This is a genomic window from Burkholderia sp. MSMB1588 (assembly GCF_001546925.1).
GTDB classification, from domain to species: Bacteria; Pseudomonadota; Gammaproteobacteria; order Burkholderiales; family Burkholderiaceae; genus Burkholderia; species Burkholderia humptydooensis.
Map to the genome: position 1 here is coordinate 230687 of NZ_CM003770.1, position 226301 is coordinate 456987.

The following is a 226301-nucleotide window of genomic DNA, read 5'->3' on the forward strand; positions in this document are numbered from 1 at the left end:
CGAAGAAGTCGCGGCTCGTGCCGATCGTGCTCGTCGGCAGCGCATTCTGGAGCGGCCTGCTGCAGTGGTTCCGCGACCAGATGATCCCGATGGGCCTCATCAATCCGGACGACATGAACCTGATGAAGGTGATCGACGATCCGGACCAGGTGCTCGAAGCGGTGCTCGCGTTCTACGAGGATCGCGGCGAGGAAACCGAGGAGGCGCACCCGCCGCGGCCCGAAGAAGACCGGATGTTCTATCTGTAACGGCGCGTGCATCGCGCATCGCCGGACGGGCGGAGCCGACGAGGCGTCCGCCCGTTTTTTCGTGCGCCGCGGCGGCCGAAAACGGCAGCCGGCACGCGGCGCGGCGCGCACTTCGTAACCGTTCGTTTCACCCGCCGCAGGGTAAATGTCAAATTCGGCGCGCGATGTGCCGCAATGCGGCCCGAGCGCCGACCGGATTGTCAAGCAAGGCGCTACCCGCATCCGTGCGCGCAAACCATGCGCGAACGCGCCGTTACAAATCCACACGTCAATTAATCCATCGCACCGCCACACTCCGTCCTGCAGCGTGTCCGTCGAAACGGACGCGGCGGGTTCGGGGCTCGACGCCCGCACACGTCGGAACGGACGCTCATTTCAACTCGTGAGGAAAAGAACATGAAACGCTCGTTGATCGCCTTTGCATTGACCGGTATTGGTATCGCGCTGTCAGGCGCGGCGCATGCCGTGAACGTCGACGTCAACATCGGCGCGCCCGCGCCTGTCGTCGTCGCGCCGGCGCCGGCGCCCGTCCTCGTCGCCCCCGCGCCCGCGATCGTCGTCGGCTGGCACGGCGACCGCTACTGGGATGGCAATCGCTACTGGGAACGTCGCGAGTGGGAAGAGCATCACCGCCATCGCGGCTTCTGCCCGCCGGGACACGCGAAGAAAGGCGAGTGCTGACGCGCGGCGACTAATCGCGCCGCGGCGACGTGGCGCGTCACCGTCACCGCGCGGCGACCGTCGGCGATGCCGTCGACGCGAAATGAAAAGGCCGTCCATGATCGGATCATGGACGGCCTTTCTGCTTTCCGCGATCCGCGCAATCGCTGCAACGCCGCAACGCCGCAACGCCGCGCTCGTCGGCTTCGCCGCGCTATTGGAACGCCACCTCCGCAAAGCTGCGCAGCTTGCGGCTATGCAGCCGGTCGAGCCCGTTCGTGCGGAGTATCTCCATCGCCTTCACGCCGATCTGCAGATGCTGATCGACTTGCCCGCGATAGAACTGATCGGCCATCCCGGGCAGCTTCAGCTCGCCGTGCAGCGGCTTGTCCGACACGCACAGCAGCGTGCCGTACGGCACGCGGAAGCGAAAGCCGTTCGCGGCGATCGTCGCGCTTTCCATGTCGAGCGCGATCGCGCGGCTCTGCGACAGCCGCTGCACCGGCTCGCGATGGTCGCGCAACTCCCAGTTGCGGTTGTCGACGCTCGCCACCGTGCCCGTGCGCATCACGCGCTTGAGCTCGACGCCTTCGAGCTGCGTGACCTGCGCGACCGCGCGCTCGAGCGCGACCTGCACTTCGGCGAGCGCCGGAATCGGCACCCATAGCGGCAGATCCGCGTCGAGCACGTGATCCTCACGAACGTAGCCGTGCGCGAGCACGTAGTCGCCGAGGCGCTGCGTATTGCGCAGCCCCGCGCAGTGGCCGAGCATCACCCACGCGTGCGGACGCAGCACCGCGATGTGATCGGTGATCGTCTTCGCGTTCGACGGCCCGACGCCGATGTTGACCATCGTGATCCCGCTGCCGTCCGCGCGCTTCAGGTGATACGCGGGCATCTGCGGCGCGCGCGGCGGCGGCATGCCTTCGCTCTCCTCGTCGCCGAGGTTCGCGTTGTACGTGATCACGTCGCCCGGCTCCACGAACGCCGTATATTCGCTGCGGTACGCGCGCACGTCGGGATCGTCGCTCGCCGACATCATCGTGCGGCCGAGCTTCACGAATTCGTCGATGTAGAACTGGTAGTTCGTGTAAAGCACGTAGTTCTGGAAATGCGTCGGCAGCGTTGCCGTGTAGTGGCGCAGCCGATGCAGCGAAAAATCGACGCGCGCCGCCGTGAAGAGCGCGAGCGGATGCGGCTCGCCCGGCGCGGGCTCGTATGTGCCGTTGACGATCCGGTCGTCGAGGTACGCGAGATCCGGCGTATCGAACACGTCGCGCATCGCGACGAGGCGGTCGCGGTCGAGATCGCCTTCGAGATGGATTCCTTCGGAGAACGCGAAGTGAACCGGAATCGGCTGCGCCGACACGCCGACTTCGATCCGCACGTGATGGTTCTTCGCGAGCAGGCGCAATTGCTCGCGGTAGTAGTTCGCGAACAGGTCCGGGCGCGTGACGGTCGTCTCGAACACGCCGGGGCCGGCGACGAAGCCGTACGAGCGGCGCGAATCGATGTGCGTGTTGACGTCGGTGCGGATGCGCACGAACGGATAGCACGCGCGCACGCGCTCGTCGAACGAATCATTGCGGCGATAGCGCGCAAACGCGTCGCGCAGGAACGCGGTGTTCGTCTCGTAGATCTCGGAGAGCCGCGCGACGGCGGCGATCGGGTCGTCGAACGCTTCGACGGATGGACTGCCCGGCGTATGCGTCCGGAAACGGCGGTTGGGATCGTTCTTCATGGAGCTGTGCCTCTTCTGGTCTTTTCGACATTATCACGGAACCCGCTCGCGCGGCCGATGCCCATCGCGACGGCAAGGCCGCCCGCGCATCGTCGAACGGCATCGGCATGACGCCGGTATTTGCTAAAATCGAATGGTTCAATGGGAGAAACACGATGAAGCCGCTCCTTTTCGCCGCCGCCCTGACGGCACTCGCTCTCGGCGGCCCCGCCTGCGCCGCCGACGCCGCCCAGGCAGCCGCCGACGCAAAGGCCCAGGCCGCGGCCAACGAGGCGGCCGGGCTGCCCGATCTCACGAAGATCAACCGCCCCGGCGCCGAAGTGACGTCGAAGGTCGATTTCAACGACGTGCGGCGCACGCCGAGCTTTCACGAAAAAAGCAAGAACGGCACCGAAGTCACCGAATTCCGGGATCGCGGCAAGCCGGTCGAGATCAACGTGAAGTCGAACTTCGGCACCCGCTATCAGATGAGCGCGTCGCCCGACACGTCGCCGCGCCCGCATGACGCCGGCGTGCCGGTCACCCGCCTTCCGTCCGTCAACCTGCACTATTGACGCACCGCCGGCGCCGCGCGGCGCCGGCTCCCTTCCGCCCTTTTTGCGACACCGGCGCGCCGCCGGCGCGCCAACCCGAACCGATGTTTCCTGCATGGCCGTTTTCACCGCAGTTTCCGACGCTGACCTCGCACTCTGGATGCGCCACTACGATCTCGGCGACGTTGTCGCGTTCCGCGGCATCCCGTCCGGCATCGAGAACAGCAACTTCTTCCTGACGACGACGCGCGGCGAATACGTGCTCACGATCTTCGAGAACCTGACGGCCGGGCAACTGCCGTTCTACATCGATCTGATGAGCCATCTCGCGAAGCACGGCGTGCCCGTGCCCGCGCCCGTCGCGCGCGACGACGGCACGCTGTTCGGCGAGCTGCACAGCAAGCCGGCCGCGATCGTCACGAAGCTCGAAGGCGCGGCGGAGCTCGCGCCCGGCGTCGAGCACTGCGTCGAAGTCGGCCAGATGCTCGCGCGCATGCACCTCGCGGGCCGCGACTATCCGCGTCATCAGCCGAACCTGCGCAGCCTGCCGTGGTGGCGCGACACGGTGCCTGCGATCGCGCCGCTCATCACGGGCGAGCAGCGCGCGCTGCTGGAAAGCGAGCTCGCGCACCAGGCCGCGTTCTTCGCATCGGACGACTACGCGGCGCTGCCGGAAGGCCCGTGCCATTGCGACCTGTTCCGCGACAACGCGCTCTTCGCGCACGCGGCCCCAGACACCGGCCACTCGGTGCGGCTCGGCGGCTTCTTCGATTTCTACTTCGCCGGTTGCGACAAATGGCTGTTCGACGTCGCGGTGACGGTCAACGACTGGTGCGTCGATCTGCCGACGGGCGCGCTCGACGCCGCGCGCGCCGACGCGCTGCTGCGTGCGTACCAGACGGTGCGCCCGTTCACCGCGGACGAGCGCCGCCACTGGGGCGACATGCTGCGCGCGGGCGCGTACCGCTTCTGGGTATCGCGCCTGTATGATTTCCACCTCCCCCGCGCCGCGCAGATGCTGAAGCCGCACGACCCGGGCCATTTCGAACGCATCCTGCGCGAACGTATCGCGCACGCGAGCGCGCTCCCCGAGACCCACGCATGCAACTGATCGAAGTCTCCGCCAAGACCGGCTACGTGTGGTTCCGCCAGGGCATCTGGCTATTCCGGCGCAATCCGCTCGCGTTCGTCACGCTGTTCTTCACGTACCTGCTCGCGATGATGCTGGTGTCGCTCGTGCCCGTGATCGGCGCCGCGCTGCCGCTCTTGTTCATTCCCGGCATCGCGGTCGGCTTCATGGCGGCGTGCCGCGACACGATCGCCGGCAAGCAGGTGCTGCCGACGATCCTGATCGACGGCTTCCGCTCGTACGGGCCGATCGTCACGCAGCGGCTGTTCACGCTCGGCGGGCTTTACATCGTATCGATGGCGGCCGTGTTCGCGTGCTCGGCGCTCGGCGACGGCGGCACGCTGCTGAAGATCATGTTCGGCCTCGGCGCCGAAAACCTCGGGCCGGAAGCGCTCGATTCGCCGGGCGTCAAGATTGCGGTGCTGATCGCGGCCGCGCTGTACGCGCCGGTCGCGATGATGTTCTGGTTCGCGCCGGTGCTGACCGCGTGGCACGACATTCCGCCCGTGAAGGCGCTGTTCTTCAGCGTCGTGAGCTGCTGGCGCAACAAGGGCGCGTTCACTGTCTACGGGCTGCTGTGGTTCGGGCTCGCGCTCGGCGTGTCGTTCGGGCTCGCCGCGCTGATGCAGGCGCTCGGCGCCGGCGCGTACGCGCTCGCGGTGATGATGCCGGCATCGATCGTCATCACCGCGATGCTTTACTGCTCGTTCTACGCGACCTATCGCGGCTGCTTCGGCGTGCAGGAGCCCGGGGCGTCGAAGCTGCCGAACGCCCCCGATCGGTGAGCGCCCCGGCGGGAAGCGGGATGGCCGCGCGAAAGCGTGGGCGTCCCGCGCAGGTCATCGTACGGCGCCGATTGGCCGGCAGGGCCGCGATGCTGCCTTAGCGAGGAAAACGGCACGAACGCGGCGTTCAAATGAGGGAATCGACGAATCGCCCGACGGCGACGCCGCATCGCAACGAAAACGCCCCTCCGCGCGAAACGGCATCGCCATAGCGTCCTCTCGCCCTCTTTCCACACGCTCCCGCACTCGACACGCATTCCGTCGCCGCCCGCTGCGGCGCATTCGCGCCCGCCGGCTTTCGCCGTCCGCCAGGTCCGGCGCCGTCGGCCTCGCTGCCATTGAGCTCGACGATACCCTGCCGCCGTGGCGGCGATCACCCGATTCGCCGGCTCCCCTTTTGATCGATCCTCGCCTCTCGCCAATCGGCATGGTTAGGCGCAAAATCGTTAGCACACGAATCTTTTGCACCTTATCGAAACTTTCGCCATGAACGACTCGCCGACTTTCCCGCTCACGCTCGACGACCAACTCTGCTTCGCGCTCTATTCGACGTCGCTCGCGATGACGAAAGCGTACAAGCCGCTGCTCGACAAGCTCGCGCTCACCTATCCGCAATACCTCGCAATGCTCGTGCTGTGGGAATCCGACGACATGGCCGTCAAGGACATCGCCGCGCGGCTCAGCCTCGATCCCGCGACGGTCACGCCGCTCCTGAAGCGCCTGGAGGCGCTCGGCTACATCGAGCGGGTGCGCGACACGAACGACGAGCGGATCGTCCACGCCCGGCTCACCGCCGAAGGCGCAGCGCTCAAGCACAAGGCCCGGTCCGTGCCCGCCGAGCTGTTTTGCGCGATGCGCCAGACGCCCGATTTCCTGATCCGGCTGCGCGAGGATCTGACGCGACTGCGTCAAGCGCTGGCGGACGCCGACGACGCCTGACCACCCTCGCCTTCGTCTATCGGATCACACCCTCGAAAATTAATTTGCACACTAATGATTAGCTAGCTATATTTCTGTCGTGGCCCGAGCATTGCGATTCGTCGAGGCCCATTCCTCTCACGAAACAGGAGTCCAGCATGAACATTCTGTACAAAACGGCAGCAACCAGCACCGGTGGCCGCGACGGCCGCGCGACGTCCCACGATCAGAAGCTCGACGTGAAGCTCGCCGCGCCGCGCGAGCTGGGCGGCGCGGGCGCCGAAGGCACGAACCCCGAGCAGCTCTTCGCCGCCGGCTATTCGGCATGCTTCCTGAGCGCGATGAAGTTTGTCGCGGGCCAGAACAAGCAGACGCTGCCCGCGGACACGACTGTCACCGCAGAAGTGGGCATCGGCCCGAACGAGGAAGGGGGATTTGCGCTCGACGTCGAGCTGCGCGTCGCGCTGCCCGGGCTCGACGTGGCGGCCGCGAAGGCGCTCATCGATCGTGCGCACCAGGTCTGCCCGTACTCGAATGCGACGCGCAACAACGTCGCGGTGCGCCTCGTCGTTGCGTAACGACAGTAAGGGCAGCGCGCGAGCGCCGGCATGACAAAAAGGGCGCGCAGGCCAGAGCCGGCGCGCCCTTTTTTCGCTTTGGCGACTTTATGCGTATAAATTCAGTATGCGTTTAACGCGAAATTACGCACGATCGAGTGCGGCTTCGCGATCGAGCTTGCGCATCCGGAATTCGAGATCGTACAGATCGGATGCGCCGGCGAGATACGCATCGGCGCGTTCCTTCGCGCGTTGCTCGGGCGACTTCGTCAGGAACAGGAACAGGCGGCTCAGCAGATACATGATCGGTCACTCCAATCCAAGGGTTTTCTCTTAGGTATTTACCCGCATTATAGGGAAAACCCTGAACCGGTGCCCGCCGTTCCCGTGCGTGCGTCGTTACGACGCGACAGTCGCCCGCGCGCGAGACGCGAAGAAAGACCAGATCAATTCGCTCGCGTCGGGGCCGGCCGCTGAATGGAACGGCACGCTGTCGTCGCCGCCCGCCCACGCGTGCGCGAGACCGTGGACCCGGCAGAGGCGCACGACCGATTCGCCGTCGCAACGGTAGTCGATCGTGCGCACGTCGGCTGCGCGCGTCTCGAAACGCTCGACGCCCGCCGGTTCGCCGTCGGGATTGGCGAGGCCGTTCAGCCGCAGGAACTGTACAGCAAGTTCGTCCGCGTTCTTCGGCACGACGACGCGATCGTCATCGCCATGCACGATGAGGGCCGGCATCCCCGGATGCGAGCCCGGCTCGACGAGCGCGTCGACGACGACGGCGGGATTGCGGTGCAGGCCGCGGCGCATCACGTCCATTGCGGTGATCCCGGAATGCGCATCGCCGAACGCCGGCCCCGAATGGAGCGCCACGGCCGCGAAATGCTGCGGAAAGTGCAGCGCGAGCAGCGTCACGAGCCCCGCTCCCGCCGACAGGCCGGCCGCATAGACGCGCGACGCGTCGAAGCCGCGTTCGGCGACGAGCGCGTCGACGAGCGCAACGACCGCCTGCGCTTCGCCGCGCCCGCCATGCACGGTGTCTTCGTACCAATGCCAGCAACCGTGCGCGTGCGCGCTGAGCGACTGCTCAGGATAGAGCACGGCAAAGCCGTATCGGTCCGCGAGCAGGTTCATCCGCGTGCCTTGCGAGAACTGATCCATGTCCTGCTTGCAGCCGTGCAGCATCACGACGAGCGGCAGGCCGTCTGTCTTCACGCCGGGCGGCACGTACAGCCCGTATTCGAGATGCTTGACGAAGCGCCCGAACGCAGGCGGCAGCGGGTGATCGGCACGAATCCATTCGCCGCCCGCCCATGCGGCGGCGCGCGGCCGCACGCGCGACTCGCGCGCGACGGGCGGGGCCGGCTCGGCGGGCGTCGCGACAGCGGCGACGGTTTCGGAGAACGGCCAGTCGGCCGCCATCTTTTGGGCAGCCTTCAGAGCGGACTTCGACGTCCGCGCGTTCGGCATGTGCAGCAAGCGTTTCACACCGCCCAGCCAGAATTTCGTCAGACTTTTGGTCATCGGTCGGGGCTCGCAGTCAGAAAATTGGGACGCCGCAATGGGTTCAATCGTTTTGGTTTGTGCAATGCACAATACCACTGTTTCTGGGATTTATCCTGACACCCGATAGTTCCCTGCCGGCTTACGATCGGAGCGCGGCCCGCGACGACCGGTATACTGGGCGCTCGCGCTTGTCTTCGTTGTAGTCGCTATTTCCGGCTCATGCGTTAAGCAAGTATCCCGCATTCTCCGTACCTGCCCGCAGCCCCGATGTTCGATTTGCCGCCCCGTCTGTGGATCTCGATCACCGCCCTAGGCGGTGTCGGCCTGACCTTGCCCCTCGCCGTCACGATCGCCGTCTGGCTTGCGCTCGGCTATTCGCTTCGCCGCGCCGCCGCATGGCTCGCCGTGCTCGGCGTTGCGATCGGCGCCGTCGCGCTCACGAAAATCGCGTTCCTCGGCTGGGGCATCGGCGTGCGCGCGTGGGATTTCACGGGCTTCAGCGGCCACGCGATGCTGTCGACATCAGTCTATCCGGTCGCGATGTTTCTCGCGCTCGCCCGCGCGAAGCCGGCCGTGCGTATCGCGGGAATCGTCGTCGGGCTTGCGGCGGGAGTGGCCGTCGGGCTGTCGCGCGTCGCGCTCGACGCGCATTCGCCGTCCGAGGCGGTCACGGGCTGCGTGATCGGCGCACTCGCCGCGCTGTCGTTCATCGCCGGCTCCTGGCGCGCGACGCCGCACCGCTGGTCGGCGCCCGCCGTCGTGACGAGTCTCGTGGCCGTCACGATCGCGCTGCACGGCGTCACAGTGCCGTCGCACCGCTGGGTCACTGCGGTCGCACTGCAACTCTCCGGTCACGAACGGCCGTACGTGCGGGCGCGCTGGAAGGCGAATCCGAACTACCGGCCCGCGTCGCGGCCGGCTCAGCAGCAGACGTTCGGCATGCCCGCCGCCGTCGAGCACGCGTAAGGATCACCGACAGCCCGCTGGAGGGGCCGCAGGCCCGTGGGGGCGCCGATCGGCCTTTCTGCCTCGCTGATCCTCCGATCAGCCGCTCCGCCAATCCCCACGCCGAATCCCCCGCCTCCCGCCTCGCTGCGGCGTCATGCAGCAGCAGCACAGTCCGGCAATCCGATCCGCTATCACCTCGCGTATATTACGATTACGGTTTCCGTCCACCTCATCGTTTCCCGCCATGTCCGCTCCCGCCTGTTCTGCCCGCCGCCTGTTCCTGCGTGTCGCCACGCTGTCCGCGCTCGCCGCCGGCTTCGCCGCGCCGGCCGCGCATGCCGCCGACGAGCTCGTCGTGTCGGCCGCGGCGAGCCTCACCAATGCGTTCAAGGCAGTCGGCGATGCCTACGAGAAGCAGCATCCGGGTACGAAGATCCTGTTCAACTTCGGCGCGTCCGACGTCCTGATGCAGCAGATCGCGAAGGGCGCGCCGGCCGACGTGTTCGCGTCGGCCGATCAGAAGGCGATGGATCGCGCGACCGCCGAGCGCGTGATCGCCGACGGCACGCGCCGCGACTTCGCCGCGAACTCGCTCGTGCTGATCGTGCCCGCCGACAGCCGCGCGACGTTCGGCTCGCTGCGCGATCTGGCCGCGCCCGCCGTGAAGCGCGTCGCGTTCGGCGATCCTGCGTCGGTGCCCGTCGGCCGCTACACCGAGGGCGCGCTGAAGGCGGCCGGCGTGTGGAACGACGTCAGCGCCAAGGGCGTGCTCGCCGCGAACGTGCGCCAGAGCCTCGACTACGTCGCGCGCGGCGAAGTCGACGCGGGCTTCGTGTTCGGCACCGACGCGGCCGTGATGCCCGAGCGCGTGAAAGTCGCGCTGACCGTCCCAACGCAAACGCCGATCACCTATCCGATCGCCGTCGTCAAGGACAGTCGGCACGCGGCCGCCGCGCAGGGCTTCGTCGCGTTCGTGCTGTCGCCCGCGGGCCAGGCGGTGCTCGCGAAGTACGGCTTCAAGCCGGCCGCGAACGGCGCGAGCGCCTCGAACTGACCGGAATGCGCGATGCACGACGCCTGGGTTCCGCTGCTGCTGTCGCTGAAGGTTGCCGGCTGGGCGACGGCGCTCGATCTCGTGCTCGGCGTCGCGACGGGCTATGCGCTCGCGCGCTGGCGCTCCGGCGCGCGCGACGTGATCGATTCGCTGCTGACGCTGCCGCTCGTGCTGCCTCCGACAGTGCTCGGCTACTACCTGCTCGTGCTGCTCGGCCGCCGCGGCGTGCTCGGCGCGTGGCTCGACCGGCTCGGCATCCAGCTCGTGTTTACGTGGCAAGGCGCGGTGATCGCGTCGATGGTCGTCGCGTTTCCGCTGATCCTGAAGTCCGCGCGCGCTGCGTTCGAGGCGGTCGACCCGCAGCTCGAGCGCGCGGCCCGCACGCTCGGCATCAGCGAAGCCGGAATTTTCTTTCGCGTGACGCTGCCGCTCGCCGCGCGCGGCATTCTCGCGGGCGCGCTGCTCGCGTTCGCGCGTGCGCTCGGCGAATTCGGCGCGACGCTGATGATCGCGGGCAATCTGCCCGGACGCACGCAGACGCTGTCGGTCGCGGTCTACGCGGCCGTGCAGGCGGGCGACGACACGACCGCGAACTTCCTCGTGCTCGTCACGTCCGCGACCTGCGTGCTGATTCTGCTCGTCGCGGGGCGGCTCGTGCCGCAGCGCGCACTCGTCGGAGCCAGATGAGATGAGCCTCGTCGTCGACATCCGCAAGACGCTCGTCACACCGGAGCGGCGCTTCACGCTCGACGTGTCGTTCGTGTCGAACGCGCAGCGCATCGTGCTGTTCGGGCCGTCCGGCGCGGGCAAGAGCCTCACGCTGCAGGCGATCGCCGGCCTGCTCGCGCCCGATCGGGGCACGATCTCGATCGGCGGCGACACGCTGTTCGACGATACGCGCGGCATCGACGTGCCGACGCAGGCGCGCCGCGTCGCGTACCTGTTCCAGGACTACGCGCTGTTTCCGCATCTGAATGTCCGGCAGAACCTCGCATTCGGGCTGAAGCGCGGCTGGCGCAATCCGCGCGCGAAGGAACTGCCGGACGCCGCCGCGTACTGGCTGCGCGCGTTCGAGCTCGAAGCGCTGGCGGGACACTATCCTGCGCAGTTGTCGGGCGGGCAGAAGCAGCGCGTCGCGCTCGCGCGCGCGCTGATCGCGCAGCCGCGAATCCTGCTGCTCGACGAGCCGTTCTCGGCGCTCGACGTCGCGATGCGCCAGCGGATGCGCCGCGAGCTGACCGACTTGCAGATGCGGCTCGACATTCCGATGGTGCTGATCACGCACGATCCGGACGACGTCGCCGCGTTCGGCGATCAGGTCGTGCGGCTCCAGGAGGGGCGCGTGCTGCCCGATACGCCGGTCGCCGAATGGGTGACGAGCATGCGGTGACGGCGGCGTCGATCGTCGCCCCGAATCGGCCCGCGGATTCGGAAGGCCGGCAGCGATGAGCCGGCTCTGCGGGCGTGCCGCCGTTCGCCGCCCGGCCGGCGCGGCCGCGACGTCATCCGTTGACCGCGAGGATCACGCTTGACGCCTTGAATGTCGCCACCGCGCTCGCGCCCTTCGCGAGCCCGAGCGCGTCGACGCTGTCGTTCGTGACGATCGCCGCGAGCGTCATGCCGCCGTCGAGCGAAAGCAGCACCTCGCTGTTCACGGCGCCGCGCGTGACCGTCTCGACGACGCCGTGCAATTGATTGCGCGCCGACAGCCTGAGCGGCGAACCGTTTTCGACCGCGAGCACGACCCACGACGCCTTCACGAGCGCGCAGGCCTCGACGCCCGGCGCGAGCCCCAACTCCTGCGTGCTCTCGTGCGTCACCACGGCCGTGATCGTGTGTTCGCCCGGCAGCGCGAGCACCACTTCGTCGTTCACCGCGCCGTGCTTGACCGCCAGGACCTTGCCGAACAACTGGTTGCGTGCGCTCGTCTTCATGCCGATTCTCCCGATAAGTTCCCAATTGACCTCGAAGCCTTCGACCGCCGCGCTCGCCGCGTCGATGAAGCGCCGATGCTCGCGCTCGATCGCGCGAAACGCCGCGATCAGCGCGGTCGCGCGCGGCGTGAGCGTCGTGCCGCCGCCGCCCTTGCCGCCCGTCGAGCGCAGCACGAGCGGCTCGCCCGCGAGGTTGTTCATCGTGTCGATCGCGTCCCACGCGCCTTTGTAGCTGAGGCCGACCGCCTTCGCCGCGCGCGTGATCGAGCCGGTCTCGCCGATCGCGGCGAGCAGCGCGATACGGGCCGCGCCGCCGAGCGTCTGCCCGCCCGCGCGCAACCACAGCTCGCCGCGCAGCGCGAGCGGCTCGCGCGCGGCGCGCGCATCGGGACGGGAAGAGGACGAATCGGCAGTCATCGGCGCGGCGAAGCAAGACGGGAGGTCATTATAGTCACGCCTTCCTGCCGCCGATCTTCGGCGCGCGCATCCCGCGCAGCATCTGCTCGGCCGCCTCCGCGGCATAGCGCTGCGCCGCTGCGCCGTAGCCGCGCGCGAAGCCGAGCTGGTACGGCGGCGCGGACAGCCGCTCGAGGCAGCGCAGCGCGACGGCCGCGTCGTTCGCTTCGCCGAGCGCGTTCTGCACGCGCGCGAGCAGCCGCACCGTGCCCTCGCGCGTGCGGCGCGACGCGAGCGACGAGAAGAACTCCAGCGCGTAGCGCAGCCGCTTCGCGTCGATCCGCACGCGGTGACGCGCGGCCGCGTCGAGCGTCGTCAGGCGCCCCGCGCCGTACAGATGGCCGAACAGCCGGCTCACGCGCTTCGCCGCGTACCGCTTGAGCGACAGCGCCTTGCCGTGCGCCGGATCGGCCTTCCCAAGCGGAAACAGGCTCAGCCATTCGAGCCACGCGAGCACGAGCCGCGTGTAGCGCGCGGTGCCGAGCGCCTGCCGCAACTCGGCGCGCGCCGCGTCGCCCTGCGCGCAGGCGGCATCGAGCGTGCCCGCCCACGCGGCCTCGTCGCCGTCGGCGGCGGCGAGAGCGGGCAGTGTCGACGTCACGCACACGTCCCAGTCGCGCACCGCGCCGAGCATCCCGCCGAGCCAGCCGATATCGCCGGAGAACGCGTCCTTCCACGCTGCATCGGCATAGCGCGGGAAGAGTCGCGCGAGCGTGCGCAGCCGGCGCAGCGCGACGCGCATCTGATGGACGTATTCCGGGTCCGCCTTGTCGCGCACGCCGGCCTCGTTGCCGAGCCACTGCCCGGTCACGCCGCAGCCGAGCGCGAAGAACGCCGCGCGCTGCGTGCGCACGTTCGACAAGTCGACCGACTGCGCCTTCGCCGGCGCGCCGATCGCGTCCGGCGCGTCGCCCGTGCACGCGCGGTCGAGAACGCTCGTCGGCGACAGCGACGCCGGCCACGCGCCGCTCAGCTCGCGGGCCGCGTTGAAGAGCGCGCGCAGCGCGGCGGCGCGCGCGGCGGGATCGTCAGGATCGGCAACGGCGAGACGCAATTCGCAGATGCGCGAAGGGACGGCACGGGTGGTCTCGGACAACGCGGCGGCCGGCGCAAACGCGATGTCGTCGAGCGTCAGCTCGACCTCGATGCCGTCCGCGTCGAGCCAGCGCCCGTGTCGGCGCTCGGCGACGAAGCCATGCGCGGGCTGGTCGGAGGATCGAAGTTCGGGGGGCGCCGCGCCGTGCTCGGCGGCATCGGCATCGGCATCGGCATCGCGCGAATCCGACGCCGATGGGGCCGCCCTCGACGCATGATGCTCCGCGACCGGCGTCGCGACCCGCACGTCGCCGCGGTAGTCGTCGAAACGCTCGCGCACCGTCACGCCCGGCACGAACGGATGGCAGCGCACCGCAATCACGCGCCGCGCCTGCGCGGTCGCCTCGATCCAGGTCTGCCAGCGACCGCCGTCGTCGGGCTGCGCCTCGACGAACCGGCACGGCTCGATCGTCACGCGCTCGTGCCCGCGGCGCATTTTCACCGGCGGACAGATCCGCCATGCCCGCGCAAGCTCCGCGCCGAGATCGCGCGCCGCGCGCGCCCGCGACCCGCGCCCGGCTTGCCAGCCCTGCAGCGGAAAGTCCAATACGATTTCCAGAACGCGCGCCATGGAAGCTCCGGCGTAGGTCGGGCCGCCCGCTGCGCGTCTCGCGCGCGTCGACGGACTCCGACGTTCTCCATAGTACACGGCCCTTTTTACAGCCAATGAGGCGGAACGCCGCGTGTGGACGAGCGAATCGCCCGCGCGCCGGCGCACCGCGTTTCAACTTGTCATGTCAGCTCGTCGGCCTTCAGCCGTCCGACCGGCCCGAGCGCGCCGAGTTTCAGCTCACATACTGCGCGATGCCGTTGCCGAACGACCAATCCTCCTTCAGCACCTCGACGAGGCTGATGAACACGTCCTCGCGGCGCACGCCCGGGCGTTCGGCGAGATGGTCGGCGATCAGCCGGTACAGCTCGCGCTTCTGCTCGAGCGTGCGCGTGTTGTTCGCGGTGATCTGGATCATCACCAGATCGTCGCTGCGCGCGATCCCGAGATAGTCGCGGCCATAAAAGAAATTATCGGCGCTGTGCTCGGTCACGGTCATGAAAATATCGTCGACGGGCACGTCGAACGCGCGTTGCAACGCGCGATGAACGCCCTCCGACAGCGCCCGGCGGTATTCGGCGGACTTGCCTTCGCGCAATGCAATACGGGTGAACGGCATCGTGTTTCTCCTTGACGGTTGGGATACGCATGCAGCTTAGGCCTCGTCATCTATAATAAATAGACATCAATGAATATTTCATCCATTTTCATTTGAAATGAAACCGCTCGATCTCGACGCCGTTCGCGCGTTCGTTCTCGTCGCCGACCTCGCGAGCTTCACGCGCGCCGCCGACGCGCTCGGCACCACCCAATCGGCCGTCAGCCTGAAGCTCAAGCGGCTCGAAGCACAGCTCGGCAAGCCGCTCCTCGAACGCACGCCGCGGCGCGTGACGCTCGCCGCCGTCGGCGCCGCGTTCCTGCCCGCCGCGCGCGACCTGCTCGACGCGCACGAGCGCGCGCTCGCCGCGCTGTCGGCCGGGCAGCGCAGGCTCGTGATCGGCGTCAGCGAACACGTCGCGGTGCCGGATCTGCCCGCCGTCCTCGCCGGCCTGAACCGGCACGATCCGGGGCTCGCGCTCGAGATGCACGTCGGGATGTCGGCCGGGTTGCTCGCGCAATACGACGAGCGCCGGCTCGACGCGGCGTTCGTGCGCCACGAGCCGGGCGAGGACCCGCCGCGCGACGACGCGACGCCGCTCTTCACCGAGCCGCTCGCGTGGCTTGCCGCGCCCGGCTGGGCGCCGCGCGCGGACGAGCCGCTGCCGCTCGCGGTGCTGGCGGGCCCGTGCGGCGTGCGCGCGGCCGCGCTGCGCGCGCTCGAGCGCGCCGGCGTGCGGTGGCGCGAGCGCTTCACGGGCGGCGGCATCGCGGCCGTCGCGGCCGCCGCCGCCGCGGGTCTTGCGGTGTGTCCGCTGGCGCGCCGTGTCGCGCCGCGCTCGCTCGTCGACGTCGGTGCGCGCCTCGGCCTGCCGGCGCTGCCCGACTCGCAAGTCGCGCTGTATTCGCGGGTGCGCGACGCGCGCTCGGTCGACACGCTGCGGCGCTTCGCCGACAGCCTGGCCGGGCCGGCGCAATCGGCCGGACGCGAGTAGACTGTCAGGTTTTCGTTTGCCGATTTGCCGTCTTTCGCACGGCTTTCGCCCGCTCTTCCGCCGCATGAAACACGACGCCCGCAAGCACCTTCGCGCCAATCTGCTGATGCTCACCGCCGCCGCGATCTGGGGATCGGCGTTCGTCGCGCAGCGGCTGAGCCTCGCCGTGATCGGCCCATTCCTGTTCACCGGGCTGCGCTTCCTGCTCGGCGCGGCGGTGCTCGTGCCGCTGCTGCGCCTGAACGGCGCAGCGCGCGCGCATTGCGCGGCCGTCGCGCGCGACCGGACGCTGCTGCTGCCGGGGCTCGCGCTGGGCGGGCTGCTCGCGGTGTCGATCTCGCTGCAGCAGATCGGGCTGCAATACACGAAGATCGCGAACGCGGGCTTCATCAGCTCGCTCTACGTGGTGCTCGTGCCGATCATCGGCGTGTTCTTCCGGCATCGCACGGGCGCCGGCACGTGGCTCGGCGCGCTGCTCGCGGCGATCGGCCTGTATTTCCTCAGCGTCGACGAGCACTTCTCGATGCTGTACGGCGACTGGTTCCAGCTCGCGGGCGCGATCGTGATCGCGGTCCACGTGATCGCGGTCGGGCACCTCGTGCGCCGGCACGACCCGCTCGCGCTGTCGTTCATGCAGTTCGTCGTCTGCGGCGCGCTGTGTCTCGCGCTCGGGCTCGCGACCGAGCCCCTCGACCGCGCGACGCTCGTGCGCGCGCTGCCGACGCTGCTGTACGGCGGGCTGCTGTCGGTCGGCGTCGGCTACACGCTGCAGGTCGTCGCGCAACGCGACGCCGCCCCCGCGCACGCGGCCGTGATCTTCAGCATGGAAGGCGTGTTCGCCGCGATCGCCGGCTGGGCCGCGCTCGGCGAGACGCTGTCGCTGCGCGCGCTCGCGGGCTGCGCGCTGATGCTCGCCGGGCTCCTCGTCTGCCAGTTGCTGCCGGGCCACGCGAGGCGCGCGGACGACAACGACGCGCTTCCCGCCTGACGCGCGCCGGACGCCACGCGCCTGTCCGGTCCCTATAATGTCGATTCGACCGTCATCACGATTTCACACAAGGGAAACACTGTGATTCCGTCCGCCGCCGATCCGGCCGCCGCGCTGCTGCGCGAACGCGCCGCGCGCTATGCAGCCGAGGTGGCGCTGTTCGTCCGCGACCACGCGCTGTCGATCGCGTCGCACGATCTGCGCAGCCCGCTCAACGCGATGCATAGCTGGGCCTACGTGCTCGAGCGCCGGCTCGCGGCGAGCGACGAGAGCCTCGCGCGCGCGCTCGACGGGGTCCGGACCGGCATCGAGCAGCAGACGAAGTTGCTGGAGGCGGTCGTCGACGCACCGCGCGCCGAGACGCGCACGCTGCCGATCGCGCGCGCCGACGTCGCGCTCGACGCGCTCGCCGACGAATGCGCGGCGCTCGCACGCATCGCGCTCGGCGACGCGCGCGGCACCGCGGTGACGGTCGCGTCGCACGCGCGGCCCGCGTCGCTCGATTGCGACCGCGAGCGCGTCGCGCAAGCGCTGTGGTCGATGCTGACGTTCGCGATCGAGGCGAGCGCGCCGGGCGGCGACGTCGCGCTGGACTGCGTCGAATCGGCGGACGCGACGCGCCTGACCGTGACGTTCCGCGCGCAGCCGTCGGCGCTGACCGACGCGGCGCTGCCGCACGCGTTCGAAACGTTCGCGCGGCGCGACGCGCTCGCCGAGCGCCACGGCGAACGTCCTGCGTCGGTGTTCGCGCTCGCGCAGCGCGTCGCGCGCGCGCACGGCGGCGCGTTCGCGCAAGACCCGAACCCACTCGCGGACGGCGCGCGCGCAACGCTCGCGCTGACGATTCCCGCCGCGCGCGCGTAATCGGCCGCGCGCATCGCGCCGCAAAACCGCCGCAAAACCGCCGCAAAACATTACGCCTTCCTTTCCAACCTTATACTGTCGCTTCGTTCATTTCCGGAGTCCCTTCGTTGATACAGATCTTCGCGCTCGTCGGCGCGTTGCTCCTCGTGGCCCTCAACGGCTTTTTCGTCGCCGCCGAATTCGGTCTCGTCAAACTGCGCGCGACGCGCGTCAAGACCCTCGCCCGCCAGCACGGCCTGCGCGGACGTATCCTGCGGATCGTCCATTCGCGGCTCGATGCGTATCTGTCCGCCTGCCAGCTCGGCATCACGCTCGCGTCGCTCGGCCTCGGCTGGATCGGCGAGCCGGCGTTCGCCGCGCTGCTGTCGCCCGTCCTCGCGTTCGCGGGCGTCGAGTCGGAAAAGCTCGTGCATCTGATTTCGCTCGTGTTCGCGTTCTCGGTGATCTCGTTCCTGCACATCGTCGTCGGCGAGCTCGCGCCGAAATCGATGGCGATCCGCCAGGCCGAGAAGACGGGCCTGTGGGTCGCACTCCCGCTCTATGCGTTCTACTGGACGATGTATCCGGCGATCTGGGTGCTCAACACGAGCGCGAACGCGGTGCTGCGGCTCGCGGGGCTGTCCGCCGATCATGGCGGCGACGCGCACTACTCGACCGACGAACTGAAGCTGATCCTGCGCAGCCGCCGCAACGCGGCCGACGCCGCGAAAACGCCGAAGAACGCATACAGCAGCGACGAATGGAACACGCTCGCGCATTCGCTCGATTTTTCGTCGATGACCGTATCGGACCTGATGCGGCCCGCGCACGAGATGGTCGGCCTGCGCCGCGACGTGCCGCTCGCGGACAACATGGAAGTCGTCGCGCGCCACCGCTTCAGCCGCTACCCCCTCTTCGACGACAAGACGCGCGAAACCGTGAACGGCCTCATCCATCTGAAGGATCTGCTGCTCGCGCGGCACGCGGGCGCGGCGCTCGCCGACCTGTCCGACTACGTGCGCCCGGTGCAGTACGTGAAGCCGGACACGCCAGCGCTCGATCTGTTCCGGCGCTTCCGCAAGGGCGCGCCGCACTTCGCGCTCGTCGGCAAGAAGGGCGAGAAGCCGATCGGCTTCCTGACGCTCGACAACCTGCTCGGCGCGCTCGTCGGCCAGATCCACGACGAATTCCGGCAGGGCGATTCGGACTGGAGCCGCCTCGACGACGGCACGCTGATCGGCAAGGGCAGCCTGCCTGTCGTGTCGCTCGAGCAGGCGCTCGGGATCGACATCGACGAAGGCCGCGCGGAATCGGTCGGCGGCCTCGTCATTCAGGCGCTCAACGATCTGCCGACGGAAGGCCAGCGCGTGTCGTTCGAGCGCTTCGACGTCGTCGTGAAGAAGATGATCGGGCCGCGGATCGTGCTCGTGCGCGTGTATCCGAAGGCGTTCAAGGAGGCGGACGAGTGAGCGTGCGTACCGGACGGCGATCGATCAGGATGACGACATGACCGGCCCGCTCGCCCTGCCGCCGTACTACCTGATCACGCCGGAGCCGGACTCGGGCTCCGACGCGGATCTCGCGGCGTTTCTCGACCGGCTGTCGGCCACGCTCGCGACGGGGCTCACGCTCGTCCAGCTCCGCGTGAAAACGCTCGACGCGCCCGCCTACGCGGCGCTCGCCGCCGAAGCGATCGCGCGTTGCCGCGCGCGAAGCGCGCGCATGATCGTCAACGGACCGATCGGCGCGGAGACCGCGCTCGCGCTCGGCGCGAGCGGCGTGCACTTCGGCAGCGCGGCATTGCGCGCCGCGGCCGTGCGCCCGCTTGCTTCGGACTGCCTGCTGTCGGCCGCGTGCCACTCGCTCGACGAGCTGCTGCACGCGCAGCGCATCGGCGCGGATCTCGCGACGCTGTCGCCCGTCCTGCCGACCCTCACGCATCCGGGCGCGCCAACGCTCGGCTGGGCGCGCTTCGCCGAATGCGCGGCGCAAACGCGCGTGCCCGTCTACGCGCTGGGCGGCATGACGCGCGCGCATCTGGCGACGGCGCGCGCGCATCACGCGCACGGCATCGCAAGCATTCGCGGATTCTGGCAGGAAACGATGCGATGATGGGCGCAACGCGCCCGTCGTCGCGTCACGCCGTTTTCCGCCGTCTTCGTCAAACGGCCCTCGCCCGGCATTTCGTCAGGCATCCCGATCGAACAAAGCGAAGCGGAACGGACGCCGCCCGTCGGCGCGACGCCCGCCGAATGACTTCCCCCGCTCAAACGCCGCCCAACGAGCGCGGCGCGACATCCGCATAACGACGCACGTCGTGCGTCAGCGCGTATTGATTGACGTCGCCCGTCAGCCACGCGACGAGCGCATACGGCGGCAACTCGCCCGCGTCGACGCGATCCCGCGCGCGCGCCGGCGTCTCGAACACGACCGTCCCTTCCGGCGCGCCACGGAACGGCAGCGCTTGCGGCGACAGGTTCAGCGCGATGCTGAGCGTCTCGCCGTCGCCGAGCCGCCACGCGGCGACGAGCGCATCGGCTTCGACGCCGTCGATCGTGCGCAGCATCTCGGCGCTGCGCGGCCGCACGTCGACGAGACGCGGCGCAATCAGCTTCGCGCGCACCGCGAGCGCCGATTGCAGGAAATGGCGCCGCGACGCGTCGCCCGCGGCTTCATCGAAGATCAGCGGAATCTGCGGCGTCAGCAGCGACAGCGCGAGCGCCGCGAGGTCCGCCTCGCGCGCGTCGCGCAAGACGCCGTCGGACAGCACGAGCGACGTCAGCGGCAAGCCGACGTCGGCCATCCCGCCGTCGCCGATCGGATGCGCGCGCTGGAACACCGCGCCGTCCGCGGTCAACGCGCGCGCGAGCGCGTGAATCGACTGATGCGTCGACACGCCGTCGCCTTGCGCGCGATCGCGGCGCCCCGTCAGCCGGTACAGTGCGCGCTCGCCGCAGCCGTTCCATTGCGCGTCGAAATGCGTATCGGCAAGGTGCGACGGGTGCCGCTCGCTGCCGAGCACGAGGTGCACGATCCGGTCGGTCGGCAGCGCTGCGTGCACGCGGTCGGCAATCTCGCACAGCCATACGCTGTCGATGCGGTCCGCCTCGCGAATCCGCAATCCGTCGCATCGATATTCTTCGAGCCAGTACAGCGCGTTGTCGCAGAAGAAATCGCAGACCTGCGGATGATCGAGCGCGAGCGGCGGCGCCTGCAGCGGATCGTCGCGGGTGTGGAAGAACGGTTGCGCGTAGCGCCGCATCTCGTCGGTGCCGCAGCCGAAGCGCGCGTAGTCGAGATCGAGCAGCACCGCGAGGCCGAAGCCGTGCGCTTCGTCGATCAGGCGCTTCAGCGCGTCCGTGCCGCCGTATGCGGCAATCGGCGCGAACGGCAGGCTGTCGTCGCGCGCCTGCGGCGCCGCGAGCAATTCGAGCGCGGTGACGCCGAGCTGCGCCAGTTGCGGCAAGCGCTCGCGGATGCCGTCGTAGCCGCCCGCCGCGCCGGGCTGGATCGCGTAGAGCGCGATCTCCTCCCACGGCCGGCCGCGCCAGAACGTATGGCGCCACGTGAACGCGCGCGGATCGACCACTTCGCTCGGCCCGTCGACACCTTCCGGCTGCGAGCGCGACGCAGGATCGGGAATCGTCAGCGCATCGTCGAGCCGATACCGGTAGCGCGCGTGCGCGCCGCAATCGGCGAACGTCTCGAACCAGCCGTCTCCCGCGGGCGCCATCGGCAGTTCGAGGGGGCCGCCCGCGATGTCGAGCACGAGCACCGCGCTCGCATGCGCGGGCGCCCAGACGCGGAAGTGAAAGTGGGTGCGCGTCGTCGCGCCGGCGGCGCCGCAGGGTTGGGCGCCGAACGGCAGGCAATGCGAATAGTGATGCGCATACGGATCGTGAGGACATTCGGACATGATGCGCTCCTCCGGCGTTCAGAGGCATGACGATGCGCCGCTTGCGGCGCGCATGCATGACACGCGTGGCCCGACGAAGAGGGAGCAATCAGTATGCGCCGATTCATGCCGCGATGCGAGTATCGGCGCGGGGTTTTAAACGTGAAGCGACCCTGAAAATAGCCGGTAGCGGCGATACCATGATCGCCACTCGTCTTGTTGCGCGCCGCGCCGACGCCTACGCTGCGGTTTCGCGCGCGATCCCGGCGCGCGATTCTTCAGGAGTCCGACCGCCATGTCCACGCCATCCGGCGCAGCCAAATTCGACCCGTCGCGCGCCGCCGAATACGCGGAGCAAAGCCGCATTGCGCTCGCGGGCTATGACGCGTGCCACGATCTCGCCGCATGCATGCTCGCATCGTCGGTCGCCTCGGAAGCGGGCGCCGCGCAGATCCTCGTCGCGGGCGCGGGCGGCACCGCGCGCGAAATCGTCGCGCTCGCGGGCCTCGAGCCCGGCTGGCGCTTCACCGCGATCGATCCGTCACAGCCGATGCTCGACCTCGCCCGCGCGAACGTCGCGGCGGCCGCTCTCGACGCGCGCGTGCACCTGCATCACGGCTACGTGGACGACCTGCCCGCCCACGCCCGCTTCGACGGCGCGACGCTGATCGGCGTGCTGCACCACCTGCCCGGCGACGACGCGAAGGCCGCGCTGCTCGGCTCGATCGCGCGACGCCTGAAGCCCGGCGCGCCGCTCGTCGTTGCGTGCAACCATCGTCGCTACGCCGAGCATCCGCGCCTGCTGGGCGCGTGGGCACAGCGCTGGCGGATGCATGGGGCGCCGCCCGACGAAGTCGCGCAGAAGCTTGCGACGATCCTGCGCGGCGCCGATCCGCCCGCGTCCGAGGACGCCGTGCATGCGCTGCTCGACGCCGCCGGGTTCCGCGAGCCGGTGCGTTTTTTTGCGAGCCTGTTCTGGGGCGCGTGGATCGCGACGCGCGGCGCGTGAGCGCGGGCATGCCGGCGGCCCGAGATGCGGCGTCGGCTTCGTTTTCGCGCGCCGTGCGATGCATGAACGCTCGGCCCGAGGGCGGGGCGCGTTGCGCCCGCCCGCCCAACGTTTCCGCCGCTTGCCCGTCTTGATCCGCTCCGCGAATGACCGCCACGGCCGCTCGCTGCACAATCGTTCAATACATCGCGCGCCACATGCGCTAGCCTGTCTGCTCCGCGGGTTCATCAACGACGCGGTAGTGACGGTCGTCGAGTTGCCTTTGCGCTCGCCGACCATGCGAAGACAGGCAAACCGGCCGAATGGAGGGCCAAGAACGTGAGTGTTGAATCGGTTCGCCAGTTTCTGGCGGAAAAGGCGCCGGACATCGACGTCGTTCCCTTGGACGAAAGCAGCTCCACGATGACGCTGTCGGCGGCCTGGGACATCAAGCCGGCGCAGATCGCCAAGACGCTCGCGATGAAGGTCGGCGACACCCATTTGCTGCTCGTATCCTGCGGCGATTCCCGTCTCGACAACCAGAAAGTCAAGGCCGCGCTGGGCGGCAAGGCAAAAATGCTCTCCGCGGAGGAAACGGTCGCCGTCACCGGCCATCCGGTGGGCGGAGTGTGTCCGTTCGGTCTCTCGACTCCGCTGCCCGTTTATTGCGACGTGATGTTGAAATCGTACGACTTCGTCGTGCCGGCCGCCGGCTCGACGCACGCCGCGCTGCGCATCGATCCGGTCCGGCTGGCCGAACTGGTCGAGGCCGAGTGGGTCGACGTCTGTAAATAGCCCGCGCGACGGGCCCACCGCCATTGATAGGCCGCTTGACGCGGCGCCAATGCTCCCGTTGCCCATCCTCGCTCCATTCGGCATCGATATCACGAATGCCGCCACTCTCGTCGATGCGAGAAGCAATACGGCGATCGCGCCGACAACGAGACCCCCAGGCCTCTTTGAGCACCCGACGCACCTGATGAAACGCGCGCATCGCCACGGCCACCGCAACGAGCCGAGCCGAAAGAAAGCGCAACGCATCCGGAACAAGCTCGACTTGGTTTACCATCGAAGCTCCAATGCGCCATTTTCTGTTTTGAACAGGTAGCTTATGGAAGCATCACGGAGGCTGTCTTGAACGATCGTGAATGCGACACCGTTCCCTGCGGGAACCATATTCGGATCGGATTCGGCGCCGCGGGCATCGAGCGCGTGGAGGTCCACTTCCTCGATCACGCGTTCTCGCTCCATCGTCACGACACATACGCGATCGGCATCACGCTCTCGGGCGTGCAAACCTTCCGCTATCTCGGCGCAACCCACCACTGCCTGCCGGGTCAGTGTCATATCCTGCATCCGGACGAACTGCACGACGGCTGCGCGGGAACCGACGAAGGCTTCGGCTACCGGATCGTCTATGTGGACCCCGCGCTCGTCCAGGAAGCCCTCGGCGGCCGCATGCTTCCGTTCGTCCGCTCGCCGGTCGTCGAGACGCCTGCCGTCGCCGAAGGGCTCGCGGCCGGCATCTGGAAGCTGGACGAAGAAATCGACACCCTGTCCCGCATCGAGATCGCAGTCGCCGTCGCGAACCTGCTGACGGCCGCCGCCGCGACAAGCGACGCACACAAGACCGGTGCGCTCGCCGTGACCAAATTGACGCGCATACGCGATATCATCGCGTCCCGTCCGCACGAGCCGATCTCGATGGACACGCTCGAGCACGTCTCTGGACTCGACCGCTGGACGATCGCTCGCCAGTTCCGCAAGCTGTTCGGCACGAGCCCGAGCCGCTTTCGCACGCAACGGCAGCTCAATCTCGTGCGTCGGCAGTTGATGGAAGGCGAATCGCTGTCGACCGCGTCCGCCGATGCCGGCTTTTCCGACCAGAGCCACATGTCGCGACACTTCAAGAGCACTTACGGCATCACGCCGGGTTCATGGATTGCCGCGGTGCACGCCCGGCGTTCGCGGCAGCGGACAGGCCGCTGAAAACATCCGGCCGACCGCAGCCGTCCGCACGCCCCGTCACTTTCGGGCAGGGGCGGCAATGCGCGCCACGCCGCCGAGGCGCTGAAGCTGGAGGAGCATGCTGTCCATCAGTTGTTCACGTCGATCGACAAGAGGACGAACAGCGGCCACATCAGGACGAGCGCGAACAAGGCGAAGCCGTCCGGTTTTCTGGCGCCAGGCTACCGCTCCGAATCTGCGCGGCGCAGCGCCCGCCCGTGCGCTCCATCGTCGGTGGCCGCTCGCGGGCATTCGGCCCGCGAGGGATTCAGTGCCCCAACACCGAGTACGCGAGCGACCCCGAAAATGTCGCGAGCACGAGCGACGCGCAACGCATGAACGTCGACGTATGCGCAGCCAACGAACGCTGCGACGTCAGCAGCCCGCCTAGGCTCGACCAGCCGACGCCGATCGGCGCGAGCACGATCAGGAACACGACGACCGCCCATCCAAAGTAGCTGAGCGAGCGAAACGCCTCGAGCGGGAACATCGTGCTCGCGAACAGCAGCGCCTTCGGGTTCATCAGCGTTGCGACGAACAGATCGCCGAAACTGATCGGCCCCGCGGACAGTTCGTGCAGCGCGCGGCTCTTCGTCCACATCTTGACCGCGAGCCACAGGATGTACGCGGCGCTCAACAGCTTGATCGTGCTGAAGAGCCAGGGCCGGCTCGCCGCCACGGAGAGCAGGAAGAATCCCCATAGCGAGATCGCGACGACATAGCCCAGGGCCTCTGCGATCACGAGGTGCCAGGTGCCGCGCAGGCCGACCTTCAGGCCCGACGACAGCAGCAGCGTGTTCGTCGGCCCCGGCACGATCAGCACGAGCGACACGTAGAACGACATCTTGAGCAACGCATCCTGAATGAGCACGGCGCCTCCTCGGTTCGTCGGCTTCGGTTGAGAGTCGTCATCGGCTCGCCGAAGGCGCGGGCGAAGCCGCGGCCGACGTGCCGGCGAAATAGCGATTTCCGCCGGGCGCGAGCCAGTCCGCCCGCACCGGCGTGAACACGTCGAGATCGACTGCGTCTTCGAGACACAGCGCGTTGTGCGGCACGTTCGCCGGAAGATGCAGGATCTCGCCGGGCCCGACCTCGGCCTCGTGCTCGAGATGTTCGCCATAACGGAACAGCAGGCGCCCCTCGAGGATGTAGGTGAACTGCTCGTTCGGATGCGAATGCGTCCCGACGAACGCGCCTTTCTTCAGGTACAGCTTCGCCATCGTCAGCGCCTCGCCCGAGACGACTTGCCGCTCGATCCGCTCGGTCAGCGTCTCGCGCTCGACCCGATTCCATGCGCCGAAACCTCGTTCATTCAAACCGGTCACGATTTCCCCCTCGCTCGATCATGTGACGCGCGTCCGCGCTCACGCGGACAGCTCGCGAACCCGCTCGCCGCCGGTCGCGCGCTGCACGTCCCGTTCGCGTGCGAGACGGCTCGCCTCTTCGATGATGATGTCCTCCTGTCCGGCGACGAGCTTGCGCTCCGCAAGCCGCTTGTACAGCTCGAATTCGTTGACGCCGAATTCCTGCGCGGCTTTCTGGATGTGCGGCACATAGCCGGAGAAGAGGCCGTACAGCCCGCTCGCGATGTTCGCCGGCTGAATGTGCGGCGTCTTCGGATTGAGAAACGCCTCGGTGCCGCGCGCGAGCGCCATCACGCGCTCGAACGTCGTGCGCGTGTCGTGCCCTTCGCGCTCCATCGCGGCGACGAGCGTTTCGAGCTGCGTATTGCCCGCCCCGGCGCCGAAGCCTTTCACGCATGCATCGACGATGCGCGCCCCCGCTTCGAGCGCGACAAGGCTGTTCGCAACCGCGAGACCGAGGTTGTTGTGCGCATGAAAGCCGACGTCGATGTCAAGACCGTCGACAAGACGCTCGACCTTCGCGCGCACGAGCGACGGCGTCGAATAGCCGGCGCTGTCCATCAGCACCACCGCCTGCGCGCCATAGCGCTCCATCAGCTTCGCCTGCGCGAGCAGCACGTCGGGCGGCGCCATGTGCGACATCATCAGCACGCCGAACGCCGTGCGGCCGGCCGAGCGCGTCTGCTCGATGAAGCGCGCGGACACGTTCGCCTCGGTGCAATGCGTCGCGACGCGCACGACGTCGACGCCGATCTCGAGCGCGAGCGCGATGTCCGCCGCCTTGCCGAGCCCCGGGATGAAATGCACGCCGAGCCGGCTCGTACCCAGCGCGGCGCGCGCGGTCTCGAGCATCACGCGATCGCCGATCGGCGTCTGCCCGAGCAGGCACGACGAGCCGCCGAGGCCGTTGCCGTGGCCGACTTCGACGATGTCGATGCCGGCTTCGTCGGCCGCGCGCGCATAGGCATGTATCTGCGCGGCGCTCAGTTGGTGACGAATCGCGTGGTTGCCGTCGCGCAAGGTCGCATCGCTGATCAGTATCATTGTGTGGCTCCTAGTCTGGCGGTTGCGTGCCGATGCGAGGCGACCGCGAGCGCCGCGCAATTGATGATGTCGAGATTGCCCGCGTACTCGGGCAGATAGTCTCCGCGCCCGCGCACGGTGAGGCTGATCGTGATCCTTCCCTGGCTCTCGATCGGCTCGACGACGAGCCGGTAGCCGGGCACGTATTCGCGGACCTTCTCGACCATGTCGGCGACGCACGCGCGCACGCGGTCGAAATCGCGATAGCGCGCGTACGCATAGAGCGTCGTCTGCATCCGCACGCCGGGCTCGGCCGGATTGATGTTGAGGATCGCCTTCGTCTTCTTCGCACCGCTGAACTTCGCGAGCGCGTACTCGGTCGTCGTCATGTATTCGTCGATGTTCTCGCGCGTCGCGATGCCGGCGCTGCGCGACGCGATCGCCGACACCACCTCCAGGTATTCGATCTCGTCGACCGCCTGCTTCAGCGCATACGCGAGCGGCAGGCTCGCCTGCCCGCCGCAGGTGATCAGGTTCACGTTCTGCTCGGCGCCGATGTCGTCCAGATTGATGCACGGCACGCACAGGCGGCCGAGCTTCGCAGGCGTCAGATCGATCACGAACTTGCCCGCGTCGGAGAAGAAGCGGTTGTTGACCTTGTGCGCTGCGGCCGACGTCGCGTCGAACACGAGGTCATACGCATCCTCGTGCGCCTTCAGGAAGTCGAGGCCGTCGCTCGACGTCTCGACGTTGCAGCTACGTGCGAGCTTCAGCCCCTCGCTGTTCGCATGGCGTCCGACGACGAATTTCAGATCGAATTGTTCGGATGCCTTGACTTTGAACATCAGGTCGAGCCCGATGCTGCCCGACCCGAGGATCGCCACCCGCGTGCGCGATGACTTGTTCTTCATGTTCCGCTCTCCTGCGTCAAATGACCCATGCGCGCCGCCGGCTCGCGCATGCCGTTCGGCCCGTTCCGCGCGGCGCGCGCGAGCACGCGCTCCAGCTCGCGGCCGACTTCGGCGAGCACGCCGCTTTCCTCTGCGTGCATAAAGAAATGGCCGCCGGAAAATCCGACATAGCGCACGGCCCCGAGCGTTTCCGCGAGCCAGCCTGACAGCCCGGCGTCGCTCACGAGACCGTCGTTCGAGCCGTGCAGCACCAGCATCGGACAATCGAGCGGCGTCGACTCGACGTAGCGGTACGTCGCCGAAATCGTCAGGTCCGCGCGCAGCCGCGGCAGCCAGAGATCGCGCAGCGCGGGATCGGCGATCAGCGCATCGGGCGTGCCGTTGTAATCGCGCACCGCGGCGATGAACGCATCGTCGGGCAGCGTCTGAATGCCCGCGTCCCGCCACCTGAAGCGCGGCGCGCTGCGGCCCGACGCGACGAACAGCAAAGGCTGCGCGAAGCCGCGTGCGCGCAGCAGGTGCGCGAGATCGAAGGCGATCAGCGCGCCCATGCTGTGGCCGAAGAACGCATACGGCAGATCGAGCAGCGGCGGCACGATGTCCGCGAGCGCCTCGACGACCGGCTCCGCTTGCTCGATCAGCGGCTCGCCGAGCCGATACTCGCGGCCGGGCAATTGCACCGCGACGACTTCGACCCAATCCGGCAAGCCGCCCGGCCAGCTCCGGAAGATCGACGCGGTCGCGCCCGCATAGTGGAAGCAGAAGAGCCGCATGCGCGCGTTTTGCGCTTCGTGAACGATCAGCCACGGCGAATCGACTGCGGCTTCGCGCGCGCTCATGCCCGTGCTCCGTCGCGCGACGGCACCGGCACGGGCGTGAGCCAGTTCCACTTGTCCGCGTGCGTGCCGCGCACGACACCGAAGTACTGATCCTGGATCGCCTTCGTCACGGGGCCGCGCTTGCCGCTGCCGACCGGCATCCGATCGACCGAGCGCACCGGGCAGATCTCGACTGCGGTGCCCGTGAAGAAGATTTCGTCGGCAAGATAGAGCATTTCGCGCGGGATGCTCGTTTCCGTCACGGTGTAGCCGAGGTCGCGCGCGATCCGGATCACGCAGTTGCGCGTGATGCCGCTCAGGATGCTGCTGCCGATCGACGGCGTGAAGATCTCGTTCTTGTGGACGAGAAACACGTTCTCGCCGCTGCCTTCGCTGACAAAGCCGTTCGTATCGAGCGCGATGCCTTCGCTCATCCCGTTCTCATGCGCCTCCATCACGATCGCCTGGCCGTTGACGTACTGGCCGCCGATCTTCGCGAGCGTGCTAGCCGCCCCCGCGCCGTTGCGGCGCCAACTGCTGACCTGCACGTCGACGCCCTGCTGCAACGCCTCGTCGCCGAGATACGCGCCCCACGGCGTGGTGATGAGCAGCGCCTCGGCCGGACATTGACGTGCGTCGAGCCCGAGCGACTCGCCCGCGCCGCGATAGACGAGCGGCCGGATGTACGCGCTGCGCTGGCCGTTCGCGCGCAGCGTCTCGACCGTCGCTTCCATCCACTGCCCGACGCTCATCGGCGACGGAATCCGCGCGACCTTGCAACTGAACAGCAGGCGCTCGAAGTGCTCGCGGCCGCAGAGGATCGCCGCCTTGTCACCGATCTCGTACGCACGCACGCCCTCGAACACGCTCGTCCCGTAATGCAGCGCATGGCTCATCACATGCACCTGCGCACGCTCCCACGGCACCAGTTCGCCGTTCTTCCATACGTAGCTCGCTTTCATCGTTGTTGCGCTCCTCACATGACGTTGTATTGGTTGAATGCATCGACGACACTGCGCCCCTCGGCGATCGCGCCGCGAACCTTGCGCTCGAGCCGGTTCTTCGCGATCGCACGCGTGATCACCTCCTGCTCGGCTTCGCGTGGAATCACGCAGACGCCGTCGCCGTCGCCGAAAATCAGATCGCCCGGACGAATCCGCACGTGGCCGACGGTGATCGAGCAGCGATAGTCGACGACGTTGTGGCGGCCCTGCAGCCCGTATGCGTACGTGCCGTGCGCGAATGCCGGCAGATTCAGATCGAGGATCGTGTTCGCGTCGCGGACGTGCGCGTTGAGCACGACGCCTGCCGCACCGAGATTGCGCGCGCGCGTGACGAGCAGGTCGCCGAGCCGCGCAACCGCCGTCGGGCCGCCGCCCGCGATGTAGACCTCACCGGGGCGCAGCGCCTCGACCGATTCGAACAGCAATCCGAACGGTTTCGCGTCGTAGCGCTTGAGGCCGCCGTGCGGCACGGGCGGCTCGTCCTGCACCGGCATCGCGCGGCCGATCATCACCATGTCCCGCCGCAACGGCCGGATCTCCGGCGGCAGCATCGGGTAGGCGAACCCGAGCAGTTCCATCACGTCGCTGACGGGGCAGGTAGAGAGCTCGGCGCGCATCAGCGCGAACAGCTCGTCATCTGAATTCCACTGCGCCATTTGTCTGTCATCCGATTAGAGTGGAGCTCGCGTCGCTCAGGAGCGGCTCGAGCTCGCGGTTGATGTGGTCGAGCACCGACGCCTCTTCGTCGTGGATGAAGAAGTGGTCGCCGGCAAACCGGTACCGAGCGAAGCTGTGCTGCGTCTCGCCCGCCCAGCGGGCGAGACCCGCGTCGTGCACGAGACCGTCGGCGGCGCCGTGGAAGACGACGATCCGGCAATCGAGCGGCGCCTGCCGCTCATACCGATACGTCTCGAACACCGCGCCGTCCGCGCGTATCCGCGGCAGCAGCAGCTCGAGCAGCGCCGGGTCCTGCAGAATCGCGTCGGGCGTGCCGTTGCAGCCGCGCAGCACTTCGACGAACTCCGCGTCCGACAATCGATGCCGAATCACTTCCGGCTTCACGTCGGGCGCGTTCTGCGCGGACGCGATCAGCAAGCGCGGCTGCGGATAACCGCGCGCGCGCAGCACCCGCGCAACCTCGAAACCGATCAGCGCGCCCGTGCTGTGCCCGAAGAACGCGAACGGGCGGTCGAGCAGCGGAGCGAGCGCATCGACGAGCGGGGACGCGACGTCGTCCATCGCGTACAGCAGCGGCTCGTTCAGGCGATTCTCGCGGCCGGGCATCTGCACCGCGACGAGCTCGACGTCGTCCGGCAGCGCCTCCTCCCAGTGCCGGAAGATCGAGCCGCCGCTGCCCGCGTAGTGAAAGCAGAACAGCCGGATTCGCGCATCGGGTTTCCGTTCGTCGGCGCCGAACAGGAACCAGCGGGCCTCGCGTGCATTCATGTCGGCGCCGTCCATCGCTTACGCGACCGCCGCGACGGCGGCAAGCGGCTTCGTCACACGGTTATGGCCGTAACGGTCCTCGCCCGCCACCAGCACCGTCGAGTAGCGCTCGAGCGGCAGCACTTCGCCGAAGTGGTGGAACGAGTCCTGCCCCGCGTAGACCTTCACGTGCGTCGGCACGAAGCGCGTCGCCCAGCCGAAGCGCACCGAGTCCTTGCTCGTGTTCGGGTTCGAGCCGTGCATGCAGCGCGACGTGAAGATGAAGAACTGGCCCGGCTTCACCTCCATGTGCACCGCGCGCGACTCGTCCGGCTTCCAGCTCGGGTCGAGCTTCAGCTTTTCGTAGTCGTAGCCGTAGAAGCCCGATTTCTGGCCGTCGTCGAGCACGCGCTTGTTGAAGTTCTCCGGCTCGAACGGGATGTTGCGCTTCTCGTCGAAGTACCAGGTGCGATGGCTGCCGGGCATCAGCTTCAGGCAGCCGTTCTCCTTGGTCGCCTCGCTCATCGCGATCCAGGCGGTCAGTTCCCACGGCCGCCCTTCTTCCTCCGCCGTCGGCTCGAGCTTCTCGGTGCCTTCGAACTCGACGAAGCTCTGGGCCTGGTGCCAGTCGGTGCCTTCGTCCCCCGGGTATTTCGGGAACCACTCGGTGCGCCAGCTCAGCACGTCCGGCCCGAGGATGCTCGAGATCCGGTCGACGATCTTCGGATGGCTGATGATCTGGTTCAGCGAGAGCATGTCGAGATGGCGGTCGTAGTTGAGCTTGCTGTCCGGGAACGCCGCCTTCGCCGTGTCGAGCAGGTCCATCCGCACTTCTTCCCAGACGCGGGTCATCTCCTCCGGTTCGTACAGCGTGAAAGGGCCGGCGTAGCCGTTCTCGTAGAAGAATTTCTTCTCGGCTTCCGACAGGTAAAAACGCTTTTGCATATCAGTTCTCCTAAATATGGCGTAAAGAGCCATGTCCTGAAAAATCCGCTTGTCGCGGCCGCCGCTTGCGCGGCCCTTGCAATGCCCTGCGGGATCAGCCCGCGACCGGGGCCGCTGCGCTGCTCATTTCGCGCAGCGTATCGATCTCGGCGCTCAACGCCGCCACCGTCGAGCGCGTCTTGTCGAAAAACAGCCTCGGCGACGGCGCGACGCCCGTCTGCGCCTTGATCTGCTTGAGCACTTCGACGAGATTGAGCGAATTGCCGCCGACGTCCAGAAAACGGGTATCGCCCGTCACCTTCTTGACGCCGACCACGCTCTCCAGAATCTGAATCAACATCGTTTCGGTATTCATGAATTCACTTCCTCCTGGTTACTTTCGTTGATGCGGTGTTGCAATATCGACAGAAGCGCTTTGCGATCCGTCTTTCCCGACGACAACTGCGGAAACTGCTCGAGAACCGTGACGTGGCGGGGCACCATGTAGGCGGGCAGTTCCGCCGCAAGGCGCTGCCTGATTTCGTCGACCTTGCGGCCGGCGTCGAGCGACGCGCCGCGATCGAACAGCACGCCGGCGGCGAGCAGCGTCTCGCCGTAGCGCGATTCGAGCAGCACCACCTCCGATCCGTACACGTGCGGCACGCTGTTGATGACCCGCTGGATTTCGCTCAAATGAATCCGGTAGCCGCCGATCTTCACTTCGTTGTCCTTGCGGCCCATGTAGTACAGGCTGCCGTCGGCGAGATACGTGCAGACGTCGCCCGTCCGGTAGAACGGCACGCCGTCGAGGCGCACGAGCCGCGCCGCCGTTTCCTCCGGCAGATTCCAGTAGCCCTGCATCACCTGCGTGCCGCCGATCATCAACTCGCCCGGCACGCCCGGCGCCGTGATTCGGCCGCCGCCTTCGTCGACGAGCAGCGCTCGCACATGCTCGAGCGGCTTGCCGATCGGATAGAGCGTGCGCCGCTCCGGCTCGATCTCCCGGATCACGTGTGCGGTCGCCGCGCAGGTCGCCTCGGTCGGACCGTATGCGTTGATTACCTGCACGCCCGCGTTCTTCCTGAGCCAGCGCTGGATCGTCTTCACGTCGGGCACGTCGGTGCCGGTGAGGATCGTCTTCAGATGCGGCAGCGGCGCGGATTCGAATTCTTCCGCCTGCGCGATCAGGCCGAGCATCATCCCCCACGCGGAAAAGTGCGTGACGTCGTGCGCGCGGATCGCGTCGAACAGCAGATCGGGCGCGTTCACGTCGTCGTGCACGTACAGCGAGGCGCCCTGCGCAAGCGGAAACAGCATGTCCATCAGGTACACGTCGAAATTCAGCGGCGAGAAGCTCGCGCAGCGCGATTGCGACGTGACGTCGTAGACGGAGCGCGTCCCCTCGAAGAAGTCCACGATGCTGCGATGGTTGATCAGCACGCCCTTCGGGCGGCCGGTCGAGCCCGACGTGTAGATGCAGTACGCGATCGCGCTCTCGTCGAGCCGCGGCAGCGGCAACGGCTGCACGAGCGCGTCGAGCCGCGGCGAATCGTCGTCGGCGAGGAGCCGATCGAGCTCGCTCAGCGGCACGATCGGCGCGGCGCACGGCAGCGCGTGCTCGATCGCGTCGATCAGATCTTCGTCGGCGATCACGAGCGCCGGCGCGACGTCGTGCAGGATGTAGCGAAGGCGGTCGGCCGGCATGCGCGGATCGAGCGGCACGTGCACGCAGCCCGCCTTGAACACGCCGACGATCGCCGCGACGAGCAGCGCGCGGCGGCTCGCGAGCATCACGATGCGCTCGCCGGGGCGGCAGCCCAGATCCTGCAGGCGCAACGCGAAGCGAGTGCTGAAACGGTCGAGATCGGCGTAGCCGAGATCGCCGCGAGAATCGGACAGCGCGCATTTGTACGGCGTCGCGAACGCATGAGACTGGATTGCTTGAATGATGTGTCTGGCCATCTGGCTGAATCCTCTTTGCGATGTCTCTTCACGGGCACCTTCGAGATTCAGGCGGCATTGCGCACCGGCAGACGGCGGAACGACACGGCATGCGCGCTCGCGCTGCACGTTCGTTCGTCAACGACTACCGGCCCCTCGTCGTTTCACTGCTTGCTGCTTTCTCTCTGACTGCTGGCTGCTTTTTTTCGAATCGCTCGCCGATGTGCCGTCGATTCCCCCCAAGGAGCGGATTCACGTGTGCGCGGCGTCGCATCGAATGCGTGTCGTTCGTCGCCGCATTCAATGGTTGATAGGCTAGATGAAATTCCCTGCGGAAATACTTAGATTACTTCCGGAATATGTGCATGCCATTTCATCGCAATTGGAGAATAAGCATCGAGGCAGATATTTAAGCGCTTATTGATTTTTATTTTTGGTCGCACAATCATTTTCGGCGACTCAATCAATTGGCCGGCGTGAAGCCACTGCGCGCGCCAAGTGCGCATTGCGACGAATGAAAGGCCGTGTCGCGCTGCGTTTTACGCGTGCCCAAAGCTGTCGAAATGGAGATCGATGCGAACCAGGCGTATTCGCCGATTGGTTGGCCGCCATTTCGGCTGTGCTCGCGATGCAATCGAAAGCGTTCTATTTCACCGGCCAATAATCGACGAACGATGACGATGCGATATGCGGCGAAGCTCCCGTGTGGCGGCAATGGACAGCATGTGCGCACTGCCGCGCTTCGCATGTCTTGCGCGGAAGCGTCCGCGCGGATTCGGCAGCATGCGTCGTGACGTGGGCATCGGCGCGACGCGTTGCTCGACGACGGGCATTCGTTCGACCGCCCCTATCGGCCGACGAAGCCGACCATTCGTGTCCGAAGGCGGCGAGGCCATGCCGCCGTCATCCTTCGACGGCCTGCTTGAGCCGCAGCAGCGCCTGATCCCACTGTCGACCGATCGTCTCCAGCGCCGCGCGCGCGACGTCGATCCGCGCGGGATCGAAGCTCCACAGCCGCTCGCGCCCGACCTTCGCGTCGCGCACGAGCCCCGCTTGCGCGAGCACCAGCAGATGCTGCGTGACCGACTGGCGCGTGATGTCGGTGCCTGCGGTGATCTGCGCGATCGACAGCGCCGTGCCGGCGCACAACGCGGCGACGATCCGCAGGCGAGTTTCGTCGCCGAGCGCAGCGAACACCGCCGCGCAATCGCGCAACTGCGCACGCTTGAGCGGTGCGCGCGACGGCCGGCCGTCAGCGCGCGTCGACATGCGCGGCAATGTTCGTCATCTGCTCGTCCCAGCCGCCGCTGTTCATCCGGAATGCGTCGGCGCGGCGCTCGATCGGCAGCTTGTCGAAGCCCGATTCGACGACGGTGAGCAACGTGCCGCCTTCGACGTCGGCAAGCTCGAATGTGACGAGCGTCGGCGCCTCCTGCGAGTAGTCGACGGCCGGATCGACTGCGGCGGGATGCCAGCGATACGAGAAACGATGCTCCGGCTCGATCCGCTCGATCCACATCTGCAACACCAGATGCTCATAGCCGGGGTACATGATGCGGCCTTCCACGCGCCGCCCCGCTTCGAACGCCTGCCCTGCCAGATCGACGCGAAACCACGCGCCGAATTCGTCGGCGTTCGTCAGCGCGCGCCAGACCCGCGAGCGCGGCGCATTCAGCACGATCCGCCTTTCGATACGATCGGTCGATGTGTTCATATGCAGCCTCCTGGCTGCATATTAGGCAGCGCCTCCGTGAAATGCAAGGAAATGGCTGCATATTCGAGGCTCGCGCGCCGGCTCGTTCCGCCCGTGCGAACGCGACGGCTGACGCGCGACATGCAACGTCCGCGCATTCGGGCTCAGCTCAGCAAGCCGGCCGCGACGTTGACCGACAGCCCGAGCACGGCCATGTTGAAGTAGAACGACAGGATCGATTGTGCGAGCGCCGCGCGCCGGATCGATCGCCCGCGCAGCGATACGTCCGACGTCTGCGACGCAACCGCGATCGTGAACGAGAAGTAGAGGAAATCCCAGTAATCGGGCTCGAGCTCGCGATCGGGAAACGCCATCGCGCGCGCCTGCGTCGGCGAGAGATAGTAGAGCCGCGCATAGTGCAGCGTGAAGATCGTCGGAATCAGGAACCATGCGCCGAACATCGTCGCGCCCGTCACCGCGTAATGGCCGAGGCCGGAGCGGAACCCGACGCTCTTCACGCTGACGAGCTCGAGCACGATCGCCGCGATGCTCGCGACCGTTGCAAAACAGATGATGGTCAACACGATCGTCGCGTTCTCGTCCTCGCGCATCGCGATCTCGCGCACCTTGCGATGATGCGCGCGCACCATCCTCACCCACATCAGCGCGAGATACAGCCAGATCGTGCAATCCCAGCCGATCAATGCGCGCGCGAACGGCCGCAGCGGATACGGGAACAGCAGGCCGAACGCGACGCCGGCAGCGGCCGCGATCATCATGCGCGGACGATTGCGCAGCACTTGCGGGTAGAACGTCATGGTTGTTCGTCGAAACGATCGAAAGTCGGGTGAAAGACAGCGCCGCTGCTGCGGCTCGGTAAAAACCGCGCCGCGGCAGCGGCGCGTCGCAGCGATTATCGTCATGTTCTCCCGCTGCGCCAAGCGCGGCTGTGTCCTAAGATGGGCGAATGGACACCGCTCCCCTGATCCGTCGCCATACCGCGAACCATGCCGGCCGCGATTTCGTCGTCGGCGATCTGCACGGCTGCGTCGACCCGCTGCGCGCGCTGCTGCACACCGTGCGCTTCGATCCGGCACGCGACCGGCTGTTCTCGGTCGGCGACCTCGTCGACCGCGGCGCGCAGTCGGAGGCAGCGCTCGCGCTGCTCGATCGCCCGTGGTTTCATTGCGTGCTTGGCAATCACGAGGACGCGCTCTGCTCGGTCGCGGACGGCAAGCTGCCGATGAGCGTGTGGAAGCGCATCGGCGGCGAATGGGCGGCCGACCTCCCCGCCGGGACGCTCGAGCGCTACGCCCGGCGGCTGCGCGAGTTGCCGCTCGTGCGCGTCGTCGGCGAAGGCGACGAGCGCTTCAACGTGCTGCACGCGGAATTCTTCGGCAGCGACGCCGATCTCGACCGCGGCGACTACGCGCCCGACGTGATCACGCGGCTGCTGTGGGGCCGCGAGCTTGCGTACGGGCGCACCGACCCGGCCGCGCGGCAGATCGGTCTATCGACCACCTACTGCGGCCATACGCCGATGCACGACGTCGTGCGCATCGGCGCGCAGACGTTCGTCGACACGGGCGCGTTCGATCCGTCGGGCCGGCTCACGCTGCTCGATGCGAAGAGCGGCGAAAGCTGGTCGATGTCGGTCGCGGCCGCGCGCCATCAGGGCGCCGCCGACGTGCCGCTGCCGTGACGCGCGGCGGCTGAGCCGGCCCTCGACGTCGCGACGCAACCACACCGCATGCCGTGCGCGAGCTCAGCCGACCTGATTCAGCTCGAACACCGCATCGACCGCCGCGCCGTTCCAGTTGTATTCGAGATACGCCGCGTGGCGGCAATCGTGCAGCAACGTCGTCCTGAACGCGGCGAGACATTCGCCGCCCGGGTCCCGCACCGACGGATACGCGACGCCCGCGCCGCCCGCGTCGCGCACCACGCGGCCGAACGCCTGGCCGGCCGAGTAGTCGACGAGATCGAGGAGCGCCGGATCGCGCTCGCGCCACATGCGCACGTCGGCGACCTCGCCCTGCGCGGCCACCGTGTAGAGACGCATCTGCTGGCGCATCGGCGGCTCCTTCGTCGCGGCGAGGAACAGCGACGTGTGATAGCGCGTCTCCGCGATCGCCGTATTGCGCGCGCGGGCGCAATAGAACACGCCATAGCTGCCGTCCGAGAAACGGCTGCCGTTCGGATTCAGGTGCGTGAACGCCGCCATGATCGGCCCGTAACCGGGCCCGAAGCGCCGCTCTTGCGGCGGCACGAGCTCGAGCATGCCGACCTCGGTCCGCACGCGATCGTTGGTCAGCGCCTCGAGTGCGTAGAGCGCGTCGAAATCCTCGGCCGAGGCGACGCGGTCGAACAGGTTGATCGCGGGAAAGCGCGTGGGAATCACGCGGTAGGCGGGCGTCCAGTCGAGCGCCGCGGTGGGCCAGTTCGTCTGCCGTTCCGGAGAATTCACGCCCATCCGCCTCGCGCCGCGTCGAGATATTGCCGCACCGCGACGAGATCGCTGACGTTCCCCGCGAGCATCCGGTCGAGCGCGCGCCGGCCGTTGAACGGCGCGGCGTCGTTCGGCCGCTTGACCCACGCATCCGCCGCGGCCGGCTGCGGCAGCAGGATCTGCAGCGCCTTGTAGATGCCGAGTACGAGCGACAGGCGCTCGAGCGTATCATGCGTGAGGCGCGCGGTTTGCGGCGACGCCTTCCATTTGAAGAACGTCGAACGGCCGGGCGAGCCCAGCAGGACAAGCTGCTCGTCGGTCGACAGATCCCAGTCGCGCGCGATATTGAAAAACGCGCGCAGACCGGCCGCCGACATTTGCTCGACTGTCGCCGCCGGCGGATTCGGAAACGGCTTCAGGGCGGGACGGGACATGGCGGTTAGTCTCGAAATGAATCTACTAACAAGATTAGTCCATTTCGGGATCTTTGCAAGAAAAATGATGGCGGAACCGAATAAGCTGCGGATTGGGGTTTGATGGGGTCTGAGTTGAATGGCCGTCGTCCAGGCCGCGTTGTCCCGGTCGTTGTCGGCCGCTGCGGCGGCTGCCTGCCTCCGCCCGCACGCCTTCCGTGCTGGTTCTCTATCCGTCTCTCGCGCAATCGCCCCGCCTACGGTCCCACGAATTCGCGGCGACGGCGAATCGCCGGCATTTGCTCACGCCGGCTTGGCGCCGTCGAGGTCGACGGGCGGCAGCGTCTGCGCGGCGCGCGCCTGCGTCGCCTCGACGATGCCGTCGACGCGCGCGAGATGGTGCCGATTGTCGTGGTCCCACGGATGGAAGCCCGGCCGGAAGAAGCTCAGCCACTCGCGCGCGATCCCCGGAAACATTCCCCGCCGCGGACCGTACAACAGACAGACCACGCGCCAGAGGCCGCGCACGCTCTTGTCCGACGTCCGGTCCCAGCGGATCAGTTGCGAATGGATCAGGAACACGTTCGGCCAGAACGTCATCGTCGTCAGCAAATACACGCCGACGCGAATCAGGTAGCGCTTCGGCCCCGGCTTCATCACCATGTTCCAGACGTCGAACGACACCGCCTTGTGCTCGGTCTCCTCGAGCGCGTGCCACAGCCACATCTGCCTGTAGCCTTCGTGCGAGCCGGCGAGCGCGGCGGGCTCGGTCAGCAGCCAGTTGGCCAGCATCGCCGTATAGTGCTCGGCCGCAACCGTATGCGCGAGCTGCACCGAATGCGGCAGCACCTTCTTCATCCAGCCCGTCACCTTCCATACGCGCCTGTCGACCGTGCGCGCCGGCAGCCGGTTCGCCTGCATCAGTTCGTTGTACTCGACGTGCTCGCGCGTGTGCATCGCCTCCTGGCCGATGAAGCCGAGCACCTGTTGCTTCAGCACGGGATCGTCGATCCGGTCGCGATAATTGCGCACCGAATCCATGAAGAAGCGCTCGCCCGCCGGAAACAGCAGCGACAGCGCGTTGAAGAAGTGCGAGACTTGCGAGCCCTGCCCGTGCCAATTCGTCGCGCGCTCGACCGGCAGATTGAAGCGCAGGTCGCGACGCACGGGCATGACGAACACCGGGTCCGTCGACTTCGCGGGTCGATTCATCCACGTCTCCTCATATCTTCGATTTGCCGGGCCGGCGGCGGCGCGCAAGCCGATCGTATGGTCGCTCGCCCAAACGATTCGCCGTCGATACGCCCGCCCGGGGATCGCGCGCCGAAAACTGCCGCCGACCTTTACATTAATAACTGAAACAATATGGCGAGGAGCCGTGGATAAGCAAGGCGCGAGTTAGTGGCGGTCTTCCAAACGCGCAGGCGCGCGGCAAGCGCCGGGCCGCGAAACCTGCACGAAGCCGGCCCGCCGGGAAATTCGGTCGAGATCGTGCGGCTCCCCTACAATAGCGGATCATTTCGATCCTTCAGGAGCAATTCATGGCAGTCGTCACCACCGAATCGGGCCTCAAATACGAAGACCTGACCGAAGGCGCGGGCGCCGAGGCGCGCGCGGGCCAGACGGTGAGCGTGCACTACACGGGCTGGCTCACCGACGGCCAGAAGTTCGATTCGAGCAGGGACCGCAACGATCCGTTCGCATTCGTGCTCGGCGGCGGCATGGTCATCAAGGGCTGGGACGAAGGCGTGCAAGGGATGAAGGTGGGCGGCGTGCGCCGCCTGACGATCCCGCCGCAGCTCGGCTACGGCTCGCGCGGCGCGGGCGGCGTGATTCCGCCCAACGCGACGCTCGTGTTCGAAGTCGAACTGCTCGGCGTCTGACGCCGGCATCGCCCCGTCGCCAGCGTTCGCCGGCCGTCGCTCGATCATGACCCGCCCCGCTTCGCCCACCCTGTCGCTGCGCCGTTACGGCGTCGTGCGGGAGTCGGACGTGCACGACTTCCATCAGATCGTGCTCGGTGTCGACGGCGCGATGACGATGACGGTCGACGGCGTCGACGAACGGATCGACTGCCGCTCCGCGTGGCTGATTCCGGCCGGATCGCGGCACGACTACGCGGGGCTCGCCCACAACAGCCAACTGGTGCTCGACTTGCCGCCCGGCTCGCTCGCGGTGCCCGAGCGGCTGTTCGAGCGCCCCAAGACGATGGCGATCGCCCCGGGCCTCACGATGCTCGTCGGCGAATTCGCGTCGCGACTCGCGCGCGGGCCGCGCGTCGACACCGCATCGGCCCGGCGCCTGCACTGGCAAGCAGCCGCGCGGCTATGCGACGCGCTCGTCGGCGAACTGGGCGGCGCGCCGGCGCAGCCCGCCGTCGGGCTCGACTTCGCGCGCATCGATCGCTGGCTGCGCGCGCATCTCGCTCAGCCGCTGCGCATCGCCGATCTCGCCGCGCATTGCGGATTCGGCATGCGCCGCTTCCATCAGCTCTTCTGCGAAGCGTTCGGCGAGACGCCGCATCGCTATCTGCAGCGGCTGCGGCTCGACGCCGCCGTCGTATTGATGGGGGATCCGAAACGTTCGCTGACCGACATCGCGAGCGAAGTCGGTTTCGCCGATCAGAGCGCATTCACGCACGCGTTCACCAAACGGTTCGGACTCGCGCCCGGCCGGTGGCGCAGCGATCAACCCGCCGCCCGAATCGCCTCCTCGTAGACCTCCGCGACACGGCGCGCAATCACCGTGTTGTCGAAATGCGCGCGCGCGTATTGCCGGCATGCGTCCGCATCCGGCAGCACGAGCGAGCCGGACAGCGCGGCCGTCAACCCGTCCGCGATCGCGGCCGCGCCGATCTCCGGCAGCACGAGCGCCTCGGACAGGCCCGCGACCGCCTCCGGCAGCCCGCCGACGGGTGTCACGAGCACCGGCGTGCCGGACGCGAGCGACTCGACGGTGATGAGCCCGAAGCCTTCGAGCGCGACGGTCGGCACGACGCTCAGCGTCGCCGCGCGGTACAGCGCGGCCAGATGATGGTCGGGCACGAAGCCGAGCAGCTTCACGTTGTCGCCGAGCTCGGCATCGTCGATCCGTTCCTGCAATTCGCCTTCGAGCCGCCCCTTGCCGGCAATCAGCAGCAGCACGTCCGGATGCCGACGGCGCACGGTCTTCACCGCGTCGATCAGATCCTCGAGCCCCATGCGCCGCACGAGCCGCCGTACCGCGAGCACGATCGGCCGGTCCTGCGGCAGTTGCAGCTTGCGACGCGCGTCGGCGGACGTCATCGGCAGATCGAATTGCGTGGTGTCGACGCAACCGGGCACGACGCGCACGCGCGCCGGATCGACGTTGTAGCGCGACGTGAGAATCTGCCCGAACGCGCGCGACAGCACGATGAGCCGCGACGAGCGCGCGTAGACCGCCTGCTCGAGCCGGTGCTTGACCTTCTGCCCGATCGAATCCGCGCCCTCGACGTGGCTCTCGTCGGCCCACGGGCCCTGGAAATGCGACACCTGCGGGATGCCGCGCGTCACGTCGAGCCCGGGGAACGTGTACAGCGCGAAATGCGACGATACGACATCGGGCCGCTCGATGCGGACCACGTCGCGCAGCGCGTGACGCGCGGCGATCATCCGGCGCGGCAGCGACGACGTCGCCGGTCCGAAGCCGCGGATCGCGCCGCCCGTATCGGCCGCGACGCGCTCGGAGCCCGCGACGACGCCGCGCACCGCGACACCCGCGCCCGGCAATGCGCCGACGAGCGAGTAGTACATGCGATCGAGCCCGCCCGCCCGCTCGGGAAACCAGTGCATGCCGATTTGCAGCGACTTGATCGACGTTCCGGTGTGCTTCATCACGATGGCTCCTGCGTCACGACATGCTCGGCGCCGGCGAGCGACGGCGACTGCGACGACTGGCGCAGCCGCCGATACAGCGCGATGTACTGCGCGCCCATGCGCGCCCAGCCGAATCCCTCCATCAGCCTGCGCGCCGCGTCGCCCATCGCGCGGCACGCGTCGCGCGAGCGCGCGAGGCGTTCGATCGCGTGCGCGAGCGCGGCCGGATCGTCCGGATCGTCGAGCACGATCCCGCACTCCGGCGTGATGATCTCCGCGCCGCCCGCAGTGCGCGCGGTCACGACAGGCAACCCCGCCGCCATCGCCTCGAGCAGCGACAGGCTCATCGCTTCGTAGCGCGAAGGAAACACGTACGCGTCGACCGACGACATCAGCGTCGGCATGTTCTTCACAAGCCCGAGGAAATGCACGCGCGAATCGATCTTCAGCGCGCGCGCCTCGCCCGGATACGGACTGCCGGGCAAATAGCCCGCGACCGCGAGATGCACGCTCGACGGCAGATGCGCGAGCGCTTTCAGCACGGTGCCGAGATTCTTGCGCGGCGTGCGCAGATCGCCGACGAACAGCAGCATGAACGGCTCGGCCGGCAGGCCGAACGCGCTGCGATCAGGCGCCGCGTTCGCGAACGCCTGCGCGTCGACGCCGTTGTAGATGACGCCGATCCGCTCGCCGTCGATACCGATCTGCCGGATCTCGTCGGCGACCTTCTGCGACACGGCCGTGATCGCGCGCGCGCGCCGGTACGCCCAGCGTTCGAGCAGCGTGTTGGCGCGCGTATAGACGTACTGATACGCGGACCACATCCCCTTCGACAGGCCGAACGGGTAGTAGCGGCTCGCGAACCAGCCGCTATGGACGAAGTGGGCGGTGTTCACGTCGGCGCGCACCCACGAGATGAAGCCGTTGACGTGCAGCACGTCGTATGCGTCGCGATGACGGCGCAGCCACCATGCGCTCTTGATCGCGAACACCTGCTGCTTGACGAGGTTCGACGGCCAGAAGCGGCCCGCCTTCACGGCGATCCAGCGCACGCGCGCATCCGCGAGCAGCTCGGGCGCGACGTGCGACGCGACGAGCGTCACCTGGTAGTTTTCCGCGAGCGCCGCTCGCGCGATCTCGTAATTGACGCGTCCCTGGCCGTCGTTATGGCGCACGACGTGCGTGACGATGGCGATTCTCACTGGTCGGCTCCCGGAAAACGCGCGGCGCTCGCGCGTTGCAGCTTTTGCCAATGCGCCGCGGACAAGATCGAAAATATGCTCATGAACAGCAACAGCCCTCCCGTGCCGATGAACGAATTGGTAAAGACGAGCATCGCGAAGACAGACAAACTGAGACTCAGGCACGCGGCGGCGAACTTGTCGCGCCGCAGCCGCAACGATGCGCGCAGCGCGCGGCCGAGCAGCCAGACGAGCCCGAGCAGATAGAGCAGCGTGCCGGGCCAGCCGAGCACGAACGGCACGTTCATCACGCCGCTGTCGAAGCTGCCGTACTTGCCGAGGCTGCCGCCGTCGCTCGACAGCTTCGTCGACGCGCCGGTCGCGCCGAGGCCCTCGCCCGCGACGTCGGTAAACGCAGTCTGCGCGAACGTCGCGTAGAACTTGTTGCGGTCGTCGTAGCTGCGGTCGTCCTTCAGGTTCGTGATCGACTGCAGGCGCTGGCCGAGACGGTCCGCCACCGGCCCGACGGTCAGGAGCGGCACGCACAGCGCGGCCAGCACGACTGCGCTGCCGATGATCCTCACGCGCACGCGATTGCTCGATTTCGCGAGCTGGATCGCGAGCGCGATCACCCAGCCGCCCCACGTCGAGCGCACGAGACACAGGCAGAACGAAATGAAGCCCGCGGCGCCCGCGATCCAGCGCACGCGCTCCGTCGCGGCGATCATGAACACGAGCGCGCCCATCATCGCGAACGCGAACGGCCCCGACGAATTCATCGTGCTGAACACGCGCACGCCGTACGGCACCGGATCGCCCTGCGAATTCATCTGCGAGCCGATCATCCACAGCGCATCCCATTTCGGCATCGCGAAGAACTGCACGATTCCATAGACGCCCATCACGAGCATCCCCCAGACGAACGTCGACAGGATCACCTTCCGGTACTCGGGGTAGTCCCGCGAATGAACGGCGATGTGAAAGCCGATCAGCACCGGGTAGAGCCAGTTCGCGAGGTCGTAGGTGGCGGCGAGCGGCCCGCTCGACACGACGCCGACGAGAAACGCGTATATCAGGCCGAACAGGATCAACAGCACCGGCAGCCCGCGTCGCTCGGCGAGCACGCGGTAGTGGCGCAGCAAGCCGAGCCCCGCGATCATCGTGACCGCGAGCGGCGCGATCTGGATCAGGCTCGTCGGCGTATAGGCGCCCTTCGACCAGTCGGCGAGGCGGCGCACCTCCGGGCTCAGGAACCACATCCACCACATGAAGCCGACATAGCGCGCCGGGCTCATGAAATACAGCCACAAGCCGGCCGCGACCGCGAGACATGGAAAGCCGTACGTGAGCAGCGTGCCCTGATGCGCGGCGATCAGCAGCGCCGTGACGGTCCACAAGCCTGCCTGCGCGACCCAATGCTTCGGATCGCTCAGCAGTTTGCTGCGGCGCGCGCCGCCGCCGGATGCGGGAACGGGCAGGGTCGTCGCGCTCATCGCAGCCGTCCTCAACCGTTCGAGCGCGAACGCGAATCGGCGAACGACAGCGCCGCCTCGGCCGCCTGTTGCGCGCGGCGGCGCGTGAGCAGATCGCGCGTGATCCGCGCGTGCTGCGCGGCGAACTGCTGCGTCGTCAGATCGCGTTCCCGCAACCGGCGCGCGGCCGCCTGCGCGCGCGCGAGCGCCTGGTCGGGCCGCGCGGCGAGCGCGTCGGCCGCGCGCCGCAGCGCGGGCGCGTCGAACGGCTGCACGTAGGTCGCGGTGCCGTGCGGGAAATAGTCGCGCAGCCCGCCGACGTCGGTGACGATCATCGGCTTGCCGACGGCCGCCGCCTCGAGCATCACCGTGATGCCCGACGCGTGATGGTTCGGCCGCAGCGGCACGACGATCAGATCCGCCCAGTCGTACAACTCGCGCTGCTTGACGATACCCGACGCGGGCGCGATCTCGACGTTCGGCGCATGCAGCGCGCGCGGAATCCGGCGGCGCGTCGCGAGCCGCACGTCGTAGCGCGAATCGCCGCCGAACGCGGCGACGAACGTCTTCCAGTCGCGATCGCGATCGTTGCCGATCGCGGCGATGCGCAGCGGCCGGTGCGGCGACCAGGCATCCGGCGCGCCAATCGGGAAATCCTGCGTGTTCAGCCCGTAGTACACCTGCAATGCGTCGCGCCGCAGGTAGCGGCGGCACAGCTCGGCGTTGTTGCGCGCGAGCGTCGTCAGCACGTCCGCGCGGCCGATCAGCTTCCGGTACGCCCAGCGGCGCACGAAGCCATAGCCGGGCCATTTGTCGAGCAGCCAGACGCTTTGCGCGAGCAGCAGCGGCCTCGCGCCGCGCGCGCCGGACAGCTTCAGCACGAACGCGGCCGCAAGATGCTCCTGCTCGGTGTGCGTCCAGATCACGTCGGATTCCAGCAGCTCGGCGCGGTTGCGCCATGCATGCATCAGATCGAAGCCGAGCGCGTACTTCAGCGCGCGGCGGCCGATGCCGACGAGCCGACCCTCGCGCGCGTCGCGCGAATACGTCAATGCGAACTCTTCGGACTCCGCATGGTGATAGCCGTACAGGCAGCCGATATCGTCGCCCTTGCGATAGGTACGCGGATCGGCGCCGTAAAACAGATGAACGTGAACCTTCGTGACGGTCATGCGAAAACTCCAGCCCGAATCGATTGAATCTGCAACGTGTCGCTCATTGCGCAACGCCGGCGTGAGGCGCGGGCGCCATGCGTCGCGCGTCGTGCGCGCCTTGCCGCACCGCGCGCCAGCGCGCGCGCATGCTCGCGCCGTTCTTCGCCGCGGCGGTCAGCACGACGTGCACGAACCCCGGATACGCACGGGTGCCGACGAACGTCCACCACCACCATGCGATCTCGCGCCGCATGGGCGGCAGATGCTCGCGCAACGTCAGATGCAGGTTGTACGCGGCGTTCGACAGCGCGGCCATCGACGCGGCGTCGCGGCGGTCGTCGTCGAAGCGCTCGGCCGGGTAATGGTCGACCGCGACGGCCGGGTCGTAGACGAGCTTCCAGCCCGCGCGCTTCACGCCCATGCTGAACGACGTGTCGTTGTGCGTCTGCGCGCCCGCGCCGCGAAGGCGCGTGTCGAAGCGCAGGCCCTCGATCGCCGCGCGGCGGTAGCTCATGTTCGCGCCTTTCAGCGTATCGACTTCGCGCGCGCCGCCGACGCCGAGATGATGATTGCCGATGATCTTGCCCGACATCGTGAGCCTGCCGACGAGCGACTGCTCGCCGTCGAGCAGCCGGCCTTTCTCGTGCACCCAGTCGCGGCCGCCCACGGCGCCGACGCGCGGATCGGCCGCGAAAATCGTGCCGATCCGCTCGATCCAGTCGGCGCGCGGCGCGGCGTCGTCGTCGGTAATCGCTACCACGTCGCCGCGCGCGGCGTCGAGCCCGCGGTTGAGCGCAGCCACCTGTCCCGGCACGTCGACCGTCACGATCCGCAGCGCGAGCGCGCCGCATACGCCCGGATCGGCGAGCCGCTCGTGCGTCGCGTCGTCGTCGGGGCGCGCGACGATGATCACCTCGTCGGGCGCGACGCGCTGCCGCTGCAGCGCGACCAGACAGCGCGCGAGATCCGCGGGACGCCGGTAGGTCGGCACGAGTACGGAAATTTTCATCGTCACCTCGTCGATCGAAGAAGAGCCCGCGTCATGCGTTCAGATATTCGTGCACGGCCGCATAGCCGCGGCCGTAGCCGCGCGTGCGCGCCGGCACGCCGTTGAAGATCCCGCCTTGCAACTGCACGCCCGCGGTGCGCAACCGCTTGATCGCGTCGCCGATCTCGCCCTCGGTGTGCATGCCCGAGCGCAGCACGAGGAACGTCGAGCCGGCGAGTTCGCCGAAGATCGTCGCATCGGTGACGGCGAGAATCGGCGGCGAATCGACGATCACCATGTCGTAGCGCTTCGCGAGGCCGTCGAGGTATTGAGACAGACGCGGCGACATCAGCAGCTCCGACGGATTCGGCGGGCGCGCGCCCGACGGAATGAACGACAGCCCCGGCACCGACGTTTCGCGAATCGCCTCTTCGAGCGCGACCTGGTCGCTCAGCAGCTCCGACAGGCCGCTTCTCCCACCCGTTCCGAAATGGCGGTCGAGCGTGCCGCGCCGCATGTCCGCGTCGATCAGCAGCACACGCTTGCCCGAATGCGCGACGAGCGCGGCGAGATTGATCGCGAGAAAGCTCTTGCCGATGCCGGGCGTCGGGCCCGTCAGCACGATCACGCGGTTCCTCGCGTCCATCAGCGCGAACTGCATCGCGGTGCGCAGGCTGCGCAGGCTCTCGACGCTCAGATCCTTCGGCCGCGCGCACGCGAGAATCGGCCGCACGCGGTTGCCCTTGTCCGCGGCATCGAATCGCGTCTGCTCCACGCTCATCGGCACGAGGCCGTACAGCGGCAGGTTGAACGCGCGCTCGACGCGATCCGGGTCCTCGATCCCATGAAACAGGTTGCGGCGCAGGAACACAACGCTCGTGCCGAGAATCAGGCCGAGCAGCGTCGCCGCCGACAGGATCAGCACCTTCTTCGGCTTGACCGGCACGCCCGGGCGCAGCGCCGCATCGACGAGGCGGATGCTGCCGCCCGTGCCGGCCTTCTGCACCGATAGCTCCTGCACGCGGTTGAGCAGCAGCACGTAGATGTCTTCCGCGACCTTCGCGTTGCGCTGCAGCGCGACCGCCTTCACTTCGGTCGCCGGCAGCCCGCGGAACTTGCCGTCGTACTTCGCGCGCTCCGCCTCGAGCTGTCCGAGCTGCTGCTTCGCCGCGACGACGAGCGGATGCTCGTCCGTGTAGCGCTGCGCGAGCGCCGCGAGCTGCAGCCGCTGCGCGGCGATCTGCTGCTCGTACTGGACGCTGCCTTCGAGATAGACCTTCGCTTCGTCGCTCGCGTTGATCGAGCCCGACGTGCGCTGATACTGGGTGAGCTCCGCCTCCGCGCGCTCGAGGTCCGATTTCAGGCGCGGCTCTTCGTTCTTCAGGAACTCGAGCATCTTCGTCGCTTCGGCCTGCTTGCTCGTCACGTGCTGATGCAGATACGACTGCGCGAGCGCGTTCGCGATCTGCGCGGTCTGTTCGGGGTCCTTGCCTTCGAGCGAGATCTGGATCACGCCCGTCTGCTTGCCCTGCTCCGTCACCTGGATCGCAGACTGGAACGCGGTGATCGCATCGAGATCGTTCTGCCGGATCACCGTGAACCGCGTGCCGGGCCGCGCGACGAGCTTCGACACGCTGATCGTCACGCCGCCGCCCTGCTCGCTCTCGCCGACCTTGCCGCGCACGAGCAGGGCGCCGTCCGGATCGGCGAGCGTGTAGGCGCCGTCCGCGCCGGCCGTGAGCGTCAGCTTCTTGCCTTCGAGCGCGGGCGTCACGTCGATCGAATCGACGTTCGCCTCCTCGCCGCCCCACGCGTACGATGACAGCCCGAGCCACGGCTTGGCCGGATGGCCCGGCGTCGCGAGCCGCGCCGCGATCGCGCCGAGAATCGGGAACGTGTTCGGGCTCACCGACGAGTTCAGCTTGAACTGCTCGACGACCGGCGCGACGACGCCGCGGCTCTTGATGATCTCGATTTCGGCATCGGTGGGCGGCGTCGGCGGCCCGCTGTTGATCATCGCGCCCGTCTGCGTCTGCGTGAGCGCTTGCGACGTGTTGTCGCTCGCCTCGACCCGCACCTGCGCATCGGCCGAATAGATCGGCTTCGCGACGTAGCAGTAGAGCCCGGCGAGCGCGATCACGACCAACGCGATGCCGAGGAGCAGCCAGATATCGTCGAGAATCACCTGGATCATCTGACCCAGGACGACGTCTTCCTCGTCGGTCTTCACCGCGAGGTCGGCATAAGGATGTTTCGCTTGCGTATTCACCATGCATTCCCGCTTGAGGTTGAGGCGGGCCGCGCGCGACGGCCCGGGACCGATCAGCGCGTGATCTGCTTCATGTAGTAAATCGACTGGATCGTCGGGAAAATCTGCTGCAGCAGGCGGTTGAAGCGCACCGATCCCGCCGTGCCGACGTACACGACGTCGAGCGGCTTCAGCCGGAAGCGGCTCGACAGCATCAGCGCGTCGGGCTGCGTCATGTCGAGGCGGAAGATGTCGGGCGTGTTCGGCTTGTCCTGCAGATCGCGCAGCACGTACACCTGGCGCGGATTCGCATCGGTGTCGAGGATGCCGCCGCCCGCCGTGAGCGCGTCGGCGATCGAGAGGCGCCCCTTGAGCATCGGCACCGTCGCGGGCGTCTTCACCTCGCCCATCACGAACACGCGGCTGTCGCCGCGGTCCGGCACGTTGACGATGTCGCCCGGCTGCAGCATCACGTTCTGCGAAACATCGCCGCGATCGAGCATGCCGTTCGCGTCGAGCTGGTAGAACTTGCCTTCGCGCGTCAAGCGCACGCGCTGCAGATCGGCCTCGTTCGTCGAGCCGCCCGAGCGCGTGATCGCATCGACGAGCGTGAGCGGCACGTCGGTGATCGCGAGCGGGCCGGGCGTCTTCACTTCGCCCGTCACCTGCACTTTCTGGCTGCGATACGACAGCACGCGCACGTCGACCTGCGGATTCTTCACGTAACGCGCAAGCCGCGCCGCAAGCTCGTCGCGCACCTGGCCGACCGTCTTGCCCGCCGCACGCAGGCGGCCGACGAACGGAAAATAGATCGTGCCGTCGGACATCACCGTCTGCCCGTACGGATCGGCCTGGCCGGGCAGCGCGTTCGCATACGGCTGCTGCAGCGCGCCCGCGACCGTCTGCGTCGTGTTGCCACCGCTCGAGAACGACTGGCCCTGCGGCGTCGTGAGCTCCGGGTGATCCCAGACTGTCACGCCGAGAATGTCCTGCGGCGCGATCCGGTACACGTACTGCGTCGGATCGACGAAGCGCGCGGGCGGCAGCGGCTGCTGCTCCTTGCGCTGCGCGTCGGCCTGCGATGCGACCAGTTGCGCGGTGATGAGCTGCACGTTGTAATGCTCGGCAGACTGCGCATCCTTGTCGTCGAGACGCGACGTGTCGAGATAGTTGCCGGGCGCCGTCGCGCACGCCTGCAACAGCGTGGCGGCCGCGACGGCGAGCACCAGGGGTCTAAGCGAACGATTCAGCATATCTTTTGCAACCATCCTTGAACGAGACGTTCGATCAATGTGTAGCTCTCCCGATAATCGGCCTCGGGACCGCCGTACGGATCGGCGATCTCCGCGCCCTCCCATTTGCCGAGCAAATGCACCTTGCCGCGCGCGAACGGATCGATCGTCTCGACCTCGGCGATTTGCCGGCGCTCGGTGACGAGCACGAGATCCGCCGCGCGCACGAGCGCGCGGCTCAGCCGCTGCGAACGGTGCGGCGCCGCGTCGACGCCGCGCTCGGCGAGCAGGCGCGACATCGTCGGATCGATGCCGTCGCCGTCGTTCGCGGCGATGCCCGCCGAGTGGAACGAAAGCGGCTTGCGCAGCGCCATCGACCTGAACAGCAGCTCCGCGGCCGGACTTCGGCACACGTTCGCGCGGCATACGATCAGAATGTTACGAAACATGCTCGAACCCGTGCCGATCGCTCACGCGCCCGCGCGCGCTGCGCGCGCATCGTTCCGGTCGCCCGACGCCGCGCGCTGCGCGGTGCCGGGCCGCCCGATCGGGTAGTACTCGATGCCGAGCTCGCGCATCGCGATCGGCTCGTACAGATTGCGTCCGTCGAAAATCACGGGCGTCTTCCAGCGCTTGCCGAGCGCGACGAAATCCGGACTCTTGAACGCCTTCCATTCGGTGACGATCACGAGCGCGTCCGCGTCCTGCGCGACCTGCGCTTCGTCCTCGGCGAATGCGAGTCGCCCGAGCACGTGCTCGCGGTCGCCCAGATCGAGCGCGAGCACGCGCTGCGCCTCGGCCTGCGCGACCGGATCGTAGGCAACAACGTGCGCGCCGCGCGACAGCAGCTCCGCGATCAGCGCGCGGCTCGGCGCCTCGCGCATGTCGTCGGTGTTCGGCTTGAACGCGAGGCCCCACACGCCGAAGCGGCGGCCCGTCAGATCCTCGCCGAAGCGCGCGACGACCTTCCGCGCGAGCACGTGCTTCTGCTCGTCGTTGACGGCGGACACCGCCTGCAGCACGCGCAGCGCCTGCCCGTGCTCGGCCGCCGTGCGGATCAACGCTTCGACGTCCTTCGGAAAGCACGAGCCGCCGTAGCCGCAGCCCGCGTACAGAAAGTGATAGCCGATGCGCGGATCGGAGCCGATCCCGCGCCGCACCGCTTCGATGTCAGCGCCGAAGCGGTCCGCGAGATTCGCGAGCTCGTTCATGAACGAGATGCGCGTCGCGAGCATCGCGTTCGCCGCATACTTCGTGAACTCGGCCGAGCGCACGTCCATGTAGAGCGTGCGCTCGTGATTGCGATTGAACGGCGCGTAGAGCTTCTTCATCAGCTCGCGCGCGCGCTCGCCGGGCACGTCGTCGTCGCAGCCGATCACGATCCGGTCCGGCCGCGTGAAATCCTCGACCGCCGCGCCCTCCTTCAGGAACTCCGGATTCGACACGATCGAAAACATCGAGTCGTCGCCGCGCGCCTTCAGCTCGTCAGCGACGGCCGCGCGCACGCGCTCGGCCGTGCCGACGGGCACCGTCGACTTGTCGACGATCACCTTGAAGCCCTTCATGTAGCGACCGATGTTGCGCGCCGCGGCGAGCACGTACTGCAGGTCCGCGGAGCCGTCCTCGTCGGGCGGCGTGCCGACCGCGATGAACTGCACGTCGCCGTGCGCGACGGCCGCTTCGACATCGGTCGAGAACTGCAGGCGGCCCGCCGAGCGGTTGCGCGCGATGATCTCCTTGAGGCCCGGCTCGTGAATCGGCACGCCGCCGCCGTTCAGGATGTCGATCTTTTTCCGATCGACGTCGAGACAGAACACGTCGTGGCCGATGTCGGCGAGACATGCGCCCGTGACGAGCCCTACATAACCGCTGCCGATGATAGTCAGATTCATCTGTCGAACCTCTTTACCCAGTGAGTCGTAAAACGCGTTGCCGCGCTCAGTACGCGTTGCTGCCGGTGAAGCCTTTCCACAGCGTCAGCGCGACGATCTTGATGTCGAGCCAGAACGACCAGTTCTGCATGTAGTACAGATCGAGCTTCACGCGGCCCATCATCTTCTCGATGCGGTCGGTCTCGCCGCGAAAGCCGTTGATTTGCGCCCAGCCGGTGATGCCCGGCTTGATCCGGTAGCGGAACATGTAGCCCTTGACGAGATCCTTGTAGATGTCGTCGTGCTCGAGCGCGTGCGGACGCGGGCCGACCACCGACATCTCGCCCTTGAGCACGTTGATGAACTGCGGCAGCTCGTCGAGGCTCGTGCGGCGCAGAAAGCGGCCGAAGGGCGTCACGCGCGAATCGTTCTTCTTCGCCTGCGTGACCTTTCCCGCCGCCTCCTGATGCATCTTCATCGAGCGGAACTTGTAGATCTCGAACTCGTTGCCGTCGATGCCCTTGCGCTTCTGCCGGAAGAACACCGGGCCGGGCGACGTGAGCTTCACGAGCATCGCGATCACGAGCATCGCGGGCGACAGCATCATGAGCGCGCCGAGCGCGAACAGCCGGTCGAACACGAACTTCGGCAGGATCCGCACGTCGGTGATCGGCGAAGCGGCGAGATTGATCGCGGGCACGCCGAGCAGTTCGATGACTTCCTGATTGAAGAACGACAGGCTGCGTACGTCCGGCACGAAACGAATGTTGACGAAATCGTTTCGGAATTCGGTGACGATCCGATGAATCTGCGGCTCTTCGGACAGCGGCAGCACGAGCCACAGTTCGCCGATCTCGCGGCCGCGCACGCGGCGCACGAGGTCTGCGAAGCGGCGCTCGATCGCGATGCCGTCGGCGCCCGCCATCGACGCGTCGCCATGCTCGTCGTAGATGCACACCGGATTGAAGCCCGCATCCGGACGCGCCCGCATGTGGGCGACGAGACGCTTCGTCGCGCCGGCCTGCGCGCTGCCGACGATCGCAACCGACTTGTGGTTGTAGCCGCCGCGCCGCAGTTGCCGCAGCACCGCGTACACGCAGGCCTTCGAAGCGACGAGCAGCGTGATCGCCGCCATCGCCCAGTAGCCGAGCCACAAGCGCGACAGTTCGCCCGCATGGTGAACGCTGAAGCTCATCAGGATGCCCGCGCCCTCGACGACGAGCCATGCGACCGACACGCGCCACATGAGCCCGAACACCGGCTTGCCGCGCCACGACTGATAAATGCCGAACGCCGGAAAGAACACGACGACGAGCATGCAGTCGAACACGACGACCGTGCGTTGCAGTTCGTCGAGCCACACGAAGCCGCCGCGATGGATCATGGCGGCGATCATTGCACCCGCCACTGCCATCGCGATATCGATCATCCTGGCCAGCACGCTCAACATGGTTATTCCTCGTGAGACGGAAACCGGCCGCACCCATCCCGTCGACGTGCATCCGATTCAAACATTGCATGCCGTTATTGAACCGGGAAGAAAATTCCTCCCGCAAGCGCACAAGTATTTCTAAAAATAATCGGAAATTTTTTCGTCGGCATGCCGATTTTCGGCCAGCATGTTTTTCCGAATCAATCGTCCCGATAGACAACCAGAAGATATGAAAATCGGCCCGATCGCCTTTGCCTGAGCGGCTCCCTTCGGTTGGCACCCAATATTTTTCTAATTTTTTATTCATTTGTTCGTGCGCATCCCGTGCAATTTTTATGCACCGCACGATAGTCATCCGACAATCTTTCCGATCCGCGCGATTCTTTTATTGTCGATTTACGTCGTGCTACAACGTCGGGACAGTCTTGTACTCGAGGAGTGATCATGAACGCCACGCTCGCCGCGGACGCACGGTCCGCTTGCGCCGCCGGCACGCGCGTCGCCGTGCAACCCGTCGTATTGGCCGGAGGCTCGGGCACGCGCCTCTGGCCGATGTCGCGCGAGCGTCATCCGAAGCAGCTAATCAATCTGCTCGGCGACGAATCGCTGCTGCAATCGACTGCGCGCCGCCTCGACGGCCTGGCGGGCGCTCATCCGGTGTCCGAACGAATGATCGTCGTGTGCGGCGAGGAGCATCGCTTCACGACCGCCGAACAATTACGGCTCGCGGGCAAGGACGCGACGCTCGTGCTCGAGCCGCTCGGCCGCGACACCGCGCCGGCGCTGACGATCGCCGCGCTGCGCGCGGTCGCGGGCGGCGACGACGTGGTCCTGACCGTGATGCCCGCCGATCACGCGGTCGCCGACGTCGCGCGCTTCCAGCAGGCGGTCGCCGCAGGCGTGCGCTACGCCGAGCAAGGAATGATCGCGACGCTCGGCATCGTGCCGACGCGCGCGGAGACGGGCTACGGCTACATCCGCGTCGGCGCGCACGCGAGCGCGAGCGACGCCGAGCTCGGCGTCGCGGCAAGGAAGCTCGACCGCTTCGTCGAAAAGCCGCATCTCGAACTCGCCCGGCAATATGTCGCGTCAGGCGAATATTGGTGGAACAGCGGCATCTTCATCGTCCGCGCATCGGTATGGCTGAAGGCGATTCGCCACTTCCAGCCCGCGATCCACGACGCATGCGCGCGCGCAGTCGCGCTCGGCAGCGACGACGGTCCGTTCTTCCGCGTCGATCGCGACAGCTTCGCCGCGTCGCCGTCGAACTCGATCGACTACGCGGTGATGGAGCCGCTGTCGAACCTGCCCGCGGTGTGCGAGGGCGCCGTCGTGCCGCTCGACGCCGGCTGGTCCGACGTCGGGTCGTGGGACGCGCTCTGGCAGATCAGCGACAAGGACGCCGAAGGCAACGTCGCGCGCGGCCGCGTGTGCTTCGAGCAGGCATCGTCGACGTTCGCGCATTCGGAAGGACGCCTGATCGCCTGCGTCGGCACGCAGGATCTCGTCGTCGTCGAGACGCCCGATGCGATCCTCGTCGCCGATCGCGCGCACGTGCAGGACGTGAAGAAAATCGTCGGTCGCCTGAAGGCGGAATCCGGCACGGAAGCGTCCGATCACCGGAAAGTGCATCGCCCGTGGGGACATTACGACTCGGTCGACAGCGGCGAGCGCTTCCAGGTGAAACGGATCGTCGTCAAGCCGGGCGCGCGCCTGTCGCTGCAGATGCATCACCATCGCGCGGAGCACTGGATCGTCGTGCGCGGCACCGCGCGCATCACGCGCGGCGACGAAACTTTCCTGCTGTCCGAGAACGAATCGACCTACATTCCGCTCGGCGTGTCGCATCGGCTCGAGAATCCCGGCAAGATGCCGCTCGAACTGATCGAGGTGCAATCGGGCTCGTATCTCGGGGAAGACGACATCGTCCGCTTCGAAGACAACTATGGACGGCACTGACGGAACGGCCGCGCCGAAGCGACCGCGCGGCCCGCGTGCGAGCGGGCCGCGCGGCGAGAGGCGCTGCCTCGTTCAACCGACGCGATAGGCGTACTCGTGCCGGTCGATCTGCGCTTGCGACGCATCGCCGCGGCCTTCCGCCAGCGCGCGGCGGCGCTCGGCCGCGAAGTGCTTGATGTTGGTTTCGGCCATCGCGAGCGCGGACAGCCCGGCGATCGTCGGCACCGATTTGCCGACCTGCCCGGCAACGGGCGCCGACGCCTCGCGCGCATCCGGCGCGCCCGCGCATTGACGATCGATCCATTGACGCGCCCAATCGAGCGCATACTGCTCCGCCGATTCGGCATCGGTGAAACGCGGACCGATGAGACCCGAGCGCTCGACGCGCCGATCATCCCGCACGATCTCCGCCCACGCGCGATACATCAGATTCTGCACGGGCTGCGCAATGCCGTACACGGTATAGCCGCGATAGGTTTCGGTTTGCGGCGCGTGCGTGGCGAAGCTGAACGACGCGGCATGCGCGCGGCCGTGCCCATGATCGCGCACGGGCGCGCCCGGCACGGCGAAGCCGTGATGATCCGGCGCCTCGGCGTCGCGCGCCCCGTCTTCATCGTCGTCGCTCGCGAAGCGGTGGACATTCACGCCCGCGCCCGGACGGCAGACATCCGCCTGAGCGACAGGCAATTGCCACGACTCGGGGTTCTGCCAGAACACGCCGCGCAGGCGATCGCAATCGGCGGCCGGCTCCGCGCGCCGCACGGGCGCGACGGGCTCGGGCGGCGGCGGCACGTAGGCGAACGCGCGACCGCTCTCTTCCGACAGCACTCTCACCATCTCGCCGAGCGTGCCGCTCGCAAGCCATTCTTCGAAGCGGCGCCGGCACGTCGGGCCTGACGGATAGCGGCCGGGCAGTTTCGACCACGGCTCGCCCGTGGTGAGAATCCACAGCACCGCGTTCGCGACGACCCGATTCTCCGCGCGCGGACGGCCCCGTCGGTTCAGTCGGATGGGTTCATCGGCGATCAACGTCGACAGACGGGCCCACTCTTCATCGTTTAGCTCATCGAAGAACATAGATCTCTCCACGCAGCCAGGCCGGGCTGCGATTGGCGGCACGGCCGCGAGCAAATCGCGCTCGTGACCGCGGCCAGGTTGCACATGGACGCTATTCGGTTGTGCACGTCGGCGCATCAGGCACAAACAAGGTGCCGCGGCTCCCGACGACGACGCACGAACCACTGTCTCACTCGTATGCGATATTTTTTGTGCATGAAGCATACCATCATCAGGGTTTATCTCAATATGACAACAGCGTCATGTTACGCACTGAAACAAGAAAGTCGCCAAGCAGGGTCAGCTTTTCTTTTCAATTTTTATGACGTTTTTATCTCTGCCGGCTCGAGAGTCCCGTCCAGCAAGGCTGAAGGGAAGATGAAAACTACCTTGAAGACGGGTTCCCGCACTAGCTCCCACGCTTAGCGGAAGCATTTTCCGATGCCGTTGCAACATCGGTAAATTAAGGGAAAATACGTGACAAATTGTTTATGAATCGGTAAGTAAATCCTTTTTCGATCGTTATACTTTTCATTACGCGCAATCTCATAATTGATTGAATGCGGTCGATGCCAGCCCCGTCGACGCTTGCCGCGCGCTCGCGCGCTCAGTCCAGATCGCGGGCGAGCGAGGCGGCAACGTCCGGATCAATTCTCGTCGTTTGTACCGGATAGTTAGGATGGTCGCAGCCGATCGATAGCGACGCGCCCGCCTTGAGCCTCGCCTTCAGCGCATCGCCGAACTCGAAGCGCAGGAAGTGCACGGCGGACGTCTTCTCCGCGGTATCGCGTTCGAGGTCCTCGTCGGCGACCGCATAGACGGGCGTCTCATCGTCGACGACGAGGAACACGCGATCCTCGATGCCGATCAGGCGCGTGAGCGCCGCGCGTCGCTGCGTTTCGTTTTCGTATTCGATCTGCAGCGTCGCCTTGAAATTGCTGCCGTCCGGCACGAGCGGCAGATACGCGTCGAGCTCGGCCTGGATGCCGTCCTCGTCGAAGATCTTCTCGATGTGCAGCATCTCGTGGATCTGATAGCGGATCGTCGTCTCGTCCTCGAACAGCAGGCGCAGATGATTGCCGATCGATACCGCACGGCGCTTCTTGTGCTCGATCACGCGCGCATGCTCGTGGCGGCGCACTTTCGCGTACGCTTCGAGCGTCAACAGCGAATCGCGGGTGAGCGTCATGTGATGGCCCTCGTCCGGTACGCTCAGACGCCGTACGCCTTGCGCAGCAGCGTGAGCGGATGCGCGAAGGGCGGCGGCTCGACGCCTTTCGCGCCGATGCCCTCTTCGATGTGGTGTCCCGCGAGCGCGCAATCGGACGACATGTAGTCGGGCGTCTGCTCCGCGATCGACTTGAACACGGGCGCGCCGATCTTCAGCGCCTGCTCGTGGAATTCCTGCTTCACGCCGAACGTGCCCGCGTGGCCCGAGCAGCGCTCGACGACGTTCACCTTCGTGCCCGGCACGAGCGACAGCGCGTCGGCCGTCTTGCGCCCGATGTTCTGCACCCGCGCATGGCAGGGCACGTGATATGACACGGTGCCGAGCTCATGCCTGAAATCGGTCTTCAGCAGCCCGTCGCGATGGCGCGCGATCACGTACTCGAACGGATCCCAGAACGCGTCGGCGACCGCGCGCACGTCGGGATCGTCGGGAAACATCAGCGGCAGCTCGCTCTTGTACATCAGCACGCAGCTCGGAATCGCGCCGAGCAACGCATAGCCTTCTCGCGCGTAGCGGGCGAGCACGGGGATGTTCACCGCCTTCTTCGCGGCGACGCCGTCGAGATTGCCCTGTTCGAGCAGCGGCATCCCGCAGCACGCCTCGCTCGCGACGAGCTCGTACGGGATGCCGTTGTGCGCGAGCACCGCGAGCAGGTCATGGCCGATGCCGGGCTCGTTGTAGTTCACGTAGCAGGTCGCGTAGATCGCGACGCGCCCCGGCGTGCGCTCGCCGTCGCCCGACGGCGGCGAGACGGGCGAGCGCTGCGCAGCGCGACGGAACTTGCGCGACGCGAACGGCGGCAGCCACGCGCGCCGGTCAACGCCGAACGTCGCTTCGAGCGCGCTGCGCATCGCAGGCGTGCGGTTCGCCGCATTGACTGTCTGCGTGACGATCGGGATGCCGGCGAAGTGGCCGAGCATGTCGGTGTTCGACAGCAGCTTGTCGCGCAGCTTCACGTCGTTGCGCTTGTAGCGCGCGGCCTTCGCGCGCAGCATCAGATGCGGAAAGTCGACGTTCCACGGATGCGGCGGCACGTATGGGCATTTCGTCATGTAGCAGAGGTCGCACAGGTAGCACTGGTCGACGACCTTGCCGAAAGACTTCGGATCGACCGCATGGGCTTCGCCCGTATCGGTCTCGTCGACGAGATCGAACAGCGTCGGAAACGCGCCGCATAGCGACACGCAGCGCCGGCAGCCGGCGCAGATCTCGAACACGCGCGTGAGCTCGCCGTCGATCGCGGCCTGATCGTAGAACGCGTCCGAGCGCCAATCGAGCGGGTGCCGGGTCGGGGCCTCCAGACTGCCTTCTCGGTGAGACATGGGGCGGCTCCATCACGTTGTGCGCGGCCGCGCGCGTTGCGCCGGAACTCGCGGCGACGCGCGCTCGCGCGGCCGCGTCCGCTGGCCGGGGGCGCACGCGCGCGCCGCGCTCAGTCGACGAGCCCTTCGAGCGCTTTTGTATACCGGTTCGCGTGGCTGCGTTCCGCCTTCGCGAGCGTCTCGAACCAGTTCGCGATTTCGTCGAAGCCTTCTTCGCGCGCGGTCTTCGCCATGCCCGGGTACATGTCGGTGTACTCGTGCGTCTCGCCCGCGATCGCCGATTGCAGGTTCTGGCGGGACGAGCCGAACGGCAAGCCCGTCGCCGGATCGCCGACCGCTTCCAGATATTCGAGGTGGCCGTGCGCGTGGCCGGTTTCGCCCTCGGCGGTCGAGCGGAACAGCGCGGCGATGTCGTTCTGTCCCTCGACGTCCGCCTTCGATGCGAAATACAGGTAGCGGCGATTCGCCTGCGACTCTCCGGCGAACGCGTATTTCAGGTTCTCTTCGGTCTTGCTGCCCTTGAGCTGTGCCATCTGCGCCTCCGTGTCCGATGCCGGCGCGCGCGGCGCCGGACCGGATGAACGATTGTGGGGAACGATGCGCAGCTCGGCTGCCGCCGCTGAGGCACCGTGCATTTCAATCTAGGCGCTCGCGCGCGACTCACCCAATAGGCTTTTTCAATGTCGTCGATAGTCGTCGCGGCGACGCAGGCGGGAGCGGCGGGGCCGAACGATGGCCGTGCTGCGTCGCGTCGCGGCGCAGCACGGCATGCAGGCGTGAGCCGCGTCAGCGCGACGACGCGGGCGCGAGCGGCCACACGTCGCTGCCCTTCTCGCCCTCCGGCGCGGTCGTGGCCGGCCGCGCCTGCTTGTTGATCGCTCGGCCGCGGCTGAAGTACTTCTCGAGCAGCGCATCGAGAATCGCGACGGTTTCGACGTCCGGCACGCCGTCGTAGCGCGACGGCCGAAAGTGCATCTGGAACGCCGACACGACGTCGACGGTCCGCGCGTCGAGCGTGCCCGTCTGCGGCGCGTCGTAGCCGTATGCGAGCAGCCTCGACTGCAGGCTCGCGACGTCGCCCGCGAACGGCCGGTTGGTGCGGTAGTAATCGACGGCCTCCGTCTCCGGCCACGCGCCGATCCTGTATTGATCGTAGAGTGTCTTCCACGGGAACAGCGGCCCCGGATCGGTCTTGCGGCCGGGCGCGACGTCCGAGTGCCCGACGACCTTGTGCGGCAGCACCTGATGCCGCGCGACGACGTCGGCCGCGAGCGCGCCGAACACCGCAACCTGCGCGTCCGGATACGGATACCAGCGCCGGTTCATCAGTGGCAGGTTTTCGTCCTCCGGCGGAAAACCGAGATTGACGATCTCGATGCCGACCGAGCCCGCATTGAGCATCCGGTCGCCCTGCCAGTAGCTGACGCCCGCGTGCCATGCGCGGCGTGCTTCGGGCACGAGCTCGAAGACCTTGAAGCGCTGGCCGCCGTCGGCCGCGTCGGGCACCAAATAGTGCGAGCTGACCTGCCGCTGCGGGCTCGTCAGCGAGACGATCGAATCCGCGAGCGTCTGCGCGGTGTAATGCAGCACGAGCGTGCGCACCCGCGAATCCTGATTCGGCGACTGGATCGAGCGATCGATCGTATAGCCCGCGCCTGACGGCTGCGGCGCATCCTGCGCGTGCGCGGACGACACGATGCCATCGCCGTCGCCGCAACCGGCAAGCGGCATCATCAGCATCCCCACCGGCCATGCCGACGAACGCGCGAGAAACCCGCGCCTGCCCTCGTTGATGATTTTCGCTTGTTGTTCTTCAGCCATACCCTTTTCCGTTCGAGTCGTAACATGCAATTGAGAATCGGCGCGATGCGCCGAGCGAGTAGGTTGCGCGATGACGCGACGCGCGACCGTGGGAGTCGACGGCGTCGCGCAAGTTCCGATTCGGAGTGCGATGTATTTTTGGGAGACGGGAGAGCTTCGATGCGAACGCGACGTTGCGGCGGGGGCGCGGTGATGATGTGCCGCGTGTCGATGTTTCGCGTGAGGGGGTGGTGGTTTGCGGAAGGCTACGTGAATCGGCTCGACATGTATCTGGAACCTGTCCGCATTTTTGTGGGCGATGCGGTTGAACAACAGATTATCCGCGCGCCGCCCGCACGCGCCGCCTCACCGCTCCGTTGCGCGCGCAAGCAGCATCTCGCGCTCGCGCGCATTGAGCGTCATGTCGGCCGCGCGCCGGAACTCCGCCTGCGCCTCGTCGCGCCGCCCGAGCTTCGCGAGCAGATCGCCGCGCACGCTCGGCAGCCAGTGATAGCGCGCGAGCGCCGGATCGGCCGAAAGCGCATCGGCGATCTCGAGCCCCGCCGCCGGCCCGAACGCCATGCCGACCGCAACCGCGCGATTCAGCTCGACGACGGGCGAAGGCGCGACCTGCGCGAGCGCGTCGTAGAGCGCGACGATCTGCGCCCAGTCGGTATCGTCGGCGCTGCGCGCCCGTGCATGGCACGCGGCGAGCGCCGCCTGCAGCGCATACGGCCCGCTCGCGCCGCCGAGCGCCTCGGAGCGCGCGAGCGCGGCGAGCCCGCGCCGGATCAGCAGCGGGTCCCAGCGGCCGCGGTCCTGGTCGAGCAGCAACACGGGGCGCCCTTGCGCGTCGACGCGCGCGTGCATCCTCGACGCCTGGATCTCCATCAGCGCGACGAGCCCGTGCACCTCGCTCTCGTCGGGCGCAAGCTCGGCGAGCACGCGGCCGAGCCGCAGTGCTTCGTCGGTCAGCGCGGGGCGCATCCAGTCGTCGCCCGCCGTCGCCGAATAGCCTTCGTTGAAGACCAGGTAAATCACTTCGAGCACCGAAGCAAGCCGCGCCGCGCGCTCCGGCGCGCGCGGCACCTCGAACGGCACCTTCGCCGCCGACAGCGTGCGCTTCGCGCGCACGATTCGCTGCGCGATCGTCGGCTCGGGCGCGAGAAACGCGCGCGCGATCTCGCCCGTCGTCAGCCCGCCGAGCAGCCGCAGCGTCAGCGCGACGCGCGCATCGGTCGAGAGCACCGGATGGCACGCGGTGAACACGAGCCGCAGCAGATCGTCGCCGATGTCGTCGTCGCGCGCCGCCTCGAACACGTCGGCGACGTCCGGCGCGACGTGCGCGCCGATCGCCTCGAGATCGAGGCCGATCTGCTCGCGCTTGCGCGCATGCAGCACGTTCTGCCGCAGATGATCGAGCGCGCGGCGCTTCGCGGCCGTCATCAGCCACGCGCCCGGATTGTCCGGCACGCCGTCGTCCGGCCAGTGCTCGAGCGCGGCGACGAGCGCGTCCTGCGCGAGCTCTTCGGCAACGCCGACGTCGCGCACGAGCCGCGCGACATGCGCGATGATTCTCGCGGCCTCGATCCGCCAGACGGCGTCGATCGCGCGGTGAACGGCGGCGTCCGTCATGCGCGCCCTTCGGCGAGCGCCTTCAGGTTCGCGAGCCCCGCGGAGAAGTCCGTGCCGACCATCTTGTCGATGCTGAAGAACACCTGCATCAGCTTCGACAGAAACGGCGACGGCCCGTGCATCGCCCACGTGACGACCGTCGCGTCGCCATCCGGGCGCAGCGTGAATTCGGCGACGTTGTGCGCGTCGAACGGCTTCACGAAATCGAGCCGCATCGTCAGGTGCGACGGCTCGGTGAGCTCGGTGATCTCGAAGCGACCGACGCCGACCTTCTCGCTCGTCCACGCATAGCTCGCGCCGACGCCCGACGTCACCGCGCCGTACTCGCCGTGCAGCGTCGGATCCTTGCGCTCGTAGGGATTCCACGCGTTGAAGCGGCGCAGGTCCGCCAGATAAGGAAAGATGCGCGCGGCGCTCGCATCGATCCGCGCGCTGCGCTCGACGCGAAACGTACCCGGGCGCGATGCCGCATACAGCATCAGCAGCAGCGCCAGCGCGAACACCACTGCGCCTGCGATCACCACGATCTGGACCATTGCCGTCTCCTGTCGCTCCCGCCGCTATCGTCAGCCGAGCTTGCTCTCGAGCTCGCGGAACCGGTCAACCGCGTCGCCCGGCTCGAAATCGTCGAGCTCGAACAGTTGCCGCACTTCGATCTCGCCGTCCTCGCTCTCGCCGAACGGCGCGGGAAAGCGGCGGGCCCACTCGAGCGCCTCGTCGCGCGAGCGCACCTGGATCAGCGTGTAGCCGGCGATCAACTCCTTCGTTTCGGCGAACGGGCCGTCGATGACGGCGCGCTTGCCGCCCGAGTAGCGCACGCGCCAGCCTTTCGACGACGGTTGCAGGCCGGCCGCGTCGAGCAGCACGCCCGCCTTCGCCAGTTCTTCGTGATAGGTCGCCATCGCGGCGATCAGTGACGCATCGGGCATCGCGCCTGACTCGCTCGTCGCATTGGCCTTCACCATGATCATGAAACGCATCGCTCTCTCCTTTCGAAGATGACAGGACGCGCGATCCGGCGTCCTGTCCCTACGACGGGCGACGCGATCCCCGCTCGACACGGGGCGCGCGGAATCAGGGGAAACCCCTACCCTCGCCGGGCATGCGATGTCCGGCTGCCGCCGCTCGCGTCGATTCGCGAGCGCTTACCGGAAGCACGGCCCGATCTCGCGAACCTCCACCGAGCACCATTCGGCGGCGGGGCAACCCTTCGCAATCGCGAGCGCCTCGCCTTGCGTCTCGACATCGAGCAGGAAGAAGCCGCCGACCATTTCCTTCGCCTCGGCGTACGGCCCGTCGACAAGGCGCACCTCGCCGTTGCGCACCAGCACGCGCGTGGATTTGTCGTCGGACACGAGCGATTCGGCGCCGATCAGCACGCCGCGCGACTGAAGCTCGCCGGCGAAATGACGCATCCGCTCGTACAGGGCCTCGCCTTCGGCTCGCGTGCGCGCCGCGCGTTGGCCCCGCGGTTCGACGATCAACAACATGTAACTCATTTGCGTCACCTCCTATGACGACGCCTTCCGGAATCGCGCGGTGCGGCCGCGCCGCGCCGCCGATCGTGGAACGGCTGCGCTTCTATTTTGAGCGGGCCGCGGGCGGCGGTCCATCAGAATCGGCGGCCGCGCGGGCATCGCGAAGCCGCGCGGCCGATCGCACAGATTGCGCACGGGCCGCGCTCACGAAGACGTTCCGCGCGGCCGGTGGAAACGGTTCTGTCACACTCCGCTCGATCCGCCTCGATGATGCGCCGCCGGCACGTCCGAAAAAAACCTGGCCAGATTACATATTCCCATCCATTCTTTACGCAAAACTGTCAACATGCATCACTAAGCTTTCAGGATTCCCACACAACGGACCATCCTCATGCGCACGCCAACGCCCTTGCTCGCCTTACTGCCGCTCCTGTCCTCCATCGCCGCCGCACCTGCGTTCGCGGCCACCGCCGCCCCCGTCAGCACGAACTGCGGCGGCAGCGCGACGCCGATCTCCGAGATTCAGGGCGCCGGCGCGCCTTCCCCGCTCGCCGGCCAGAACGTGTCGATCGAGGCTGTCGTCACCGCCGATTTCGGCGGCGCCGACGGCTTCGGCGGCTTTTTCGTCCAGCAGGCCGATGCGCAGCGCCGCAACCAGCCCGGCGTGTCCGAGGGGCTGTTCGTCTACTCGCCGAAAGCGCGCGCACAGGCGGGCGACCTCGTGCACGTGACGGGCAAGGTCGAGGAGAAATACGGGCAGACGCAGCTCACGCAGTCGGGCGCCATCGCGGTCTGCGCGAGCGGCCAGTCGGTCACGCCCGCGACGCTCGCGCTGCCCGTCGACAGCCCGAGCGCGTTCGCCGCGTATGAAGGCATGCTCGTGCGGCTGCCGCAGACGCTGACCGTCACCGAGGTCTACGAACTCGGCCGCTACGGCAGCGTGCTGCTCAGCAACGGGCGCCTGCGCACGCCGACGAGCGTCGTGCCGCCCGCGCAGGCGAAGACGGTGGCCGACGCGAACGCGCGCAACCGGCTGATCCTCGACGACGGCTCGAACAAGCAGAATCCCGCGACCGTCCCGTATCCGGCGCCGGCGCTCTCCGCCGCGAACACGCTGCGCGCGGGCTACACCGTCGCCAACGTCGAAGGCGTGCTCGAGATGCGCTACGGCGCATGGCGTCTGCAACCGGTGCCGGGCGCGCGCGCACCGGCGTTCGGCGCGAGCGCGAATCCGCGCACGAGCGCGCCCGCACGCGATGCGCGCGCGAACCTGCGGGTCGCTTCGTTCAACGTACTGAACTACTTCAACGGCGACGGCGCGGGCAACGGCTTCGACGATCCGAACAACCGCGGCGCGAAGAGCTACGAAGAGTTCGTCCGGCAGGACGCGAAGATCGTCAGCGCGCTGAAGGCGCTCGATGCCGACGTGATCGGCCTGATGGAAATCGAGAACGACGGCTACGGCCCGCTGAGCGCGGTGCGCCAGCTCGCGGCGAAGCTCGGCGACAACTGGCGCGTCGTCGATCCGGGCAGCGCGCGGCTCGGCGGCGACGCGATCGCGGTCGCGCTGATCTACGACAGCCGCAAGGTGAAGCCGGTCGGCAACGCGGCAACGCTCGCGATCGACGACAGGAACCGCCAGCCGCTCGCGCAGACGTTCCGGCCGATCGGCGGCTCGCGCGCGGTGACGGTCGCCGTGAATCACCTGAAATCGAAGAACTGCCCGGACGCGACAGGCGACGACCTCGATCAGGGCGACGGCCAGGGCTGCTGGAACGCGACGCGCTCGCGCGCGGCGGCGAAGGTCGCCGACTGGCTCGCGCGCAATCCGACCGGCGCGCACAGCGAAGGCGTACTGCTGATCGGCGACCTCAACAGCCACACGTACGAGGACCCGGTTCGCGCGCTCGAATCGCGCGGCTACGTGAATCTCGTGTCGAGCAAGATCGGCGCGGGCGCGTACAGCTACGTCTACAACGGCGAGGCCGGCTATCTCGACCACGCGCTCGCGACGAACGCGCTCGCATGGCGCGTGAAGGCGGTGCACGACTGGCACATCAACGCGGACGAGCCGATCGCCCTGCAATACACGCTCGCGTACAAGACCGCCGAGCAGCAGCGCACGTATTACGCGCCCGACGCGTATCGCTCGTCCGATCACGATCCGGTGCTGATCGACATCGCGCTCGCCGACGAATATGCGGCCGCGGCGTCGCGCCGGGGCGCGGAGATGGCGGCCGCGCACAGCCGTCGCCCGTGGCAGTGACGCGTCCGCTCGCCCTCGGCGCAAGCGCGCCTGGACATCCATGCAACGACGGAAAAACGGCGGCATCGTCGCCACGATGTAGAAAACGACGTGGACAAGAAGAAAAAGGAAAGGCCCGACGCCCGTCGACACATGAAGAAAGTCACATTTACCGAACGACGGCGCAATAAAACGTAAAAAATTCCGCCGCCGATTCGGGCAAGCGGCCGCTCCCGCGCCGGACTGCCGCACAAACTGTTGCATTTTCCGCCGCCCCCCGCCCCGCAACGGCTTCGGCTCCGCGGCGACGGCTTGCCGCCGTCGCCGCGCGAAACTCAGGGCCGGATAACGGATCACACATGAGCAACGTCCGCACACTTTCCCTTCAACCATCAGGAGAACGACCATCATGGCTCTTTCCGACACTGTCGAATACAAGCTCGACCGCGGCCTCTCCGAAGCACGACGCGCCGGCCGCCGGTTCGCGCGCGATGCGCGTTCCGCGGCGCGCGACCTGAACGGCGACGTAAAGGACAACATGCGCTCGCTCGTCGACGAGCTCGACGCGCTGCTGAAGGAGGACGTCGACGTCGACGCGCTCCGCAAGCGCCTGCACGGGCGGCTCGAAGCCGCGCGCGACACGCTCGACGACGCGTCGTGGCACGCGTCGCGCCGGCTGCGGCAATCGGCCGAGCGCGTGTCGCAGGCCGTCCACGACAACCCGTGGCAGACGGTCGGCATCGTCGCGGGCCTCGCGTTCGCAGCAGGCATCCTCCTTGCGCGTCGATAAGCGCGGCGCTCTCGCCCGACGTTCAACCATCAAGATGGAGGAAGCATCATGCGCAAGACGCTCGTTATGAAGGTCGCGATCGCGACCGTGCTCGGCAGCCTGGCGCTCGCAGGCTGCACCACCACGCCCGACAAGCCGTCGACCGCATCGTCCAATGCGTCGACCCGGGAGGCGATCGATGCGCGCGTGAACGCGACGCTGTCGCGCCTCTACTCGACGGTGCCGGGCTCGCGCGAACTCGTCTCGAAGTCGCGCGGCGCGCTCGTGTTCCCGAACGTGCTGCAGGCGGGCTTCATCGTCGGCGGCCAGAGCGGCAATGGCGCGCTGCGCGTCGGCGGCGCGACGCTCGGCTACTACAACACGTCGTCGCTGTCGGTCGGCCTGCAGGCGGGCGCGCAATCGAAGGCGCTCATCTTCCTGTTCATGACGCAGGACTCGCTCGACAAATTCCGCAACTCGGACGGCTGGGCCGCCGGCGCCGACGCGTCGATCGCGCTCGTCAAGATGGGCGCGAACGGCGCGGTCGACACGACGACGGCAACCGCGCCCGTGGAAGTCATCGTGCTGACCAACGCCGGCCTGATGGGCGATCTGTCGGTCAACGGCACGAAGGTCACGCGCCTGAAGCTCTGAGCTGAAACGCCGGCGGAAGCGGCGCGGCGCCTCGCGCGTGCGCGCCGCCTGCGCCGCGGCATTTTCAATCGCAGCCCGAACGATATCCGCTCGGGGCGGGGCAACGCACGGTCGCCGCGCCGCACGCGTCAGGCATAATCGATGCGTCACGGCGGGCCGCCGCGGCGCGGCTTGCCCGTCCGATCAACCATCCTCCCCCCGAGCACATCATGGATAGCGGGAACGATCACCAAAAATTCTTCCACCTGCTGCTTCTCGTCGTCACCGTCGGCCTTTGCTGGATATTGACGCCGTTCTTCGGCGCAATCTTCTGGGGAACCATTCTCGCGATCCTGTTCCAGCCCGTGCAGCGCTGGCTCGCCGCGCACTTCGGCAAGCGCCGCAATCTCGCCGCGCTCGTCACGCTGTCGCTCATCATCCTGATCGTGATCCTGCCGCTCGCGTTCGTGACTGCGACGCTCGTGCAGGAAATCGCGTACGCGTATCAGCAGATCAAGACGCTGCAGCCGAACATGACGCAATACTTCCAGGAGTTCATGCACGCGCTGCCGAGCTCCGTGCATCGCGTGCTGCACAACTACGGGCTCACCGACATCGCCGGCATCCAGAAGAAGCTGACCGACGGCGCGGCCGCGATCAGCCAGTTCGTCGCCGCGCAGGCGCTCAGCATCGGGCAGAACACGTTCCAGTTCGTCGTCAGCTTCGGCGTGATGCTGTATCTCGTGTTCTTCCTGTTGCGCGACGGCGGCGAGATCGGCCGCCGCGTGCGGCGCGCGCTGCCGCTCAACGAAGCGCACAAGCAGCATCTGCTGACGAAGTTCACGACCGTCGTGCGCGCGACCGTCAAGGGCAACATCGCGGTCGCGGCCGTGCAGGGCGCGCTCGGCGGCCTGATCTTCTGGATTCTCGGGATCGAGGGCGTGATTCTGTGGGGCGCGCTGATGGCGTTCCTGTCGCTGCTGCCCGCGATCGGCGCGGGCCTCGTCTGGGTGCCCGCCGCCGGCTATTTCGCGGTGACGGGGCAGGTCTGGAAATGCGTGATCCTCGTCGCGTTCTGCGTCGGCGTGATCGGGCTCGTCGACAATCTGCTGCGGCCGATCCTCGTCGGCAAGGACACGAAGATGCCCGACTGGGTCGTGCTGATCTCGACGCTCGGCGGCATGGCGCTCTTCGGCATCAACGGCTTCGTGATCGGCCCGCTCGTCGCCGCGCTGTTCATGGCGAGCTGGGACATCTTCGCGCGCACCGAGCAGACCGACTGGGAATGACGCGGCGATCGAATGCGGCGGGCAACGCCGCGCATCGCCCGCCGCATCGCGTCGCGCCGCTTACTCGAAGCTGAAGCGCAGATCCTTGACGACGGGCTCCTTGCCCCAGTCGAACGAGCACACGCGCCCGGTCTCGAGGCTCACCGCGTCCGCGCCCTTGCCCTGCGTCTCGCTGACAGGCGCGCAACCGCCCGAAATCGTCACGGTGGGCGTGCCCTGCTTCGACAGCGGAAACTCGATCGCGCCGTCCTCCGGCACCGTGTGCGTGAGCGCGACCTTCTCGACGTAGTCGTCGGGCAGCATGAAGATCGGCGAATCGTCGACCCACAGCGTGTAGTAGTCGTGCTTGAACGGCGTCTGCTCGACGCACATCTTCGACGTGTGCGCGCCGAGCTTCTGGGTCTGGCACAGCGGCGCGGCGACGCAGACCGAGCCTGCAGCGAGCAGCGGCACGAGCGCCGCCCAGCTTTTCTGGATTGTTCTTTTCATTCTTGACTCGAAAAGGAATGGCGGAAGGGGGTCATGCCGTTTCGCGCGGCGATCGCTATATTACAAACGAACGCCGGCGAACAGAAGAGGGGCGCGGACGGGCGGCGGATGTGCCCGCGCGGCGCGCGCTCAGAACGTCGTGCGCATCCCGACGGTCACGCTGCGCCCGCCCTGCGGCGCGATGTTGCGCACGACCGAGCTCGCGTAGCGGATGTCCTGGTTCGTCAGGTTGTCGCCGCGCAGATACGCGAGCCAGTTTGTCGCGCCAACGCGGAACCTGTACGTCAGCGCGACGCCGAGCGACGTATAGCCGTCGGTCGCGAGATCGTTCTCGGGCACGCGATGCTGCGCCCACGCATGCGTGACCTGCGCGCGCGCGCCGAACGGGCCGTAGCCGTAATCGGCCGCGAGCGTCGCGCGCAGCGGCGCGATCCGCGGCAGCGGCTCGCCCGTGTCCGCGTTGCGCGCATGCGTATAGTCGGCGCTCAGCTCGAGATCGACGCGATGCCCGCGCTTCTCGAACGCGCGCCACTTGCCTTCGAGCTCGACGCCGTAGAACTCCGCGCGCACGCCGCGATAGACGGCCTCGCGCAGCGCGTCGCCGGCGCCCGCCGCCACGGGCGCGCCTTCGTCGTCGACGAGCCGTCCGGTGTCGTATTCGGCCAGATAGTTCCGAAAGCGGCTGTAGAACACGCCGACGCTGCCGCGGTTCGGCCCGCTCGCGTAGCGCAGCGCGAGATCGGTCGACACCGCCTTCTCCTTCGGCGCGTCTGGCAGGCCGATCAGGTATTGCCCCGTCGCGCCGTGCGGGCCGTTCGCGTACAGCTCGTAGAACGTCGGCGCGCGCTCCGTGTACGACACGTTGCCCGCGAGCGACCACGCGGGCGCGAGCTGGTACAGCGCGCCCGCCGACACGCTGCCCGCATTGAAATCGCGCGAGCGCGCGAAGCTGAACTTGTCGTCGCCGTTCGCGCTCGGGTCGAGCCGCACGTGCTCGATCCGCGCGCCGGCGGACAGCTTCAGCGCATCGGTGGCCTGCCACTCCTCGAGGCCGAACAGCGCGACGCTCGTCGTGCGCGTCGTCGGCGCGAGCGCCTCGCCGCCGAGCGCGGAAAACGTGTTCTGGCCGACCTGCACGCCGAGCGCGCCGTCGAGCGGGCCGAGCTTGCGGTGACGCGCCTCGACGCGCGCCTCGTAGCCGTGGTTGCGGAACGTCGTGCCCGTCACGCCGTCCTCGATTTCACGGTGCAGATAGTTCGTGTAGCCGAAGTCGAATTTCAACTGCGAGAACGGCCCGCGCAAATTGCGCACTTCCGATGCGACCGCGACGCGCTCCTGCCGCATCTGCAGCCGCGCGTCGGTTTCGGCGACCGAGCCGTAGTTCGATTCGTAGCCGCTGTACGACGCGCCGACGTAGCCGTCGGCCCACGTGTACGAGCCGCCCGCCGCGCCGCCGTAGCGGCGGCCGTCGCTGTTCGGCAGCTTGCCGTACGGCTGGCTTGCGTCTTCGCCGTCGAGCGCGCGCTGGCGCGCCGAATGCGCATAGCCTGGGATACGCAACGCGTCGGTCTCGCGGCTGAACGCATCGAGATGGAACGCGAAGCGGCCGTTGCCGCCTTCGACGAGCGCCGCGCCCGCGCGCGCGTTGTTCGCGCCGCCGTAGCTCGCGTCGACCGCGCCCGTGACGCCCGTGACCGCTTCGCGCGGAATCCGGTTGTCGATCGTGTTGACGACGCCGCCGACCGCGTTGCCGCCGTACAGCAGCGCCGCCGGCCCGCGCACGATCTCGACGCGCTCGACGGTCAGCGGGTCCTGCGGCACCGCGTGGTCGTATGACAGCGACGACGCGTCGTACGCGGCGACGCCGTTCTGCAAAAGCCGGATGCGGTCGCCGTCCATCCCGCGGATGATCGGGCGGCCGACGAGCGGACCGTAGGTCGTCGTCGACACGCCGGGCAGGCCGTTCAGCGTGTCGCCGAGCGAGTCGGCGCGACGCAGCGTCAGCTCTGCGCCGGACAGCGACGCGGTCGGCGAAGTCAGCGCCGATGCGCCAAGCGGGTTCGCGGTGACGAAGATCGGCGCGAGCGCCGTCTCGGGCGGCGCGTTCGGCGAACGGTCGGCTGGCGGCGCGCCCGTCTCGCCATGCGCAAGACTCGCGGCGAGCAGCAGCGATAAGGGATGCAGCCTGCGGGCGAAGGGCGGCGCGATACGTCGGTGGTCATCCATTGCGGTAATCGGTGTAGTGGTGTCGAGGTCGACGGAATCACGGGCCGAATCGCGCGGCGATAGAGAAACGATATAACGTATCAATTTCGGCGCGCATGGAGGCCCGTGGCGGAGCACATCGGCGGCCGGTTCGTCGGGTGCTGCGGTGTGCGCCCGGCTCGAGTCGGCCTGCGATGGGCTTGATATGTTATATCATTTCAAATTATGTAACAAATTGCTTACGGCGGCGTTGGCACTGATGCTGATGCCGGCGTCAGCGCCGCGAGCCATGCTGATGCGTCGCCGCGCGATTGCCGGGACGGCATCGGTCGGGCACGCGCGGCGACGAATCGGCGTTTCGACCAAAACGCGAATTCGTGCGGGTCGCGCGTCATGTGCCCGCGCAGTGACGCCGTTCGCGACCCAGTATCGTCACGACACGCGCCGCCCGGCCGCGCGCATCGGCGTGATATCGTCGGGCGCTCGCAAACCGGCAAAGTCCTTTCAGTTTCACGCATGCATCCTCTCCGATCGATCCTCCCGCTCGCCCTGTTGACCGCCGTCGGGCTCCTCGCCACCGACCTGTATCTCCCCGCCGTGCCGTCGCTGCCGCAGCAGCTCGGCGGCTCGATCGAAAGCGCGCAGGCGACGCTCGCCGCGTTCTCGGCCGCGCTCGCCGTGTCGCAGCTCGTCTGGGGCGCCGCCGCCGACCGCTTCGGGCACCGCCGCACGCTCGCGTTCGCGGTGCTGCTGCAACTCATCGCGGGCGCCGCGTGCGCGCTCGCGCCGTCGATGGGCGCGCTGATCGGCGCGCGCGTCGCGCAGGGCTTCGGGGTGGGCGCGGCGACGGTCATCGTCCCCGCGCTCGTCCGGCAGTCGTTCGGCGACGGCGGCGCGGTCCGCGCGCTCGCATGGCTCGGCATCGTCGAAAGCGCGGTGCCGGGACTCGCGCCCGTCGTCGGCGCGGCGCTCCTCGTCGTCGCCGACTGGCGGATGAGCTTCTGGATCATCGTCGCGCTGTCCGCTGTCGCGGCGCCGCTCGTGTTCCGCGCGATTCCCGCGGCTCGCGCGACGCGCGCGCCCGCGCATGCGAGCGCCAACGCGCGCGCGGGCGGCTATCGGCGGTTGCTGCGCTCGCCCGTCTATCTCGGCTACGCGCTCGGTCACGCGCTCTGCTTCGCCGCGCTGCTCGCGTTCGTCGCGAGCGCGCCGCAGGTCGTCGAGATCTGGCTCGGCGCGGGGCCGTCGACGTTCAGCCTGATGCAGGCGTGCGGCGTCGCCGCGTTCATGCTGACCGCCGCGCGCAGCGGCAAATGGTCCGACGCGCTCGGCCTCGACCGGATCATCTCGCTCGGCGCGCTGCTGCAGTTCGCGGCGTCGGCCGCGTTCCTGCTGCTCGCGTACGCCGATTGGCGTTCGACGGCGCTCGTCGTCGCATCGTGGATGCTGTTCTGCGGCTCGCTCGGCTTGCGCGGGCCGGCGTCGATGGCGCGCGCGCTCGCGGCCGAGCCCGCCGTCGCGGGACGCGCGGCCGGACTGCTGATGTTCTTCGGGCTCGGCGGCGCGGCGCTCGCGACGCAGGCCGTCGCGCCGTTCCTGCCTCTCGGGCTCGCGCCCGTCGCGTGGATGTGCGCGGGCTTCACGCTCGCGAGCGGCGCGGTCGTGCTGTGGGGAATCGCGATGCGCGACAGGCATCGCGCAGCGGCAACGGAAGTTGCGTGAGCCGGCCGGAGGCAGCGCGCCGGCGCTGCCCGCCCGATCACGCCTGCGGATCGACCCGCAGCACGAGCTTGCCGCGATGGCTGCCGTCGAACAGGCGATTCAGCACGTCGGGCGCGTTGGTCAGCCCGTCGGCGACGGTTTCCTCGGCCTTCAGCCGGCCGTCGCGCAGCCAGCCCGCGAGCGTCGCGATCGCTTCGCGGCTCTTCCGGTAATCGAGGATCAGGAAGCCGCGCATCGTCAGCCGCTTCGCGATCAGCACGCTGACGTCGTCGGACGGCCGCCCGCTGTTGTAGTTCGCGATCACGCCGCACAGCGCGACGCGTCCGCCGATCGCCATCCGCGAGAGCACCGCGCGCATGATCTCGCCGCCGACGTTCTCGAAGTTCACGTGCACGCCGTCGGGCGTCGCGTCCTTCAGCGCGCGCTTCCAGTCGTCGGACTTGTAATCGACGGCCGCGTCGAAGCCGAGCTCGTCGGTCAGATAGCGGCACTTGTCCGCGCCGCCCGCGATGCCGACGACGCGCGCGCCATGAATCTTGCCGATCTGCCCGGCAACGGAGCCGACCGAGCCCGCGGCCGCCGACACGACGAGCGTCTCGCCCGGCTGCACCGGCGCGATCTCGGTGAGCCCGTAGTACGCGGTGAGCCCGCTCATCCCGCACGCGCCGAGCAGGCGCGGCAGCGGCAGACCGAGCGCGGCGGGCAGCTTCGTGTAGTGCGCGGCTTCGCCGGCGCGCACGTGCGCGTAGTCCTGCCAGCCGACGAGCCCTTGCACGAGATCGCCCTCGGCGAATCCCGGCGCGTTCGACGCGACGACGCGGCCGATGCCGAGCGCGCGCATCACGTCGCCGATCGCCACCGGCGGCAGATATTGCGGGATGTCGCTCATCCAGACGCGATTGGTCGGGTCCATCGACAGATACAGCACGCGCACGAGCAGCTCGCCCGGCCCGAGCGCGGGCAGCGGCGCTTCGACGAGCGTGAAGTGCTCCTGGCCGACGCGCCCGTCGGGGCGCGCCTTCAGACGCAGTTGGCGATTGACGGGGGTGGACATGGGCATCACCTTCGAGGGTGGGAATGGAAACGGACGGCGTGCGCCCGCATCGGCGACCGCCGCGAGTGCGCCGCCAACGCATGCGCGGCGTCAGACCGCGCACATCCCGCCGTCGATCACGAGCTCCGCGCCCGTCACGTAGCGGCTCTCGTCGGACGCGAGATAAACGGCCGCATACGCGACGTCGTCCGGCTCGCCGAGCCGGCGCATCGGCACGCCGCGCGCGAGCTTGCGCGCCGCCTCCTTCTCGCCGACCTGCCGGACGATCGGCGCGACGATGCCGGTCATGATGAACGACGGATGGATCGAGTTGCAGCGCACCTCGGTCTGCCGGCGCGCGCAGTCGACCGCGATCGACTTCGTCAGCGACGCGACCGCCGCCTTCGACGCGTTGTACGCGGTGTAGTCGGGCTCCTGCTTGAACGCGGCGACCGACGAGACGTTGACGATCGACGCGGGCGCGCCCGCCTCCAGGTACGGCAGCGCGTGCTTCGTGCCGAGCACGATGCTCTCGACGTTGATCGCCATCACGCGCCGCCATTCGTCGCGCTCGATCTGCCCGACCGCACCGAACGAGCCGACGCCAGCGTTGTGCACGAGCACCGACAGCCCGCCCATCGCGTCGCTCGCCTGCGAAAGCCGCGCCGCCCACTGCGCTTCGTCGGCGACGTCCTGACCGGCCGCCCACGCGACGCGCTCGCCCGCCGCGCCGTTCAGCTCGGCGGCGAACGCATCGAGCACGGCCGCGTCGACGATGTCGGTCAGGAACACCTTCGCGCCCTGCTCGGCCATCCGACGCGCGATCGCGCGCCCGAGGCCGCCCGCCGCGCCGGTGATGAATGCGCGCTTGCCGGCAAGACGCGGCGCCAGATTCTTCGTCATGAACACTCCCTGTCGTTTTCGATGTGCGCTCGTCGCATGCGCGCTTCGCGCGCGTTCATGAAATCAGCCGCTCGGTCATCGGGCAATCGGCCGCCGGTCGCGAGGAGTCAACCATCGCCCCTCTCGCCCCTCTCGCCCATCAAACCGACAAATACCCGCCGTCGACGTTCAGCACCGTCCCCGTCGTATAGCTCGACGCCGCCGATGCAAGATACAGCACCGCGCCCGCCATCTCCGTCGGCTGCGCGGCGCGCCGCATCGGCACATGCGCGAGCACCTGCTTGAGCACGTCGGGCGTCTGCGTGAGCGCCGACGCGAACTTCGTGTCGGTCAGCCCCGGCAGCAGCGCGTTGCAGCGCACGCCGCTCGCCGCGCATTCGATCGCGAACGCCTTCGTCATCGAGATCACCGCCGCCTTCGTGATCGAGTAGATGCCCTGCCAGTAGCCGGGAATCACGCCGTTCACCGACGCGACGTTGACGATCGATCCGCCGCCGCCCTTGCTCATCAGCTTCGCGCCGCGGCTCGACATGAAGAAGTAGCCGCGGATGTTCACGTCGACGGTCTTCTGGAACGCGCCGAGATCCGTATCGACGATCGGCCCGTAGTACGGATTCGTCGCCGCGTTGTTGACGAGCACGTCGAGGCGCCCGTGCCTGCCTTCGAGCGACGCGAAGAGCGCATCGATCTGGCCGAGCTCGCCGACGTGGCACACGGCCGCCTCGGCCGAGCCGCCCGCCTCGACGATCTCGCTCGCGACCGCGCGGCAATCGTCGATGCGCCGGCTCGTGACGACGACGTGCGCGCCGAATGCGCCGAGCAGCTTCGCGGCTTCCGCGCCGATGCCGCGGCTGCCGCCGGTGACGACGGCGATCTTGCCGGACAGGTCGAACAGGTTGGGTGCGGTCATGGAGGATATCCTGAATCGATGAAGGAAAAGGAATCAGCGATGCGTGACGAGCCGCTCGCCATCCGCTCCGTCGAGGTGCGGCCAGCCGTTGTACGTCGTCACGCGCGCGCCGCCGCGGCCGATCCTGATCCGGGTCACGCTCGTGTTGACGAGCGGCCACGCGAGCTCGAAGCTGCGCTCGATCGGCACGCCGAACAGCGCCGCGACGATCACGCCGATCGGCCCGCCCGACGTGAACGCCCAGATCTCGCGCGCCGGCTGCCCCGCGAGCGCGTCCCACGCGGCGAGCGTGCGCGCGCGGAATTCGGGCCACGCGCAGCCGTAATCGCCGTCGTGCGCGCCGCCCGTCCAGCGCGCGACGGCCGCCGCGAACAGCGCCTGGAACGCGCGGCGCGGATCGGCTTGCGTCCCCATCGCGCGCAGCAGCGCGTCGCGCGACGCGAGCGCCGGCCGATGGCGCGCGATCAGTTCGTCCGCGTCGAGCTCGTCGAGGCCCGCGAGCGCGAGCCGCGGCGCGTCGACGCCCGCCGCGCGCGCGCAGCCGTCGGCCGTCTGCGCGTGGCGGCGCAGCGTGCCGGTGGCGATCAGGCCGGGTCGCCGCGCGCCGCGCGCCATCCACGCGCCGAGCCGCGCCGATTGCTCGTCGCCGAGCGGCGACAGGCAATCGTAGTCGGCCGCATCGAAGCTCGCCTGCGCGTGGCGGATCAGGAACAGCTCGGTCATCGAGCGCCCCCGGCCGCCTCGATCACGCGCCGGCAGCGCTCGCCGAGATAGCGCACGACCGCGCCGAGGCCCGCGAACTGCGCGTTCGTCGTGTGGCCGAGCACGAAGCGCCGGTAGATCTGCTGCGCGATCACCATCAGCCGGAACAGGCCGAACACTTCGTAGAACACGAAGCCGCCGATGTCGAGCCCCGTGCGCGCGCCGTAGTACTCGATGAGCTCGCGGCGCGTCATCATCCCGTCGGCGTGCGTCGGCTGGCGGCGCATCGCGACGAACGCGGGATCGTCGTCGGCCTGCGCCCAGTACGCGAGCGAGCCGCCGAGATCCATCAGCGGATCGCCGAGCGTCGCCATCTCCCAGTCGAGCACGCCGACGATCGACAGCGGATCGGCCGGATCGAGCACGACGTTGTCGAAGCGATAGTCGTTGTGGATCACGCAGATGCGGCGCTCGCCCGCCGGGCGATGGCGTTCGAGCCACGGGAGCACGTCGTCGCACGGGTTCGTGCCGTCGGTGAGCGCCTTGCGCCAGCGCTCGCCCCAGCCGCTCAACTGGCGCGCGACGTAGCCTTCGCCCTTGCCGAGCGCCGCGATCTCCGGGCGCGACGCATCGATCGCGTGCAACTCGATCAGCCGATCGACGAAGCGCTCGCACAGCTTGCGCACGCCCGCGCGGTCGAGCTTCAGCTCGGCGGGCAGCTCGCGCCGCAGAATCACGCCGGCGATGCGCTCCATCACGTAGAACTCGCTGCCGAGCACCGCAGGGTCGTCGCAGCGCGCGAGAATCGCCGGCACGTGGCGGTAGTCGGGCGCGAGCGCCGCCATCACCGCCGCCTCCCGCAGCATGTCGTGCGCGGTGCCGGCCTTCGCACCCGCGGGCGGGCGCCTGAGCACCATCTCGCGATCGCCATAGCCGATCAGATAGGTCAGGTTCGACGCGCCGCCGTGGAACTGCCGGATGCGCGGCTCGCCGCTCAATCCCGGAACGCGCGACTTCAGGTATGCATCGAGCTTCGCCGCGTCGAGCCGGTCTTCGTCGCGCACGTCGCGCGCGTCGTCGAGGCGCACGCTCATGCGGCGACCTCCGCCGCGGCGAGCTGCCGCTTCACCTCGAGCCTCGCGACGACCGCGCGATGCACCTCGTCTGGCCCGTCCGCGATCCGCAGCACGCGCGCATACGCGTAGAGCGCGGCGAGCGGAAAGTCGTTCGACAGGCCCGCGCCGCCGTGGATCTGGATCGCCGCGTCGGCCGCCTGCTGCGCGACCGCAGGCACGACGACCTTGATCTGCGAGATCAGCGACAGCGCCGCCTTCACGCCCTGCGTGTCGATCGTCCACGCGGCCTTCAGCGTCAGCAGGCGCGCCTGCTCGATCGCCATGCGCAGGTTCGCGACGATGTCGCCGTTGCTGCCGAGCTTCACGAGCGGCTTGCCGAACGCGGTGCGCGCCGTCGCGCGCGCGCACAGCAGCGTGAGCGCCTTCTCCGCCGCGCCGAGCGCGCGCATGCAGTGGTGGATGCGGCCCGGGCCGAGCCGGCCCTGCGCGATCTCGAAGCCGCGCCCCGGCCCGAGGATCACGTTCGACGCCGGCAGCCGCACGTTCGTAAAGCTGACTTCGCCGTGGCCCGAAGGCTCGTCGTACGCATTGAACACCGGCAGCATCCGCTCGATCTTCACGCCAGGCGCGTCGAGCGGGCACAGCACCATCGTGTGCCGGCGATGCGGCTCCGCCTCCGGATCGGTGAGCCCCATGAAGATCACGACGCGCGCGAGCGGATGGCCGATGCCGGTCGACCACCACTTGCGGCCATTCAGCACGACTTCGTCGCCCTCGATCCTGGCCGTCGCCCGCATGTTCGTCGCGTCCGAGGACGCCACCTCCGGCTCCGTCATGCAGAACGCCGAGCGGATCTCGCCCGCGAGCAGCGGCTCGAGCCAGCGGCGGCGCTGCTCGGGCGAGCCGTAGCGCGCGAGCACCTCCATGTTACCGGTGTCGGGCGCGTTGCAGTTGAACACCTCGGGCGCGATGAACGAGTGCCCCATCAGCTCGGCGAGCGGCGCGTACTCGGCGTTCGACAGCCCCGCGCCGCCGTGCCCGACCTCGGGCAGGAACAGGTTCCAGAGGCCGGCCGCGCGCGCCTTCGCCTTCAGCGCTTCCATCACGTCGGGCTGCCGCCAGCGGCGCCAGTCGGCGCTGCCCGTCAATTGCTCGACATAGCGCGCCTCGACGGGCGCGATCTCGTCGCGCATGAAGCCCGCGATGCGCTCGCTCAGTTCGCGGCCGCGGGCCGAAGGGGAGAAATCCACGGCGTCTCCGGATAGTCGGTTCGAATGCAAACGAGCGTACGCGATCCTCGACAATCGATGAAATGAATATTTATTATGCGAGGACATAGACGTCATTGATGGGCTTGCGCGATCGCGCAAGCCGCGCCGATACGTCGGAACGCCAACGCCTCGAAACGCCGGAACGCCGATGCAGCCCGACCACCGACTCGACCTGAACCTGTTCCGCGTGCTCGACGCGGTCTACGCGCAGGGCGGCATCAGCGCCGCCGCCCGCGCGCTGCACCTGACGCAGCCGGCCGTCACGCACGCGCTGAACCGGCTGCGCGCGCACTTCGGCGATCCGCTGTTCGTGCGGCAGGGCAACAAGGTCGTGCCGACCGAGCGCACGCGCGCGGTGATCGCGGACGTCCAGCTCCATCTGAAAGGTCTGCAGGGCGCGGCGCGCGCGCAGACGCGCTTCAGCCCGGACGCGCTCGACATGCGCTTCGTCGTCGGCGTGCGCGACGTGCTCGAATCGATCGCGCTGCCGCAGCTCGTCGAGGCGCTCGCGCACGACGCGCCCGGCGTGCGGCTCGTGAGCCGCCGCGTGCCGGTTGCCGACATCGAGCGCGAGCTCGGCAGCGGCAACCTCGATCTCGCGATCGAGCGCCGCGTGCCCGCCGGGCCGCGAATGGCCGCCGAATACGTGGCGGACGACACGCTCGTCGTCGCGATGCGGCGCGACCATCCGCTCGCGGGCGCGCCGCTGCGCCGCGCCGACTATTTCGCCGCGCGGCACGTGACGGTGTCGCCGCTCGGCGAGCCGCACACGCTCGACGTACTGCTCGGCGCCGACGGGCGCTTCCGGCAGATCCAGCTCGTCTGCCAGCACTACTTCGCCGCGTGCCAGATCGCGGCGTCGGGCGACCTGCTGCTGACGCTGCCGCGCTCTTACGCGCTGCGCATGACGCGGCTGCTGCCGATCGCGGTGCTGCCGCTGCCGCTGCGGCTCAAGCCCTACCCGATCCTCGCGTACTGGCACGAGTCGCGCGAGCTCGACCGCGCGCACCAGTGGTTCCGGCAGCGCGTGATCGACGTCGTGCGCGCCGCGTCGTCGCATCCCGCCGGCGCGTAGGCATCGCTGCAGGCGCACGCGAAGCCGTTTATGCTCGCCTATCGTGACCGTGGCCGGCGCGCCGGCCCGCTCCTTCCCCTTACCTCGAGAACACGCCATGCCGCTCATTCACGCCACCGCCGAAATGGCCCCCGACGCGCCGAACTACGTCGTCGACCTCGAAGCCGGAAAGCACCGCCTGCAAGGCGACGAGAACGAGCACGAGGGCGGCGGCAACGTCGGCCCCGCGCCGTACGAGCTCGTGCTGTCGGGGCTCGCCGCGTGCACGGTCTCGACGCTGCGGATGTACATGCGGCGCAAGGCCTGGCCGGCCGCGCGCCTCGCCGCGCGCGCCGAGCTGCATGTCGACCGCGCGGGCGCGCAATACGTGCGGCGCACGATCGTCGTCGACGGCGCGCTCGACGACGCGCAGCGCACGCGGCTCGCGGAAATCGCCGAGAAGACGCCGGTCACGCTGTTCATCAAGCGCGGGACGCGGATCGAGACGACGTTGAAGTGACGGGCGCGCGGACACCCGCGCGACGCCGCCGCGCCGCCGTTACAGTCCGAGCGCCGACAGATCGAGCTTGCCGTCCATGACGGGCGGACACCAGAAGAACGAGCCGGTGATCGGCTGCGTGAAGCGAAACAGGCCGTCGTGCACGCCGTCGGTCGCGCCGATCATCCTGCGCATCTGCACTTCGAATGCGCGGAACGAATGGCCGAACGCGACGAAGTACAGACCGGCGCGGCGCTCGTCCGCCCACGGCGACGAGCGGCGCAGCACCTTCGCCTCCGGCTCGAAGCTCTCCTGCTCGGTGCGCTTCACGTGCGCGTACGCGGGCGCGTCTTCGAGCTCCTCGTTGTCTTCCTTGCGGCGGCCGATGACCCGGTCCATCTCGTCGCCCGGAATCTCGCGCATCTTGCCGAAGTCGTGCACCCATTGCTGGACCGCGACGAAGCTCGCGCCGTCGAGCCCCGCGCCCTTGCCGGACACGAACGCGGCTTCGAGCGCCTCGTCGCCTTCCGGGTTCTCGGTGCCGTCCTCGTAGCCGGACAGGTCGCGGTCGTCCGCGTAGCGGAACGCGTTCGCCGCGGCGTCGAGCTCGAACGCGGGCGCGACGAGCTGCTCGATGTCGCGCGAGCGCACGGTGGCCGCGCCGAGATCGTCGGCGCGCAGCCAGACCCACAGCGCCGCGGGCGTCGACGGCACCGGCGCGCCCGGCACCGACAGTTCGGGAAACTCCTTCAGGCCGTCGATCTTCTTGTCGAGCGCCTGCACGAGCGACGGCCCGATGCCGATCACCGTGCCGGCGCCGTCGAGCGCGTCGCGCAACGCGGCGAGCACGCTCGCCGCATGCTCCGGATGCGCGATCCGGAAGGACAGGTAGCGGCTCGCGGCCGGAATCGGAGCCAGAATGCCTGGTTGAAAGTCGCTCATCGTTTCCTCGGTCAATGGTCGGTTCTACAGGGGGACGCCGGATTGTCCCATAACGTCGGGACATGTTCGGGACATGCCCGTTCGGGACGTGCCCGTTCGGGACATGCCCGCGCGATGCAATCGCGACGCTCGCCGAGACCCGATGTCCCCCCGCCTTCCAACCCCGGCGGTCGCGGCGCGCCGCGACGCCGCGTGTCGAATCAGCAACATCCATTCGTCTGACATTGCAGCAACGCGAAACGGCCGCTAGAATCGCTTCACGAGCTGAACTTCGCTCGCTTTCATTCCACTCACTCAACGCTCGAAGGAGGTGCCAGATGTCGCAAATGCATGTTGCCTCCTCGATGGCAGTTCCACGGCGCGCATCTTAAGTCGTCGTCTTCGCGGGCCACGCTCCGGCCCGCCCAGCTTCCGGACAGTTTTTCGCCTTCGCTTCGCGCGCTGACGCGCAGCGGCGTCCGTCCGGCTTTTGTTTCGAACAACAATCGACAAGTCCCGTCCGCCACGAGCGGCCGGGCCCCGACAAATGGCCCAGAAAACTCCTCATCCGGGCGGACGCGCGTTTACCGACGTGCTCGCGTTCACCTTCCGGCACTGGCGCGCGCAACCCGCGCGCATCGCCGCCATCGCCTTCTTCGCACTCGCCACCGCGCTCGGCGACGTGCTGACGCCGCTCTTCGCGGGACGCCTCATCGACGCGCTGTCGCACGGCGTCGCCGCCGCCGACAAGGCCGGCGCATGGAGCCGCGCGCTGCACGCGTTCGGCGTGCTGATCGGCATCGGCATAGCATGCACGCTGCTGCGGCAGGCGGCGTTCCGCAACATCATCGTGCTGACGCTCGAGATGATGAGCGAAATCGCGGCGAACGCGTTTCATCGCGTGCAGCGCTTTTCGACCGACTGGCACGCGAACAGCTTCGCCGGCTCGACCGTGCGCAAGATCACGCGCGGCATGTGGGCGATCGACCTGCTCAACGACACGCTGCTCGTCGCGCTGCTGCCGTCCGTCGTGATGCTGACGGGCGCGACGCTGCTGCTCGGCCTGCACTGGCCGGTGATGGGCGCGGTGGTCGGCGGCGGCTCCGTCGTCTTCATCGCGGTGACGGTCACGATGTCGCTGCGCTACGTCGCGCCCGCCGCGCGGCTCGGCAACCTGTGGGACACGCGCATGGGCGGCGCGCTCGCCGACGCGGTGAGCTGCAACCCGGTCGTCAAGGCGTTCGGCGCGGAGACGCGCGAAGAGGCGCGGCTCGACGGCGTCGTGTCGAAGTGGCGCGCGCGCACCCGCCGCGCGTGGCGGCGCGGCACGCTGAACGGCGGCGTGCAGGGCGCGATGCTCGTCGCGATGCAGGCGGCGATCCTCGGCGCCGCGCTGTGGCTATGGGCGCACGATCGCGCGAGCATCGGCGACATCACGTTCGCGCTGACGACGTTCCTCGTGCTGCAAGGCTACCTGCGCGACATCGGCATGCACATCCGCAACCTGCAGCGCTCGGTCAACGACATGGAAGAGCTCGTGTCGCTCGAGCGGCAGCCGCTCGGGATCGACGACAAGCCGGGCGCGAAGCCGATCTCGATCACGCGCGGCGAGATCCGCTTCGAGCGCGTAACGTTCGGCTACAGCGGCGCGCACGCGAAGCCGCTGTACGACGACTTCTCGATCCGGATCGCGCCGGGCGAGCGGATCGGGCTCGTCGGGCATTCCGGGTCGGGCAAGACGTCGTTCATCAAGCTGATCCAGCGGCTTTACGATGTCGACGGCGGGTGCGTCACGATCGACGGGCAGAACATCGCGGACGTCACGCAGGCTTCGCTGCGCAGCCAGATCGCGATCGTCCAGCAGGAGCCGCTGCTGTTCCACCGCACGCTTGCCGAGAACATCGCGTACGCGCGGCCCGGCGCGACCCGCGCCGAGATCGAGCGCGCCGCGCGGCTCGCGAGCGCGCACGACTTCATCGACGCGCTGCCGCAGGGCTACGACACGCTCGTCGGCGAGCGCGGGATCAAGCTGTCGGGCGGCGAGCGGCAGCGCGTCGCGATCGCGCGCGCGTTCCTCGCCGATGCGCCGGTGCTGATCCTCGACGAAGCGACGTCGAGCCTCGACAGCGAAAGCGAAGTGCTGATCCAGCAGGCGATGGAGCGGCTGATGGTGGGGCGCACGACGCTCGTCGTCGCGCACCGGCTGTCGACGGTGCGCGCGCTCGATCGGCTGATCGTGCTCGACAAGGGGCGCGTGATCGAGGAAGGCAGCCACGATGAGCTGATCCGGCTCGAAGGCGGCGTCTACCGGCGGCTGTTCGAGCGGCAGGCGCTCGAGCTCGCGAAGGGGCTGATCGAGCAGACGGGCGGCGACATCGCCGACTGGCTGCGCGACGAGCATGACGGACGCGACGAGCGCAACGAGCGTGGCGAACGCGACAAGCCCGGCGTGCTCGACGGGCACGACGCGCGACGCTCGCGCGGCGCGCTCGACGGGAACCGCGACGGCGGGCAGGTCGACGATTCGGCCGTCGCGGTCGAAAAGTAGCGGCGGTTGGGGCCGGGCGCGACGCGCCCGGCACGCGCCGAGACAACCGAAGTCGCGACGCCCGTTCAATCGATCGACACGCGGCTCGACTGGAGCGCCCGCAACCCGGCCCCCAGCCGAGACGCGGAGGATCGCATCGCGTCGAGGCCCCCGCGTCGATCGGTCAACACGCGATGCGCATCACCCGTCGGCCCGTTGCAGCTCCAGCGCCGCCGCGACGCGCCCGACCACCTGCTCGCGCCGCGCGAGCGCCGGCTTCGACCGCTCGCGCACGCGCTCGACGATCCGCGCCGGCGCGGTATCCGGATCGCCCGCGTCGAACGGCGGCGCCGGCGCATATTCGAGCTGCAACTGCACCGCCTGCGCGTCGTCCTCGCCGACGAGCTCCGCCGCGAGCGTCAACGCAAAATCGATCCCCGCCGTCACGCCGCCGCCCGTCACGAGATTGCCGTCGCGCACGACGCGCTCGCGCACCGGCGTCGCGCCGAGCGGCGCGAGCAGCGAATGGAACGCCCAGTGCGTCGTCGCGCGCCGCCCGCGCAGCAGCCCCGCCGCGCCGAGCACGAGCGCGCCCGTACACACCGAGCTCACGTAGCGCGCGTGCGCCGCGTGCCGGCGAATGAACGCGAGCGTGTCCGCATCCTCCATCAGTTCGGCGACGCCGACGCCGCCCGGCACGCAGATCACGTCGAGCGGCGGACAGTCGTCGAACGTCGCGTTCGGCGCAAGCACGAGCCCGCTGCTCGCCGTCACCGGCTCGCGCGTTTTCCAGACGAGCCGCACCGTGACGCCGGGCAGCGACGCGAACACGTCGTGCGGCCCGGTCAGGTCGAGTTGCTGCACCTGCGGAAACAACAGTAATCCCACTTCGATGGCCATGCGGAACCTCCTCCTTTTCATGAGCGTCATGCGTGTCACGCCGGCCCGGCCCAGCGCACCGGCATCGTGGACAAACCGACTGTACGCAAGTACCGTATGGCGGATATGCCAAAGTCCCCACGTTTCCCGCCAACCTCGCCGCCAGCCTCGCCGCCGGCCGCGCTGCCCGCGCTCGAACCTGCCGCCGCGCGCCCGGTGCACGTGCTCGCGTTCGACGACGTGCAGTTGCTCGACGTCACCGGGCCGCTGCAGGTGTTCTCGACTGCGAACGACTTCGCCGCGCGCCGCGGGCTCGCGATTCCGTACGCGCCGAGCGTCGTCACCGCAGGCGCGCCTTCGGTCATGTCGTCGGCCGGGCTCGCGTTCGTCGCCGCGCCGCTGCCCGCCGCGCGCGAGCCGTCCGACACGCTGATCGTCGCGGGCGGCTGGGGCGTCTACGACGCCGCGCGCAATCCGCGGCTCGTCGACTGGGTGCGCCGCCGCGCGGCGCAAACGCGGCGCGTCGCGTCGGTGTGCTCGGGCGCGTTCGTGCTCGCCGCGGCCGGGCTGCTCGACGGCCGCCGCGCCGTCACGCACTGGTCGCGCTGCGACGAGCTCGCGCAACGCTATCCCGACGTGCGCGTCGAGCCCGATCCCATTTTCATCCGCGACGGCAACGTCTGGACGTCGGCGGGCGTCACGGCCGGCATCGATCTGGCGCTCGCGCTCGTCGAGGACGATCTCGGCCGCGCGCTCGCGCTCGACGTCGCGCGGCATCTCGTCGTATTTCTGAAGCGGCCGGGCGGCCAGGCGCAATTCAGCACCGCGCTGTCGCTGCAGCACGAGGGCGGCCGCTTCGGCGAACTGCACGCGTGGGCAGCCGCGAATCTCGGCGCGGACCTGTCGGTCGCGACGCTCGCCGCGCGCGCCGGCATGAGCGAGCGCAGCTTCATGCGCCGCTACCGCGAGACGACCGGCAAGACGCCCGCGCGGGCGATCGAGCAGATGCGCGTCGAAGTCGCGCGCAACCTGCTCGCCGACGCGCCGCTGCCGATCAAGCGGATCGCCGCGCGCTGCGGATTCGGCAGCGAGGAAACGATGCGCCGCAGCTTCCTGCGCATGCTCGGCGTGACGCCGCAGGCCTATCGCGAACGGTTCGCCTCGCATGGCGAGAAAAACGAAAATGTGCGACCCTAGGGCTGTTTACGCTCATGACTGGCTTGCCCTGGCCCTGACCACATGTCGACTCAGCGGCTTTCCCGCTCGCATTTCTGGCGCCGCTCCTGAAGGAGCGGTATCGTCACGTCCCCACCACGACCATGCCGCCGCATCCGGCCGGCATTGCGTCGATCGCGCCCCTTCGTTCGGCCCGGATTGCGGCGGTTCTTCCCGGAGAAACCGTTCATGCAAGACGACATCTCGACCCCGCCCCGACCGCCGGTCGCATTGACGGGCGATCGCCCGACGGGCGCGCTGCACCTCGGCCATTACATCGGCTCGCTGAAGACACGCATCGCGCTGCAGGACACGCACCGGCAATTCATCCTCGTCGCCGACACGCAAGCGCTGACCGACAACGCGCACGACCCCGACAAGGTCCGCCGCAACGTGATCGAAGTCGCGCTCGACTATCTGGCCGTCGGCATCGATCCGCGCAGGAGCACGATCGCCGTGCAGTCGGGCCTGCCCGCGCTCGCCGAGCTGACGCTCTTCTATCTGAACTTCGTCACCGTCGCGCGCCTCGAGCGCAATCCGACGATCAAGGATGAGATCCACGCGCGCGGCTTCGGCCGCGACATTCCCGCCGGCTTTCTCTGCTACCCGGTCGCGCAGGCGGCCGACATCACCGCGTTCAAGGCCGACACGGTGCCCGTCGGCGACGATCAGTTGCCGCTCGTCGAGCAGACGAACGAGATCGTCCGCCGCATCAACCGGCAGGCGGGCGTGGACGTGCTGCCCGAGGCGAGCGCGCTGATCTCGCCGACGGGACGGCTGCCGGGCGTCGACGGCCGGGCGAAGATGAGCAAATCGCAGGGCAATGCGATTGCGCTGTCGTCGCCGCCGTCGGCGATCGCCGATGCGGTCAAGCGGATGTACACCGATCCGAAGCACTTGCGCGTGTCCGATCCGGGCACGGTCGAGGGCAACGTCGTGTTCACGTATCTCGACGCGTTCGACGACGAGCCGGACGAAGTCGAGCGGCTGAAGGCCGCGTATCGCGCGGGCGGCCTCGGCGACATGGCGCTCAAGCGCCGGCTCGAAGACAGGCTGCAGGCGTTGATCGCGCCGATCCGCGAGCGGCGCGCGCAGTTCGCGCGCGAGCCGGGCTATATCGTCGACGTGCTGAAGGAAGGCACCGCGCGCGCGAACGACGTCACGCAGCGCACGCTCGACGAGGTGCGCGATGCGCTGGGCGCGTTTTCGTTCCGGAGATTTGTCGGTTGACGCGCGCGGCGCGGCGGGTGGCCGGAGCGCTCGGGCATGGGAGCCACGGGAAGATGCTAACGGGGTGGACTCGCGACTTCGACTGGCGACTTCGAATGCCGGATGTTTTCAGGAGCGCCGTTCGAGATGCTCGAAGCATCCGGCGCACGCGCCCGACGACACCGTGTTTTCATCGGACGGATCGCTTCGCCGCCCCGACCGACCGCGCGGCAACAGACTTTACACACTGTTACGCGCGACGCTCATCCAACGATGGGCGCATTCCCTATACTGCCGGCGTGTAACAGCAACCACCCGCTACCATGAACACGAAGCCCACCCGAACAACGACAACGAAGCGCCCGGCTTTCACGAAGACCACCCTGCTCGTTTCGCTCGCCGCGACAGCCGCGCTGTCGCTGAGCGCATGTGTCGCGCCGAATGCGTACGGACCGTATGGTTCACAGCCGCAGTACGGCGCGCCCGCCTATGCGCAGCCGTCGTACGCGCAGCCGGCCTACACGCAACCGTCATACGCGCAGCCCGATTACTCGCAGCCCGGCTATCCGCAACAGGGCTATCAGTCCGGCTATTCGGGCTACTCGACGCAGTACGGCACGATCGCCGGCATCCGCCCGATCGGCGGCGCGACGGGCCCGTCGGGCGTCGCGGGCACCGTCGTCGGCGCGCTCGTGGGCGGCGTGCTCGGCAACCAGATCGGCCGCGGACACGGCCGCGACGCCGCGACGGTCATCGGCGCGCTCGGCGGCGCGGTCGCGGGCAACCAGATCGGCCAGCAGATGGGCGCGCAGCCGAGCGCCTATCGCGTCGACGTGCAACTGAGCGACGGCTCGATGCGCTCGCTCGACCTGCAAACGCCGGGCGATCTGCGTCCGGGCGATCGCGTGCGCATCGACGGCAACCAGATCTCGCGGTACTGAATCTCAGGTATCGAACGGCGACGGCGTGCCACGTACGCGTCGCACGCGCGTGCTACAGCCGCGCGCCTGCAGCGCATGAACCCGGCGACGGAAAGCGCGCGCCGGCCCCTTGCCCGAGCGCCTGCGCGCCGGCCGCCCGACGACAGGCGCACGAAGGGCAAACACCGCTCCCCGCCGCGCACGCTGCGCACTACCATGACGCTTTGTTCGCGCGCCTGTCGCATTCGGCCCGTGCGCGCTCGTCATCCCGAAGCCGAATCCGGGCACTCATCATGCGCATCACGCCTCTCCTTCCGTCGCACTGTCCCGTCGCAGACAACTTCGCCGCCACGCTGTTCGGCGGATTCGCGCCGTTCCTGACCGCGTGGCCGGTCGCGAAGACAGGCAGCGACATGGCGCCCGCCCTCATGTGATGGCCGCCGCGGCCATCAGCCGCGCCGGCGCCTTCCACGTGAAGGACGCGCGCGCGACGACTTTCATTCCACAAGGACAAACGCAATGACGCTCAAGGTGATTCAAGGCGGCAACGTACTCGATCTCGAACGCGGGATCGTGCTGAAACGGCATCATGTCGTGATCGACGGCGAACGCATCGTCGACGTCACCGATCGCGAGCCCGATCTCCCCGGCGCACGCGTGATCGACGCGCACGGCAAGACGGTGATGCCGGGCTTCATCGATTGCCACGTTCACGTGCTCGCGTCGAACGCGAACCTCGGCGCGAACGCGGCGCAGCCGAACATCCTCGCGGTGATCCGCGCGCTGCCGATCCTCGACGCGATGCTCTCTCGCGGCTTCACGAGCGTGCGCGACGCGGGCGGCGCCGACTGGTCTCTGATGCACGCGATCGACACGGGCCTCGTGCCGGGGCCGCGAATCTTTCCGTCGGGCAAGGCGCTGTCGCAAACGGGCGGACACGGCGACTTCCGGCCGCGCGGCGACTCGCTCGAACCGTGCTCGTGCTGCTTCCGCGCGGGCGCGATCGCGCGCGTCGCCGACGGCGTCGACGCAGTACGGCTCGCAGTGCGCGAGGAGATCCAGAAAGGCGCGACGCAGATCAAGATCATGGCGTCGGGCGGCGTCGCGTCGCCGTCCGATCCGATCGCGAACACGCAATATTCGGAGGACGAGATTCGCGCGATCGTCGCCGAGGCGCAAGCGGCGAACACCTATGTGATGGCGCATGCGTACACGGCGCGGGCGATCGCGCGCGCCGTGCGCTGCGGCGTGCGCACGATCGAGCACGGCAACCTCGTCGACGCAGCGGCGGCGGACGTGATGCGCGAACACGGCGCGTTCGTCGTTCCGACGCTCGTCACCTACGATGCGCTCGAGCAGCACGGCGCGCAATTCGGGATGCCGGCCGATTCGATCGCGAAGATCGCATCCGTTCGGCAGGCGGGCCGGGCTTCGCTCGACATCTACGCGCGCGCCGGCGTGCGGATGGGCTTCGGCTCCGATCTGCTCGGCGAAATGCACGCGTTCCAGTGCAGCGAGTTCCGCATTCGCGCGGACGCGCTCGGCACGCTCGAAGCGCTGCGATCGGCGACGACCGTCGCCGCCGACATCGTCGGCATGTCAGGCGAGCTCGGCACGATTGCCGCCGGCGCGATCGCGGACGTGCTCGTGATCGACGGCGATCCGCTCGCCGACATCGAAGTCGTCGCCGGCCAGGGCGAGCGGATCGAGTACGTGCTGCAGCGAGGCCGGATCGTCAAGGAGCGGCGCGCCGCCTGAGCTGCCACTCACGAATATTCCCAAATATTCCCAAAAATCCTCGACTCAAGGAACAATAGGGAATATTTTCATTGGATGTCTCCGTGCCGCCGCCATGCTCGAACCGTTCCACACCGTCGACGAAGCCGCCGAACGCTTGCGCCTGCATCCGAAGACAGTGCTGCGCTTCATCCGCGAAGGCCGCCTGCGCGCGACGCGCATCGGCAAGGCCTACCGGATCGCGCGCGCCGATCTCGACGCGTTCGCCGGCGCGCCGCCCGATGCGGCGAAACAGCCGCCGCCCGCGCGCGTCACCTGCGTCGCGGACCTGCAGGACGCGTCACCCGAGTTGCACAGCCATGTCGCGCGGAGCCTGCAGGCGATGCTGTCGACGCACGAAACACGCGCCCATCCGGTTCATCTCGAAACGATCTTCGATCCGGCCGAGCGGCGGCTGAAGGTCGTGATCGTCGCCTCCGCCGGCGACGCGGCGGCGCTGCTCGGCATGCTCGACACGCTCGCCGCATCGTTCGCGCGATGATCACGCGCTATCGTCACGGCGCGACGCGTGCGACGGTTGCCGCCGCATGCGCACGTGCGCCGGCCGCCGACCAGCCGCACTTCGTCCGCGGGCAGCGCGACGTGATGCTCGATCTTCTCGTCGGCCACATGAAAGGTTCACGCGATGAAACATGAGATGCTGACCGTCGGCGACGTGCGCGTATTGCGTTTCGACGCGGCGAGCGCCGCGCCGCTGCGCGACGGAGCCGCCGAAACCTTGCTCGCCGCCGCGTGGGAGCACGACGCGGCGTGGGTCGCGGTGGCGGCCGAGCATCTGCACGACGACTTCTTTCGCCTCGACACGCGCGTCGCCGGGCATCTCGTGCAGAAGCTGATCAACTATCGCGTCAAGCTCGCCGTCGTGGGCAACATCGACGCGGCGCTCGCGCGCAGCCGCGCTGCTCAGCGCGCGCGACGCCGCGCGTTAGGCGATGCGTGAGACGACGCGGCGCAACCCGACACATCGCCCGCCGCGCGCCGCCAGACACATCGTCACCATTCTCCACAATCGGCGACACCACATTTTCTCGCGCGGGATGTACCATTCGGCCCCGTACGCGCCGCATTCCGAGACCTGGCCGAGCGCCGTACGCGAAGGCATTTCGTAAGCCTGATCATCGAAAAATCCAGGGACGCGCAAATGGGAGATGTGAACAAAACCGGCTGGCCGCCCCCGTTACCGCCTCGACTCAAACGCATCTGGCACGGCGCCGATGGCCTGCGCGCCGGCTGGGCCGTGCTGCTTTACGCGGCGATCGTCGCGGCGGTCCTGCTCGCGCTCGGCTTTGCGGCGCGCATCGCGCATCATCCGTTCCGGCCGCGCAGCGATCTGAGCGCGGCCGGACAGATTCCGTTCGAGCTCGCGCTGTGCGCGGCCGCGCTGATCGCAACGCGCGTGATGAGCCGCCTCGATCGCCGCTCGTGGCTCGATTACGGCCTGCGCGCGCCGCGCGGCGCGGCGCATTTCGCCTGGGGCGCGTTCTGCGGTCTCGTCGCGGTGTCGGCGATCATGGGCCTGCTCGTCGCGACGGGCGGCGCGACGATCGAATACTCGGGCGTGAGCGGAGCGGCCGCGTCCGAATCGGCCGTTGCGTGGGCGGCCGCGTTCGTGCTCGTCGCGCTCGCCGAGGAAGTCGCGTTTCGCGGCTATGCGTTCATGAAGCTCGCGCAGCGCACGCACCCCGTCGTCGCGGCGGCGCTCACGTCACTCGCCTTCGGCATCTCGCACGTGTCGAATCGCAACGAGAACATCGCGGGCATCGTGCCCGTCGTGATCTACGGGCTCGTCGCGTGTCTCGCGATCTGGCGCACCGGCTCGCTGTGGTGGGTGCTCGGCGAGCATGCGATGTGGAACTGGAGCGAATCGTTCCTGTTCGGCGCGGCCGACAGCGGGCTCACCGCGCCCGGCGCGCTGTTCAGGAGCCACGCGATCGGCCCCGTCTGGCTGAGCGGCGGCACGGTCGGCCCCGAGGCGAGCGTGCTCGTGTTTCCGGCGCTCGCGGCGCTCGCGTATGTCGCCTGGCGTCTGCCGTCGCGCGCGGCGTCGAGCGGCCCGACGCTCGCGCGCGGACGCCGGCAGCCGGTGTGAGCCGGCTCCGCCGCTCGGTCCGCGATCCATCGGTTCGCAACCAGTTCGCCATCCGGTCAGTTCGCCGTCAGCGCGCAATTGACGCGCGCGCCGCGCATTCGACGCGCGCGCCGACAATCGCGACCGCCCCGCTTCGTCGCCGCGCCGCGACGCGCGATCACCTCGGCGCCGATTCCCCCGCCACCGCATTCGCGAGGCTCGCCTCGCCGCGCGGCCCCGGCAGCTTCGCGTGACCGATCCGTTGCGCGCGATAGATGCCCGCGTGCCCGGAGAACAGATACGCGACGACGCAAGCCAGCGCCGCATACGCGCCGATCGGCGCGCCGAACAACTCGATCGCCATGATCGTCGATGCGATCGGCGTGTTCGCCGCGCCGGCGAACACCGCGACGAAGCCGAGCCCGGCGAGCACCGGAACCGGCAGCGCGAGCAGATGCGACAGCGCGTTGCCGAGCGTCGCGCCGATGTAGAAGAGCGGCGTCACTTCGCCGCCCTTGAAGCCCGACGCGAGCGTGACGACCGTGAACGCGAACTTGCCCGCGAAATCGTAGACGGGCAGCGGCCCGCGAAACGCGGCCTCGATCGTCGGGATGCCGAGGCCGAGATACTGCGGCGCATGCAGCAGCGTCGCCGCGAGCGCGACGAGCGCGCCGCCCGCGACAGGCCGCAGCGGCGGATACGCGATCCGGCGCTTCGCGAGCGCGCCGAGCGCGTGCGTCGCGGCGGCGAACAGCCGGCCGACGACGCCGAACGCGACGCCCGCCGCCACCGCCGACGCAACGCCCGCCGCGCTCAGCGCGGGCACGAACGGCACGACGTAGACGGTGTGATGGATGCCCCATTGCCGGCACACCGCATCCGCGACGATCGACGCCGCGACGCACGCGAAGAGCGCGTCGTAACGCAGCCGGCCGATCGCGAGCACTTCGAGGCCGAACACCGCGCCCGCGAGCGGCGTGCCGAACACCGAGGAGAAGCCCGCGGCGATCCCGCTCATCAGCATGATCCGGCGATCGTCACGATCGAGCCCGGCGAGCTGCGTGACGCGATCGGCGAGCGCGCCGCCCATCTGCACCGCGGTGCCTTCGCGCCCGGCGGAGCCGCCGAACAGATGCGTGACGACGGTCGCGACGAGCACGAGCGGCGCCATCCGCTTCGGCACGATCGTCTGCGGATCGTGGATCTCGTCGATCAGCAGGTTGTTGCCGCGCTCGACGGACCGGCCGACGCGCTGATAGACCCAGCCGGTCGCGAAGCCCGCCGCGGGCAGCAGCCACAGCAGCCACGGATGCGCGACGCGCGTGCCGGTGGCGAGATCGAGCGCCCAAAGGAAGAGCGCGGACGCCGATCCGGCGAGCGCGCCGACGGCGGCCGACAGCGCGAGCCAGCGGCACAGATGCGCGAGCGCCGCGACGGGCTCGAGGGTGTGCAGACGTTTCATGAATTTCCAGATTCGACAGGACATCAAACCCGGGCGGCAGGACGCCGCTTGCTACGGATGGCCTACGACCTCCTGCACCCAGGAACGCGTAGGCATCATCAGCCGGCTCGCCGGCGGTTGTACGGAGGCATGCCATCTCCGGTCGCCGCGGATTGTACGCGATGCCGCGCGCACGCGGCAACCGGCGCGGTGATGGCGGGCGCGCGGACGAAGACGGGCGCGAAAGCAAACGTGGACGTGAATGCCGTCACGCGCCGAAGCGCTCCGCGAGCTCGACGAAATCCGCCGCGACGACGTCCCAATCCTGCTCCGCGCGCAGATCTGCCGTCTGCGCGGGACCGTGCTCGCGCGGGCGCGCGACGAACGCGGTCCGATAGCCGCAGCGCCGCGCGGCCGCGAGGTCGCCGTTGTGCGCGGCGACGAGGCATACCTCGTCGGGACGCAGCGCGAGGATGTCGGCCGTGCGCAGGTACGCCTCGGGCGTCGGCTTGTACGCCTGCGCCACTTCGGCGCCGAGGATCGCGTCCCACGGCAATCCCGCGCGCTTCGCCATGTCGATCATCAGGATCACGTTGCCGTTCGACAGCGGTGCGATGATGTAGCGCGCCTTCAGCCGCGCGAGCCCCGCGACCGAATCGGGCCACGGATCGAGCCGGTGCCACGCGAGATTCAGTGCGTCGAGATCGGCGTCGGCCACGCCCGCGCGATCGATGCCGAACGCGGGCAGGATCGCTTCGAGATTCTCCCGATGCAGCACGTCGAGCCGCGTGAACGGCCGGCGGCCGCTGCGCACGTGCTCCATCGCGGGCGAATAGCGCGCGCGCCACGCATCCGCGAAAGCGGCCGGATCGGCTCCCGCGCCGCCGTACTTCGCAAGAAACGGCGTCGCGTCGCGAATGACGCCGGAACGCCAGTCGACCACGGTGCCGAACACGTCGAATACCAATGCCTTCACGCCAAGCGCCTGCATGATGCTCTCCTGAGTCGTGGAATGACGTTTCAGGATGCAGCGGGCCCGTCGGCGGCTCGAACCGGGCCCGTCGCCATGCGCGCGCAATCGGCCGGGACCGCGGCAAACGGCTCGCCGGCCGGCGAAGCGCGCGCATACGACGAACGCAGGACCGCCCCGCACGGTCCGCCGAACGCGGGCCGCCGCTCCTGCACGTCTGGAAGAAACGCACATCTGCCGCTCGACATTATCGGCGATCGCATGCAGGCGTTCTTGGCGAAGAAATCGAGGCCGACGTCGAAATCGAAACCGGATTCGGCGGGCGAATCGCAGCGAGAGACCGGCGCCGCATGAGGGCGCGCGACGAACGCGCGCGGCCTCAGCGCCAGCGCTGCTTGTTGCGCTGAACGAGCGAGATCAGTTGATCGGCGATCCGCTCGAGCGGCAGCACCGCGCTCGCCGCGCCGATCGCGGCGGCCGCCTTCGGCATTCCGTACACCGCGCTCGTCGCTTCGTCCTGCGCGATCGTGTAATGCCCCTTCGTGCGCATCGCCTTCAGGCCGAGCGCGCCGTCGCGTCCCATGCCCGTCAGCAGCACGCCGATCGCCTCGCCCTTCCAGTGATCGACGACGCTGTGAAAGAACACGTCGACCGATGGCCGGTAAGGCGTCTCTTCCGGACGCCGCGTATACGCGAGCAATCCGCGCGACGTCAGGTGCAGGTGGTCGTTCGTCGCCGCGAGCAGCACCTCGCCCGCCTGCGGCACGCTGCCCTGCCGCGCGATGCGCACCGGCAACTGCGAGTAGCCGTCGAGCCACTGCGCCATGCCGATCGCGAACGCCTGGTCGACATGCTGGACGATCACGATCGCCGCCGGAAAATCGCCCGGCAGCCGCCGCAGCAGCGCGGTCAACGCAGTCGGCCCGCCCGCCGACGCGCCGATCGCGACGAGCGGCGGCAGCGCGCCCTGCGGCGCGGGCGCGGCGGCGGCGGGCGCGGCCACGGGCGAGCGCGTCGCGAGCAGCCGGCCGATCTGGTCGATCTTCACGAGCAGCGGCTGCGACGGATCGGCGCTGCCGCCCTGCTCGAGCGTCGGCGTGTCGACCGCGTCGAGCGCGCCCGCGCCCATCGCCTCGTAGACGTACGACGCGTTCGCGCCGACGTTCGCGGTGACGATCAGGATCGCGCACGGCGAGCGCGCCATGATGCTGCGCGTCGCCGACACGCCGTCGATCCGCGGCATCACGAGGTCCATCAGGACGAGGTCCGGCGGCTGCGCGACGCAGAAATCGACGGCCTGCGCGCCGTCCGTCGCGACCCACAGCACGCGGTGCTCGGGCCGCAGCGCGATCGCGCGGCGCAGCGCCTCGACGGCGAGCGGCAAGTCGTTGACGATGCCGATGTTCATGGCTTCTTACGCGTCCCCAATCAGGTCTTGCACGGCATCGAGCAACGCCTCGTCGTGGAAGCCGCCCTTCGCCAGGTAATAGTCGGCGCCCGCTTCGAGCCCGCGCCGCCGGTCCTCGTCGCGATCCTTGTACGACACGATCATCACCGGCACCGCTTTGAGCAGCGGATCGCCCTTGATCAGCGTGACGAGCTCGATGCCGTCCATCCGCGGCATGTCGATGTCGGTGACGACGAGATCGAAGCTGTCGCCGCGAATCGCGTTCCAGCCGTCCATGCCGTCGATCGCGATCGTCACGTCGTAGCCGCGCTTCTCGAGCAGCTTGCGCTCGAGCTCGCGCACGGTCAGCGAATCGTCGACGACGAGCACGCGCTTCGCGCGCCGCGCGAGCGCATCCTGATCGCCGCGGCGCACCGTCGCGAGCTGGCCGCCGCGAATCAGCTTGTCGATCGAGCGGATCAGATCCTCGACGTCGACGATCAGCACCGGATCGCCATTTTCCAGCAAAGCGCCCGCCGCAATGTTCTGAATTTTGTTGAGGCGTCCGTCTAACGGCTGCACGACGAGCATCCGCTCGCCGAGGAAACGGTCGACCGCGACGCCGTAAGTCTCCGGCTCGCCTCCGACGACGACGACGGCCGTCGTCGGCCGGCTCTCGTCGAGCTCGCCCGCATCGAACAACTGATGCGCGGTGACGAGGCCGACGCGGCGATCGTCGAGCGGAAAATGCGGCTGGCCCTCGAGCACGTCGAGGTCCGCGCGGTCGAGCTCGAGCGTGCGGCGCACCTGCACGAGCGGGAACGCGTACGGCTCGCCGCCGACGTCGACGATCAGGCTGCGGATCACCGACAGCGTGAGCGGCAACTGCAGCACGAAGCGCATGCCGAGGCCCGGCTCGTTGAAGATCCGCACCGCGCCGCGCACCGATTTCACCATCTCCTGCACCGCGTCGAGGCCGACGCCGCGGCCCGACACGTCGGTCACCTGCTCGCGCATCGAGAAGCCCGGCAGCAGCAGGAATTCGAGCAGCTCCGGGTCGGACAGGCGCGCGGCCGTGTCCTCGTCGGTCAGGTTGTGGCGGACGATCGCCGCGCGCACCGCGGCCAGATCGGCGCCGGGGCCGTCGTCGCTCACGCTGACGAGGAGCGACCCGGCGCTGTGCCGCGCCTCGAGCGTGATGGTCGCTTCAGCCGGCTTGCCGCGCGCGAGCCGCGCATCGGGCGGCTCGACGCCGTGGTCGATCGCGTTGCGCAGCAGGTGGCCGAGCGGCGCGTCGAGCATGTCGAGGATGTCGCGGTCGACCTGCGTCGCCTCGCCGACGATCGAGAAGCGCACACGTTTGCCGAGCGAGCGTGCGAGATCGCGCACGACGCGCGGGTACGCGCGCGTCGCGTCGCCGAACGGACGCATCCGGCATTGCAGCGCCTCGTCGTACAACTGCTCGGCGATGTGCGAGCTGCGGCGCTCGAATCGGTCGAGCTCGTCGAGCCGCGCCGCGAACGTGCGCTGCAAGTCGGTGAACATCTGCCGCACCTCGTTGAGCGCGGCGCGCACGCGCGGGTCCGCATCGTCGGCGAGCACTTCGAAGGCCGAATCGAGCGAGCGCGCCGCATCGCGCTGCGCGCGCTTCACGCGCAGCATCGATTCGGCGAACGGCTTCAGCCAGCGCGACTCGACGAGCGACTCGCCGGACAGGCTCAACAACCGGTTCAGCGTGTCGGCGCGCACGCGGCGCACCTGGCTCGACGCTCGGTCCGCGTCCTGCGCGCGGGAGGACGGCCGGGGGGCGTCGTGGGGCAGGGCGTCGCGCGGCGGGGCGGACGCGTCGCGCAGCATGTCGGCCGCCGTCGCATCGTGCGCATCGTGCGCATCGCCAGTTTGCCGCGCATCACGCGCATCACGCACGTCGCGTGCGTCGCCGGCGTCCGCGTCCGCGTCCGCGCTCGCCCCCGCCTCCGCCGCCGCGAGCGCCGCCGCGAACGCGTCGATCTCGTGCGGCGCGACCGACGCCGCCGTCTGCGGATCGCCGACGCGCACGAGCAGATCGACGCCCGTCAGCAGCGCGTCGACGTGGCACGGCGTCAGCGGCTGCCGGCCGTGCTGCGCGGCGACGAAGCAATCCTCCATCCGCCCCGCGATGTCGACGCCCTGCGGCACGCCGACGATCCGCGCCGCGCCCTTGAGCGAATGCGCGGCGCGCATGCACGCCTCGAGCGTCGCCGCGTCCTGCGCGCCGCGATCGAGCGCGAGCAGCCGCTCGGACAGCGCCTGCGTCTGCGTGTGCGTCTCCTCGCGGAACAGTTCGAGCAGCGACGCGCGGCCGAGATCGTCGTCGGCGCTCATCGCAGGCTCCGCGTCAGCGAATCGAACAGGCGGTCCTCGTCGAGCAGGCCGATCGTCTTGCCGCGCCACGCGAACACGCCGCGCGAATGCACGGCGCCCGCGCGCGCGACGGTGGCCGGCACCGGCATCCAGTCGGCGGGCGTGAAGCGCAGCACGCCTTCGACTGCGTCGACCGGAAACACGACCGGATCGCCGCGATGCGCGACGACGAGCATCCGCGTGAAGCTCGTGCGCGACGCGGCGCGATCGGCGCGCGCATCGAGGCTCAGCAGCTCGGCGAGCGACACCGCGACGCGCAGCATCCCGCGCACGTTGACGATGCCGAGCACCGCGCGGTTGCGCCGATGCGGCAGCGGATGGATCGAGCGCGTATCGGTGATCTCGCGCAGTGCGCGAATCGGCAGCGCGAGCCATTCGTCGGCGACGCGAAACGCGAGCGCCGAATGAACGGACTCGGCTTCGCCGTCGCGCGCCGCCGGCGCCGCGTTCGAGCGCGGCGCGCGCTCGGCGGCAAGACGCGCCGCCTCGGCGAGATCCGCGTCGGTCAGCGGCCGGTCGAGCAGCAGCGCCGCGTGCCGCTCGTACACCGGGCAGTTCAGGCAGCGTCGACAGGTATCGAGCCGCTCGCACGAGCGGTCGCCGCGCGTGCCGATGCGATTCCAGCAGGCATCGATGTCGAATGCGATCTTCGGTCGCTCAACGACGTCGCGTTCCATGGGTTCCTCTCGGTTCGCCGTCGTCCGTGTCGGTCACGGACGCGGCCGATTCGTACTGGGCCGCGCGTCGGGCCCGTTGCATCAGCCATTGTGCGCTGTCCCGATCGCCCGCGATGTCGAGCAGCGTCGCCAGATGAGTCAGCGCTTCGTAATGCGACGGATCGAGGTACAGCGCCTTCCGATAGCAGTCCGTCGCTTCGTCGCCGCGGCCTCGCGCGTCGGCGATCAGGCCGAGCAGGTAGAACGCTCCGGCGCTCGGGCCGGACTGCTCGATCGACGCGTGCACCGCCTGCTGCGCGGCGTCGAGCGCGCCGGCGTCGGCGAGGCGGCGGGCGGCGTCGAGCGGCGCTTCGGCGAGCGCGCCCGCATGCGAAGCGTCGGTCGCGCGCGGCGCCGCGCCGGCATTGCGCGTGGCCGCCGCCGATGCGAGCCGGCCGGCATCGGCCGACGCGTCGGGCAGCGTATCGAATGCCGGACGCGCGGCGAACGATTCGAACGCGGGCGGCCCACCGTCGATCGCGCGCGCGATCGGCTCGGGCGTCGGCCAGCCGGCATCGAAGAGCCATTCCTGCGCGATCGCGCGCAGCGTGCCGCCGAGCGTCGGCGTGCGATCGCCGCCCGCAGCGCCTGCACTTCCCGCGATGCCTGCACTTCCCGTCGCCGCCGCGCCGCGCCGCGCGCCGCCCGCCCCTTGCGCGCCGACGCCGCTCGCGCCGGGCCGCGTCGACGCATCGGCAGCCGGCTTGCGAAACGCGAACGCGAGCGGAATCTGCGCGGACGCAAGCCCCTGCCGCATCACGACGCCCGTCTCGGCCGGCCCGACGAACAGGATGCCGCGCTCGTCGAGCCGCTCTTCGACGATCCGCACGACGCGATCCTGCGCGCCCCGATCGAAATAGATCAGCACGTTGCGGCAGAACACGAAGTCGTACGGCTCGCCCGCGCAGCCGGGCAGATCGAGCAGATTCGCCTGCCGGAACCGCACGCACGCGCGCACCCGCTCGTCGAGCACCCAGCCGTCGGCCGCCGCCTTGAAATGCCGGTCGCGAAAGCCGAGCGCGTGGCCGCGAAACGAGTTGCGGCCGTAGCGCGCGCGCTCCGCGTGCGCGATCGCGCGCGCGCTGATGTCGAGCGCGTCGATCTCGAAGCGCGCCGCATCGATGCCCGCGTCGAGCAGCGCCATCGCCGCCGAATACGGCTCCTCGCCCGTCGAGCACGGCGCGCTCAGGATTCGCAGCACGCGCGCGGGCTGCGCGAAGAGACGCTGCGCGCCGAGCCGCGCGAGCGCGCCGAACGCCTCGCACTCGCGGAAGAACCAGGTCTCAGGCACGACGAACAATTCGATCAGCGCGCGCCGCTCGTCGGTCGATGCGTTCAGGCGCCGCCAGTACGCGTCGAGCGCCTCGTCGGTGATCGGCTGCTGCGGGTGGCCCGCCTGCGCGGCCGCGCCGTCGCCCGCGCCGGGCTGCGTCGCGGCGATCCGCTCGCCGAGCGCGCGCGCGACGAAATCGTTGCCGAGCGACGCGGGATCGATGCCGGTCTCGCGCGAGAGCCACGCATGAAAACGCGGATCGAAGACGTTCATTGCCCGCCTCCCGCCGGCGCGCCGTGCGCATCGAGCGACGCTGCGTAGTCGAACAGCAACGCGCGCGCGTCGCCGTCGACGATATGCTGGACCGCGACCCACTGCACGACGCCGTCAGCATCGCTCGCGATCGGTCCGAGCCAGCGCGCGTGCGGCGTCGCGAATCCGCTGTCGCGGAACGAGTCGCGTGCAATCCGCGCAGTCTGCGTCGCGCGTTCGACGATGAGCCCGAGCAGGCGCGCGCGCGGCGGCGCGAACGCCGGCTCGGCGGACGCGGGCGGCCGGTAGCGCACGAGCACGAGCCGCGTCGAGCGCAGCGGCTGCGCGGGGCGCCCGAGCGCGAGCCGCGGCACGTCGATCACCGGCACCGGCTCGCCGCGATGCATCAGGATCCCGGCCGCCCATGCGGGCGCGCCGGGAATCGTCTTCGTCGCGGCGAGCGGCAGCACTTCGGCGATCTCCGCCGCATCGAGCGCGTAGCGCTCGCCGTCGAGGTGGAACAGCAGGAACAGCATGTCGGCTCCGCCTTTCCCGTCACGCGCGCATCATGCGTCGACCTTGAAGCGCGACACACCGGTGCGCAACTGGTTCGCGACGAGCGTCAGGTCGTCGATCGCCTGCGACGACTGCCGCAGCGATTCCGCTGTCTGCTGCGCGGCCTCGGACAGTTGCGCGAGCGCCTGCGTGATCTGCTCGGCGCCGCTCGCCTGCGTCTGCATCCCTTCGTTGACCATCTGGAAGCGCGGCGCGAGCGTCTGCACTTCGGCGATGATCTGCGACAACTGCCCGCCCACTTGCTGAACATCGCGCATCCCGCGGCGCACCTCCTCCGAGAACTTGTCCATTCCCATCACGCCCGCCGACACCGCCGACTGGATCTCCTTCACCGTCTGCTCGATGTCGTACGTCGCAACGGCCGTCTGATCGGCGAGGCGGCGGATCTCGGTCGCGACGACCGCGAAGCCGCGCCCGTATTCGCCCGCCTTCTCCGCCTCGATCGCCGCGTTCAGCGACAGCAGGTTCGTCTGGTCGGCGACCTTCGTGATCGTCGCGACAACCTGATTGATGTTGATCGCCTTCTCGTTGAGGATCGCGAGCTTCGCGTTCACCGAGCCCGCCGCGTCCATCACGCTGCGCATCGTCTCGCCCATCCGCGTGAGGCCGCTCTGGCCGACGCCCGCGAGCGTCGCCGACTGCTCGGCCACCCCCGACACTTCGTTCATCGTACGCAGCAGATCGCGCGACGTCGCGAAGATCTCGCGCGACGTCGCGCCGATCTCGGTCGTCGTCGCCGCGGTTTCGTTCGCGGTCGCCTGCTGCTCGCGCGAGGTCGCCGCGATCTCGGCGACCGACGTCGTCACCTGCAGCGACGACTGCTGCGCCTGCGCGACGAGCGCGGTCAGCTCGTCGGCCATCCGGTTGAAGCCGCTCTCGAGCGTGCCGAATTCGTCGCTGCGGCCGAGGTTCAGGCGCTGCGTCAGGTTGCCGGTGCGCATCACGTCGTGCACGTCGATGAGCCGTGCCATCGGCACCGTCACCGCGCGATGCAGCAGATAGCCGAGCGCAAGCGCGGTCACGAGCACGACGCCGAGCGCCACCGCGAGCGTGATCTCGGTGCCGTGCACCGATTCGCGGATCAGCGTCGCCGACTGATCGGCGAAGCGCCGGTTCTCCTGCACGAGAATGTTCGCATGACGAATCACCTCTTCCCACGCGGGCGTCATCTTCGCGTACGCGGCGAGCGCGTCGGGCTTCGCGCCATGCGCTTTCTGCACGGTGTCGTTCAACAGCGGCAGGTAGCGGTCATACGCCGCGCGGAACGTGTTGAAGCGCTCCTGGTCGTCGCCGCGAAACGTCGACGCCTGATACGCGGACGACAGCTTGTCGAACTCTTCGAGCAAGCCCGGCACCTTCGCGAGATCGCGCCGGGTCGCGTCGGCATCGGCGTCGACGAACACCGCGCGCTGCAGCGTGATGTACGACTCGTTCGCCGCCGCGCGCAGCGACGACGCGAGATAGACGCCCGGCAGCGAATCGCGCTCGATGCTGACCGCCTCGTCGTTGATCGCGCGCAGGCGCTGGTAGGACAGCGCCGCCATGAACAGCATCAGCACGAACAGCACGCCGAAGCTGAACAGGATCCGGTTGCCCAACGTGAGCCGGCTGCCGGCGGCGGGTTTGCGGAGTGTCTCGTTGCTGGCGCGAGGCGTCACAGTGGGCATGTCGTTCTATCCGGCTGGCGGAAATCAGGTGAATGAAGCGGCGCGCGGCGCGCCGGGCGAATCGCATCGATCCCGGCGCGACGCGCAACCCGGGCCTCGCGAGTGTAACTTGAACCACCGCAAACGAGATGTGCCCGCGCGCGAACGCTGCGCGCATTGCGCGCCACGCGTCACACGGCGCTCACATCCTTCGGAATCCGAAGTCCCGCGAGAAAGCCGCGCGGCGTATAGCGCATCAGGATCTGCCCGCGATGCTTCGCGGCCGTCGCGCGCACGAACGCGAGACCGAGCCCGAAGCCGCCGCGCTGCGCGCCGCCCGCCGGCACGAGCCGCACGAACGATTCGGTCGCGGCCGCGCGCTGCTCGGGCGCGATGCCCGCGCCTTCGTCCTCGACGCCGATCAGCCAGCCGTCGCCGTCCTCGACGAGCGTGCAGCGCACCTCGGAGCCCGCGGGGCCGTACTTCAGCGCATTATCGACGAGGTTCGCGACCGCGCGCGTGAGCATCATCCGGTCGCCGATGCACAGGCACTCTGTCGGCGGCACGTCCGCGCGCACGCGGCTACCGACGCTGCCCGCCTTCTCCCAGAGTTGGTCGACGGCGTCGAGCACGACCTCGTTCAGGCTCACGGTCTCGCTCGGCCGTTTCTCCGATTGCGCGCGCGTCAGATGAATGAAGCCGTCGGCGAGCGCGAGCGCGCGGCGCGCATGCATCTCGATCCGCTCGAGGATCGGCGGCATCGCGCCGTGCTCGTTGCGATAGACGTCGAGGAGCGCGAGGATCGACGTCTGCGGCGTGCGCATGTCGTGCGACAGGAAGTCGAGCACCTCGTCGCGCTGCCGCAGCATCAGATACGAATTCGAGTGGTAGCGGATGCGCGCGATCAGCTCGATCGTGTCGGGCAGCTTGACGAGATAGTCGTTCGCGCCGGCGACGAACGCCGCGCGCTTGACGACGGGCTCCTCCTTCGCCGACAGCACGATGATCGGCACGCGGGCCGTCTGCGCGTCGGCGCGCCACGCGCGCACGAGGTCGAGGCCGTCGATGTCGGGCATCACGAGATCCTGCAGGATCACGGTCGGCTTCATTTCCTTCGCCATCGCGAGCGCGCGCTGCGCGTCGGTGCATGTGTGCAGCACGATGTCGCTCTCCGGGACGAGCGAGCGGCGAATCACTTCGCCGACGAACGCCTGGTCGTCGACCAGCAGCACCGAGATCCCCGATTCGAGCGAATCCGGAGCATTATCCCTGCTCGTTTTGTTCATCATGTCTTAGCACTACACAATCGTTGCCTTGTCGCCTGTTCCGCCAGCCCCGTTCGTCGCTCGCTTGCCCGGCATGGTGAGGCATGCGACCGCGTGAGCGCGAGCCCGCCGTTCCTCGCAGGATGGCAATGAAACGGGCCCTCATTCTTTCTCAAAACGGATATAAAGCACCGATATTAAATGAAATTAAGTCGGCTCGCCGATCTCGCGCGATAATCGCAGCGCATTTCACTTCCTTTTACGATCGAATCTTCGGTCGATCAGGTAAAAACGCGTATCGGAACGATCCGGTTGATTCGGTAGCCACAATGCGCCGGATACGCCCGGCACGCAATTGCATCCGTGCAGTGTGTTATCTGCCAGCCACAGTCTGATTTATCAATTGCGCCTGCAACACTGGAAGATGCGGAAGCGCAAACGTTTTCGCCGATGCGGATCGCCGAACATGCGTCGAATGTGCGCCGGCGGGCGGGAAACGGTCCGCGACGCTTGCCGGACAGGCGTTTGCGGCATGCGCGCGACGCGCGCCGCCGTCGCGCCCGGCCGTGTGCGCGAACATGCGAAACCACGGCGCCCGGATGCGCGGGACGTCGGTTTGACCGTCTGGTCGGTGGGCGATAGCATGCCGAACGTTGTGCAGCCGCGCGCGTCGCAGGCGAGCCCCGGCGCCATCGCGAACGTTCCGCGCATCACGCGTCACTATCCGTTTTTTCGAGATATCGGCGATCGAGGCCGCTGATTCCTTATCTCAATATTCCCGCAATTTTCGTTTAAAACGAGCGCAGCACTTTCTTATCCAATTATTCACGGCATCCTCTTGAAACCGAGTTACCGCGTTGGCAAAACTATCTCGAAAATGGCCACATTCGACGTGGATTCCGTGCGCCGGATCGACGCGATTCGGCGGACTGATCGTCAGCGGTACGCATTATTCGGCGCTGATGATGGGCATGGTCGCGACCTTCCTCAGCGAGTGGCGGGCGACATGGTGACGAGGGCATGGCGGATCGTCGCGATCGCGGCAGCCTGGCTGCGATCGCCCGCCCGTGCCAGCCGCTCCGGTCGCCGCGTCCGATTCGGATGGCGAAAGAACAAGTCCGACGAATCCCGCGGACATCTCGCGGCGAGGCCGCGCAGACGCGGGCGAACGCGGCGCCGAACCGCCCCGCCGCGTTCAGCGTCGGCGCACGACCATCAAGCGCAGCTCGGTCATGTCCTCGATCGCGTAGCGGATTCCTTCGCGGCCGAGCCCCGAGTCCTTCACGCCGCCGTATGGCATGTTGTCGACGCGGAATGACGGCACGTCGTTGATCACGACGCCGCCCACTTCGAGTTCGTCCCATGCGCGCTGCGCATGCGACAGCGAATCGGTGAACACGCCCGCCTGCAGGCCGAAGTCGCTGTCGTTCACGCGCGCGAGCGCGTCGTCGAAATCGGAGTACCGCTCGAGCAGCGCGACCGGGCCGAACGCCTCCTTCCGATACAGATCCTGATCGCGGCACACCTCTTCGAGCAGCGTCGCCTCGAACATCGCGCCGTCGACCTTGCCGCCCGCGACGATCTTCGCGCCCGCCGCCACCGCCGCGTCCATCCAGCCCGCGAGCCGCCGCGCCTCGGATTCGGAGATCATCGGGCCGACGAATGTGGCCGGGTCCTTCGGATCCCCCATCCTCAGCGAGCGCGTCTTCGCGATCAGCCTCTCGCGCAGCGCATCATAAACATCCGCGTGCGCGATGATCCGCTGCACGCCGATGCAACTCTGCCCGGATTGGTAGTACGCGCCGAACGCGAGACGATCGACGACGTAGTCGAGCCGTTCGCGCTGGTCGGCGTCGACGATCGCCGCCGCGTTGCCGCCCAGCTCGAGCACGACCTTCTTCTTGCCCGCCTTCTCCTTCAGCGCCCAGCCGACGGCGGGCGAGCCCGTGAACGACAGCAGCTTGAAGCGCTCGTCGGTCGTGAAGAGATCGGCGCCGTCGCGGTGCGCGGGCAGGATCGAGAACGCGCCCTTCGGCAAATCGGTTTCCGCGAGCACCTCGCCGATGATCAGCGCGCCGATCGGCGTGCGGCTCGCGGGCTTCAGCACGAACGGGCAGCCGGCGGCGAGCGCGGGCGCAACCTTGTGCGCGGCGAGGTTCAGCGGGAAATTGAACGGCGAGATGAACGAGCACGGGCCGATCGGCACGCGCTTGTAATAGCCGCTGTAGCCCTGGGCGCGCGGCGAGATTTCGAGATTGACGAGGCCGCCCTCGATGCGCACCGATTCCTCGGCCGCGACGCGGAACGTATCGATGAGGCGCGTCACTTCGCCCTTCGAATCGTTGATCGGCTTGCCCGCTTCGATGCACAGCGCCTCGGCGAGCTCGTCGAAGCGTTCGCGAAAGCGCGCGACGCAGTGTTCGAGGATCGCCTGCCGCTTGAACGCGGGCAGCGCGCGCAACGGCTTCTGCGCGTCGACGGCCGCCGCGATCGCGGCGTCGATCGCCTTCGCATCGGCAAGCGCGACGCGCGTCGCGACCGTGCCGCTGTACTTGTCGGTGACGTCGAGATCGGTGTTCGCGTATACCGCCTCGTTTGCGAGGTAATACGGATAGGTTTCCTTCAGCATGTCGAATGACTCCGTCCGGTTGATGTCCGGTTGATCCGCGGTCCGCCTGCTGCGTCACAGTTGCGCCGACAGGCGCTTGATTTCGCGATTGAGCACGCGCTCGTTGTCCGAGTAGTCGATCGGCACGTCGATCAGATGCACGCCCGGCGACGCGAAGCACTCGCGCACGAGAGGCTCGAGATCGTCGGCCGACGCGATCCGGTGCCCGTGCGCGCCGTAGCTCTGCGCATACGCGACGAAATCCGGGTTCGCGAGCGTCATCGCGTAATCGGGGAAGTTCATGTTCTCCTGCTTCCAGCGGATCATGCCGAACGCGTCGTCGCGCAGGATCATCACGACGAGATCGAGCTTGAGCCGCACCGCCGTTTCGAGCTCCTGAGAATTCATCATGAAGCCGCCGTCGCCGCACACGGCGATCACCTTGCGCCGCGGATGCACGATCTTCGTCGCGATCGCCGACGGCAGCCCCGCGCCCATCGACGCGAGCGCGTTGTCGAGCAGCAGCGAGTTCGGCTCGTGCGCGCGCCAGTAGCGTGCGAACCAGATCTTGTACATGCCGTTGTCGAGACACACGATGCCATCTTCCGGCAGCGACCGGTACAGATCGTTGACGATGCGCACCGGATACATCGGAAAGCGCGGATCGTCCTGCCCCTTCTTCAGGTGCGCCTCGAAGTGCTCCTTGATCAGCATGAAGCGCGAGAAATCCCAGTGCGGCTGCCGCGTGAGCTTCTCCTTCATCTGCCACACCGCGTTCGCGATGTCGCCGACGACCTCGATCTGCGGGAAGTAGACGGGATCGACCTGCGCGCCGAGGAAATTCACGTGGATCACGGTCTTGTCGTCGGCGCGCATGAAGAACGGCGGCTTCTCGATCACGTCGTGGCCGACGTTGATGATGCAGTCAGCGTGCTCGATCGCACGGTGAACGAAATCGCCGTCCGACAGCGTCGCGTTGCCGAGCCACAGCGGATGCGTCTCGTCGATCACGCCCTTGCCCATCTGCGTCGTGAAGAACGGAATGCCCGTCGTGTCGACGAACTCCTTGAGCATCTTGCAGGTGGTCTTGCGATTGCCGCCCGCGCCGATCATCAGGAGCGGATGGCGCGCCGCCTGGATCGCGTCGATCGCGCGCGCGAGCGCCTTCTCCTCGGCGATCGGGCGGCGGCTGTAGCTCGCCGGAATCGGCTCGCCGTCGCCCTCCTCATGCGCGATGTCCTCGGGCAATTCGAGATGCGTCGCGCCCGGGCGCTCTTCCTCCGCGCGCCGGAACGCCTCGCGCACCGCCGACGGAATGTTGCCGATCGACACGATCTGCCGCGTGAGCTTCGTGAGCGGCTGCATCATCCCGACGACGTCGACGATCTGGAAGTGCCCCTGCTTGCTCGACTTGATCGGCTTTTGCCCGGTGATCATCAGCATCGGCATGCCGCCCAGTTGCGCATACGCGGCCGCGGTGACGAAGTTCGTCGCGCCGGGCCCGAGCGTCGCGAGGCATACGCCCGTCTTGCCGGTCAGCCGCCCGTAGGTGGCCGCCATGAAGCCCGCCGCCTGCTCATGCCGGGTCAACACGAGCTTGATCCGGGATCGCCGTAGCGATTCGAGCAGATCGAGGTTTTCCTCGCCGGGAATGCCGAACACATACTGGACGCCTTCCGCCTCCAGCGCCTTCACGAACAGATCGGATGCTTTCATGGGGACTCTCGGTTGGTGCCGCGCATCCGGCCTACGGTCCGCGCGGCGTTGAGCGACGCGCGCGCCGGCCTACGGCGCGCGCGACCCTTTCCTTCGACAGACAAAAGCAACAGCAAGCCATGCGAAACAGCCGCGGCGATGCGCGGCGCGGCCCGCTTCAGCCCAATTCAGCCGGCGCGCGCTCGACGGCGCGCCAGTGGCGGGGGCGCTTTCCGATTGTAGGTGATCGACGAAAAAGTCGCTTCGGGCCGCACGGTTTACGAAACGATGACAGACGCGCCAGGCGCGCGCCGCTACCCCTTCGCATGCTCGGCCGCAATCTCCTGCAGATCGAGATCGCGTTCGAGCAGATACAGCATCTCGTCGTGAATCTGCCCGCCGCGATGCAGCCGCAGCAGCTCCGCGCGGCCGGCCGCGATCGCCGCGAGCACGACGTCATAGTGCGCTTCACGCTCGCTCTGCGCAAACGCGGACTCGTTCTGATGGCGCGCGGTCATGTTCGCGCGGTACGTATATTGCTCGAGCAGCCGCGGGTGGATCACGTTGCCGTCGGCGTCGCGCACGAGCGGCTGGATCGCCGCGAGTTGCGCGGCCTCGACGCGCGCCCATGTCTGCGGCTCCGTCAGATGATGCGCGGCTCGTCCCGGATCGCGCAGCTTCAGCAGCCGGATCAGCGGCCCGATCGTCGTGCCCTGCAGCAGCACGGTGACGAGAATCACCGCGAACGCGGCGACGAGGATCAGGTCGCGGCCCGGCATCGCGTCCGGCAGCGACAGCGCGATCGCGAGCGTCACGACGCCGCGCATCCCGGCCCAGCTCATCACGGCCGCCGCCTTCCAGTCGCCGCGCAAGCCGCGCCCGCGCACACGCGCGACGGGCGCCTTCAGCAGCTCGACAGCGAACACCCAGACGAAACGCGACGCGACGACGGCGACGAGCACCGCGACCACCGCGGGCGTCATCGTCGCGAACACCTCGCCGAGCCCGCCGAGCCGCTCGATCACGCCGCGCAGCGACAGCCCGATCAGCACGAACACGAGCGCCTCGAGCAGGAACACGATCACCTGCCAGAACGCGGTGCCGCGATTGCGCACCGACGCCGAGAACACCTCGTGCTGATGCCAGCCGAGCATCATCCCGGTCGTCACGGTCGCGATCACGCCGGACACCTCGAACATCTCGCCCGCGATATAGCTGATCCATGCGGCGAGAACGGCCACCGTGATCACCAGATAGTCGTCTTCGATGAGCTTCAGGAGCCGCACGATCAGCCAGCCGACGACGCCGCCGACCGCGACGCCGCCGACGCCGAGCTCCGCGAAGCGCACGACGGCGTCGCCCGCGCTGAACGCGCCCGTCAGCGCGGCGGCGACCGCGAAGCGAAACAGCACGAGCCCTGCGGCGTCGTTCAGGAGGCTCTCGCCTTCGAGCAACACCATCAGCCGGCGCGGCAGCGCGACGCGCTCGAGCACGGCCTTCGCGGCGACCGCGTCGGGCGGCGACACGATCGCGCCGAGCGCGAAGCACGCGGCCCACGGCAGCCCCGGCGCGACGAGATGCACGGCAACGCCAACGGCGAGCGTCGTGAAGGCGACCGCGCCGATCGCGAGCATCATGATGCCGCCGACGTTGCGCTTGAATTCCTCCCACACCGAGAAGTACGCGCCGTCCATCAGCAGCGGAGGCAGGAACACGATCAGCACGAGATCGGGATCGAGATTGACGGGCGGCAGCCCAGGCAGGAACGCGATGCCCGCGCCGCCGACGAGCAGCGCGGCCGCGGGCGGCAGCTTGAGCCGCTTCGCGAGCAGCTCGAGCGCGACGATCGCGAGAAAGGACAGCAAAACGAGCTTGAATGCCGAGACCGGGGACATGACGCGCCTTTCACGCTGGGATTGAACGGCCGAACCCGAACGAACGGTCGGCCCGGTCGCGCGATTACAGCATGAGCATGCATCCCGCGTCGAGCGCGCGAATGTCAAATCCGTTCAGGGCGCCGATGTTTGCGCGCGGCGATGTGCCGACGCGCGAGCGCCTCAGTAGGGCAGCGCGCCCACCCACCGCGCGATGCTCGACACCGCGTAGAGCCCGAGCCCGATCAGCCCGCCGACCAGCGTGCCGTTGATCCGGATGTACTGCAGGTCCTTGCCGATGTTCAACTCGATCTGCCGCGACATCTCGCGCGCGTCCCAGTTCTTCACGGTGTCGCTGATGTGCCGCGTCAGGAATTCGGCGAACTCGGGCGCCATCTCGCTCGCCGCGCGCTCGACGTGCTCGTTCATCGAATCGCGCAGTTGCGGGCTCTGCGCGAGGCGCTCGCCGAGCCAGCCGCCGAGCGCCGTCGCGCGCTGGTGGACGACCGAATCGTCGCGCGCGAGGTCGGCCCTCAGCCACGCGCGCAACTGGTCCCACAGGTCCTTCATGTAGCGGTTGAACGCGTCGCCGTCGCGCAGATAGCGCTTGATCTCCTCGCCCTTTCCGATGAACGCCGGGTCGCCCTTCAGCCGCGCGACGAGGCGCGCGGCCGCGTCGTCGAAGCTGCGCCGCAGCCGGTGCTCCGGGTCCTCGGCGATCTGCGTGAGCACCCGCGTGACGACGTTCGAGATCAGCTCCGCGCCGTGCTCGCCGAGCCAGTTCGTCGGCAGCAGCTTCTCCATCTTCGGGAACTGGTATTTGAGCCAGTCGACGATGTACGTCGCGATCGACGCGCGATTGTCGGGATCGCGAAGGAATCCGACGATCTGCGCGATTCCGTCGTCGAGGAGCGCCTGGTGGCGGCCGTCCTTCGTCAGCGTGTCGAGGATCGCGCCCGCCGATTGCGACAGGTCGATCCGGTCGAGCACCGCATGGAACGCGTCCTTCATGAACGACTGGATGCGCACGTCGTCGGTCATGTCGAGCCCGAACGCGATGAGGCGCGCCGCGTAGCCGCCGAGCACGTCCGCGTTGCGCGGCGTCGCGAGCCACTGCGCGAGCCGGGCGGCCGGATCGTGCCGCTTGATCAGCGCGACGATCGACGCCGGATCGAGAAACTTCTCGTGCACGAATGCGGCGAGATTGTCGGCGATTTTTTCCTTGTTCTGCGGAATGATCTCCGTATGCCGCGACACGAACGGAATCGGCACGCGGCGAAACAGCGCGACGACCGCGAACCAGTCGGCGAGCGCGCCCACCATCGACGCCTCCGCGACCGCCTTGACGCCGTCGATCCAGAAACCGCGCGGCGCGAACAGCGTCGCCGCGAACACGCCGGCCGCGGCGAGCAGCAGCGCGAGCGCGCGCCGCTTGCTGTTCCGGAGTTCCCGTTCCTTATCGTCGAGCATCGCGATCCGGCCGTATCGATTCCGCACGTCAGCCGCGCGGCGGCGCGGACGGCAGGAACCTCACCATCAGCAGCTCGTCCGCGTAGCCGTTCGCGCCCTTGAGCGCGCGCGGCTCGACGCCGTACGCGACGAAGCCGTGCCGCTCGTAGAACGCGCGCGCCGCGCCGTTGCCGTCGATGACGGCAAGCGTCACCTGCTCGACCGTCTGCGCCGCGGCCGCGAGCGCCGCGTCGAGCAGCGCCGCGCCGACGCCGAGCCGCCGCGCGGCGGGCGCGACGTACACGCCCCACAGGAAGCCCTTGTGGCGCTCCTTCGCGCCGTCCAGCCGCTTGAAGCCGGCCATGCCGGCGATCGCGCCGTCCACGTACGCGCCGAACACGATCGAGCTGTCGAGCCGCTGCGCGAACGCGGCGAGGGAACGCTCGGCCTCCGCGTCGTAGGTCGAGCCGAACGCCTCCGGCGCGTCGCGCAGCGCGGCGAGACGGATCGCGCGGTAGTCGGCCGCGTGCGCGGCGAAGAGCCGCCTGATTTCGACGGACAGGGCGGATGCCGGATGAGTCATGACGGGCTTCGCGAGCGGGAGAAATGGACTCGTCAGATGGTACACCGGCCGGCGCGCGGCTCGGTTGACCCGCGTCGTCGGCGCCACTTAGAATGCCTTCGCGCGGTGCACCGGCCTGCCGCGCCGTCGATTCGACGTTTCGTTCCGACAGATGCCCGAAGGAGTCCCCAACGTGCCGGATCGCCCCGCCCGCCGCCGCCTTGCGCCGCGCCGTCCGCTGCGCATCGTGACGGCCGCCGCGCGCGCGCTCGCCGTGTGCGCGGCGCTCGGGCTCGCCGGCTGCGCGACGCACCCGCCCGCCACCGCGCTCGACCGCACGGTCTCTCGCGCGCTGCCGCCCGATGCGCCGACCCCGCTCGCCGACGCGCTCGCCGCGCAGGCGCGCGTGCATCCGGGCGAATCGGGCTTCGTCGTGCTGCCGCGCGGCGACGAGGCGCTGCAGATGCGGATCGCGGTCGCGCGCGCGGCGGCGAAGACGCTCGATATCCAGTACTACATCGCCGCCGAGGACACGACGGGCAAGCTGCTGCTCGGCGCCGCGCTGTACGCAGCCGACCGCGGCGTGCGCGTGCGGATGCTCGTCGACGATCTGAACTTCAAGGACGTCGACAGGCTGATGGCCGCGCTCGACGCGCACGCGAACCTCGAAGTCCGCGTGTTCAACCCGTTCGGCGCCGCGCGCCTCGGGATGTTCGCGCGCACCGCGAACGTCTTCACGCGGATCGACAATTTCACGCGCCGGATGCACAACAAGGCGATGATCGCGGACAACCAGATCGCGATCGTCGGCGGGCGCAATCTCGGCGACGAGTATTTCAACGCGAGCCCGACGCTGCAGTTCCGCGACCTCGACGTGCTCGCGGCCGGCCCCGTCACGCGCGACGTTTCCACGAGCTTCGACGCATACTGGTCGAGCGCGCTCACGTATCCGCTGCCGGCGCTGAATCAACGGCGCTACGACGCGAAGGATCTGGATGCGGCGCGCGACGCGCTGCGCGCGCACTGGCGCGCGAATGCGACGCCGTTCAACGCGAAGCCGCTGAACGCGACGCCGCTCGCCGCGCAGATCGCGCGCAACGAGCTCGGCCTCGTCTGGGCGAGCGCGGAATTCACGGCCGATTCGCCCGACAAGATCGCCGCGCCCGACGACAGCTACAAGAGCCCGCCGATGCAGCGGCTCTTCGAACTGACGCGCGACGCGCAGCGCGAATTCCTCGTGCTGTCGCCGTATTTCGTTCCGCACGACGCGGGCGTGAAGGCCCTCGGCCGGCTGACCGCGCGCGGCGTGCGCGTCGCGATCCTGACGAATTCGCTCGCCGCGACGGACGCGGTCGCCGTGCAGGCGGGCTACGCGCCGTATCGCGCAGCGATGCTGAAACACGGCGTCGAGCTGTACGAATACAAGCCGGATCAGGGCCGATCGCGCATCGGCATGCTGGGTTCGCGCTCGCGCGCGAGCCTGCATGCGAAGGCGTACGTGATCGACCGGAAGATTCTCGTGATCGGCTCGATGAATCTCGACCCGCGTTCCGCGCACCTGAACACGGAGCTCGCGCTCGTGATCCACAGTCCGCAACTCGCGAACGAAGTCGCGAATCTGTTCGACGAAGTGACGAAGCCGACGATCAGCTACCGCGTGACGCTCGCACCCGATGCGCCGCACGCGCCCGGCGCGGTGCAGGCGGCGGGCGCGTACGCGCCCGCCTGGCCGCTCGTGTGGACCGAAGTCGCCGACGGCCGCGTGCGCACGTACAGCGTCGATCCGAACGCGGGCTTCTATCGGAACCTGCTCGCGGGATTTTGCCTGCTGCTGCCGATCGACGATCAGCTTTGACGCATGACGCGGCGCGCGATGTCGCCTCCGTCGCGCTTACAGCGCCGTGCGAATCCTCACGGCGAGCGCCTCCAGCTCGGCCGCATCGGCCATTTCGCGCGCGTGCATCTTGAGCGGCTCGTCGGCCCAGCGCGGAATCACGTGGAAATGCACGTGCGGCACCGTCTGGCCCGCCGCCGCGCCGTTGAACTGGCCGATGAAGAGCCCTTCCGGCTCGAGCGCGCTGCGCAGCGCGAGCGCGACACGCTTCGTCATCTTCATCGCCTCGGCCGCGGCCGCCTCGGACAGCTCGTAGAACGTCTGCGCCGCCTCTTTCGGCACGACGAGCGCGTGCCCCTTCGATTGCGGCATGATATCCATGAACGCGAGCGTCGTGTCCGTTTCGCACAAACGGATGCACGGCACCTCGCCACGCAGGATCTTCGCAAAAATGTTCGATTGATCGTAGGCCATCAAAGTCTCCCGGCTCGCGAGCCTGTCTGTCGGATGTCAGTCAACACGCGATTCTTACCGGTCGCGCGCGAACGCGCAAGCGATACGGCGCACGATCGCGCCTGCGCGCGAGCATCGGCCGCGTGCGCGGGCGCGATCGGCGTCGATCCGGGAGCGATTGCGCGAAACGCACGCCGGCGCGTAACGGCCGGCGCGCGCCGGTCATTGCGCGCCGCCCCGCAGCATCGAGCGCAACGCGACCGACGGGTCCGCGAGACACGCGGGATCGAGCGCGACGTTCGTCGTCATCAAGCGCCGGCACCCGGCGATCTCGCGCCCCGCGTTGACGGCCGCGACCGCCCGCAGCTCCCGGCGCGCGTTCAGCCCGAACACGCAAAATGCGCGGTCGCGCTCGGGCGAGCCGCGCAACACGAGCGTCTGCCCGCCGTCGAAGAGCCCGAGCGTCTGCAGGTTGCAGTCGTACTGATCGGACCACAGCCACGGCCATTGCGCGTAGGCCTCGTCGCCGCCGAGCATGTTCGCCGCGGCGACGGCCGGCTGGTTCTCGGCGATCTGCCATGACTCGATCCGCAAATGCCGGCCGACGAGCGGGTTGAAATGCCGCGTGACCTCGCCCGCCGCGAAGATTGCCGCATCGGCGGTGCGGCACCGCTCGTCGACGCGGATGCCGTCGTCGACATGAAGGCCCGCCGCCTGCGCGAGCTCGACGTTCGGCACGATGCCGATGCCGGCCACGACGACGTCGGCCGCGATCCCGCCCGCGCTCGTTTCGACGACGGCCATGCCGTTCGCGCCGCGGCGGATGCGCTCCGGCAGCGCGCCGAGCCGCACGTCGACGCCGTGCCGCGCATGCAGCGCGAGCGCGAACGCGCCGACGGCCTCGGGCATTGCGCGCTGAAGCAGCCGTGGCGCGGGATCGACAATCGTCGCGCGGCAGCCGAGCCCCACCGCCGACGCGGCGACCTCGAGCCCGATGAAGCCGCCGCCCAGCACCGCGACGCGCTTGCCCGGCGCGAGCGCCGCGCGCAGCGCGCGGGCGTCGGCGACCGTGCGCACGTAGTGGACGGCCACGCCGGCGTCGACCGGTCCGGCGAAGCGCCGCACGCGCGAACCGGTCGCGATCAACAGCCGCGCGTAGCCGAGGCTCGCGCCGTCGCTCAGGCGCACCCGCTGCGCGCGGCGCTCGATCGCCTCGACGCGCACGCCGAGCCGCAGCGCGATGTCGCGCTCGCGATACCAAGCGGCGTCGCGCACGAACGCGCGGCGCTCGCCTTCGTCGCCGCCGACGAGCGCGTCCTTCGACAACGCGGGCCGGTCGTACGGCAGCTCGGGCTCCGCGCCGATCATCACGATGCGCGCGGCAGGATCGCGCTCGCGCAGCGTCTCGGCCGCGCGGCGCGCCGCGTGCCCGCCGCCCGCGATCAGATACGGATCATTCGTCGACATGGATCTCGACCCGACCGTCGACGATGCGAACCGGATACACGCGCACGGGCTCCGTCACCGGCGCGCATTTCGGCGCGCCGGTGCGGATGTCGAAGAGCCCCTGATGCAGCGGACACTCGACGCAGCCGTTCTCGGCGAATCCTTCGGACAGCCGTGCGTGTCCGTGCGTGCACAGGTCATGCAGCGCGAACACGTCGTCGCCCAACCGGAACACCGCGATCGGCCTGTTGCCGACGACGCGCGCGGCCGGCTCGCCCTCCGAGAATTCGTCGAGTGCGCCGAGCGGATGCCATGCGGCGACGGTTTCCTGGCTCATGCTTCGAACTCCTTGTCGAATCAGATCGGCGTCGCGAGCAGCGTCTGCACGCGCGACGTGTCGTAAATCACGCGCTTCTTCCTGTAGCGCAACCCTGCGGCCGTGCGCACGACCGTGTCGTAATACTTGCCCGCCTGGTAGACGTTCGATTCGCCGTCGCTGCGCGTCTGCACGACGACGTAGCTGCTCTCGGTCTCGATCTCGCCGTCCTGGCCGCCGACGATCGCGAGCCCGGACGTCAGGTGCCGGTACGTGTGCGCCTCGTAGATGTTCGCGTGGCGCAGCGACACGACGCGATCGCGCAGCATTCGCCGGTTCGTGCAGTGGACGATGCCGATCGGCAGCCCCAGGTCCGCGTTTTCCTTCGGGACGATCTCGTACAGGCAGTCTTCGGTGAAGAGCTCCGGCCAGCGCTCGAGGCGGTCGTTGTCGAGATGGCCGATGTAGCGGTCCTGCAGCAGGTGCAGCTCGAACCACGTGCGAATGTCGTCGGTGATGTCGTCGGTGATGCCGGTCATGTTCGCCTCCCGCTTCAATAGCCCATCAACTGCTGGTAGCCGACCCAGAACTTGCGGATCAGGCTTTCGGTGATCGCCGTGTCCTGCTGGTCCGGATTGCCGCGCGACATCTCGATCACCGACGCCGCGTGCGCATCGCGCACGGTGCCGCGCTGGACGAGCTCGGTCGCCTCGGTGTCCTCCATCGAGATATAGCCGGCGGGCCCGACGAGGTTTGCCTGCCTGATCCGCAAATCGCGCAGCTCGGGCGTGTCGTCCGCGTAGCCGAAGAAGTGGAAGATCAGCTCGAAGTTCCTCGGCCCCTTCGGCAGCAGTTGGCGCGCGACGAGCGTGTTGTGGATCTGCTGGATCACGAGCTGCGGGAAGATCGGCTGGATGTGATTCGTCGTGTCCTCGTCGTATTCGGATACCAGCGCGAGGATCGAATCGTCCTCGAGCGAAAAACCTTCGTCGAACGAACGGATGTTCTGCTGCTTGTACGCGGTCGCGGTGTCCGCGTCGTCGCGCGTCTTCGTCATCGTGATGATGCTGTGCAGCCCGTGCGTCGCGTCCGGGATCGAACGCGCCTTCATCCCGACGCGGAAGATGTTGAACGTCGTATGGAACAGATGCAGCATGCTCGCGTGATACGGGTCCTTCACGTTCTCGAAGTACAGCTTCCAGTTCGATTTCGAGAACTGCCGTGTGCAGCCGAGATACTCGATCGGCTTGTGGAAGATCCGGTCGATCCACGGCCGCATCTGCGCGCCGAGGTAATCGGGTAGCGGCGCGACGGCGTCGCTGAACGTCGCGAACACGAGGCCCTTGTAGCTGTCGACTTGCAGCTTGCGCAGCCCGTGGTTTTTCGGATCGAAATCCGCGGGCATTCCGGCCATGCCCTTCTGGCCGCGCCGGAACGGCACGCCGAGCAGGTTGCCTTGGCTGTCGAAGCTCCATTGGTGATATACGCACGTGTGCGAGCTTGCGTTGCCGCGCGCCTTGCGGCACACCTGCGCGCCGCGATGCGCGCAGCGGTTCACCCACGCGGCGAGTGCGCCGTCCTCGCGGCGCGTGACGACGACGGGCGTATCGCCGACGAACGTGCTCTTGAAGTCGCCCGGCTTCGGGATTTCCGCTTCGAGCGCGACGAAATTCCACGTCTGCCCGCGGAAGATTCGCTCCTGCTCGCGGTCGTACACCGCTTGCGAGCTGAACACCTTGTACGGCACGCGCGAGCCGTCGTCGTGCGGGAATCGCACGTCGGACGAATCGGTGTGATCGATCAGTATCACTGGAGATTCGGTCGGGTCCATTGTTGTCTCCTGTCGATCGGAGTTAGCGCTTTAGCGCTTACTCCGATCCCATGCCGTGGTTGACCAGAGTTAGCGCTTCAGCGCTTACTCTGGTCCCTCGGCGGTCGACCGCAGTTAGCGCTTCAGCGCTTACTCCGATCCCATGCCGTGGTTGACCAGAGTTAGCGCTTCAGCGCTTACTCTGGTCCCTCGGCGGTCGATCGGAGTTAGCGCTTTAGCGCTTGCTCCGATCCCATGCCGTGGTTGACCAGAGTTAGCGCTTCAGCGCTTACTCTGGTCCCTCGGCGGTCGATCGGAGTTAGCGCTTTAGCGCTTGCTCCGATCCCATGCCGTGGTTGACCAGAGCTGGCGCTTCAGCGCTTACTCTGGTCCCTCGGCGGTCGACCGCAGTTAGCGCTTCAGCGCTTGCTCCGATCCCATGCCGTGGTTGACCAGAGCTGGCGCTTCAGCTCTTACTCTGGTCCCTCGGCGGTCGACCGCAGTTAGCGCTTCAGCGCTTACTCCGATCCCATGCCGTGGTTGACCAGAGCTGGCGCTTCAGCGCTTACTCTGGCCCCTCGGCGGTCGATCGCAGTTAGCGCTAAAGCGCTTGCTCCGATCCCATGCAAGATGCTTGCGATTGACGCGATCGACAATCCGCCTGACGACACCGATTTTTGAAACGCTAGAATTCGCCGTCTATCCGGAAAGTGCGATCGCGGCGACGCAGTATCCACTTCCGGCGGATTTCCGCGCTACGATGCGCGCATCAGACATGCCGCCCGGCCGACGAACGATATTCAGGACGCCGGCGCTTTGTGCGAGGCAGACGATCATGCCCCCGACCCCATTCGATCCGCTCGCGCTGCGCGAGCACCGGCTATTCGAATCTCGCGATCTCGACGAGACGCGCGAGCGGATCTCGCGCGTGATGCAGCCGCACGCGCTGCTGCCGGACGGCACGCGTCACGGGCCGTCGCACATGGATTTCGTGCGGCTCGGCGGGCTCGGAATCGGGACCATCGCGTTCGGCGACGCCATGCGGGTGCGCGTGGATGCGGTCGACGGCTACCACCTGCTGATGTTTTGTCTGACGGGTGCCGCGCAGGTTCGCACGATGGGCCGCGCGTTCGACGTCGATGCGCACACGGGCGTGCTGTGCGCGCCCGGCGAGCCGTTCGACGCGCATCTGTCCCGCGATTGCGAGCAGTTCGTCCTCCGTATCGATGCGGCGACGCTCGCCGCGCACGCGGGCGACACGGCGGCGTCGCTCGATCCGGTGATCGGCGTAGACGATTCGGCGCTGAGCGCGTGGATGCAGCAACTGAAGCTCGTCGCGCGCTCGCCGGAACTGCTCGCGAGCGCGAGCGCGAACCCGCGCGTCGCGGCGCGGCTCGAACAGTTGCTGCTCGATCTGCTGATCGACGGGCATCCGCCTGCCGCGGCGCCCGCGCGGCGCGCCGATCCGGCGCCGGGCTTCGTGCGGCGCGCGCAGGAGTTCATCTACGCGCAGCTCGCGCAGCCGCTGCAACTCGCGGACATCGCGCAGGCGGCAGGCGTGCCCGAGCGCACGCTGCGCGATGGTTTCCTGCAGTTTCGCGGAATGAGCCCGATGCAATACCTGCGCAAGCTGCGCCTCGACCGCGCGCGCGACCTGCTGCGCACGGCGGCGCCCGACCGCAGGATCGCCGAGATCGCGCTCGACTGCGGTTTCGCGCACTTCGGCCGCTTCGCGATCGCCTACCGCGAGCGGTTCGGCGAGCTGCCGTCCGCGACGCTGGCCGATCGGCGCGACGCCTGATTCTTGCGCCATCCTTCGCCCGCGCGCGGCATCCGGCGCGGCGCACGCGCACAAGGGAGACGGCGCGCGGCGTCAGCGGCCTGCCATCAACTCGCGCGCGAGCGAGCAGAACAACCCGGTCGCGCGGCTTTCGTCGTGCAGCCGCCGGCTCAGGATGATCGGCGACGTCGCGACGGGCTCCGGCAGCCGCCGGTAGACGACGCCCTTCACCCGCACCCCTTCGACGCTCTCCGGCACGAGCGACACGCCGACCTGCGCCGCGACGAGCCCGAGCGCCGTCTGCAGCTCGCGCACCTCGTGCACCGCAGCGGGCGCGAGCCCGCCGTCGCGCAGCGCGGACAGTTGCTGATCGGCGAAGCTCGGCCGCGGCGTGCTCGGATACACGATCAGCGTCTGCCCGGCGATGTCCGCGAGCGAGATCGGCGCACCGGGCGCGGCGAGCGGATGCCCGTGCGGCAACGCCGCGATCAGCCGCTCCTCGACGAGCACCTCGCGCACGAGCTGTTCGTCGTCGAAGCGCAGCCGGCCGAAGCCGATGTCGATGCGCCCGCCCTTCAGCGCGCCGAGCTGCTCGAGCGTGAACATTTCGATCAGTGACAGCTCGACGGCCGGAGCCGCCTCGCGAAACGCGCGAATCACGTCGGGCAGCGCGCCGTACAGCGTCGACGGCACGAAGCCGATCACGATCCGCTCGGCCGCCTGCGCGAGCCGCCGCGTGAGCGGCGCGAGCTCGTCGGCCTGCTCGAGCACGCGCCGCGCCTGCGCGTACAGCACCCGCCCGGCGTCGGTCAGCTTGAGCGGCCGCGCGCCGCGCTCGAAGAGCGGCAGGCCGATCTCGTCCTCGATCAGTTGGAGCTGACGGCTCAACGGCGGCTGCGTCATGTGCAGCCGTTGCGCGGCGCGCGTGATGTTCATCTCCTCGGCCACCGCGATGAAGTACCGGAGCTGACGCAGTTCCATGCATACCTCGAAAGTATGGAAGTAGTCGGAAAGGGTGTTGGACGCCGTCGCGCGTTTATTTCTACCATGTGTGCGACAGGAGGATTCCGATGATAGCAACAGGCATCACGATCGACCGGGTCGACACGCTGCTCGTCGACGTGCCGACGATCCGGCCGCACCGGCTCGCGGTCGCGACGATGAATTGCCAGACGCTCGTGCTCGTCCGCGTTCGATGCTCGGACGGTATCGAGGGCGTCGGCGAAGGCACGACGATCGGCGGTCTCGCATACGGCGAAGAGAGCCCCGAGAGCATCAAGACGAACATCGACGCCTATTTCGCGCCGCTGTTGCAAGGCGCGGACGCAACCCGCCCGGGCGCCGCGATGGCGCGCGTGCGCAAGCTGCTCCAGGGCAACCGCTTCGCGAAGTGCGCGCTAGAGACCGCGCTCTTCGACGCGCACGCGCGCCGGCTCGGCGTGCCGCTGTCCGAGCTGTTCGGCGGCAGGACGACCGATGCGCTCGACGTGGCGTGGACGCTCGCGAGCGGCGATACCGCGCGCGATATTGCGGAGGCCGAAGCGATGCTCGAAGCGCGCCGCCATCGCGCGTTCAAGCTGAAGATCGGCGCGCGGGCGGTGGCCGACGACGTCGCGCACGTCGTCGCGATCAAGCGCGCGCTCGGCGAGCACGGCGACGTGCGCGTCGACGTGAACCAGGCGTGGACCGAGAGCGAGGCCGTATGGGCCGGCGCGCGGCTCGCGGACGCGGGCGTGAGCCTCGTCGAGCAACCGATCGCCGCGGCGAATCGCGCGGGCCTCAAGCGCCTGACCGCACTCGCGCACATTCCGATCATGGCCGACGAGGCACTGCACGGCCCCGTCGATGCATTCGCGCTCGCCCGCGATCGCGCGGCCGACGTGTTCGCGGTGAAGATCGCACAGTCGGGCGGCCTGCAAGGCGCGGCAGCCATCGCGGCGATCGCGGCCGCAGCCGGCATCGATCTGTACGGCGGCACGATGCTCGAAGGCGCGGCCGGCACGATCGCGTCCGCGCAACTGTTCAGCACGTTCGGCGCGCTCGAGTGGGGTACCGAGCTGTTCGGCCCGCTGCTGCTGACCGAGGAGATCCTCGTCGAGCCGCTGCGCTACGAGGATTTCAAGCTGCACCTGCCGGCCGCCCCCGGTCTCGGCATCGCTTTCGACTGGGCCCGCATCGAGCGGATGCGACGCAAGGCCCGCTGACCCACGCCACTATTCGATATTGGAGACACTGATGAACAAGGAAGCCATCGACGCCCTGCTGAAATCGTTCGACGACGCCGCGACGAAGCCCGGCAACCCGCGCACGCGCGCGATCGTCAACCGGATCGTGAGGGACCTGTGCTACACGATCGAGGATTTCGACGTGCAGCCGAGCGAGTTCTGGACCGCGCTCAACTACCTGAACGAAGCCGGCAAGGAATTCGGCCTCATCGCAGCCGGCCTCGGCTTCGAGCGCTTCCTCGACGTGCGGATGGACGAGGCCGAAGCGAAGGCGGGCCTGCAAGGCGGTACGCCGCGCACGATCGAAGGGCCGCTGTACGTCGCGGGCGCGCCGGAATCGGTCGGCCATGCGCGGCTCGACGACGGCACCGATCCGGGCCGCACGCTCGTGATGCGCGGCCGCGTGCTCGGCGAGGACGGCGCGCCGCTCGCGAATGCGCTCGTCGAAGTCTGGCATGCGAACCATCTCGGCAATTATTCGTACTTCGATCCGTCGCAGCCCGCGTTCAACCTGCGCCGCTCGATCCGCACCGACGCCGAAGGCCGCTACAGCTTCCGCAGCGTGCTGCCCGTCGGCTACAGCGTGCCGCCCGGCAGCAAGACCGAACAGTTGCTCGACCAGCTCGGCCGCCACGGCCACCGCCCCGCGCACATTCACTTCTTCGTGTCGGCGTCCGGCCATCGCAAGCTGACGACGCAGATCAACATCGAGGGCGACCCGCACATCTGGGATGACTTCGCGTTCGCGACGCGCGAAGAACTGATTCCGAAGATCGCGCAGGCGGAAGGCGCGCAAGGCAAGCCCTATGGCATCGACGGCCAGTTCGCGCTGATCGACTTCGATTTCACGCTGACGCGCGAGCGCGGCGACGTGCCGGCAAGCGAAGTCGAGCGCGTGCGCGCGCAGGCGTGATCCGCGTCGCCGTCACGTTCGTCGCAAGGAGCAAGCCATGCTGTTTCATGTGGAAATGATCGTCAACCTGCCCGCCGACATCGATCCGGTGAAGGCCGCGGCCCTGAAGGCGGAAGAAAGGGAGATCGCGCAGCGGCTGCAGCGCGAAGGCGTGTGGCGGCATCTGTGGCGCATCGCGGGCCGCTATGCGAACGTCAGCATCTTCGACGTCGAGAGCCCCGCGCATCTGCACGACGTGCTGAGCCAGCTACCGCTCTTTCCGTACATGCGGATCGACGTGCGCGCATTGTGCCGCCACCCGTCGTCGATCCGCGACGACGATCGCTGAGCCGCGCGGGCATGCGCCGGCCCTCTCGGCGCATGCAGAACTCATGCTCAACGCGACATCATGTTCATGCCGACGTTGTGCATGACCCAAAGCGTGCCGACGATCAGGATCGCCGCCGTCAGCACCGTGTAGCTGAACGCCATCACGTTCCAGCGCTGGCTGGACGATCCGTTCATGTGCAGGAAGTACACGAGGTGCACGACGATCTGCACGAACGCGAGCGCCGCGAGCCCGACGAGCGACGCGTGCGACGACAGCGCGCCGCTCAGCACGAGCCCGAACGATGCGGCCGTCAGCAGCACCGACAGCAGGAAGCCCGCGATATATCCGCCGACGGTGCCGCCGTGCGCTTCGCCGTCGTGAGAGAGATGCGTATCGGCCATTTAGATCACGCTCGCGAGATAGACAAAGGTAAAGACGCAGATCCAGACGATGTCGAGGAAGTGCCAGAAGAGGCTGAGGCACGTAAGGCGCCGGATGTCGCGCTCGGTCAGCGCCGGGCGGCGCATCTCCTGGAACGCGAGCACGGCCATCCACAGGAGGCCGATCGCGACGTGCAGCCCGTGCGTGCCGACGAGCGTGAAGAACGACGACAGGAACGCGCTGCGCTGCGGGCCCGCGCCCTCGGCGATCAGGTGCGAGAACTCGCGCAGTTCGAGGCCGAGGAACGCCGCGCCGAGCGCGAACGTCACCGCGAGCCAGCCGAACAGCGCGCCACGGCGGCCGCGCTGCGCGCCGATCATCGCGAAGCCATACGTGATGCTCGAGAGCAGCAGCAGTGCGGTTTCGAGCGCGACGCCCGGAATGTCGAACAGGTCGACCGCGGTCGGGCCGCCCGCGAATTGATGCGCCATCACCGCGAACACGGCGAACAGCGCGGCGAAGATCACGCAGTCGGTCATCAGGTACAGCCAGAAGCCGAACACCGAGTGCGACGGCGGATGATCGTGCACGGCCTGATGACGGGCGGCGCTCACGGATTGATACGACATCAGTTTGCCTCCAGTTCGACTTCCGCCGGCCGCGCAATGAAGCGCGCGCCGCCGCGTTTTTCCTCGATCCTGCGCACGGCGTCGGCCGGGATGTAATAGCCGTCGTTGTCGCTCGCGCTATACGCGATCACCGTCACGACGATGCCGACAAGCGACGCGACCGCGAGCCACCAGATATGCCACACCGCCGCGAAGCCGAGCACGAGGCTGAACACGCCGACGAAGAGGCCCGCGCTCGTGTTCGACGGCATGTGGATGTCGCGATACTCCGCCTGCTTGCCGAGGCCGAGGCCGCGCCCCTTGCGGTACGCGAACTCGTCGAGCGTGTGCACGGTGGGAATCGTCGCGAAGTTGTACGCGGGCGGCGGCGACGACGTCGCCCATTCGAGCGTGCGGCCGCCCCACGGGTCGCCCGTCAGATCGCGGTTCCCAGGCAGCTTGCGATCGCGCAGGCTGACGACGAGCTGCAACAACTGGCATGCGATGCCGATCGCGATCAGCCCGGCGCCGCACGCGGCGACGATGAGCCACGGATGCCACGCGGGATTGTCGTAATGATTCAGGCGGCGCGTCATCCCCATGAAGCCGAGCACGTACAGCGGCACGAACGCGACATAGAAGCCGACCTGCCAGAACCAGAACGCCGCCTTGCCGAGCTTCTCGTTCAGCTTGAAGCCGAACACCTTCGGGAACCAGTAGTTGAAGCCCGCGAGATAACCAAACAGCACGCCGCCGATGATCACGTTGTGGAAGTGCGCGATCAGGAACAGGCTGTTGTGCAGCACGAAGTCCGCGCCCGGAATCGCCATCATCACGCCCGTCATCCCGCCGAGCGTGAACGTCACCATGAAGCCGATCGTCCAGAGAACCGGCGTCGAGAATTCGAGCCGGCCGCGATAGATCGTGAACAGCCAGTTGAACACCTTCACGCCGGTCGGGATCGCGATCACCATCGTCATGATCCCGAAAAACGCATTCACGTTCGCGCCCGAGCCCATCGTGAAGAAGTGATGCAGCCACACGAGGAACGACAGCACCATGATCGCGCAGCTCGCGTAGACCATCGTCTTGTAGCCGAACAGCGGCTTCTTCGCGTAGGTGGCGACCACTTCCGAGAAGATCCCGAACGCGGGCAGGATCAGGATGTAGACCTCGGGATGGCCCCACGCCCAGATCAGGTTCAGATACAGCATCGCGTTGCCGCCGGCGTCGTTCGTGAAGAAGTGCATGCCGAGGTAGCGGTCGAGGCCGAGCAGCGCGAGCGTGACCGTCAGGATCGGGAACGACGCCATGATCAGCACGTTCGTGCAGAGTGCGGTCCACGTGAACACGGGCATCTTCATCATCGTCATGCCGGGCGCGCGCATCCGCAGGATCGTCACGAAGAAGTTCACGCCCGTGAGCAGCGTGCCGACGCCGGATATCTGCAGCGCCCACAGGTAGTAGTCGACGCCCACGCCCGGACTGAACTGCAACTCCGACAGCGGCGGATACGCGAGCCAGCCCGTCTGCGCGAATTCGCCGACGACGAGCGAGATGTTGATCAGGATCGCCGAGACCGCCGTCATCCAGAAGCTCAGCGAATTGATGAAAGGGAACGCGACGTCGCGCGCGCCGATCTGCAGCGGCACGATGATGTTCATCAGGCCGATCATGAACGCCATCGCCATGAAGAAGATCATGATGACGCCGTGCGCGGTGAAGACCTGATCGTAGTGGTGCGGCGGCAGATAGCCGGGGCCGTTGTACGCGATCGCGAGCTGCAGGCGCATCATCACCGCGTCCGCGAAGCCGCGCAGCAGCATGATCAGCGCGACGATGATGTACATCACGCCGAGCTTCTTGTGGTCGACCGACGTGAGCCACTCCGTCCACAGCCATTTCCAGCGCTTCGTGTAGGTCAGCGCGCCCAGAATTCCGAGCACGACGAGCCCCATGAACGCACCCGCGCCCATGATGATCGGCTGATCGAACGGGATCGCCGAAAGCGTCAATTTACCGAACATGCATTACCTCTTCGTCCGACAGGCGGCGTCCGTCAGGTCGAGGACGTGGCCGTCGTTGTACTTCGCGATGATGTTGTGAAAGAGCCGAGAATCGACCGTCGAGTAGTAGCGCACGGACTGCTTCTCGCTCGGCTGCGCGAGCTGGCCGTATGCGGTCATGTCGAGCCGGTCGGCCGACGCGCGCACCTTCGCGACCCACGCGTCGAACGCGTCGCGCGATGTCGCGAGCGTGCGGAACTTCATGTCCGAGAAGCCGCGGCCGCTGTAGTTCGCGGAAATGCCGGCGAAATCGCCCGGTTCGTCGGCGATCAGGTGCAGGCGCGTCTGCATGCCGGCCATCGCGTAGACCTGCGTGCCGAGCTGCGGAATGAAGAACGAGTTCATCACCGAATCGGACGTGATCCGGAAATTGATCGGCGTGCCGACGGGCACCGCCAGTTGGTTCACCGAAGCAATGCCGAGATCGGGATAGACGAACAGCCATTTCCAGTCGAGCGCGACGACCTCGACGTTGATCGGCTTCACCGACGATTCGAGCGGCCGGTACGGGTCGAGCGCGTGCGTCGTCTTCCACGTGAGGATGCCGAGAAACAGGATGATCAGCGACGGAACCGTCCAGATCACGATCTCGATCGCGGTGGAATGCGCCCACTTCGGCGCGTAGGTCGCGTTGCGGTTCGATGCGCGGTAGCGCCACGCGAACAGCAGCGTGAGGAGGATCACCGGCACGACCACGATCAGCATCGCCCACGTCGACGTCGCGATCAGCGACTTCTCCGCGGCGCCCACCGCGCCTTTCGGATCGAGCACGTCGAGCCCGCAGCCGGACAGCGAGGCGAGCGCACCGATCGCCCCGAACCACGACAAGCCTTTGAAAGCCTTTCTATTCATCACATTTGCCAGCAAGATGTATCACGCTCCAGGCGAGCCGACGGACGACCGACTCACGGAAGCGCTCGCATCATACGGCGAGCGAACGAGATGAAAATCCGTCAATGAGGCAAATCATCTTTGCTGAAAATGACAGTGCGACACGATGTCACAGCATTGGCGACACGTGTTTCGACGAGGCGGGAAGATGACTGCGCATGCGCGATGTCGACGCGAAACGCCCTCGGTTGCTCGGCGCTTTCGAATGCGCCGCCGCATCGGAGCCGCCAACATGACAGGGCGCGAAGCCGGCGATCGCGACCGGTCGCCTCCGCCACGTCGCCCGCTTCGACGAGCGTGGCGGCCAGGCGCGCGGACAAGCGCCGAACGCCGCTCGAACACGCGCGCCGACCGCGCAAGCTTCGCGCCGCCGCACGCCGCGCCGCGCTCAAAGTCGTGCGGCGAGCCTCGCGCCCTGGTCGATCGCGCGCTTCGCGTCGAGCTCCGCGGCCAGCTCCGCGCCGCCGATCAGATGCACGGACACGCCCGCCGCCTTCAACGGCTCGAGCAGCGCGCGCTCGGGCTCCTGCCCCGTGCACAGCACGATCGTATCGGCCTCGATCAAGGTCGGATCGACGCGCTCCTTGCCGAACGTCACGTGCAGCCCCTTGTCGTCGATCAGCTCATAGTTCACGCCGCCGATCATCTCGACCTGCTTCATCTTCAGCGTCGCCCGGTGGATCCAGCCGGTCGTCTTGCTGAGCCCCTTGCCGAGCCCCGTCGCCTTTCGCTGCAGCAGCGTGACGCGGCGCGCGGGCGGCACCGCCTCGCCGCGCATCACGCCGCCACGCGCGAGCGTGGGGTCGGTCACGCCCCACTCCGCTTTCCATGCGTCGAGATCGAGCGCCGGCGATTCGCCGTCCTGAACGAGAAACTCGGACACGTCGAAGCCGATCCCGCCCGCGCCGACCACCGCCACGCGCTCGCCGACCGGCTTGTTGCGCGCGAGCACATCGATATAGGTCAGCACCTTCGGATGATCCTGGCCCGGAATGTGCGGATTGCGCGGCGCGACGCCCGTCGCGAGCACGACATCGTCGTAGCCGGCCGCGATCAGCTCGGCCGCGCCGACGCGGCGGTTCAGGCGCAGTTGCACGCCCGTCAGCTCGATCTGGCGTGCGAAGTAACGCAGCGCCTCGTGAAACTCCTCCTTGCCCGGAATGCGCTTGGCCATGTTGAACTGGCCGCCGATCTCGGCCGCCGCGTCGAACAGCTCGACGCGATGCCCGCGCTGCGCGAGCACCGTCGCGCACGCGAGGCCGGCCGGCCCCGCGCCGATCACCGCCACGCGCTTCGCGTGCGCCGCGCGCGCGTAGTTCAGCTCCGTTTCATGGCATGCGCGCGGATTCAGCAGGCACGACGCGATCTGGTTCTTGAACGCGTGATCGAGGCACGCCTGATTGCAGCCGATGCACGTGTTGATTTCGTCGACGCGGCCCTCGGCCGCCTTCTTCACGAATTCGGCGTCGGCGAGGAGCGGCCGCGCCATCGACACCATGTCCGCGCAGCCGTCCGCGAGAATCTGCTCGGCGACTTCCGGCCGGTTGATCCGGTTCGTCGTCACGAGCGGAATGCCGACTTCGCCCTTCATCTTCTTCGTGACCCACGCGAACGCGCCGCGCGGCACCGACGTCGCGATCGTGGGCACGCGCGCCTCGTGCCAGCCGATGCCCGTGTTGATGATCGTCGCGCCCGCGCGCTCGACCGCCTTCGCGAGCAGCACGACTTCGTCCCAGTTGCTGCCGTCCGGAATCAAATCGAGCATCGACAGCCGATAGACGATGATGAAATCGCGGCCGACCGCCTCGCGCGTGCGCTCGACGATCTCGACCGGCAGCCGCATCCGGTTCGCATACGAGCCGCCCCATTCGTCGGTGCGCTTGTTCGTATGCAGCGAGATGAACTGGTTGATCAGGTAGCCTTCGGAGCCCATGATCTCGACGCCGTCGTAGCCCGCCTCGCGGGCGAGTTGCGCGCAGCGCACGAACGCGCGTATCTGCCGCTCGATGCCGCGCGCGGTCAGCTCATGCGGCGTGAACGGCGAGATCGGCGACTTGAGCCGCGTCGGCGCGACCGCGAACGGATGGTAGCCGTAGCGGCCGGTATGCAGGATCTGCAGCGCGATCTTGCCGCCCTGCGCGTGCACCGCGTCCGGAATCACGCGATGCCGGCGCGCGGCGGCGCCCGTCGACAACGTGCCGCCGAACGGCTTCGTCCAGCCGGCCACGTTCGGCGCGAAGCCGCCCGTGACGATCAGGCCGACGCCGCCGCGCGCGCGCTCGGCAAAATAGTCGGCGAGCCGCGGCAGCGTCTTGCGGCTATCCTCGAGGCCCGTGTGCATCGAGCCCATCAGCACGCGGTTGCGCAGCGTCGTGAAGCCGAGGTCGAGCGGGGCGAGCAGGTGCGGAAACGGGGTCGTCATGGGTTATCGCGGGAACGGAAATATCGGGATCGTCACATCGTAGGCGCTTGCGCCGCTTGTCCGTAAGGGGTCAAGCAGCCATAATGCTTGTCATTCATGGCCAATCTTGGCCACTCTCATCCGGTTCACGACACCCGCGTGCGACGCTCGACGAAAGACCAGCTTGGCTTGCGCCGGCCGACGATTCCGGTCGCGTACCTGCGGCATCTGCTGAAGGTGTTCGACGAACGCGGCATCGACGCGCGCGACGCCCGCGCGGGCACCGGCCTGCGCGACGCCGTGCTCGGCGAGCCGGACGCACGCATCGCGCCGTCGCAGTGGGGGCGGCTCGTGCTGAACGCGATCCGGCTGAGCGGCGACGAAGGAATCGGCTTCGAGCTCGGGCTGCGGCTGCGGATGTCGGTGCACGGCTTTCTCGGCTACGCGGCGCTGACGGCTGCCGACCTGCGTGCGTCGCTGCTCGTCAACGCGCGCTATTCCCGGATGCGCAACCGCCAATACCGGCTGCACTACGCGGAGCGCGACGATGGCGCGACGCTCGCGCTGCACGGCGTGCAAGCGAGCCCGGTGCTCCAGCATCACGCGATGTTCGAGATCGTGCTGACCGGGATCGCGCAGAACGTCGGCACGGTGACGGGGCGTGCCGATCCGCCGATCGAGCTGCAATTCGCGTGGCCGGAGCCCGACTATTACGCGCGCTATCGCGACCGGCTGCCGCCCGTGCGCTTCGGCTGCGCGGCGAACGCGCTGTGGGTGTCGCACGACGCGCTCGACTGGCCGTTGCCGCTCGCGGACGAAGTCGCGCACCAGCAGGCGCTCGCGCAGGTCGAGCGCGAATACGCGGACGTGCGTCACGAGGAAGGCGACCTCGTCGCGCGCGTGCGCGCGGAGCTCGCGCAGCCGGCGCACGGCTACCCTGGGCCCGACGAACTCGCGCGGCGCCTCTTGATGTCGGCCCGCACGCTGCGCCGGCGGCTGCTCGATGCGGGCTCCGGCTATCGCGCGCTCGTCGACGAAGCGCGGCTGCGCGACGCGCGCCGGCTGCTGCGCGCGTCGGACCTCGATCTGAAGACGATCGCCGAGCGGCTGCAGTTCAACGATCCGGCGAATTTCACGCGCGCGTTCCGCAAGTGGACGGGGCAAACGCCGAGCGCGTACCGGGAAGCGGGCGGCGACGTCGAACGATAGACGGCATGCGCCGCGTTCGCTTTGATGTTCACGCACGCACTCACTCACGCGTGCGAGCGGGAGCGAATTTGCGTCGATGCGCGAGATGCGCCATCTGTGGCGCGAGGCGCTGCGCATGGACAACGCAAAGCTCGTCACCGCGCTCGGCCGGGAACCGCACACGCCGCTCGACGCGGCATATCCGCGCGAAACGCCGCAAGGCGATCAGGTCGACCTGAACGAATCGATCGACGTTGCGGGCGGGCGCATCACGCGCCACCGGGTCTACTGGGGTTGGGTCGGATTCAAGACGCTCGTCGCGGCGATGAAGCGCGCCGAACCGGCCACATGACGCGGCGGGCTCCGGCACGAAAGGAAAAAGACCGCACGCCGCGCGGTCGGCGACGCGCGCCGCCGCGTCCGGGTGCAAACGCGCATCCGCTGTCGACTCACCGGCACGGCAACGGATTCGAACGCGCGGCCCGAACGGATGCGACACGCGCGCCCGCGAGCCAACGCGCACCGACACGCATCGGCGGTTCCGTCGACGCTACGCTTGACGCGGTGCATCGACGGGCGGCGTGCCGTCGTGGAAAAGCGTTCTTAGCTGCGTGCGCAGTTCCGGCGAATCGGCGTGACGATGCACCGAGACCGCGTGCTGGACGGCCGCCTCCAGCAATTCGTCATCCGAATCGGCGGACATTGCGACGGTGCAGTGCATGTCGCTCGGAAACTCCCGGCAATCGATGTATTTGCGAGCCATGACGCCCTCCTCGCACGAAATATGAAGCAACCTGACGATCGATGGTCCCCCGGGACAATCGCTTCGAAAACGACGATGCCCGCACGTCGAACGAAGTGATGGTTGGATTCTAGGTCACGGCGAAACGGTTCGTTAGGCCAACCGACGAAGGGCGCGAACGCGCAGCGCGCCCGCTCATTCGTGCGGCGGCAAGTAGTCCATCTTGAATTCGTCGTACAACCGATAAATGAGTTCGAGCATCGCGCGAATGTCCTCCGATTCGTCGAGCATCCGCGTGCTCATGATGATCGGCGACACGAGGTTCGGATCGTCGAGCTCCTTGTAGCGGACGTCGTCGCGCTTGAGCCCGTACACGCTGTGCGGCACGACAGACACGCCCTCGCCCGCCGCGACGAGCCCGAGCGCGATCTGCAGCTCGCGCGTCTCGTAGATCCGGCGCGGCTTCAGCGCGCGGTCGTGGAACGCGGCGAGCACCTGGTCCGCATAGCTCGGCCGCGGCGACTTCGGAAAGATGATCAGCGTCTCGCTGACGAGGTCGTGCAGCGACAGCACCGGCTTTTCCGCATCGAGCGGATGCGCGTCCGGCAGCGCGACGATCATCCGCTCCTCGCGCAGCACGATGCGCCGCACGCCCGGGTCCTCATGACGAATACGGCCGAAGCCGACGTCGATCCGCCCTTCCTTCAGCGCCCGGATCTGATCCATCGTCGACATCTCGCTCAGGCTCAGCTCGACTTCGCCATGCTCCGCGCGAAAGCGCCGGATGATGCGCGGCAGCATCCCGTACAGCGTCGAGCCGACGTAGCCGACCGACAGCGCCCGCTCGATCTTGCCGATGCGCTTCGTCATCGATTCGAGCTCGGCCGTCTGCGCGAGCAGTTGCATCGCGTGCGAATAGAAGAAGCGGCCCGCATCGGTCATCTTCAGCGGCCGCGCATGACGCTCGAACAGCATCACGCCGAGCGCTTCCTCGAGTTGCTGGATCTGGCGGCTCAACGGCGGCTGCGCGATGTGCAGGCGCTCGGCCGCGCGCGTGAAGTTCTGCTCCTCCGCGACCGCGACGAAGTAGCGTAGATGCCGCAATTCCATCTTCATACCCCGAGGATATCGATCCGATACTCAATCAGTGTTGGACGCCCCGTTTTACCAGCAACTATCCTCAATCTGACCGCGTTGTCGTCGAGCACTATACCTGCGAAGCATCGTAGGTTCACCCGGGGTTTTCCGCACGGCGCGCGCCGGTCCCGATCAGAGCCCATCAGGAGACGCCCATGATCCCGATCTATCCGGATCGTCACCCGACGCTGCGATGCATCGACGATTTCCTCGTCGAAGACAAGGCGCGCGGCGACTACCGGCTGCACCGCAGCGCGTTCACCGACGAAATGCTGTTCGAGCTCGAGATGAAGCACATCTTCGAAGGCAACTGGATCTATCTCGCGCACGAGAGCCAGATCCCGAACGCGAACGATTACTACACGACCACGCTCGGCCGCCAGCCGGTCGTGATCGCGCGCAATCGCCAGGGCGAGCTGAACGCGTTCGTCAACGCATGCACGCATCGCGGCGCGATGCTGTGCAGGCACAAGCGCGGCAATCGCGCGAGCTACACGTGCCCGTTCCACGGCTGGACGTTCAGCAACAGCGGCAAGCTGCTCAAAGTGAAGGACCCCGAAGGAGCCGGCTACCCGGACTGCTTCAATCGCGACGGCTCGCACGATCTGAAGAAGATCGCGCGCTTCGAGAACTATCGCGGCTTCCTGTTCGGCAGCCTGAATCCGGACGTCGGGCCGCTCGCCGCGTATCTCGGCGACGCCGCGCGCATCATCGACATGATCGTCGACCAGTCGGCGGACGGCCTCGAAGTGCTGCGCGGCTCGTCGACGTACACGTACGAAGGCAACTGGAAACTCACCGCCGAAAACGGCGCGGACGGCTACCACGTGTCGGCCGTTCACTGGAATTACGCGGCGACCGTCAATCATCGCAAGACGGACACGCAGCACGAAGACACGATCCGCGCGATGGACGCGGGCAACTGGGGCCGCCAGGGCGGCGGCTTCTATGCGTTCGATCACGGCCACATGCTGCTGTGGACGCGCTGGGCGAACCCCGAGGACCGGCCGAACTTCGATCGCCGCGAAGAATTCGCCGCGCGCTGCGGCAGCGATGTCGCCGACTGGATGATCCGGAACTCGCGCAACCTGTGCCTGTACCCGAACGTCTACCTGATGGACCAGTTCGGCTCGCAGATCCGCGTGCTGCGGCCGCTCGCCGTCGATCGCACCGAGGTCACGATCCACTGCATCGCGCCGAAGGGCGAAGCGCCCGACGCGCGCGCACGCCGCATCCGCCAATACGAGGATTTCTTCAACGTGAGCGGGATGGCGACGCCCGACGATCTCGAGGAATTCCGCGCGTGCCAGCAGGGCTACGCGGGCCGCGCGGTCGAATGGAACGACATGTGCCGCGGCGCCGAGCACTGGATCGAAGGCCCCGACGAAGCGGCGCGCAGGATCGGCATCCGGCCGCTGATGAGCGGCGTGAAGACCGAGGACGAGGGGCTGTATACGGTCCAGCACCGCTACTGGATCGCGACGATGAAGCAGGCGCTCGCCGCCGAAAGGAGCCGCGCATGAGCACGATCGACATCGCCCGCATCCAGGCGTTCCTCTATCGCGAAAGCCGGCTGCTCGATGACAAGGCATGGGACGCGTGGCTCGACTGCTATCACCCGCGCGCCGTGTTCTGGATGCCGTCGTGGGACGACGCGGACGCGCTCGTCACCGATCCGCAGCGCGAGATCTCGCTGATCTACTACCCGAACCGGCAGGGGCTCGAGGATCGCGTGTTCCGCATCAAGACCGAGCGCTCGAGCGCGACGATGCCCGACACGCGCACGAGCCACAACCTCGCGAACGTCGAGCACGAGAGCGCCGATGGCGACGTGCACGTCGTGCGGTTCAACTGGCACACGCTCAGCTATCGCTACAAGACGGTGTCGAGCTACTTCGGCATGTCGCGCTACGCGATCGATTTCTCCGGCGGCGCGCCGAAGATCGTCAGCAAGTACGTCGTCCTGAAGAACGACTACATCAACCAGTTGATCGACATCTATCACATCTAGCCGGCCGCGCGGCGCGCGCCGCGCCGCGCCGCGCCCGAGGAACGCATCATGGAACACCGGATCGCCCTGCAGTTCGAAGACGGCGTCACCCGCTTCATCGCGTGCCGCGACGGCGAAACGCTCGCCGACGCCGCCTATCGCCAGCAGATCAACATCCCGCTCGATTGCCGCGACGGCGCGTGCGGCACCTGCCGCTGCCGGTGCGAATCGGGCGACTACGACCTGCCCGAAGCGAGCTACATCGAAGACGCGCTGACGGCCGACGAAGCCGCGCAACGCTATGTTCTCGCATGCCAGACGCGCCCGCGCAGCGATTGCGTGATCGACGTGCCCGCGTCGTCCGCCGCGTGCAAGACGGGCGCCGCGCGCCACGAGGGCACGCTCGCGTCGGTCGAGCGGCTGTCCGCGTCCACGATTCATTTTTCGATCGACGTCGACGAGCCCGCGAAGCTCGCGTTTCTCGCCGGGCAGTACGTGAACGTCGAGATTCCCGGCGTGGGCGCGACACGCTCGTACTCGTTCAGTTCGCGGCCGGGCGACGCGCGCGTGTCGTTTCTCGTGCGCAACGTGCCGGGCGGGCGGATGAGCCGCTACCTCGCCGGCGAGGCCGCGCCCGGCCAGCGGATCGCGTTCTCCGGCCCGCACGGCAGCTTCTACCTGCGCGACGCCGCGCGGCCCGCGCTCTTTCTTGCGGGCGGCACCGGCGTCGCGCCGTTCCTGTCGATGCTCGACGTCTGCGCGTCGCGCGACGGCGCGCCGCCCGTGCGGCTCGTCTACGGCGTCACGCGCGACGACGATCTCGTCGCGCTCGAGCGCCTCGGCGACGTCGAGCGTCGCCTCGCCGGCTTCGCATACCGGACCTGCGTCGCGGACGACGCGAGCGCGCACCCGCGCAAGGGCTACGTGACCGCGCACGTCGAGCCCGATTGGCTGAACGATGGCGACGTCGACATCTATCTGTGCGGCCCCGCGCCGATGGTCGACGCTGTGCAGACGTGGCTGCGCGAGCGCGGCGTCACGCCGGCCAATCTGTACTTCGAAAAATTCTCGTCGAGCGGCGCGTCATGAACACTCGCCACGCACCCGGCCGCTTCGACGGCAAAGTGGCGATCGTCACGGGCGCCGCGCAAGGCATCGGCCGCGGCGTCGCGCTGCGCGCGGCGCGCGAAGGCGCGACGGCGGTGCTCGTCGATCGCGCGGATCTCGTCCACGACGTCGCGGCCGACATCGTCTGCGCAGGCGGCCGCGCGCTCGCCGTCGTCGCCGATCTCGAAACGTACGCGGGCGCCGAAGCGATGGCGCGCGCGGCCGTCGACGCATTCGGCTCGATCGACGTGCTCGTCAACAACGTCGGCGGCACGATCTGGACGAAACCGTTCGACCGCTACGAAATCGCGCAGATCGAGGCGGAAATTCGCCGCTCGCTGTTCCCGACGCTGTGGTGTTGCCGCGCGGTGCTGCCCGGCATGATCGCGCGCGGCGGCGGCGCGATCGTCAACGTGTCGTCGATCGCGACGCGCAGCGTTCATCGCGTGCCGTACGCGGCCGCGAAAGGCGGCGTCAACGCGTTGACCGCGAGCCTCGCGTTCGAGCACGCGGCGCACGGCATTCGCGTGAACGCGGTCGCCGCGGGCGGCACCGACGCGCCGCCGCGCAAGGTGCCGCGCAACACGGAACCGCCGGGCGGCGACGATGCGCGCTGGTATCGCGCGATCGTCGACCAGACGCTGTCGTCGAGCCTGATGCATCGCTACGGCACGATCGACGAGCAGGTTGCCGCGATCCTGTTTCTCGCATCGGATGAGGCGTCGTACATCACCGGCTCGGTGCTGCCTGTCGGCGGCGGCGATCAGGGCTGAGCGTCGCGCGCGGGCTCGGGAAGCCGGTAATCGGGATCGCGACGACGCAACCGCGCGACGTGAGCGGCGGCGTTCAGCACGGCCAAAGGACTGGATTGCGGCCGGCCTACGCGCCGAGCGTCACGACCGATCCGATCAACGTCATCCCTGTCAGCAGCGCCTGCTCCTCGATGGCCGCGCCCGCCATCGGCATTGCGCCGCGTCCTGCGTCGCGACATCCCATTCACTCCAATCCGCTCCATATTGCTATAAAAATATAGCTATATTAAAGTAGCCAACATGATCACCGCCCTGCACCTCCAGCAAGCCTCCCGCCTGCGCGGCCAAGTCAACGCGCTCACCCGGCGTTTGCGTCGCGAAGCGCAGGCCGATCCCGTGCAGTTCTCGCAACTGGTCGTCCTCGGCGCGATCGATCGCCTCGGCGGCGAGCCCACGCCGTCCGAGCTCGCGTCGGCCGAGCGGATGCGCTCGTCGAATCTCGCCGCGCTGCTGCGCGAGCTCGAAAGCGGCGGCCTGATCCGGCGCCACGCGGATCCCGCCGACGGCCGCAAGAGCCGCGTATCGCTGAGCGCGAGCGGCAAGCAAATGCTGTACGGCAACCGCGCGAAGCGCGAGGAATGGCTCGTGCGCGCGATGCACGCATGCCTTTGCGCCGACGAACGCGAGGTGCTCGCCGCCGCCGGCCCGCTGCTCGAGCGCCTCGCGCAATTCGACGAAGCGGCCAGCGCCGCGCCGCCCGCCCCCTCACCCAGGAGCTCACGATGAACACTGCCTTGATCGGACTCGACTACATCGTCGACATCATGCACCCCACCGGCAAGATCGCCCGCAGCGCAGCGCACGCCGCGCAGCGCGACGTCGTCGGCCGCTTCAACCGCGCGCTCGCGGCCGCGAAGCAGAAGGACTGGCTGCGGATCGGCGTCAAGGTCGGCTTCGAGCCGGGCTATGCGGACTTGCCCGCGCATTCGCCGATGTTCGGCCGCGCGAAGGAATTCGGCGCGCTGGACCTGAGCGGTCCCGGCACGGCGTTTCATCCGGATCTCGACGCCGACGCCGTGCAGCTCGTCGTCGTCAAGCCGCGCGTGAGCGCGTTCTACGCAACGCGCCTCGAAGCCGCGTTGCGCGCGCGCCGTATCGAACGCGTGATCGTCGCGGGCGTCAGCACGACGTGGGCCGTGCAGGCCGCCGCTCGCGACGCGCACGATCGCGACTACGAAGTGCTCGTGCTGGAAGACGCGTGCGCGGCCGCGACGGAAGACGAGCATCAGCGCTCGATCGACGCGCTGCGCGGCATCGCGCGGATCGTCACGGTCGGCGATCTCGCGGCGCTGTGAGCGCGGCTCGCGCGAGGCCCGCATGATCCGCGCGATCCGCGCCGCGCTCGCCGCCCGGATCGGCCACGCATTCGACTTGCCGACGCTCGGCCGCACGCTCGTCGTTTGCGCACCGACGATCGCGCTGTACGGCGCGACGGGCGATGCGCGCTGGCTGCTCGCATCGATCGCGACGGTGTCGATCGCGATCGCCGTCGAGCGCGTCGGCATTGCGCCGCTCGGCGCGCTCGCGCAAGGCGCGGCGATCGTCGCCGGCTTCCTGTCGCTGTCGCACGCACTGAGCGCGTGGCCGGCATTCGTCGGCGGCTGCGCGGCGCTCGCGGCCGCGGCCGTCGCGCTGTCGCGCTTCGGCGCGCGGCTGCGCTCGCTCGGCAACTTCGTCTTCATCCCGTCGCTGTATCTGACCTGCGAGGCCGCGGCCGCGCAGCATTGCGCGCCGCGGCTCGTCCCCTACCTGTGCGCGGCGATGCTGCCGCCCGTCGCGCTATCTTGCGTGCAGGCGCTGCGCGGCGCGCCCGCGGCGCAGCGCCTGCACGCGCTCGCGCGCTGGCGCGACGCACGCGATCTCGGCCGGCCCGCCGCATGGAGCGATGCGGCGCAGGCAATCGTCGCGGTCGCGCTCGCGGCGGCCGTCGCCGCGCTGCTCGTCGAATGGCTGCACATCGACAATGGGCAATGGGCGATCTGGTCTGCCGCGAGCATCGTCACCGGCGATGCGGCCACCGCGCGCCTGAAGCTGCGCGATCGCGGCCTCGGCGCACTCGTCGGCGTGCCGCTCGGTCTCGCGGCCGGCTACGCGCTGCCGCACGGCGCGCTCGTCTACACGCTCGCGACGCTCGCATCGGTTCTCACGCTCGTCGCGTTCCGCCATTACGCGACCGGCTTCGGCGCGCGCTGCGCGTGCATCGCGTGCGCATCGTGGATCGCACAGCAGTCGGCGGCGATCGCCGCCGAGCGCGTCGTCAACGTACTGGCCGGCGGCCTGATCGGCGTCGCGTTCGTGCTCGCGACGCACTGGTTCGCGACGCGCCCGCTCGCGCGATGGCGCAACGCGCGCGCGAATCGCCACGCCTGACTGACGCGGCGAGCGCCGCGTTCGCGCGCGCGGCGCTCGCCATGCGTCACGCGCGCCGCGCCCAATACATCGGCATCCGAATCGAGCGCGAACGAACGACGATTCGATGACGTACACGCGTGCTCCGCCCGGAACATCGATGCACCGCCGCATTCGAAACACCAGCCAAACGAAGAACGATTGGCATTTCGCTTACGCGCCTTGCGCACGAAAAGCCCGCGCGATCGGCAAATCTTCCGCCCGATTCTTTCAGCATCCTTAAGCCAATTCCGTCTCTTTCCGACGCTACGCTCTGTTACAAAAAAGTTCCTGTCGCCACGCGCGAAGTTGCCTACATTGCAATCCACTTCGAGGCATTCGTCGCCGTGACTTCGCGGCGCGCGCGGCCGACCGCCGCGCACCGCCGCATGACGGCAGCAACAAGAAACGAGAGAGTCGTACCGATGCGCTGGCGGAACCCAGCGATGGCGGATGGCGACAGTCGATAACGGCGAAGCGAAAGCGAGCGCGGCACCCCGCGCGCGTCGACGACCTCATTCGATCGCGCCGACCAAGGGGGCGGCCCGTGACGACGAACGCGACGTCTCGCGCGCTCGCGCCGCTTTGGTTCGGCAGTCGCCGCCGCCGCTCACCGAGGAGAGTTGTCCATGCGACGCATTGCCTTGCCTGTCTCGTTTGTCACCGGAATCTCCGCCGCGGCGGCCCTTGCGATGGCCGCGGCCGCGCACGGCGCGCCCGTGCTCGTCTCCGGTCCGAGTCCGTTCGCCAGTTGCACGATCGGCGGCCCCGGCACCAACTATGTGAACGCGGAAGTCGAGCCGTGGGTTGCGGTGAATCCCGCGAACCCGTCCAACGTGATCGGCGCGTGGCAGCAGGACCGCTGGTCGAACGGCGGCGCGCACGGCCTCGTCGCCGGCTATTCGTTCGACGGCGGCCTCACGTGGAAACAGACGAACCTGCCGTTCAGCGCGTGCGCGGGCGGCCTCGCATACGAACGCGCGTCCGATCCGTGGGTGTCGATCGGGCCCGACGGCACCGCGTACTCGGTGTCGATCTCGTTCAACCAGTCGAACAACAGCAACTCGGTCGCGGCATCGGTCTCGACGGACGGCGGCCAGACCTGGAGCGCACCGACGCTGCTCATCGCCGACAACGAGCCGACCACGCAGTTCTTCAACGACAAGGAATCGGTGACGGCGAATCCGAAGAAGGCGGGCACCGCATACGCGGTGTGGGACCGGCTCGAGCAGCCGACCGGCAATCCGCACGCGAACCTGCACACGGCCGCGTATCGCGGGCCGACGTTCTTCTCGAAGACGGCCGACGGCGGCAAGACGTGGAGCGCGCCGGCCGTGATCGTCGACGTGCCGTCGCGGCAGCAGACGATCGGCAATCAGATCGTCATCGATCCGCGCAGCGGCGCGCTATACGATTTCTTCGACCTGATCCAGCCGCCGTTCAGCGCGGCCGCGGGCAAGGTCGCGTTCATCAAGTCGACCGACGACGGCGCGACCTGGACGAAGCCGCAAATCGTGTCCGGCCTGCAGACGGTGTCCGTCACCGATCCGAATACGAACGAACCGGTTCGCACGGGCGACATCATCCCCGAGCCCGCGATCGATCCCGCGACGGGCCAACTGTACGTCGTCTGGCAGGACTCGCGCTTCAACGGCGGCCTGTACGACGAGATCGCGCTGTCGACGTCGTCCGACGGCGGCGCGACGTGGAGCGCGCCGATCCGCGTGAACACGCCGAGCGGGCGGCCCGCGTTCAATCCGTCGGTGCGGGTGAATTCGGCGGGCGTCGTCGCGGTCACGTATTACGACTTCCGCGATCTGCAGGCCGGCAACACGACTACGCTGCCGACCAACTACTGGCGCACGCTGTCGGCCGACGGCGGCCGCACGTTCGGCACCGAGCGCCGGATCGCCGGCCCGTTCGACATGCGGACCGCGCCTGTCGCCGAAGGCTTCTTCATCGGCGATTACGCGGGGCTCGACACGCGCGGCACGTCGTTCCTGCCGTTCTTCGTGCAGACGAACTCGGGCAACACGGCGAACCGCACCGACGTGTTCGCCGCGCCGTAAGCGGGCGCGCCGCACAGCGCGGCGCGACGCGACGCGACGCGCCAAGAAGAAAAAACGACGGGCAACTCAAATAAAAAAGCGGCCGCGCCCGATGCCGGGCCGGCCGCCTGTCGAATTTGCAGCGAAACGAACGAGCGCTGCGGGACGCGATGCGTTACGACGCCGCCTCGGGACTCGACGGCACGCGAATGGCCGCCGCTTCGCGCGCGTCATGCGCCGCCGCGCGCTCGTGCTCGGCCACCCATGACGCGATGTCCATGTCTTCGTAGCGGACCCAGCGCGTCTTGTGAACGAGCCGATAGCCGAGCCACACGACGAGGAAGAGCGGAATGCCGACGTAGGTCGCGAGCACGCCGACCCAGTCGATCCTGTTCGCGAGGAACGCCTGATAGTCCTGGCCGAGCGCGATCACGATGCACAGGGCGAACGCGAAGATCGGGCCGTACGGATACAGGCTCGACTGATACGGCAGTTGGCCGACCGAGAAGCCCTGGCGCACGTAGCCCTTGCGGAAACGGTAGTGGCTGAGCGCGATGCCGAGCCACGCGATGAAGCCCGTCATCCCCGACGTGTTCAGCAGCCACAGATACACCGTCTTGTCGCCGTACAGCGACGACAGGAAGCACAGCGCGCCGACGGCAGTCGTCGCATACAGCGCGTTGCGCGGCACGCCGCCCGCCGAGAGCTTCGCGAACAGTTTCGGCGCGCGGCCCTCGGTCGCGAGGTTGTAGAGCATCCGCGTCGACGCATACATCCCCGAGTTGCCCGCCGACAGCACGGCGGTCAGGATCACCGCGTTCATCACGCCGGCGGCGAACGCAAGGCCCGCGTGGCGGAACACGAGCGTGAACGGGCTCACGCCGACGTCCGTCACGTCGCTCTTCAGCAGGTTCGGATCGGTGTACGGAATCAGCACGCCGATCACGAAGATCGCGAGCACGTAGAACAGCAGAATTCGCCAGAACACCTGACGCACCGCACGCGGGATCGTCGTGCGCGGGTTTTCCGATTCGCCGGCGGCCACGCCGATCAGCTCGGTGCCCTGGAACGAGAAGCCGGCGATCATCGCGACGCCCATCATCGCGGGCAGGCCGCCCGCGAACGGTGCGTCGCCGATCGTGAAGTTGCTCCAGCCGTTGCTCGGGCCGCCCTTCAGGATGCCGAAGATCATCAGCAGGCCGACGCCGATGAACGCGAGCACGGTCACGACCTTGATGAGCGCGAACCAGTATTCGGCCTCGCCGAAGCCGCGCACGGTCAGCACGTTGAGGAGGAACATCACGCCGAGGAACGCGGCGCTCCACCAGACGCCCGGCACGTCCGGAAACCAGTAATGCATGACGAGCTGCGCGGCGACGAGCTCGACCGCGATCGTCACCGCCCAGTTGTACCAGTAGTTCCAGCCGAGCGCGAAGCCGAAGCCTTCCTCGACGTATTTCGCGCCGTACGTCGCGAACGAGCCCGACACCGGCATGAACGCGGCCATCTCGCCGAGACTCATCATCAGGCAGTAAACCATCAGGCCGATCAACAGATAGGCGAGCATCGCGCCGCCGGGGCCCGCCTGCGAGATGGACGCGCCGGACGCGACGAACAGGCCCGTGCCGATCGAGCCGCCGATCGCGATCATCGTCAGGTGGCGGGCTTTCAGGCTGCGGCGCAGCCGAGGAGGATTCGATTGTGCGGTTGAGCTGTCGGAATTCGGGTGTGGTGACATAACGGGCTGGCAAAAGCGGCGGGCGACGGTTCGACGCCGCGCCGGGCAGGACGCCGGATTCGGCGCGTCCCCAGGACGATCCGCGGCGCGCCGCCCGGTGCCGACCGGGCGCGCCGCGCCGCACGCATTTTTTGCGCAGCGCGGATTCTACCCGATTCATCAGAGCTCGCCTGCAACATGACGTGCTGCGACGCGCAAGATCGACGCGGGAAAAACGCTTTGCCGATCAATGGGTTGCGCACCGAGCACGGCGGCTCGGGGCTCGCCGCGCGCATCGTGGGCCGGCGCTCGTCCGATGCAGCGCGGCATCGAAAAATATGAAGAATGCGAAATCGGCCGATCTTCGCTGCGGCGCGCAATGGTTCGCCACACGAAAACGCCGCGAGACGACGCGATAAGCACGAACACGAGCGGCGGCCGAGCATGCTCCCCCGGCGCAGCGGCGCCCCGAAAAAAACGGAAGGGCCGCTCGTAGCGGCCCTTCTCTTCTCCCTGATTTGCCTGCTTGTCCTGCGTTACACCGCCCGCGGCACCGGATGCAGCGGCACCCGGCGGGGCGCGGCCTTCGCCGCCAGGCGCGCATTGCTCGCGTCGATCTCGGCGATCAGATCGTCGAGGCGCTCCAGATGCGCGCTGTTGTCGTGATCCCACGGATGGAAGCCCGGGCGGAAGTAGTCGATCCATTCGCGCGCGATCAGCGCGAAGATGCCGTTCTTCGGGCCCCACAGATACTTGACCAGCTTGCCGATGCCGAGCCCCTTGCCGATGCGGCGGCGATGCGAGATCAACAGGCGCGTGTTGAAGTCGAACAGCGTCGCCCAGAACACGACCGTGACGAGCAGCATCGCGCCCGTGCGCAGCAGGTAGCTCGCGAGGCTCGGCTTCATCACGGTGCGCCACACGTCGTATGCAACCGCCTTGTGCTCGGTCTCCTCCATCGAGTGCCACATCCACATCTGGCGATAGCCGTCGACTTCGCTCAACGTGATGCGGTTCGCGAGCACGAGGCCCGTGAACATCGCGGTGTAGTGCTCGAGCGCCATCGTGATCGCGAGCTGCATCGAGTGCGGCAGCGCTTTCTTGAACCAGCCGAGCACCATCCACAGGCGCTTGTCGAGCTTGTGCGCGGGCAGGCCCGCCGCCTGCAGCAGATCGTTGAATTCGACGTGCTCGCGCGTATGCATCGCTTCCTGGCCGATGAAGCCGGCGATGTCGCGCTTCAGGCCAGGCTCCTCGACCCGGTCGCGATAGTTGCGCACCGAATCCATGAAGAAGCGCTCGCCCGCCGGGAACAGCAGCGACAGCGCATTGAACAGGTGCGTCACGCCCACGCCGGCGGCGTGCCAGTCGCAGATGCGGCCGGGCGGCAGGGCGAAGCGGATATCGCGACGAACAATTGCATTCACGGTGTTTGTCTCCATTGGTCCCGTCAGGGGACGTCGGTGCGACTCGATGCAACGCCCCGATGAGCCGATTTGGGAATAGGGGCGCGGTCGCCATCACATCAAACCATCAATCAACGTTACATTGATTGATGTCATAATAGGAGACGTTCAAACTCTGCGCAAGAACGACTTCGCGCAAAAAACACATTCTTCGCTGCGGAGTTTCCCCTACTCGCCCGCGCAAGCGTCCGGCGCACGCGGCACGCGGCGACGCCCGAGCGCGGCCTTCAAACGGCGCGCCGGTGTCTTCGCCGGTTCCCCCCTTTGCCGGTTCTCCCCCTTGTTGCCTCGCGCCAGGGAAGCTCCGCCTCGCAGGTTGATCCACGTCAGCAATGAGCCCGTCGCGTGTAGTGCAATGGGCTCATCGGACATCACACGCTTTTCAGGGGGTCTCATGAAACTGACGTTTCTCGGCGCGACGGAAACCGTCACGGGCTCGAAGTACCTGCTCGAGCACGCCGAAACACGCGTCCTGATCGACTGCGGGCTGTTCCAGGGCACGAAGAAGCTGCGGCTGCGCAACTGGAGCCCGCTGCCCGTGCCCGCCGGCTCGATTGCCGCCGTCGTGCTCACGCACGCGCATCTCGATCACAGCGGCTATCTGCCCGTGCTCGTGCGCGAGGGCTTCCGCGGGCCGGTCTATTGCACGCACGGCACCGCGGCGCTCAGCGAAATCATGCTGATGGACAGCGCGCGGCTCCTCGAGGAAGAAGCCGATTTCGCGAATCGTCACGGCTACTCGAAACACCATCCGGCGTTGCCGCTCTATACGGCCGACGACGCGCAGCGCGCGCTCGAGCGCCTCGCGCCGCGCGATTTCGACGCGCCGACGGCGCTCGCGGGCGGCCTGCACTTCCGCCTGCTGCCCGCCGGGCACATTCTCGGCGCGGCGAGCGTCGTCGTCTGCTGGCGGCACACGCTGCTCGCGTTCTCCGGCGACCTCGGCCGCGCGCACGATCCGATCATGCGCGCGCCCGTGCCGCCCGTTCATGCGGACTATCTCGTCGTCGAATCGACGTACGGCGACCGGCTGCACGACGCGAGCGACCCCGAGACCGAGCTCGCCGACGTGTTTGCGAAGACGTTCGCGCGCGGCGGCGTGGTCGTGATGCCGTGCTTCACGGTCGGGCGCGCGCAGGAGATTCTCCACTACATCGCGCAACTGAAGAAGACCGGGAGGATGCCGCACGTACCCGTCTTTCTCGACAGCCCGATGGCGACGAGCGTCACCGAGCTCTACCGGCGGCGGCTCTCCGATCACCGGCTCACGATGTCCGACGCGGACGCGATCGGCCAAGCGGCGGTGATGGTGCGCACGGTCGAGCAATCGAAGGCGATCGCCGATCACAACGGGCCGATGGTCATCATCGCGGGCAGCGGCATGGCGACGGGCGGCCGCGTGCTGCACCATCTCGAGCGCTACGCGCCCGACAGCCGCAACACGATCCTGCTCGTCGGCTATCAGGCGGCGGGCACGCGCGGCGCGGCGCTCGCCGCGCACGAGCCGACGCTGAAGATTCACGGCGAATACGTGCGCGTGCGCGCGCAGGTCGAGATGATCTCGTCGCTGTCCGCGCACGCGGACTACGGCGAGATCCTCGGATGGCTCGGCGCGCAATCGAGCGCCCCCGCGCGCACGTTCGTCACGCACGGCGAGCCCGCGGCGGCCGACGCGCTGCGGCGGCGGATCGAGGAAACCCTGCATTGGCGCTGCGAGGTGCCGTCGTATCTCGAATCGGTCGAGCTCGAGGATGGGCCTGCTCACACGAAATGATTCCGGCGAGAGGCGCGAAGCGCCGGGCATGCGCCGATGTCCGGCGGCTTCGCTGCGCCGAGCGCATCGAACGCATCGCCTGAATCGGCTGGACATTGCGGCATGCGCCGTTTTCGTCATGTGATGCAAGCGCCGCACGACAAGGCAGCGCGACGCCGGCCGCCACACGCGCATCGTGTCCGGCCGCAGCGCACCGCTCGACCGCCGAAGTGCGCCGAAGCCGTGCGAACGGCGTCGGCGCACTCTGGTCAGGACATGTGCATCCCGCCGTTGATCGCGAGATCGGCGCCGGTGATGAACGCCGCGTCGTCCGAGCACAGGAACGCGATGAACGCGGCCACTTCATCGGGCTGGCCGAGCCGGCCGACCGGGATCTGCGGCAGGATCTTCGCTTCGAGCACGTCCTGCGGCACCGCTTCGACCATCGCGGTCGCGAGATAGCCGGGCGACACCGTGTTGACCGTGATCCCGCGCTTCGCCGTTTCGAGCGCGAGCGTCTTCGTGAAGCCGTGAATGCCCGCCTTCGCCGATGCGTAGTTCGCCTGACCGAATGCGCCGCGCGAACCGTTCACCGAACCGATGTTGACGATGCGTCCGAAGCGCCGCTCGACCATGCCCGCAATGAACTGTTTCGTCACATTGAACATCGCGTCGAGATCGGTTCGCATCACCGCGTCCCAGTCGCCCTTCGTCATCTTCACGAACGTCGCATCGCGCGTGATCCCCGCATTGTTGATCAGCACGTCGATCTTGCCGAAATCCGCGAGCACCTTCTCCGCGCACCGCTCGCACGATTCGAAATCCGCGACGTCGACCGCATACGCCTTGAAATCGCGTCCGGCATCGCGCTCGTGCATCAGCCACGTCGACACATGATCGTTGTGCTCCGAATGCGACACCGCCACAGCCATGCCGGCGTCGTGCAGCCTCCGGCTGATTGCCGCACCCAATCCGCCCATACCGCCCGTCACGAACGCCACGCGTTTTGCTTCCATCACGGCCTCCCGATGAGGTGCCCGGTGCGGCATCGACGCCGCGCGCCCCGCAAACGGGGTCGCGCGGTCGCCATCCGGGCATGGGTTGAGAAATGTGTTGCTCGCGGCGCGCGGCGAACGCGCGCGCCGATTCGCGTGTGCGGCGACATGCCTTCGCCCGCCGCCGCGACGCGAGGTGAAACCCCTCAAAGCTATCGCGTTTTACTGTAAGCGCGCACTCACGCGATCCGTTGACCTGAGTCAAACGAACAAACAGCAACACTCCGTGCCACTGCTGTAGGAAACGACCTACAGCGCTACGCTGATGCTTACGCCAAGTTCAATGTTTGCCAATTTCGATGCAGCAATCCGCGTTCCATACTGGCAATCACAGGGGCAGTCCGTGGAGGATCGCTCCGACCCGCGTTTCGTCGTCTATGCTCTTAGCGGGCAGCTTGCGTCGGCCGGTTCGGCAATCGCAACGAAATGGCGGATTGCGCACGACGACGTGCGAGCCTGGCCCCGGGCGACCACCCCGGCAGCTTGCAGTCGCCGTCCGGCACGCCGCGCGGCGCGCGTCGATCGCTTCGTCGACGCCGTCGCGCAGAGCGGCACCGCGTGCCGCGCCACGTGTACGCCACGCCCGATCGTGCCAGTCGGGCGTCGCGCATGAAAGGAGTCGATTATGCCAACCGCCTCTGTCAATGAAGCCGCGCCCTGCACCGAGCCGCAGCGGCCGGTGTTCCTGCCGCACCCCGTCATGGCCGACGACGCGCCGAAGCTGCCGGCGACCCGCTGCTCGACCTGCGCGATACGCAACGTGTGCATGCCGGCCTGCCTCACGCCGAGCGAATTGGCCAGGCTCGACGCGATGGTGTGCACGACGCGCCACGTCAAGCGCGGCGACGCACTGTTTCGCACGCACGACACGTTCCAGAGCATCTATGCGGTGCGCACCGGCTCGTTCAAGACGGTCGTCATGCACCGCGACGGCCGCGAGCAGGTGACGGGCTTTCAGATCGTCGGCGAGACGCTCGGCCTCGACGGCGTGTGCAGCGGCCGCCACAACAGCGACGCGATCGCGCTCGAGGACAGCACCGTCTGCATCATCCCGTTCGCGCAGCTCGAGGCCGTGTGCCGCGAAGTGAAGCCGATGCAGCACCACGTGCATCAGTTGATGAGCGGCGAAATCGTCCGCGAATCGAGCCTGATGATGCTGCTCGGCACGATGACGGCCGAGCAGCGCGTCGCCGCGTTCCTGCTCAACATCTCCGAGCGTTTCCAGAAACGCGGCTATTCCGCGTCGGAGTTCAACCTGCGGATGACGCGCGAGGAAATCGGCTGCTATCTCGGGATGAAGCTCGAGACGGTCAGCCGGATGCTGTCGAAGTTCCAGCGCGACAAGCTGATCGCGCCGCGCGGCAAGCAGATCCGCATCACCGATCCGCAGGGGCTCGCGCGCGTGTGACGCATCGCGCGCGGCGGCGCGGCGCCGAGCGGACGCGCCGACGTTTCGGCATGCCGGCATGTCCGCATCTCGACGCGCAGCCGCGCCCGCACGCCGCGGGCGCGTCCGTTCCGGGCGGCTGACGCGGTGCGTTGCGCGCCGCCCCGCCTCAGCGCATCGTCAGCACCGCCGCCCCCGTCAGACGTCCGGCGCGCAGATCGTCGAGCGCCTGGTTCGCCTGCGCGAGCGGATACGGCGTCGCCTCCACGTCGAGCTGCACGTCGTTCGCAATCCGCATGAATTCCGCCGCGTCGTCGCGCGTCAGGTTCGCGACCGACACGATCCGCCGCTCGCCCCACAACAAGTCGTACGAAAATGACGGAATGTCCGACATGTGAATCCCGCCGCACACGACGATGCCGCCCTTTACGACCGCCGCGAGCGCGGCCGGCACGAGCGCGCCGACCGATGCGAAGATCAGCGCCGCGTCGAGCCGCTCGGGCGCGGCTTCGTCGCTGCCGCCCGCCCATGCGGCGCCGAGCCGGCGCGCGAGCTGCTGCGCGGCGGCGTCGCCCGGGCGCGTAAACGCGTAGACGGTGCGCCCCTGAAAGCGCGCGACCTGCGCGACGAGGTGCGCGGCCGCGCCGAAGCCGTACAGGCCGATGCGCCGCGCGGAGCCCGCCATCTTCAGCGTCCGGTAGCCGATGAGGCCCGCGCACAGCAGCGGCGCCGCATGGATATCGTCGTAGCGGCTCGGCACGTGCACGCAGAAGCGCGCGTCGGCGACCGTGCGCTGCGCGTAGCCGCCGTCGATCGTGTAGCCGGTGAAGCCCGGTGCATCGCACAGGTTCTCGCGGCCGCTCGCGCAATACGCGCAGTGGCCGCATGTGCGGCCAAGCCACGGCACGCCGACGCGCTCGCCGATCGCGAAGCCCTTCGCGCCCGCGCCGAGCGTGGCGACCGTGCCGACGATCTCGTGCCCCGGAATCACCGGCCGCTTCGGATCGCGCAGATCGCCGTCGACGACGTGCAGATCGGTGCGGCACACGCCGCATGCGTGCACGTCGATCAACAATTGTCCCGCCGCCGGCACAGGGTCCGGCAGCTCGGTTTCGCGCAGCCGCGGCGCGCCGCCGTCGAACACCATCGCGTGCATCAACGCGCTCCCGGACGACGCGCATGCGCGTCGTCCGCCGCGCGCGCGGGCGACGCGATCCGTTCGCGCACGCGCCTGATCGCGATCACGCGCAGATAGTCGTGAACGCGCGCGCCGTCCGCGAGGCGCGCGATTTCGTCATCGAGCATGTGCATCAGCTCTCCCTCCGTGATCGAACGACGCCGCGCGGCGGCGAGCAGCGAATCGAAAAGCATGTCCTGGCGCATGATGCGTGTTCCCTGTCCGTCATCGAATCCGACGGTTCCAGCGTAGGCCCATCGTCATCGATTGAACCCCCGCGGCGCGGGCGCGGCTTGACTTGCGTCAAGCGTCGCCGGGTCGCGCCTGCGCCCGCCCGCGACGATTTCACCCGAACTGCATTGACCTGCGTCAATCGCCGCTCCCCGCCGCTGCTTAGACTGGAATCGGATCTCCCGAGCGAGGCGCACGCCATGACGAACAGTCTGCAGAATATTGCGCTGGCGTGCACGCTGAGCGCGGTCTGCGTCGGCGCGGCGAGCGGCGCCGACGCGCAGGTGCGCGAGCCGACCGCGCTCGTCGACCAGCAGCATTGCATGTTCTGCCACGCGCCGAACATGCCGTTTCTCGCGCCGTCGTTTCATCAGATCGCGGAACGCTATCGCGACGTGCCGAACGCCGCCGCGATGCTCGAGCAGAAGCTGCGCCGCGGCGGGCGCGCGCACTGGGGCGATACGCCGATGCCGACCGCCCCCGAGCGCGACGGCCCGCTGTCGGAGGAAGACGCGCATACGTTGATTCAATGGGTCATGAGTCAGTAGCGCGGCATCGCCGCGCGTTCGACAAGGAGCGAACCGTGCGCATCACCGTTCATCTCGATACGTTCGCGTCCACCGATCCGGCCGCCTACGCGATCCTGTGGATCGACACGGCGAAGCGCAGGTGGTCGCGCGAAGGCCATGCGGGCGTCGAACTGCCTGCGTGGGGCAACATCGTCTGCCGCGACGGCGCGACGCGCGTGACGGGCGCCGACGACGCGCATTCGCTGTGCGTGCTCGAAGGTCTCGACCTTGGCGCGAAGCAGGGCCCGTTCGAGGGCGAGACGGGCGCGGCGCGCTGGTATCCGCACGCGCATCGCGCGCCAGTCGTCGGCGAATGGCATGTGCAGTGCGTCGACGAAGCCGGCGCGCCCGCCGAGCACGAACTGTTCACGGGGCGAGAGACGTCCTGAGCGGACGGCGCCGCCGCGCCGGTGCGCTGGCTCGTCGAGTCACGGAATCGCGATTCCGGCCGGCGATCGTTTCGGCAATTCGCCGGGCAGCGGGATCATCGGATCGCCGGCAACACGCGATCCGCCGTCGGATTCGCGCCGCCCGCTTCGCCGCGCGGCCGCTGCCGGGCGTCAGGTCGCCGGGCCGTCACGCGAACGCCGCGGCAAGCTCGCGTTCCGCTGCGTCGAATGCCCGCTGGATCGCGTCGAGCGGATCGGCGCCCGTCATGTGCGGAATCGGCTTCAATTCGTAGTCGCGCGTGATCAGATCGAGACGGACGTCGTACGTCGTGTGCGCGGTGCCGGCGCCGAGCGCCTCGATCGCGAGGTGACAGCCCGCGAGGCGCGCACCGAATCGCTCCAGTCGGATCAATTGGATGCTCGCCTCGGCTTCGAGCTGCGCCGATCCGGCGAAGCCGAAATAAGCGATCTGCATTCCAATTCCCATTGCCTTTTCTCCCCTGGCGCTCATGCGGCAAAGCGGGATGACGTGCCGGAGCGATAAGCATTGCGTCCATCTTCGGGGCGCCTGACTAGCATCTTCCGGCTCCCCGACGGATGTCGCTTGATATGCGTCAAGCGTGAGTCCGATACCGGGCGCGCCGCTCTGCTGCAACGCGGGCGCGCGCCGACTTCGCGGCGGCGCGGGACAGCCGCGCATCGTCGCCCCGGCTTTGTCGGCCGACGTTGACCGCGATCAAGCGGCGCGCAACGATCCGGCTTAACGTGGTCATCGTCCCGACCTTCCGTATCCGGACAGCGCGATGAACCGACCGCCTCCGCCACGCGTCAAGCGCCGCCGCGCGCAAGCCGCCACGCCCGCCTCCGCGCCTGTCGCCAGAAAGCGCGCGACGCCGCGTCGCGCGCGCATCGCGCCGAAGAACCGCGCACCGCTGTCGGCCGCCGTCGAGCGGCTCGTATCGAGCCCGACGTACCGGCAGGCCGACGAGGATCTCGCGTTCCTGCAACGCCCAGAAATGTGCGGCGTGCGCTTGCAGCTCGATTACTGGAAGACCGAGGAAACGCTGCAGCGCTTCGGCATCTGCGATACGGTCGTCGTCTACGGCAGCACGCGGATCGTGTCGCCCGCCGTCGCGCGCGCGAGGCTCGCCGACGCGCAGCGCGAGCTCGCCGAGCGTCCGAACGATCCCGAGCGGCGCCATGCGGTCAGCGTCGCGGTGCGGCTGCTCGAGCGCAGCCATTACTACGGCGTCGCGCGCGATCTCGGCCGGCTCGTCGGCGAGACCGGCCCCTCGCCGCATCCGCGGCGCCTCACGATCATCACGGGCGGCGGCCCGGGCATCATGGAAGCGGCCAATCGCGGCGCGCACGAAGCGGGCGCGCCGAGCGTCGGGCTCAACATCACGCTGCCGCGCGAGCAGCATCCGAATCCCTACGTGACGCCCGAGCTGTGCTTTCGCTTCCACTACTTCGCGATCCGCAAGCTGCACCTGCTAGAGCGCGCGAAGGCCGCCGTGTTCTTCCCCGGCGGCTACGGCACCTGCGACGAATTGTTCGAAGTGCTGACGCTGTTGCAAACCCGCAAGATCGCGTCGCTGCCCGTCGTGCTGGTGGGCTGCGCGTTCTGGCGCTCGGCGGTCGATTTCGGGTTTCTCGTCGACGAAGGGATGATCGATCCGCGCGACGTGGAACTGTTCCGGTTCTGCGAAACCGCCGACGAGATCTGGGCCGCGATCGGCGGCCAGCATCACCCCGCGTAGCCCCGCAGCGCCGCTCGCGCGCATTCCGCGCTCGTCGTCGCGCTCTTTCCGGGTTCTCCCGTAAGGGGCTTTCCTACATTGGCGAACGCGCGCATCCGATCTGTAGGAAAACGCCGATAAGCCCGCCGCATTTCCTACGGCAAGCTCGGTGCGCGCTGCTTGGAACCGAGCTCGCGCCGCCCGATACTGTCATTGCAGACACGCATTGCGCGACGAATGCAACGAGGATCGCGCCACGGGAATCAGGAGGCCGCCATGTCATACCAGGACGTCTATACGGAATCGGGCTACCTCGCTTATGGCCGCGCCGAAGCGACGCCCGCCCCCGAAGCGGATCGCGCCGCGCAGCCGGCGGCACGCGCCGATCGGGCCGACGCGCTCCTCGCGCTCGCGCGCGAAGCCGGCATGCTCGTCACGCTCGACGGCCAGATCGGCCGCGAACGCTATCAGAGCGTCGCCGGCTCCGTCGCGTCGCTGATGCGCTTCGTGACCGCGCTCGAACATTCGCTACTCGACGCAGACCACTGACATGCTCGCCTGCGAAACCCCGGCCCGCTGCTCGCGGTGCCGCAGCACGCGCACGTCGCGCGCCGTCGCCGCCCGCGCGCGCAGCCGCCGCACCAATTCCGCGTCGCGCCGCTACGCATCCGGCTGCCGCTAACCGAAGCGGGCGCGCGTGCGCTTCGCGCCGCCGTCCGCGCGCACGTCTTCATTCGTTTTCGCCTCGCGAGCCACGCAACACCATCTCCTCTCGACGGCTCGCGAGCGTCTTTTCCAACCGTCACTCGACGACCAGATCGTCGACCACCGCCCGCACGCCGCGCGTCGACCAGGCGGCGCCGCGCGCGACCGCGCGTTCCGCATACGAGCCGACCTTGCCCGACAGCGTGACGGTGCCGTCCTTGACCGCCACGTCGATATGATTCGCCTCGCGCTCCGCATGGCGTTGCATCGCGCGCCGGATGCCGCCCGCGATCTCGTCGGCGCTCACGTCGCCGAGGACTTCGATCTGGTTCGTCACGCCCGTCACGCCGCGCATCTGCGAAATCGCGCGAACCGCGACATGGCTCTGATACGACCAGTCAACCTTGCCCGACAACGTCACCCAGCCCGATTCGACCTGCACCTGCACGGCCGCGTCGTGCAGCCCGACGGTCCAGTGCAGCATCGACCGCACGGCGTCGGCGATCGCCTCGTCGGTGCGCACGTCGTCGCCAGGCAACCGCACCTGCACGTCGATGACGACCGCCCGCACGCCCGCGACCCGGTTCGCCGCCATCTCGGCCGCGAGCTTTTCCGCGTAGCTCGACGGATGGCCGGTCAGCGTGACGATGTGCCCGGCGACGTCGACGCTGAAATGCGCGACGTCGATCATCGGGTCGCCCGTCAGTTCGTCCTCGACTTCCTGCTTGATCTGCCTGTCCGTTTTCATCGCTCGCTCCCCCTGAAAACGCGGCGCGCATCCGCCGCTTCAGGACAGCTTTGCATACGCGCGCCACGGATTTCCTGATGCACGTCAAGTACGGACCGGCGCTTCGCGAGCCGCATGTGCGGAGGATCGAAGATCGATCGTCGACGGGCGCGCACGCGCGGCGTTCCCGCGGCATTCGTCAGTCGGATACGTCGAGCAGTTCGACGCCCACAGCGCGGACATGCGCGAGATGCGCCGCGCCTCGGACGAATTCGCGATGTCGGGCATCCGCGGCAGGAATTCGATGCCGAAGAACGCGCATACGCGCTGCAGCGTGTGCGCCTGATCCGACAGGAAGTCTTCGTAGCGGATCGTCAGCACGCGCTGCGGATGGCGCGCGATCAGGGCGTCGGCGTAGTGCACGCTGTCGAGCGACTTGTCCATCACGACGCGCGCGCCCTCGCGATGCGGTGGACGCTGCGCGGCGCGTGCCGGACCGCATCGAAGATCTCGACCGGATCGAACGCGACGCCGGGACATTTGACCATGCTCGCGGCCTGCAGGCCGACGACGTACAGCGGATACGGCGAATAGAACTGCGAATTGAGATTCAGCCGCAGCGGAATCATCGGCACGGGGCAGTGGCGGACGGCGTCGGTCGCGCCGCCGGTTGAGGGATGCGTCATGCGATGTTCCGTCAGGAATCCTGCCGTGTGTCGGGCGGCGAATCGCGCGAGCGCGACGAACAGGTGCGGGTCGCAGCGCCGATTGAAGTGCCGGTCGCACACGAAGCACTGCAGGCGCCGGAATCATGTGGCGGAATCGATCCGGCGGCAAACAAGCCGGTCGGAAATGCGTCGAGGTCATCGAGCGACGAGAAATGCTCAGGATTCCATTTCGATTTATTCGCGCCATTTCTTGTTGCGCGCGTCGAATAAAAATCGACTTGCGGCAAACGTTCGGCTCCGGCAATGGCGCTGTCGATATCCGGAATGCGCTCCGCCCGCGAATCAAGCGAAGCGGACCCGCGCGAACGGCGCATCGCCGCCCCGGCAATCCGTATCGACGACATGCAACACGCAAACGGGCGCGGATTTGACGCACATCAAGAATCCTGCGTGCAGCCACCGGTCACATCGCCGGCATCCGCCTATAGTGGCGCCCTGCATTGGTGCGACTGCGTTGACCTGGCTCAACGCACGCAGGCATGCGCGGCGCATGCTGGTACACAAATGCTTCGCATGCTGCTCTCGAGGCTCGAAAGTCCGTTCGTCCAGCGCCGCTTGGCAGCATCTGCCGATGCGCCGACAGCGCCATTCGGCGCGCTGCGAAGAACGCTCGCGTCCGGCCTCCGATCGCAGCCTGCATGCCGCCGGCGCGACGCCGGCCCCGACAACCCAGCGACGAACATCACCATGCCATCTCGTTCCCGGTTCACCTGGCGCACGGCCGTTTTCGGCCCCGGCTTGCGGCCCGTCTCGCGGATCGTCGCTGCCGATGCGTCGAGCGGCGCGCCCGCCGACGCGCCGCCGGCCGACGTCGCCGTGCTCGTCTATCACCGCTTCTCGAACGACTCCGGCGCCGATCCGATGACGGTGGGCACCGCGACGTTCGAAGCGCAGCTCGCGTACCTGCGCCGGCTCGGCTACCGGATCGTTCCGTTGCGCGACATCGTCGGCTGGATGCGCGGCGAACCCGTCGTGCTGCCGCCGAAGGCGGTCGCGCTGACGGTCGACGAGGGGCATGCGTCGATCTTCGATTGGGTGCGCACGATCGCGCTGCGCGAGCGAGTGCCGATCACGCTGTTCGTCTATCCGTCCGCGGTCGACGAATCGCCCGGCTCGCTCACGTGGCATCAACTGCGTGTGCTGCACAAGACCGGCTGGTTCGACGTGCAGTCGCATGCGTGGTGGCATCCCGATCTGAACGCCGCGCACCGGTCGTCCGCGGCGTTTCGCGATGCGACGCGCGCGCAGTTCGAACAGGCCCGCGCGCGCATCGAGCGCGAGATCGGCAACACGGTCGATCTGCTCGCCTGGCCGTTCGGCGCGTTCGACGGCGAACTCGGCGCGGCCGCGCGCGAGGCAGGCTACGTCGCGGGCTTCACGCTCGAGCCGAGCAAGATCCGGCACGACACGCCGATGCTCACGCTGCCGCGTTTCCTGATGGTCGAGGAATGCAAGCCGGCCGTGCTGCGGCGGCTGCTCGCGAAAACCGGCGCGGCGCTGACCCGCTGACCCGAGCAGCGCGCGGGAACGTCACCGTTGCCGCGAATCGCCCCACCCGCCGCCGAGCGCCGCATACAGCGCGACCGTGTCCTGCAGCCGCTGCGCGCTCGCCTGCACCCACGCAAGCCGCGCCTGCCGGTATTGCTGATCGGCCACCAGCACCTGAAGATAGCCGGCCGCGCCCGTCTCGAATTCGATCGTCACGAGCCGCAACGCTTCGCGCGCCGCGTCCGTCGCGCGCGACTGCGCATCGAGCGCCGCGGCGTCGTGATCGAGCGCGCGCAACGTGTCGGCAACCTGCGCGAACGCGCTCAGCACAGTTTGCCGATACGCGGCGCTCGATTCGTCGAACGCGTCGATCGCGGCCTTGCGCTGATACCAGAGCGCGCCGCCATGAAAGAGCGGCGCGGTGATCGACGCGCCCACGCTCCACGTCTTGCCCGCCGCGCCGAACAGCGCGGACGCGCGCGTGGCGTCGAAGCCGCCCGATGCGGACAGCGTGACGCCCGGAAACAGCGCCGCGGTCGCGACGCCGATGTTCGCGCTCGCCGCATGCAGCGCCGCCTCGGCCTGCAGGATGTCGGGCCGGCGGCGCACGAGCTCGGACGGCACCGTCTGCGGCAGCTCCGCCGGCAATGCGATTTCGGCGAGCGACAGCTCAGGCGGCGCGCGCTCGGCCGGATAGCGGCCCGCGAGCGTGGCGAGCAGGTCGTCGGCCTCGCCGGTCTTCTGCTCGAGCGCGGGCAGCGACGCGTCGAGCGACGCGCGCGCCGCCTCGAGCGAAAGCACGGCCGAGTATGCGCTCGCGCCCGCGTTCACCTGCGCGCGCGTGAGGCGGATCTGCTCGTCCGTCAGCGCGATCAGCTCGCGCGTGACCGCAATCTCGTCCGCATACGCGGCGCGCGCGATCATCGTGTTGACGACGTTCGCGGCGAGCGTCAGGCGCGCGGCCGCAAGCGCATGGCGCTGCGCGTCGGCCTGCGCGGCGAGCCCTTCGACGTTGCGCCGCTCGCCGCCCCAGATGTCGAGCGCATAGCTGACCGTCGTCGACAACGTGAACAGATTGAAGATCGACGCGGGCAGATTCGCGCCCGTGCGCAACGGCACGTAGCGCTGCCGCGACGCGCCCGCCTGCGCGTCGGCTTGCGGATAGAACACGCCCGCGCCCGCGATCAGTTCGTGCTCGCTGCGCGCGAGCGTCGCCTGCGCGCGCGCGAGCGTCGGGCTGCCGGCGAACGCGTCGTCGACGGCCGCGTCGATCTTGCGCGAGCCGAACAGCCGCCACCACGCATCGGGAAACGGCGCGTCGGGCGCGAGCGTCTGCGTCGCGCCGCTCGCGGCGAAGCGCGTGCGCGCGGCGTCGTCCGGCACGTAGCCCGCGACGGACGGCCGCGCGGGCCGGACGAAGTCGGGCCCCACCGCGCAGCCGGCGACGAGCGCCGCACAGCCGAGCGCGAGCGCAGCGCCGCGCAGCCGGCCCCGGTGCGCGCGACTAGTCGGACGCGATGTACACATCGACGATCTGCCCTGGAAACAACCGCAGGTCCTTGCGCGGCACGACGCGGAAGATCACGGGCAGGACGCGCACGTCGACGCGCTCGGTCCGCTGGTCGGACAACTGGATCTTCGGCGTCACGTACGGCTGCACGCGCACGAACGCGAGATCCGCCTCGGTCGTCGTGCCGCGCACCGACATGTGCGCGTGCGGCACCTTGCCCGCCGGCAGCCGGCTGATCAGGATTTCGTCGACGTAGCAGCGCACCTGCAGGCGGCTCGCGGGCGAGCCGAGCACGATCGCGGGCGTCGTGCCCTGTGTGTACGTGTCGTACATGCCCTGCGGCGACAGATACGAGCCGAGCGCCGCATTCATCGCGAGCACGACGCCGTCCGCCGGCGCGCGCAGCGTGTAGCGCGCGAGCAGCGCGGCCGACGCGTCCGCCGCCTTGCGCAGCGCGGCGGTCTGCTTCTCCTGGTTGCGAACGTCGTAGGCCCACGCGCCCGCGCGCGTGAGCCGGTACTGGCGCGTGACGACAGCGAGGTTCGCACGCGCGACCTTCACGCCGTTCGATGCGTTGTCGAGCGCGTCGCGGCTCACGGCCTTCGGATCGATCGCGAACGCGCGCTGCTGCTTGTCGTACTGATCCTGCGCGGTCTTCAGGCTCGCGGCGGCCGCCTCCACCTGCGCGGCGGCGACGTCGAGCGTCTCGCGGCGCGGCTGCGCCTTCAGCTCGTCGAGCATCGCCTGCGCGGCGTCCGCCTGCGCGGCGAGTTGCGCGGCGGTCGCCTTCTGCACGGAATCGTCGAGCGCGAGGAGCGCGTCGCCCGCCTTCACCGCATCGCCCTCGTGCACGAAGATCCGCGTGACCGGGCCCGTGACGTCCGGATACAGGTTCACGTTCGCGCCGGAGGTCTGATCGCTCTCGACGATGCCCGTCGCGTAGACGCCGCGCGGATACGGGTTCGACGCGGGCTTGAACACGGGCGGCTGCGGCGGCTCCTGGATGCTGTAGACCCACGCGGCGGCGACGCTCGCGAGAAACCCGACGATCGCGGCGACGAAGACGATACGCCGCTTCACAGGCCGCTCCCGTTCTCGATCGCGGTGAGCTTGCCGTCCTCCATTCGCAGGATGCGGTCCGCGTAGTCGAAGATGCGGCTGTCGTGCGTGACGATGACGATGCAGCGCTTGTCGCTGAGCACCTTGTGCTTGACGAAATCGATGATCGTGCGGCCCGTGTCGCCGTCGAGCGACGCCGTCGGCTCGTCGAGAATCAGGATGTCCGGCTGGCTCACGATCGCGCGCGCGATCGCGACGCGCTGCTGCTCGCCGCCCGACAGCTTCACGGGCGGCAGCGACGCGCGGTTCCTCAGGCCGACGACGTCGAGATATTCGTGCGCGTCGGCGAGCGCGCGATTCCAGTCGCGGCGCTTGAGGATCAGCGGAATCGCGACGTTCTCGGCCGTCGTCAGGCGCGGAAACAGATGGTAGTCCTGAAACACGAAGCCGATCCGGTTGAGCCGGAATTCGGCGATCGCGTCGTTGTCCTGCGCCCACAGATCGACGCCGTCGACGATCACGCTGCCCGCGTCCGGCCGCAGGATGCCGGACATCACGCTGAGCAGCGTCGTCTTGCCGCTGCCCGACGGCCCGACGATCAGCAGCATCTCGCCGAAACGCGCCTGCACCGACACGTCGGCGAGCGCGCGCGTGCGCGCGTCGCCCTCACCGAACCACTTGGTGAGCCCGCGCGCGTCGATCGCCAGCCCCGTCATCGTCATCCCCTGAAAATGTCGAACGGCTCGATCCGCAGCACGCGGCGTACGCCGAGATAGCTCGACAGCCCCGCGATCACGACGACCATGCCGAACGCGAGCGCGAGATTGCCGTACGTGATGAGCGCCGCGTAGCTCGGCAGGCGCAGCCGCGCGAAGCTGATGAGCGCGGTGCAGAGGCCGACGCCGAGGCCATAGCCCGTGAGCGCGGTGAACGTCGCCTGGAACAGGATCATCGCGACGAGCTCGCGGTTCTTCGCGCCGATCGCCTTCAGCGCGCCGAATTTTTCGAGGTTCTCGATGATGAACGTATAGAACGTCTGGCCCGAGATCGACAGCCCGACGATGAAGCTGATCGCCGTCATCAGCAGGATGTTCGTGCCGACGCCCGTCTCGTACTTGTAGAAGTCCGAGATGCGCTTCATGAATTCTTCTTTCGTGTACGCGCGATAGCCGAGCGCGGCGACTTCCCGCTTGATGCGCGCGATGTCGCGGTCCGACTTCGGCTCGACGAGGATGTACGACGTCGTGTAGCGCGTCGACGGGATGTAGCGCGTCGCGCGCGCGTAGGTCGTGTAGAGCGTCGGCGTGCCGAACAGGCCGCTGCTCGCGACCTTCGCGATGCCCACGATCACGCCGCGGTTGTCGTTCAGCTCGAACGTCGTGCCGAGCTTCGGGTTCTTCAGCTTCGGGAACTCGGCGTCGTCGATCGCGATGAAGCCGTTTTCCGCGTAGATGTCCTCGATGCGGCCCGCCTTCATCGTCGGCCGGCCGAGCAGGCTCGCGTCGTCGAGGCCGATCACCGTGACGGCCTGATAGGTGCCGTCGGCAAGCTTCACGAGCGCGCCGCCCGAATAGATCGGCACCGCGTACTTGACGCCGTCGACGCTGCGCACCGCATCGAGCACGTAGGCCGGCATGCCGATGCTGCTCGCGATCGTCTGCACGCCGGGGTCCATCACCCACACCTTCGCGCCGACGTTGATGACGGTCGACGACGATTTGTTCAGAATCCCTGCGAACAGCGACGTCATCTCGACCATCAGGAACACGGCGAACGTGATCCCGACGATCAGTGCGGTGAACTTCGCGCTGTCGTTGACGAGCAGCTTGAACGCGAGCCTCAGGATCCCGTTCACGATGCGTCGCGCGTGCCCCCCCGGCGACGGTCGGCGAATGCGACGCGCTGCCGCGCGAACGCGGGGGCGAAGACCGGCCGGCAATACAGGTCGACGAAACCGAGCATGCCCGCCGCGATCGCGAACAGCACGAAATACGGAGCCGAGCCGTCGGCGACGAGCAGCCCGCGCACCGCGCCGATCAGGCCGGCTTGCGAAGCGAACACGGCGACGGTCGAGGCGATTGCCTTGCGGTCAGAATGCATCATGTCGTTCTCCTGGTATCCGGGGCGCGCACGGCGCGCTCATACCTGCACTTGATGCTCGGCTTCCTCGCCGCGCACGAGCAGCACCGGGCAGTGCGACGCGCGCAGGAAACGCTCGGCGACGCTGCCGAGCACGACGCGCCGCACGCCGCGGCGGCCGTGCGTGCCCAGCACGACGAGATCGGCGCCGTGCTGCTTCGCGCAGCGCTCGAGCGCCTGCGCGACTTCCTCGCCGATGCCGGCCGTCTCGAACAGCTCGGCATCGCCCGGCACCTGCGCGGTTTCCATCTCTTTTTCCGCTTCGACGAGCGCCTTGCGGCCGTCGTCGCGGAAACCTTCGAGAAGCGCGTTCGGATCGAAATGGCCCGCGTAGCTGAACACCACCGACTTGTCGACGACGTACACCGCATGGACGCGCCCGCCCGTCGCCTTCGCGATCTTGATCGCCTCGGCCAGGGCGCGCTTCGAGATGTCGCTGCCGTCGAGCGCCACCATGATCTGCTGATACATACCAACCTCCTGATTCAAGTCGATGTCGTTTCGGCGGCCGGCGATCCGGCGCATTCGCGCGCGTCGGAAAGCCGCTTCGCGCACCGGAATCCCTTGCCGTTGCAACGAACCGTTCGGGCTGCCGAAAACATGGGTTCATGATCCGGCGTTCTGCGTATGAAAAGTTGACTTCCGTCAACGTTCCGCCGTGCGGCGCGCGGATTCCCGCATTTCACCGGGTCAGCAGTTCCTCGATGAAGCGCGCGTAGTCGCGGCGCGACGCGGCAACCTCGCGCCGGGACGGGGGCGCGGCGCGCAGCGCCCGCCGCAGACAGGCTTGCGTGAGGGGCGCGACGAGCAGCAGCGGCGTGCGCGCGGCGATGCCGTCGCGCAACTCGCCCGCATCGACGCCCTGCCGCACGAGCCGGCCGACCACCGTCGCGAACGCATGCTCGATGTGCTTGCGCCAACGCTCGACCGCGTGCGGCGCGCGCCGGCTTTCGGCGATCAGCAGACGCAGCATCGCGATCACCGGCTCGCTCGTCGACCACGTGTAGAGATCGCCGGCGAGCAGATCGACGATTGCCGCGAGCGATTCGAATGCGGGCACGGGCGCGGCGGACGCACGAGCGGCGCGCGCCGCGTTCGATGCGCCCGGCAGCGGCGGCATCAGCGCGCGCTCGAGCAGCGCCTCGAAGATCTCGTCCTTGCTGCCGAAGTGCGTGTAGACGCCGCCCTTCGACATCCCCGCGCGCGCGGCGATGTCATCGATCCGCGCGCCCGCGAAGCCGCTCGCCGAGAACTCGGCGAGCGCCGCGTCGAGGATCTGGTTGATGCGGATATCGGCGGGCAGGCGGCAGCGCGGCGGCCGGGCCGGCGCCTCGTGTCGCGCCGCAGCCGCCCGCTCGTTGCCGTTCCGGTTTCGCATGGTCCGCCGCCGCTTCGCCGCCCGACAGGCGGCCGTTCGTTGTGCCGTTCGTTTCGCGATGCGCGACGCCCGCGAACCGGACGCACCTGCACCGTGCATGCCGACATCTTAAAAACTGACCAGTCGGTATCTCACTGACTCAGATCAAGACAGGACACGGTAATCGTCGGATATAAAGGGGGCACGAGAGCGCCGCGCGACGGTGAGCATTTTCGGGAGCGCGCGGCTTCCACGAAGCACCGTCGGCTTCATCGACCACCGAGGACATGACCATGCGCAACGATGCGCGTCACGACGAACGGCATCAGCGGCGGCCCGGCATCGCGCGCCGCGCGCCGCGGCACGCCGCCGCGCTCGCGCTGTGCGCGGCCGTGTCGGGGTGCCTCTCGCTCGCGCCCGACTACGCGCGCAAGCCGCCGCCCGTGCCCGCTTCCTACCCGGCCTATCCGGGCGACCCGGCAGGTGCCGACGCGCGCGCGCTCGGCCAGCTCGACTGGCGCGCGTATTTCGTCGACCCGCGCTTGCAGGCGCTGATCGAAACCGCGCTCGCGAACAACCGCGATCTGCGGATCGCCGTGCAGCGCGTCGAGGAGGCGCGCGCGACGTACGGCATCCGCCGCGCGGACCAGTTCCCGACGATCGCCGCGAACGCCGCGTACCTGCGCTTTCGCGAGCCGGGTGGCCTGCTGCTGCCGAGCCCGATCATCGGCGAGCTGTATTCGGCGTCGCTCAGCGAAGTGCAATGGGAGATCGACTTCTGGGGCCGCGTGCGCAGCCTGAAGGCGGCCGCGCTCGACACGTTCCTCGCGAGCGACGCGTCGCGCCGCGCGGTGACGGTGAGCCTGATCGGCCAGGTCGCCGACGCGTATCTGGCGCTGTGCGCATACGGCGAGCGCCTTGCGCTCACGAACGAGACGATCGCGAGCCGCCGCGACTCGCTGCGGATCTTCCGCCGGCGCTACGAGGAAGGCGCGATTTCGAAGCTCGATCTGACGCAATCGGAAATCCTGCTGCAGCAGGCGCAAACGCTCGGCTCGCAGCTCCAGCAGGCGCGCGACGTGCAGCAGCACGCGCTCGACCTGCTCGTCGGCACGAGCGCGGCCGCGCCTACGCCCGCTTCGCTCGACGACGCGAGCATCGCGCCCGATCTCGCGCCCGGCCTGCCGTCCGAGCTGCTCGCGAACCGGCCCGACATCGTCGCGGCCGAGTATCAGTTGCGCGCCGCGCACGCGAACATCGGCGCCGCGCGCGCCGCGTTCTTCCCGCGCATCGCGCTGACGGGCTCGATCGGCACCGGCAGCACCGAGCTGCACAACCTGTTCGCGTCCGGCACGACCGCTTGGAACTTCATTCCGAACCTGTCGGTGCCGATCTTCGATGCGGGCCGCAACATCGGCAACCTGAAGCTTGCGAACGCGCGCCGCGATGAAGCGCTCGCGCAATACGAGAAGACGGTCCAGGCGGCGTTTCGCGACGTCGCCGACGCGCTCGCCGCGCGCCACTGGCTCGCCGATCAGGTGCGCATCGCGCAGGAGACGCTCGCGACGCAATCCGAGCGCGCGCGGCTCGCGAAGCTGCGCTACGACAGCGGCGCCGCGCGCTTTCTCGAAGTGCTCGACGCGCAGCGCGACCTGCTGAATGCGCAGCAGCAGCTCGTGCAGACACGCCGCGCGCTGCTGGCGAGCCGCGTCGCGCTGTACGCGGCGCTCGGCGGCCGTCTCGACGAGCCCGCGCGCGACGGCGCCGCGCCGCGCTCCTCCTCCGAACCCCCAGCGCAACAAGGTCCGTTGTCATGATCCAAGTCACCAGGAAGCAGATCGCCGCCGCCGCAGCCGTCGCCGTGGTCGCGCTCGGCGGTTACTACGGCTGGACGCTGCTGCGCCACCAGGGCCCGGGCGACGGCTTCGCGAGCGGCAACGGCCGCATCGAGGCCACCGAGATCGACGTCGCGACGAAGCTGCCCGGCCGCATCGACGCGATCCTCGTCGACGAAGGCGATTTCGTGAAGGCCGGCCAGCCGCTCGCGAACATGCAGATCCAGGTGCTGCGCGCGCAGTACGACGAAGCGACCGCGCAGCGGCAGCGCGCGCTGAACACCGCGGCCGGCGTTCAATCGCAGGTCGCGCAGAGAAAGAGCGACAAGGCGGCCGCGCAGGCGATGGTCGTGCTGCGCGACAGCGAACTCGACGCCGCCCAGCGCCGGCTCGCGCGTTCGGAAACGCTGTCGCGCGAAGGCGCATCATCGATGCAGGAGCTCGACGACGATCGCGCGCGCGCGCGCAGCGCGCAGGCGGCCGTATCCGCGGCGGCCGCGCAGGTCGCCGCCGCGCAGGCCGCGATCGAGGCGACCGAGGCGCAACTCGTCGCCGCGCACTCGGCTGTGACGGCGGCCGACGCGACGGTCGCGCGCGTGCAGGCCGACATCGACGACAGCCAGCTCGCGTCGCCGCGCGACGGCCGCGTCCAGTACCGCGTCGCGCAACCGGGCGAGGTGCTGCCGGCGGGCGGCAAGGTGCTCAATCTCGTCGATCTTTCGGATGTCTACATGACGTTCTTCCTGCCGGAGACGGTCGTCGGCAAGGTCGCGCTCGGCGCCGACGCGCGCATCATCCTCGACGCCGCGCCGAACTACGTGATTCCCGCGACCGTGTCGTTCGTGTCGAGCACCGCGCAGTTCACGCCGAAGACCGTCGAGACCGCGAACGAGCGGCAGAAGCTCATGTTCCGCGTGAAGGCGCGGATCGATCGCGAGCTGCTGCAAAAGCACCTGAAGCTCGTGAAGACGGGGCTGCCCGGCGTCGCGTGGGTGCGCGTCGATCAGGGCAAGCCGTGGCCCGCGCAACTGATGGTCAAGGTCCCACAGTGAACGCGTCGAGCGTCGTTCGCTTCTCGGACGTGAGCCTGCGCTACGGCAAGACCGTCGCGCTCGACCGGATCACGCTCGACGTCCCGGCCGGCCTCACGACCGGGCTGATCGGCCCGGACGGCGTCGGCAAGTCGAGCCTGCTCGCGCTCGCGTCCGGCGCGCGCGCGCTGCAGACGGGCGGCGTCGACGCGCTCGGCGGCGACATGCGTTCGCGCCGCCATCGCGAGCGCGTGTGCCGGCGCATCGCGTACATGCCGCAGGGGCTCGGCAAGAACCTGTATCCGACGCTCTCCGTCGAGGAGAACCTGCAGTTCTTCGCGCGCCTGTTCGGCCACGACGCCGGCGAGCGCCGCCGCCGGATCGACGCGCTCACGCAGAGCACCGGCCTCTTTCCGTTCCTGTCGCGGCCGGCGGGCAAGCTCTCGGGCGGGATGAAGCAGAAGCTCGGCTTATGCTGCGCGCTGATCCACGATCCCGATCTGCTGATCCTCGACGAGCCGACGACGGGCGTCGATCCGCTCGCGCGCGCGCAGTTCTGGGATCTGATCGCGCGCATTCGCGACGAGCGGCCGACGATGAGCGTGATCGTGGCGACCGCGTACATGGACGAGGCGCAGCGCTTCGACTGGCTGATCGCGATGGACGCGGGCCGCGTGCTCGCGACGGGCGCGCCCGCCGAGCTGCTCGCGCGCACCGGCTGCGATTCGCTCGAAGCGGCGTTCATCGCACTGCTGCCCGAAAACGAGCGGCGCGGCCACAAGCCGGTGAAGATCGAGCCGCTGCGCGCCGACGCGCGGGCGGGCACCGCGATCGAGGCGCGCGGCCTGACGATGCGCTTCGGCGATTTCACCGCGGTCGATCACGTGAGCTTCCGGATACGGCGCGGCGAGATCTTCGGCTTTCTCGGCTCGAACGGCTGCGGGAAGTCGACGACGATGAAGATGCTCACGGGCCTGCTGCCCGCGACCGAAGGCACCGCGCAACTGTTCGGCAAGGAAGTCGATCCGAAGGACATCAACACGCGCCGGCGCGTAGGCTACATGTCGCAGGCATTCTCGCTGTACAGCGAGCTGACGGTGCGGCAGAACCTCGTGCTGCACGCGCGCCTGTTCGGCGTGCCGGCCGCCGAGATCGACGCGCGCGTCGACGAGATGGCGCGCCGCTTCGGCCTCGCCGACATCTACGGCATGCTGCCGGACAGCCTGCCGCTCGGGATGCGGCAGCGGCTGTCACTCGCGGTCGCGATGGTGCACAAGCCGGAGCTGCTGATCCTCGACGAGCCGACGTCGGGCGTCGATCCCGTCGCGCGCGACAGCTTCTGGCAACTGATGATCGACCTCGCGCGCCGCGATCTGGTGACGATCTTCATCTCGACCCACTTCATGAACGAGGCGCAGCGCTGCGACCGGATCTCGCTGATGCACGCGGGCCGCGTGCTCGCGAGCGATTCGCCGGCGGAGCTCGTGCGCGCGCGCGGCGCGGCGACGCTCGAGGACGCGTTCATCGGGTATCTCGTCGATGCGTCGGCGCAGGACGCGGACGGCGGCGCGGGCGCGGGTGCCGGCGCGGCCGATCGCGCGGCGGGCGGCGCCCCCGCCGGCCGCAACGCGACAGTCGATGCCGATGCCGATGACGCCGCACGCGCGCATCCCGCGGCCGATGTCGCGGCTCGTGCAGGCGACGCACCTGCGGCGCGGGCCGAAGCCGGCAGCGAAGCCGGCGGTGAATCCGTCACCGAAGCCGCCACCGCTTCGCATCCCGAACCGAACGCGCCGGCCGCCCACGCGCCGCTCGCTGCCGTGCCGCGATCGAGCTCCGCCCCGGCCGAGCCGCCCCATCGCGCATTCAGCGCGCAGCGCACGCTCAGCTACATGTGGCGCGAGATGCTCGAACTGCGCCGCGATCCGGTTCGCGCGACGCTCGCGCTGATCGGCTCGCTCGTGCTGATGTGCGTGATCGGCATCGGCATCAGCCTCGACGTCGAGGACCTGACCTACGCGGTGCTCGACCGCGACCAGACCGAACTGAGCCACGACTACGCGCTGAACCTGTCCGGCTCGCGCTATTTCGTCGAGCGGCCGCCGATCGCCGACTACGCGGAGCTCGACCGCCGGATGCGCGACGGCGAGCTGTCGCTCGCGATCGAGATTCCGCCGAACTTCGCGCGCGACGTCGAGCGCGGCGCGCCCGCGCAGATCGCGATGTGGATCGACGGCGCGATGCCGCAGCGCGCGGAGACGATCCGCGGCTACGCGATCGGCATGCATACGATGTGGCTCGCCGACAAGGCGCGGCACCGCCTCGGCGTGACGCTCGCGCCGCGCGCGGAGGTCGTCACGCGCTACCGCTACAACCCGGACGTGAAAAGCCTGCCGGCGATGATCCCCGCCGTGATGCCGCTGCTGCTGCTGATGCTGCCCGCGATGCTGACGGCGCTCGCCGTCGTCCGCGAGCGCGAGCTCGGCTCGATCCTGAACCTGTACGTGACGCCTGTCACGCGCACCGAATTCCTGATCGGCAAGCAGGTGCCGTACGTCGTGCTCGCGATGCTGAACTTCCTGTTGATGACGATGCTCGCGCGGATCGCGTTCGACGTGCCCGTCAAGGGCAGCTTCATGACGCTGCTGCTCGCCGTGCTGATCTTCAACGTCGTCGCGACCGGCATCGGCCTGCTCGCGTCGACGTTCACGCGCAGCCAGGTCGCCGCGATCGTGATGACGATCATCGGCACGATGATCCCCACCGTGCAGTTCGCGGGGCTGCTCACGCCGCTGTCGTCGCTCGAAGGCACCGGCCGCTTCATCGGCCTCGTCTATCCGGCCACCTACATGCTGTCGATCAGCCGCGGCGTGTTCAACAAGGCGCTGTCGCTGCAGGATCTCCACTCGCAGTTCTGGCCGCTCGCCGCCTCGGTGCCGGTGATCCTCGGCGCGACCATCCTGCTCTTGAAAAAACAGGAACGCTGATCATGCGGCGCCTCGCGATCGTCTACCGTCTCGGCGTGAAGGAATTGTGGAGCCTCGTGCGCGACCCGATCCTGCTCGTGCTGATCGCCTACACGTTCACCGCGTCGATCTACTCGGCCGCGACCGCGCGGCCCGACACGCTGCACATGGCGCCGATCGCGATCGTCGACGAGGACGCGTCGCCGCTGTCCGCGCGGATCGCATCGGCGTTCTTCCCGCCGCAGTTCGCGCTGCCGAAGATGGTGACGCTCGCGCAAGCGGACCGCGGAATGGATGCGGGCGACTTCACGTTCGCGCTCGACATCCCGCCGAACTTCCAGCGCGACGTGCTCGCGGGCCGGCCCGCGCAGATCCAGTTGAACGTCGACGCGACGCGAATGAGCCAGGCGTTCACGGGCAACGGCTACGTGCAGCAGATCGTGAGCGGCGAAATCGACGATTTCGCGCGCCGCTACCGAACGAACGCGGCGCCGCCCGTCGACATCGCGATGCACATGCGCTTCAACCCGAATCTCGATCAGACGTGGTTCGGCTCGCTGATGGAAGTGATCAACAACGTGACGCTGCTGTCGATGGTGCTCACGGGCGCGGCGCTGATACGCGAGCGCGAGCACGGAACGATCGAGCACCTGCTCGTGATGCCGGTGACGCCGGGCGAGATCATGATGGCGAAGGTGTGGTCGATGGGGCTCGTCGTCGCGTGCGCGGCGGCGTTCTCGCTCGCGTTCGTCGTGCGCGGCGCGCTGCACGTGCCGATCGAGGGGTCGGTCGCGCTCTTCGTCGCGGGGATGGCGATTCACCTGTTCGCGACGACGTCGATGGGCATCTTTCTCGCGACGCTCGTGCGCAGCATGCCGCAGTTCGGGATGCTGCTCGTGCTGGTGCTGCTGCCGCTGCAACTGCTGTCGGGCAGCCTGACGCCGCGCGAGAGCATGCCGTTCGCGGTGCAGAACATCATGCTCGCCGCGCCGACGACGCACTTCGTCGAGATCGGGCAGGCGATTCTTTATCGCGGCGCGGGCATCGAGACGGTCTGGCGGCAATTCCTGATCCTGGCGGTGATCGGGACGGTGCTGTTCCTGCTGTCGTTGAAGCGGTTTCGGAAGACGATCGGGCAGATGGCCTGAAATAGGTCATTGCGACATACCGGGAGAACGCAGCGAAGATCCCGGGCCGCACCCGCACGCTGTCGGCGTCTTGCGCGTGACCATCGACGCCCGAACAGGAAGTCACCGGAGTCGAGGCGATGCCGCGCGGCGAGGCGTCCTCGTCTCGACGCCTCGCGCAGAGCCGGCGTCGCCGGACGGAACGGCCGCGCTTCGGCGGGCGGCTGAACGTCGAGGCGGGACGTGTCTTCCGGCGCAATACGAAGGTGTCAGGTACGAATATCTGTTTCGCTGCGCGCATGGGAACGGGCTCCGCGCCGTCATCGTATTCAATGCGGGGAGCGGGTTGCGTCGCCTGAAACCCCACGTTCCGGCAGCCCGGCAATCGCGCAATGTAATCCTTGTCGAAGACCGCATCTCGCCTAGACTTCGTCATATAGGCCTCGAACAACGCGCCTATCCCGCACGCGGCCTGCCGGACGAGACACCATCGAAGTCATGGGACCCGGCACCAACGCCCGGGCGTCCCCTGACAGAGGTCATCATGAGACGGATCTATTTCCTGCTGCCCGACGCGGACACGGCACGGATGATCGTCGACGAGCTGCTCGTCAAGCGCATCGAATGGCGGCGCATCCACGTCGTCGCGAACGATCAGATTCCGCTGGATAATCTGCCCGAAGCGTCGATCGCGCAAAGCAGCGATCTGCTGCCCGCGCTCGCCCGCGGCACCGCGGCGGGCGGCGTCACCGGCGCGCTCGCCGGATTGGCCGCGATCGCGTTTCCGCCCGCCGGCCTCACGATCGCGGGCGGCGCGGTGGTCGCGTTCGCGATCGCCGGCGCGGGCTTCGGCGCGTGGGTCGGCACGATGATCGGCGTCAGCGTGCCGAATACCCGGCTGAAACACTTCGAGGACGCAGTCGACAAAGGCGAATTGCTGATGATGATCGACGTGCACCGTGACCGGGTGGAAGAAATCGAGGCGCTCGTCAAGCTGCATCATCCGGACGCGCATCTGGAAGGGACCGATCCGACCATTCCCGCGTTTCCTTGATGCCGTTCTTGCGTCAGCCGTTGCCGAATCTCGGGCGAGCGCGGGTGATCCGCACCCGCCCGCGCCCTTCGCCTCACTCCCCGGTCAACACGATCCGCCCGTCGACCTTCCCCTCGCGCAGCGCCGTGAACACGCGATTGATGTTCTCGAGCCTGTCGCGATGGATATGCGCGCGCACGAGCCCTTCGGCCGCGAAGTCGAGCGACTCCTGAAGATCGCGCCGCGTGCCGACGATCGAGCCGCGCACCGTGATCCCGTTGAGCACCGTCGAGAAAATCGGCAGCGGGAAATCCCCCGGCGGCAGCCCGTTCAGCGACACGGTCCCGCCGCGCCGCACCATGCCGAGCGCCTGCGCGAACGCACTGCGCGACACGGCCGTCACGAGCACGCCGTGCACGCCGCCGAGCTCCTTCTGGATCACGGCCGCGGGATCGTCCTGCGACGCGTCGACGACGAACGCCGCGCCCAGCTTGCGCGCGAGCGCGAGCTTCTCCGGCGCGACGTCGACCGCGACGACATGCAGCCCCATCGCCTTCGCGTACTGGACCGCGACGTGCCCGAGCCCGCCGATCCCCGAGATCGCGATCCACTGGCCAGGGCGCGTGTCGGTCATGCGAATGCCCTTGTAGACGGTCACGCCCGCGCACAGGATCGGCGCGATCTCGTCGAACGCCACGTTGCCCGGCAAATGGCCGACGTAGTTCGGATCGGCGAGCACGTATTCCGCGTAGCTGCCGTTCACCGAATAGCCGGTGTTCTGCTGCTCATGGCACAGCGTTTCCCAGCCGGTCTGGCAATACTCGCAATGGCCGCACGCGGTGTAGAGCCACGGCACGCCGACGCGATCGCCCTCCTTCACGTGCTTGACGCCATCGCCCACCGCCGCGACGAAGCCGACGCCCTCGTGCCCCGGAATGAACGGCAGCGTCGGCTTGACGGGCCAGTCGCCGTCGGCCGCGTGCAGATCGGTATGGCACACGCCCGACGCCTTGATGTTCACGAGAATCTGGCCCGGGCCAGGCGTCGGCACGGGGACTTCCTCGATGCGCAGCGGTTCGCCGAATGCGTGCACCACCGCGGCCTTCATGTGTTGCGCCATCAGTCGCTCCTGGTTGGTTCGATGCCCGATCGAGTATCGATCACGCATGGCGCACGTCGTTGACGTGCGTCAATCGCGCCCGGTTTCACAGCGCGCTCGCCGCCAGCTCGACGATGTCCGCCGTGATCTCGTCCTGCCGCGCGATCCGGTACGCCTGCAACAGCTCGCCGAGCGCGCGCCCGACCGATTCGCGCGCGGCGATCATCGCGCGCGTGCGCGCCTCGTTTTCCGCGGCGAACGCGAGCATCGCCGCCTCGCACAGCTCGACGAACACGTAGGCCTGCGCGAGCTCCGCGAGCAGCGCAGCGGGCGGCAGGTGCACGAGCGGCGGCTGCGCGCGCGGCGCGGTGTCGAAGCGCGCGTAGTCGAACGGCAACAGCCGGCGCTCGCTCACGTCGAGCCGCTGCGCGCCGCCCGGCATCGCATGGACGATCGACACCGGCTGCGCGCCGCGCTTCGCGAGATGCGCGTACAGCGCATCGGTGATGCGGTTCGCGAGATGCACGACGTCGTCCGCGTGCGCCGCCATCGGCGTGCGCCAGACGAGCGGCACACCGCCCGCGTCGGCCAGCATCGCGCCGCGCGAGCCGACCATCATGTATTCGCGCGCCGCGTCCGCGCCCGGCCTCATCGCGTAGTCGATCAACTGCGCGTTGTATGCGCCGACGAAGCCCTGCTCGCTGCACAGCACGACGACGAGCCGCGCGCGCGGCGCGCCGCCGCGCGACTGGCTCGCGGCTGCTTCGCGCGACGGCGCACCGGCCGCGAGCGCGTCGCCGATCGCCGCGCCGACCGTCGCCGCCGACGCGCGGATGCCCGGCAAGCGCTGCTGCGCCTCGTGCGCGCGCGCGGCGGCAACGCCCTGCATCGCGCCGATCACGGTCTGCAGTTGGCGCGCGGTGTCAGTGCGCGCTTCGATTGCGGCGAGCTTGTCGCTCATCGCTTGCGTCGCGCGCCGGTTTCGGCGCCGCCCGGCGGCGCCGGCTCGATGCGTGCCGCGCGGCCGCTCTCCGGCGCACCGTCGAGCGCGCCGCCGCCCATGTCGCCCGCCGCGTCTTCCGCCGGCGCACCCGCCGTCGCGCGATGCGCGGCATCCGCGACGATCCGCTCGATCAGCTCGCCGACCGATTCCGCGAGCGCCGAAAGCGCCGCGTCGTCCGCGAGCCAGTTGCACGGCGGCGCGCCCGCCGGCGTGAGCGCCGCGATCCTTGCATCGAGCCACGACGGCAGCCTCTCGCGCAGCGGCGCGACGAGATCCGGCGACATCGCATCGAGCGCGCCCGCCGCGAGCGCCTTCAGCAGCACGACTTCGTCGAGCGTGCGCAGCGCGCGAAAGCGCGGCTGCGTGATCAACGCGCGAATCCGCTCGCCGCGCGTGATCTGCGCGCGCAGCCGCGCATCGGTGAGCCCGCCGAAACGCGTGAACGCCTCCAGCTCGAGAAACTGCGCGTAATCGAGCCGCAGGCGGCCCGATGCCGCGCGCAGCGCCGGATGCTGCGCCTTGCCGCCGACGCGGCTCACGCTCAGCCCGACGTCGACGGCCGGCCGCTGGTTCGCGGCGAACAGCGCCGAATCGAGCACGATCTGCCCGTCGGTGATCGAGATCAGGTTCGTCGGAATGTACGCGGCGAGGTTGCCCGCGTCGGTCTCCGCGATCGGCAGCGCGGACAGCGACCCGCCGCCGAGCTTCGCGCAGAGTTTCGCCGCGCGTTCGAGCAGGCGCGCGTGCACATAGAAGATGTCGCCCGGATACGCCTCGCGGCCGGGCGGCTCGCGCGTGAGCAGCGCGAGCTCGCGATGCGTCGCCGCGTGCTTCGTCAGATCGTCGACGACGACGAGCGCGTGCTGCCCGCGGTCCCGGAAATATTCGGCGATCGAGAACCCCGCGAACGGCGCGATCCATTGCAGCCCCGGCGCGCACGCGGCCGGCGCGACGACGAAGATGCAGCGCTCGGGCGCGCCGTAGCGGCGCACCGCGTCGATCACGCGCCGCACCGCGCTCGCGCGCTGGCCGATCGCGACGTACACGCAGATCACGTCCGAATGCCGCTGGTTGACAATTGCGTCGATCGCGAGCGAGGTCTTGCCGGTCGCGCGATCGCCGATGATCAGCTCGCGCTGGCCGCGCCCGATCGTGAAGAGCGCGTCGGCGATCAGCACGCCAGTGTCGAGCGGCTCGCTGACGAGGTCGCGCTCGATGATCGCGGGCGCGGGGCGCTCGATCGGCAGCGTGCCTGCCGTGCCGAGCGGCGCGCCGTCGTCGAGCGGGCGGCCGAGCGGATCGACGATGCGCCCGAGCAGTTGCGGCCCGACCGGCACCTCGAGCACCGCGCCCGTGCGCGTGACCGCCGCTTGCGCCTGAACGCTCGCGTCCGGATCGAGCAGCACGACGCTGATCAGATCCTCGTCGAGCGTGTGCGCAAAGCCGGTGACGCCGCCGTCGAAGCGCAGCACTTCGTTGAGCATCGCGTCTTCGAGGCCGGACACGAACGCGATCCCGTCCGCGACGCGCTCGACCCGCCCGAGCGCCTGCGCGACGGGTGCGAGCGCGACGCGCTCGAGCGCGACGCGGCGGCGCGCGAGCCAGCCGGCATCGGTTGCGGCATTGGTTGCGGCATCGGTTGCTTCAGGCGTTTGCGTCATCGTCGTTCAGCAGTGCCGCCTCGATGGTCGCGAGATCCTGGCGCAGGCTGTTGCGCACGTTCGCATATTTCGATTCGAGCTCGAGCCCCGCGATCAGCGCGGGATCGACGCGCACGTCGGGCTCGAGCGGCCGGCCGACGCTCGCCGCGAACGCCGCGCGGCACGCGGCCGCCTCCTGCGCGGTCAGCGCGCGCGGCGCGACGAGCCTCACCTGCGCGTCGTCGGCGGCGAGCGCCGCGCGCACGTCGGCCGGCAGCTTCGCGAGCGACGCCGCGACGCCGTCGACGAAGCCCGCGACGCGCGCGCTGTCCGGCAGCCGCGCGAGCAGCTTCGCGGCGATGTCGATCGCGAGGCGCGTCGCGCGCGCGTCGAGCGCCTTCGCGCGCTGAGCGGCGTCGGCGTCCGCCTGCGCACGCGCCGCGTCGCGCAGCGCCTGCGCGTCGGCGCGCGCGGCGTCGATCAGGCGCTCGCGCTCGGCGGCGGCCTGCGCGAGCGCGTCCTTCAGCGCATCGTCGCGCGCCGCGGCGAGCGACGCGCGCTCGGCGCGCACCCGTTCGCGCTCGGCGCGCGCGGCGTCGCGCTCGTGCGCCGCATCGTCGATCAGCTTGCGCGCGGCGGCCTGGCGCTTCGCGATGATCTCGCTCACGGGGCGAAACAGGAAGCGCGACAGCAGCCACACGAGCACGACGACGTTGACCGCCTGCAGCGCGAGCGTGGACCAGTCGATTCGCATCGCCGCCTCCGCGTCACTTGACGAACGGATTCGCGAACAGCAGCAGCAGCGCGACGACGAGGCAGTAGATCGCCATCGTCTCGATCATCGCGAGCCCGACGAACAGCGTGCGCGACACGGTGCCGGACGCGTCCGGCTGGCGCGCGATCGCGTCCATCGCCGCGCCGACCGCGCGCCCTTCCGCGAGCGCGGGACCGATCGCGCCGAACGACACGGCGAGCGCGGCCGCCGCGATGCTGACCACTTCGATGAGATTGTTCATGCGTTCTCCTGCCCGCGCCGCGGCGCGGAAGTTTCGTCACCGGATACGGCCGCGCCGATGAACACCATCGACAGCACCATGAAGATGTACGCCTGCACCGTGCCCGTCAGCAGATCGAGCGCCATCAGCGGAATCGGCACGAACAGGCCGGCGAGCGACAGCACGATGCCGATCACGAACACGCCGCTCATCACGTTGCCGAACAGACGCACGATCAGCGAGAACGTGCGCGTCAGTTGCTCGACGACGTTCAGCGGAATCATCACCCACGTCGGCTCCGCGAACGTCGCGAGATAGCCGCGCACGCCGCGCGCACGCACGCCGTAATAGAGCGTCGCCGCGAACACGACGAGCGCGAGCGCGGCATCGGTCTCGAGATGCGCGGTCGGCGGCTCGACGCCCGGCACGAGCGACGCGCTGTTCGCGCAAAACACGAGCACGAAGATCGTGCCGATCAGCGCGCGATAGCGCGCGGGCGGCGTCTGCATCGTGTCGGCGATCTGCGCGTCGATCGTCGCGACGAACAATTCGAGCACGCTTTGCAGCCGCGACGGCGCGTCGACGCTCAGCCGCCTGCGCGCGGCGAGCGCGAGCGCGACGAGCACGGCCATGATCGCCCACGTCGCGAGCACGGGTTCCGAGATGCCGACGGGGCCGATCGAGAACATCGGCACGGTCGACAGCGGCGACGCGTTCATCGCCGCGCTCCCGTCAGCGCGGCCGCGCGGCGGACCGCGAGCGCGCGCGCGGCGAAGAAGCCCGCCGAGCCCGCGACGAGCATCGCGAGACCCGCGCGCGCGAGCACGACGAGCACCGCCACCGCGAGCGCGATCCGCACGAGCTGCAGCGCGAGCGCCGCGCCCGCGCGGCCCGCGACGAACAGCCGGCTGTTCCAGCCGAGCGACGCGAAATGGCACGCGCCGGCGGCAAACCCGACCGCGAGCCCGATCGCGACGGCGATGCCGTCGAACGACGCGCGCGCGGTTTCCCACATGTCAATCATCGCGATCTCCGTGTTGTTGAGCTTTCATCCAGCGCCACGCGAGCCAGAAGCCGAGCGCCGCGCCGAGCATCAGGAGCGGCGCGGAAAAGAACACCCGCGACGCGAACGTCCGGTCGAGCCAGCGGCCGAGCACGAGCGCGGCGAGCGTCGGCGCGACGATCGTCCAGCCGAGCACGCCGATCTGCGCGAGCCGCCGGCCGAGCGACGGCTCCGGATCGCGCGCGCCGCGCGCCGCGCGCGTCGCGGCCGTGCGCGCCGCCAGCTCGACGCGATCGGCGGCAGGCTTCGACGCGGCTTCGGCGGACCGCGCCGCGGCGGGCATCCCGCCATCGCGCGCGGCGGGCGATTCGGGCGATTCGGGCGACCGGGCGTGCCGTGCGTCGCCGCGCGCCGCGTCATCGCGCTTCGCCTCGAACTGCCGACGCTTCGTCATTCGAGCGTCTCCGGCTTCATCGGCGCGTGCATGCCGTCCTTCGCATGCTCGGGCCGCAGATACGTGAGCAGCCGCCGCACCGCCTGCGCGTGCAGCCGCGTTTCGTCGACGCGCGCGCGGCGCTTCGCGTCGAGCTGCGTCGCGCGCACCCCGCGCACGACCGCTTCGAGCTCCGCAAGCGACTCGCCGAGCACCGCGTCGCGGCACGCGATCTCGATGCGCGCGCCGCGCGTCACGCGCAGCACGCCGCCGTCGAGCGCGGCGTAATGCGTCGCGTCGTCGGCGGTGCGCCAGCGCACGACCGACGCGCGCAGCAGCGTGACGAAATCGACGTGGCCCGCGCGGATGCCGAACGCGCCGCTCGCGTCCTCGGCGCGCAGCGACACGATCGGCAGATCGTCGACGCACACGCGCGCCGGCGTCGCGATCGTCACGCGCAGCTCAGCGGCCATCGGGCGCTCCTTGCGGCGCGGCGGAGCCGGGCGCCGCGCCGGACGCGGAGCCGGCCGCCGCATCGCGCCGCGCATCCGCCTCGCGCGCCGCCGCTTCCTTGCGCCGCGCGTCGTCGAGCGTGCCGACCATGTACAGCGAGCTCTCGCGCCAGTCATCGCAATCGCCGCGCAGGATCGCGCGGCAGCCGGCGATCGTGTCGGCGATCTCGACCGACGCGCCCGCCTGCCCCGTGAACGCCTCGGTCACCGCGAACGGCTGCGTCAGGAAGCGCTGCAGCCGCCGCGCGCGGCCGACGATCCGCCTGTCGTCCGCGCCGAGCTCGTCGATGCCGAGCAGCGCGATCACGTCCTGCAATTCGCGGTAATGCTCGATCACGCGGCGCACCTCGATCGCAACCTCGACGTGCCCGTCGCCGACGACGAGCGGATCGAGCAGGATCGACGACGACGCGACCGGGTCGATCGCCGGATACATCCCTTCGGCCGCCATCGCGCGCGACAGCACGACCATGCTGTCGATGTGCGCGGCGATCGCGGTGACGGCGGGATCGGTGAAATCGTCGGCGGGCACGTAGACGGCCTCGATCGCCGTCACCGCCGCGCCTTCGACCGATGCGATCCGCTCCTGCAGCGCCGCGACCTCGCTCGCGAGCGTCGGCTGATAGCCGACCCGCGACGGCAGCCGCCCGAGCAGGCCCGACACCTCGGCGCCCGCCTGCACGAAGCGAAACACGTTGTCCATCAGAAGCAGTACGTTCTGCGCGCGCTCGTCGCGAAAATACTCGGCGATCGCGAGCGCGGTGAGCGGCACGCGCCAGCGCGCGCCGGGCGGCTCGTTCATCTGCCCGTAGACGAGCACCGTGCGGCCCAGCACGCCGGAGCCGCGCATGTCGAGCAGCATCTCGTGCCCTTCGCGCGAGCGCTCGCCGATGCCCGCGAACACCGAGATCCCGCGATAGCGCTCGACCATCGCGTGAATCAGCTCCATCACGAGCACCGTCTTGCCGACGCCCGCGCCGCCGAGCATCGCCGCCTTGCCGCCCTGCGCGAGCGGCGCGAGCAGATCGATCACCTTGATGCCGGTCGCGAACAGCGCGGTCGCGCTCTTCTGCTCGGCGAGCGGCGGCGCGCCGCGATGGATCGGCCGCCGCGCGACGTCCGCCGCGAGCGCCGCGCCGTCGTCGCCGGGCTCGCCCGTGACGCTCAGCAGGCGGCCGAGCACCGCGTCGCCGACGGGCACGCGAATCGGCCCGCCCGTCGCGCGCGCGGCGGCGCCGCGCCGCAGCCCGCCCGTCGGGCCGAGCGCTAGCGCGCGCACCGCCGCGTCGCTCAGGTGGGCATGCACCTCGGCGAGGATCGGCGCGGCGCCGTCGATCGGGATCGCGAGCGCTTCGTTCAGCGCGGGCAGCACGCCGCCGTCGAACGCGACGTCGACGACCGCGCCGCGCACCGCGACGACGCGCCCGGCGCTTGCGTCGCTTGCGTCGCGCTTCGCGTGCGTCGCAGCCGTGCCGTTCGTCGCATGCAGATCCGCCACCGTCGCTCCCGTCTGGCTGGTTCGTCGATGGCTTCACCATAACGGCGCGCGCCGCCTGCCGGCTGATCTCGGTCAAGAAACGGAAAATCGCCAGATGAAACGACGCGACTCGCCATACGAAACAATCGACGCGCACGCACGCGGCGACGATGCGATTCGCGCGGCGTCCGGCGTCGATCGTTGATTCAAATCAGATTCCGCAGATCTATGCGTGGCTACAGTGGCCGTGTCAGTGATCGTCGACGCGTGCGATCGAGGCGCGCGGCGGGCGGCAACGCCCGCGCAGCGGCTTCGCGCAAGGCCGGCCGCATCGGCTGCCGTGCTTCGTCATGCCGTCGCCCGCGCAGCGCCAGCCTAAGGAAGCCCGATGGACACACGCCACACCCCCGCATCCGGCGCGCCCGCCGCGCCGCTGCCCGCCCACCCGCCCGCGTCCGGGGAGCCTGAAAACCCTTATCGCATCTTCGATCTCGCGAAGGAGGCGTCGCTCGCGAAGCTGACGTCGGGCCTGTCGCCCGCATCGTTGCAGCTCGCGCTGTCGGACTGGCTGATCCACCTCGCGGCCGCGCCCGGCAAGCGCACGGAGCTCGCGACGCTCGCGGTGAAGCACGCGGCGCTGCTCGCCGAATACCTGTTCGAAGCAGCCGCCGGACACACGCCCGCGCCGCCCGCGCAGCCGTCGCCGGGCGACCGGCGCTTCCGCGCGAGCGCGTGGCAGCTCGAGCCGTACCGCTTCTGGCACCAGTCGTTCCTGCTCGCCGAGCAATGGTGGCGCGCGGCGACCCACGACGTGCCCGGCGTGTCGCCGCATCACGAGGACGTCGTCGCATTCTCCGCGCGGCAGATGCTCGACATGTTCGCGCCGGCGAACTACGTCGCGACGAACCCGGAAATCGCGCAGCGCACCGCGCTCACGGGCGGCGCGAACCTCGCGCAGGGCGTGCGGAACTATCTGGACGACGTGCGCCGCCTGCTGACGAAACAGCCGCCCGCGGGCGCCGAGCGCTTCGCGGTCGGCAAGAACCTCGCGATCACACCCGGGCGCGTCGTGTTCCGCAACCACCTGATCGAGCTGCTGCAGTACGGCCCGACGACGGCCGACGTCTACGCGGAGCCCGTGCTGATCGTGCCCGCGTGGATCATGAAGTACTACATCCTCGATCTGTCGGCGCACAACTCGCTCATCCGCTACCTGGTCGGCGAGGGGCACACGGTGTTCTGCATCTCATGGCGCAACGTCGACGCGAGCGATCGCGACCTGAGCCTCGACGACTACCGCAAGCTCGGCGTGATGGACGCGCTCGACACGATCGGCGAGATCGTGCCCGGCGCGAAGATCCACGCGACCGGCTACTGCCTGGGCGGCACGCTGCTGTCGATCGCGGCGGCCGCGATGGCGAACGCGGGCGACGAGCGCCTCGCATCGGTCACGCTGCTCGCCGCGCAGACGGATTTCACCGAGCCCGGCGAGCTGCAGTTGTTCATCGACGACAGCGAGATCCACTTCCTCGAAAGCATGATGTGGGAGCGCGGGTTTCTCGGCGCGCACCAGATGGCGGGATCGTTTCAGTTGCTGATGTCGAACGATCTGATCTGGTCGCGCGTGATCCACGACTATCTGCTCGGCGAGCGCACGCCGATGATCGACCTGATGGCGTGGAACGCCGATTCGACGCGGATGCCGTACCGGATGCACTCCGAGTATCTGCGCCACCTGTTCCTCGACAACGACCTCGCGACGAACCGCTACGTGATCGACGGGCAGACGGTGTCGGTGCACAACGTCCGCGCGCCGTTCTTCGTCGTCGGCACCGAGCACGACCACATCGCGCCGTGGCGCTCCGTCTACAAGATCCACTACCTGAGCGGCAGCGACGTGACGTTCGTGCTGACGGCGGGCGGCCACAACGCGGGCATCGTCAGCGAGCCCGGCCATCCGAAGCGCCATTACCGGATGAAGGTGACGGCCGCCGACGCGCCGAGCGTCTCGCCCGACGAATGGCTCGCCGGCGCGACCGATTTCGAAGGCTCGTGGTGGCCCGCGTGGCACGCGTGGCTCGCCCGGCATTCAAGCGCGCAGCGCGTCGCGCCGCCGACGCTCGGCAAATCGGGCGCGCACGCGCTCGGCGACGCGCCGGGCACCTACGTGTTCCAGAAATAAGGAGTGCCGCGTGGATCGCGAAATCCTTCAGAACCGCCCGTTCGACTCGCTCGCGATCGGCGACAGCGCATCGCTCGTGCGCATCGCGTCGCGCGACGACATCGACCTGTTCGCCGCGATGTCCGGCGACGTGAACCCCGCGCACCTCGACGCGACGTTCGCCGCGCACGACCTGTTCGGCCACATCGTCGTTCATGGGATGTGGACGGGCGCGCTCGTGTCCGCGGTGCTCGGCACGAAGCTGCCGGGGCCGGGCACGATCTATCTCGACCAGACGCTCGAGTTCCGTCATCCGGTCGCGCCGGGCGACACGATCACGGCAACCGTGACCGTCACGGAAAAGCGCGCGGAAAAGCGGATCGTGCTGCTCGACACGCGCTGCACGAACCAGGAAGGCCAGGTCGTGCTGCGCGGCACCGCCACCGTGATCGCGCCCGATACGCCGATCAAGTGGGAACGCGTGCCGGGGCCCGATGTCGCGGTGCGCCGCCACGACCGCTACGAGACGTTCGTGCGCGACGCGCGCGAGCAGCCGCCGCTGCGCACGGCGGTCGTCCATCCATGCTCGCCGGATGCGATCCGCGCGGCGATCGACGCGCGCGACGCGAACCTGATCGAGCCGATCCTGATCGGCCCGGAAGCGAAGATCCGCGCGGTCGCCGAGGCGGCCGGCGTGAGTCTCGCGGGCGTGCCGATCGAGCCGGTCGAGCACAGCCACGCGGCCGCCGCGCGCGCGGTCGAGATGGGCGGCGCGGGCAAGGTCGCCGCGCTGATGAAGGGCAGCCTGCACACCGACGAGCTGCTCGCGGCGGTCGTCGGCCCGGCGTCGCTGCTGCGCACCGAGCGGCGCATCAGCCACGTGTATGCGATGGACGTGCCCGCGTATCCGAAGCCGCTCGTCATCACCGATGCGGCGATCAACATCGCGCCGACGCTCGAGCAAAAACGCGACATCTGCCAGAACGCGGTCGATCTGCTGCACGTGCTCGGCGTCGAGCGGCCGCGCGTCGCGGTGCTCGCGGCGGTCGAGACCGTCAACCCGAAAATGCCGTCCACGCTCGACGCGGCCGCGCTCACCGTGATGGCCGCACGCGGCCAGATCGCGGGCGCGGTCGTCGACGGGCCGCTCGCGTTCGACAATGCGGTGAGCGCGGTCGCCGCCACGTCGAAGGGCATCGCGTCGCCCGTCGCCGGCGACGCCGACATCCTGCTCGTGCCGGATCTCGAAGCGGGCAACATGCTCGCGAAGCAACTGATGTACTTCGCGGGCGCCGACGCCGCGGGCCTCGTGCTCGGCGCGCGGCTGCCGATCATCCTGACGAGCCGCGCGGACAGCCTGCGCGTGCGGATTGCGTCCGCCGCGCTCGCGAAGCTCGTCGCCGAAAGGACGCGCGCCGGCGCGCTCGCGTCATGAGCGAGCCGCTGCTGCTCACGTTCAATGCCGGCTCGTCGACGCTGAAGATCGGCCTCTACAGCGTCGCGAACGGCGAACCTGCGCCGCTCGGGCGCGGCAAGATCGACTTCAACCGCGCGCCGCTCCAGTTCGAATACTCGAACGGCGGCGACGCGCACACGGTGCCGCTCGCCGCGCCCGTCACCGACGATCTGCACGGCGTGCTCGACGAGGCGCTCAACTGGATCGACGCGCATCTGTCGGTGCACGAGCTGGTGTCGGTCGGCCATCGCGTCGTGCACGGCGGCGACGCGTTCGACGGGCCGGTGCGCATCGACGACCGGACGCTCGCCGCGATCGCGGCGCTCGTGCCGCTCGCGCCGCTGCATCAGCCGCAGAGCGTGCGGCTGATTCGCGCGCTGCGCCATCTGCGGCCGCACCTGCCGCAGGTCGCGTCGTTCGACACCGCGTTCCACCGCACGCAGTCCGATCTCGTGCGGCGCTTCGCGCTGCCGCGCGCGCTGTTCGACGAAGGCGTCAAGCGCTACGGTTTTCATGGGCTGTCGTACCGGTACGTCGCCGGGCGGCTGCGCGAGCGGCATCCGTCAATCGCGCGCGGCAAGATCGTCACCGCGCATCTCGGCAGCGGCGCGAGCCTGTGCGCGCTCGACGCGGGCGTGAGCCGCGACACCAGCATGGGCTTCTCGACGCTCGACGGCATTCCGATGGCGACGCGCTGCGGCGCGCTCGACGCGGGCGTCGTGCTGCACCTGCAGAAGACGCTCGGCCAGACGGTCGACGACGTCGAGCAGATGCTGTATCACCGCTCGGGCCTGCTCGGCGTGTCCGGCGTGAGCGGCGACGCGCGCGTGCTGCTCGCCGATCCGTCGGCCGGCGCGCGCGACGCGCTCGAGCTGTTCGCGTTCCGGATCGCGGGCGAGGCGGCGCGGCTCGCGGCGACGCTCGGCGGCCTCGACGCGCTCGTGTTCACCGCGGGCATCGGCGAGCATCAGCCGCAGACGCGCGCCGCGGTGTGCGAGCGGCTGCGCTGGCTCGGCGTCGAGCTCGATGCAGGCGCCAACGCGCGCAATGCGGAGATCGTCAGCCGCGACGGGAGCCGCGTCGCGGTGCTCGTCGTGCCGACCGACGAGGAGCAGGTGATCGCGCGGGATGCGGCCTCGGTTCTGCATGCCCGCGCGCCCGGGAGCGCCGGACGGTAGCGGCGGCGCGAGCCTCGTCGGCATGCGCTTCGTGCGTGCCGGCGAGGACTTGCGCGTGCGAAGAAGCCAATGAGGGCGGCTGGATCGCCGGCCGACTCATGCATCGCGCATCACGCGCCGACCATCCCCGGCAGTTCGCGATAGATCCGCTCGACGTCGTCCTTCGCGCACAGCGCGGTGCCCACGCTCAGCAGCGACGCCGACGCGGCGGCGAGCGCGTAGCGCGACGCATCGGCGACGCTCGCGCCTCGATTGAGCGCATCGACGAGCCCCGCGACGAAGCTGTCGCCCGCGCCGATCGCGCTGCGCACCGCGACCTTCACGCCCGGCAGCCGCACCGCTTCGTCGCGCGACACGACGAGCGCGCCTGCGTCGCCGAGCGTCAGCGCGACGATCTGCGCGCGCCGGCTGCCGACGATCGCGCGCGCGGCCGCGAGGCGCGCGTCGTCGTCTTCGAGCGGCAGCCCGGTCAGCGCGCGCAACTCGCCGAGGCTCGGCTTCACCAGATAGACGCCCGCCTCGAGCGCGGCCGCGAGCGCCGGCCCCGACGTGTCGACGACCGCGCGCACGCCGCGCGCGTTCGCGAGCCGCGCGAGCCGGCCGTAGCAATCGTCCGGCATCCCGGGCGGCAGGCTGCCGCTCATCACCAGATAGCGCGACGCATCGGCGAGCCGCGCGAGCGCGTCGACACAGCGCGGCCATTCGTCGGGCGCGAGCGCGGGCCCCGGCAGCACGAAGCGGAATTCGCGCCCCGTCGACGTTTCGTGCACCGAAAAGTTTTCGCGCGTCTCGCCGGCGATGTCGACGCAGCTCGCGCGCACGCACTCGTCGGCGAGCAGGCCGTGCAGCGCGAGGCCGGTCTCGCCGCCCGCCAGATAGACCGCCGAGCAATCGGCGCCGAGGCGCGTCAGCACGCGCGCGACGTTGATCCCGCCGCCGCCCGGATCGCGCCGCGCGGGGCCGCAGCGCAGCTTGCGGGTATCGGTGACGCGCTCGACGGACGTCGCGACGTCGATGGCGGGATTCGGCGTGACGGTGACGATTTCGGGCATCGTGGCGGTCGTAAAAAAGGGCGTCGCAACGAAAAGCGAACGGGATGATGGCCGGTGCGGCGGCGCGGGGTCGCACGCTGCAAGGCGTCGTGCGGTCGATCCGGCGTCGAACCATCGGCCTGGACGCGGGCCGACGGCCGCTTGCCGCCGGTCGGTGCCGGACGCCACGCGCGCCGCGCGCCGCGCGCATCGCCGCCCGCGCCTACGCGACGGTCAGTTGATCGATGACCTCGCGCACGCCCTTCACCGACCACGCCGCGCCGCAGGCCGCGCGCCGCTCGATCAGCGAATCGACGGTGCCCGTCAGCGTGACGATGCCGTCGCGCTCGTCGACTTCGATATGCGCGGCCTCGCGCTGCGCGCGCCGCGCGAGTGCATCCGCGACGCGCTCGCGCACGGTCGCGCCCGCGTCCTGCGAGCGCACGGCGATCCGGTTGACGACGCCGATCACGCCGCGCATCCGGCTCACGACCGTCTCGGCCGCCTGCCGCTGATAGCCGAACTCGACTTCGCCCGTGAGCGTGACGCACCCCTCGTCGACGTCGACGCGGATCTCCTGCCCGGCCAGCCCTTCCTGCCACGCGAGCGCCGACACGATCGCGGCGGCGAGCACTTCGTCGTCGCGCGGCGATTCGCTCGGCAGCACCTTCAGCTCGAGCACGAGCGCCCGCGCGCCGGCGACGCGCTGCGCGGCCTTCTGCGCCGCGTACTTCTGCGCCCAGCTCGGCACGAAGCCGCGCAGCGTCACGATGCGATCGTGCACCGACACGTCGATCTGCCGCGCATCCAGCGACGGATCCCAATACAGTTCCTGTTCGACATCTTGCCTGAGCGCAGCATCGGATTTCATCGTCGTCTCCTCGCCGACCGGTTTCGATAAACGGCCGCCGGCGGCAGAACGCGCGCGGCGGCGCACGCAAACCAGCATCGCGCATTGCGCGGCGCGGACCTTGATGCGCGTCAATGAAGGGAAAATGACAGACGAATAACGCGGAAAGCACGCGAAGCATGGCGCGGCGAATCGCGCACGCGCGGTGCCGCGTCACTTCAGATAGAACGCGTCCGGCAGCAGGTCGCCCGCGCTCGTCACGCGCGCGTCGCCCGACATGTTCGCCAGCACGACTTCGAGCGTCGGCGTGCCGAGCTCGATCATCACCTGCCGGCACGCGCCGCACGGCGCGATCGGGCCGTCCGTCTCGCCGACGACCGCGATCGCCGCGAACTCGCCCGGCCGGTAGCCCGCCGCGAGCGCCGAGAACAATGCGGTGCGCTCCGCGCAATTGCACAGCCCATACGACGCGTTCTCGACATTGCAGCCGTGGAAGATCTTGCCGTCGTTCGTCGCGAGCGCCGCGCCGACCTTGAAGTTCGAATACGGCGCGTAGGCCTTTTCGCGCGCGGCCTTCGCCGCTTCGATCAGTGCGTGGTGAGTCATGTCGTGTTCCCTTGTTCGATGATTCGATGTCCGGTGATTTCGTTTTTGCGCCGCAGTGGGCGACGTTGCATGTTGCCTGCGCGGCGTCGCGCGCCGCGACATATCCGATATCCGCCATGCCTCGGCCGGTTCGATGCGCCGATGCGCCGATGCGCCGACGCCCGCCACATGATCGATCATTCGATCACCGCATAGATGGCGCGCGTCTGCGCCGGCGGTTCAGCCCCGATCCGATACGCGCGGCGCACCGCTTCGGCGGCCTGCGCGGCCGCGTCGGCGTCGCGCGCGTGAACGGTCGCGAGCGGCTGGCCCGCCTCGACGCGCTCACCCAGCTCCGCGAGCGCGGACAGCCCGACCGAATGATCGAGCGCGTCGCCGATCTTCGCGCGCCCGCCGCCCAAGCCGACGACCGCGAGGCCGAGCGCGCGCGCGTCGATCCGCTCGATCCAGCCGGCACGCGCGGCGGCCACCGGCACGGCAACCGCCGCGCGCGGCAGATGCCGCTCCGGCCGCTCGATCAGATCGGCGGGCCCGCCGAGCGCCGCGACCATCCGCGCGAACCGCTCGGCAGCCGCGCCCGATTCGAGCGCGGCGCGCAACCGGCGGCGCGCGTCGCCCGAGTCCGCGGCGAGCCCGCCCATCGTCAGCATCTGCTCCGCGAGCGCGAAACCGACCGCTTCGAGCCGCGCTGGGCGCGCCGCGCCCGTCAGGAAATCGATCGCGCAGCGCACCTCGATCGCATTGCCCGCGCACGGCGCGAGCGCCTGGTTCATGTCGGTGAGCGTCGCGGCCGTCTTCATTCCGGCGCCGTTGCCGACGTCGACGATGCTGCGCGCGAGCTCGGCCGATTTCTCCGCCGTCGGCATGAACGCGCCGGAGCCGACCTTCACGTCCATCGCGAGCGCGCCGACGCCCGCCGCGAGCTTCTTCGACAGGATCGACGCGGTGATCAGCGAGATCGACTCGACGGTCGCCGTCACGTCGCGCACCGCGTAGATCCGCTTGTCGGCGGGCGCGAGCTGCGCGGTCTGGCCAACGATCGCGATGCCCGCGTCGCGCACGACGCGGCGCAATGTACCGACGGACGGCGCGACGTCGTAGCCGGGAATCGCCTCGAGCTTGTCGAGCGTGCCGCCCGTGTGGCCAAGGCCGCGCCCCGAGATCATCGGCACGTAGCCGCCGCACGCGGCGACCATCGGCCCGATCAGGAGCGACGTCAAGTCGCCGACGCCGCCCGTCGAATGCTTGTCGACGACCGGGCCGTTCAGGCGCTCGCCGCGCCAGTCGAGCACGTCGCCCGAATCGCGCTGCGCGAGCGTCAGCGCGATCCGCGCGGACAGCGGCAGCTCGTTGAAATGGACGGCCATCGCGAACGCGGCGATCTGGCCTTCGGTCACGTCGCCTGTCGTCACGCCGCGCACGAAACGCACGATGTCGGCCGCATCGAGCGGCTCGCGGTCGCGCACCTTGCGGATGAATTCCTGCGGCAGAAAAGTCATGGTTTGCCCAAGCCGTTGATTATCAGCGACACAATTGAATGGCATTCGGGCGCATTCGAAACGACGAAGCCGCCCACTGCGCGCGCCGGCGGCCGATCCGTCGCCGAAGCCGCGCGGCCGGGTGAAATCCCGTGAGGAGAAACGCTAACACGGACACGCACACGGCACGCGAAAACCTGAAGAGCCGCGCAATCCCGCTCTCCCGCCTGATTCATTGCTTTCCGTTTTCCGATCTCGATCGAAATTCGGCATATCACTCTAACCGGGGATTTTCCCTGTCAAGGCGGCGCGGGTTGCGGCCGTTAAGTTGACTAAAGACACGGAGGTCGACATGCTCTACGCCATCTTGATGCCGAAAGCCGAAGCCCCGCTGGGTTACTACGATTCGTCGGTCACGCCGACGCCGGAAGACATGGCCGACTACCTCGCGAAGACGATGGGATTCGACGATCGCGACGACTGGATCGAAGCGTACGGCGTCGAGAGGCTCGGCTATGCGCCGGTTCATTGACGGAAGTTGCCGGATGCGTCCCGGTCCATCAGCCGTCCGCGCCCGCCCGCGCGCTCGCCTGGCGGCGCGCGCATCGCGGCGGGTGTGCCGGCGGTTTCGGCTGCTCGCGCCGGCTATCGAATGGCGCGCGGTCCTGAACGCGCTGCCCGGCCGCCGCTGGCTTCGGGCGCTCGACGAACTCGCTCGCGCGAGCGCGCCCCCGAGCCTCGGCCTGGTCGCCATCGAACGGCGCGCCGATCGCAATCGAACGCGACGCGCCCGCTTCGACTGACGCCGCCCTTTGGCAACGCGCAGCGCCCGCGCCTCACTCAATACGCGCTGCCGCGCGTCGCGCCCGCCCGGTGCCCGAGCGTCTCGAGCAGATTCCCGAGCAGCCCCGACGCGCCGAAGCGGAACGTCGCGCTCGTCAGATAGCCGGAGCCGAGCTCGCGCTCAGCGAGCGACAGGTACTGCGCCGCATCCTGCGCGGTGCGCACGCCGCCCGCCGCCTTGAAGCCGACCATGCGCCCCGCGACGCGGATCGTCGCGAGCATCACGGCCGCCGCGTCGAGCGTCGCGTTCACCGCGACCTTGCCCGTCGACGTCTTCAGAAAATCCGCGCCCTCCTCGATCGCGATCTCGCTCGCCCGGCGGATCGCCGCCGCGTCGCGCAGCTCGCCCGTCTCGAGGATCACCTTCAGGCACTGGCCGCCCGCCGCCGCGCGGCATTGCGCGACGAGCTCGCGCCCGACCCGCTCGTCGCCGTCGATGAGCGCGCGATACGGAAACACGACGTCGATCTCGTCCGCGCCGCGCGCGAGCGCATCGGCCGTCTCGCGCGCGGCCGCGTCCGGATCGGCCGCGCCGTGCGGGAAGTTCGCGACGGTCGCCACCGGCAGCACGAGCCCGTGCCGCGCGAGCGCCGCATGCGCCGCGCCGACGAAGCGCGGGTACACGCACAGCGCGGCGAGCGTGCCGACCGGCGTGTCGGCCGACGCGGCGAGCGCGGCGATGCTGTCGTCGGTGTCGTCGTCGTTCAGCGACGTGAGGTCGATCAGGTGCAGCGCCTTCAGCGCCGCTTCGGTCAATTGATTGCGATTCAACGAAAGCTCCATGCGGGCACCTCGTTCAGGAAAGGGACAGGAACAGCCCGGCGATCGTCGCGCTCATCAGGTTCGACAGCGTCGCGGCCGCGAGCGCGCGCAGGCCGTAGCGCGCGACGTCGGAGCGCATGCCGGGCTCGACCGCGGTGAAGCCGCCCGTCAGGATCGCGATCGACGAGAAATTCGCGAAGCCGCAGAGCGCGAACGACACGATCGCGATCGTCTTCGGCGCGAGCACCGGGAGCCCGGCCGCGGCGACCTGCGCGGCGTCCTTCAGATAGGGCGACAGCGCGCCGTACGCGACGAACTCGTTCAGGATCAGCTTCTGGCCGATGAAGCTGCCGGCCACCGACGCATCCTGCCACGGCACGCCGATCAGCCACGCGAGCGGCGCAAACAGCGTGCCGAGCAGCGATTGCAGCGTGACGCCGGCAAAGCCGAGCCAGCCGGCGACGAGCCCGACCATCGCGTTCAACAGCGCGATCAGGCCGATGAACGCGATCAGCATGGTACCGACGTTCACCGCGATGCGCATCCCGACGCCCGCGCCGGACGCGGCCGCCTCGATCACGTTCGCCGCGCGCTTCTCGTCGAACTCGAGCGAATCGACGACGACGCGCGAAGGCTCCGTCGTCGGGCACAGCATCTTGCCGAACAGCAGGCCGCCCGGAATCGCCATGAACGACGCGGCGAGCAGATACTCCATCTTCACGCCGAGCCCCGCGTAGCCGGCGAGCACCGAGCCCGCGACCGACGCCATGCCGCTCGACATCACCGCGAACACCTCGGTTGCGCTCATCCGCCGGATGAACGGCTTCACGAACGCGGGCATCTCGCTCTGGCCGAGGAAGATCGTCGCGACGGCCGAGCACGCCTCGATGCGGCTCACGCCGAGCAGCTTCGCCATCGCGGTGCCGACGATCCTGATCAGCCACTTCATCACGCCGACGTAGTACAGCACCGCGATCAGCGACGTGACGAACACGATCATCGGCAGCACGCGCAGCGCGAACGCGAAGCCGCCGTCGCCGAAGAGCGCGAACATCTTGTCGCCGACGAGGCCGCCGAACAGGAACGCGACGCCGTGCTGCCCCATCTCCAGCACGCTGTTGACCGCGTGCGCGGTCGCCGCGAGCGCGTCGCGGCCGACGGGCACGAACAGCACGAGCGAGCCGATCGCGAGCTGCGTCGCGAGCGCCGCGACGACGGTGCGGGCGCTGATCGCCCGCCGGTTGATCGACAGCGCATAACCGACGCCGAGCAATACCACGATGCCACACAAGCTGCGCAAGATGTCCACGAACGTACCTCGGAGATGGGATGGAACGCCGCCGTCGCCGGCGCGACCGGTCCGGCTCGCCGGCCGTCTCGACCGGACGCGCGAGCCCGTTTATTCATCGGACGAGAACATAACGTGCGCGGGCGGCGAACGCCAGGGGTCGAATCGATCGGGGAACGAAAGATGTGCGCTCGCGCGTGCGGCGCGCGATTTCGGTTGTCGGCGGGATTTTGGTGAGGTAGGCGTGTGCGGTGCGGGGCACGCAGCCTGCGGCTCGCGCGAGTGACGAGTGACGATACAGCGAAGCGATGAAGCAACGAGGCGGCAGCTTCGCCGCCCCGGTCCGTCGCGCTACAGATCCAGCGTCACGCGGGGCGGCCCGCTTTGCGCATCGCCGATGCAATCCGGCGTCGCCATGCAGACGAGCGCCATGCCCGGCGCGACCTCCGCGTCGAACGCACCGCCGTAGCGAACCCGTCCGCCGAGCACGTGCACCGCGCACGTGCCGCATGCGCCCGATCGGCAATTCGAATCCGCCGGCACGCCGTGCGCCTCCGCGAGTTCGAGCAGCGTGCCGTCGCGCGGCGTCCATTCGACCGTGCGCTCCGACCGGCTGAACACGACGGTCGCCGCGTGTGCGCCAGCTTGCCTGCCGGCTTTCGCGTCGTCTCTGTCGCCGTTCTTCTCGCCGCCATGCGACGCCGTGCGCCGAATGCTCGACGGCCCGAATGTCTCGAAGCGGATGCGCTCGTCGGGCACGTCGAGCGCGCGCAAACCGTCGTACAGCGATTTGATGAACGCCGCCGGCCCGCACAGATAGAAGTCGTAGCTGCCGAACGGCAACACGCGCGTCAGCGCGTCGACGCTCACGCGGCCCGGCGACGCGTCGGTCGGCGCGCCGTTGGCGCGGCTGTCGAACAGGTGCACCGACAACGCCGGATGCGCTCGCGCCGCATCGGCGAGATGCGCGGCGAACGGCCGCTCGGCGCCGCGCCGCGCGCCGTGCACGAAGTAGATCCGCTTCGCGTGCGCATCGGCCGGCGCGCCCGCCGCACGGCACGCGAGCGCGCCGTTGAGCATCGCGATCATCGGCGTGATGCCGATCCCCGCCGACACGAACACGGCAGGCCGCGGGCTCGCCGCATCGAACGTGAACGCGCCGCGCGGCGCCATCGCATCGATGCGCACGCCGGGCCGCGCGTGATCGTGCAGCCACGACGACGCTTTGCCGTCGCGCTTGACGCTGATCCGGTAGCGCCGGCCGTCGAATGCGTCGGACAGCGTGTAACTGCGGATCAGCGGCCCGGATCGCGCGGCCGCGGGCAACCGGATCGTCAGATGCTGGCCCGGCTCGAACGGCGCGAGCGGGCGCGCGTCGGCGGCTTCGAAATGGAACGAGCGGACGTCGGGCGTCTCGTCGCGCACCGCCGCGACGACGAGCGGGCGCCAGCGGGTGTCCGGCGACGGCGCGGAAATCGTGGCGCAAGCCTGCGCCATCTCTTTCGTCGCCTGTGTTGCCTCCGACGCCTTCAATACTGTCGATGACGCCGACGATTCCAGCACTTGCGCCGATTCCATCCCCAACGAAGACGAAAACGCGCCCGCCCCGCTCCATGCCGCGAACTGCGGCGCGAACCGCGGCGCCGACCACCGCAACGGCAGCACCGCCGCGCTGCGCCGCACTTCGCGAATCCGCAAGCGCACGAGCCGCTGCGCACCGTCGAACGCGGCGATCGCCGGCCCGTCCCAGACGATCTCCGCGTCGGCCGCGACGTACAGCAAGTCGCCTCGCTCGAAGTCGACGAACAGCAAACCCGCGCGCGGGTCGTGCAGCAGATTGCCGATCGTGTTGAAGAAGTTGTTGCCGCTGTAGTCGGGCGTCGTCAGCGTGCGGTCGTCGTCGACGCGCACGAAGCCCGGCGGCCCGCCGCGATGCGACACGTCGACGCCGCGCGCGCCGCCCGCCGCATCCGACGCGTTCGCGGTCGCGATGAAGAACGTATCCGCGCGCGCGAGCAGCGCGCGGTCGTCGGCGTCGAGCCGCGCGGCGCGGCGCTGAGGCAGCGCGGCGTCCGCCTGCCGAGGCGGCGCGGGCGTCGGCGTGCGGCTCTGGATGTACTTCGCGCAGTTGCCGAAGCTCTGGCCGACCGTCACCGACATCGCGTCGCCCGCGAGCGACGCGACGACGCCGTTGATCCGGTTGCGCCGCCGCGTATGCAGCTCGATGCCGAGCCCGCCGAGCAGGCTGCCGACGCGCCAGTGGCCGGCGAGCGGATCGTCGCGCAGCGCGCCGCCCGCAATGTCGAGCGTGCGCGGCTGCGGCGACGACACGAAGCCCGGCGCGCCGACGCGCAGCGTCGCCCACGGCTGGCCGTCGCCGTCGATGCCGCCGACGACGAAGAACGGCAATTGCGCGAAGAACGCGCGATGTTGATCGGGCATGAATGTACGGATGCCGCGCCCGCCGGACACGGCGGCCGTATTCAGAACGCCCGCGCGCCGCTGCGCGGCGAGCTCGCCGTCGTGAAACGGCGCGACGGGCGGCGGCGCCTCGGGCGCCGCCGACGCAGGTTGCGTCATGTCGTTCTCCTTCGCAAGGGTCCGGCGGCGGGCAGCGGCGGGCAGCGCCGCGCCTGGCGGCGTCAGGCCACGCGCAACCCCGCGTCGCTCGCGGGCATCGGCACGAAACCCGGCAACGCCTCGATGCGCGCGAGCCACGCGCGCAAATTCGGGTAGGGATCGAGCGACACGCCGCCCTCGGGCGCGTGCGCGATGTACGCATACGCGGCGACGTCGGCGATCGTCGGATGCCCGCCCGTCGCGAAGCGCTTGCCGGCGAGCTCGGGCTCGATCACGTCGAACAGCCGCTGCGCGATCCGGATCGCGCTCGCGCGATCGAGCGGCGCGCCGAACAGCGTGACGAGGCGCGCGGCGGCCGCGCCGTACGCGATCGGTCCCGCCGCGAGCGACAGCCAGCGCTGCACGGCGGCCGCGCGCGGCGGATCGTCGGGCAGCCACGACGGATCGCCGTAGCGCTTCGCGAGATAGACGAGGATCGCGTTCGAATCGAACAGCACGAACTCGCCGTCCTCGATGACGGGCACCTGTCCGAACGGATTGAGCGCGAGAAATTCAGGGCGGCGGTTCGCGCCGCCGCGCATGTCGACTTCGACGAGCTCGACGGGCAGGCCGAGCAGCGACAGGAACAACTGGACGCGATGACAGTGGCCGGACAGCGGGCTCCGGTGGAGCCGGATCGGCGAGGCGGGCGGGCGGCGGGTGGACATGGGGCGGCACTCCTCGAACGAAGGGCGAAGCACAAAAAACAAGCGCCAAACGACGACGCAACACGGCGCAAACGCGCGGCGGCCGACAGCGCCGGCCATCGGCGCGGCGCAGCGACGATCCGGCCGCCGACACCCGCAGCGTAGCGCGCGCATCGTGTTCACATAAGATGGATAATTGCCGAAACACAATCCTTGATGAATGGACAATCGGCAATGGCGGACATCCGCGACGTGAACCTGAAACGGCTGGCGATCTTCGTCGCCGTGGTCGAGGCCGGCTCGCTGACGGCGGCGGCCGAACGGCTCGGCCTCGCGAAGACGATGGTGAGCACGCACGTCCAGCGGCTCGAGGCGGAGGTCGGCGCGAGCCTCGTCGTGCGGACCACGCGGCGGCTCAACGTGACGCAGGCGGGCCGCGCGTTCTACGACGCGTGCCGCGACATCCTGCGCGCGACCGACGCGGCGCTCGCCGCGGTGGCGGGCGACGCGGGGCCGCTGCGCGGCACGCTGCGCGTGAGCGCGCCCGTCGATTACGGCGCGCTCGTCGTCGCGCCGGCGCTCGTCGCGCTGCGCGACGCGCATCCGGCGCTCGACGTCGAATTGCAGTGCGACGACCGCGTCGTCGATCTCGTGCGCGAGAACCTCGACGTCGCGATCCGGCTCGGCCGGCTCGCCGATTCGAACCATCGCGCGGTGAAGCTCGGCGGCTTCGAGCGCTGGCTCGTCGCAAGCCCGGCGTTCGTCGCGCGCCACGGCGCGCCGGCCGCGCCCGATGCGCTCGGCGCGCTGCCGTACGTGATGCTGTCGACGGTGCCGCGCACGACGCTCGAGCTCGCGAACGCGCGCGGCGAGCGCGCGAGCGTGCGTTGCAGGCGCGCGTTCGTGTCGAACACGGCGACCGCGTGCCGCGCGGCGGTGCTCGCGGGCGGCGGCTTCGGCGTCGCGACGAGTTTCTCGAGCGCCGGCGACATCGCGGCCGGCCGGCTCGTGCGCCTGCTGCCGGGCTGGTCGTTTCCGCCCGGCGACATCCACGCGGTGTTTCCGTCGGCAAGCCATTCGTCCGCAAAGGTGCGCGCGTTGATCGACGCGCTGAAGGCGCGGCTCGCGGCGTCATGCTGAAGGCGCGGCTCGCCGCGCAAGCGCGGGCCGCAAGCGCGCGACGGCTCGGAACGACGGCTTGGAACCCAGCGCCGACGCCGCCCGCTCACTTCGCAGCGAGAAACCGCAGCGTCCCGAGCAGCACCTTCCGGCAATTTCGCACCATCTTCTCCTCTGGATCGCGATAGCCGGTCAGCAGCCATGCCGCGCCGACGTTCGTCATCGCGCCGACGAGCGCGAGCCCGATGATCCGCTGGTCCGCGCGCGCGTCGGCGTTCTCGCTCACCGGCCCGGCGAGCGAAATGATCATCTTGCCGAATTCGAGCAGATTCCGTTGATAGGTCGCATCGGTTTCCGCGCTCACGCCCATCACTTCGAGCAGCAGCACGCGCGCCGCGCACGTGTTGCGCAAAAACGCGAAGAACGCCGCGAGCCCCGCGTCGACCCGCGCCTCGAGCCCGTCGCGCGCGCCGCCGAGCGCGTCGACCGCCCGCGTCACCGACGCGCGCAACTGCTCCGCGTGATGCTGATAGGTGCAGCGCAGCAACGCGTCGGCGCTGTCGAACGCCGCGTAGAAATAGCGGTCGTTGAGCTTTGCCTCCTGGCAGATCGCGCGCACCGTCGCCCGGCGAAAGCCGATCGTGCCGAAGATCCGCGTGCCCGCGCGAATCAGCGCGTCGCGGCGCTCCGCGGCGCGCGCCTCGGATGCGACCCCGCCGTATGGGCGGCCCTTCTTGCCGAGTTCGAGAGAGTTCTCCATTTCGCTATTTGACATCAGTCAATGTCAAAATTAAAGTGGTGACGGTTCACACCACATTTAAATCCGACATATATCACGAGACACCACGAGACACCCTTAGCAGGCTGTTGAATTTGGGCCCAGCGTAAACGGGCGTTGAGAGTCGCGCGTTATGGATATCGTGTTCATGACCTTGGGCAATGAGAGCGATGCGCGGAATGGACGAGATGCAAGAACCGCTGTTCACAACGGTCAAGCTGGAAGACTTCGTGCCGGCCGATCACCCGCTGCGGCCGGTACGGCAACTTGTCAACGAAGCGCTCAAGCAGCTCAACGGATTGTTCAGCGTGATCTACGCGGACAGCGGCCGCGCGTCGATTGCGCCGGAGAAGCTGCTGCGGGCGTTGCTGCTGCAGGTGCTGTACTCGGTGCGCAGCGAGCGCATGCTGATGGAGCAGATGCGCTACAACCTGCTGTTCCGCTGGTTCGTCGGGCTGGCGATCGAGGACGCCGTGTGGGACCACTCGACGTTTTCCAAGAACCGCGACCGGCTGCTCGAACACGAGGTCGTCGAAGCGTTCTTCACCAAGGTCATGGGCTTGGCCGAGCAGCGTGGCCTGCTCTCGCGCGAGCACTTCTCGGTCGATGGCACGCTGATCCAGGCCTGGGCCAGCCACAAGAGTTTCCGCCCCAAGGACGGCCCGGGCGACGAGCCGCCCGCGGGTGGCGCTCGCAACGCCGACACTGACTGGCGTGGCCAGCGGCGCAGCAACGAGACACACCAGTCGAGTACCGATCCGGATGCACGCCTGTTCAGGAAGAGCAAGCAAAGCGGGGCCATCCTCGCTTACCAAGGACACATTCTCATGGAGAACCGCTCGGGCCTGGTGGTGGGTGCCGTGGTGAGCCATGCCGACGGCTTTGCCGAACGCGCGAGCGCCCTGCGCTTGCTTGATTGTGTACCGGGCCGCCATGCCAAGACGCTGGGCGCCGACAAGGGTTACGACATGCGCGACTTCGTTGGCGATTGCCGGGCACGCAAGGTGACGCCGCACGTGGCACGCAACGACACCCGCCAAGGCGGCAGCGCGATCGACGGCCGCACCTCGCGGCATGCCGGCTACCGGATCAGCCAAGTCATCCGCAAACGCATCGAAGAGCACTTCGGTTGGGGCAAGACGGTGGGCCGGATTCGGCAGACGGTGTATCGCGGCATCCGGCGCGTCGATCAGCACTTCAAGCTGACGATGCTCGCCAGTAACCTGACTCGCATGGCTCGAATACTGACGGTGGCGTCGCCCCGAGTTGCGCAATAAGCCGCCTGAGCGGGGCCGACGTGCGTCGGCATGCCGGCTGGCATGTCCACCAGCCGGGAGATTTGCATGGTGCTGCTGTAATTCACCGCTTGATCGCACGTGAAATCCTTTTAACCAGCGCTCCGGTTGTCATGACGGAGGGCTTTTCAACAGCCTGTTAGGGAGGGCCGTCAGATGAGGAATCTTTCCGGCAAGGTGGCGGCAATCACGGGCGCGGGCTCCGGCATGGGGCGCAGCCTCGCCGTCGGGCTCGCGCGGCGCGGCTGCCATCTCGCGCTGGGCGACATCGACGAGAGCAGCCTCGCGCAGACCGTCGCGATCTGCGCGGCGCACGGCGTGAAGATCACGTCGCAGCGGCTCGACGTCGCGTCGCGCGACGCGGTGTTCGACTGGGCGCGCAAGACGCGCGATGCGCACGGCAAGGTCAACCTCGTCTTCAACAACGCGGGCGTGTCGCTCGCGGCGCCCGCCGAGACGGCGCGAATCGAAGACTTCGAATGGATCATGGGGATCAACTTCTGGGGCGTCGTGCACGGCACCCAGGCGTTCCTGCCGTATCTGCGCGAATCGGGCGACGGCCACGTGGTCAACACGTCGAGCCTGTTCGGCCTCGTCGCGATGCCGACGCAAAGCGCGTACAACGCGACGAAGTTCGCGGTGCGCGGCTTCACCGAGGCGCTGCGCATGGAGCTCGAGCTCGAAGGTGCGCCGGTGGGCGTGACCTGCGTGCATCCGGGCGGCGTCGCGACCAACATCGCCACCGCGTCGCGGATCGATTCGAGCATCGCGACGCTGACCGGTCAGGATGTCGAAACGCATCGCCGCGCGGCGAACCGGCTCATCAACGCGACGACGCCCGAGGCAGCCGCGCGCCAGATCATCGCGGGCGTCGAGCGCAACGCGCGGCGCGTGCTCGTCGGCGCCGACGCGCGCCGCGTCGACAAGCTCGCGCGCCTGTTCGGCGCCGCGTACCAGGTCTTCGTGCTGCGCTTCGTGCGCAAGTCGCGCGCGCGCAACCTCGCGCGGCAACAGGCTGCGGCACGGCCCGCCCCCGTTACTATCAGCAAGGACCCCGCATGAGCTCGACGACAGACTGGAACGCCGCGCGCACGCCCGACGAGCGCGCGCCGCATGCGGCAACGGGCGGCGCCGCCCGCGCCACGACCGACTTCGACGTGCTGATCGTCGGCGCCGGCCTGTCCGGCGTCGGCGCCGCGTACTACCTGCGCGAGCGCTGCCCGGACGCGACGTATGCGATCCTCGAAAGCCGCGCGACGATGGGCGGCACGTGGGACCTGTTCCGCTACCCCGGCATTCGTTCGGATTCCGACATGTTCACGCTCGGCTTCAGCTTCCGGCCGTGGCACGGCGACAAGGCGATCTCGGACGGCCAGACGATCCTCGACTACATCAGGGACACCGCGCGCGCATACGGCATCGACAAGACGATCCGCTTCAGCCACAAGGTGACGGCCGCGAGCTGGGATTCGACGAGCGCGCGCTGGACGGTGCGCGTGCAGCGCGCCACAGGCGACGCGCAGCACGAGGAAGCGGTCTACACGTGCCGCTTCCTCTACATGTGCAGCGGCTACTACGATTACGACGAAGGCCACGCGCCGAGCTGGCCGGACATGGACGCGTACCAGGGCCGCATCGTGCATCCGCAGCACTGGCCGGGCGATCTCGACTACAGGGACAAGCGCGTCGTCGTGATCGGCAGCGGCGCGACCGCGGTGACGCTCGTGCCGTCGATGGCGGCCGACGCGCGCCACGTGACGATGCTGCAGCGCTCGCCGACCTACATCGTGTCGCTGCCCGCGCGCGACGTGATCGCGGACGCGCTGCGCCGCTGGCTGCCGTCGGGGCTCGCGCACCGGCTCGTGCGGCTGAAGAACGTGCTGCTGACGATGTACTTCTATAACCTCGCGCGCCGCCGCCCGGACGCGACGAAGAAATTCATCCTCCGCGCGGCGGGCAAGCAGCTCGGCCCGCAGTTCGACGTGAACAAGCATCTGACGCCGCGCTACAAGCCGTGGGACCAGCGCCTCTGCCTCGTGCCGAACGGCGATCTCTTCAAGGCGATCCGCGCGGGCCGCGCGTCGATCGCCACCGACGAGATCGAGCGCTTCACGCCGGGCGGCCTGCGCCTGAAGAGCGGCCAGCGCCTCGAGGCCGACGTGATCGTCACCGCGACGGGCCTGAAGGTGAAGATGCTGGGCGGCGCGGCCGTGACGGTAGACGGAACGGCCGTCGACCTGTCGCAGACGGTGTCGTACAAGGGGATGATGTACAGCGGCGTGCCGAATCTCGCGTCGTCGTTCGGCTACACGAACGCATCGTGGACGCTGAAGGCCGAGCTGATCGCGCAATACGTGTGCCGGTTGCTCGAGCACATGCGCACGCACGGCTACGACGTCTGCGTGCCGCGGCTCGCGCCCGGCGGCATGGAGCTCGAACCCGCCGTCGACCTGACGTCGGGCTATATCCAGCGCGCCGCCGGCGTGCTGCCGAAGCAGGGCACGAAAAAGCCGTGGAAGTCCTACCAGAACTACGCGCGCGATTTCGCCACATTCAGGTTCGGCCCGCTCGCCGACGGCGCGATGCAGTTCGAGCGCCGCCGCCCGGCGCTCGCCGAACGTGACGCCCCCCATCAGCCCGCCTATGAAGGAAGGTGATCCCGATGATAATCAAGCTGTTCCATTTTCTCGTCTATGCGTTCGTCGCGCTCTTTGCGTTCACGCTGTTCACCGCGTATCGCATCAAGAAGATGTTTCCGCCCGAGGGCAAGTTCGTCGACGTCGGCGCGGACCGCCTGCATTACGTCGAATACGGCGAAGGCCCGCCGATCGTGTTCGTGCACGGCCTCTGCGGCCAGTTGCGCAACTTCGCGTATCTGGACCTGCAGCGGCTCGCGAAATCGCATCGCGTGATCCTCGTCGACCGCCCCGGCTCCGGCCGCTCGACGCGCGGCCCGCGCTCGAGCGCGAACGTCTATGCGCAGGCGCGCACGATCGCGATGTTCATCGCGACGCTCGGCCTCGACAAGCCGGTCGTCGTCGGCCACTCGCTCGGCGGCGCGATCTCGCTCGCGCTCGCGCTCGACCATCCGCAGGCCGTGAGCCGGATCGCGCTGATCGCGCCGCTCACGCACACCGAGACCGAGCCGCCCGGCCCGTTCCGCGGCCTCGCGCTGCGCTCGTCGCTCGTGCGCCGCTTCGCGTCGTTCACGCTCGGCATTCCGGTATCGATTCTGCAAAGCCGCAAGGCGATCGAGCTGATCTTCGCGCCGGAAGCGGTGCCGCACGACTTCGGCGTGAAGGGCGGTGGCCTGCTGGGGCTGCGCCCGCATGCGTTCTATTCGGCGTCGTCGGATCTCGTCGCCGCGCCGGAGGATCTGCCCGACATGGAAAGCCGCTATGCGGCGCTGACCGTGCCCGTCGACGTGCTGTACGGCCGCGGCGACCAGATCCTCAACTGGCAGCGTCACGGCGAAGCGCTGAAGAAGCGGCTCGACGCGGTCAATCTGACGGTCGTCGACGGCGGCCACATGCTGCCCGTCACGCAGCCCGCGCAGACGACGGACTGGCTGCTCGACGTCGCCGGCAAGCCGGTGGCCGCCGCGCCCGAGCGCCTGACCGAAAGCGCGGAAAGCTGAATCGGCGGTTGACGACGGCAGGCTTCGCGACGCGCGCCGCCTTTTGTGCGGCGCGTTTTTTTTGATCGGGCGGCCGCCGTCGCGCGCCCACGCCGCGGCGGAATCGCCTCGCAACCATGCGGCAATCCACCGCATGCGCATTCCGCCCCTCCACCGCGAATCGGACTTGCGGCGACGAACGGCCGCTGCGCAAATCCGCCTAGGGAATTGCCCTTGTGCGACGCTCGAATGCTCAAGAAAATGTGGCATTGCACGATAACCCGAATAACCGTCGCCTCCGCGTGAGCTGAAACATTCGCGCGGCGGCGGACGAAACGACGGTCCGATCGAACGGCGTGCGCACACCGCGACGCCGCCGGTCCGATCACCCGACAGGCTTCCCCGACGTCATGCGCAAGCGTTCGACCTCCTTCGCGACTCGTCACCTGCAGTCATGGATGCAGCGCCTGATGTCGCCGACGGGCGTAATCGTTTGCGGCGTGCTGCTGCTCACGCTGATCTGGCTGTTCTGCGCGCGCGTGCTGTACGAATCGCGCAATGACGCATACCTGCATGCGGTCGAAAACGCGCACAATCTCGTGCTGCTGCTCGAACGTGACATCGCGCGCAACATCGAGCTCTACGATCTGTCGCTGCAGGCGGTCGTCGACGGCGTCAACGATCCGCGCATCATGGCGCTCGATCCCGCGATACGCAGCAAGGTGCTGTTCGACCGCGCGGCCACCGGCAAGTATCTCGGCACGATCTACGTGATGAACGAGCGCGGCGACGTCGTGCTCGACTCGCATTTCCCGCTTCCGCCACCCGTCGCCAATTTCGCGTATCGCGACTATTTCGTCTATCAGCGCGACCATCCGCAAGGCGGCCTCTACATCAGCAAGCCGTATGCGGCGCGCCTGCGGCACGGCGCGCTGACGGTCGCGCTGAGCCGGCGCATCACGCGCGCCGACGGCTCGTTCGGCGGCATCGTCGTCGGCACGCTCAGCATCGATTACTTCCGCGCGCTGCTCGACGGCCTGTCGGTCGGGCCGGACGGCACGGCGTCGGTCTTCGAGACCAACGGGACGTTGATCACGCGCCTGCCGTTCGATCCGAAGATGGTCGGGCGCAGCGTCGCCAACTCGGCCCTCTACGCGCATGCGAGCGCCGACGACGAAGGCGTGTTCACCGGCGTCGCGTCGATCGACAGCGTGCGGCGGCTCTACGTGTACAAGCGGCTGCCGGGGCTGCCGATCGTCGTCAACGTGTCGCCCGCCGAGCGGCACGTCTTTCTGCAGTGGCGCATCCGGGCGCAGCGGCTCGTCGCGCTGATGCTCGCGTTCGGCATCGTGATCGTCAGCGGCACCGCGCTGCTGTCGCGCGAGCTGCGCTGGCGGCGGCACGCGGAGCTGCGCCTGCAGCGCCTCGCGCGCACCGATGCGCTAACGGGCCTCGGCAACCGCCGGGCGTTCGACGAGAACCTGCGCAGAGAATGGGCGCGCGCGCTGCGCACCGGCCGGCCGCTGTCGCTGCTGTTCGTCGACATCGATCAGTTCAAGGACTACAACGACGGCTACGGCCACCAGGCGGGCGACGGCGTGCTGCGCGAAGTCGGCCGCTGCCTCGCGCTGAACGTGCGCCGCGCGGTCGACGACGTCTCGCGCTACGGCGGCGAGGAGTTCGTGATCACGCTGCCGGACACCGACGCGAAAAGCGCGACCGCGATCGCCGAGCACATTCGCCGCGCGGTCTACGACCTCGACATCCAGCACGCGAAAAGCCCGTATGCGCGCGTGACCGTCAGCATCGGCCTCGTCACGTCGCACGAGCACGTCGCGCACTCCGACACGACGCTCGTCAAGATGGCCGACGCCGCGCTGTACCAGGCGAAGTCGACGGGCCGCAACCGCGTCTGCGGCGCGCGGCACGCTTGAGTTGGCACGCTTGAGTTGACACGCTTGAACCTGCGCGGCGGCCGCGCCGCTTCACGGCTCGCGATCGCGCCCGGAAGGAACCGCGGCCGCGCGATCCGGTCATTCGTATACGCTATCGCTTTGTCCACCCTCGAGACCTCCGCCCTGAACCATGCGAGTCGGCCGCCCCGTTCCCGCCCTCCCCCAACCCGTCTGCGACTACTGCGGCGCGAAAGCGCTGCTCGCGCGCTTCGGCGACGACGCGTATCCCTATCGCGAAGATCACGGCGAGCTGTGGATCTGTCCGCCGTGCGACGCGTGGATCGGCGTGTTTCCGCGCAGCCGGCGCCACGTGCCGCTCGGCCGGCTCGCGAACGCCGAGCTCAGGCACGCGAAATCCGAATTGCATGCGGCGCTCGAGCCGCTCGTCGCCGCGAAGATGCGGCGCGACGGCTGCAACGCGTTCGAGGCGCGCGCGAAGGGAATCCGCTGGCTCGCGACGCAACTGGGGCTCGACGCCGCGGCAAGCACGATTCACGCGTTCGATCTCGACGCATGCCGGAATGCGCTGCGGCTCGTCGAGCAATTCATGTCCCGCAAATCCCCACCCGCGAATTCGTAATACGGATTCGCCGCGCCCATTTCGCCCCGAACGCCTTCCGTCGATTGACTGACAACCGTCTTAATCGAATTCGAGCCGAACGAATTACGCCCCTAAATTTTTTAGATCCAATCAAAAAAAGTTTGACGCTCTGATTTTTTCCTTGCTATCTTTTCGCAGACAAATGCCGCGAGGGCGCGCGGCACAAGCACTATCCGACATCATCCTGACTGAATTCTTCCAATTCAATTACGTTATTGGTGAGGGGCGGCATTCAAATCACGAAGAAACCGCAGTGAATTTCCGGGCCATCGATTAATTCCCGATTAACTGGCAATCCAATGCCATTCATTGCGAATCGGAAATACCGAAAATCGCTCGATTAACTGCGGATACGCGGTCTTTCGCGCGCCATATGAATTGGATTCCTAAGCATTTGAAGAACGGCCGGCGTGAAACGCGCGGACTCGCCCGACGCGGACCGCGCCGCCGCTGAAGCCCAACGAAGGGAGGAAATCATGTCGCCGTGAACGTCTGCCTCGCCGCATCGCCGTGCATCGGCTGCGCGCCGCGCGTCCCTACCCGTCGGAGCGCGTCGCCGCATCCGTTCTTCATCGTTTTCTTGGGGCTCCAAAATGCAGAGAACTCAGCATGTCAACCGGCTATTCTCGAAACGCTTCGCGCTGTCGCTGCTACCGCTGGCGATTGCCGCCACGTTGTCCCCGCTCGTCGCGCACGCGGCCCCCGACTGGGCGCCGACCCGCACCGACGCCTTCCTGATCGCGCGCGCGAGCGCCGCGGCCGCATCGCAAACGCTCGCGAAGACCGCGCCGAGCTATGCGCTCAACGTGATCGGCACGCCCGAGCTCACCGATACGAACGTCACGCCGCTCGAGCTGAGCCAGCCGCTGCACGTGACCATCGTGCTGAAGAGCCGCAACGAAGCGCAACTCGACGCGCTCGTGCGCGAAGTGAACCAGCCCGGCAGCGCGAACTATCGCAAGTACCTGACGCCCGAGCAGTTCAACGCGCGCTTCGCGCCGACCGACGATCAGGTGCGGGCCGTCGTCGCGCACCTGAAGGCGAACGGCTTCGGCAACATCACGGTATCGGCGAACAACAAGCTGATCTTCGCGCAAGGCAACGCGTCGAACGCGGAGCGCGGCTTCCATACGACGCTCAAGCGCTTCAACTACCGCGGCAAGGCGGTCTATGCGAACGACTCGGCCGCGCTGGTTCCCGCATCGCTGAGCCCGTTCGTCGAATCGGTGCTAGGGCTGCAGAGCGCGGCCGTTCCGCATCGGCTGATCCATCGCGGCACGCCGGCCGACGCGCGCATCCAGACCGACACGATCACGAAGAACGCGACGGCGAGCGGCTCGCAGGTCGGCCATCAGCCGACCGATTTCGCGCAGATCTACGACGCGAGCGGCCTGCCCGCCGCGACCAGCACGACGGTCGGGATCATCACGTGGGGCGACATGACGCAGACGATCGCCGACCTGAACACGTTCACGCAGAACGCGGGCCTGCCGACCGTCAACACCGCCGTCGTCGCGGGCAGCGCGGGCACGCTCGCGAACGACGGCGATCCGAGCGAATGGGATCTCGACAGCCAGACGATCATCGGCACCTCGGGTGGCGTGAAGCAACTGATCTTCTATGCGGCCGTCAACGGCGACAGCAACGACAGCGGCCTCACGAATGCGACGCTGACCGCCGCATACAACAAGGCCGTCACCGACAACGTCGCGAAAGTCATCAACGTATCGCTCGGCGAGGACGAAGCGGCCGCGAATTCGGACGGCTCGCTCGCCGCGAACGACGCGGTGTTCAAGCAGGCGGTCGCTCAAGGGCAGATCTTCTCGGTGTCGTCCGGCGACGCGGGCGTCTATCAATGGTCGACTTCGCCGTACGGCTCGCCCGGCTACGTCGGCACCTACAGCGGCGGCAAGGTGACGACGAAGATCAATCTGGCGAAGTACAGCGTGTCGTCGCCGGCGAGTTCGCCGTACGTCGTCGCGGTCGGCGGCACGACCCTGTCGACGAGCGGCACGACGACCTGGGCGGGCGAGACCGTCTGGAACGAAGGGCTCGCCTACGCGGACGTCAGCAGCAGCGGCCAGCCGCTCGACAATGCGGTGCGGCTGTGGGCGACGGGCGGCGGCGTCAGCGGCTACGAAGCGGCGCCGAGCTGGCAGACGGCCGCGCTCGGCAGCTCGGTGACGAAGCGCGTCGTGCCGGACGTCGCGTTCGACGCCGCGCAGGCGACGGGCGCGTATCTCGTGATCAACGGCCAGGCGAATCAACTGGTCGGCGGCACGAGCCTCGCGTCGCCGATCTTCGTCGGCGGCTGGGCGCGCGTCGAATCGGCGAACGCCAACAGCCTCGGCCTGCCGACGTCGGCGTTCTACCAGGGCCTGCCGGGCAACCCGTCGCTCGTCCACGACGTGACGTCGGGCAACAACGGCTACAACAGCTACGGCTACAGCGCGAAGTCCGGATGGGATGACGACACCGGCTTCGGCAGCCTCGACTTCGCGAAGGTCAGCGCGAGCTCGGTCAAGTAGCGGGCGGGAATCGCCGCGCGTCGCCCGCTCGGGACGCGCGGCGGGGCCGAGTCGTGGCCGTATCGGCATCGGGGATGGGTGCCGGTGCGGTGGGCGGCGGATGTCGGTTGCCGCTGGTTGCCGGCGCGCGCGCAGCGATCGATCAACGTGCCGGCCACGTGAACGCGAGAACGCCAAGGCGGCCGGCAAAGCGATGCCGAACGGTCGGTCGAAGCCGCGTCTACCTCACGCTCCTTTGCGAATCGAGCCGTTTTCGTGCGATATCGCAACGCACGCGACACATTCGAGTTCGCACTGCATATCGACATGTCGACGTCCGACGCAATGCCTTGGCGATACCCGAATGTTCCGCAGTCCCGGCGCAGCCCGTTACGTCGACCGGAACGTCACGTAGCGAAACGGGAACACGCTCTTTGCGGTCTCGCAGAAAATCCGACTTTCCAGGCCAATCTCGAACGATTAATCGATGATTTGATATTTTTTATACATTAAAGAAGGCGAACTCTACAAAATAATCAATGGTACGAAAATTGCGTCGACGGCTGGCATCGTGATTTATCTGGGAGCCTGTCATGCAAAAACTGTTCAATCAATCGGCCATCGCAATCGGCGTTTCCGCACTCCTCGTCCTGTCGGGCTGCGGCTCGGTCGACGGCCCGTCGTCGCCGTCCAGCGGCGTCAAGCCCACTACCGTCGGCAATACGGGGACGTCGGGCACGTCCGGCACCTCGGGTTCGGGCGGCACGTCCGGATCGTCGGGTTCGGGCACTTCCGGGACTTCCGGGACTTCCGGGACTTCCGGGACTTCCGGGACTTCCGGGACTTCCGGGACTTCCGGGACTTCCGGGACTTCCGGGACTTCCGGGACTTCCGGGACTTCCGGCACTTCGGGTACTTCGGGTACTTCGGGTACTTCGGGTACTTCGGGTACTTCGGGTACTTCGGGTACTTCGGGTACTTCGGGTACTTCGGGCACTTCGGGCACTTCGGGCACTTCGGGCACTTCGGGCACTTCGGGCACTTCCGGCACTTCCGGCACTTCCGGCACTTCCGGCACTTCCGGCACTTCCGGCACTTCCGGGACTTCCGGGACTTCCGGCACTTCCGGCACTTCCGGGACTTCCGGGACTTCCGGGACTTCCGGGACTTCCGGGACTTCCGGGACTTCCGGGACTTCCGGGACTTCCGGGACTTCCGGGACTTCCGGGACTTCCGGGACTTCCGGGACTTCCGGGACTTCCGGGACTTCCGGGACTTCCGGGACTTCCGGGACTTCCGGGACTTCCGGGACTTCCGGGACTTCGGGCACTTCCGGGACTTCGGGCACTTCGGGCACTTCGGGCACTTCCGGCACCTCCGGCACCTCCGGCACCGCCTCCTCCCCGCTCGGCAACATCCTCTCGCAGACCGGCAACCTGATCACCGCGACGGGCACCGTCGTCTCCGCCACCGGCAACCAGATCTCCGGCACGTCGGTGCCGGGCGTCAACGGCGCGACGACCACGAACCTCGGCAACGCCGTCAGCTCGCTCGGCAACGGCGTCCAGACGCTCGGCAACGGCACCGTCGCCGGCCTCGGCACGCTCGGCACGTCGACGAACCCGCTCGGCCCGACGCTCACGTCGACGTCCGGCGTCGTATCGGACGTCGGCAACGCGGTCTCGTCGCTCGGCCGCGTCGTGACGAGCATCGGCACCGGCCCCCTCGCGCCGCTCGCGCCCGTCACGTCGCCGCTCGGCGGCGTGGTCGGCACGCTCGGCAGCACCGTCACGCAGGTCGGCTCCGGCCTGAACAACGTGCTCACGAGCGCGCCCGTCCAGCAGCTCGAAACCGGCGTCAGCTCGATCATCAACCCGATCACGAACGCCGTATCCGGCACGACGCAGACGATCGGCACCGCGACCGGACTCGGCGCGCCCGTCAACAATCTGCTGGCCACCGTCGGCAACGGGCTGAACGCGGCCAGCGCGAAGGTGTCGGGCTCGACGAACAACCAGGTGGTCCAGGCGGTCGGCGGCGTCGTCAGCCAGCTCGGCAACACGGTCACGAGCGTCGGCGGCCTGCTGACGGGCGGCACGACCAATCCGCTCGCGCCGATCACCGGCGTGCTGTCCGGCGGCTCGACCAACCCGCTTGCGCCGATCACGGGCGCCGTCGGCTCGCTTAGCGCCACGCTCGGCGTCAACGCGGGTCTCACGGCGGGCGCGACGCAGCCGGCGGGCACGGCGACGAATCCGCTCGCGCCCGTCACCGGCCTGCTCGGCGGCCTGTCGGGTTCGGCGGGCGGCAATGCGACGGCCGGCCTGAGCGCCGTGCTCGCGCCCGTCACGAACCTCGTCGGCTCGCTGAGCGCCGGCGTGCACGGCACCGTCGCGGCCACGCCGCCCGCGACGGCCACCGGTTCGACGACGACCGCGCCCGTCACGGGCGTCGTCGGCAGCCTGACCGGCAGCACGACCGCGAGCGGCTCGTCGACGACGAACCTGCTCGCGCCCGTGACCAACCTGCTCGGCGGGCTGCTCGGCGGCGTGTCGGGCAAGTAGGCGCAGGCAAGCCGAACGGCGCGGCGGCCGGGCCCAATCATTCCAAACGCCCGGCCGCCCGCCGTCCATGTCATGACACGGGGGATGACATGCAATCCACTCTCGACAGCGTCGCGAACGCGCAAGAACGGCCACCGCGTTCGGCGACGCCATTTTCGATCGGCCTCGCCGGCATCGCGGCGGGGCTCGTCACGCTGTGGGCGTCGCGCGGCGCGGCCGCGCTGACGGGCGCCGAGCGCAGCCTGCTCGCGTGCGCGGCGATCATCGCGACGATCGGCGCGTATGAGCTCTTCATCGCGCGCGTCCATCTGCGGCCGAGCGCCGGCCTCGCGAATCGCGCGTTGCGGCCGCTCAGCGTCGCGCGCGTGTCGCTGCGGCTCGCCGCGCTCGCGTCGGTCTACGCGGGCATCGCGCTCGTCTACTGGCTGCTGCCCGAATATCACGGCGCGTTCTACCAGCCGTTCTGGTCGCTCGTCGGCATGCTCGCGCCGTGCGTCGCGCTCGCCGCGCCGTTCTATTTCGGCTGGATGGACCGGCGCATGCGCGACGCCGACGACGCCTATCTGTGCTGGGGCCGGTGGCTCTTGCGCGGACAGCGCCCCGCCGACTGGCGGCCGATCCGCGAGATGCTCGCCGGCTGGGCCGTGAAGGCGTTCTTCCTGCCGCTGATGGTCGTCTATCTGTCGACGGACGCCGAGCGCATCGGCGCGTCGTTCGCGAGCGCTGCCAGCGCGCCGTTCTCGCTCGCGACGTTCCGCTTCATGTACGACCTGTCGTACACGATGGACCTGATGTTCGGCGCGGTCGGCTATCTGTGCACGTTCCGCCTGCTCGATTCGCACGTGCGCAGCGCCGAGCCGACGACGCTCGGCTGGCTCGCCGCGCTGATCTGCTATCAGCCGTTCTGGTCGCTGATCGCGAACAACTACATTCACTACGAAGGCTCGATGTTCTGGGACAACTGGCTGCTGTCGGTGCCCGTGATCCGCTTCGCGTGGGGCGTGGTCATCGTCGTGCTGCTGCTCTGCTATGCGTTGTCGACGATCTCGTTCGGGCTGCGCTTCTCGAACCTGACGAACCGCGGCATCATCACGTCCGGCCCGTACCGGTTCACGAAGCATCCCGCGTATCTCGCGAAGAACCTGTCGTACTGGATGATCTCGGTGCCGTTCGTCGAGCCGCTCGGATGGCGCCTCGCAATCATGCATTCGGCGGCGCTCGTCGCGGTGAATCTGCTGTACTGGCTGCGCGCGAAAACCGAGGAACGGCATCTGATGCGCGATCCCGACTATCGCGCGTACGCCGAATGGATCGCGCGGCACGGCATGTTCGCGAAGCTCGGGCGGATAGCCGGATGGGGGCCACGCACGTAACGCCGCCTGCCGGCAGACGACCGGCGAGCGCCGGCCCGCCGCGGCCGCCTCTCCCGCGCGCGATCTTCCGCCACGCGCGCGCCGCCTCCCATCGCCTTCCCCTATTTTTGCCGCCGCCAGCGCCGATTCCCCGCCTTCCGCGCGATCTGCGTAGTGTGGGCTGTCGTACTTTCCCGGCCGAACGGCAACGCTATCCTTCGACGCAGATGCATGGCTCGCGCGTCGATCCATGTTCGACGCCGTCGCCCACGGGCGGCGGCGGCGCCCGCCAACCGGGCCGCCGAGGCGACGGCCGGCCGCGCGAACGCGTCCACGCGCGCGCGGCCCGAGTGAATCAGACGAATCGAGCCGAAACCGCCGTTGTTGCGGCATCGCTCGCTGATTGAAGGCGGTGCCCGCAACCGTTCGAGACCCGACGATGCCAGCCCGCAAGACCCGGCGGTTCGATCCGCAGTTCGACTCGCCATCCGACCACTACGCACCGATGCCACGTATCTCGAAGATACACAGGCTCTGGGCGGCGACGTTCGTCATCGCAGTCGCGAGCGACGTGCTGTCCGGCGCTATCCGCTACTACACGTCGCTCGCGGGCGTCGCGGCGCTCGGCTATCTGCCGAAGGCGCTGATGGTCGCGTGCCTCGGGCTCGCGATCGTCCAGCGGCCGAAGGCGAGCCACGTGCTCGTCGCCGCGTACCTCGCCGCGCAGACGTGCGTGTCGCTCGCGAACGGCGTGAGCCTCAGTGCGGCCGGCTTCTGGATCTGGACGATCGCGCCGATGCTGTTCGGCATCGTGATGCCGCTGCAAGCGCTCGACGAGCTCGAGTCGCGGCGGATGCTCGGCGCGTTCGTCGCGCTCGCGCTGCTGTGCATCGGCGGCGTGCTGCTCAACTATTTCGTGAAGCTGCCGTGGGTAGGCGGCAGCATCGACATCGGCGGCGTCAGCGTGCAACTCGCGAAGTCCTCGTATGTCGGCACCTCGTCGCGGCTGCCCGGCTTCGGCCGCAGCAGCGCGACGACGGGCCTGATGATCGGACTGCTGACGACCTGGATCTTCCCGCGCCTGCGCTCGCGGCTCGCGCTCGCCGCCCTGCTCGCGCTCGCGGCGCTCGGCATCTGGGCGACGACGAACAAGACCACGCTCGTCGCGCTCGCGCTCGTCGTCGCGCTGCATGGCATGCTGCGCACGCGTTCGCTTCGCACGGTGTGCATCTGGACGAGCGCGATCACGATCGCGCTGCCGGTCGCCGGCTGGATCGTGACGCTCGCGAGCACGCAGGATGTCGGCAGCTCGGGCTCGCTGTCGTCGATGCAGGACCGCTTCATCAACACGTGGCCGCTGCTGATCGAAGGGCTGCTGCGCGAGCACCTGATCTGGTTCGGCATCGGGCCGGGCGGATTCGGCTCGGCGGTCGGCTACTACACCGCCGATTTCGGCTTCAACGTCGGCTACGCGGACAACATGGCGCTCTACACGGTCGCGAACTTCGGCGTGATCGGCGCGGCGCTGATCGTCGCCGCATTCGTGCGCCTGATCCTCGCGCTGCCGGCGAACGATCGGCCCGTCTGGCTGATGCTGTGCTTCCTGCTCGTGAGCGGCGTGACGACCGACATCTGCGAGACCACCGGCTGCCTGCTGTTCCTCGGCCTGACGCTGCGCTCGATCAACCTGCACGCGCCGCGGCGCGCGCGCGTCGCAAGCGCGCGCATCGCGTTCGAGCGGCTGCGATACGGCGCGGGCGTGGTCGCGCCGAATGCGCGCTGACGCCCCGATGCGCCGCAAAGGAAACGACGACATGAAGAACCCGACGCCCAACCCGCGCCGCCGGCTGCTCGTCGCGCTCGCCGGTGCGATGCTCGCCGCGCCCGGCCTGCCGCGCGCGGCGACGACCGTCGTGCTGGACGCCGCCCAGGCGAGCGCCGACGCGAAGCGCGGCTATGTCGGCTTGCCGGGCTTCGCCGCCTCGCGCGGGAACACCGGCATCGCCGTGCATGCGATCGACGATACGAAGCTGCTCGACGCGGTGAAGGACGCAGGCTTCTCGTTCGTGCGCGCGGACCTGTTCTGGGAAGCGGTCGATACGCCGCATGGCTGGGATTTCTCGCGATACGACACGCTCGTCGCCGATCTGGCCGAGCGCGGGCTCGGCGCGCTGTTCATTCTCGGCGGCATTCATCGCCTGCACAGCCCGAACCGGCCGCCGACGACGCCCACGCAACTCGCCGCGTTCCGCCAGTACGTGTTCAACGCCGCGCAGCGCTACAAAGGCAAGCCGGTGCGCTTCGAAGTGTGGAACGAGCAGGACCACAAGACCTACTGGCACGGCGAACCGTCGCCCGTCGCTTACCGGAACGTGCTGAAGCTGGCGGTGCAGGCGGTGAAGGCCGCGAATCCCGATGCGATCGTCGCGACGGGCGGCGTGCAGCAAGTCAACCGCACGTTCATCCGCGCGGTCGGCGACATCGCCAGCCCGGCGCAGCCCGCGCCCGATGCGGTCAGCGTGCATCCGTACCGGCAGACCGAACTGGAAACGGTGTTCGCCGACTACGCGGCGCTGCGGCGCGACCTGTCGTCGTACCGGAGCCCGCCGCAGATCTGGGCGACCGAATGGTCGTACCCGAGCTACGGCTACAACTACGTGGCCGACATCGGCGACGGCCATTCGAGCGTCGCGCGCGCGCGCCAGGCGAACTATGCGGTGCGGCTGCTGCTCGCGAACTGGATTTCGCAGATCGGGCTCACGTCGTACTACGACATTCGCGACGACGGCCGCGATCGCAGGAACATGGAGCACAACTTCGGACTCCTCGATGCGGACGACGCGGCGCTGCCCGCGTACGTCGCGGTTCGCCGGCTTTTCTCGTTCACCGGGGATGCCGTGCGCGCCCAGTATTTTCTGGATTCGGACACGCGCTACGTAGTGCTGAAGCTCGACGCCGCGCGCGCGACGAAGTACGTGGTCTGGTGCTACGGCGCGGGCAATGCGATCGGCGTCGATCTGTCGCGGCTGCCCGTCGGCGCCGCCGCGACGGACATATACGGCGCCGGACTCGACGCCGGCAATCGCAGGCGGCTCGACGCGCCGGAAGCGCGCGGGCCGATATTCATCACGATAGGGGCATGAGCGTCGCGCCCGGCTGCCTGGCCGCACCGGGCCGGATTCGCTCGACGCTCGCTGAAGAGGATTGACTGAGAGGATTGCGGCGGCGCGCACCGCAGCCGTCGTCGCCTATCACGGGAAACAACGATGGATCTGAAAGCACAACCGATTTCGGCGACACCGCACGCCAAGCGAAACGACGGGCTCGCAAGCCTATGGTGGAGCGTCGTTCGGCACCGGCGGCTCTTCGCGACGATCGTCGCCATGTTCTTCGCGCTGGGCGTGCTGTACGCGCTCGTCGCCACGCCGCAGTATCGCGCCGAGGCGCTGCTGCGGATCCAGACAAAGCCCGGATCGCCGATCAGCGCGCTGTCGGACGTGTCCGGCACGATCTCGAACGGCCCGTCCGCGAACGACGAGAGCGAGGTGCTGACGTCGCGCGCGATCGTCGGCGCGGCGATCGAGCGAATCGGCGCGAATCTCGAGATCCGCACGCTCGACCATTTCCCGCTCGTCGGCCGCCCGCTCGCGTCGGGCCACGCGAACGACGACAAGCTCGCGTCGCCGTGGCTCGGCCTGTCCGGCTTCGCATGGGGCGGCGAAAAGCTCAAGCTCGGCGAATTCTCGCTGCCGGACGCCGCGCTCGGCGACAAGTTCCGGCTCGTCGCCGGCAACGACGGCCAATGGACGCTCTACGACAAGAAGGACCGCCTGCTCGCGCGCGGCGCACTCGGCGAGAGCGTGCCGTTCACCGTCGCCGTGGACGGCGAACGCGCGCAGGCGGGCCGGATTCGCGTCGACACGCTGCGCGCGCGCTCGGGCATCGCGTTCTCGATCGTCAGGGAGCCGACGCAGCTCGTCTACGACGACGTGATGAAGAAAATGAAGACGGTCGTGTCGAACCGCGATTCGACGCTCGAAGAGCCGTCGATGATGAAGCTCATCTATCAGGCCGACACGCCGCAACGCGTGCAGGAGATGGTCAACGCGATCGTGCGCGTCTATCTCGACCAGGACATCAAGTATCGCGCGGAGAAGGCGCAGCGCAATCTCGACTCGCTGCATGCGCGGCTGCCCGGCCTGAAGCAGGACCTCGAGAAAGCAGAGGACGCGCTGAACCGCTACCGCACGACGACGGGCACGATCGACGTCGATCAGCAAGGCATCGCGCTCATCAACCGGCTGAACTCGCTGTCCGAGCATCAGACCGTGCTGCAGCTCGCACTCGACAACGTGAAGGCGCGCTTCCTGCCCGGCAGCACCACGTATCAGACCGTGCAGACGCAGCTCGATCAAGTGAAGAAGGAGATTCAGCAGACGACGACGGCGGCCAACAAGCTGCCGACCGCGCAGCGGGAATTCGTTCGCCTGTCGCGGCAGGTATCGGTCGCGACGCAGCTCTACACGAGCGTGCTGACCAACGCGCAGCAGCTCGAGATCGCCGTCGCCAGCACGACGCCCGGCGTGAGCGTCGTCGACTGGGCGAACAAGCCGTACAAGAAGGCATGGCCGCAACGCGGCATCGTGGTGCTCGGCGCGCTGCTCGGCGGGCTGTTCGCGGGCCTCGCCGCCGCCTACCTGCTCGCGCGCCATCGCGACGAGCTGAGCGGCCCGCAGTCGATCGCGGACGTATCGGACATCCCGTGCGTCGCGGTCGTCGCGCCGTCCGCGGCGTCGCTCGCGCTCGACGACGATCGCTCCGGCAAGGCGCGCGCGACGGTGAAACCGCTCGCCGCGCAATGCCCGAACGATCCGGGCGTCGAAGCGCTGCGCGCGCTGCGCACGAGCCTGCGCGCAGCGCTCGCGCACGACGGCCGCGGCTGCGGCAAGGTGCTCGTGTTCGCCGGCCCGACGGCGGGCGTCGGCGGCAGCTTCGTCGCGTCCAATCTCGCCTATCTGTTCGCCGACGCAAACGCATCGGTGCTCTTCGTCGACGCGGACATGCGCGGCGGCTCGCACAATCCGCTCGGGGTAGGCCGCAACGGCGGCGCGATCGGTCTCGCGAACGTGCTCGAAGGCGGACAGCCGCTCGAGAAGGCGATCGTCAGGCTCGGCAAGGGCAAGCTGTCCGTGATGACGCCCGGCACGCTGACCGGCCCGAATCCGGGCGAACTGCTCGAACGCGCGGAATTTCCGCAGTTGCTCGCGGCGCTGCGCACGCGCTACGACTTCGTGATCGTCGACGCCCCGCCCGTTCTCCCGTACAGCGACACGCTGTCGATCGCCGCGCAGGACTGCGACGCGGTGCTGCTCGTGTCGCGCGGCAGGACGACGCGCGCGTCGGAGCTCGAAACGGCGTTGCAGCGCCTCGACAGCGTCGGCGCGAAAATCGCCGGCCACGTCTTCAACGCATACGTCGTGCCGCCGCATCCGCCCCGCACATCGCTGCGCGACGATTGGCGCGAAATCGTCGCGCGCTGGACGAAGCCTCGCGGCCCTCGCCGGCCGGTGCAAGTGGAGCGGACGTTCAGGCCGGCGAAGAGCGCGGTCGCGAAGGCCACCCGCAACTGAATGCAGCCGCTCCTGTTTCGTCGGATTCCAAATCAACAAACACAAAGAAGCACACGAAGAATCAATCACCAGAAAAACCGGATGTTTAAAAACCTCCGGTTTTTTATTGGTTCAAGCGTTCATCTCACCGATGCGCGCCGCGCACGAGCCGACATCGTCCGCGCAGGCCGCAAAAGCCCGTCACACTGGCTCTCTACACTTTTCGACACTACGGCATTCGCCGTTTCGGAGCGTGTCATGGGCGTCCTCCAATCCTCACGCCGAGTAGGCAAAATACCCGAAAGCCACTATTTATCTCTCGACTTCGAACATTCTCGGCGATCGCTTCGGAATTTTGAGATAGGTTTATCTCAATTTAACCTAAAATAGAGTTTTCCCTGATCGGAGAACCCACCATGAAGCGCCTAGCCGCGGTCGCCATGAGCGTGACACAATCCATTAGCATTCCTATTCATTATCCGGCGGTGCCAGCGATATTGCTTGTGCTGCTGCTCTGCGCTTGCGGCGGCGGCGGAGACCAGAGCAAGGTCAACGCCGCCGCCTCGCCCGCGAACGGCATCGTCGTGCCGGCCTCCGGCACGTCGCCGGCCGGCGCGTCGTCCGGCGCGGCCGCGCCCGCATCCGGCGCTTCGTCGCCTTCGGAAACGGCTTCGGTGCTGCCGTTCTTCGGCGTGAACGGCCATTACGTCGACGGCGGCATCTACGCGTCGGTCCCGCTCGCCACTCAGGCAAGCCATCTCGCCGGGCTCGGCATGAGCGTCTATCGACAGGACGCGTACATTCCGGATCACATCGATGCGCTCGCATCGACAGCCATCCCCGGCCTCGGTTCCCGCATCACGGTCCTGCCGATGATCGAGGCGCATCCCTGGGCCGATCCGTCGCTGAACGGGCAGCAGCCGACCGAAGCGAGCGCCTACGCGTATGCATACAAGCTGTCCGTCTACGCGGCGAAGAAACTCGCAGGCATCCCGATGGTGGAGTTCGGCAACGAGTACGACATCGACAGCCACAACGCGCCGATCCAGGGCGACGGCATCAATGTTTCGGACTACGACAATTCTACCTTTCCGATCTGGCGCGGCGCGCTCAGAGGCGCGCTCGACGGCTGGCGTTCGGTCGACACGAACCGCACGACGAAGCTGATCGCGAACGCGACGTCGGGCGCCCTGCATTTCGGTTTCCTCGACGGCCTGATGACGGGCACGCAGCCCGACGGCACGACCGGTCATCCAAAAATCACGCCTGACGTGCTTCAGTGGCACTGGTATTCGAATGGCGGTGATTTCGAAAGCGCGCTCGGCAAGACCGGCCGATACAACGTGCTGGCGCGGCTGAAGGAGCGATACAACCTGCCGATCGTCATCACCGAGATCGGCGTGAACACGGACAACTCGGACGCGCAGATCGCCGCGTACATCGCGAAAACAATCCCTGAGCTGGTTGCGGCGAAAGCGGCCTACAACGTCATCGGCTTCAACTGGTATGAGCTTTACGACGATCGCAGCGGCACTTACGGCTTGCTGACGAACAGCGCTCAGGAAAAGCCGCGCTACGGGCTCATGCGCGCGGCGATCGCCGGCGCCGTGCCGAACTGACCGGCGGCCGCGCCGAAAAGCGCAGCACGCTTGTAACCGATCGGTAACGCGTGCTTCCGCTTTTCAGGTGCACGGCCGAGTCTGTCCGCGCACGGCCAGCGCGCGCGGCTCTCGTCCGCGCGCGCCGCCGCGCCGAACGCGGCCCGTCGCCGCAGTTACCTTTGATTACAACGCCGCCGTTGCGCGCCATATGCGGTTCATACAATGCAATGGCCCAAACAACGTTTAGGAAGAGGCGAAAATGAAAGGTATTCGTTTGGTCACACTGACTGCTACGGGACTGTTCGTGTTGATGTCGTCGGTCGCGCACGCGGCGGGCGGCGGCCACGGCGGCGGCATGGGCGGCATGGGTGGTGCCGGCGGCAATGCTGGCGGCATGTCGGCGGGTCATATGAGCAGTTCAGGCATGACGAACACGAACGGCTTCGATTCGGGCGACCGCGACAAGGGTTTCGCGCGCGCGTCGGACCGCGCGTCCACGCACTCGAACCTCGCGGATGCGCAATCGGGCCGCACGCGCTCGCATGCAACGACGCATACGACTCACCAGCGCCATCTCGGCAAGCACCTGGCTGTCGGCAAGGCAAGCTGATCGATTCGCAGCACGCGATGTCGATGACGAGGGCGCCGCTGGCGCCCTCGTTGTTTTGGGCGTTCGACGTTCACATCGCACCGATGGGCCCGCACTACGGCCCAGCCGAATCTCCCGACCTCTCCCACCTTCCCTCGAACCGCTCGTTCCGTACGCCAGATGGGCGCAGACGCGCGATCGCCATCCCGTACCGCCTCCGTGCACCAACTACGATTCTCGAATACCCCTCCCCGCTATACGAACACGCAGGTTGTTATATACTCCCCCCCGGTATTTTTGAGGAACAGCGATGAGCCACACCATCCGCGAAAAACAGAAGCTGCTGAACCGCGTGCGTCGCATCAAGGGGCAGGTCGAAGCGATCGAGCGCGCGCTCGAGGAGGAATCCGGTTGCAGCGAAGTGCTGCAACGGATCACGAGTTGCCGCGGCGCAATGAACGGCCTGCTGGCCGTCGTGCTCGAGGACCACATCCGCACGCACCTCGTCGACGCGGACACGAGCGACGATCACGAAGGCAGCGCGGCTGAGCAGTTGATCGATGTGGTCCACAGCTATTTCAAATAAGCGGAGCGATCCATGAGCGAATTCGAAGACGTCGCGTTCGGCGCAGGTCACGATCATATTTTCCTCGGCGCGGCGCACGAGCAGAACGAACGCAGGACCTGGACCGTCATCGCGCTGTGCGCGGCGATGATGGTCGCGGAGATCGTCGGCGGCACGCTGTTCGGCTCGCTCGCGCTCGTCGCGGACGGCCTGCACATGTCGACCCATGCGGGCGCGATGCTGATCGCGGCGCTCGCGTACACGTATGCGCGCCGGCACGCGAACGACGCGCATTTCGTGTTCGGCACGGGCAAGCTCGGCGACCTGGCCGGCTTCACGAGCGCGATCGTGCTCGCTATGATCGCGCTGCTCATCGCATACGAAGCGATTGCGCGGTTCCTGTCGCCCGTTCCGATCCACTTCGACGAAGCGATTCCGATCGCCGTGCTCGGCCTGCTCGTGAATCTCGCGAGCGTGTGGCTGCTGAGCGGCGATCATCATGGCCATGCGCATGGACACGACGCCCGCCATGAACACGACGACGACGAAGCGCAGGCGATCTCGACGCGCGCGGGCGTGTTCGCCGTCTCGATCTTCGAGGACGGCGTGCCGCCGGTATTCCGGATCTCGCCTGCGGCAAAACAGGCGTCCATCGGCGACTCGCGGGCGACGATCACGACGATCCGCGCCGACGGATCGCGGCAGACGTTCGCCATGGCGAATCGCGGCGACTGCCTGGAATCGATCGATACGATCCCCGAACCGCATGCGTTCACCGCGATCGTGAAATTCCACGACGCCGAGCATTCGCTTGCGTTCGTCGAGCACGAACAAGCGCACCATCACGGCCACGGCGGCACGAGCGACGCCACGTCGAGCGATCACAACATCCGGTCCGCCTATATGCACGTGATCGCGGACGCGGCCGTCTCGGTGCTCGCGATCGTCGGGCTCGTGCTCGCACGCGCGTTCGGCTGGATGTGGACGGACCCGCTCGCGGGCATCGTCGGCGCACTCGTGATCGCGAACTGGTCGTACAGCCTGCTGCGCGACACGGGGCGCATCCTCCTCGACGTCAATCCGGACGCCCGCCTCGCCGACAGCGTACGCCGCTCGATCGAAGGCAGCGGCGATCGCGTCACCGATCTGCATGTCTGGCGTCTCGGCCCCGGCCACATGAGCGCAGTCGTGTCCGTCGCAACAGGCGATCCGGCGCGCGACTCACGCTTCTATCATCAGTTGCTGAAGCGCTTCAAGAGTTTGTCTCACGTGACCGTCGAAGTGCGTTGCCGCGCCTGACGCACAAGCGGCACGGGCGCCACGGAAGTGTCGACGACATCGACGTTAGCCCGGCGCGCGACGGCTGCCCCGCCGCGCCAGGCGCTCGTTCGGACCATCGTCGCGGCGTGCGGGCGAGTGAAGCGCTTAACTCAGAATCGAGCGGCGCCCGCACAGACGACATCTCCCCCGGCGCCGCGGCTCGCCCCACGCCAGGAGGCTAGCGCCTCGCCCCCACCGAAAACCCGCGCCGATCCCATCCCGCATCGCAACGCGCCCGGATTGTGCTTACCGTTTTCGTTTGCGTGTCCTATGCTAAGACCACAAGAATCCGCTGCGTCCGGAGTCGGACCGGTTCGGCCGTCAACGAACGGGTTCAGGCGCGAAGACAACGGAAAGTAAAAAAGAGGGGACCTCTATGCGCATCAGTCGATTCATCCGCTAGTCCATTCGCATTCCTACTCATTGATCGTCGATACCGACGGTTCGCGACGCGAGCCGGCGGGTGACGTCGTGCGCACGCATGCCGGCATTCGGCAACCCCGTGCGCGCAACGCGCATCCGTCCGCCGCTCGCGAGGGCGCTTGCGCGCCCGGATAAAGCGAAGCTCTGCCGCGTTGCGCGTGCCACGCAGCCGGCGACAGCGGACAACCGTCGACGACAAGAAAAAGACGCCTCGCAACAGCGGGCGCCGCTCGCCGCGCATGCGGCGCCATTCAGCAACCGGGGGCATCAAATGGCTATCTCGCCGCGCGACGAACAGAATCGATCCGTCGATCTATGGTTCGCCTACAAAGTGCCGAAGCTCACGAAGGATACCGACAGCGACAGCGCGACCGGCTACGAATACGTGTACTACGATCGCGAAACCGGGGCCGTGCAGAAATCGCCGAATCTGATGAATGATCCGAAGGGGGCGCTGTTCTACACGCTCGATTCGATCTTCGGCGATCCGGGCAGCACGACAGGCTGGATTCTCTACAACGACGAAATGCCCGCCGATGCGAATCGTTCGAACAATGCGACGCTCGGCCATACCAAAGGCGTGATCGCCTTCGACACCGCGTCGAGCTCCGCATTGTGGCTGCTGCACTCGTGGCCGAAATACGCGGACCCGTCGGCGCCCGGCGTGCCGACGCCGCTGTACGGACAGACGTTCCTGTGCATGAGCCTCGATCTCGCGACGGCCGGCAAGCTCGCCGCGCAGATGGCGCTGCATCAGCAGCCGCAGGTCTACCTGCCGCGCACCGGCGGGCTCGATCACGCGAGCCCGCTATACGCGCTCACGCAGCCGCTCAACGCGTCCGCGCCTGGCGACTCCGACTCGCTCGATTTCGAGACGCGCGGCGGCGTGCCGTTCAAGGTAATCGCGAAGAACCGCAAATGGGGCAAGGATTTCTGGAACGACCTCGTCGGCCCAACGCTGAAAGCCGACATGTACGTCGAAACGTGGATCCGCGGCAAAATCCCGCCCATCCTCGATTCCGACGGCGTGCACAAGACCTACGACATCAAGTTCATCGACCTGCGCAAGCTGGGCGCGCCGTGGGCATGGCCCGAGACGCAGGACCACGCGAAATGGGGCATCACGACGACCGACAACTGGGTATGCGTCGGCGACATCAACCGGATGGTGACGCAGGAGAAACGCGGCGGCGGCACGATCGCCTTCCAGGACCCGAAGCTGTGGAAGGCGCTGTCCGAAACCGATCTGATCGTGCCGCCGCCCGGCAAGACCGATGCACAGGCGCGCGCACTGATCCGCAAGACTCACGAACCGGCCGAATAGCGCAGCGTCCTCAGTAGAACAAAACGTCGACGCTCACGCGCCCCCACATCGCCCAGGAGCCTTGCCATGAATGCGCATCTGCCCGACGGCGCGCTCGTACCGCTCGTACCGCTCGTCACGCGCCATACCGACATTGCAACCGCCGCGCCGCTGCGTGGCGTCACGACGCTGCCGCCCGTCGCATGGGAGCGCATCGGCCGGCGCGCGCCCGTGCGCATCGCGCCCGGCGCGCGCACGCCCGATGATCCGCTGCCGCGCGCCGACATCGTCGTGATCACGTGGACGAGCGCCGAGTGGTTCGCACTCGACCACGTGTTCGTCAACAGCGGCCACGCCGGCAACTACGACGATTACGCATGGAAGCAGGCATGGCTGCCGTACACGCGTGGCGCATCGTCGTACGCGGCGGACGCGAAATCGGGCACGCTCTGGGGGCTCTTCCAGATGGTGCGGATCGTCGACCGCTCGGAACGCCCGTGGAATGTGCTGCTCTTCAAGTCGAACACGCATCTCGCGCATTCGCCGTGGCTCGACGGCCTGTCCGCGATGCTCCGCTGCATTGTCGAGGACGCGCGCCCCGACCGCATCTACACGATCGGCACCGCAGGCGGCGCACGCCACGATCAGCGCCTCGGCGACACGGTGCTCGCGAACGCCGCGCTGCTCGAACTGCAACGCCCGCAGAACACGGCGAGCCCCGACCGCGGCAACATGTATCGCTGCCCGACGTGGTATCCGTCGACCGCGCTCGTCGGCGAAGTCCAAAGCAAGCTGCTGTTCAGGATGAGCGAAATCGTCACGCCGCAATCGCTCGCCGCGCTCTTCGACGAACTGAAGGCGCGCCATCCCGACGATCCGGGCCTGGGCGAGCTGACGCTGCCGGATCTTCTCAACGACGCGATTCGGCCCGAATGCCTGCACGCGCCGGCGATCCGCCCGCTGAAGGACACGCCGCTTCTGACGACGGATTTCTATTACATCGCGGAGGGCAACGACGCGCATGCGTACTCGTGCCTCGAAATGGACGACGCGATCATCGCCCAGCAGGCGAACCGCCTCGGCGTGCGTTTCGCTTGCGTGCGCAATATTTCCGATCCGATCGTCCGGCGCCGCACCGACCGAGGCACGCCGATCTCGGACGCCGTGCGCGCAGACTGGTCCGGCCTCATCTATTCGACGTTCGGACTGCAGACGAGCTACAACGGCGCGCTCGCGACGTGGGCGACGATAGCGGGCGAAGGTTCGGCGACCTACAACCCGAGCCGCGAGCACCGGCCCGCCGACGAAGACGATCCGCTCGAGGTGCAGCTCGCGTTCCAGGTGCGCTCGTGCGGCACGTGCTCGTTCTTCTGGCCCGCCGATCTGAAGCAGCGCGCGTATGGGCCGTATACGGCGTTCGACTTCGACGTCACCGTGCCCTATCCGGCAAGCGCGAACGGCAAGAGCGGCGCGGCGCGCTGGATCACCGGCCACACGCGGCCGCCGGCGTTCCCGAACGGCGAAGTGATCGACGGCTGCCGCAAGGCGCCCATCATGACGATCGGCATCAATCCGAATCTGACTGCATTCCTGCCGGGCCAGACGGGCGCCGCATGGTGCTATCCGGATTTCTCGTCCGACGGCGATACCGACGCATGGGCGAAATACGCGTGGTATTACCGCTATCGCACCGTCTATCAGGAGAAGCTCGATCTCGATTTCGTGCGGCGCTTCATGTTGCTCGAAGGACGCGTAAGCGCAGCGCGCGGCGGCGAGGTGACGGGCGCCGCGCGCATCGACGACAGCCCCGCGTGGTCGATCACGGTGCGCTACGACGGCGACGCAGCCGATACGACGATCGCGATCCCCGGCAAGGCCGGCGATTTCCCGTACGTGCTGCTCTTCGACACCTACCGGCCGCACAACCGCTTCGCCGCTGGCGACGTGCTCGCCGCGCGCGTGTCGGTGCCGGAAGGCATCCAGGTCGACGTGCTGCAGCAGCCGCAAAGCTATTACCTGCAGTTCGTGCCCGTGCTCGAGCGCTTCGAGCGCACGCTGCGCAACGGCGGCCATCCGGCCGCGGCGCTGCACGTCGGCGAGGACGTCTGCCAGCTCGATATGGTCGCGTGCGCGTCGCCGCACTGGAAGCCGGGCTTCCTCGGCGGCAGCGAAGCGAGCGTCGCGACGATCGTCGACAACTGCGTGAGCCGCAACGCATGGGCGATCAAGCAGATGGTGCAGACGCGGCCCGCCGTGCTCTACATCGTCAGCGAATCGAGCTGGAACATGTTCCATTCGGTGTTCGGCGCGCATGTGCGGCGCGATCCGCCACTGTCGCCGCATCCCGCCGACAAGGATTACACGCTGCTGAAGGAAACGACCGATCCCGCGCATCCGGCCTATGTCGAGTTCGACGTGACGATCGGCGGCGTGCGCTACTTCAATCGCACACGCCTCGTCATCACGCCGCACTTCTCGTACAACAGTTTCTTCCTGCAGCAATACCGGATGAGCCCGCACGACTGGCAGGCGTTCGGTGCGGCCCAGCCGCAATGCGTCGCGGCGCTCACGCCGCAGAACGGCTTCACACTCGTGCCGCCGACGCAGGAGTACCCGGACGATTATGTCGCGATCCAGTTGCCCGCCGACGCGAATGCGGCGAATGCGGCGCGCGCATGGCTCGCGAGCCAGTTCCCCGACGCGTCCCGCACGCTCGATGCGTACTTCGTCGACGCGCATGCGTCGATGGCTTCGGTGCTCGACGAGCTCTACGCGAAACGCGCGCTCACGTGGCATGACGCCGACGGCGGCGGCTATCTGTCGCGCACCGAAGGCTCGTGCCGGTTCTGCGTGAATCGTCACTGGCAATTCCCGAACGAATGCCGCTACGACAAGACGCATGAACCCCAGCCGCCCACCGGCTTTCTCGCCAGGGTCGCGCAGCATCTCGTCGCCACCGGCAGGCCCGCTGCATCGGAGGCCAAGTCCGCGGCCAAGTCGGACGCCACGACAGGAGCACCGCAATGAGCACGAACGATCTGCCGCAGGACATGCGCGTCGCACCGGATTCGGTGCGGGTATGGCGGGGGTTCCGGCTGCCGTCGCTCGGCCTCGATCAATTCATGAGCAAGCTCGGCACGGTGTTCGTGCCGGCCACCGTGAAGATGCAGATCGATGCGGGCCTGCGCGCATATGCGCCGACGGTGCCGGCGGGCCTGCCCGGCAAGCCCGCGTCCGTGCCGGACGAGACCGCGATCCTGTTCTGGGCGTCGCCCGCGACGTACTGGAACGGCTTCACGCGGCTCGCGGTGCGCACGTATACGCTGACGCACAACGGCGTCTACCTGACGCAGGACAATCAGAGCCGCGCCGATTTTCCGGTCCGCTTCGACGATACGCTCGCCGTCGATCAGCCCGTCTATCTGTACGACGCGCCCGCCGACTGGATGCACGGTGCGATCCGCCATCTCGTCGCGGCGCGGCCCTCCGCCGCCGATCCCGCGTCGTTTCGCTCGGCCATCGCCAAAGCGCTCGCCGATATTCAGAAGAACGTACCGCTTGCCGGCGCGCTCGCATGCGCGGGCAACGACTATGTCGTCTACTGGGAGCTCGGCCCCGTCGCGGCCGGCGCCGCGCAGCCGCCGAGCGGCGTGCCGCGCCTGCAGGCCGTGCTGACCGACTGGAGCGAAACCTTCGCGCCCGCGCCGACGTTCCTGCCGATCGGACTCTGGGACGAATGGGCCGGCATGGACGTGCGCTCGGGAAGCAGCTTCAACATGCAATTCGCACGCGAGGTCAGCCGATGAACACGCCGCAGGAGTCTTTCCCGGTCGCGCCGAACGCCGTCTACGTGTGGCGCGGCTTCCGGTCGCCCGCGCTCGATTACGAGCATTTCGCGCAGTTTCTCGGCAGCGTGTTCGTGCCCGCTTGCGTGCTTCTGCAACCGCCCGTCGGACTGCGCGCCTATCTGCCGACGATGATGCCGCAAGCCGGCAAGCCGCCCGCCGTCCCCGACCAGACCGCGCTGATGTTCTGGGCGACGCCCGCGTCGCACGATCGCGCGACCAAGGCGATCGCGGCGCGGATCTATCAGAACCTGCACGGCGACGTCTACGACATGACGCGCAGCAAGCTGCCCGAAGTGCCCGTTGCGCTCGAACCGCACGCCGATGCGCTCGTCGCCGAGCAGCCGTATTTCCTCATCGATCGCCTCGCGGACTGGATGTTCGGCAGCACGAAGCACTTCGTCGGCGCAAGGCGCGCGAATCTTCGGGCGTCGGATTTTCTCGCGGCCGTACACGTGTGGGCGGCGTCTTTTCAGGTCGAGCCGCCCGACGGCGTAGACGGCGCGCTCGTGTGCTGCGGAGACGATTATGTGGCTGCGTGGATACACAGCGCGTATCCGCAACCGCGCTCCTTCCCGGCGCTCGATCAGCTCGCGGCGCTGACGACGCCCGTGCTGCGGATGGCGCCGCGCCCGCTCACGCTGCCGGCCGGACTCTGGGACGACTGGCCGGGTCTCGACCTCACGCGCGACACGTGCATCAACTTGCAGTTCCCCCGGCCGCGCACGTCTCGCGCCGCGCCGCGCGAACCGGAGGCATGAATGATTTCGATCGAACACTTCGAGGTTCCGCACCTGGCGTTGTGGAAGTCGTGCGTCGCGCAAGTGCTCGCGCACGCGCTCGGCGTCGAGCATCGTCCGTCCGCCGGCATCGACGCCGACCACCCGCTGATGCGCGCGACCGACCGCTATTGCCGCGCGATGCTCGACAACCAGCCGCTCGATGCGCCTCCCGCCGATAGCGACGACGAGGCAGCGGTGCAAGCCTACCTGTCGTATCTGCATCACCGCCGCGCGCACGCGCGCATCGCCGACGATGCGCAGATCGAACGCGACGTCGAACATCAGACGCAGCAGTACAAATTCGGCAATCCGCTGTGGCAGCAGATGTACGTCCAGTATTTCGAGTACTACTGGCAATATCCGTATCACAAGGGCGGCGAGCCGCAGTACCGCTCATGGCAGGCCGCCGACGCCGGCAAGGGCGACTTGCGCTACGGCGTGATCGAATGGAAGCTGCCGGCGCGGGCGCGCGTCGCGATCGTCGGCGACATCGGTACGGGCACCGACGTCGCGGCGGCCGTCCTCGTCGCCGCGTTGAAATTCGCGCCCGACGCAATCCTGCATCTCGGCGACGTCTATTTCTCCGGCACGCGCTTCGAAACCGATCATCGGCTGGTCGGCC

208 protein-coding genes, 9 pseudogenes and 1 riboswitch (2 of these 218 running past the window's edge) are annotated in these 226301 nt (G+C 68.4%); of the genes and pseudogenes, 99 read left to right on the forward strand and 118 right to left on the reverse strand.

Annotated features, from left to right (window positions below; translation table 11 throughout):
* Both WS92_RS00825 and WS92_RS00830 read left to right on the forward strand, forming a co-directional pair.
* Window positions 1-248, forward strand: partial view of an LOG family protein gene (locus WS92_RS00825; RefSeq protein ID WP_006027824.1) — the 3' end only. 502 nt of this gene lie to the left of the window's left edge; the window shows 248 of its 750 coding nt (coding positions 503-750); its start codon lies off the left edge, out of view; its stop codon occupies window positions 246-248.
* 396 nt (window positions 249-644) lie between these two features.
* A complete protein-coding gene (locus tag WS92_RS00830) occupies window positions 645-929 on the forward strand; it encodes a hypothetical protein (protein ID WP_006027825.1) in 285 nt (94 codons plus the stop codon).
* 193 nt (window positions 930-1122) lie between these two features.
* On the opposite strand, the gene WS92_RS00835 is transcribed toward WS92_RS00830, so the two are convergent.
* Window positions 1123-2649, reverse strand: a complete 1527-nt coding sequence (locus WS92_RS00835) for an AMP nucleosidase (RefSeq protein ID WP_006027902.1) — start codon at window positions 2647-2649, stop codon at window positions 1123-1125.
* Window positions 2650-2804: 155 nt separating this feature from the next.
* Here WS92_RS00835 and WS92_RS00840 point away from each other — a divergent pair, with 155 nt between their 5' ends.
* The 5 genes from WS92_RS00840 (at window position 2805) to WS92_RS00860 (ending at window position 6592) form a co-directional block, all read left to right on the forward strand.
* Window positions 2805-3203, forward strand: coding sequence for a hypothetical protein (locus WS92_RS00840; RefSeq protein WP_009916869.1), 399 nt, complete (start codon window positions 2805-2807; stop codon window positions 3201-3203).
* A 94-nt stretch (window positions 3204-3297) separates the two neighbouring features.
* Complete coding sequence (locus WS92_RS00845) at window positions 3298-4293, forward strand: homoserine kinase (protein WP_059928863.1); 996 nt, start codon at window positions 3298-3300, stop codon at window positions 4291-4293.
* Window positions 4284-5096 carry a BPSS1780 family membrane protein gene (locus WS92_RS00850; RefSeq protein WP_006027905.1) on the forward strand — a complete coding sequence of 271 codons (813 nt, stop codon included), beginning with the start codon at window positions 4284-4286 and terminating at the stop codon, window positions 5094-5096. Before WS92_RS00845 ends, WS92_RS00850 begins: the two co-directional genes overlap by 10 nt.
* 486 nt (window positions 5097-5582) lie before the next feature.
* Window positions 5583-6035 (forward strand): MarR family winged helix-turn-helix transcriptional regulator, encoded by a 453-nt coding sequence (locus WS92_RS00855; RefSeq protein ID WP_006027906.1) that lies wholly within the window; start codon window positions 5583-5585, stop codon window positions 6033-6035.
* A 137-nt stretch (window positions 6036-6172) separates the two neighbouring features.
* Window positions 6173-6592, forward strand: coding sequence for an organic hydroperoxide resistance protein (locus WS92_RS00860; protein ID WP_006027907.1), 420 nt, complete (start codon window positions 6173-6175; stop codon window positions 6590-6592).
* Between the two features lie 123 nt (window positions 6593-6715).
* Here the strand turns inward: WS92_RS00860 and WS92_RS00865 are convergent, their stop codons facing one another.
* Both WS92_RS00865 and WS92_RS00870 read right to left on the reverse strand, forming a co-directional pair.
* The gene (locus tag WS92_RS00865; protein WP_004190391.1) at window positions 6716-6874 is read right to left on the reverse strand and encodes a DUF3563 family protein; all 159 of its coding nucleotides are present in this window, start codon (window positions 6872-6874) and stop codon (window positions 6716-6718) included.
* A 96-nt stretch (window positions 6875-6970) separates the two neighbouring features.
* Entirely contained in the window at window positions 6971-8095 is a 1125-nt protein-coding gene (locus WS92_RS00870) for an extracellular catalytic domain type 1 short-chain-length polyhydroxyalkanoate depolymerase (RefSeq protein WP_059928866.1), read from the reverse strand.
* A gap of 249 nt (window positions 8096-8344) precedes the next feature.
* Here WS92_RS00870 and WS92_RS00875 point away from each other — a divergent pair, with 249 nt between their 5' ends.
* The 4 genes from WS92_RS00875 (at window position 8345) to WS92_RS00890 (ending at window position 11469) form a co-directional block, all read left to right on the forward strand.
* On the forward strand, window positions 8345-9043 hold the full coding sequence (locus WS92_RS00875; RefSeq protein ID WP_006027909.1) for a phosphatase PAP2 family protein: 699 nt from the start codon (window positions 8345-8347) through the stop codon (window positions 9041-9043).
* A gap of 226 nt (window positions 9044-9269) precedes the next feature.
* Window positions 9270-10079, forward strand: coding sequence for a molybdate ABC transporter substrate-binding protein (modA, locus tag WS92_RS00880; protein WP_059928869.1), 810 nt, complete (start codon window positions 9270-9272; stop codon window positions 10077-10079).
* Window positions 10080-10091: 12 nt separating this feature from the next.
* Window positions 10092-10766 carry a molybdate ABC transporter permease subunit gene (modB, locus tag WS92_RS00885; protein WP_006027911.1) on the forward strand — a complete coding sequence of 225 codons (675 nt, stop codon included), beginning with the start codon at window positions 10092-10094 and terminating at the stop codon, window positions 10764-10766.
* A gap of 1 nt (window position 10767) precedes the next feature.
* Window positions 10768-11469 carry an ATP-binding cassette domain-containing protein gene (locus tag WS92_RS00890; RefSeq protein ID WP_059928872.1) on the forward strand — a complete coding sequence of 234 codons (702 nt, stop codon included), beginning with the start codon at window positions 10768-10770 and terminating at the stop codon, window positions 11467-11469.
* Window positions 11470-11581: 112 nt separating this feature from the next.
* Here the strand turns inward: WS92_RS00890 and WS92_RS00895 are convergent, their stop codons facing one another.
* From WS92_RS00895 to WS92_RS00905, 3 genes are all read right to left on the reverse strand, one after another.
* Window positions 11582-12430 (reverse strand): TOBE domain-containing protein, encoded by an 849-nt coding sequence (locus WS92_RS00895; protein WP_006027913.1) that lies wholly within the window; start codon window positions 12428-12430, stop codon window positions 11582-11584.
* A gap of 34 nt (window positions 12431-12464) precedes the next feature.
* Window positions 12465-14135, reverse strand: a complete 1671-nt coding sequence (locus WS92_RS00900) for a CHAD domain-containing protein (protein WP_059928875.1) — start codon at window positions 14133-14135, stop codon at window positions 12465-12467.
* A gap of 214 nt (window positions 14136-14349) precedes the next feature.
* A complete protein-coding gene (locus tag WS92_RS00905) occupies window positions 14350-14733 on the reverse strand; it encodes a tautomerase family protein (RefSeq protein WP_006027915.1) in 384 nt (127 codons plus the stop codon).
* A 97-nt stretch (window positions 14734-14830) separates the two neighbouring features.
* On the opposite strand from WS92_RS00905, the gene WS92_RS00910 reads away from it, so the two are divergent.
* The 5 genes from WS92_RS00910 to WS92_RS00930 all read left to right on the forward strand — a co-directional run bounded on the left by WS92_RS00910 (window position 14831) and on the right by WS92_RS00930 (window position 19649).
* Window positions 14831-15706, forward strand: a complete 876-nt coding sequence (locus WS92_RS00910; RefSeq protein ID WP_006027916.1) for a LysR family transcriptional regulator — start codon at window positions 14831-14833, stop codon at window positions 15704-15706.
* A 64-nt stretch (window positions 15707-15770) separates the two neighbouring features.
* A complete protein-coding gene (locus WS92_RS00915) occupies window positions 15771-16694 on the forward strand; it encodes a DMT family transporter (protein ID WP_015603218.1) in 924 nt (307 codons plus the stop codon).
* A gap of 81 nt (window positions 16695-16775) precedes the next feature.
* Entirely contained in the window at window positions 16776-17558 is a 783-nt protein-coding gene (locus WS92_RS00920; RefSeq protein ID WP_059928879.1) for a sensor histidine kinase, read from the forward strand.
* A 107-nt stretch (window positions 17559-17665) separates the two neighbouring features.
* Window positions 17666-19006: a hemolysin family protein gene (locus WS92_RS00925; RefSeq protein WP_006027919.1), complete on the forward strand. Its 1341-nt coding sequence runs from the start codon at window positions 17666-17668 to the stop codon at window positions 19004-19006.
* Between the two features lie 37 nt (window positions 19007-19043).
* Complete coding sequence (locus tag WS92_RS00930) at window positions 19044-19649, forward strand: thiamine phosphate synthase (protein ID WP_006027920.1); 606 nt, start codon at window positions 19044-19046, stop codon at window positions 19647-19649.
* Between the two features lie 154 nt (window positions 19650-19803).
* Here the strand turns inward: WS92_RS00930 and WS92_RS00935 are convergent, their stop codons facing one another.
* Complete coding sequence (locus tag WS92_RS00935; RefSeq protein ID WP_015603241.1) at window positions 19804-21453, reverse strand: DUF3459 domain-containing protein; 1650 nt, start codon at window positions 21451-21453, stop codon at window positions 19804-19806.
* 274 nt (window positions 21454-21727) lie between these two features.
* Here WS92_RS00935 and WS92_RS00940 point away from each other — a divergent pair, with 274 nt between their 5' ends.
* The 4 genes and pseudogenes from WS92_RS00940 to WS92_RS36210 all read left to right on the forward strand — a co-directional run.
* The gene (locus WS92_RS00940) at window positions 21728-22441 is read left to right on the forward strand and encodes a class I SAM-dependent methyltransferase (protein ID WP_015603557.1); all 714 of its coding nucleotides are present in this window, start codon (window positions 21728-21730) and stop codon (window positions 22439-22441) included.
* 318 nt (window positions 22442-22759) lie between these two features.
* Window positions 22760-23215: a YbaK/EbsC family protein gene (locus WS92_RS00945; RefSeq protein WP_006027923.1), complete on the forward strand. Its 456-nt coding sequence runs from the start codon at window positions 22760-22762 to the stop codon at window positions 23213-23215.
* 339 nt (window positions 23216-23554) lie between these two features.
* Window positions 23555-24409: an AraC family transcriptional regulator gene (locus WS92_RS00950; protein ID WP_059928882.1), complete on the forward strand. Its 855-nt coding sequence runs from the start codon at window positions 23555-23557 to the stop codon at window positions 24407-24409.
* A gap of 39 nt (window positions 24410-24448) precedes the next feature.
* Window positions 24449-24622: pseudogene (locus tag WS92_RS36210) on the forward strand (transcriptional regulator); the annotation flags it as partial.
* Between the two features lie 73 nt (window positions 24623-24695).
* Here the strand turns inward: WS92_RS36210 and WS92_RS00955 are convergent.
* From WS92_RS00955 to WS92_RS01020, 15 genes are all read right to left on the reverse strand, one after another.
* Window positions 24696-25298 (reverse strand): LysE family translocator, encoded by a 603-nt coding sequence (locus WS92_RS00955; RefSeq protein ID WP_006027925.1) that lies wholly within the window; start codon window positions 25296-25298, stop codon window positions 24696-24698.
* A gap of 37 nt (window positions 25299-25335) precedes the next feature.
* Window positions 25336-25743, reverse strand: a complete 408-nt coding sequence (locus tag WS92_RS00960; RefSeq protein WP_006027926.1) for a cupin domain-containing protein — start codon at window positions 25741-25743, stop codon at window positions 25336-25338.
* A 48-nt stretch (window positions 25744-25791) separates the two neighbouring features.
* Entirely contained in the window at window positions 25792-26835 is a 1044-nt protein-coding gene (gene dmpG, locus WS92_RS00965; RefSeq protein ID WP_015602779.1) for a 4-hydroxy-2-oxovalerate aldolase, read from the reverse strand.
* Window positions 26832-27725 carry an acetaldehyde dehydrogenase (acetylating) gene (locus WS92_RS00970; RefSeq protein WP_009915723.1) on the reverse strand — a complete coding sequence of 298 codons (894 nt, stop codon included), beginning with the start codon at window positions 27723-27725 and terminating at the stop codon, window positions 26832-26834. The genes dmpG and WS92_RS00970 overlap by 4 nt, the downstream gene beginning before the upstream one ends.
* Window positions 27722-28564, reverse strand: coding sequence for a thioesterase II family protein (locus WS92_RS00975; RefSeq protein WP_006027929.1), 843 nt, complete (start codon window positions 28562-28564; stop codon window positions 27722-27724). Before WS92_RS00975 ends, WS92_RS00970 begins: the two co-directional genes overlap by 4 nt.
* Complete coding sequence (locus WS92_RS00980) at window positions 28561-29505, reverse strand: branched-chain amino acid transaminase (RefSeq protein ID WP_059928885.1); 945 nt, start codon at window positions 29503-29505, stop codon at window positions 28561-28563. Before WS92_RS00980 ends, WS92_RS00975 begins: the two co-directional genes overlap by 4 nt.
* Window positions 29506-29519: 14 nt before the next feature.
* Window positions 29520-30203: an RraA family protein gene (locus tag WS92_RS00985; RefSeq protein WP_006027931.1), complete on the reverse strand. Its 684-nt coding sequence runs from the start codon at window positions 30201-30203 to the stop codon at window positions 29520-29522.
* A gap of 7 nt (window positions 30204-30210) precedes the next feature.
* The gene (locus WS92_RS00990) at window positions 30211-31008 is read right to left on the reverse strand and encodes a thioesterase II family protein (RefSeq protein ID WP_041862027.1); all 798 of its coding nucleotides are present in this window, start codon (window positions 31006-31008) and stop codon (window positions 30211-30213) included.
* 3 nt (window positions 31009-31011) lie between these two features.
* Complete coding sequence (locus WS92_RS00995; protein WP_059928888.1) at window positions 31012-31917, reverse strand: chlorinating enzyme; 906 nt, start codon at window positions 31915-31917, stop codon at window positions 31012-31014.
* A 94-nt stretch (window positions 31918-32011) separates the two neighbouring features.
* Complete coding sequence (locus tag WS92_RS01000) at window positions 32012-32272, reverse strand: acyl carrier protein (RefSeq protein ID WP_006027934.1); 261 nt, start codon at window positions 32270-32272, stop codon at window positions 32012-32014.
* Window positions 32269-33858 (reverse strand): amino acid adenylation domain-containing protein, encoded by a 1590-nt coding sequence (locus tag WS92_RS01005; RefSeq protein WP_006027935.1) that lies wholly within the window; start codon window positions 33856-33858, stop codon window positions 32269-32271. Before WS92_RS01005 ends, WS92_RS01000 begins: the two co-directional genes overlap by 4 nt.
* A 442-nt stretch (window positions 33859-34300) precedes the next feature.
* Window positions 34301-34585 (reverse strand): hypothetical protein, encoded by a 285-nt coding sequence (locus WS92_RS35480; RefSeq protein ID WP_171845176.1) that lies wholly within the window; start codon window positions 34583-34585, stop codon window positions 34301-34303.
* Between the two features lie 155 nt (window positions 34586-34740).
* Entirely contained in the window at window positions 34741-35106 is a 366-nt protein-coding gene (locus WS92_RS01010) for an ArsR/SmtB family transcription factor (RefSeq protein ID WP_006027937.1), read from the reverse strand.
* The gene (locus WS92_RS01015; protein ID WP_059928891.1) at window positions 35090-35551 is read right to left on the reverse strand and encodes an SRPBCC family protein; all 462 of its coding nucleotides are present in this window, start codon (window positions 35549-35551) and stop codon (window positions 35090-35092) included. Before WS92_RS01015 ends, WS92_RS01010 begins: the two co-directional genes overlap by 17 nt.
* Before the next feature lie 143 nt (window positions 35552-35694).
* Window positions 35695-36348 (reverse strand): DUF1345 domain-containing protein, encoded by a 654-nt coding sequence (locus WS92_RS01020; RefSeq protein ID WP_059928894.1) that lies wholly within the window; start codon window positions 36346-36348, stop codon window positions 35695-35697.
* Between the two features lie 149 nt (window positions 36349-36497).
* Between WS92_RS01020 and WS92_RS01025 the strand changes: the two genes are divergently transcribed.
* Window positions 36498-37232: a metallophosphoesterase gene (locus tag WS92_RS01025; RefSeq protein ID WP_006027940.1), complete on the forward strand. Its 735-nt coding sequence runs from the start codon at window positions 36498-36500 to the stop codon at window positions 37230-37232.
* Window positions 37233-37295: 63 nt separating this feature from the next.
* Here the strand turns inward: WS92_RS01025 and WS92_RS01030 are convergent, their stop codons facing one another.
* The 3 genes from WS92_RS01030 to WS92_RS01040 form a co-directional block, all read right to left on the reverse strand.
* On the reverse strand, window positions 37296-38003 hold the full coding sequence (locus WS92_RS01030) for an RES family NAD+ phosphorylase (protein ID WP_059928897.1): 708 nt from the start codon (window positions 38001-38003) through the stop codon (window positions 37296-37298).
* Window positions 37994-38413, reverse strand: a complete 420-nt coding sequence (locus WS92_RS01035) for an MbcA/ParS/Xre antitoxin family protein (RefSeq protein WP_006027942.1) — start codon at window positions 38411-38413, stop codon at window positions 37994-37996. The genes WS92_RS01030 and WS92_RS01035 overlap by 10 nt, the downstream gene beginning before the upstream one ends.
* Window positions 38414-38695: 282 nt before the next feature.
* Complete coding sequence (locus WS92_RS01040) at window positions 38696-39604, reverse strand: metal-dependent hydrolase (protein WP_015603570.1); 909 nt, start codon at window positions 39602-39604, stop codon at window positions 38696-38698.
* Window positions 39605-39933: 329 nt separating this feature from the next.
* On the opposite strand from WS92_RS01040, the gene WS92_RS01045 reads away from it, so the two are divergent.
* Window positions 39934-40275, forward strand: a complete 342-nt coding sequence (locus tag WS92_RS01045; protein ID WP_006027944.1) for an FKBP-type peptidyl-prolyl cis-trans isomerase — start codon at window positions 39934-39936, stop codon at window positions 40273-40275.
* Between the two features lie 46 nt (window positions 40276-40321).
* Window positions 40322-41110 carry an AraC family transcriptional regulator gene (locus WS92_RS01050; protein ID WP_059928900.1) on the forward strand — a complete coding sequence of 263 codons (789 nt, stop codon included), beginning with the start codon at window positions 40322-40324 and terminating at the stop codon, window positions 41108-41110.
* Here the strand turns inward: WS92_RS01050 and WS92_RS01055 are convergent.
* From WS92_RS01055 to WS92_RS01100, 10 genes are read right to left on the reverse strand one after another with little or no spacing between them, the layout of a single operon-like run.
* Window positions 41080-42246, reverse strand: coding sequence for a glycosyltransferase family 4 protein (locus WS92_RS01055; protein WP_009915725.1), 1167 nt, complete (start codon window positions 42244-42246; stop codon window positions 41080-41082). The two genes, WS92_RS01050 and WS92_RS01055, sit on opposite strands and share 31 nt — an antisense overlap.
* Window positions 42246-43430 (reverse strand): glycosyltransferase family 4 protein, encoded by a 1185-nt coding sequence (locus WS92_RS01060; RefSeq protein ID WP_015603535.1) that lies wholly within the window; start codon window positions 43428-43430, stop codon window positions 42246-42248. The genes WS92_RS01055 and WS92_RS01060 overlap by 1 nt, the downstream gene beginning before the upstream one ends.
* On the reverse strand, window positions 43427-44902 hold the full coding sequence (locus tag WS92_RS01065; RefSeq protein WP_009915726.1) for a glucose-6-phosphate isomerase: 1476 nt from the start codon (window positions 44900-44902) through the stop codon (window positions 43427-43429). Before WS92_RS01065 ends, WS92_RS01060 begins: the two co-directional genes overlap by 4 nt.
* Before the next feature lie 11 nt (window positions 44903-44913).
* Window positions 44914-46053, reverse strand: a complete 1140-nt coding sequence (locus WS92_RS01070) for a glycosyltransferase (RefSeq protein ID WP_015603440.1) — start codon at window positions 46051-46053, stop codon at window positions 44914-44916.
* Between the two features lie 43 nt (window positions 46054-46096).
* On the reverse strand, window positions 46097-47044 hold the full coding sequence (locus WS92_RS01075; protein ID WP_059928903.1) for a glycosyltransferase family 2 protein: 948 nt from the start codon (window positions 47042-47044) through the stop codon (window positions 46097-46099).
* A 31-nt stretch (window positions 47045-47075) separates the two neighbouring features.
* Window positions 47076-49295 carry a polysaccharide biosynthesis tyrosine autokinase gene (locus tag WS92_RS01080; protein WP_015603723.1) on the reverse strand — a complete coding sequence of 740 codons (2220 nt, stop codon included), beginning with the start codon at window positions 49293-49295 and terminating at the stop codon, window positions 47076-47078.
* 50 nt (window positions 49296-49345) lie between these two features.
* Window positions 49346-50524, reverse strand: a complete 1179-nt coding sequence (locus WS92_RS01085; protein ID WP_015603655.1) for a polysaccharide biosynthesis/export family protein — start codon at window positions 50522-50524, stop codon at window positions 49346-49348.
* Window positions 50518-50952: a low molecular weight protein-tyrosine-phosphatase gene (locus tag WS92_RS01090; RefSeq protein ID WP_059928906.1), complete on the reverse strand. Its 435-nt coding sequence runs from the start codon at window positions 50950-50952 to the stop codon at window positions 50518-50520. Before WS92_RS01090 ends, WS92_RS01085 begins: the two co-directional genes overlap by 7 nt.
* A 21-nt stretch (window positions 50953-50973) precedes the next feature.
* Entirely contained in the window at window positions 50974-52395 is a 1422-nt protein-coding gene (locus WS92_RS01095; RefSeq protein ID WP_059928910.1) for a UDP-glucose dehydrogenase family protein, read from the reverse strand.
* Window positions 52396-52441: 46 nt separating this feature from the next.
* Window positions 52442-53824 carry an undecaprenyl-phosphate glucose phosphotransferase gene (locus WS92_RS01100; RefSeq protein WP_009915732.1) on the reverse strand — a complete coding sequence of 461 codons (1383 nt, stop codon included), beginning with the start codon at window positions 53822-53824 and terminating at the stop codon, window positions 52442-52444.
* On the opposite strand from WS92_RS01100, the gene WS92_RS35485 reads away from it, so the two are divergent.
* A complete protein-coding gene (locus WS92_RS35485) occupies window positions 53757-53948 on the forward strand; it encodes a hypothetical protein (RefSeq protein WP_162486726.1) in 192 nt (63 codons plus the stop codon). The two genes, WS92_RS01100 and WS92_RS35485, sit on opposite strands and share 68 nt — an antisense overlap.
* A gap of 302 nt (window positions 53949-54250) precedes the next feature.
* Complete coding sequence (locus WS92_RS01105; protein ID WP_015603770.1) at window positions 54251-55765, forward strand: mannose-1-phosphate guanylyltransferase/mannose-6-phosphate isomerase; 1515 nt, start codon at window positions 54251-54253, stop codon at window positions 55763-55765.
* 72 nt (window positions 55766-55837) lie between these two features.
* On the opposite strand, the gene WS92_RS01110 is transcribed toward WS92_RS01105, so the two are convergent.
* The 9 genes from WS92_RS01110 to WS92_RS01150 all read right to left on the reverse strand — a co-directional run bounded on the left by WS92_RS01110 (window position 55838) and on the right by WS92_RS01150 (window position 64308).
* Window positions 55838-56842, reverse strand: coding sequence for a transposase (locus WS92_RS01110; RefSeq protein WP_059928913.1), 1005 nt, complete (start codon window positions 56840-56842; stop codon window positions 55838-55840).
* A gap of 586 nt (window positions 56843-57428) precedes the next feature.
* Window positions 57429-58010, reverse strand: a complete 582-nt coding sequence (locus tag WS92_RS01115; protein ID WP_059928917.1) for a DUF3501 family protein — start codon at window positions 58008-58010, stop codon at window positions 57429-57431.
* 23 nt (window positions 58011-58033) lie between these two features.
* Window positions 58034-59374 (reverse strand): heterodisulfide reductase-related iron-sulfur binding cluster, encoded by a 1341-nt coding sequence (locus WS92_RS01120; protein WP_006027959.1) that lies wholly within the window; start codon window positions 59372-59374, stop codon window positions 58034-58036.
* A 110-nt stretch (window positions 59375-59484) separates the two neighbouring features.
* Complete coding sequence (locus WS92_RS01125; protein WP_009915736.1) at window positions 59485-59907, reverse strand: rubrerythrin family protein; 423 nt, start codon at window positions 59905-59907, stop codon at window positions 59485-59487.
* A 253-nt stretch (window positions 59908-60160) separates the two neighbouring features.
* Window positions 60161-61195, reverse strand: coding sequence for an N-acetylmuramoyl-L-alanine amidase (locus tag WS92_RS01130; RefSeq protein ID WP_006027961.1), 1035 nt, complete (start codon window positions 61193-61195; stop codon window positions 60161-60163).
* A 345-nt stretch (window positions 61196-61540) separates the two neighbouring features.
* A complete protein-coding gene (locus tag WS92_RS01135; RefSeq protein WP_059928921.1) occupies window positions 61541-62809 on the reverse strand; it encodes an RNA polymerase sigma factor in 1269 nt (422 codons plus the stop codon).
* Entirely contained in the window at window positions 62806-63345 is a 540-nt protein-coding gene (locus WS92_RS01140; protein ID WP_006027963.1) for an SRPBCC family protein, read from the reverse strand. The genes WS92_RS01135 and WS92_RS01140 overlap by 4 nt, the downstream gene beginning before the upstream one ends.
* Window positions 63346-63375: 30 nt before the next feature.
* Window positions 63376-63789, reverse strand: a complete 414-nt coding sequence (locus tag WS92_RS01145) for a YciI family protein (protein WP_059928924.1) — start codon at window positions 63787-63789, stop codon at window positions 63376-63378.
* A gap of 165 nt (window positions 63790-63954) precedes the next feature.
* Window positions 63955-64308 carry a YciI family protein gene (locus tag WS92_RS01150; protein WP_009915739.1) on the reverse strand — a complete coding sequence of 118 codons (354 nt, stop codon included), beginning with the start codon at window positions 64306-64308 and terminating at the stop codon, window positions 63955-63957.
* A 370-nt stretch (window positions 64309-64678) separates the two neighbouring features.
* On the opposite strand from WS92_RS01150, the gene WS92_RS01155 reads away from it, so the two are divergent.
* The 4 genes from WS92_RS01155 to WS92_RS01170 all read left to right on the forward strand — a co-directional run bounded on the left by WS92_RS01155 (window position 64679) and on the right by WS92_RS01170 (window position 69223).
* Window positions 64679-66553, forward strand: coding sequence for an ExeM/NucH family extracellular endonuclease (locus WS92_RS01155; protein ID WP_015603971.1), 1875 nt, complete (start codon window positions 64679-64681; stop codon window positions 66551-66553).
* Between the two features lie 388 nt (window positions 66554-66941).
* Window positions 66942-67322: an ElaB/YgaM/YqjD family protein gene (locus tag WS92_RS01160; RefSeq protein WP_006027967.1), complete on the forward strand. Its 381-nt coding sequence runs from the start codon at window positions 66942-66944 to the stop codon at window positions 67320-67322.
* Between the two features lie 48 nt (window positions 67323-67370).
* Complete coding sequence (locus WS92_RS01165) at window positions 67371-67955, forward strand: BPSL1445 family SYLF domain-containing lipoprotein (protein WP_006027968.1); 585 nt, start codon at window positions 67371-67373, stop codon at window positions 67953-67955.
* 209 nt (window positions 67956-68164) lie between these two features.
* Window positions 68165-69223: an AI-2E family transporter gene (locus tag WS92_RS01170; protein ID WP_015602527.1), complete on the forward strand. Its 1059-nt coding sequence runs from the start codon at window positions 68165-68167 to the stop codon at window positions 69221-69223.
* A gap of 60 nt (window positions 69224-69283) precedes the next feature.
* On the opposite strand, the gene WS92_RS01175 is transcribed toward WS92_RS01170, so the two are convergent.
* Together WS92_RS01175 and WS92_RS01180 are read right to left on the reverse strand one after the other, a co-directional pair.
* Window positions 69284-69712 carry a hypothetical protein gene (locus WS92_RS01175; RefSeq protein ID WP_006027970.1) on the reverse strand — a complete coding sequence of 143 codons (429 nt, stop codon included), beginning with the start codon at window positions 69710-69712 and terminating at the stop codon, window positions 69284-69286.
* A 129-nt stretch (window positions 69713-69841) separates the two neighbouring features.
* Complete coding sequence (locus WS92_RS01180; protein ID WP_059928926.1) at window positions 69842-71938, reverse strand: TonB-dependent receptor; 2097 nt, start codon at window positions 71936-71938, stop codon at window positions 69842-69844.
* 495 nt (window positions 71939-72433) lie between these two features.
* Here WS92_RS01180 and WS92_RS01185 point away from each other — a divergent pair, with 495 nt between their 5' ends.
* Entirely contained in the window at window positions 72434-73639 is a 1206-nt protein-coding gene (locus tag WS92_RS01185; RefSeq protein WP_043282924.1) for an MFS transporter, read from the forward strand.
* Between the two features lie 37 nt (window positions 73640-73676).
* Here WS92_RS01185 and WS92_RS01190 read toward each other — a convergent pair.
* The 6 genes and pseudogenes from WS92_RS01190 to WS92_RS01215 all read right to left on the reverse strand — a co-directional run.
* Window positions 73677-74765: pseudogene (locus WS92_RS01190) on the reverse strand (NADP-dependent oxidoreductase); the annotation flags it as partial.
* Between the two features lie 18 nt (window positions 74766-74783).
* Window positions 74784-75575, reverse strand: coding sequence for an SDR family oxidoreductase (locus WS92_RS01195; protein ID WP_059928932.1), 792 nt, complete (start codon window positions 75573-75575; stop codon window positions 74784-74786).
* 139 nt (window positions 75576-75714) lie between these two features.
* The gene (locus tag WS92_RS01200; RefSeq protein WP_059928934.1) at window positions 75715-76485 is read right to left on the reverse strand and encodes an SDR family oxidoreductase; all 771 of its coding nucleotides are present in this window, start codon (window positions 76483-76485) and stop codon (window positions 75715-75717) included.
* 33 nt (window positions 76486-76518) lie between these two features.
* Window positions 76519-77208 (reverse strand): histidine phosphatase family protein, encoded by a 690-nt coding sequence (locus tag WS92_RS01205; protein ID WP_059928937.1) that lies wholly within the window; start codon window positions 77206-77208, stop codon window positions 76519-76521.
* The gene (locus WS92_RS01210) at window positions 77205-78281 is read right to left on the reverse strand and encodes a phosphotransferase family protein (RefSeq protein WP_015603400.1); all 1077 of its coding nucleotides are present in this window, start codon (window positions 78279-78281) and stop codon (window positions 77205-77207) included. The genes WS92_RS01205 and WS92_RS01210 overlap by 4 nt, the downstream gene beginning before the upstream one ends.
* Entirely contained in the window at window positions 78278-79513 is a 1236-nt protein-coding gene (locus tag WS92_RS01215) for an acyl-CoA dehydrogenase family protein (protein WP_059928940.1), read from the reverse strand. The genes WS92_RS01210 and WS92_RS01215 overlap by 4 nt, the downstream gene beginning before the upstream one ends.
* Before the next feature lie 169 nt (window positions 79514-79682).
* Here WS92_RS01215 and WS92_RS01220 point away from each other — a divergent pair, with 169 nt between their 5' ends.
* On the forward strand, window positions 79683-80609 hold the full coding sequence (locus WS92_RS01220) for a LysR family transcriptional regulator (RefSeq protein ID WP_059928943.1): 927 nt from the start codon (window positions 79683-79685) through the stop codon (window positions 80607-80609).
* Between the two features lie 97 nt (window positions 80610-80706).
* Window positions 80707-81108 (forward strand): OsmC family protein, encoded by a 402-nt coding sequence (locus WS92_RS01225; RefSeq protein WP_059928945.1) that lies wholly within the window; start codon window positions 80707-80709, stop codon window positions 81106-81108.
* A gap of 39 nt (window positions 81109-81147) precedes the next feature.
* Here the strand turns inward: WS92_RS01225 and WS92_RS01230 are convergent, their stop codons facing one another.
* Window positions 81148-82029, reverse strand: coding sequence for a Dyp-type peroxidase (locus WS92_RS01230; protein WP_059928949.1), 882 nt, complete (start codon window positions 82027-82029; stop codon window positions 81148-81150).
* Window positions 82030-82184: 155 nt separating this feature from the next.
* Between WS92_RS01230 and WS92_RS37055 the strand changes: the two are divergent.
* Together WS92_RS37055 and WS92_RS01235 are read left to right on the forward strand one after the other, a co-directional pair.
* Window positions 82185-82474, forward strand: a pseudogene (locus WS92_RS37055) (hypothetical protein); the annotation flags it as partial.
* Window positions 82475-82555: 81 nt separating this feature from the next.
* Entirely contained in the window at window positions 82556-84556 is a 2001-nt protein-coding gene (locus tag WS92_RS01235; protein ID WP_015604136.1) for an ABC transporter ATP-binding protein, read from the forward strand.
* Window positions 84557-84736: 180 nt separating this feature from the next.
* Here the strand turns inward: WS92_RS01235 and WS92_RS01240 are convergent, their stop codons facing one another.
* On the reverse strand, window positions 84737-85435 hold the full coding sequence (locus WS92_RS01240) for a DJ-1/PfpI family protein (protein WP_059928952.1): 699 nt from the start codon (window positions 85433-85435) through the stop codon (window positions 84737-84739).
* A 96-nt stretch (window positions 85436-85531) separates the two neighbouring features.
* On the opposite strand from WS92_RS01240, the gene WS92_RS01245 reads away from it, so the two are divergent.
* The 8 genes and pseudogenes from WS92_RS01245 (at window position 85532) to WS92_RS01275 (ending at window position 92644) form a co-directional block, all read left to right on the forward strand.
* A complete protein-coding gene (locus WS92_RS01245; RefSeq protein ID WP_059928954.1) occupies window positions 85532-86611 on the forward strand; it encodes a GlxA family transcriptional regulator in 1080 nt (359 codons plus the stop codon).
* Window positions 86612-86818: 207 nt separating this feature from the next.
* Window positions 86819-87859, forward strand: a complete 1041-nt coding sequence (gene trpS, locus WS92_RS01250; RefSeq protein WP_009915753.1) for a tryptophan--tRNA ligase — start codon at window positions 86819-86821, stop codon at window positions 87857-87859.
* Between the two features lie 302 nt (window positions 87860-88161).
* A complete protein-coding gene (locus WS92_RS01255; protein WP_059928957.1) occupies window positions 88162-88779 on the forward strand; it encodes an outer membrane lipoprotein in 618 nt (205 codons plus the stop codon).
* 308 nt (window positions 88780-89087) lie between these two features.
* Window positions 89088-89281 (forward strand): annotated as a pseudogene (locus tag WS92_RS36215) (MFS transporter); the annotation flags it as partial.
* Entirely contained in the window at window positions 89278-90516 is a 1239-nt protein-coding gene (locus WS92_RS01260; RefSeq protein WP_059928960.1) for a metal-dependent hydrolase family protein, read from the forward strand. The pseudogene WS92_RS36215 and the gene WS92_RS01260, both read left to right, overlap by 4 nt.
* A gap of 94 nt (window positions 90517-90610) precedes the next feature.
* The gene (locus tag WS92_RS01265; protein WP_015603399.1) at window positions 90611-91036 is read left to right on the forward strand and encodes a helix-turn-helix domain-containing protein; all 426 of its coding nucleotides are present in this window, start codon (window positions 90611-90613) and stop codon (window positions 91034-91036) included.
* A gap of 144 nt (window positions 91037-91180) precedes the next feature.
* Window positions 91181-91495, forward strand: coding sequence for a DUF4180 domain-containing protein (locus tag WS92_RS01270; protein ID WP_231749020.1), 315 nt, complete (start codon window positions 91181-91183; stop codon window positions 91493-91495).
* A gap of 201 nt (window positions 91496-91696) precedes the next feature.
* On the forward strand, window positions 91697-92644 hold the full coding sequence (locus tag WS92_RS01275; RefSeq protein WP_059928963.1) for a CPBP family intramembrane glutamic endopeptidase: 948 nt from the start codon (window positions 91697-91699) through the stop codon (window positions 92642-92644).
* 157 nt (window positions 92645-92801) lie between these two features.
* Here the strand turns inward: WS92_RS01275 and WS92_RS01280 are convergent, their stop codons facing one another.
* The 9 genes from WS92_RS01280 to WS92_RS01325 all read right to left on the reverse strand — a co-directional run bounded on the left by WS92_RS01280 (window position 92802) and on the right by WS92_RS01325 (window position 104576).
* Window positions 92802-94085, reverse strand: a complete 1284-nt coding sequence (locus tag WS92_RS01280) for a voltage-gated chloride channel family protein (protein ID WP_059928966.1) — start codon at window positions 94083-94085, stop codon at window positions 92802-92804.
* 82 nt (window positions 94086-94167) lie between these two features.
* Window positions 94168-94234: riboswitch (Fluoride riboswitch) on the reverse strand.
* Window positions 94235-94332: 98 nt separating this feature from the next.
* The gene (locus tag WS92_RS01285) at window positions 94333-95055 is read right to left on the reverse strand and encodes a haloacid dehalogenase type II (RefSeq protein WP_006027992.1); all 723 of its coding nucleotides are present in this window, start codon (window positions 95053-95055) and stop codon (window positions 94333-94335) included.
* A 358-nt stretch (window positions 95056-95413) separates the two neighbouring features.
* Entirely contained in the window at window positions 95414-96442 is a 1029-nt protein-coding gene (locus WS92_RS01295) for a chemotaxis response regulator protein-glutamate methylesterase (RefSeq protein ID WP_015603743.1), read from the reverse strand.
* Window positions 96443-96448: 6 nt separating this feature from the next.
* On the reverse strand, window positions 96449-98785 hold the full coding sequence (locus tag WS92_RS01300; RefSeq protein WP_059928970.1) for a hybrid sensor histidine kinase/response regulator: 2337 nt from the start codon (window positions 98783-98785) through the stop codon (window positions 96449-96451).
* Window positions 98782-99501, reverse strand: a complete 720-nt coding sequence (locus WS92_RS01305; protein ID WP_015603133.1) for a chemotaxis protein CheW — start codon at window positions 99499-99501, stop codon at window positions 98782-98784. Before WS92_RS01305 ends, WS92_RS01300 begins: the two co-directional genes overlap by 4 nt.
* On the reverse strand, window positions 99482-101086 hold the full coding sequence (locus tag WS92_RS01310) for a CheR family methyltransferase (protein WP_059928972.1): 1605 nt from the start codon (window positions 101084-101086) through the stop codon (window positions 99482-99484). The genes WS92_RS01305 and WS92_RS01310 overlap by 20 nt, the downstream gene beginning before the upstream one ends.
* Window positions 101083-101601: a chemotaxis protein CheW gene (locus WS92_RS01315; protein ID WP_059928975.1), complete on the reverse strand. Its 519-nt coding sequence runs from the start codon at window positions 101599-101601 to the stop codon at window positions 101083-101085. The genes WS92_RS01310 and WS92_RS01315 overlap by 4 nt, the downstream gene beginning before the upstream one ends.
* Window positions 101602-101631: 30 nt before the next feature.
* Complete coding sequence (locus WS92_RS01320; RefSeq protein WP_009915775.1) at window positions 101632-103308, reverse strand: methyl-accepting chemotaxis protein; 1677 nt, start codon at window positions 103306-103308, stop codon at window positions 101632-101634.
* 170 nt (window positions 103309-103478) lie between these two features.
* A complete protein-coding gene (locus WS92_RS01325) occupies window positions 103479-104576 on the reverse strand; it encodes a hybrid sensor histidine kinase/response regulator (RefSeq protein WP_015603468.1) in 1098 nt (365 codons plus the stop codon).
* A gap of 508 nt (window positions 104577-105084) precedes the next feature.
* On the opposite strand from WS92_RS01325, the gene WS92_RS36220 reads away from it, so the two are divergent.
* A complete protein-coding gene (locus WS92_RS36220; protein ID WP_156442972.1) occupies window positions 105085-105312 on the forward strand; it encodes a hypothetical protein in 228 nt (75 codons plus the stop codon).
* Window positions 105313-105747: 435 nt separating this feature from the next.
* On the opposite strand, the gene WS92_RS01335 is transcribed toward WS92_RS36220, so the two are convergent.
* From WS92_RS01335 to WS92_RS36225, 6 genes and pseudogenes are all read right to left on the reverse strand, one after another.
* Window positions 105748-107181, reverse strand: a complete 1434-nt coding sequence (locus WS92_RS01335) for an aldehyde dehydrogenase family protein (protein ID WP_059928979.1) — start codon at window positions 107179-107181, stop codon at window positions 105748-105750.
* Window positions 107182-107235: 54 nt separating this feature from the next.
* Window positions 107236-108876: an acetolactate synthase large subunit gene (locus tag WS92_RS01340; protein ID WP_059928981.1), complete on the reverse strand. Its 1641-nt coding sequence runs from the start codon at window positions 108874-108876 to the stop codon at window positions 107236-107238.
* 293 nt (window positions 108877-109169) lie between these two features.
* Window positions 109170-110750, reverse strand: coding sequence for a Na+/H+ antiporter (locus tag WS92_RS01345; protein WP_059928984.1), 1581 nt, complete (start codon window positions 110748-110750; stop codon window positions 109170-109172).
* A 162-nt stretch (window positions 110751-110912) separates the two neighbouring features.
* On the reverse strand, window positions 110913-112199 hold the full coding sequence (locus WS92_RS01350; protein ID WP_059928987.1) for a DUF445 domain-containing protein: 1287 nt from the start codon (window positions 112197-112199) through the stop codon (window positions 110913-110915).
* Between the two features lie 28 nt (window positions 112200-112227).
* Entirely contained in the window at window positions 112228-112761 is a 534-nt protein-coding gene (locus tag WS92_RS35500; RefSeq protein ID WP_059929015.1) for a GNAT family N-acetyltransferase, read from the reverse strand.
* A gap of 87 nt (window positions 112762-112848) precedes the next feature.
* Window positions 112849-112972, reverse strand: a pseudogene (locus WS92_RS36225) (ubiquinol oxidase subunit II); the annotation flags it as partial.
* Between WS92_RS36225 and WS92_RS01360 the strand changes: the two are divergent.
* Window positions 112934-114595, forward strand: a complete 1662-nt coding sequence (locus tag WS92_RS01360; RefSeq protein WP_059929012.1) for a phospholipase D family protein — start codon at window positions 112934-112936, stop codon at window positions 114593-114595. The pseudogene WS92_RS36225 and the gene WS92_RS01360 sit on opposite strands and share 39 nt — an antisense overlap.
* A gap of 36 nt (window positions 114596-114631) precedes the next feature.
* On the opposite strand, the gene WS92_RS01365 is transcribed toward WS92_RS01360, so the two are convergent.
* The 5 genes from WS92_RS01365 to andAc all read right to left on the reverse strand — a co-directional run bounded on the left by WS92_RS01365 (window position 114632) and on the right by andAc (window position 118620).
* The gene (locus WS92_RS01365; RefSeq protein WP_006028007.1) at window positions 114632-115048 is read right to left on the reverse strand and encodes an HIT family protein; all 417 of its coding nucleotides are present in this window, start codon (window positions 115046-115048) and stop codon (window positions 114632-114634) included.
* Between the two features lie 201 nt (window positions 115049-115249).
* Entirely contained in the window at window positions 115250-116494 is a 1245-nt protein-coding gene (gene andAa / locus WS92_RS01370; RefSeq protein ID WP_059928990.1) for an anthranilate 1,2-dioxygenase system ferredoxin--NAD(+) reductase, read from the reverse strand.
* A complete protein-coding gene (andAb, locus tag WS92_RS01375) occupies window positions 116481-116810 on the reverse strand; it encodes an anthranilate 1,2-dioxygenase ferredoxin subunit AndAb (protein ID WP_059928992.1) in 330 nt (109 codons plus the stop codon). Before andAb ends, andAa begins: the two co-directional genes overlap by 14 nt.
* A gap of 20 nt (window positions 116811-116830) precedes the next feature.
* A complete protein-coding gene (andAd, locus tag WS92_RS01380; protein WP_015602866.1) occupies window positions 116831-117328 on the reverse strand; it encodes an anthranilate 1,2-dioxygenase small subunit AndAd in 498 nt (165 codons plus the stop codon).
* 14 nt (window positions 117329-117342) lie between these two features.
* Window positions 117343-118620 (reverse strand): anthranilate 1,2-dioxygenase large subunit AndAc, encoded by a 1278-nt coding sequence (gene andAc, locus WS92_RS01385; protein WP_059928995.1) that lies wholly within the window; start codon window positions 118618-118620, stop codon window positions 117343-117345.
* A gap of 754 nt (window positions 118621-119374) precedes the next feature.
* On the opposite strand from andAc, the gene andR reads away from it, so the two are divergent.
* Window positions 119375-120400: an anthranilate 1,2-dioxygenase regulatory protein AndR gene (andR, locus tag WS92_RS01390; protein ID WP_041862155.1), complete on the forward strand. Its 1026-nt coding sequence runs from the start codon at window positions 119375-119377 to the stop codon at window positions 120398-120400.
* A 72-nt stretch (window positions 120401-120472) separates the two neighbouring features.
* Here the strand turns inward: andR and WS92_RS01395 are convergent, their stop codons facing one another.
* Window positions 120473-121360 (reverse strand): LysR family transcriptional regulator, encoded by an 888-nt coding sequence (locus WS92_RS01395; protein WP_006028013.1) that lies wholly within the window; start codon window positions 121358-121360, stop codon window positions 120473-120475.
* An 89-nt stretch (window positions 121361-121449) separates the two neighbouring features.
* Here WS92_RS01395 and WS92_RS01400 point away from each other — a divergent pair, with 89 nt between their 5' ends.
* Genes WS92_RS01400 through catC form a run of 3 tightly spaced genes read left to right on the forward strand, consistent with a single transcriptional unit; the run spans window position 121450 to window position 123845 of the window.
* Window positions 121450-122583 carry a muconate/chloromuconate family cycloisomerase gene (locus WS92_RS01400; protein WP_059928998.1) on the forward strand — a complete coding sequence of 378 codons (1134 nt, stop codon included), beginning with the start codon at window positions 121450-121452 and terminating at the stop codon, window positions 122581-122583.
* Window positions 122584-122614: 31 nt separating this feature from the next.
* Window positions 122615-123517: a catechol 1,2-dioxygenase gene (gene catA, locus WS92_RS01405; RefSeq protein WP_015602519.1), complete on the forward strand. Its 903-nt coding sequence runs from the start codon at window positions 122615-122617 to the stop codon at window positions 123515-123517.
* Between the two features lie 37 nt (window positions 123518-123554).
* The gene (gene catC, locus WS92_RS01410) at window positions 123555-123845 is read left to right on the forward strand and encodes a muconolactone Delta-isomerase (protein WP_015603854.1); all 291 of its coding nucleotides are present in this window, start codon (window positions 123555-123557) and stop codon (window positions 123843-123845) included.
* Between the two features lie 47 nt (window positions 123846-123892).
* On the opposite strand, the gene cyoD is transcribed toward catC, so the two are convergent.
* The 6 genes from cyoD to WS92_RS01435 form a co-directional block, all read right to left on the reverse strand.
* Complete coding sequence (gene cyoD / locus WS92_RS01415; protein ID WP_059929001.1) at window positions 123893-124228, reverse strand: cytochrome o ubiquinol oxidase subunit IV; 336 nt, start codon at window positions 124226-124228, stop codon at window positions 123893-123895.
* On the reverse strand, window positions 124229-124837 hold the full coding sequence (gene cyoC, locus WS92_RS01420; RefSeq protein ID WP_059929004.1) for a cytochrome o ubiquinol oxidase subunit III: 609 nt from the start codon (window positions 124835-124837) through the stop codon (window positions 124229-124231).
* Window positions 124837-126843: a cytochrome o ubiquinol oxidase subunit I gene (gene cyoB / locus WS92_RS01425; protein ID WP_059929007.1), complete on the reverse strand. Its 2007-nt coding sequence runs from the start codon at window positions 126841-126843 to the stop codon at window positions 124837-124839. Before cyoB ends, cyoC begins: the two co-directional genes overlap by 1 nt.
* 3 nt (window positions 126844-126846) lie before the next feature.
* A complete protein-coding gene (gene cyoA, locus WS92_RS01430; protein WP_061083801.1) occupies window positions 126847-127734 on the reverse strand; it encodes a ubiquinol oxidase subunit II in 888 nt (295 codons plus the stop codon).
* A 101-nt stretch (window positions 127735-127835) separates the two neighbouring features.
* Complete coding sequence (locus WS92_RS35505) at window positions 127836-128093, reverse strand: hypothetical protein (RefSeq protein ID WP_171845177.1); 258 nt, start codon at window positions 128091-128093, stop codon at window positions 127836-127838.
* 68 nt (window positions 128094-128161) lie between these two features.
* Window positions 128162-130195 (reverse strand): NADPH-dependent 2,4-dienoyl-CoA reductase, encoded by a 2034-nt coding sequence (locus WS92_RS01435; protein ID WP_059930691.1) that lies wholly within the window; start codon window positions 130193-130195, stop codon window positions 128162-128164.
* Between the two features lie 96 nt (window positions 130196-130291).
* Between WS92_RS01435 and WS92_RS01440 the strand changes: the two genes are divergently transcribed.
* Both WS92_RS01440 and WS92_RS36230 read left to right on the forward strand, forming a co-directional pair.
* Window positions 130292-131383 (forward strand): AraC family transcriptional regulator, encoded by a 1092-nt coding sequence (locus WS92_RS01440; RefSeq protein ID WP_051139222.1) that lies wholly within the window; start codon window positions 130292-130294, stop codon window positions 131381-131383.
* A gap of 76 nt (window positions 131384-131459) precedes the next feature.
* A pseudogene (locus WS92_RS36230) lies at window positions 131460-131561 on the forward strand (epimerase); the annotation flags it as partial.
* 351 nt (window positions 131562-131912) lie between these two features.
* On the opposite strand, the gene WS92_RS01450 reads toward WS92_RS36230, so the two are convergent.
* Both WS92_RS01450 and WS92_RS01455 read right to left on the reverse strand, forming a co-directional pair.
* Window positions 131913-132125, reverse strand: coding sequence for a DUF1059 domain-containing protein (locus WS92_RS01450; RefSeq protein WP_059930692.1), 213 nt, complete (start codon window positions 132123-132125; stop codon window positions 131913-131915).
* 174 nt (window positions 132126-132299) lie between these two features.
* A complete protein-coding gene (locus WS92_RS01455) occupies window positions 132300-133214 on the reverse strand; it encodes a LysR family transcriptional regulator (protein ID WP_059930763.1) in 915 nt (304 codons plus the stop codon).
* A 182-nt stretch (window positions 133215-133396) separates the two neighbouring features.
* Between WS92_RS01455 and benA the strand changes: the two genes are divergently transcribed.
* The 8 genes from benA (at window position 133397) to WS92_RS01495 (ending at window position 141607) form a co-directional block, all read left to right on the forward strand.
* Entirely contained in the window at window positions 133397-134764 is a 1368-nt protein-coding gene (benA, locus tag WS92_RS01460; protein WP_059930694.1) for a benzoate 1,2-dioxygenase large subunit, read from the forward strand.
* Window positions 134761-135252, forward strand: a complete 492-nt coding sequence (gene benB / locus WS92_RS01465; protein WP_059930696.1) for a benzoate 1,2-dioxygenase small subunit — start codon at window positions 134761-134763, stop codon at window positions 135250-135252. The genes benA and benB overlap by 4 nt, the downstream gene beginning before the upstream one ends.
* Before the next feature lie 48 nt (window positions 135253-135300).
* The gene (gene benC / locus WS92_RS01470) at window positions 135301-136320 is read left to right on the forward strand and encodes a benzoate 1,2-dioxygenase electron transfer component BenC (protein WP_059930698.1); all 1020 of its coding nucleotides are present in this window, start codon (window positions 135301-135303) and stop codon (window positions 136318-136320) included.
* Window positions 136317-137111 (forward strand): 1,6-dihydroxycyclohexa-2,4-diene-1-carboxylate dehydrogenase, encoded by a 795-nt coding sequence (locus tag WS92_RS01475; protein ID WP_059930700.1) that lies wholly within the window; start codon window positions 136317-136319, stop codon window positions 137109-137111. The genes benC and WS92_RS01475 overlap by 4 nt, the downstream gene beginning before the upstream one ends.
* Before the next feature lie 279 nt (window positions 137112-137390).
* Window positions 137391-137876 carry a MarR family winged helix-turn-helix transcriptional regulator gene (locus WS92_RS01480; protein ID WP_059930702.1) on the forward strand — a complete coding sequence of 162 codons (486 nt, stop codon included), beginning with the start codon at window positions 137391-137393 and terminating at the stop codon, window positions 137874-137876.
* Complete coding sequence (locus WS92_RS01485; protein WP_009915799.1) at window positions 137873-138445, forward strand: cysteine hydrolase family protein; 573 nt, start codon at window positions 137873-137875, stop codon at window positions 138443-138445. Before WS92_RS01480 ends, WS92_RS01485 begins: the two co-directional genes overlap by 4 nt.
* 22 nt (window positions 138446-138467) lie before the next feature.
* Window positions 138468-139520 carry an FUSC family protein gene (locus tag WS92_RS01490; RefSeq protein WP_059930704.1) on the forward strand — a complete coding sequence of 351 codons (1053 nt, stop codon included), beginning with the start codon at window positions 138468-138470 and terminating at the stop codon, window positions 139518-139520.
* A gap of 647 nt (window positions 139521-140167) precedes the next feature.
* Complete coding sequence (locus WS92_RS01495) at window positions 140168-141607, forward strand: sialidase family protein (protein ID WP_059930706.1); 1440 nt, start codon at window positions 140168-140170, stop codon at window positions 141605-141607.
* A 154-nt stretch (window positions 141608-141761) separates the two neighbouring features.
* On the opposite strand, the gene WS92_RS01500 is transcribed toward WS92_RS01495, so the two are convergent.
* Window positions 141762-143324, reverse strand: a complete 1563-nt coding sequence (locus WS92_RS01500) for an amino acid permease (RefSeq protein WP_009915804.1) — start codon at window positions 143322-143324, stop codon at window positions 141762-141764.
* Between the two features lie 177 nt (window positions 143325-143501).
* On the opposite strand from WS92_RS01500, the pseudogene WS92_RS36235 reads away from it, so the two are divergent.
* Window positions 143502-143722, forward strand: a pseudogene (locus tag WS92_RS36235) (hypothetical protein).
* A gap of 117 nt (window positions 143723-143839) precedes the next feature.
* Here WS92_RS36235 and WS92_RS01505 read toward each other — a convergent pair.
* Complete coding sequence (locus tag WS92_RS01505; protein ID WP_082743609.1) at window positions 143840-144730, reverse strand: metal-dependent hydrolase; 891 nt, start codon at window positions 144728-144730, stop codon at window positions 143840-143842.
* A 433-nt stretch (window positions 144731-145163) separates the two neighbouring features.
* Between WS92_RS01505 and WS92_RS01510 the strand changes: the two genes are divergently transcribed.
* Complete coding sequence (locus tag WS92_RS01510) at window positions 145164-146543, forward strand: MBL fold metallo-hydrolase RNA specificity domain-containing protein (protein ID WP_059930710.1); 1380 nt, start codon at window positions 145164-145166, stop codon at window positions 146541-146543.
* 248 nt (window positions 146544-146791) lie between these two features.
* Here the strand turns inward: WS92_RS01510 and WS92_RS01515 are convergent, their stop codons facing one another.
* Window positions 146792-147538: a beta-ketoacyl-ACP reductase gene (locus WS92_RS01515; protein ID WP_006028038.1), complete on the reverse strand. Its 747-nt coding sequence runs from the start codon at window positions 147536-147538 to the stop codon at window positions 146792-146794.
* Window positions 147539-148202: 664 nt separating this feature from the next.
* On the opposite strand from WS92_RS01515, the gene WS92_RS01520 reads away from it, so the two are divergent.
* On the forward strand, window positions 148203-148985 hold the full coding sequence (locus WS92_RS01520; RefSeq protein WP_015603434.1) for a helix-turn-helix domain-containing protein: 783 nt from the start codon (window positions 148203-148205) through the stop codon (window positions 148983-148985).
* A 148-nt stretch (window positions 148986-149133) separates the two neighbouring features.
* On the opposite strand, the gene WS92_RS01525 is transcribed toward WS92_RS01520, so the two are convergent.
* Together WS92_RS01525 and WS92_RS01530 are read right to left on the reverse strand one after the other, a co-directional pair.
* Window positions 149134-150120, reverse strand: coding sequence for a zinc-dependent alcohol dehydrogenase family protein (locus tag WS92_RS01525; RefSeq protein ID WP_059930712.1), 987 nt, complete (start codon window positions 150118-150120; stop codon window positions 149134-149136).
* On the reverse strand, window positions 150120-150347 hold the full coding sequence (locus tag WS92_RS01530) for a DUF3562 domain-containing protein (RefSeq protein ID WP_015603168.1): 228 nt from the start codon (window positions 150345-150347) through the stop codon (window positions 150120-150122). Before WS92_RS01530 ends, WS92_RS01525 begins: the two co-directional genes overlap by 1 nt.
* Window positions 150348-150572: 225 nt before the next feature.
* Between WS92_RS01530 and WS92_RS01535 the strand changes: the two genes are divergently transcribed.
* Together WS92_RS01535 and WS92_RS01540 are read left to right on the forward strand one after the other, a co-directional pair.
* Window positions 150573-150920, forward strand: coding sequence for a c-type cytochrome (locus tag WS92_RS01535; RefSeq protein WP_141667946.1), 348 nt, complete (start codon window positions 150573-150575; stop codon window positions 150918-150920).
* The gene (locus WS92_RS01540) at window positions 150902-151330 is read left to right on the forward strand and encodes a DUF3564 domain-containing protein (protein WP_041862020.1); all 429 of its coding nucleotides are present in this window, start codon (window positions 150902-150904) and stop codon (window positions 151328-151330) included. Before WS92_RS01535 ends, WS92_RS01540 begins: the two co-directional genes overlap by 19 nt.
* Window positions 151331-151517: 187 nt before the next feature.
* Here WS92_RS01540 and WS92_RS01545 read toward each other — a convergent pair whose 3' ends face one another.
* Complete coding sequence (locus WS92_RS01545) at window positions 151518-151805, reverse strand: hypothetical protein (protein ID WP_006028044.1); 288 nt, start codon at window positions 151803-151805, stop codon at window positions 151518-151520.
* Window positions 151806-152133: 328 nt separating this feature from the next.
* Between WS92_RS01545 and WS92_RS01550 the strand changes: the two genes are divergently transcribed.
* Window positions 152134-153090 carry an LOG family protein gene (locus WS92_RS01550; RefSeq protein ID WP_059930714.1) on the forward strand — a complete coding sequence of 319 codons (957 nt, stop codon included), beginning with the start codon at window positions 152134-152136 and terminating at the stop codon, window positions 153088-153090.
* Window positions 153091-153345: 255 nt separating this feature from the next.
* Window positions 153346-153618, forward strand: a complete 273-nt coding sequence (locus tag WS92_RS01555) for a hypothetical protein (RefSeq protein WP_006028046.1) — start codon at window positions 153346-153348, stop codon at window positions 153616-153618.
* A gap of 253 nt (window positions 153619-153871) precedes the next feature.
* Here the strand turns inward: WS92_RS01555 and WS92_RS01560 are convergent, their stop codons facing one another.
* The 3 genes and pseudogenes from WS92_RS01560 to WS92_RS34105 form a co-directional block, all read right to left on the reverse strand.
* Window positions 153872-154522 carry a BON domain-containing protein gene (locus WS92_RS01560; RefSeq protein ID WP_006028047.1) on the reverse strand — a complete coding sequence of 217 codons (651 nt, stop codon included), beginning with the start codon at window positions 154520-154522 and terminating at the stop codon, window positions 153872-153874.
* Between the two features lie 195 nt (window positions 154523-154717).
* Window positions 154718-155130 (reverse strand): annotated as a pseudogene (locus WS92_RS01565) (sulfotransferase); the annotation flags it as partial.
* A gap of 68 nt (window positions 155131-155198) precedes the next feature.
* Window positions 155199-155573, reverse strand: a complete 375-nt coding sequence (locus WS92_RS34105) for a hypothetical protein (RefSeq protein WP_141667947.1) — start codon at window positions 155571-155573, stop codon at window positions 155199-155201.
* 343 nt (window positions 155574-155916) lie between these two features.
* On the opposite strand from WS92_RS34105, the gene WS92_RS01570 reads away from it, so the two are divergent.
* Window positions 155917-156738, forward strand: coding sequence for a polysaccharide deacetylase family protein (locus WS92_RS01570; protein WP_059930767.1), 822 nt, complete (start codon window positions 155917-155919; stop codon window positions 156736-156738).
* Between the two features lie 21 nt (window positions 156739-156759).
* Here WS92_RS01570 and WS92_RS01575 read toward each other — a convergent pair whose 3' ends face one another.
* From WS92_RS01575 to WS92_RS01605, 7 genes are all read right to left on the reverse strand, one after another.
* The gene (locus tag WS92_RS01575; RefSeq protein ID WP_059930716.1) at window positions 156760-158244 is read right to left on the reverse strand and encodes an efflux transporter outer membrane subunit; all 1485 of its coding nucleotides are present in this window, start codon (window positions 158242-158244) and stop codon (window positions 156760-156762) included.
* Window positions 158222-159307: an HlyD family secretion protein gene (locus WS92_RS01580; RefSeq protein ID WP_015603696.1), complete on the reverse strand. Its 1086-nt coding sequence runs from the start codon at window positions 159305-159307 to the stop codon at window positions 158222-158224. Before WS92_RS01580 ends, WS92_RS01575 begins: the two co-directional genes overlap by 23 nt.
* The gene (locus tag WS92_RS01585) at window positions 159304-160008 is read right to left on the reverse strand and encodes an ABC transporter ATP-binding protein (protein WP_006028052.1); all 705 of its coding nucleotides are present in this window, start codon (window positions 160006-160008) and stop codon (window positions 159304-159306) included. The genes WS92_RS01580 and WS92_RS01585 overlap by 4 nt, the downstream gene beginning before the upstream one ends.
* Entirely contained in the window at window positions 160005-161141 is a 1137-nt protein-coding gene (locus WS92_RS01590; protein WP_059930718.1) for an ABC transporter permease, read from the reverse strand. The genes WS92_RS01585 and WS92_RS01590 overlap by 4 nt, the downstream gene beginning before the upstream one ends.
* A complete protein-coding gene (locus WS92_RS01595) occupies window positions 161138-161389 on the reverse strand; it encodes a DUF2964 family protein (protein WP_059930720.1) in 252 nt (83 codons plus the stop codon). Before WS92_RS01595 ends, WS92_RS01590 begins: the two co-directional genes overlap by 4 nt.
* Window positions 161390-161425: 36 nt before the next feature.
* Complete coding sequence (locus WS92_RS01600) at window positions 161426-161896, reverse strand: universal stress protein (protein WP_009915825.1); 471 nt, start codon at window positions 161894-161896, stop codon at window positions 161426-161428.
* Window positions 161897-162107: 211 nt separating this feature from the next.
* On the reverse strand, window positions 162108-162803 hold the full coding sequence (locus WS92_RS01605) for a TetR/AcrR family transcriptional regulator (RefSeq protein WP_059930722.1): 696 nt from the start codon (window positions 162801-162803) through the stop codon (window positions 162108-162110).
* Window positions 162804-163069: 266 nt separating this feature from the next.
* Here WS92_RS01605 and WS92_RS01610 point away from each other — a divergent pair, with 266 nt between their 5' ends.
* The 5 genes from WS92_RS01610 to WS92_RS01630 all read left to right on the forward strand — a co-directional run bounded on the left by WS92_RS01610 (window position 163070) and on the right by WS92_RS01630 (window position 170795).
* On the forward strand, window positions 163070-164599 hold the full coding sequence (locus WS92_RS01610; RefSeq protein WP_059930724.1) for an efflux transporter outer membrane subunit: 1530 nt from the start codon (window positions 163070-163072) through the stop codon (window positions 164597-164599).
* Complete coding sequence (locus WS92_RS01615) at window positions 164596-165669, forward strand: HlyD family secretion protein (protein ID WP_059930726.1); 1074 nt, start codon at window positions 164596-164598, stop codon at window positions 165667-165669. The genes WS92_RS01610 and WS92_RS01615 overlap by 4 nt, the downstream gene beginning before the upstream one ends.
* Window positions 165666-168635, forward strand: a complete 2970-nt coding sequence (rbbA, locus tag WS92_RS01620) for a ribosome-associated ATPase/putative transporter RbbA (RefSeq protein WP_059930728.1) — start codon at window positions 165666-165668, stop codon at window positions 168633-168635. Before WS92_RS01615 ends, rbbA begins: the two co-directional genes overlap by 4 nt.
* A gap of 2 nt (window positions 168636-168637) precedes the next feature.
* Entirely contained in the window at window positions 168638-169762 is a 1125-nt protein-coding gene (locus WS92_RS01625) for an ABC transporter permease (protein WP_059930730.1), read from the forward strand.
* Between the two features lie 523 nt (window positions 169763-170285).
* The gene (locus tag WS92_RS01630) at window positions 170286-170795 is read left to right on the forward strand and encodes a hypothetical protein (protein ID WP_015602514.1); all 510 of its coding nucleotides are present in this window, start codon (window positions 170286-170288) and stop codon (window positions 170793-170795) included.
* A 73-nt stretch (window positions 170796-170868) separates the two neighbouring features.
* Here WS92_RS01630 and adhP read toward each other — a convergent pair whose 3' ends face one another.
* The 10 genes from adhP to atpD form a co-directional block, all read right to left on the reverse strand.
* On the reverse strand, window positions 170869-171894 hold the full coding sequence (gene adhP / locus WS92_RS01635) for an alcohol dehydrogenase AdhP (protein ID WP_059930732.1): 1026 nt from the start codon (window positions 171892-171894) through the stop codon (window positions 170869-170871).
* 85 nt (window positions 171895-171979) lie between these two features.
* Entirely contained in the window at window positions 171980-172834 is an 855-nt protein-coding gene (locus tag WS92_RS01640; RefSeq protein WP_006028063.1) for a F0F1 ATP synthase subunit gamma, read from the reverse strand.
* Window positions 172831-174537 carry a F0F1 ATP synthase subunit alpha gene (locus WS92_RS01645; protein ID WP_059930734.1) on the reverse strand — a complete coding sequence of 569 codons (1707 nt, stop codon included), beginning with the start codon at window positions 174535-174537 and terminating at the stop codon, window positions 172831-172833. The genes WS92_RS01640 and WS92_RS01645 overlap by 4 nt, the downstream gene beginning before the upstream one ends.
* Window positions 174521-175270 carry a F0F1 ATP synthase subunit delta gene (locus WS92_RS01650; RefSeq protein ID WP_006028065.1) on the reverse strand — a complete coding sequence of 250 codons (750 nt, stop codon included), beginning with the start codon at window positions 175268-175270 and terminating at the stop codon, window positions 174521-174523. Before WS92_RS01650 ends, WS92_RS01645 begins: the two co-directional genes overlap by 17 nt.
* A 13-nt stretch (window positions 175271-175283) precedes the next feature.
* Window positions 175284-175532 (reverse strand): F0F1 ATP synthase subunit C, encoded by a 249-nt coding sequence (locus WS92_RS01655; RefSeq protein WP_004187193.1) that lies wholly within the window; start codon window positions 175530-175532, stop codon window positions 175284-175286.
* On the reverse strand, window positions 175529-176230 hold the full coding sequence (locus WS92_RS01660; protein WP_006028066.1) for a F0F1 ATP synthase subunit A: 702 nt from the start codon (window positions 176228-176230) through the stop codon (window positions 175529-175531). Before WS92_RS01660 ends, WS92_RS01655 begins: the two co-directional genes overlap by 4 nt.
* A complete protein-coding gene (locus WS92_RS01665; protein WP_059930736.1) occupies window positions 176227-176535 on the reverse strand; it encodes an N-ATPase subunit AtpR in 309 nt (102 codons plus the stop codon). Before WS92_RS01665 ends, WS92_RS01660 begins: the two co-directional genes overlap by 4 nt.
* On the reverse strand, window positions 176528-176968 hold the full coding sequence (locus tag WS92_RS01670; RefSeq protein WP_059930738.1) for an AtpZ/AtpI family protein: 441 nt from the start codon (window positions 176966-176968) through the stop codon (window positions 176528-176530). Before WS92_RS01670 ends, WS92_RS01665 begins: the two co-directional genes overlap by 8 nt.
* A complete protein-coding gene (locus WS92_RS01675) occupies window positions 176965-177420 on the reverse strand; it encodes a F0F1 ATP synthase subunit epsilon (RefSeq protein WP_015602658.1) in 456 nt (151 codons plus the stop codon). The genes WS92_RS01670 and WS92_RS01675 overlap by 4 nt, the downstream gene beginning before the upstream one ends.
* A complete protein-coding gene (atpD, locus tag WS92_RS01680) occupies window positions 177410-178957 on the reverse strand; it encodes a F0F1 ATP synthase subunit beta (protein WP_059930740.1) in 1548 nt (515 codons plus the stop codon). The genes WS92_RS01675 and atpD overlap by 11 nt, the downstream gene beginning before the upstream one ends.
* On the opposite strand from atpD, the pseudogene WS92_RS37060 reads away from it, so the two are divergent.
* The 4 genes and pseudogenes from WS92_RS37060 (at window position 178929) to WS92_RS01695 (ending at window position 183731) form a co-directional block, all read left to right on the forward strand.
* Window positions 178929-179193 (forward strand): annotated as a pseudogene (locus tag WS92_RS37060) (hypothetical protein). The gene atpD and the pseudogene WS92_RS37060 overlap by 29 nt on opposite strands.
* Window positions 179194-179324: 131 nt before the next feature.
* Window positions 179325-181118: a PHA/PHB synthase family protein gene (locus tag WS92_RS01685; protein WP_059930742.1), complete on the forward strand. Its 1794-nt coding sequence runs from the start codon at window positions 179325-179327 to the stop codon at window positions 181116-181118.
* A gap of 10 nt (window positions 181119-181128) precedes the next feature.
* Window positions 181129-182532, forward strand: coding sequence for a bifunctional enoyl-CoA hydratase/phosphate acetyltransferase (locus WS92_RS01690; protein ID WP_015602480.1), 1404 nt, complete (start codon window positions 181129-181131; stop codon window positions 182530-182532).
* Complete coding sequence (locus tag WS92_RS01695) at window positions 182529-183731, forward strand: acetate/propionate family kinase (protein WP_059930744.1); 1203 nt, start codon at window positions 182529-182531, stop codon at window positions 183729-183731. Before WS92_RS01690 ends, WS92_RS01695 begins: the two co-directional genes overlap by 4 nt.
* A gap of 110 nt (window positions 183732-183841) precedes the next feature.
* On the opposite strand, the gene WS92_RS01700 is transcribed toward WS92_RS01695, so the two are convergent.
* The 4 genes from WS92_RS01700 to deoA all read right to left on the reverse strand — a co-directional run bounded on the left by WS92_RS01700 (window position 183842) and on the right by deoA (window position 187717).
* Window positions 183842-184783: a 1-phosphofructokinase family hexose kinase gene (locus WS92_RS01700; RefSeq protein WP_059930746.1), complete on the reverse strand. Its 942-nt coding sequence runs from the start codon at window positions 184781-184783 to the stop codon at window positions 183842-183844.
* 202 nt (window positions 184784-184985) lie between these two features.
* Window positions 184986-185633: a BON domain-containing protein gene (locus tag WS92_RS01705; RefSeq protein WP_015602649.1), complete on the reverse strand. Its 648-nt coding sequence runs from the start codon at window positions 185631-185633 to the stop codon at window positions 184986-184988.
* A gap of 192 nt (window positions 185634-185825) precedes the next feature.
* The gene (locus tag WS92_RS01710; protein ID WP_009916680.1) at window positions 185826-186218 is read right to left on the reverse strand and encodes a cytidine deaminase; all 393 of its coding nucleotides are present in this window, start codon (window positions 186216-186218) and stop codon (window positions 185826-185828) included.
* A 176-nt stretch (window positions 186219-186394) separates the two neighbouring features.
* Window positions 186395-187717 (reverse strand): thymidine phosphorylase, encoded by a 1323-nt coding sequence (gene deoA / locus WS92_RS01715; RefSeq protein ID WP_059930748.1) that lies wholly within the window; start codon window positions 187715-187717, stop codon window positions 186395-186397.
* 331 nt (window positions 187718-188048) lie between these two features.
* Between deoA and WS92_RS01720 the strand changes: the two genes are divergently transcribed.
* On the forward strand, window positions 188049-188228 hold the full coding sequence (locus WS92_RS01720; RefSeq protein WP_009915853.1) for a hypothetical protein: 180 nt from the start codon (window positions 188049-188051) through the stop codon (window positions 188226-188228).
* Window positions 188212-188499 carry a hypothetical protein gene (locus WS92_RS01725; protein WP_242425349.1) on the forward strand — a complete coding sequence of 96 codons (288 nt, stop codon included), beginning with the start codon at window positions 188212-188214 and terminating at the stop codon, window positions 188497-188499. Before WS92_RS01720 ends, WS92_RS01725 begins: the two co-directional genes overlap by 17 nt.
* 37 nt (window positions 188500-188536) lie before the next feature.
* Here the strand turns inward: WS92_RS01725 and deoC are convergent, their stop codons facing one another.
* The 4 genes from deoC to WS92_RS01745 all read right to left on the reverse strand — a co-directional run bounded on the left by deoC (window position 188537) and on the right by WS92_RS01745 (window position 193876).
* Window positions 188537-189322 (reverse strand): deoxyribose-phosphate aldolase, encoded by a 786-nt coding sequence (gene deoC, locus WS92_RS01730; RefSeq protein WP_059930752.1) that lies wholly within the window; start codon window positions 189320-189322, stop codon window positions 188537-188539.
* 13 nt (window positions 189323-189335) lie between these two features.
* A complete protein-coding gene (locus WS92_RS01735) occupies window positions 189336-190610 on the reverse strand; it encodes a NupC/NupG family nucleoside CNT transporter (protein ID WP_015602833.1) in 1275 nt (424 codons plus the stop codon).
* A 330-nt stretch (window positions 190611-190940) separates the two neighbouring features.
* Window positions 190941-193169 (reverse strand): pyridoxamine 5'-phosphate oxidase family protein, encoded by a 2229-nt coding sequence (locus tag WS92_RS01740; protein WP_059930754.1) that lies wholly within the window; start codon window positions 193167-193169, stop codon window positions 190941-190943.
* Between the two features lie 62 nt (window positions 193170-193231).
* Window positions 193232-193876 (reverse strand): glutathione S-transferase family protein, encoded by a 645-nt coding sequence (locus WS92_RS01745; protein WP_009915864.1) that lies wholly within the window; start codon window positions 193874-193876, stop codon window positions 193232-193234.
* Window positions 193877-194089: 213 nt separating this feature from the next.
* On the opposite strand from WS92_RS01745, the gene WS92_RS01750 reads away from it, so the two are divergent.
* Complete coding sequence (locus WS92_RS01750) at window positions 194090-194995, forward strand: LysR family transcriptional regulator (RefSeq protein WP_059930756.1); 906 nt, start codon at window positions 194090-194092, stop codon at window positions 194993-194995.
* Between the two features lie 85 nt (window positions 194996-195080).
* On the opposite strand, the gene WS92_RS01755 is transcribed toward WS92_RS01750, so the two are convergent.
* Window positions 195081-195734, reverse strand: a complete 654-nt coding sequence (locus tag WS92_RS01755) for a TetR/AcrR family transcriptional regulator (protein WP_059930759.1) — start codon at window positions 195732-195734, stop codon at window positions 195081-195083.
* Window positions 195735-195931: 197 nt separating this feature from the next.
* On the opposite strand from WS92_RS01755, the gene WS92_RS01760 reads away from it, so the two are divergent.
* The 21 genes from WS92_RS01760 to WS92_RS01865 form a co-directional block, all read left to right on the forward strand.
* A complete protein-coding gene (locus WS92_RS01760; protein ID WP_082761070.1) occupies window positions 195932-197029 on the forward strand; it encodes an IS5 family transposase in 1098 nt (365 codons plus the stop codon).
* A 174-nt stretch (window positions 197030-197203) separates the two neighbouring features.
* Window positions 197204-198109 (forward strand): SDR family NAD(P)-dependent oxidoreductase, encoded by a 906-nt coding sequence (locus tag WS92_RS01765; RefSeq protein ID WP_006028085.1) that lies wholly within the window; start codon window positions 197204-197206, stop codon window positions 198107-198109.
* Window positions 198106-199704: a flavin-containing monooxygenase gene (locus WS92_RS01770; protein WP_059932451.1), complete on the forward strand. Its 1599-nt coding sequence runs from the start codon at window positions 198106-198108 to the stop codon at window positions 199702-199704. The genes WS92_RS01765 and WS92_RS01770 overlap by 4 nt, the downstream gene beginning before the upstream one ends.
* A 5-nt stretch (window positions 199705-199709) precedes the next feature.
* The gene (locus WS92_RS01775) at window positions 199710-200684 is read left to right on the forward strand and encodes an alpha/beta fold hydrolase (protein WP_059932448.1); all 975 of its coding nucleotides are present in this window, start codon (window positions 199710-199712) and stop codon (window positions 200682-200684) included.
* A 449-nt stretch (window positions 200685-201133) separates the two neighbouring features.
* Window positions 201134-202597, forward strand: coding sequence for a sensor domain-containing diguanylate cyclase (locus WS92_RS01780; protein WP_015603320.1), 1464 nt, complete (start codon window positions 201134-201136; stop codon window positions 202595-202597).
* 151 nt (window positions 202598-202748) lie between these two features.
* Window positions 202749-203198, forward strand: a complete 450-nt coding sequence (locus WS92_RS01785) for a zinc-finger-containing protein (protein ID WP_059932446.1) — start codon at window positions 202749-202751, stop codon at window positions 203196-203198.
* Between the two features lie 614 nt (window positions 203199-203812).
* Window positions 203813-205747, forward strand: coding sequence for a S53 family peptidase (locus tag WS92_RS01790; RefSeq protein WP_015603068.1), 1935 nt, complete (start codon window positions 203813-203815; stop codon window positions 205745-205747).
* Between the two features lie 572 nt (window positions 205748-206319).
* The gene (locus WS92_RS30680; RefSeq protein ID WP_082761063.1) at window positions 206320-208290 is read left to right on the forward strand and encodes a collagen-like triple helix repeat-containing protein; all 1971 of its coding nucleotides are present in this window, start codon (window positions 206320-206322) and stop codon (window positions 208288-208290) included.
* Window positions 208291-208379: 89 nt separating this feature from the next.
* Complete coding sequence (locus WS92_RS01805) at window positions 208380-209663, forward strand: methyltransferase family protein (RefSeq protein ID WP_006028092.1); 1284 nt, start codon at window positions 208380-208382, stop codon at window positions 209661-209663.
* Window positions 209664-210081: 418 nt separating this feature from the next.
* On the forward strand, window positions 210082-211425 hold the full coding sequence (locus WS92_RS01810; protein WP_009915875.1) for a membrane protein: 1344 nt from the start codon (window positions 210082-210084) through the stop codon (window positions 211423-211425).
* Between the two features lie 31 nt (window positions 211426-211456).
* Window positions 211457-212785: a cellulase family glycosylhydrolase gene (locus tag WS92_RS01815; protein WP_059932985.1), complete on the forward strand. Its 1329-nt coding sequence runs from the start codon at window positions 211457-211459 to the stop codon at window positions 212783-212785.
* Between the two features lie 123 nt (window positions 212786-212908).
* On the forward strand, window positions 212909-215272 hold the full coding sequence (locus WS92_RS01820) for a GNVR domain-containing protein (protein ID WP_059932909.1): 2364 nt from the start codon (window positions 212909-212911) through the stop codon (window positions 215270-215272).
* 419 nt (window positions 215273-215691) lie between these two features.
* On the forward strand, window positions 215692-216870 hold the full coding sequence (locus WS92_RS01825; RefSeq protein WP_171845209.1) for a glycoside hydrolase family protein: 1179 nt from the start codon (window positions 215692-215694) through the stop codon (window positions 216868-216870).
* Window positions 216871-217111: 241 nt separating this feature from the next.
* Window positions 217112-217462, forward strand: coding sequence for a hypothetical protein (locus WS92_RS01830; protein ID WP_059932913.1), 351 nt, complete (start codon window positions 217112-217114; stop codon window positions 217460-217462).
* A gap of 289 nt (window positions 217463-217751) precedes the next feature.
* Entirely contained in the window at window positions 217752-218027 is a 276-nt protein-coding gene (locus tag WS92_RS01835; RefSeq protein WP_006028098.1) for a metal/formaldehyde-sensitive transcriptional repressor, read from the forward strand.
* A 12-nt stretch (window positions 218028-218039) separates the two neighbouring features.
* Window positions 218040-219305: a CDF family Co(II)/Ni(II) efflux transporter DmeF gene (gene dmeF, locus WS92_RS01840; RefSeq protein WP_059932915.1), complete on the forward strand. Its 1266-nt coding sequence runs from the start codon at window positions 218040-218042 to the stop codon at window positions 219303-219305.
* Window positions 219306-220020: 715 nt separating this feature from the next.
* Entirely contained in the window at window positions 220021-221073 is a 1053-nt protein-coding gene (locus WS92_RS01845; RefSeq protein ID WP_006028100.1) for a deoxyribonuclease II family protein, read from the forward strand.
* Between the two features lie 66 nt (window positions 221074-221139).
* Window positions 221140-224079 carry a phosphorylase family protein gene (locus WS92_RS01850; protein WP_059932917.1) on the forward strand — a complete coding sequence of 980 codons (2940 nt, stop codon included), beginning with the start codon at window positions 221140-221142 and terminating at the stop codon, window positions 224077-224079.
* Window positions 224076-224858, forward strand: coding sequence for a hypothetical protein (locus WS92_RS01855; RefSeq protein ID WP_015602892.1), 783 nt, complete (start codon window positions 224076-224078; stop codon window positions 224856-224858). Before WS92_RS01850 ends, WS92_RS01855 begins: the two co-directional genes overlap by 4 nt.
* Complete coding sequence (locus tag WS92_RS01860; RefSeq protein ID WP_059932919.1) at window positions 224855-225658, forward strand: hypothetical protein; 804 nt, start codon at window positions 224855-224857, stop codon at window positions 225656-225658. The genes WS92_RS01855 and WS92_RS01860 overlap by 4 nt, the downstream gene beginning before the upstream one ends.
* Window positions 225659-226301 carry the 5' end (the start) of a metallophosphoesterase family protein gene (locus tag WS92_RS01865; RefSeq protein WP_059932921.1) on the forward strand. It continues 980 nt past the right edge of the window, so only the first 643 of its 1623 coding nucleotides appear in the window; the start codon lies at window positions 225659-225661; the stop codon falls past the right edge of the window.

Bases quoted from the DNA above. Each gene is read 5' to 3' on its own strand.
- WS92_RS00830 (WP_006027825.1), top strand. From the start codon at position 645: ATGAAACGCTCGTTGATCGCCTTTGCATTGACCGGTATTGGTATCGCG.
- WS92_RS00835 (WP_006027902.1), bottom strand. From the start codon at position 2,649: ATGAAGAACGATCCCAACCGCCGTTTCCGGACGCATACGCCGGGCAGT.
- WS92_RS00840 (WP_009916869.1), top strand. From the start codon at position 2,805: ATGAAGCCGCTCCTTTTCGCCGCCGCCCTGACGGCACTCGCTCTCGGC.
- WS92_RS00845 (WP_059928863.1), top strand. From the start codon at position 3,298: ATGGCCGTTTTCACCGCAGTTTCCGACGCTGACCTCGCACTCTGGATG.
- WS92_RS00850 (WP_006027905.1), top strand. From the start codon at position 4,284: ATGCAACTGATCGAAGTCTCCGCCAAGACCGGCTACGTGTGGTTCCGC.
- WS92_RS00855 (WP_006027906.1), top strand. From the start codon at position 5,583: ATGAACGACTCGCCGACTTTCCCGCTCACGCTCGACGACCAACTCTGC.
- WS92_RS00860 (WP_006027907.1), top strand. From the start codon at position 6,173: ATGAACATTCTGTACAAAACGGCAGCAACCAGCACCGGTGGCCGCGAC.
- WS92_RS00865 (WP_004190391.1), bottom strand. From the start codon at position 6,874: ATGTATCTGCTGAGCCGCCTGTTCCTGTTCCTGACGAAGTCGCCCGAG.
- WS92_RS00870 (WP_059928866.1), bottom strand. From the start codon at position 8,095: ATGACCAAAAGTCTGACGAAATTCTGGCTGGGCGGTGTGAAACGCTTG.
- WS92_RS00875 (WP_006027909.1), top strand. From the start codon at position 8,345: ATGTTCGATTTGCCGCCCCGTCTGTGGATCTCGATCACCGCCCTAGGC.
- modA (WP_059928869.1), top strand. From the start codon at position 9,270: ATGTCCGCTCCCGCCTGTTCTGCCCGCCGCCTGTTCCTGCGTGTCGCC.
- modB (WP_006027911.1), top strand. From the start codon at position 10,092: ATGCACGACGCCTGGGTTCCGCTGCTGCTGTCGCTGAAGGTTGCCGGC.
- WS92_RS00890 (WP_059928872.1), top strand. From the start codon at position 10,768: ATGAGCCTCGTCGTCGACATCCGCAAGACGCTCGTCACACCGGAGCGG.
- WS92_RS00895 (WP_006027913.1), bottom strand. From the start codon at position 12,430: ATGACTGCCGATTCGTCCTCTTCCCGTCCCGATGCGCGCGCCGCGCGC.
- WS92_RS00900 (WP_059928875.1), bottom strand. From the start codon at position 14,135: ATGGCGCGCGTTCTGGAAATCGTATTGGACTTTCCGCTGCAGGGCTGG.
- WS92_RS00905 (WP_006027915.1), bottom strand. From the start codon at position 14,733: ATGCCGTTCACCCGTATTGCATTGCGCGAAGGCAAGTCCGCCGAATAC.
- WS92_RS00910 (WP_006027916.1), top strand. From the start codon at position 14,831: ATGAAACCGCTCGATCTCGACGCCGTTCGCGCGTTCGTTCTCGTCGCC.
- WS92_RS00915 (WP_015603218.1), top strand. From the start codon at position 15,771: ATGAAACACGACGCCCGCAAGCACCTTCGCGCCAATCTGCTGATGCTC.
- WS92_RS00930 (WP_006027920.1), top strand. From the start codon at position 19,044: ATGACCGGCCCGCTCGCCCTGCCGCCGTACTACCTGATCACGCCGGAG.
- WS92_RS00935 (WP_015603241.1), bottom strand. From the start codon at position 21,453: ATGTCCGAATGTCCTCACGATCCGTATGCGCATCACTATTCGCATTGC.
- WS92_RS00940 (WP_015603557.1), top strand. From the start codon at position 21,728: ATGTCCACGCCATCCGGCGCAGCCAAATTCGACCCGTCGCGCGCCGCC.
- dmpG (WP_015602779.1), bottom strand. From the start codon at position 26,835: ATGATACTGATCAGCGATGCGACCTTGCGCGACGGCAACCACGCGATT.
- WS92_RS00970 (WP_009915723.1), bottom strand. From the start codon at position 27,725: ATGAAGAACAAGTCATCGCGCACGCGGGTGGCGATCCTCGGGTCGGGC.
- WS92_RS00975 (WP_006027929.1), bottom strand. From the start codon at position 28,564: ATGAGCGCGCGCGAAGCCGCAGTCGATTCGCCGTGGCTGATCGTTCAC.
- WS92_RS00980 (WP_059928885.1), bottom strand. From the start codon at position 29,505: ATGAAAGCGAGCTACGTATGGAAGAACGGCGAACTGGTGCCGTGGGAG.
- WS92_RS00985 (WP_006027931.1), bottom strand. From the start codon at position 30,203: ATGGCGCAGTGGAATTCAGATGACGAGCTGTTCGCGCTGATGCGCGCC.
- WS92_RS00990 (WP_041862027.1), bottom strand. From the start codon at position 31,008: ATGGACGGCGCCGACATGAATGCACGCGAGGCCCGCTGGTTCCTGTTC.
- WS92_RS00995 (WP_059928888.1), bottom strand. From the start codon at position 31,917: ATGCAAAAGCGTTTTTACCTGTCGGAAGCCGAGAAGAAATTCTTCTAC.
- WS92_RS01000 (WP_006027934.1), bottom strand. From the start codon at position 32,272: ATGAATACCGAAACGATGTTGATTCAGATTCTGGAGAGCGTGGTCGGC.
- WS92_RS01005 (WP_006027935.1), bottom strand. From the start codon at position 33,858: ATGGCCAGACACATCATTCAAGCAATCCAGTCTCATGCGTTCGCGACG.
- WS92_RS35480 (WP_171845176.1), bottom strand. From the start codon at position 34,585: ATGCGAAGCGCGGCAGTGCGCACATGCTGTCCATTGCCGCCACACGGG.
- WS92_RS01010 (WP_006027937.1), bottom strand. From the start codon at position 35,106: ATGTCGACGCGCGCTGACGGCCGGCCGTCGCGCGCACCGCTCAAGCGT.
- WS92_RS01015 (WP_059928891.1), bottom strand. From the start codon at position 35,551: ATGAACACATCGACCGATCGTATCGAAAGGCGGATCGTGCTGAATGCG.
- WS92_RS01020 (WP_059928894.1), bottom strand. From the start codon at position 36,348: ATGACGTTCTACCCGCAAGTGCTGCGCAATCGTCCGCGCATGATGATC.
- WS92_RS01025 (WP_006027940.1), top strand. From the start codon at position 36,498: ATGGACACCGCTCCCCTGATCCGTCGCCATACCGCGAACCATGCCGGC.
- WS92_RS01030 (WP_059928897.1), bottom strand. From the start codon at position 38,003: ATGGGCGTGAATTCTCCGGAACGGCAGACGAACTGGCCCACCGCGGCG.
- WS92_RS01035 (WP_006027942.1), bottom strand. From the start codon at position 38,413: ATGTCCCGTCCCGCCCTGAAGCCGTTTCCGAATCCGCCGGCGGCGACA.
- WS92_RS01040 (WP_015603570.1), bottom strand. From the start codon at position 39,604: ATGAATCGACCCGCGAAGTCGACGGACCCGGTGTTCGTCATGCCCGTG.
- WS92_RS01045 (WP_006027944.1), top strand. From the start codon at position 39,934: ATGGCAGTCGTCACCACCGAATCGGGCCTCAAATACGAAGACCTGACC.
- WS92_RS01050 (WP_059928900.1), top strand. From the start codon at position 40,322: ATGACCCGCCCCGCTTCGCCCACCCTGTCGCTGCGCCGTTACGGCGTC.
- WS92_RS01055 (WP_009915725.1), bottom strand. From the start codon at position 42,246: ATGAAGCACACCGGAACGTCGATCAAGTCGCTGCAAATCGGCATGCAC.
- WS92_RS01065 (WP_009915726.1), bottom strand. From the start codon at position 44,902: ATGAGCGCGACGACCCTGCCCGTTCCCGCATCCGGCGGCGGCGCGCGC.
- WS92_RS01070 (WP_015603440.1), bottom strand. From the start codon at position 46,053: ATGACCGTCACGAAGGTTCACGTTCATCTGTTTTACGGCGCCGATCCG.
- WS92_RS01075 (WP_059928903.1), bottom strand. From the start codon at position 47,044: ATGAAAATTTCCGTACTCGTGCCGACCTACCGGCGTCCCGCGGATCTC.
- WS92_RS01080 (WP_015603723.1), bottom strand. From the start codon at position 49,295: ATGGTGAATACGCAAGCGAAACATCCTTATGCCGACCTCGCGGTGAAG.
- WS92_RS01085 (WP_015603655.1), bottom strand. From the start codon at position 50,524: ATGCTGAATCGTTCGCTTAGACCCCTGGTGCTCGCCGTCGCGGCCGCC.
- WS92_RS01090 (WP_059928906.1), bottom strand. From the start codon at position 50,952: ATGTTTCGTAACATTCTGATCGTATGCCGCGCGAACGTGTGCCGAAGT.
- WS92_RS01095 (WP_059928910.1), bottom strand. From the start codon at position 52,395: ATGAATCTGACTATCATCGGCAGCGGTTATGTAGGGCTCGTCACGGGC.
- WS92_RS35485 (WP_162486726.1), top strand. From the start codon at position 53,757: ATGGCGGCGATCATTGCACCCGCCACTGCCATCGCGATATCGATCATC.
- WS92_RS01100 (WP_009915732.1), bottom strand. From the start codon at position 53,824: ATGTTGAGCGTGCTGGCCAGGATGATCGATATCGCGATGGCAGTGGCG.
- WS92_RS01105 (WP_015603770.1), top strand. From the start codon at position 54,251: ATGAACGCCACGCTCGCCGCGGACGCACGGTCCGCTTGCGCCGCCGGC.
- WS92_RS01110 (WP_059928913.1), bottom strand. From the start codon at position 56,842: ATGTTCTTCGATGAGCTAAACGATGAAGAGTGGGCCCGTCTGTCGACG.
- WS92_RS01115 (WP_059928917.1), bottom strand. From the start codon at position 58,010: ATGACGCTCACCCGCGATTCGCTGTTGACGCTCGAAGCGTACGCGAAA.
- WS92_RS01120 (WP_006027959.1), bottom strand. From the start codon at position 59,374: ATGTCTCACCGAGAAGGCAGTCTGGAGGCCCCGACCCGGCACCCGCTC.
- WS92_RS01125 (WP_009915736.1), bottom strand. From the start codon at position 59,907: ATGGCACAGCTCAAGGGCAGCAAGACCGAAGAGAACCTGAAATACGCG.
- WS92_RS01130 (WP_006027961.1), bottom strand. From the start codon at position 61,195: ATGGCTGAAGAACAACAAGCGAAAATCATCAACGAGGGCAGGCGCGGG.
- WS92_RS01135 (WP_059928921.1), bottom strand. From the start codon at position 62,809: ATGACGGACGCCGCCGTTCACCGCGCGATCGACGCCGTCTGGCGGATC.
- WS92_RS01140 (WP_006027963.1), bottom strand. From the start codon at position 63,345: ATGGTCCAGATCGTGGTGATCGCAGGCGCAGTGGTGTTCGCGCTGGCG.
- WS92_RS01145 (WP_059928924.1), bottom strand. From the start codon at position 63,789: ATGCGTTTCATGATCATGGTGAAGGCCAATGCGACGAGCGAGTCAGGC.
- WS92_RS01150 (WP_009915739.1), bottom strand. From the start codon at position 64,308: ATGAGTTACATGTTGTTGATCGTCGAACCGCGGGGCCAACGCGCGGCG.
- WS92_RS01155 (WP_015603971.1), top strand. From the start codon at position 64,679: ATGCGCACGCCAACGCCCTTGCTCGCCTTACTGCCGCTCCTGTCCTCC.
- WS92_RS01160 (WP_006027967.1), top strand. From the start codon at position 66,942: ATGGCTCTTTCCGACACTGTCGAATACAAGCTCGACCGCGGCCTCTCC.
- WS92_RS01165 (WP_006027968.1), top strand. From the start codon at position 67,371: ATGCGCAAGACGCTCGTTATGAAGGTCGCGATCGCGACCGTGCTCGGC.
- WS92_RS01170 (WP_015602527.1), top strand. From the start codon at position 68,165: ATGGATAGCGGGAACGATCACCAAAAATTCTTCCACCTGCTGCTTCTC.
- WS92_RS01175 (WP_006027970.1), bottom strand. From the start codon at position 69,712: ATGAAAAGAACAATCCAGAAAAGCTGGGCGGCGCTCGTGCCGCTGCTC.
- WS92_RS01180 (WP_059928926.1), bottom strand. From the start codon at position 71,938: ATGGATGACCACCGACGTATCGCGCCGCCCTTCGCCCGCAGGCTGCAT.
- WS92_RS01185 (WP_043282924.1), top strand. From the start codon at position 72,434: ATGCATCCTCTCCGATCGATCCTCCCGCTCGCCCTGTTGACCGCCGTC.
- WS92_RS01195 (WP_059928932.1), bottom strand. From the start codon at position 75,575: ATGACGAAGAATCTGGCGCCGCGTCTTGCCGGCAAGCGCGCATTCATC.
- WS92_RS01200 (WP_059928934.1), bottom strand. From the start codon at position 76,485: ATGACCGCACCCAACCTGTTCGACCTGTCCGGCAAGATCGCCGTCGTC.
- WS92_RS01205 (WP_059928937.1), bottom strand. From the start codon at position 77,208: ATGACCGAGCTGTTCCTGATCCGCCACGCGCAGGCGAGCTTCGATGCG.
- WS92_RS01210 (WP_015603400.1), bottom strand. From the start codon at position 78,281: ATGAGCGTGCGCCTCGACGACGCGCGCGACGTGCGCGACGAAGACCGG.
- WS92_RS01220 (WP_059928943.1), top strand. From the start codon at position 79,683: ATGCAGCCCGACCACCGACTCGACCTGAACCTGTTCCGCGTGCTCGAC.
- WS92_RS01225 (WP_059928945.1), top strand. From the start codon at position 80,707: ATGCCGCTCATTCACGCCACCGCCGAAATGGCCCCCGACGCGCCGAAC.
- WS92_RS01230 (WP_059928949.1), bottom strand. From the start codon at position 82,029: ATGAGCGACTTTCAACCAGGCATTCTGGCTCCGATTCCGGCCGCGAGC.
- WS92_RS01235 (WP_015604136.1), top strand. From the start codon at position 82,556: ATGGCCCAGAAAACTCCTCATCCGGGCGGACGCGCGTTTACCGACGTG.
- WS92_RS01240 (WP_059928952.1), bottom strand. From the start codon at position 85,435: ATGGCCATCGAAGTGGGATTACTGTTGTTTCCGCAGGTGCAGCAACTC.
- WS92_RS01245 (WP_059928954.1), top strand. From the start codon at position 85,532: ATGGCGGATATGCCAAAGTCCCCACGTTTCCCGCCAACCTCGCCGCCA.
- trpS (WP_009915753.1), top strand. From the start codon at position 86,819: ATGCAAGACGACATCTCGACCCCGCCCCGACCGCCGGTCGCATTGACG.
- WS92_RS01255 (WP_059928957.1), top strand. From the start codon at position 88,162: ATGAACACGAAGCCCACCCGAACAACGACAACGAAGCGCCCGGCTTTC.
- WS92_RS01260 (WP_059928960.1), top strand. From the start codon at position 89,278: ATGACGCTCAAGGTGATTCAAGGCGGCAACGTACTCGATCTCGAACGC.
- WS92_RS01265 (WP_015603399.1), top strand. From the start codon at position 90,611: ATGCTCGAACCGTTCCACACCGTCGACGAAGCCGCCGAACGCTTGCGC.
- WS92_RS01270 (WP_231749020.1), top strand. From the start codon at position 91,181: ATGAAACATGAGATGCTGACCGTCGGCGACGTGCGCGTATTGCGTTTC.
- WS92_RS01275 (WP_059928963.1), top strand. From the start codon at position 91,697: ATGGGAGATGTGAACAAAACCGGCTGGCCGCCCCCGTTACCGCCTCGA.
- WS92_RS01280 (WP_059928966.1), bottom strand. From the start codon at position 94,085: ATGAAACGTCTGCACACCCTCGAGCCCGTCGCGGCGCTCGCGCATCTG.
- WS92_RS01285 (WP_006027992.1), bottom strand. From the start codon at position 95,055: ATGCAGGCGCTTGGCGTGAAGGCATTGGTATTCGACGTGTTCGGCACC.
- WS92_RS01295 (WP_015603743.1), bottom strand. From the start codon at position 96,442: ATGAACATCGGCATCGTCAACGACTTGCCGCTCGCCGTCGAGGCGCTG.
- WS92_RS01300 (WP_059928970.1), bottom strand. From the start codon at position 98,785: ATGAGCGCCGACGACGATCTCGGCCGCGCGTCGCTGCTCGAACTGTTC.
- WS92_RS01305 (WP_015603133.1), bottom strand. From the start codon at position 99,501: ATGGAACGCGACGTCGTTGAGCGACCGAAGATCGCATTCGACATCGAT.
- WS92_RS01310 (WP_059928972.1), bottom strand. From the start codon at position 101,086: ATGAACGTCTTCGATCCGCGTTTTCATGCGTGGCTCTCGCGCGAGACC.
- WS92_RS01315 (WP_059928975.1), bottom strand. From the start codon at position 101,601: ATGCTGTTCCTGCTGTTCCACCTCGACGGCGAGCGCTACGCGCTCGAT.
- WS92_RS01320 (WP_009915775.1), bottom strand. From the start codon at position 103,308: ATGCCCACTGTGACGCCTCGCGCCAGCAACGAGACACTCCGCAAACCC.
- WS92_RS01325 (WP_015603468.1), bottom strand. From the start codon at position 104,576: ATGATGAACAAAACGAGCAGGGATAATGCTCCGGATTCGCTCGAATCG.
- WS92_RS36220 (WP_156442972.1), top strand. From the start codon at position 105,085: ATGCGCGCGACGCGCGCCGCCGTCGCGCCCGGCCGTGTGCGCGAACAT.
- WS92_RS01335 (WP_059928979.1), bottom strand. From the start codon at position 107,181: ATGCTGAAGGAAACCTATCCGTATTACCTCGCAAACGAGGCGGTATAC.
- WS92_RS01340 (WP_059928981.1), bottom strand. From the start codon at position 108,876: ATGAAAGCATCCGATCTGTTCGTGAAGGCGCTGGAGGCGGAAGGCGTC.
- WS92_RS01345 (WP_059928984.1), bottom strand. From the start codon at position 110,750: ATGTCCCCGGTCTCGGCATTCAAGCTCGTTTTGCTGTCCTTTCTCGCG.
- WS92_RS01350 (WP_059928987.1), bottom strand. From the start codon at position 112,199: ATGCTCGACGATAAGGAACGGGAACTCCGGAACAGCAAGCGGCGCGCG.
- WS92_RS35500 (WP_059929015.1), bottom strand. From the start codon at position 112,761: ATGACTCATCCGGCATCCGCCCTGTCCGTCGAAATCAGGCGGCTCTTC.
- WS92_RS01365 (WP_006028007.1), bottom strand. From the start codon at position 115,048: ATGGCCTACGATCAATCGAACATTTTTGCGAAGATCCTGCGTGGCGAG.
- andAa (WP_059928990.1), bottom strand. From the start codon at position 116,494: ATGTCGACGAATGATCCGTATCTGATCGCGGGCGGCGGGCACGCGGCG.
- andAb (WP_059928992.1), bottom strand. From the start codon at position 116,810: ATGAGCCAGGAAACCGTCGCCGCATGGCATCCGCTCGGCGCACTCGAC.
- andAd (WP_015602866.1), bottom strand. From the start codon at position 117,328: ATGACCGGCATCACCGACGACATCACCGACGACATTCGCACGTGGTTC.
- andAc (WP_059928995.1), bottom strand. From the start codon at position 118,620: ATGGACCCGACCGAATCTCCAGTGATACTGATCGATCACACCGATTCG.
- andR (WP_041862155.1), top strand. From the start codon at position 119,375: ATGCCGCCCGGCCGACGAACGATATTCAGGACGCCGGCGCTTTGTGCG.
- WS92_RS01395 (WP_006028013.1), bottom strand. From the start codon at position 121,360: ATGGAACTGCGTCAGCTCCGGTACTTCATCGCGGTGGCCGAGGAGATG.
- WS92_RS01400 (WP_059928998.1), top strand. From the start codon at position 121,450: ATGATAGCAACAGGCATCACGATCGACCGGGTCGACACGCTGCTCGTC.
- catA (WP_015602519.1), top strand. From the start codon at position 122,615: ATGAACAAGGAAGCCATCGACGCCCTGCTGAAATCGTTCGACGACGCC.
- catC (WP_015603854.1), top strand. From the start codon at position 123,555: ATGCTGTTTCATGTGGAAATGATCGTCAACCTGCCCGCCGACATCGAT.
- cyoD (WP_059929001.1), bottom strand. From the start codon at position 124,228: ATGGCCGATACGCATCTCTCTCACGACGGCGAAGCGCACGGCGGCACC.
- cyoC (WP_059929004.1), bottom strand. From the start codon at position 124,837: ATGTCGTATCAATCCGTGAGCGCCGCCCGTCATCAGGCCGTGCACGAT.
- cyoB (WP_059929007.1), bottom strand. From the start codon at position 126,843: ATGTTCGGTAAATTGACGCTTTCGGCGATCCCGTTCGATCAGCCGATC.
- cyoA (WP_061083801.1), bottom strand. From the start codon at position 127,734: ATGAATAGAAAGGCTTTCAAAGGCTTGTCGTGGTTCGGGGCGATCGGT.
- WS92_RS01435 (WP_059930691.1), bottom strand. From the start codon at position 130,195: ATGACGACCCCGTTTCCGCACCTGCTCGCCCCGCTCGACCTCGGCTTC.
- WS92_RS01440 (WP_051139222.1), top strand. From the start codon at position 130,292: ATGGCCAATCTTGGCCACTCTCATCCGGTTCACGACACCCGCGTGCGA.
- WS92_RS01450 (WP_059930692.1), bottom strand. From the start codon at position 132,125: ATGGCTCGCAAATACATCGATTGCCGGGAGTTTCCGAGCGACATGCAC.
- WS92_RS01455 (WP_059930763.1), bottom strand. From the start codon at position 133,214: ATGGAATTGCGGCATCTACGCTACTTCGTCGCGGTCGCGGAGGAGCAG.
- benA (WP_059930694.1), top strand. From the start codon at position 133,397: ATGATCCCGATCTATCCGGATCGTCACCCGACGCTGCGATGCATCGAC.
- benB (WP_059930696.1), top strand. From the start codon at position 134,761: ATGAGCACGATCGACATCGCCCGCATCCAGGCGTTCCTCTATCGCGAA.
- benC (WP_059930698.1), top strand. From the start codon at position 135,301: ATGGAACACCGGATCGCCCTGCAGTTCGAAGACGGCGTCACCCGCTTC.
- WS92_RS01475 (WP_059930700.1), top strand. From the start codon at position 136,317: ATGAACACTCGCCACGCACCCGGCCGCTTCGACGGCAAAGTGGCGATC.
- WS92_RS01480 (WP_059930702.1), top strand. From the start codon at position 137,391: ATGATCACCGCCCTGCACCTCCAGCAAGCCTCCCGCCTGCGCGGCCAA.
- WS92_RS01485 (WP_009915799.1), top strand. From the start codon at position 137,873: ATGAACACTGCCTTGATCGGACTCGACTACATCGTCGACATCATGCAC.
- WS92_RS01490 (WP_059930704.1), top strand. From the start codon at position 138,468: ATGATCCGCGCGATCCGCGCCGCGCTCGCCGCCCGGATCGGCCACGCA.
- WS92_RS01495 (WP_059930706.1), top strand. From the start codon at position 140,168: ATGCGACGCATTGCCTTGCCTGTCTCGTTTGTCACCGGAATCTCCGCC.
- WS92_RS01500 (WP_009915804.1), bottom strand. From the start codon at position 143,324: ATGTCACCACACCCGAATTCCGACAGCTCAACCGCACAATCGAATCCT.
- WS92_RS01510 (WP_059930710.1), top strand. From the start codon at position 145,164: ATGAAACTGACGTTTCTCGGCGCGACGGAAACCGTCACGGGCTCGAAG.
- WS92_RS01515 (WP_006028038.1), bottom strand. From the start codon at position 147,538: ATGGAAGCAAAACGCGTGGCGTTCGTGACGGGCGGTATGGGCGGATTG.
- WS92_RS01520 (WP_015603434.1), top strand. From the start codon at position 148,203: ATGCCAACCGCCTCTGTCAATGAAGCCGCGCCCTGCACCGAGCCGCAG.
- WS92_RS01525 (WP_059930712.1), bottom strand. From the start codon at position 150,120: ATGCACGCGATGGTGTTCGACGGCGGCGCGCCGCGGCTGCGCGAAACC.
- WS92_RS01530 (WP_015603168.1), bottom strand. From the start codon at position 150,347: ATGCGCCAGGACATGCTTTTCGATTCGCTGCTCGCCGCCGCGCGGCGT.
- WS92_RS01535 (WP_141667946.1), top strand. From the start codon at position 150,573: ATGACGAACAGTCTGCAGAATATTGCGCTGGCGTGCACGCTGAGCGCG.
- WS92_RS01540 (WP_041862020.1), top strand. From the start codon at position 150,902: ATGGGTCATGAGTCAGTAGCGCGGCATCGCCGCGCGTTCGACAAGGAG.
- WS92_RS01545 (WP_006028044.1), bottom strand. From the start codon at position 151,805: ATGCAGATCGCTTATTTCGGCTTCGCCGGATCGGCGCAGCTCGAAGCC.
- WS92_RS01550 (WP_059930714.1), top strand. From the start codon at position 152,134: ATGAACCGACCGCCTCCGCCACGCGTCAAGCGCCGCCGCGCGCAAGCC.
- WS92_RS01555 (WP_006028046.1), top strand. From the start codon at position 153,346: ATGTCATACCAGGACGTCTATACGGAATCGGGCTACCTCGCTTATGGC.
- WS92_RS01560 (WP_006028047.1), bottom strand. From the start codon at position 154,522: ATGAAAACGGACAGGCAGATCAAGCAGGAAGTCGAGGACGAACTGACG.
- WS92_RS34105 (WP_141667947.1), bottom strand. From the start codon at position 155,573: ATGTCGTCGATACGGATTGCCGGGGCGGCGATGCGCCGTTCGCGCGGG.
- WS92_RS01570 (WP_059930767.1), top strand. From the start codon at position 155,917: ATGCCATCTCGTTCCCGGTTCACCTGGCGCACGGCCGTTTTCGGCCCC.
- WS92_RS01575 (WP_059930716.1), bottom strand. From the start codon at position 158,244: ATGTGTACATCGCGTCCGACTAGTCGCGCGCACCGGGGCCGGCTGCGC.
- WS92_RS01585 (WP_006028052.1), bottom strand. From the start codon at position 160,008: ATGACGATGACGGGGCTGGCGATCGACGCGCGCGGGCTCACCAAGTGG.
- WS92_RS01595 (WP_059930720.1), bottom strand. From the start codon at position 161,389: ATGATGCATTCTGACCGCAAGGCAATCGCCTCGACCGTCGCCGTGTTC.
- WS92_RS01600 (WP_009915825.1), bottom strand. From the start codon at position 161,896: ATGTATCAGCAGATCATGGTGGCGCTCGACGGCAGCGACATCTCGAAG.
- WS92_RS01605 (WP_059930722.1), bottom strand. From the start codon at position 162,803: ATGCGAAACCGGAACGGCAACGAGCGGGCGGCTGCGGCGCGACACGAG.
- WS92_RS01610 (WP_059930724.1), top strand. From the start codon at position 163,070: ATGACCATGCGCAACGATGCGCGTCACGACGAACGGCATCAGCGGCGG.
- WS92_RS01615 (WP_059930726.1), top strand. From the start codon at position 164,596: ATGATCCAAGTCACCAGGAAGCAGATCGCCGCCGCCGCAGCCGTCGCC.
- WS92_RS01625 (WP_059930730.1), top strand. From the start codon at position 168,638: ATGCGGCGCCTCGCGATCGTCTACCGTCTCGGCGTGAAGGAATTGTGG.
- WS92_RS01630 (WP_015602514.1), top strand. From the start codon at position 170,286: ATGAGACGGATCTATTTCCTGCTGCCCGACGCGGACACGGCACGGATG.
- adhP (WP_059930732.1), bottom strand. From the start codon at position 171,894: ATGGCGCAACACATGAAGGCCGCGGTGGTGCACGCATTCGGCGAACCG.
- WS92_RS01640 (WP_006028063.1), bottom strand. From the start codon at position 172,834: ATGAGCGACAAGCTCGCCGCAATCGAAGCGCGCACTGACACCGCGCGC.
- WS92_RS01645 (WP_059930734.1), bottom strand. From the start codon at position 174,537: ATGACGCAAACGCCTGAAGCAACCGATGCCGCAACCAATGCCGCAACC.
- WS92_RS01650 (WP_006028065.1), bottom strand. From the start codon at position 175,270: ATGCGAATCGACTGGTCCACGCTCGCGCTGCAGGCGGTCAACGTCGTC.
- WS92_RS01655 (WP_004187193.1), bottom strand. From the start codon at position 175,532: ATGAACAATCTCATCGAAGTGGTCAGCATCGCGGCGGCCGCGCTCGCC.
- WS92_RS01660 (WP_006028066.1), bottom strand. From the start codon at position 176,230: ATGAACGCGTCGCCGCTGTCGACCGTGCCGATGTTCTCGATCGGCCCC.
- WS92_RS01665 (WP_059930736.1), bottom strand. From the start codon at position 176,535: ATGATTGACATGTGGGAAACCGCGCGCGCGTCGTTCGACGGCATCGCC.
- WS92_RS01670 (WP_059930738.1), bottom strand. From the start codon at position 176,968: ATGACGAAGCGTCGGCAGTTCGAGGCGAAGCGCGATGACGCGGCGCGC.
- WS92_RS01675 (WP_015602658.1), bottom strand. From the start codon at position 177,420: ATGGCCGCTGAGCTGCGCGTGACGATCGCGACGCCGGCGCGCGTGTGC.
- WS92_RS01685 (WP_059930742.1), top strand. From the start codon at position 179,325: ATGGACACACGCCACACCCCCGCATCCGGCGCGCCCGCCGCGCCGCTG.
- WS92_RS01695 (WP_059930744.1), top strand. From the start codon at position 182,529: ATGAGCGAGCCGCTGCTGCTCACGTTCAATGCCGGCTCGTCGACGCTG.
- WS92_RS01700 (WP_059930746.1), bottom strand. From the start codon at position 184,783: ATGCCCGAAATCGTCACCGTCACGCCGAATCCCGCCATCGACGTCGCG.
- WS92_RS01705 (WP_015602649.1), bottom strand. From the start codon at position 185,633: ATGAAATCCGATGCTGCGCTCAGGCAAGATGTCGAACAGGAACTGTAT.
- WS92_RS01710 (WP_009916680.1), bottom strand. From the start codon at position 186,218: ATGACTCACCACGCACTGATCGAAGCGGCGAAGGCCGCGCGCGAAAAG.
- deoA (WP_059930748.1), bottom strand. From the start codon at position 187,717: ATGACTTTTCTGCCGCAGGAATTCATCCGCAAGGTGCGCGACCGCGAG.
- WS92_RS01720 (WP_009915853.1), top strand. From the start codon at position 188,049: ATGCTCTACGCCATCTTGATGCCGAAAGCCGAAGCCCCGCTGGGTTAC.
- WS92_RS01725 (WP_242425349.1), top strand. From the start codon at position 188,212: ATGCGCCGGTTCATTGACGGAAGTTGCCGGATGCGTCCCGGTCCATCA.
- deoC (WP_059930752.1), bottom strand. From the start codon at position 189,322: ATGGAGCTTTCGTTGAATCGCAATCAATTGACCGAAGCGGCGCTGAAG.
- WS92_RS01740 (WP_059930754.1), bottom strand. From the start codon at position 193,169: ATGACGCAACCTGCGTCGGCGGCGCCCGAGGCGCCGCCGCCCGTCGCG.
- WS92_RS01745 (WP_009915864.1), bottom strand. From the start codon at position 193,876: ATGTCCACCCGCCGCCCGCCCGCCTCGCCGATCCGGCTCCACCGGAGC.
- WS92_RS01750 (WP_059930756.1), top strand. From the start codon at position 194,090: ATGGCGGACATCCGCGACGTGAACCTGAAACGGCTGGCGATCTTCGTC.
- WS92_RS01755 (WP_059930759.1), bottom strand. From the start codon at position 195,734: ATGGAGAACTCTCTCGAACTCGGCAAGAAGGGCCGCCCATACGGCGGG.
- WS92_RS01760 (WP_082761070.1), top strand. From the start codon at position 195,932: ATGGACGAGATGCAAGAACCGCTGTTCACAACGGTCAAGCTGGAAGAC.
- WS92_RS01765 (WP_006028085.1), top strand. From the start codon at position 197,204: ATGAGGAATCTTTCCGGCAAGGTGGCGGCAATCACGGGCGCGGGCTCC.
- WS92_RS01770 (WP_059932451.1), top strand. From the start codon at position 198,106: ATGAGCTCGACGACAGACTGGAACGCCGCGCGCACGCCCGACGAGCGC.
- WS92_RS01775 (WP_059932448.1), top strand. From the start codon at position 199,710: ATGATAATCAAGCTGTTCCATTTTCTCGTCTATGCGTTCGTCGCGCTC.
- WS92_RS01780 (WP_015603320.1), top strand. From the start codon at position 201,134: ATGTCGCCGACGGGCGTAATCGTTTGCGGCGTGCTGCTGCTCACGCTG.
- WS92_RS01785 (WP_059932446.1), top strand. From the start codon at position 202,749: ATGCGAGTCGGCCGCCCCGTTCCCGCCCTCCCCCAACCCGTCTGCGAC.
- WS92_RS01790 (WP_015603068.1), top strand. From the start codon at position 203,813: ATGCAGAGAACTCAGCATGTCAACCGGCTATTCTCGAAACGCTTCGCG.
- WS92_RS30680 (WP_082761063.1), top strand. From the start codon at position 206,320: ATGCAAAAACTGTTCAATCAATCGGCCATCGCAATCGGCGTTTCCGCA.
- WS92_RS01805 (WP_006028092.1), top strand. From the start codon at position 208,380: ATGCAATCCACTCTCGACAGCGTCGCGAACGCGCAAGAACGGCCACCG.
- WS92_RS01810 (WP_009915875.1), top strand. From the start codon at position 210,082: ATGCCAGCCCGCAAGACCCGGCGGTTCGATCCGCAGTTCGACTCGCCA.
- WS92_RS01815 (WP_059932985.1), top strand. From the start codon at position 211,457: ATGAAGAACCCGACGCCCAACCCGCGCCGCCGGCTGCTCGTCGCGCTC.
- WS92_RS01820 (WP_059932909.1), top strand. From the start codon at position 212,909: ATGGATCTGAAAGCACAACCGATTTCGGCGACACCGCACGCCAAGCGA.
- WS92_RS01825 (WP_171845209.1), top strand. From the start codon at position 215,692: ATGAGCGTGACACAATCCATTAGCATTCCTATTCATTATCCGGCGGTG.
- WS92_RS01830 (WP_059932913.1), top strand. From the start codon at position 217,112: ATGAAAGGTATTCGTTTGGTCACACTGACTGCTACGGGACTGTTCGTG.
- WS92_RS01835 (WP_006028098.1), top strand. From the start codon at position 217,752: ATGAGCCACACCATCCGCGAAAAACAGAAGCTGCTGAACCGCGTGCGT.
- dmeF (WP_059932915.1), top strand. From the start codon at position 218,040: ATGAGCGAATTCGAAGACGTCGCGTTCGGCGCAGGTCACGATCATATT.
- WS92_RS01845 (WP_006028100.1), top strand. From the start codon at position 220,021: ATGGCTATCTCGCCGCGCGACGAACAGAATCGATCCGTCGATCTATGG.
- WS92_RS01850 (WP_059932917.1), top strand. From the start codon at position 221,140: ATGAATGCGCATCTGCCCGACGGCGCGCTCGTACCGCTCGTACCGCTC.
- WS92_RS01855 (WP_015602892.1), top strand. From the start codon at position 224,076: ATGAGCACGAACGATCTGCCGCAGGACATGCGCGTCGCACCGGATTCG.
- WS92_RS01860 (WP_059932919.1), top strand. From the start codon at position 224,855: ATGAACACGCCGCAGGAGTCTTTCCCGGTCGCGCCGAACGCCGTCTAC.